The organism is Neisseria brasiliensis (assembly GCF_009671065.1).
GTDB lineage: Bacteria > Pseudomonadota > Gammaproteobacteria > Burkholderiales > Neisseriaceae > Neisseria > Neisseria brasiliensis.
This window is the reverse complement of the sequence record NZ_CP046027.1, coordinates 1,551,109-1,781,794: the sequence shown is the minus strand read 5'-3', so window position 1 is coordinate 1,781,794 and position 230,686 is coordinate 1,551,109. Positions and strand designations below refer to the sequence as shown.

The window sequence follows — 230,686 nt, the reverse complement described above, 5'->3', positions numbered from 1 at the left end:
CCACCGGCATGGCTGATATGGGCAAAGTGATGAGCGTATTGAAAACCCAGCTTGCCGGTAAAGCCGATATGGGCGAAGTCAATAAAATCCTAAAAGCCGCCCTAACCGCTGAATAAAGACCAAAGGCCGTCTGAATTTTTTCAGACGGCCTATCTCCCTGTTATTAAACGCATGAATCGCCCTAATCCATGATTCCTTCCGATTTCATAGACGAACTTCTCGCCAAAGTCGATATCGTAGATATTATCGACGAACAGGTACCGCTGAAAAAAGGCGGCGCCAACTATATGGCGTGTTGTCCGTTTCACAAAGAAAAATCGCCGTCGTTTTCGGTGAGCCCGAGCAAGCAGTTTTACCACTGTTTCGGTTGCGGGGCGCACGGTTCGGCCATCGGTTTTATCATGGAATATCAGGGTTTGTCGTTTACCGAAGCAGTGCAGTATCTGGCCGACCGTGTGGGCATGACCGTGCCGAAAGTGCGCGGGCAAAACGACAATCCCGAAGTGCGTGCCGAGCGCAAGAAAAAGCAGCAAACCCTAGAAGAAACCACCGCTTCCGCCGCTTCGTTTTATGCGCAACAGCTTAAATTTCAAAAACCGGCGCAGGATTATTTGGCCGGACGCGGCTTGAGTGCAGAAATCATCGCCCACTACGGCTTAGGCTACGCGCCCGACGGTTGGCAGCCATTGGCGCAAGTGTTCCAGCCCTACCCCAATACCGCTTTGGTCGACAGCGGCATGGTCATCGACAACGAAGGCAAGCATTACGACCGTTTCCGCCACCGCATTATGTTTCCGATTCGCGACCAACGCGGTCAGGTTATCGGCTTCGGTGGGCGCGTGTTGGACGATTCCAAACCGAAATACCTCAACTCGCCCGATACGCCTTTGTTTGACAAAGGCCGCAACCTTTATGGTTTATACGAAGGCCGTGCGGCGATTAAAGAAGCCGGTCGAATCTTAGTCGTCGAAGGCTATATGGACGTGGTCGCTTTGGCGCAATTCGGCATCGGCTACGGCGTAGCATCGCTCGGCACCTCCACCACGGCCGACCATGTGAAAATCTTGATGCGGCAGGCCGACAGCATTTATTTCTGCTTCGACGGCGATGCCGCCGGTAAAAAAGCCGCGTGGCGCGCGCTGGAAAATGCCCTGCCACAATTAAAAGACGATAAATCGCTGCATTTTCTGTTTCTGCCCGAAGAACACGACCCCGACAGCTACATCCGCGCGTTTGGCAAAACCCAATTTGAAGATGCCCTGCTCAATCAAAGCAAGCCTTTGTCGGAATATTTTTGGCAACACCTTTCAGACGGCCTCAACCTGAATACGCAGGAAGGCAAGGCAGAATTGGTGAAAACCGCCTCGCCGCTGTTGGCGCAAATCACCGCGCCTGCGCTGAACTTTTTATTGAAACAAACACTCAGTGAATTGGTCGGCATCGATTCGGCCAATCTGGCGCAACTGCTCGGCCAAGAAGCCCCCAAGCGCCATGTGAAGCAAAAAAGCTACAAGCTGCCGCAGGAAACCTTCAAGCAGCCGGCGATGCTCACTTTGGTGCAGCGACAAATCCGCAGCCTCTTGATAAATCCGAATTGGGCTGCATATATAGACTTGCCCGAATACCTCGCGCTGGAAGGGGATTTTGCCTGCTTAGCCAACCTGGCCGAGACCATCAAAAGCTTTGCCCAGCCGCCCAGCAGCGCACAGATTTTAGAGCATATGCGCGGCTCCCCCTATGAAGCTGCGTTAAACCAAATCTTCCAATCAACCCGTCATGCCGATGACGAAGTGGCGGAAGACAACGAAGAAGCCTACCAAGCCGAATGCGAGAATTTCAAAATCGGCATGAAAAAGCTGTTAAATGAGTTAAAATACAGCCAAATTGAATCACTCAAACAAAAAAACCTGCAAAATGGTTTGAATGATTATGAAAAGAAACTTTTGGTATCGTTATTGATGTCAAAAGCAAATTAACTCTGAATTCCTTCTTAGGCCGTCTGAAAACATTGTCCCATGCTGCGAACCAATTAAGCGCAGAACGCCCGTTTTCTTAAAGTTTCAGACGGCCTCAGCGCGAATATCCCGATGATATGCGCTGCTTCGCCCTCAGGTGCCGGCCTTGCGGCAAACCGTTGGCATTTTTCACTAAACAACGAGATATCTATGTCTAAAAATCACGAAGAATACCAAGATCAAGATGATAACCGTCCGTTAACCGTAGAAGAGCAACGTACTCGTCTGCGACAGCTCATCATCATGGGTAAAGAGCGCGGCTACATTACCTATGCGGAAATCAACGATGCCCTGCCGGACGATATGTCTGATGCCGACCAAATCGACAACATCGTCAACATGATTACCGGCTTGGGCATCCAAGTTACCGAACAAGCACCTGATGCCGAAGACATTCTGCTCAGCGACAATGCCGCTACCATTACCGATGATGATGCCGTTGAAGAAGCCGAAGCGGCACTCTCCAGCGCAGATTCCGAGTTCGGTCGCACCACCGACCCTGTGCGTATGTACATGCGTGAAATGGGGCAGGTTGACCTGCTGACACGCGAAGACGAAATCATCATCGCCAAAAAAATCGAAAATGCGTTTAAAAACATGGTTCAAGCCATTTCTGCCTGCCCGGGTTCGGTCGCAGAAATCTTGGCCTTGATTGACCAAATCCGCAACGAAGAAATCCGCGTCGATGAAGTAGTTGAAGCCATTATCGACCCGAATGAAGTCTTGCTGAACGAATTGGGCTTGGGTCATTTGGAAAGCAATGCTTCTGACGACACCACAAACAACGATGATGATGAAGACAGCGATGACGATGAAGAAGACGACAGCGACGATGATAGCGCAGCCGATGCCGAAAGCATGACCGCTGCCAATTTGGAAGAGCTGAAACAAAAAGTCTTGGAGCATTTCGCCCAAATCGAAGCCGATTACGCCGAAATGACCGCGCAATTGGCCAAGCATCACAGCCAGCATCCGGCTTATTTAACCCATCGCGATGCCATCGCCAACAAATTGTTGGAAGTGCGCTTCTCGACCCGTCAAATCGAAAACCTGAGCAACAACCTGCGTGGCCGTGTTGACCAAATCCGTAAGCTCGAGCGCGAAATCCGCGACATCTGCTTAGACCGCGTACACATGGATCGCGAATACTTCATCAACAACTTCCTGCCGAATATCACCGACTTGAATTGGGTAGAAGAAGAAGTCGCCAAAGGCCGCGTATGGAGCGATGCACTCGACCGCTTCCGCCATGCCATCATCGAGAAACAAACTGCGCTTTCCGATATGCAGAAAGAAACGCAAATCTCGATTGAAGAATTGAAAGAAATCAATAAAAACATGGTTGCCAGCGAGCGCGAAACCGCTGCAGCCAAGCAGGAAATAATTCAGGCCAACTTGCGTTTGGTGATTTCGATTGCCAAGAAATACACCAACCGTGGCTTGCAATTCCTTGATTTGATTCAAGAAGGCAACATCGGCCTGATGAAAGCCGTGGATAAATTCGAATACCGTCGCGGCTACAAATTCTCGACCTACGCCACTTGGTGGATTCGTCAGGCGATTACCCGCTCGATTGCCGACCAAGCGCGCACCATCCGCATTCCGGTGCACATGATTGAAACCATCAACAAGATGAACCGCATTTCGCGCCAATATCTGCAAGAAACCGGTGAAGAACCGGATTCAGCCAAATTGGCCGAGCTGATGGAAATGCCGGAAGACAAAATCCGCAAAATTATGAAAATCGCCAAAGAGCCGATTTCGATGGAAACCCCAATCGGCGACGATGATGATTCACACTTGGGCGATTTCATCGAAGATGCCAACAACGTGGCACCAGCCGATGCGGCCATGTATTCCAGCCTGCACGAAGTGACCAAAGAAGTGCTGGAAAGCCTGACCCCACGTGAAGCCAAAGTGTTGCGTATGCGCTTCGGTATCGACATGAACACCGACCACACGCTGGAAGAAGTAGGCAAACAATTTGACGTCACGCGCGAGCGTATCCGCCAAATCGAAGCCAAAGCCCTGCGCAAACTGCGTCACCCAACCCGCAGCGACCGCTTGAAGAGCTTCTTAGACAGCGAAGACAACAAGCAATAATGCTTGAATTGAAAAGCCGCAGATGAGCATCATCTGCGGCTTTTTTAGCATAGATAAAAGGCCGTCTGAAAGATTAACTTTCAGACGGCCTGTTCAATATTTATCAAACTGTTTGCGCCCGCTGCCGATACTGACGGTATTTGCGCCACAACCAAAAACCAATCAGCAACAACACCGCCACCGCCAAAAACGGCACAAACAAACTCAATACCGCCATCACCGTTGCGATGCCAGTTTCCGCTACCGATACCACGGGATTCGCCAAGCCGGCCGTAGTGGCCGTACTCGCCGCACGCGTAGTCGCGTTCACGCCCTTAATTGCCGCAGCCGCACCGCCGCCCGCGATAATGGCCAACGTCCAAGTCACCGCAGGGCTTAAATCTGCCGTGGTCGAAGCCATCACCGCCGTACCTGCCAAACCGGCCAGCGGCACAGCCAAGGTATCCAACAAATTATCGATAAACGGAATCAGATAAGCGCCGATTTCGACCACCGTCGCCACGCCTAAAATAATCAGTGCAGGTGTGGAAGCCAGCCATTCAAAGCTTTCATTAATTGGCCACAGCCCGAAATAAGCCGACAAACTCAGGGCAAACAGCGGCAAAAATACGCGAAAGCCGGAACTAGCCGCCAAGCCTATGCCCAGTGCGATACTTAAAATCGTGGTAAAAGTCATGATGTGTTTTCAAAATTAAATAATGCCTACTATACGCGCAAACAGGCCGTCTGAACAATGAAGATGCGTTTTCAGACGGCCTAAATGCGTTTTGATCGATTTTTATGCGACAATAAGCCAAACCAAGCTGTTCAGACGGCCCCACCTTTAATTTGCCTGCATTTTGATTTAGCCAAGCCGTGAAAAATACAAAGGAACAACATGAAAGCCTTGATTATTGGCGCAACCGGTGCCACCGGTAAACCACTGACCCAACAATTGCTGCAACATCCGGATATCGACAACGTCACCGTATTCGTGCGCAAACCGCTGGATTTTACCCACCCTAAACTCACGGTCGAAGTCATCGACTTTGACAAACCCCACACTTGGCAGGATAAAGTCAGCGGCGACGTATTGTTCAGCTGCCTCGGCACCACCATCAAACAAGCCGGCAGCCAAGAGAAGCAATACCAGATCGATTTCACCTACCAATACCAATTCGCCCAAGCCGCCCGACAAAACGGTGTGGCGCATTATGTGCTGGTTTCCGCAGGCATGGCCAATCCCCAATCCAAATCGTTTTACATGCGTATAAAAGGCGAATTGGAGCACGCCATTACCGATTTAAATTTTGAACACACCAGCATCCTGCGCCCGCCATTGTTAAAACGCCCCAACAGCGACCGCAGCAGCGAAGTTTGGGCAGAAAAAGCTTTAGAATTTTTAAATGGCTTTGGTTTGCTGTTGGCGCAAAGACCTTTACCGACCGAACAACTCGCCACCGCCATGATTAAAAGCTTCATACTCAAACGCACCGGTATTTTGGAAAAAGAAGATATTTGGGCATTGCTTGAAGCGTAAATTCAATTGATTGATTAAATTAGCATTCAATAAAAAGGCCGTCTGAAAACAAGTGAACTGCACCCCAAAAGTTGGACACTTTCCCCCAACTTTAAAAAGGTGCAGTTTTCTTATGTCCAAATATACACTAGACTTCAAATACCGAGCCGTACTCCATTACCATCAAGTGCACAGCCAACAGCGCACCGCAGACCATTTCAACGTCTCACGCACACATCTGCGCCGTTGGATTGCCGCCTACCGCCAAGGCGGTATAACCGCACTTCAACACCCACAGGCTACGCTTATGAAGACTATGCAGACCAAACGCAAGAATCCCTTTATCGTCGACAAACCCGACCATGAAAAAACTCAGGCAGAGCTGATTGAAGAATTACGCTACATGAGGGCGGAGAACGACTACCTAAAGCACATGAAAGCCCTCAACGAAAAGAACGCCGCCAACGCTGCGAAACCGTTCAAACGCTGAGGGCGAAGCACCCGCTGAAATACCTGTTGCACAGTGCCGGCATACCCAAAAGCAGTTTCTACTACCACATCGGCAGACCTGATCCCGATATAGAAGCCAAAGCAGCGGTGAGTGAAGTCTATCACCAACACAAAGGCCGCTACGGCCAACGGCGGATTGGTGCCGTATTGTCGTGGAATAAAAAGAAAGTGCAACGTATTATGAGACTATTGGGGCTAAAAGCCAAAGTGCGCAACAAAAAAGCCTATCGTCCACAGGTCATAGGCGAGACCTCGAAAAACATCCTTAAGCGTGCATTCACTGCCGATAAAGCAGGAGCTAAATGGTTGACCGATGTGACCGAGTTTAAATGCACCGACGGCAAACTGTACTTATCGCCGATATTGGATGTATTTAACCGTGAGATAGTGGCTTATGAGCTCAGTAGAAAGCCGGACAGCAAGATGGTCATGCAGATGCTGGATAAGGCATTCGGCCGTCTGAAAGGGCAGACCCCGCTGCTGCATTCCGACCAAGGTGTGCTTTACTGAACTCAGGCTTATCGGGAAAAGCTGGCCGAGAAGGGCATTGTGCAAAGCATGTCGCGCAAAGGGAATGGCTGGGATAACGCACCGATGGAGAGTTTCTTCGGGACATTAAAAGTGGAAAGCTTCTATCAGGAAGGTGTGTTATCGGTGACAGAATTGACCAAAGTGATAGATGATTACATACGTTACTACAATTATGAACGTATTAGTTTGAATTTAAAAAAGCTGAGTCCTGTGGCTTACAGAACTCAGCTTGAACAGGCTGTTTGAGAAAGATTATTAACTTGTCCAAGAATTGGGGGACAGTTCATTGTTTCAGACGGCCTGTTGTTTCACCTATTTTAAATACACAGCCTCACTTATTCAGCACGTTTGCCCTCTTCAGCCTCTTCCGCTTCTTCATAAGCTTCAACAATTTTCTGCACCAAAGGATGGCGCACCACGTCTTCGCTGGTGAATGTATGAAAATACAAACCTTCCACGTTGGCGAGTTTTTCGCGTGCGTCTTTCAAGCCGGATTTGATATTGCGCGGCAAGTCAATTTGGCTGATGTCACCGGTAATCACAGCTTTGGCGCCGAAGCCGATACGCGTCAGGAACATTTTCATCTGCTCGGGCGTGGTGTTTTGCGCTTCGTCTAAAATCACATATGCGCCATTGAGCGTGCGGCCGCGCATATAGGCCAGCGGCGCAATTTCAATCAAGCCTTTTTCCATCAACTTGGTGACTTTGTCAAAGCCCATCAAATCATACAGCGCGTCATACAAAGGGCGCAGGTAAGGATCGACTTTTTGCGCCAAATCACCCGGTAGGAAGCCAAGTTTCTCGCCCGCCTCCACCGCCGGACGTACCAACACAATGCGCTCGATTTGGTGTTTTTCCATCGCGTCCACCGCTGCGGCCACAGCCAAATAGGTTTTACCGGTACCGGCCGGGCCTAAGCCGAAAACAACATCGTGATTGAGCAAGGCGCGGATATAGCCGTTTTGACGTGGCGTACGCCCGCCGATGCTGCCGCGTTTGGTACGGAAATAGTATTGATGATCGCGGTGTTTTTCTTCATGTTTTTCATCGGCGGTTTTGGCTTCCACTGCAGCCAACTGAATCACATGATCGTCTAAATCGCCTTTTTCGGCGGTTTCGGCCAAAGCCAACAACGCGCGACGGCCTGCGTGGGCGAGTTCACCCATAAAAGTGAAATGTTCAAAACGGCGACTGATTTCAATATCCAAAGCCTTGGCCAAGGTCTCCAAATTGCCGTCGAGCGCGCCGCACAGGCGTTGCAGCACGGTATTGTCGATGCCTTCAAATTGCAGATGAACGGTATGGCTCATGTTTTTTCTTTTTCCAATCAAATAATTTCTGTTTCATTGTTATAAGGCTTAGTGGGCAAAAATTCAATGCACGGTGGTGAGTTTTTCATCATAAATTTGGCAATACTGATAAAAATAAAATACAATTCATTATCATTTATATTTTGAATCGCCGACAGGCCGTCTGAAAATTAACACAGAGACCTTTGCAAAACCCTAGATTTGAGTACAGTTCAAAGTTGTAGCAGCGTAGAAAGCGAAGACATATCACGAAGATAGGCAAGCTTTCGAGCAGCGCACAACGAAGAAATGTGCCAAAGATAGGGATTTTGCAAAGGTCTCACAAGGAGTTCATCATGAGTAACCTCTGGCAACAATATCAAGCCAACAAAGCCGCCCGCGAGGGCATGTATTTTCCGCGCGAAGGTGCGGCGGATTTGGGTGTTAGCGAAGGCGCATTAATGGCCGATGCGCCTCAAAGCGTGTATTTGGGCAGCAACATTCGCGACGTGGTGCTCAAGCTTCATTCTTTGGGAGAAGTGCAATGCGTGGTGCGTAATGATGTCTGCGTGCATGAGAAACAAGGCGTGTATGAAAATGTTAGCTTAGCACCGACTTCGGGCATCGCGCTCAATATCGGTGGCATCGATTTACGGATTTTTCCGGCGCGTTGGCATCATGTTTTGGCGGTGACCAACCACAACGGCGATAAGGTTTCGCGCTCGATTCAGTTTTACGATGAATTCGGCACCGCGTTACAAAAAGTGTTTATGCGCGATGATAGCCGCATTGCTGCATGGGATGCCTTGATTGCCGAGTTCCAAACCGAGGGCAAACCGCAATTTGCCACTGCCGATCTGCCGCCGGTGGAGATTCCTGCCCCCTTGCCGGAAAACCGCATTGCCGCGTTTCAAGAGCGTTGGTTGGAAATCAAAGATGTGCATCATTTCAGCGGCCTTTTGGAAACCTTCGCGCTTGACCGCCAAGCGTCCTACCCTTACGCGCCGCAAGGCATGACGAAAAAGCTCACCCATGAAGCATGGCAATCGGTTTTAGAACAAGCACGCGATGCCGGTATCGAAATCATGATTCTCGCCGGCAACCGCGGCTTGGTGCAGATTCAAACCGGCAAAGTGCATCACATTGTGCGCGCGCGCGGGTATTTGAATGTGCTCGATGGCAAAGAAGAAGGCTTCAGTATGCACCTGAAAGACGATGAAATCGTCGAAACATGGGTCGTGTGCCGTCCGGTACGCGAAGGCTTTGTGACCTGCATTGAAGGTTTTGATTCCCGCCGCCGCACCGTGATCCAGATTTTCGGCCGCCGCCAAGAAGGCGAAACCGAGCTAGACAAATGGACAGAAATCACCAACAGCTTACCGACTTAAAATCCAGTTTAATATCAATAACTTTTTATTCAATTGACTAAAACAACCCAAAGGCCGTCTGAACATTCAGACGGCCTTTATTCACATAAAATTGATAATAACTTGCATTTTTTTAAATTTTTGTAAATAATAATTACTTCTATTCAATAAACACACACATTAATTATCATGAGACCTCGTATCTTAACTCTCAGTATCGCCGCCCTCTTTACCACTCCGCTTTATGCTGCCGAAATGGCACAACAAGAGCTGGAAACCGTGACCGTCACCGCCGACCGCACCGCACAGAAGCTTGATAAAGCCGCGCCGAATGTGGCCGTGATTACCCGCCAAACGCTCAATCAAGCGAATGCATCTAACCTTGACGACATCACGCTGTATGAAGCCGGTGTCAGCGTGCCGTCGGACAACAACCGCCGCGGCCATGCCGGTGTGAATATTCGCGGCATCGACGGCAACCGCATTCTGATGATGGTCGACGGCATCCGTATTCCCGAATCTTATGCCGGCGGCGGCACCAACGGCGCGATTTCCGGCCGCGATATGGTCGAACCTGACACTTTGAAGCAAGTCGATATTGTCAAAGGCCCTTATTCCGCGCTATATGGTAGCGATGCCTTGGGCGGCGTGGTGAATATGGCTACTTACTCGCCATCTGATTTTGTCGATGCTGACAAACGCAGCCATTTCGGCCTGAAATACGGCTACAAAAGCCGCGACCGCAGCCACGGTGTCACCGCCAGCATGGCCGGTTATCATGAAAATGCCGAAGGTTTGCTGATGCTGACCCGTCGTCAAGGCCATGAAACTGAAAACATGGGCAGCAATAAAAGCTATTCAACTTCCCGCACCGCCACCAATCCACAAAAAAACAACAGCTACAATATCTTAGCCAAAGGCAACATCGGTAACGAAACCCACCGCATAGAAGCTTTGTTTGAACAATTCTACCGCGCCAACGACACCAATCTGGCCAACAGTTTGGGTAGCAGCACCGTTACACGCAACAATATGGCCATCACCACCGACAACAGCCTGGCCACCGCACGCGACCGCGTGCGCCGTCAGCGCATGGAATTGGGCTACCGTTTCCGTGGCGAGAATGCATTGAAAGAAGCTTCAGTCAATGTGTATCAACAAAAACTGACTTCCGAAGACGATGCCGTCAATGCCAGCGTGACCAGCATCAACGGCCGCACCACCGCGGATTCAACCCGTTATTCTGATTACGGCTTTGATCAAACCATCCGCGGCATCAACAGCAAGGGCGTATGGGAAGCGCAAACCGGCGCAGTGAAACACACCATTGTCGCCGGTGCAGAATTCAAACACACCGAAACCGCCCGTCCGCGCGACAGCCTGACGGTAGATAACTTAACCGGTGCCACCAGCAAGGTGTACGCCGGCAGCACTTATCCCAATAAAACCTTTCCCGACAGCACACGCAAAACCTTCAGCCTGTATGCCCAAGACAGCTTAACCTTTGACAACGGCGTCGTGCTGACCCCTGCCATCCGTTATGAAAAAGACAAACTCAACACCCGCATCGACCAAGCCTATCTCAACGCCAATCCCGATGGCCAAGCCACCAGCTTCAGCGACCACACTTTCGCTCCCAGCCTGCGCTTGAGCGTGCCGATGGGCGAACGGTTCACCGGCTTTGCTAGCTATTCGCGCGGTTTCCGCACACCGCCTTTTGACAGCGCCACCATGTCTTTCTCTAACACCACCTACGGCTATGCTGTATTACCCAACAACAACCTGAAATCCGAATATTCCAATAGTTTTGAAGCAGGCTTGAAATACCGAGACGAACGCACCCGCGCGCAAATCACTGCGTTTTACAACCGCTATAAGAACTTTATCGACCGCACTGAAATCGGCACGGCAACGGTCAACGGCCGCAGCATTATCCAGTATCAATACCAAAATCTGGACAACGTCAAAACCTACGGTGCCGAACTGGCCGCCAGCCACAAGTTCACCGACAACTGGCGCGTCAACGGCAGCTTGGCTTGGATGAAAGGCGAACAGAAAGACGGCACGCCGCTCAACACTGCCTACCCACTCAACGGCGTATTGGGCGTGGATTATGTGCAAGAAAAATGGGGCGCCAACGCCAAACTGCGCTGGTCGAAAAAACACAGCCGCGTCAGCAGCGACAGCATTTTCCAAGCACCGGGCTACGGCGTGTGGGACATCGGCGCATGGTATAAACCAAGCAAAAACATCGAATTGGGCGCAACGGTGTACAACGTCGGCAATAAAAAATATTGGCAGCACGCCGATGTGGCCGGCATGAGTACCGCCAACGTGCTCGACCTCTACACCGAAAGCGGCCGCAATGTGGCGGCTACCTTGCAGATGAAATTTTAATATTCAGACGGCCTTTAAGATGGAAACAGGCCGTCTGAAACAATAATCAGAAAGACCCCGATATGAATTTCAAAACCTTAAGCTTATGCGCATTATTGTTTACCGCCGCCACTGCCCACGCCCAACGTATTGTGGTGCTCACACCCGATGTCGGCGACATCGTCGTGGCGCTCGGTTCGATTAACGAAGTAGTCGGCCGCGACCAAACCGTGCAAAACCCTGTCTTAAAAAGCAAACCCAGCATCGGCATCCACCGCAACCTGAGCGCCGAACCGATTATCGCCGTGAAACCCGACATCGCACTTGGCACATGGATGGCGCAGCCTGCCGGTATTTTCGCCCAATTGAAAAAGGCCGGCGTGAATGCCGTCAACGTTGCGCCGACTGACGACATCAACACCTACCCGCAAAGCATCCGCACAGTAGGCAAACTCATCGGCAAAACCACCCAAGCTGAGCAGCTCGCGACTAAATGGCAGGCGCAGATGAAGCAGCAGCCGGCCAACGGCAAACGCTATCTCTTCAGCTACGACGGCCGCATCATCGCCGGTAAAAACACCGCTGCCGACGAACTCATCAAACGCGCCGGCGGCATCAACGCCGCAGCGGCCATTGATGGCATGAAACCAATGACGCGCGAAGCATGGCTGGCGGCCAAGCCTGATGTCATCATCATCGCCGACCACCACGCACAAACGCTGGGCGGCCTCAAAGGCTTTGCCGTGAAACCCGAAGTCGCCGCCTCGCCCGCCGCTAAAAACGGCAAAATCTATTTCTGGAAAGCCAACGACATGTTCCGTTACGGCTTGGATACACCGCAAGTGGTACAGCGTTTGAATGCATTGGGTAAATAAGCTCAAGGCCATCTGAAAACGGTTTGCTTTCAGACGGCCTGCAACCTTTAGGTAAACAGTAAAACAAAAACCATCAACCCAACCACAGCAATCCTCACCCCCACAGCAACCCGTACCCTCTCCCGCCCTGCGGGGGAGGGGATGGGAGGGGGCAAAATCGTTCCTGCCCGAAACCTTCGCCTAAAATTTAAAAGATTAATGTCCCCAACAATAAACCCAAAGGCCGTCTGAAACACTTTACCGACATGAAACCACACACCCTTATCCTGAATATCCTTCTCACCCTCGCCGCCATTTATATATGCAGCGGCATAGGCTTCGGCGAATGGCAATCACCGCTGCAAATGGACGAAACCGTTCAACAAATCCGTCTGCCGCGCATCTACACCGCTTTGCTGGTCGGCGCAGGTTTGGCAGCTTCCGGCGCGGCTTTGCAGGCTTTGTTTGAAAACCCCTTGGCCGACCCCAGCCTGATTGGTACATCAGGCGGCGCGGCCTTGGGGGTGATTATTGTGTTGGCATTCGGTGGCGGTGTGATTGGCGTGCCGATGGCGGCATTTCTCGGTGCGTTGGGCGTTTGTTTGCTGATTTTGGCGGCGCATCGCTTATTCGGCGGCGGCACGCTGGGCTTGCTGGTGATGGGTTTTGTGTTGAGCGCATTTTCCGCTGCGATTGTGAGCCTGCTTCTGTTTCTTTCAGACGACATGGTGTTACGCAGCGCAACCACTTGGCTGTCGGGCAACTTGGCCGAATCGGGCTTCACTTCGCCCCTATTCGCCTTAATCACAATGGCGGCAGGCTTTATGATTTTACTGTTTTGCGGCAAGCGTTTGGATGTGTTGATGACAGGGGAAGACACGGCGGTCAGTATGGGCGTGTCGGTAGGCGCGGTGCGGCTGCAAACTGTTATCGGCGCGGCTTTGATGACCGGTGCGGCGGTATCATTAGCAGGCATCATCGGCTTTTTGGGCATGATGATTCCGAATGTGCTGGCGCAAACGGTTGGTGGCAGCCGCAGCAAACTGATTGCCCTATCGGCTTGGTTTGGTGCGGTTTTCCTGTTGGTTATTGATGGCGCGGCGCGTTGGCTGACTTATCCGGTGGATGTGCCGGTGGGCATCATCATTGCGTTGCTGGGCGGGCCGTTTTTCCTGTATTTGTTTATCAAACCGTTGCGGAGCCGCTGATGAATGCTTCCTTTGAAATTCAGTCGCTGCAAGTCGCCATTCGCGGTAAAACCCTGCTTGAAGTGGACGCGCTTTCGTTCCCATGCAATCAAAACACCGCTATCATCGGCCCCAACGGCGCGGGCAAATCCACCCTGCTCAAAGCCTTAATCGGCCAAGCCGGCAGCGGCACAGTGAACCTTTTCGGCCAACCTGCCACACCACAAATCAAACAAGGCCGAGTGGCATGGGTCGGGCAACACGGCCAATACGCCATGCCGATGACCGTGCGCGAATACATTGCGTTATCTGCGTTTGCATACACAGGCCATCTGAAACAGACAGCCGCACAAACCGATGAATTATTGGCATATTTCGATTTAATCGATTTAGCCGACAAGCGCATCAGCCGCTTATCCGGCGGCGAACAGCAACGCGCCAACATCATCCGCGCGCTGTTGCAAAACGCACCCGTGTTGCTTTTGGACGAACCCTGCAATCATCTCGATATTCGTCACCAGCATAAATTGATGCAATATTTGCGCGAGCAACAAAACACGTTCAGCAGCATTATGGTGCTGCACGACTTGAATCTGGCTGCTCATTACGCACAACATATTGTTTTAATGAATCAAGGCAAAATCATCGCCACCGGCACACCACAAGACGTGATGCGCGAAGATTTGCTGCAACAGGTTTATCATTGGCCGATACGTTGCATCCGTGATGGGACAGGTTTGTATTTCCGCGCATAACATAGCCATTTAAAACCATAGCCATACAATATTGCCTGCGCTCTTATGTATTACTTGTACAAGGTGGTCGCTGTCGCCTTGCCTGATTTCTATTTGAAACAACTATAAAAGGCCGTCTGAATATTAATATTCAGACGGCCTTTTATTAACAATGATATATTTTACACCTATGAAAACTTGATGTGTTTTTCATCATATTTTCATACGCATTCATCTATCATTACAGTTTTACATCTAAGCGTTTCAATGCGACGCGTGATTCTTTATCGCCGACTGCGGCAGATTTTTGATACCATTCAATTGCTTCATGCAAATCTTCGCTTTCCGACATACGGCCTAAAGCAGTCATAGCAGGGGCAGAATAAGCGTCACCTTGGCGGGCAGAAAGCTCATACCATTTCAAGGCTTGCTCGCGGTTTTGGGCGACACCAATGCCTTGTTCATAACAATAACCCAACCAGAATTGGCCGGTCACATCGCCCCATTGCGCGGCTTTGCTGAATTCGGCTACTGCACGACGGGCATTTTTTTCCACGCCGTAACCGTTTAAATACATCATGCCAATGTAACGTGGTGCACTCATATGACCCGCTGCCGATGCTTGGGTGAAATATGTCATGGCTTCGGCGTAGCGGTGTTGCTCATAAGCTTGTATGCCTTTTTCCACTAGATTATTGGTTTGTTGGCGTGTTTGGCTTTCGGTAATGTTTTTAGGCTGTGTGTTTTGGTTGGGTGCATGGCAGGCACTGAGGGCCATTGCCGTCATCAACAACGGTATCCATTTCATTGTGTCCCCCTTCATTCAGAATCCGTTTAAGCTATTTATTGAACATTATAGGCCGTCTGAAAAAATATTGTCGCTAAAATAGCTGTTTTTATGCGCTTTTTTATGTTACATTACAATTCTTTGCGCGTATCGGCGCATTAATAACACTCGGTGTTGTATTCGCATTATCAATAAAATTTTGCGAAATCTAATGTTCTCATCTCCCTATATATAGGAATCACCATGCCTGCGCTTGATTTTATTCGCGACGACATTAAAGCCATGACAGCTTATCACGTTGCCGATTTACCGAAAGATTTTATCAAATTAGATGCGATGGAAAGCCCGTATCACCCGTTTGCCGGTTCGCCTGAGCTGTTAAACGAATGGACGGCGCTACTGGCTCAAGCCGATGTGCATCTCTACCCCAACCCTGCTGCCAGCGGCCTGCAAGAAGCTTTGCGCGAAGCTTTTGATATCCCTGAAGCAGCATCTGTGGCTTTGGGCAATGGCTCCGACGAATTGATTCAGTTCATCAGCCTGCTGTTGGCCAAACCGGGCGCAACCATGCTGGCGGTAGAACCGAGCTTTGTGATGTATAAACAAAACGCGGCTTTATTTGGCATGAACTATGTCGGTGTGCCATTAAATGACGATTTCACGCTTGATTTACCGGCCGTTTTAGCTGCCATTGACACACACAATCCCGCGCTAACCTTTATCGCCTACCCCAACAATCCGACCGGTGTGCGTTTTAAACGTGAAGAAGTTGAAGCCGTGATTCGTGCAGCAAAAGGCATTGTGGTAGTGGACGAAGCTTATGGTGCGTTTAGCGACGACAGTTTCCTACCGCAAGCCGGCAGCGTGGATAATTTGGTGGTGATGCGCACCGTCAGCAAAATCGGTTTTGCCGGTATCCGTATCGGCTATGCGGCCGGCAGCGCAAACATCATGAATGAATTGGCTAAAGTCTTGCCACCCTACAATATGAACCAATTAAGCTTGGCCACGGCAAAATTTGCCATGCAACACTTTGAAATCATTCATGACAATGTGCTAAAATTAAAAACCGAGCGCGAACGCATGTTTGCCGAATTATCCGCGATAGGCCGTCTGAAAGCCTTTCCGAGCAAAGCCAATTTCATTACCGTCCGCGTGCCTGATGCGGTCGAATTATTTGAAACCTTAAAGCAGAACAACATTCTGATTAAAAAACTGCATGGCAACCATCCGCTTTTGGATCAATGCGTCCGCGTGACCATCGGTTCGCCCGAGCAAAATGATGCCGTCTTAAATATTATCCGCAAGCTTTACGCTTAAACACGAGACTTGTCACCATGAATAAAACCAAACGCCATTTAGACAATCTATATTTACTGATTGAAGAAGCTGGCTCTCTCACCAAGCTGGCGCGCCAATGCGGTTATGAAAATGCCGCCTCTTTGTCCCAACTCAAACGCCGCTTGGAAGAACAAGTCGACGACGAAAAAGCCCGCGGTATCCGTCCAAGCTTGGCGCAGAAATTAGAACAAGGCATGAGCAAGCGCAAAGGCTGGCTTGACCGCGACCACAGCAAAGACCAAGAAAAAGCCGCAGCGCAAGAGCAGGAACAAGCGGCAGAAGCTGCTAACTTAACTCTCATTCAAGGTGGTATGCCGTCTGAAAACGATGTTGCACCCATCGCCACCGAAGGCCGCTATGTCAGCGTGACGCGCAACACGAGCGAAACCCAAATTACCGTACAGCTCAATCTGGATGGCAGCGGTATCGGCCGTTTCGACACCGGCGTGCCGTTTCTCGACCACATGCTCGACCAAATTGCCCGCCACGGTTTGATTGACTTGGATATTGTGTGCAAAGGCGATTTACACATCGACGACCACCACACCGTTGAAGACATCGGCATCACCGTAGGCCAAGCCTTAAAACAAGCCTTGGGCAACAAAATGGGTATTCGGCGCTACGGCCATGCCTACGTTCCTTTAGACGAAGCCTTAAGCCGCGTGGTGCTCGACCTCTCCGGCCGCCCGGGCTTGGAATACAACATCGAATTCACCCGCGCCATGATTGGCCGTTTTGACGTCGATTTGTTCAGCGAATTTTTTCACGGCTTGGTAAACCACAGCATGATGACACTGCACATCGACAACCTGCGCGGTAAAAACGCCCACCACCAAGCCGAAACCGTGTTCAAAGCCTTCGGTCGCGCCCTGCGCATGGCAGTGGAATACGATGAGCGTATGAGCGGCAAAATGCCTTCGACCAAAGGCACTTTGACTGCTTAATTTAGCTATTCAAATCCAAGCTGTACATATTGGCCGTCTGAAACAGATTGTTTCAGACGGCCTTTTCTTTCTTTGCTATAATCGCGATTTCCCAACCCAATCATTTCTCCATCATGTCAAACGTTCTTGTGCTGCAACACTCCGATCTTTCACGCTGCGATTTAAGCGCATTGCAAAACCTTAATCTCGCTGCACCACAACACATGCCACACAGCTTGCGTTTTACTGTAGCCGAAGATTTTACCCTGCCTGCTGCCGCGAAATCCGAGCTTGACCGCCAAGAAATCGATGCCGCAGTCTTGCCCGATATGGCATTTAACGATTTGGGACTGATTGTCAGCGATATGGATTCCACGCTGATTACCATCGAATGCATTGATGAAATCGCCGCCGGTGCCGGCTTGAAAGCACAAGTAGCCGAAATTACCGAGCGAGCAATGCGTGGCGAACTGGATTTCGAGCAATCTTTACGCAGCCGCGTGGCTCTACTCAAAGGTTTGGACGAACAATTTTTACACGATGTGTATGAAAACGTATTGCAACTGTCGCCCGGTGCGGAATATTTATTGGCAGAATGCAAAAAACACGATGTGAAATTCCTGCTGGTTTCCGGCGGCTTCACCTTCTTCACTGAACGCCTGCAACAACGATTCGGCTTTGAATACCAGTTTGCCAATGTTTTGGAAATCATCGATGGCAAACTCACCGGCCAAGTCTTGGGCGATGTGGTGGACGCGCAAAGAAAACAAAATTTGTTAAAAGAATACCGCGATAAACTCGGCTTAACCGCTGCACAAACTTTAGCCATGGGCGACGGTGCCAACGACATTCCTATGCTGGAAGCCGCCGGTATCGGCGTAGCGTATCGCGCCAAGCCCAAAGCACAAGCCCATGCCGATGCCTGCATTAATTTTGGCGGATTAGAGCGCATACGCGACTGGCTCCGCTAATCAACTTGACCAATTTAAAAGGCCGTCTGAAACATTAAGTTTCAGACGGCCTTTTGCTTGAATGTTTAACGTTTTTCCTGTTTGCGAATCAGGTAAACCGCCCAAACAGCAAAGATAATGGTTGGCAGTGCACCGGCCAAAAACGGCGGCACACCATAAAGCTGGCTGGTAAAGCCAAACAAGCGGCCGGCGAAGTGGAAGGCTAAGCCTAAGCAAATACCGCCGAACAGTTTCAAACCCATGTTGCCGTGGCGCGTGGTTTGCGGGGTAAAGGCATAGGCCACCAAAGCCATCACTAAGGCGGCGATCGGATACATCACTTTCCGCCACCAAGCAATCGAATAGCTCTGCGTTTGCTGATGATTGTCTTTCAAATGCGCGATGTAGGTGGTGAGCTCGGACACCGACATTTGATCGGGATCGACCAACAGCACATCCAGCAATTTGCTATTAAGCGCGGTTTCCCAGCGTTGCTCGGCTGCGGTTTTGATTTCAATTCGGTCATCGTGAATCACGCTGTGGCGCACATTTTTCAACTGCCAGCTGCCATCGGCATTCAACACCGCCGATTCGGCTTCGCCTGCTTGCGCCAATTCGTATTGCTCGTTGTGCTGCCACACTTTAACACCCAGCAGGGTTTTATCCGGCAACATTTCGCGCACGTTGATGATGTTGTTTTTCTCTTTCAGCCATAAACCAGTATCGCCTGCAGTAAGCTTGCCGTTGATGGCGGTGATTTTCAGGTTTTCGGCGCGTTGGCTGAGTTTTGGTGCGACCCATTCGCCCAAGGCCACAGTAGCCAAGGCAAAAATCAAACCGAATTGCGCCAAAATAATCAACAGCTTTTTGGTGCTCAAGCCACTGGCTTTCATCACCGTCAATTCACTTCCCGCTGCCAATTGGCTCAAGGAAATCAAGCCGCCGATTAATACTGCCAACGGCATCAGTTCATACGCGCGCGCCGGCATCTGCATCAGCACATATTGCGCCATTGTTGCGCCGTCGTAGCCGCCTTTGCCAAGGTTGCCGACTTCGTCAATCACTTCAAAAAAGCTGTACAAAGCCAAAAACGCCAACAAAGCATACAAAGCCATCACGGCCATTTGGCGGATAATATAACGTGAAATCAGATTCATTTTCCGCCTTTCAAACTCAAGCTTTTCGCCACGGCTTGCCAAAACGGTTGCGCCGGCATATTGCGCACACGCAGCAACACCACGGCAATGGCAAACATCAACACGTGCATCGGAATCAGGCCGATGAAGAAATGGATTTTGCCGTCTTCCACCGCGTTGCGCAAAAAGGTCAGGCCGTTTTGATAAATCAGAAATAAACCGATGGCAATCAATATATTATAAGTATGACCGGTGCGCGGATTGAAATACGACAGCGGAACTGCCAGCATGGTCAGCAACAACACGCTAATCGGCAAAGACACGCGCCACATGAGTTCGGCTTGGTGCTGCGGATTGTTGCTACCGATCAATTGCGTGGTCGGAATGGTGCGGCGATGGGAAACCGGATCAACGATTTTCGGCGTAGTGCTGATAATCAGGCTCAGCTTTTCAAACGACACCTGATTGTAATCGGCCTGCCCCGGTGTGCCGCTGTAGCGGTAGCCGTTGCGTAATTCTAATGTGCGTTTATTATCGGTCAGCGCAAAATTGCCTTCTTTGGCAAACACGATGTTGTCGTTACCTTTGTCGTCTTGTTCGCGCAAAAACAGGTTTTTCATCACACCTGAATCGGTGTCGAAGGTTTCCACGAAATAAACGCGGTTGTTTCGCTTGCCTAAAGCGTTGAACTCACCCGCTTCGACTAAAGAAAGCTCTTGTTTCTGCTTCAAAATTTCGGCGTATTCGCGGCTGCGTAATTCTGCCCACGGCATCACCCAAAGCTGCATCACGGCAATCAACACGGCAAACGGCACGGCAAACTGCATCACCGGTTTAATCCATTGTTTCAAGGCCAAGCCGCTGGAGAGCCACACCGACATTTCACTGTCGCGCCAATAGCGGGTCAACACCGTCAAGGTACTGATAAACGCCGTCAACACCAGCAGCAGCGGCGTCATGCCGATGACCCAGAAGCCAACTAAGGCCAACACGGCATCGATCGCGACCCGTCCGTCGGCAGCGCGCCCGAGCAGGTTAATCGCCTGCGTCGACACCAATACCGCCAGCAGCACCACAAAAATGCCGACCGCGGTAAAGGACAATTCTTTAATAAAATTTCTTTGATAAATCATATGATTGCTATTTCAAGCTGGGCGGCACAAAGCCGGTTGGCAGGTTCTCGCTGTCTTTTTTGCAGGCCGTCTGAAACGCCATAACACAAACGCGCAGCCTGCCGACATCATGAAATAAGGTTTCAGACGGCCTGATGATGGAGTACAATCATTTCATCTTTTTCACACGGCAACAGGCCGTCTGAAACATCCGAACACCCACATTCAATCAGGAGAATAAACGTGGAATTTAGCACAAAAGCCGAAAAATTGCAGCCGAATCAGGCAGGCGCAGCGTTATTTGTTTGTACGGAAGAAGCCCAGCTCAACAACGACACCGCCCTTGCCCTGTTCCGCTCGCTGGAAGAAGGCCAATCTTTTGCCGAAACCAAAATCCCTGCTACTAACGGTTTGCAAGCCATCGCCGTAGTGTATCTGAAAGACTTAGAACGCGCCACGTTCGACAAAGCCGCTGCCGAAGCCGCCCAATGGGCGCAGAAGCAAGAGAAAGTCAGCGTTGATATTATGCCGTTTTGCGAAATCAACGCCCCGCGCGTGGCCGAAGCCTTTGCCGTAGCATTTGGCAACGCCGCCTACCGTTTCGACCGCTACAAAAAAGAAGCCAAACCGGCCAAGCTCACCCACACGACTTTCCACACCGAGCATGCTGAAAAAGTTAACCAAGCCGTAAAAGTAGCCGATGCACAAGTGTTCGGCCAAAGCCTGTGCCGCGATTTGGGCAATGCCGCGCCAAACGAATGCACGCCGGAATTTTTAGCCGCCACCGCCAAATCTGAAGCAGAGCGATTGGGGGCACAGGCGAAAATCATCGAAAAAGACTATATCAAAGCCAATATGGGTTCGTTTTGGGCGGTAGCAAAAGGCAGCGTGCAAGACCCTTATTTGGTCGAACTCTCTTACTTTGGCGCGGCAGACAAAGAAGCCGCACCCATCGTGTTGGTCGGCAAAGGCATCACCTTCGACACAGGCGGTATCTCGCTGAAACCGGGCTTGAACATGGATGAAATGAAATTCGACATGTGCGGCGCGGCCACCGTCATCGGCACCTTCTGCGCGGCCGTGAAACTTCAATTGCCGATTAACCTGATTGCGATTGTACCGACTTGCGAAAACATGCCATCGGGCATGGCCACCAAACCGGGCGACATCGTTACCAGCATGAAAGGCTTGAGCATCGAAGTGCTGAATACCGATGCCGAAGGCCGTCTGATTTTGTGCGACGCGCTCACCTACGCCGAACAGTTCAAGCCGAAAGCCGTCATCGACGTGGCAACCCTCACCGGCGCCTGCATCATCGCCTTAGGTCACGATGTCAGCGGCGTGATGGGCAACAATCAAGAATTAGTCGACAGCCTGCTGGCTTCGTCTAAAGAAGTCAACGACAAAGCATGGCAACTGCCGCTGTTTGACACCTACAAAGAACAGCTCAAATCCAACTTTGCCGACCTGCCGAACATCGGTACACCGGGCGCCGGCACCATTACCGCCGCCACTTTCCTGTCGCATTTCACCGAAGATTACCCATGGGCGCATCTCGACATCGCGGGCACGGCATGGAAATCCGGCAGCGAAAAAGGCGCCACCGGCCGCCCTGTTCCTTTGCTGTTGAATTACTTGCGTAATGTGAAATAAACTACATTCATCAATCAGGCCGTCTGAAAAGCATATTTTCAGACGGCCTTTTGTTATAATTCAACACGATTCAATCTTGCCCGATATTGCCATGCCCAAAGCCACTTTTTACACCCATGTCGCCCAACCTGCCGTTTTCGCCTGCCGTTTGGCTGCCCGCGCAATTCGTGATGGCGGCCGCGTATTGGTTTGGTCGGATTCGGCCGACGCGATTGCCCGTCTCGACCGCGATTTATGGCAGCAGGATGCGGAAAGTTTTATCCCGCACGAAATTTGGCAACCCCATGAAACGATGCCGTCTGAAACACCGGTTTTACTGGCTACCGGCCATACCTTACCCACGCTTCCTGCCGACATTACCGTTTTAAACCTATCGCCTGATTTTTGGACAGACGCGCTACAACCGCCCGAGCGTGTACTGGAAATTGTCGGCAACAGTTTGGAAGATTTGGCCGAAGCACGCGAACGCTTCCGTGCTTACCGTCAAAGCGGTTTCGACATTGAGCATCACAAAATGGAAGGCAAGGCATAAGTGTTCAGACGGCATAGGCCGTCTGAAATCCATCCATCATCTTTACAAATCCAACGATAATTTTTCAGACGGCCTGATTCATTTTCAGGCATTCTGGGCTATAATCACGTTTTCCTTTTTCATTCAAAGAAACAGCATTATGAACAAAACTTTCAAATTCAGCGCGCTGGCTCTGGCCGCCGCCTTGTCATTGGTTGCTTGTGAGAAAAAAGATGCGGGCGCAGCCCCTGCAGCAGCTTCTGCTGCTTCCGGTGCAGCAAACAGCGTGGATGCCATCGGCACACCGGCGCAACAAGCCAGCTACGCAATGGGTGTGGACATCGGCCGTTCTTTGAAACAAATGAAAGACCAAGGCACCGACATCGACCTGAAAGTATTCAACGAAGCTCTGCAAACCGTGTATGACGGTAAAGAGCCGAAAATGAATGAAATGCAGGCGCAAGAGGTGATGATGAAATTCCTGACCGAACAGCAGGAAAAAGCGCAAGCCAAACGCACTGAAGATGCCAAAGCCAATCTGGAAAAAGGCGAAGCCTTCCTGAAAGAAAATGCGGCTAAAGAAGGCGTGAAAACCACTGCTTCAGGCTTGCAATATGTGATGAAAAACGAAGGCACAGGCAAGAAACCGACCAAAGACGATGTGGTAACTGTAGAATACGAAGGCCGCTTGATTGACGGCACAGTATTCGACAGCAGCAAACAAAACGGCGGCCAACCGGTAAGCTTCCCGGTTAATCAAGTGATTCCGGGCTGGCAAGAAGCCGTTCAATTGTTGAAAGAAGGCGGCGAAGCAACCTTCTTTATCCCAGCCAAACTGGCTTACGGCGAACAAGGCGCGGGCGATAAAATCGGCCCGAACTCAACCTTGATTTTCGATGTGAAGCTGGTGAAAGTCGGCGGCGTGGAAGACATGCCAGCCCAACCTGACGTACAAATCGAAAAAATCCAATAATCCTTTATCATGCCAAACAGGCCGTCTGAACATGTTCAGACGGCCTGTTTATATCAAAATCATGTCCCATTTTATTAACGGTTTTCTCATTTCTGCCGGCTTGATTATGGCCATCGGCGCACAAAATGCATTGGTGCTGAAACAAGGCTTGTTGCGCCAGCATGTTTGGCTGGTGGTGCTGTTGTGTTGGTTGTGTGACGTGGTGCTGATGACTTTAGGCGTGTTTGGCTTAAGCGCCTTACTCTCCGGCAGCCCGAAACTATCCGGTGCGCTGGCTTTGGCCGGCGGCTTATTTTTATTGGCCTACGGCGTCATGAGTGCCAAACGCGCATGGCAAGGCGGCAATTATCTCACGGTAGATACGGAAAACCACATTCCCCCTTCTGCCTTGAAAATCGCCGCAACCACACTGGCGCTGACTTTGCTCAATCCGCATGTGTACATCGATACCGTGGTATTGATTGGCGGCAGCGCAGCCAACTTGGATCAAACTGCCAAACAATTCTTTTTAGTCGGCGCCATCAGCGCCTCAGGTTTATGGTTCAGCGGACTGGGCTTCGGCTCGCGGCTGTTGTTGCCGCTGTTTAGACGCGAACAAGTATGGCAACTGCTCGACGGTGTGATTGCTTTGGTGATGTTTTATTTGGCGTTCGGGCTATTGAAGCAGGCTTTTAATGTCTTTATTTAAGCTTCAACGCCGTCTGAAAAAAGTTTCAGACGGCCTTTCCCATATCATTTACAATATCAACCTTAAACTTAACGCCAGTTAAATCAGGCTAAAATGCTTGTTCTCATCTCTCATTGGCTTTAATTTAACCCCATACAGAAAGTCTATGTCATGAAAAACGTTGTTATTTTGATTTCAGGTCGCGGCAGTAATATGCAGGCCATCGTCAACGCCCAAATCCCCAATGCCCGCATCGCTGCAGTATTAAGCAACAGCGAAAGCGCAGCCGGCTTGGCTTGGGCAGCAGAACGCGGCATTGCTACCGACAGCCTCAACCACAAATCATTTGAATCACGTTTGGCTTTCGACCAAGCTATGATGGCAAAAATTGATGCTTATCAGCCCGATTTAGTGGTGTTGGCCGGCTTTATGCGCATTCTCACCCCTGAATTTTGTGCCCATTACGAAGGCCGTTTGATGAACATTCATCCGTCGATTCTGCCCTCGTTTACCGGTTTGCACACTCATGAACGCGCCTTGGGAGCTGGTTGCCGCGTGGCCGGTTGTACCATTCATTTTGTGACTGCCGAATTAGACTGTGGCCCGATTATCGCCCAAGGCGTGGTGCCGATTTTGGATAACGACACTGCCGATGATGTGGCCGCACGCGTGTTAAGCGTCGAGCATCAATTGTTTCCAAAAGCCGTGGCCGATTTTATTGCAGGCCGTCTGAACATCCAAGGCAACCGCGTTTTAAACACCGACACACAGCCGCAATCACCTGCATTGCTGGCTTAATATCAGGAGAGAGAATGAAAAAAATCACTACCCTTACCGCTTTATTGGCCACCGCTTTGGCCGCGCCTACACTTATGGCGGCCGAGTTGCCGAAATCGGCGACCTTGCAATACTCAGGCAATCTGAATATTCCGGCCACCATGAATTTCACCCGAACCGGCAACAGCTACAAAATCGTGTCAACGATTAAAGTGCCACTGTATCAAATCCGTTTTGAATCGGCCGGTACCATTTCAGGCAATACTCTGAAGCCGACTTACTACAAAGAAACGCGCAATGGTAAAGTGTATGCCGATGCCAAATTCAACGGCAACCGCGTGACCTACGGCAAAGCCGACAGCAAACAAACTAAAACCGTTTCCGGCACTACCATGGATTTGTTTACTTTGGCATGGCAATTGGCCGCGAGCGACGCCAAGCTGCCAAGCGGTTTAAATGTCACCAACGGCAAAAAAATCTACCCGATCAGCAATATGCGCAAATCGGGTGACGCAAGTTACAAATTCAGCGGCGGCTCGACCCCTGTCAGCAATTATGTGGTGCATCGCGGCGATGATACGATTAACTATTCTTTTGCCACGAATTTAAACAATATTCCGGCGCAAATCGTTTATAAAGAAGATGACGGTAAATCGTATAATCTGCGTCTGACTAGTTTAAAAATTAACGGTAAAACCGTTAAGCCTTAATCAACATTACTTTATGTAGAAACATGCCGTCTGAAAGTTTCAGACGGCATGTTTTTTTGGAAGATTGATTAAACATCATTTAAGTTTACTCACTTAAATCTATAAAATAAAGGCCGTCTGAAAAAATATTTTTCAGACGGCCTTTTCTAGGTTAATCCATTATTTATTGGTATTCAAATACAGATTAATCAAACGCTCGGTAGAGCTGTCATGTTTTTGCGGTTCACTCTCGCCGGTCAGTTCCGCCAAAATGGTTTTGGCCAATTGTTTGCCCAATTCCACGCCCCATTGGTCGAAGCTGTTGATGCCCCAAATGGTGCCTTGTACGAAGGTTTTGTGTTCATACAAAGCAATCAGGCTGCCCATGTTGCGCGGGTTAACTTTGTCCATCAGGATTAAGTTAGTCGGGCGGTTACCGGAGAAGGTTTTATGCGGCACCAATTCTTCAACGCGCGCTTCATCCAAACCTTGCGCCTGCAACTCGGCACGCGCTTCTTCAGGTGTTTTACCGCGCATGAAGGCTTCGGCTTGGGCAAAGACGTTGGCCAACAAAATTTCGTGGTGGCCGCGCAGATTGCTGCGTTTTTCCAAAGAGGCAATCAAGTCAATCGGGGTGATGTGGGTGCCTTGGTGCAGCAATTGGAAGAAGGCGTGTTGGCCGTTGATACCGGTTTCACCCCAAATAATCGGCGAAGTCTCATGCTGCACAGCTTGGCCGTCGAGTGTGACTTGTTTGCCGTTGCTTTCCATATCGAGCTGTTGGATAAACTTCGGCAGACGGTGCAGGTGTTGGTCGTAAGGGGCGATAACATGGCTGCCGCCGCCGTAATAGTTGATGTACCAAATGCCGATTAAGGCCAAAATCACCGGCATGTTGCGTTCCAGCGGCGTATTGTAGAAATGCTGATCCATCAAGTGCGCGCCGTTGAGCATTTCGATGAAGTTTTCTTCGCCCAAAAACAGCATAATCGGCAGACCAATCGCCGACCACAAGCTGTAACGGCCGCCAACCCAATCCCAAAACTCAAACATATTGGCGGTATCGATACCGAATTCGGCCACGGCTTTTTTGTTGGTCGATACGGCGACAAAGTGCTTCGCCACCACGCTTTCATCACCGGCATGCGCCAAGAACCATTCACGTGCGGTCAAGGCGTTGGTTAAGGTTTCTTGAGTAGTAAAGGTTTTAGAGGCAATGATAAACAGCGTGGTTTCAGGGTGCACTTTTTCCAATACATCACGCAATTGCGAACCATCCACGTTAGATACAAAATGCATGCGCATGCGTGGATGGCCGTATTGTTTCAACGCGGTACACATCATCAACGGGCCTAAATCCGAGCCGCCGATACCGATATTCACCACATCGGTAATCACTTGATTGGTGTAGCCCAACCAATTGCCGCTGCGCACTTCATGTGCAAATTCGCCCATGCGGTGCAACACATGATTCACTTTCGGCATCACGTCTTCGCCATCCACCACAATCGGTGAATTAGTGCGGTTACGCAAGGCAACATGCAACACGGCGCGATCTTCAGTTGAGTTGATTTTCTCGCCATGGAACATCTGCTTGATACGCTCAGGCACACCGGCTTCGCGAGCCAAATCCAGCAATAAAGACAAGGTTTCGTCGTTGATGCGGTTTTTGGAATAATCCAGCGTCAAACCACCCACTTGCGACCAGTAACGTTCGGCACGTTGTGGGTCTTGCTCGAACATGGCACGCATGTGGTCGGTTTTGGTTTGGTCGAAATGCTTCCACAATTTCGACCAGCTTGGTAAGTCGTGAAGGTGTTTCATGATTTTTTAGTCTTTATCATATTCAACATGTTTATTGTGAATACTTCTTTTACTTTTTTGCAGTTGCAGACTGGCTTGGTCGCCCAAGCGTAAGGCCAAGCCGATGGCCAAAATGTCGATCACCGCCAATTGCAGCAGGCGCGACACCATCGGCGTGTAAAGCTCGGCATTTTCCTGCGTGGCCACGCTTAATACGCAATCAGCCAATTGCGCCAACGGTGATTCCGCACGCGTCACCGCAATCACGGCCGCACCATTTTGCTTGGCAATGCTGACCGCATCCAGCAATTCAATTGACGAACCGGTGTTCGAAATCGCCACCAGCACATCTTTATCGGTCAACACCGATGCCGCCATCAGTTGGGTGTGGGTGTCCACATAGGCGACGGTTGAAATGCCGAAACGGAAAAATTTATGCTGCGCATCTTGCGCCACAATACCGGAGTTACCCACGCCGTAAAATTCAACGCGACGGGCGTGCATTAAGGTTGCGATGGCGTTTTCTAATTCCGCCTCTTTCAGGTAACGGCGCTCGCCCAATAAAGACGCAGCAGCGTTGCCCAATACCTTTTCCACCACATTATTCATGTCGTCATCGGCATTCAATTCTTCATGCACATAAGGCATGCCCTCGTGGCCGATACTGGCCGACAAAGCCAATTTGAATTCCGGCAAACCTTTATAGCCCAAGCTGCGGCAGAAACGGATTACCGTCGGCTGACTAACCGAAGCGCGCTCGGCGATTTCCGCCACCGCCGCATGCACAAACCATTTTGGTTCAGCTAAGGCAGATTCGGCGACTTTACGTTCCGCGCCGGACAAGTTCGGCAATGACTCACTGATTTTACTTAACATGATGGTAAATCCCTCTCCATTATCGCAATGTGACAGACTGGTTTTCTGCACTGCAAATTTATTTGCTTAAACAATTTTTCAAATGATTATCCAAAGCCGCAGCTGCGCCGGTGATACCCGGGAACTCACTTAACACAACATACACCGGAATGGCAGCCAAATAGGCTTCAAAACGGCCTTTATTTTCAAAGCGGCTGCGGAATGATGAATTTTTAAAATAATCCAACACACGCGGAATGATGCCGCCGCACAAATATACACCACCGCGCGCGCCCAAAGTCAACGCCAGATTCGAGGCAACCGTGCCCAACATGGCACAGAAAATATCTAATGTCTGACGGCACAAAGGCGATGTGCCGCTCAAGGCGCGATCGGTAATTTCAGACGGCGTCAGTTTGCTTGGTTTGGCTTTTTCTTTGGCAGCCAAGGCTTCGTAAATCAGGCTCAAGCCCGCGCCGCTCAAGAAACGCTCGGCAGAAACATGGCCGTATTTGTTTTTGGCGTATTGCCAAATGGTGACTTCCATGTCGTCAAACGGCGGGAAGCTGGTATGACCGCCCTCGCCTGCCAACGCCACCCAACCGGCCGGACTGTGTACTAAACCGCTCACGCCCAAACCGGTGCCCGGTCCAATCACGGCTTTAGGTTGGTGTTCAGCTGGTGCCTGACCGCCGATTTGCACCAAATCTTTGTCTTCGGTTTGGGTCACAGCCAAGGCTTGTGCAGTGAAATCGTTCAGGAAGATCAAGGTTTCCAAGCCCAATGCCTGACGGGTGGTTTCAATGGAAAACGCCCAGTGGTGGTTGGTCATCTGCACCCAATCGCCGACAATCGGATTGGCAATCGCCACTGCGGCATGGGCAACATTCGGCTGGCCGGTCAAGCGCAGGTATTCGCGTGCGGCATCGACAATGGTGTCGTAATCCTTACACGGCAACACATGTGCCTGCTCAATTTGCTGCGGCGCAACTTCCAGCGCAAAGCGGGCATTGGTACCGCCGATATCGGCAACTAAACGTGGGTAATCAGTTGGTATAGAAGACATGGCAATCCACTCTTTCGTTATTTAAAATCAGGCTGATTGGGTATGTTTCATTTGGCTCTTCCGCTGCTTTGTCAAACACGGCTTTTTTATCTGTACCCTGAATGGCCAAAAACACATTCAAGGTATTCAAAATCGCATCCAAGGTCATGCTCACGCGCTCGTGTGGCGCGGTGATTGGTGTGGTATGAATCAGGGTCAGATTGTTTTCCAGATTAATCGCTTCCGGCAATTGCGGCGCTTGCGGGAACAACGAAGCGGTATGGCCATCGCCGCCCATGCCCAACACCAGCACATCAGGATGCTTGTATTGTTTCAAAGCGTAGTCCACCACAGCTTGCGGACGTAATTCAATTTCAGCTTTACCGTCTTCTATCATTGGAATCCACTGCGCTGCAGCAGCTTTGTTTTGCAGCAAATGTTCGCGTACCAAACGGGTATTGCTGTCAGGGTGAGTGGTCGGCACAATGCGCTCATCCACCAAGCCGATGCTCACATTGGCCCAATCCAAGTCTTTTTGCGACAAGGCTTCAAAAAAAGCAATTGGCGAGCGGCCGCCGGATACCGCCAATACGGCATTGCCTTTTTCATTTAAGGCATTTTGCAATTCGATCGCCACCGCATCCGCTTGTGCGCGGGAGGCAACTGCTGCGTTTTCATATTCGTGCCAAGTAAACATCGTGCGCTCCTTTCGTTGTTCAGTCGGCCTTCAAATCAATAGGCCGTCTGAAACATTAAGTGAATTCTTGATTGAATCAAGACGGGTATAACACTTGGCAATCATTTCAGACAGCCTAATCAATATGTAATCTTTAAACCATCTGAACGATTCTTCCAACCGACAACATATTTTCAGACGGCCTATTCAATTGAAGGCCGTCTGAAAAATATTACTGCTCTTCGTGCCACTTGTTGCCGTCGCGCGCCAACAATTCGCGCGCTGCTTCAGGACCCCATGAATGAGCGGCATAACCGTGTGGCGCTTGGGTATTTTGCGCCCAGTTATCCAAAATCGGCATCACATATTCCCATGCTGCTTCCAATTCGTCACGGCGGTTGAACAAGGCCAGATGGCCGTTAATCACATCCAGCAACAAACGCTCGTAAGCCTCCGGACGGCGGCCTGCCAACTGTTTATCCAAATCGATGGTCATCGGTGTTACTTCGACATTATTGCCCGCACCCGGCGTTTTCACTTGCGCACACAAGCGCACGGAATCAAACGGCTGCAACTCAATCACCAAGCGGTTGGCAAACGGCTTGCTGTTCGGGAAAATATGGTTGTCTAAATCACGGAAATTCAACACAATTTCGGCCACTTTATCGGCCATGCGTTTGCCGGTACGCAAATAAAACGGCACACCCTGCCAACGTTCATTGTCAATCTCGGCTTTAATGGCCACATAAGTTTCAGTGAAGCTTTCAGCCGGCACATCCACTTCCTGCAGATAACCTTTCATGTCGCCTGCTTCAGTGTATTGACCGCGAACCACATTTTCATTTACCGATTCAATGGTCAATGGTTTCAACGACTTAATCACTTTTACTTTTTCATCGCGCACATCATCGGCATCCAAGCTTTTTGGCGGTTCCATCGCGGTCATGCACAACATTTGCATCAAGTGGTTTTGCACCATGTCACGCAAGGCACCGGTGATGTCATAAAACTCGCCACGCTCTTCCACGCCCAATTGCTCAGCGATGGTGAGTTGCACGCTTTTAATATATTTATTATTCCACATCGGCTCGAACATCACGTTGGCAAAGCGAAAGGCCAATACGTTTTGCAGGCTTTCTTTGCCCAAGTAATGATCGATGCGGTAGATTTGTTCTTCTTTGAAGTATTTACCCACATCATTATTGATTTGTTGTGACGATGCCAAATCGGTGCCCAGCGGTTTTTCCAATACCACACGCACATTGTCGGCATTCAAGCCTACCGCTGCCAGATTTTCACAGGCTTGTGCAAAGAATTTCGGGGCGGTTGAAAGATAAACCACCACACTTTCGGTTTCTGCACGGGATTTGACTTTTTCGCCCAAAGCGGCGAAGTCTTCAGAGCGGGTAACGTCAACAGTAAGATATTCGATGCGTTTGATGAAAGATGCCCATTGTTCATCAGAAAAATTTTGTTTCACATGGATTTTTGAGTTGGTTTCGACTTTAGCCAAAAAGCTTTCGGTATCCATTTCGCTGCGACTTACACCCAAAATGCGCCCTTGCGGATTCAACAATCCGGCCACATGTGCCTGATACAGACACGGCAGCAATTTGCGCATAGCTAAGTCGCCTGTTGCACCGAACAACACCAAATCAAAATTTGTTTGAGTACTCATGTTCCATCTTTCATCAAGAAGAGGCATTACCTGCCATTTTTAAGAAATATTTTTTATAAAACCCACAAACCTTAACGTGACAAATCCGCATAAAATCAGATACATTGAAGCATGTTGATAATTTAATTGCGTATTGCCCGTTGAAAATCCAGCGAAACCAGCAAATTAGTAGTAATACTACACACTGCTACAGATTTTGTCTATCGCCATTTTCAGAATTTATTTGACCTAGTTTAAGTTTTTAACACATTCGCGATTACAGTTGCTTACAATTGACCAAAACTAAGACTTGCATCAAATTTCATACAGATAAATCAGATTAACTGTAACAAAACTACAATATTTGTATTATAATATTGATTATATTATATCAGTTTCCATTCTTTCAGACGGCCTCAGCAGCCGCCCATACAAAACCGAGCCGCATGACGGCCAAAAAAGGAGCCATACATGAGCCACACTCCTATCCATCCCAAACTGGCGGAAATTACCCAGCGTATCATTGACCGTAGCCAAGAAACGCGTGCTAAATATTTAGCCAAAATCCGCGCTGCCAAACAACAAGGCCGCTTGGAGCGCAATCAATTGGGCTGCAGCAACCTTGCCCACGGCTATGCTTCCATGCCGAAAAGCATCAAAATCGAAATGCTGCAGGAAACCGTGCCAAACTTAGGCATCATCACCGCTTACAACGACATGGTTTCGGCGCACCAACCATTTAAAGATTTCCCTGATTGGATTAAGGACGAAGCACAAAAATACGGCGCCACCGCGCAAGTTGCCGGCGGCACACCGGCCATGTGTGACGGCATCACACAAGGTTATGCCGGTATGGAATTGTCTTTGTTCTCGCGCGATGTGATTGCAATGAGCACGGCAGTGGGCATGTCGCATCAAATGTTCGACGGCGGCCTGTATATGGGTGTGTGTGACAAAATCGTACCCGGCCTGATGATTGGTGCTTTGTCGTTCGGTCATGTTCCGGCAGTATTTTTACCGGCAGGCCCGATGGCCAGCGGCATCAGCAATAAAGACAAAGCGCGTACCCGCCAATTGTTTGCCGAAGGCAAAGTAGGCCGCGATGCCCTACTCGAAAGCGAAATGGGCTCGTACCACAGCCCCGGCACCTGCACCTTCTACGGCACCGCCAATTCCAACCAAATGATGATGGAAATGATGGGCGTGCATTTACCGGCGGCCGCATTTGTGCATCCTTATACCGATTTGCGCGAAGCCCTTACCCGCTACAGCGCCGCCCACTTGGCACAAGGCATCCGCAACGGCACTGCCCTGCCATTGGGCGAAATGTTGACGGAAAAATCATTCATCAATGCCCTGATCGGCCTGATGGCGACCGGGGGTTCGACCAACCACACCATGCACTTAGTCGCCATGGCGCGTGCGGCCGGTGTGATTTTGAACTGGGATGATTTTGACGAAATTTCTTCTATTATTCCATTGATGATTCGCGTGTATCCGAACGGTAAAGCCGACGTCAACCACTTTGCTGCAGCCGGCGGTTTGCCGTTTGTGATTCGCGAATTGCTGGATGCAGGTTTGCTGCATGACGATGTTGACACCGTAGTCGGCCACGGCATGCGCCACTACACCCAAGAGCCGTTCTTAATTGACGGCAAACTGGAATGGCGCGAAGCACCAACCGAAAGCGGCAATGACGACATCTTGCGCAAAATCGACAATCCGTTCTCACCTGACGGCGGTTTGCGCCTGATGCAAGGCAACATCGGCCGCGGTGTGATTAAAGTATCGGCCATCCGCGAAGGCTGCCGCATCATCGAAGCCCCTGCCATCGTGTTCAACGACCAGCGCGAAGTATTGCAAGCTTTTGATCGCGGCGAACTCGAGCGCGATTTCGTGTGCGTGGTGCGCTACCAAGGCCCGCGTGCCAACGGTATGCCGGAATTGCACAAACTCACCCCACCTTTGGGCATTTTACAAGACCGCGGTTTCAGCGTTGCCCTGCTGACCGACGGCCGTATGTCGGGCGCATCAGGCAAAGTGCCGGCTGCCATCCACATGACCCCTGAAGCCTTGATGGGCGGCGGCATCGGCAAAATCCGCACCGGCGATTTAATCCGTTTTGATTCTGTGACCGGCGAACTGAACGTCTTAACCAACGAAGCCGAATGGGCAGCACGCGAAGTCGAGCAAATCGATTTGAGCGCCAACCAGCAAGGTTGCGGGCGAGAATTGTTTGCCAACTTCCGCAGCATGACCAGCTCGGCAGAAACCGGCGCCATGAGTTTCGGCGGCGAATTTGCCTGAATCTTTTTCAGACGGCCTGCTGATGAATCTTCAACGCCGTCTGAAACCTATTAACGAAGCGAACTTATTTTCAAGGAACAAACATGTCTGCAACACTCACCCCACGCGAAATCTTAAGCGCAGGTGCTGTTATCCCTGTGATGGCGATTGACGATTTATCTACGGCCGTTGACTTGGCACACGCCTTGGTTGAAGGCGGCATTCCCACGCTGGAAATTACTTTGCGCACACCGGTCGGCGTGGATGCCATCCGCCTTATCGCCAAAGAAGTGCCTAACGCCATCGTCGGCGCAGGCACGGTAACCAACCCCGAACAACTCAAAGCCGTGGAAGATGCCGGTGCACTCTTCGCCATCAGCCCGGGATTGCATGAAACCTTGGCTAAAGCCAGCCATCAAAGCAGCATTCCGCTGATTCCGGGCGTAGCGACACCGGGCGAAGTGCAATTGGCCTTGGAACACGGCATCGATACCCTGAAGCTGTTCCCCGCCGAAGTGGTTGGCGGCAAAGCCATGCTCAAAGCTTTGTTTGGTCCTTACCCTGATATCCGCTTCTGCCCGACCGGCGGTATCACTTTGGAAAGCGCACCTGAATACTTGGCCTTGCCGAATGTATTGTGTGTCGGCGGCTCATGGCTGACTCCAAAAGAAGCAGTGCAAAATAAGGACTGGGATAGCATCACCCGCTTGGCAAAAGAAGCTGCGGCACTAAAAGCTTAACCCCCCCTATCAGAAACACCTAAAGCGAAGCCAGTGATTTTGGTTTGTATTCGGGGATGACTTTTGAAAACCGAAATAATCCAATATGGTTTGGCCGCTATTACGGCATTTGTCTAACTCATAGCGGTCACTTACGTCGCATCATTTCCCAATGACCTCCATCCGCTCACTTGGATTTAAATTTTGAAAAATACGAGGCTTCCAAACAACAGGCCGTCTGAAAATTCAGACGGCCTGTTTCATAATAATCATATTGTTTTATTTGATTTAGTCATATGTTTCACAACTAATATCACGGGGTTTGCAGAACATTTCATGATGTCGGGCCAAACACTGTTTGCGCACCTCCAATTTGGCACGCCCCAAACTACTATGTTCGCTTCGATAAGTTTGAGTAAACGGAGTCATACTACAAACATGCACTTTACCGTTATTTTTTACCAAACTGCGATCGACATCATGCACACCGATAACAACCGGAACTGGCTGAACAGCCACTCCTTCATAAACCGGAATGGCACAACCGCCCAAAGCCAATATTGCCACCAATAGGGCAGTATGGGCTGAATTAACGGTTTTCATATGAATGATTCCTTTCATTAACTCAATTCATTACCTTTACTGAATATAACATTTAAATAATTTAAGGATTGTCATTATTTTTAAAAAACCGGTTAAACAATCAAAAAAAACTTTAATTCATACTACCCGCTGCCATTACTTTGGCAACACCAAAAAACTGATCAATAATTCTTTGAACAAAAAGCCAAACACACCCAAGCCCAACACTAGAAACAGCATGATCATGCCGAATTTTCCGGCTTTTGACTCTTTGCCTAAATTCCACACAATAAAACCAAGAAAAATCACCAATACTGTCAGGCAAATTTTCAATGCCCATGCGGAAAATACCGCTTCATCCATAACCACTCCTTATGATTCTCACTAATTTTTCAGACGGCGCCGTTGCTTACAAAAGGCCGTCTGAAACAGAATAATCCGCACATCAAGCACGTAAAGCCTGATTCAAATCATCAATCAAATCATCAATATATTCTAAGCCGACCGACAAACGCACCAAGCCTTGTCGGATGCCGGCGGCAAGCTTGTCTTCCGGCGACATACGCGCGTGGGTGGTTGTCCACGGATGGGTAATGGTCGAGCGTACATCACCTAAGTTGGTCGTACGTGAAAATACATTCACACTGTCAATCACCTTCCAAGCCGCATCTTGGTCGGCCAGTTCGAAACCGACCACAATGCCACCGCCGTTTTGCTGGCGCTCAACCAGTTCACGCTGCGGATGGTCGGGCAAACCGGCGTAATATACCGCATTCACCTGTGGTTGCTGTTGCAGCCATTGCACCACCTTCAACGCATTGTCGAATTGTTTTTCCATGCGGATGGAAAGCGTTTCAATACCGCTCAACAATTCAAACGAATTAAACGGCGAAATCGCCAAACCGCAAGAGTTGGCATATACCGCCACCTGATTCATCAAGGCTTCCGAACCGGACAACACACCGCCTGCCAGACGGCCGTGGCCGTCAATCGCTTTGGTTGCGGATTGCACGGAAATGTCAGCACCGCATTGCAAAGGTTGTTGTCCGAATGGCGACATCAAACTGTTATCCACCACCAGTAAAGCTTCGTTTTCGTGTGCCAACGCCGCCAAGGCCGGCAAATCGGCGACTTCACTCAAAGGGTTAGACGGTGTTTCCAAAAAAAACAGCTTGGTGTTACCCTTTACTGCTGCACGCCATTCGGCCACATCAACGGTCGACACATAGCTTACCTCGATACCGAAGCGCTGCACCACGGTATCGATAAAACCGACGGTCGTACCGAACAAACCGCGGCTGCAAATCACATGGTCGCCCGCACTCAAAAAAGTTAAAAATGCCGCCTGAATCGCCGACATACCGCTCGATGTCGCCACTGCGCGCTCAGCACCTTCCAAAGCCGCCACGCGTTTTTCAAAAGCAGCAGTGGTCGGGTTGGCAGTACGGGTGTAGGTGAATCCTTTTACCTTTTTGGAAAACAAATCCGCCGCGTGCGCCGCACTTTCCCACATAAAACTACTGGTTAAAAACAATGCTTGGTTGTGTTCGTTGTAAGCGGTTTGCTCTTTGCCGGCGCGGATGGCCAAGGTTTGCGGGTGAAGCTTTTTCGTCATGGTTGAATCCTGAATGTCCAAGGCCGTCTGAAAACGGAAATAAAAAAAGCAGCATGGTGTTTGCTGTATCGGCCTGCATGTAATTTGTTAATATTTTGCGCCGATTTTGCTTTGGTTTCAAGAACAAAAGCCGCACAAAATCAGATATTCGTTATTAAAATAAAGCTAACATCAGCTATTCTATTTCTGAATAACTCAGGCCGTCTGAAAGCATATGGTTTCAGACGTCCTCAAACAATTATTGATAAACCTTGCCGTTGTGTTTCAACCAGCCATCAATATGCCGACCATTTGGGTCATGGTGCGTCCAATGAATCACGCCGCCTTGTTCCGACCATTCGTACACGCCATAAAAGCGCACGGTGTCGCCTTTTTTCAAGCCTTTGATTTTGTCGGCTAAGTCAATATTGTGTGCCACCAATAAGGTTTGGCCGCTGGATAATTTCAAGATAAAGCGTTGATGGCGCGAGCCTTTATTGTCGTCCGGCAAGGTCTTTTTCACTACGCCCTCGCCTTCAATTTGCAGGTTGTTGCGTCGTTGTTCAAATGCGCTCTGCAACACGGATTCGGCATTGGTGCTGCCCGTTGCACTGCCGGAACGTGTTTGATCTTGTGCAGACGGCCTTGACTGCGTTTGCCCCTGCTTCGGCTGTTGCGTCGTATCCTGCCATTTTTGATAGCCGAAAAACGCCGCAGCGGCAATGACAATCCAAATCCATTTATTCATTCGGTTTACTTCTCACGCTTGTATTTCATTTCGTATTTTAAATCAGCCAACACTTTTTTGACATTGTGATCGAGCAAATCCTCCACCAAGGCCGGCGCTTGTTCGTTTAAGGTTTGCTGCAAATTGTAAGAGAGCAAAGCCATTTGTTTTTGCAGCGCCACGCGAATCATGCCGTTGACCGCATCGGTCACGTGCGGACGCATGCGCTTGATCAGGCGCTCGGCCAATTCTTGTTCGGAGATGCAAAACACTTCTCGGCGGCCGATGTTCTGCGGATTCAATACATTGATATTCACCACTATTTTTTGTTCGGCCACATCATCGAGGCCGTCTGAATGATCAGTTTCATTCATCTTTTCAGACGGCATGGTGTCTTCGCTTTCGGTTTGCGGCTCGGGAAATTCTACGGTTTGACGTTTCGGATTTAGCCACACGGTGCGGGTCGATTCGATGTGTTTCTCGGATGCACGCATTTGCAAGGCGTTTTGCGCGCTCAACCAGTTTTCCTGTAGCAGCACCATATCGTCGGTTTCGATGTCTTCATGCTGCGCCACTTCGGCATTATGCTCTTCCTGCCATTTGCGCATGTATTCCCGCAATACCTTATCGCGCGATTTTTGATCGAGTTCATAAGGTTTGTCGGCTTTGGCGGCAACATTCTGGCGCAGGTCTTTCGATTCGCGAATCAAGGGCGCGTGGGTGTAGGGCGCGTTAATCTGACGGGTCTGGCGTAATTGTTCCAACCGGCGTTCCCAGTTGAAATCGTTTTCCGTTTGTGATGAAGGATTTGGCTTTTTGGTATCCATTTTTATCTCGTTGCAATTTCCGTTTCGCAATCAAACCGCTTGATTTGCTATAATGCGGCATTCTATCAGATTCCTAAGGAATAGACATGAGCAGCATTGAGCAACGATTAGAATTTTTGGAAGAGTCAAACGAAGTTTTGCGTATGCAGAATCACGTTTTGGCCACCGCACTCAAAGGCCTGATTCGCGCCCTGCCCGGCGACACCGCTCAAGACGTGGTCGAATCCATCCAACTGGCGTTTGAAGACGCTTTGGCCGAACTCAACTACGAAGACAGTCCGCACACGGATTTGTTCCACGACGTGACTTACGCCTTTTTCCGTGAAAAAGAACGCTGATTCAAGCGGATAAACGGCAAAAAGTTTATGCTGCGCATTGCCCTGTCATTATAGACTTATGCTAAAATCGCGCTTTATTTTATTTAATTTCGATTCACCACATAGAGGAGACTCACCATGAACATGAAAAAATGGATTGCCGCAGCCATCGCCTGCTCGGCACTGACCTTGGGCGCATGCAGCGGCCAAAGCAAAGACACCACCGCCGCTGCACCTGCTGCTGCCGACCCAAATAAAGTATACCGCGTAGCCATGAATGCCGAATTCGCGCCATTTGAATCACGCGATGCCAACGGTAAAGTGGAAGGCTTCGATGTTGACTTGATGGATGCCATGGCCAAAGCCGGCAACTTCAAAGTGGAATACAAACACCAGCCTTGGGAAAGCCTGTTCCCAGCATTGAACAACGGCGACGTGGATATCGTGATGTCAGGTGTAACCATCACCGACGACCGCAAACAATCGATGGACTTCACCGATCCGTATTTTGAAATTACCCAAGTGGTGTTGGTACCGCAAGGCAAACCGATTTCTTCATCAGAAGATTTGAAAAACCTGAACAAAGTCGGCGTGGTAACCGGCTACACCGGCGACTTCTCTGTATCTAAACTGTTAGGCAACGACAGCCCGAAAATCGCCCGCTTTGAAACCGTGCCATTGGTGATCAAAGAATTGGAAAACGGCGGTTTGGATGCCGTAGTGAGCGACAGCGCTGTGATTGCCAACTATGTGAAAAACAACCCGACCAAAGGCATGGACTTCATCACCCTGCCTGATTTCACCGTTGAAAACTACGGCATTGCTGCCCGCAAAGGCGACGAAGCTACTGTTCAAATGCTGAACGACGCATTGAAAAAAGTACGCGAAAGCGGCGAATACGAGCAAATCAAAGCCAAATACTTTGCTGACGAAGCCAAGAAATAATTTGATTTGATGCGGTAAAATATAAACAAGGCCGTCTGAAAAATAATATTTCAGACGGCCTTGTTATTACAAAATCGCTTAGGATAAAATCAGAAGCGAATGGCATTTTCTGATAAACACTATCCTGTTTACCTAAAAATAAACCAACCAATAAAAAGGCCGTCTGAAACATCAAGTTTCAGACGGCCTTTACCTTTAATTCAATTACTTCACTGCCAACTTAGCCACGCCACCCATATACGGCTGCAAGGCGGCAGGAATGTTGATGCTGCCGTCGGCGTTTTGATGGTTTTCCAAAACAGCCACCAAAGTGCGGCCAACTGCCAAACCTGAACCGTTTAAAGTATGCACCAAACGGTTTTTGCCGTTTTCATCTTTGAAACGCGCTTTCATACGGCGTGCTTGGAAATCTTCGCAGTTAGAACAGCTGGAAATCTCGCGGTAGGTATTTTGCGCCGGCACCCACACTTCCAAATCATACGTTTTGGTTGCGCCAAAGCCCATGTCGCCCGTGCATAAGGTAATCACGCGGTAAGGCAGTTCCAACGCTTTCAAGATGTTTTCCGCATGGCCGACCATCTCTTCCAAAGCCTGATAAGAATCTTCCGGACGCACGATTTGCACCATTTCCACCTTATCAAACTGATGCTGGCGAATCAAACCGCGCACGTCTTTGCCATACGCACCCGCTTCCGAACGGAAACACGGCGAATGCGCGGTCAGCTTCAGCGGCAATTCACTGTCGGCCACAATGCTGTCGGCCACGGTGTTGGTGAGCGTCACTTCCGCAGTCGGAATCAGGTATTGCGTTTTCTTGCTCTCATCGCCGCCACGGGTCACATGGAACAAATCTTCGGCAAATTTCGGCAACTGTCCCGTACCCTGCAAGGTTACGTCATCAACGATATACGGCGTGTAATGCTCGGTGTAGCCGTGTTGCAGCGTGTGCGTATCCAACATAAATTGCGCCAAGGCACGGTGCAAACGCGCGATTTGACCTTTCATCACGGTAAAACGCGCACCCGACAAACGCGCGCCGCCTTCAAAATCCAAGCCGAGCGGTTCGCCCAAATCGACATGGTCTTTAATCTCAAAGTCAAATTCACGCGGCGTGCCGACTTTACGCACTTCCACGTTTTCCGTTTCATCCTTACCCGCAGGCACGCTTTCATGCGGCAGATTCGGGATGGTCAGCAACCAAGCGTCCAATTCCTGCTGCACGGCCTCCAAATCCTTGGCAGCCTGCTCCAAATCCACCTTAATTTGTGCCACCTGATCCATGGCCGCCTGAGCTTCATCATGTTTGCCCTGACCTTTGAGCGCACCGATTTGCTTGGAAATACTGTTGCGCGCCGCCTGCAATTCCTCAGCCTTGACCTGAACCGCCTTACGCTGCTCTTCCAAAGCCTGAAAACGCGCCGTGTCAAATTCATAACCACGCGCCGCCAGACGAGCCGCTACCGCATGGGTGTCATTACGCAAAAGTTGGATGTCTAACATGAATCTCTCTCGATAGCTAAAAATATGAATAGCGGTATTGTAAACCAAATCCGAAGTATTTTCAGCAGCGTGAAAACTGTGTGAAATGGGAAAGGCCGTCTGAAAATGTGATACCATGTTTAATCAAACAAAAAAACTAAAGCCCTGCTGAAACCAGCAGGGCTTTAATCGAAATCTGGCACGCCCACGGGGATTCGAACCCCGGTTGCCGCCGTGAAAGGGCAGTGTCCTAGGCCTCTAGACGATGGGCGCGTAACCGAAGACGAGACTATACCTAAGCCGTTTTATACTGTCAACATAGCCGCGCGATTATTTTCATTAGGCCATGTTTTTCAGACGGCCTTTATCCATTTTTGCGGCTAAAATCTGTATAATGAAGGCGTTTTAAGGAAAGGAAAATCAGATGTGGTTTAAGCAAATCAGTTTTTACCCTGTCAACAAGGAAAAACTGCCTGAATTGGAGACTTTGGCGGCTAAACTGGGCGAAGCGGAATTTACCCATTGCCAAGGTTTGGATTGGTTCAGCGAAGGCTTTGCCGCACCGGTTTCTTTCTCGCCGGAATTGGTTTTCCCGGCAGATTACACTTGGCGCGTGGCTTTGAAAAAAGAAGAGAAAGTCTTGCCTGCCGGTGTGATCCGCGATATTTTGGACGACAAAGTTTTAGAAATCCAAAGCAATGAAGGGCGCAATGTCGGCCGCAAGGAAAAGCAGGAATTGAAAGACATCATCACCGATGACCTGCTGCCGCGCGCGTTTACCCGTTCCAGCCGCACGCAGGCGGTGTTGGATACGCGGCATGGTTATTTGCTGGTGAACAATGCTTCTTCTGCCAAAGCGGAAAATCTGTTAACCAAATTACGCGAAGCCTTGGGCGGCTTGGAAGCGAGCCTACCGAATACCAAGCAGTCGCCTTCTTCGTTGATGACTTCTTGGCTGCTTGATGGCCATTGCGAAGGTGGTTTTGAGTTGGACAGCGATTGCGAACTCAAAGGCGTGGGCGATGTGGTGCCAACGGTGAAAGTATCCAAGCAGGATTTGACCGCCGATGAAGTGGTGCAGCATGTAAAAAACGGCAAAACAGTGACCCAACTGGGCTTGGTGTGGCGCGAGCAGATTGCGTTTATCCTGACGCAGGATTTCACGCTCAAGCGCATTCAGTATTTGGATGTGTTGCAGGAAGAAGCGGAAAACAACGGCGATGATGCCGCCAGCCTGACTTTTGCTTCGCAAATTTTGATGACCGAAGCGCTCAGCACTATGTTGGAAGAATTGGTTTCTTATTTAGGCGGCTGGCAGGAATAATTTCAGACGGCCTGATCAATAGGCCGTCTGAAACCATTAAGGAGTGGTTTATGTTGAAATATTTAGCGTTTTTGCCTTTAGGCTTGGCATTGTGGCAACCGGTAAACGCGGCAGTCATCGACCCTTACCAAATCAAGGGCTGCCGTTACGAAGGCGAAGTAGATAAGGCCAATACGCCACACGGCAAAGGCAGCTGGGCTTGCCAAGACGGTCGCAGCTACCAAGGCCAGTTTAAAAACGGCCGCTTCGAAGGCAAAGGCACTTACACCGTCAACACCAGCAAAACGGTATTTCTCGAGCCGTTTTCCGTCAACAGCACCCGCCTGAATAATATGGTGTTAACCGGCCAATTTAAGCAGGGTTTTGCCGAAGGTCAATTCCAAGTCACGCAAAACAACGAGCCGTTGTTTGTCATCACCTTTGATAAAGGCATGATGAAAGACGTCAAATTAACCAATCAACCTAAGAAAAAATAGTATTCAGACGGCCTTTTTTATATAGGCCGTCTGAAACCATCATCGCTTACAAGGAATCAGCATGAGCATTAAATCAGACAAATGGATTCGCCGCATGAGCGAAGAACACGGCATGATTGAGCCGTTTGAACCGAACCAAATCAAAGAAATCAACGGCCAGCGCATTATTTCCTACGGCACATCGAGCTACGGCTACGACATCCGCTGCGCCAACGAATTCAAAATTTTCACCAACATCAACAGCACCATCGTCGACCCGAAAAATTTCGACCCGAAAAACTTCGTCACCGTCGAAGACGATTGCTGCATCATTCCGCCAAACTCATTCGCACTGGCGCGCACAGTGGAATATTTCCGCATTCCGCGCAATGTGTTGACCGTGTGCTTGGGCAAATCAACTTACGCCCGCTGCGGCATTATTGTCAACGTCACCCCGTTTGAGCCGGAATGGGAAGGCTATGTGACGCTGGAATTTTCCAACACTACCCCGCTTCCGGCCAAAATCTATGCCGGCGAAGGCGTGGCGCAAGTGTTGTTCTTTGAGAGCGACGAAGTGTGCGAAACATCTTACAAAGACCGCAACGGCAAATACATGGGTCAAACCGGCGTGACTTTACCGAAAACTTGATGTGTATTCAAATAAATACCAATCAAAAGGCCGTCTGAAAACTTAGTTTTCAGACGGCCTTTTGATGATTTATTTAAAACTTATCGTGGCAAATGTGTCATCGGGTCAACTGCTTTACCGTTAATCCGCACCTCAAAATGCAGCTTCACGCGATCGCTGTCGGTGCTGCCCATATTGCCGATAGGCTGACCGGCGCGCACGTTTTGGTCTTTTTGTACCAAAATATTGTCGTTGTGCGCATAGGCGGTGATGGTTGAAGTGTTGTGGCTGATTAAAATCAATTTGCCGTAGCCGCGCACACCTTCGCCAACGTAAATCACTTGGCCGGCCGCAGCGGCTTTCACGGTTTGGCCGCGATAGCCTGAAATATCGATGCCTTTGTTAGTGACGCCGTTGTAACGTTGAATAATGCTGTTGCTGCCGTTATCCACCGGCCATTGCAGTTGCAGGCGGTTAACCGGTGTCACCGAACGTGAAGCGGAAGGATTGGCGGCGGCATCACGGCGCACTCGTAAAACTTGGCCAACTTCAATTTTGGAAGAATTCGGCAAATTGTTCCAAGCAGCCAAGGCTTGCACATTTTGGCCGTATCGCTTGGCGATGCGGTATAAGGTATCACCGGATTGAACGCGGTAATAGCCTTCCGGCACCGGTTTGGTTTGGTTGGAAGCACAGGCAGCGAGCAGCGCCACCATACCAATGAGCAAAATCGTTTTGCAGCGAGTTGAGATGGTAAGAAGTGTCTGTGTGTTCATAGGGCATAAGGATACCAAATCTGCCGTTTATCCGCCATGACCGAGCTTGGCGCATAATGTCGGTGTGATTGCGGTCGGTATGTTTGGCAAAAATATTGAAAGGCCGTCTGAAATGCTTTTCAGACGGCCTTTTCATCCAAACCAGCCGTTTCAGTCATCTTTTAAAACGTAAAAAATCCAAGCTCTATAATCCTCGCCTAAAGCCCAGTCTTTAACATTCCGTTTACTTACTTTTACTGCTACATAAGCTTACGCGTTTTCACATTTTGCCACCTTGAAAGGCGGCGCAAACACCTTTATGTTAATATCTCAAACTAACGCTAAAATCCACAAGGAACCAACCATGCAATTTTTAGGTATCGGCTTTTTGGTACTGATCTTTTTAGAAATCATGTCAATTGTTTGGGTTGCCGATTGGCTCGGTGGCGGCCTGACCTTTTTGCTGATGATTGCCAGCTTTGCACTCGGCGTATTCATGTTGCGCCGCACCGGTATGTCGGGCGTGTTGTTGGTGGGTGCGACCATGCGCAGCGGCAAAGATATTTCCATGTATCAGCTTTTGTGGCCGATTCGTTTTGCATTGGCCGGTTTGCTGTTGATGAGCCCGGGCTTTGCGTCTATGCTGGTCGCGCTGATTTTGTTGCTGCCGATTAAAGGCAAACCGATTGCCGACATGAGCATGCATACCGCCACTTTCGATCCTAATCGCGCGCACAATCCGTTTACCCAGCAATCAACGCAACCGAAAGACGACGACATCATCGATGCCGAATACACCACCGTCACCCGCGTTGATCCGCGCAGCAAAACCAAAGATTACATCGAACACAAACTCGATTAATCTGCCCCACTCCAAACAGGCCGTCTGAAAATGAATAATTTTTTCAGACGGCCTGTCTATTTACAAGGCGGCAATGTTATACTTAGACGATTATTGATTTGCATTTAGGCAGGCGCTGCGTTTAGCGTCTGAGCTTGAACACGAGAACAAGATGAGCAGAATCCAGCAAACCTTTGCCGATTTAAACGGTGCCAAAGCCCTGATTCCCTATATCACCGTCGGCGACCCTGATACAGACACCACGCTTGCACTGATGCACAGCTTGGTGGAAAACGGTGCCGGTATTTTAGAATTGGGCGTGCCTTTTTCCGACCCGATGGCCGACGGCCCAACCATTCAACGCGCTGCCGAACGTGCTTTGAAAAACCATGTTTCGCTGAAAGATGTGTTGAGCGTGGTGCGCCGTTTCCGTGAACAAAACAGCCGCACGCCGGTGGTTTTGATGGGCTATCTCAACCCGATTCACAAAATGGGCTATGAAACCTTTGCCCAAGCTGCGGCCGAAGCCGGTGTGGACGGCGTGTTGACCGTGGATTCTCCGGTCGAAACCATCGAACCGTTGCAAAAGGCACTGGAATCACGCGACATCGACTGTATTTTCCTGATTGCCCCAACCACCACCGAAGCACGCATTCAAACCATTGCCAAATTGGCCGGCGGCTTCGTGTATTACGTTTCCTTAAAAGGCGTGACTGGTGCGGCCAGCTTGGATACTGATGAAGTTTCTCGTAAAATAGAGCTTTTGCGTAAATATATCGACATTCCGATTGGCGTCGGTTTTGGCATCAAAAATGCCGAAAGCGCCCGCAAAATCAGTGCTGTGGCCGATGCTGTGATTGTCGGCAGCCGCATCGTGAAAGAAATCGAAGACAATGCAGGCCGCGAAGCAGAATCGGTCGGCCTGTTGGCGAAAGAATTAAAAGACGCCATCCGTTAAGCCAGACATCCGCCTGAAGATTAAAGGCCGTCTGAAACATCCTTTAGGAGTCATCCATGAGTTGGTTAGATAAAATCCTGCCACCCAAAATTAAACGCGATGGTGCTGAAAACGCATCATCTACCGTGCCGGAAGGCTTGTGGCACAAATGCCCTTCTTGCGCCGCGACCATTTATTCTTCCGAGCTAAAACAAAACGATATGGTCTGCACCAAGTGCAACTACCACAATCCTTTGTCCGCCCGTGAACGCTTAAACCTGCTGCTGGATGAAAACGGCCGTGAAGAAATCGGCGCACAAGTAAAACCGACCGATGCGCTGAAGTTTAAAGACAGCAAAAAATACCCTGACCGCCTGAGCGCCGCCAAAAAACAAACCGGTGAAGACGATGCCATGGTGGTCATGAAAGGCACCATGAACGGCTTACCGGTGGTGATTGCCGCGTTTGAGTTCCGCTTTATCGGCGGCTCGATGGGTTCGGTTGTGGGTGAACGCTTTGTGCAAGGTGTGCGCCGCGCTGTGGCCGACAATTGCCCGTTTATCTGCGTGGCCGCTTCAGGTGGCGCGCGTATGCAGGAAGGTGTCAACTCGTTGATGCAAATGACCAAAACCAGCGCCGCCCTGCATTTATTGAGCGAAAAAAGCCTGCCGTTTATTTCCGTGTTGACCGACCCGACCATGGGCGGCGTATCGGCCAGCTTTGCCTTTTTGGGCGATGTGGTTTTGGCCGAACCGAATGCCTTAATCGGCTTCGCCGGCCCGCGCGTGATTGAACAAACGGTACGCGAAACCTTGCCGGAAGGATTCCAACGTGCTGAATTCTTGTTGGAAAAAGGCGCAATTGACCAAATCGTTGACCGCCGCGACATGAAAACCCGCATTTGCGATTTGATTACTTTGCTCACCCGCCGCGGTAAAATTACCGCAGCTTAATCGGTTAAGCATCACAAAAAGGCCGTCTGAAAACCATGGTTTTCAGACGGCCTTTTTGCTGGGCAAATTTATTACAGTAAAGCGCGAATATCTGATTCAATTTCAGACGGCTTCACGCTCGGGGCAAAACGCGCCACGACTTCTCCATTGCGGTTGACCAAAAATTTGGTGAAATTCCATTTAATGTCGCTGCCTTCACGCTTCTCGCCAATCGAAGCCAGTTTCAGCAATAAATCTTTGAATACATGGTTGGCCTTGTCTTCCGGCTTTTCAGATTTGAGATAAACATAAAGCGGCGCAGCATTTTCGCCGTTGACATCAATCTTATCGAAAATCTTGAATTTAGTGCCGAATTTCATTTGGCAGACTTGGGCAATCTCACTACTGCTTTCCGGTGCTTGCTCACGGAATTGGTTGCATGGAAAATCCAAAATTTCCAAGCCCTGCTCGGCATATTGCGCATAGAGTTGCTGCAATTCTTCATATTGCGGGGTTAAGCCACAACGGGTGGCGGTGTTCACAATCAGCAATACTTTGCCTTTATAATCGCTCAAGCTCACTTCTTGACCTTGGGTATCTTTTACCACGAAATCGTACACTTTCATCTTGCGCTCCTTGATTGATATGACTTCACTATAAGGCCGTCTGAACAGAAACACAAGTTTTAGACGCTTGAGACTTTTGCAAAACCTCAAGAAGCCCTAAAGGCCGTCATTCCCGCGCAGGCGGGAATCCATCGCAATATCTAAGAAACCTATTTTATTCAAAAGCTTGTCATTCTGAAAAATGGATTCCCGCCTGCGCGGGAATGACGTCAGTTTAATATGTACTAGCTTTTCGAAAGAGTTTCGCAAAGGTTTCGGCCTTTAAAATAAAAAACACCGCTTTAAAAGCGGTGTTTTCAAATGCATAAATATTATTTACGCAGACCCAAACGAGTAATTACGTTACGGTAAGTTTCAGGTTTGGTACGACGCAAGTAAGTCAACAGACGACGGCGCGCGCTCACCATTTTCAACAAGCCACGACGGCTGTGGTGGTCTTTAGGGTTAGCTTTGAAGTGAGGGGTCAAGTCGTTGATGCGGAAAGTCAACAATGCAACTTGTACTTCAGAAGAACCGGTATCGCCTTCTTTACGTTGGAAATCTTTAACGATTTGCGCTTTTTGTTCTACGGTCAATGCCATGATGGAATACTCCAAAAATAAAAAGAACCTTTAAGGTTCGGACAAGTTTGCCAAGCCGAAACTGATGCAAACTCCTGATATCTTTTTCAAAGATGGCTGAATTATGCCATATTTCGGATAATGTTGCACGTTTTAATTGCAACTTTGCTGCTTTAGCGACAAAAAAGTGGCGATGCCTTGCGACATCGCCCAAGCTGCTTTGGTGATATAAAACGCCAAAAAACCTTTATTTCGCTGACGCGGCGCAGCGGAAACCTAAATTATGCAAACCGTATTTGGGTTGCAGGCTGGTGCGGATACCGAATCGCAAGAATGCGGCATAGTTGGTCGGATCGGTCGAGCCCAAAGAGGCTCCGCTACAGAACATGGAGCTGTCTGCCGAACCGGAATTCAACAGGCTGCTGTTGAAATCTTCCGTCCATTCCCAAATCAGGCCGTGCATATCGTGCAAGCCATAATAATTGGGTTTACCCATGCCGACATTGCGCAAGCCATTGCGACCGCCATCGGCATACCAATCTAAGATGGTGCGGTTGTAGCTTTCTTCGTTAGAACCGTTTTTCTGAGTGGCCGATGCCAAGCCGGCCAATTCCCATTCGTCGATGGTCGGCAGACGTTTGCCTTGTGCAGTGCAGTAGGCATTGGCGGCAAACCATGAAACATTGGTCACTGGGTGTTTCATTTCATTAGGTTTTGGCGCATAGGCGTTGCTGCCGGTTTGGTTCCAATGTTTCAAATAAGTCGGCTCGACTTGCTTTTTATTGGCCTTGCCTTTTTGCCATTGCGGATGCTTTTTCACAAATTCGGCAAACTCGGCATTGGTTACCGGATATTTGTCGATTTTGAATGACTTAACATGAATCATCGGGGTATCTTTTTTCAGATACAGCGGACGATAGCTGCCCGCCTCGATGGTGGCCATTTCAGCCGCCATCGCGCTGCCACAGACCAATAAGCTCATAACGAATAGTGAAATGGTTTTCATGATGTGTGCCTTTATGATTATGGTGAAAATCTATTTTTCAGACGGCATAGTGTTTATCAGGCCGTCTGAAAAATAAACTTAGGGTTTGATAGGCCGTCTGAAAGATTTCAGACGGCCTGAAACTGAGTTATTTGTTTTTGATTTCAGCCACTTCGGCAGCAGATACTTGACCGCCATTATTACCAAAGCTGTTCAAAACATAAGTTACTACGTTGGCAATGTCTTGATCGCTTAATGGCACAGCAGGCATCACGCCGTTGTATTCTTTGCCGTTCACTTTAATTGCGCCATTCACGCCTTTGGTTACAGCATGAACCAGTTTGGTGTTGTCTTTGGCAAAGTAATCCGATTTTTCCAATGGCGGGAATGTACCTTCCACACCTTTACCTTCTAAGCCATGACATGCCATACAGTTGGAATCATAAACAGCCTTACCCAACTTGATTTGCTCGTCTTGCGACAATTCGGCAGCAGCGGCAGGCTCAGCTTCAGCAGCTGGTTCGGCTTCGGCGGCCGGTGCCGGAGTTTCAGTAGATGCTGGTGCTTCAGCAGCTGGTTGTTCGGCGGGAACAGCTTCAGCAGAGGCCGGAGTTTCAGCCACAGGCGCGGTTTCTACGGGTTTTTCAGCAGCAGGTTCAGAACCGGAACAGGCTGCCAATACGAATACGGATGCCAATAAGGCTGCGATGGTTTGGCGTTTCATGATGGTATTCCTTTTGCGTTAACACGCTGTATTGTTATATTTATGTAAAAAGCCACCGTTATCCTAGTTTGAGCCAAGATAACAGTGGCTTTTTTATTGCTTTACTGCTTTCAATTGCTACTGTGTATTAGTAAGCATTTTGTGGTGCAGAGGCTTCAGCGGCCGGAGCAGGTGCTGCTGGAGCAGAAGCGGCAGCGGCTGCAGGTGCGTCAGCAGGTTTGTACTCAGTATCGCTCAATTTTTTGGTCATGATTTCTGGGTTTTCTTCACCTTCTACTTTCAATTGACCCAATGCACCTTTGTTGAACGCGCGGAAGATAGAGTGGTCAACCAAGGTGTAGCTGCCTGGGATATCCACTTTAAATTCTACGATTGCGGCGCCACCGGCAGGAACGATGGTGCTTTGTACGTTTTCGTTAATCAGTTTACCGCCTTCAACATATACTTTGTCGAAGATTTCGCCGATGACGTGGAATGAAGATACCAAGTTAGGACCACCGTTACCTACGTACATACGCACAGTATCACCAGTTTTGGCTTTCAGTGCATTGTCACCAGCAATCGCGCCAACGTGACCATTGAATACAACATATTCAGGTTGTTCTTTAACTGCTTTGTCCATATCAAAGGCTTGCAGACCTTGGGCGCCGTATTTACCTTTGGTATAGAAGTCGCCTTGCACGATGTAGAACTCTTTATCCACTTTTGGCAGACCTTCTTTAGGTTCAACCAAAATCAAACCATACATACCGTTGGCGATGTGCATGCCCACAGGCGCAACCGCACAGTGGTAAATGTACAAACCGGCTTGCAATGCTTTAAAGCTGAAGGTTGAAGTGCGGCCAGGAGCAGTAAAGGTTGCTTCAGCACCACCGCCAGGACCGGTTGCAGCGTGGAAGTCAACGTTATGCGGAACGGTAGAAGAAGGATGGTTAGAGAATTCTACTTCTACGGTATCGCCTTCGCGTACACGAATCATTTGGCCTGGAACGTCACCATTGAAAGTCCAGTAGTGGTAATCCACACCGTCAGCCATTTTCATGGTTTTTTCTACGGTTTCCATTTTCACACGAACTTTAGCAGGATGATCGCGATCGATGGCAGGTGGCACTTCAGGTGCATGGGTAACAATTGCATCAATTACCGGCAACTCACCAGCAGGGGTTTCGGCAGCAGCAGATTGCTCAGCAGTTGAAGCAGCAGATGCAGAAGCTTCTGCAGTAGCAGCCGGCTGTTCGGCCGGTTTTTCTGCTGCTTGCTGACCGCAAGCAGCCAAAGCGAATACAGAAGCGATGATTGCAGCTAAGGCTTGGCGTTTCATAGTGATTTCCTTTTTTGAAGAAATGTTAATTGGCTTGTTGTTTGAACCCATTATGTAGCTTTATGAATTTACGTATCTTGACCTAAATCAATTAATTCATAAAATATGCAATTTTTAATCAAAATTTCATTTCAAATCACTACTCTTTTATGCTCAAAGTCATAGATAAGCAGCAAATTTTCAGCCAAATCTTACCGATATATTTCCAATAAAAAGACTAAAAAAGCTTAAATTTAATTTATATCAACCTTTTAATGATAAATATCCATAGAAATCGTTTTACTAAAGTATAAATCATGCTACAATCTTTAACATTCATATTTGATGAATTAAATAAGCCATTTACCATTTACCAAAACAAGGAGTACTAAAATGGGACAGTACAAGAAACTTTGGCTACTGCTGATTGCAGTGCTGACAGTCTGTTTCACCATTCTTGGTTATATGGGTAGCGAGATCTATAAGAAAGCACCTCCTTACCCTGAACAAGTCGTTACCACTTCCGGCAAAGTGTTGATGACCAAAGACGACATTCTCGCCGGCCAATCCGCTTGGCAAACCACCGGCGGTATGGAAGTTGGTTCCGTATTGGGCCACGGTGCCTACCAAGCACCTGACTGGACTGCAGACTGGCTGCACCGCGAGCTGGTGGCATGGTTAGACTTGACTGCCCAAGCTGATTACGGCAAAAAATTTGATGAGCTGACTGCTGAAGAGCAAGCTGTATTGAAAACCCGTTTGCAAGATGAATACCGCGTTCAAAGCTCTGTAAAAGAAGACGGCTCGGTAGTCATCAGCGATACGCGCGCTAAAGCCATCGAAACCATTCTGCCTTATTACCACGGCGTTTATGGCGACGATCCTGCGCTGCAAACCACCCGTGAACACTTTGCAATGAAAAACAACACCTTGCCAAGTGAAGAAGCGCGTGAAAAATTGTTTAATTTCTTCTTCTGGACTGCATGGTCTTCTTCAACCAACCGTCCTGACGAAGTGTTTACCTACACCAACAACTGGCCGCACGAACCTTTGATCAACAACGTGCCGACTACTGAAAACTACATGTGGTCGTTCACCAGTATCGTTCTGTTGCTATTGGGTATTGGCTTGCTGATGTGGGGTTACTCATTCCTGACCAAACACGAAGAAGTAGAAATCCCGACTGAAGATCCGGTAGCGAAAATTGCGCTGACACCTTCTCAAAAAGCTTTGGGTAAATATGTATTCCTGACTGTTGCATTGTTCTGTGCACAAGTATTGCTGGGCGGTTTGACTGCGCACTATACTGTTGAAGGGCAAGGTTTCTATGGCATCGATAAAGCATTGGGCATTGAAATTTCTGACTGGCTGCCTTACTCGCTGACCCGTACTTGGCACATCCAATCGGCGATTTTCTGGATTGCCACAGGCTTCCTGACGGCCGGTTTGTTCTTGGCGCCAATCGTCAATGGTGGTAAAGATCCTAAATTCCAAGTAGCAGGCGTTAACTTCCTGTATATCGCCCTGTTTATCGTGGTAGTTGGTTCATACGCCGGTAACTTCTTCGCCTTGTCACACATCATGCCGCCTGAATTGAACTTCTGGTTCGGCCACCAAGGTTACGAATACTTAGACTTGGGCCGTTTCTGGCAACTTCTGCTGATGGTCGGCTTGCTGTTGTGGCTGTTCCTGATGTTGCGTTGTACCGTAAACGCCTTCCGCGAAAAAGGCACCGACAAAAACTTGCTGGCGATTTTCGTAGCGTCTATGGTTGGTGTGGGTGTGTTCTACGCACCAGGCTTGTTCTACGGTGAAAAATCTCCAATTGCCGTGATGGAATACTGGCGCTGGTGGGTGGTTCACTTGTGGGTAGAAGGCTTCTTCGAAGTATTTGCTACTGCCGCATTTGCCTTTATTTTCTACAACATGGGCTTCGTACGCCGCAGCACCGCAACTGCTTCTACTTTGGCCGCCGCCGCCATCTTCATGATGGGTGGTATCCCAGGTACTCTGCACCACTTGTACTTTACCGGTTCGACTTCTGCCTCTATGGCCATCGGCGCATGTTTCTCTGCCTTGGAAGTGGTACCTTTAGTATTACTGGGTCGTGAAGCTTACGAACATTGGTCTTACCAAAACACTACTGAATGGGCAAAACGCCTGCGTTGGCCGCTGATGTGTTTCGTGGCCGTAGCATTCTGGAACATGATTGGTGCCGGTGTATTCGGCTTCCTGATTAACCCGCCGATTTCATTGTTCTACATCCAAGGCCTGAACACCACCGCAGTTCACGCACACGCAGCTTTGTTCGGCGTATATGGCTTCTTGGCACTGGGCTTCGTATTACTGGTGGCCCGCTACATCAAACCGGAAGCACAATTTGACGACAAATTGATGACTTGGGGCTTCTGGCTGCTCAACGGCGGTTTGGTCGGCATGATTGTCATCAGCCTGTTGCCAATTGGCGCCATCCAAGCTTGGGCTTCTGTATCGCAAGGTTTGTGGTATGCCCGTAGCGAAGAATTCCTGCAGATGGAACTCTTGGATACCTTACGCTGGGTTCGTACCGCAGCTGACTTGGTGTTCATCGGCGGCGCATTCTGTGTCGCATGGCAAGCCACCAAAATGGTATTCAGTCGCAGCAAATAATGTTTGATTGCTGACTTTAAAGGCCGTCTGAAATATTTCAGACGGCCTTTTACCTGCTCGTTTTAAACCAATTTAATCACCTTTCCTACACATGATTTTATACGCCAAACACCCTTTCTCTCACGGCAACCGACAGCTTTTCAGACGGCCTTTTCTGCTATAATGCCCCTATTCCAACCTTTACGGCGACAATCATCATGTTTACCCAAGCAGCCAAAGAACTCACCACCATCCGCGACATTTTGCGCTTTGCCGTCAGCCGCTTTAACGATGCCGAGCTTTTCTTCGGACACGGCTCCGACAACGCCCACGACGAAGCTGCTTATCTGATTTTACACACGCTGAACTTACCGCTCGACACGCTCGATCCGTATCTCGATGCCAAGCTGTTACAAACCGAAAAAGAAGAAGTATTGGCACTCATCGAACGCCGCGTTACCGAGCGTCTGCCGGTTGCCTACCTGACCAATCAAGCATGGCAAGGCGATTTTGACTTTTATGTTGACGAGCGCGTCATCGTGCCGCGTTCTTTCATCTATGAATTACTAGGCGATTCGCTCACCGCTTGGATTGAATACCCCGAATTGGTCAACCGCGCGCTCGACCTTTGCACCGGCAGCGCCTGTTTGGCGATTCAGATGGCACACCACTACCCGGCTGCCGAAATCGATGCCGTCGATTTAAGCTTGGACGCACTCGAAGTCGCCGCTATTAACGTCGAAGAATACGGCTTAGAAGACCGAATCAGCCTGATTCACACCGACTTATTCGAAGGCTTGGAAGGCACATACGACTTAATCGTTTCCAACCCGCCATACGTCGATGCCGAATCCGTTGATACCCTGCCCGACGAATACTTGCACGAACCGGAATTGGCACTCGGCAGCGGCCAAGACGGCTTGGATGCCACCCGCGAAATTATTTTGCAAGCCGCTAAGTTCCTCAATCCGAAAGGTGTATTGTTGGTCGAAATCGGCCATAATCGTGATGTGCTCGAAGCCGCCTACCCTGAACTGCCATTTACTTGGCTAGAAACCAGCGGCGGTGACGGCTTCGTCCTCCTGCTTACCCGCGAACAATTGCTGGGCGAAGAATAAGGTTCAACATACAACAAGGCCGTCTGAAAGCATTTCCTTTCAGACGGCCTTGTTGTATAAACATTACTTATTTATTCGATTTCAAACCCATCTTGATCCCACAAAGTCTTTTTGACCAATTGGTCGTTTTGATACACGGCTTCTGATTTTTTCGAACCGTCTTCATACCAATCCAACACAATGCCGTTGCGGCGGCCATTTCTAAACGACATTTCAGTCAATAATCTGCCGGATTCATCCCAACTGAGCATTTCCATCGGTTGATCGTCCACCATCCGCATTTCTGTTTTCGGGCTACCATCGGCATACCATTGTTTCCAATAGCCGTTGGCTTTATCGTTTTTAAACTGGATTTCGCTTTCTTTATTGCCGTTGCGGTAATAGCGGGCACCAACACCGTTGCTCAAGCCATTCAAATAAGGCATAACGGCTGATTTTTTGCCATTCGGATACCAGTTGGTCCATTCACCATTGGGCTTGCCATTACGGTAGCTGCCGACCATTTTTTTCTGACCATTAAAATGCCATAAGGTCAATGTTCCATTATCCAAGACCGGTACAAACACCTTAATCTGGTTGGTTTGCACTTGATAAGGCTCGGAATATTTTTTCATGGATGGATAATAAAAATCCTGCACCTGCGCCAAACCGGCGTTGACTTTATACTGACGCACGTAGGCCACAGACGACATCGTCGCGGTAATCTTGCCTTGTTGATTGAAGTACACAGAATGAGTTTGCGCCCAAGCCGCTGCTGATACAGCACTCATCGCTACCGACACCAAACCCATTGTCAAAAACCGGTTCATTTTCATCATCCATATAGAAAGCCTCGTGCCATGACAATCAGCCTTCATTTATTTACATGCTTGATTATCGTACAATATTCAGAAAATCAAGGATTATTTTTCAATTTAACCATTATAAAACAAAGTATCTATATTTGTTAAATACAATATTTTTATATCATTGATTAAGGCGGCTCCCACACAGCGCAAATTGCTTTATTAAAATGATAATGGGATAACTTACTTTAAAACTGCTTATTAAATATAAACTAGGCCGTCTGAAAGCTACAGTTATTGAATCCCAAGCGGCAAAAAACCGCCCTGCATTCACAGGGCGGTTAATCGTTTAGGCTAATCTTTTCAGACGGCCTTACTTGTTCAATTCATTGGCCAAATACAACCAAGTTTCAATCACGGTATCCGGATTCAAAGACACGCTTTCGATGCCTTCTTCAACCAACCATTTGGCGAAATCAGGATGATCTGACGGGCCTTGGCCGCAAATACCGACGTATTTGTTTTGCTTGCGGCAGGCAGAAATCGCCAAGTGCAGCATCACTTTCACGGCAGGGTTGCGTTCATCGAAAGTGGTTGCAATCGGGCCGCCGCTGTCACGGTCCACACCCAAAGTTAATTGTGTCATGTCGTTAGAGCCGATTGAGAAGCCGTCGAAGTATTGCAGGAATTGCTCGGCCAACAATGCGTTGCTTGGTACTTCGCACATCATGATCAAACGCAGACCGTTTTTACCGCGCTCTAAGCCGTTTTCTTTCAAAGCTTTAATTACGGCTTCGGCTTCGCTCAACGTGCGCACGAACGGAATCATGATTTCAACGTTGGTCAAACCCATCTCATCGCGAACGCGTTTCAGTGCTTTACATTCCAGTGCGAAACATTCGGCAAAATCTTCCGACACATAACGTGCGGCACCACGGAAGCCAAGCATTGGGTTTTCTTCGTGCGGCTCGTATTTTTCACCGCCGACCAAACCGGCATACTCGTTAGATTTGAAATCGGACATACGCACGATGGTTTTGCGTGGGTAAACCGAAGCAGCCAATGTGGCCACGCCTTCGGCGATTTTATCCACGTAGAAATCAACCGGAGAAGCGTAACCGGCAATGCGGCGGCTGATTTCGGCTTTCAATTCGTCATCTTGGCTGTCAAATTCGAGCAAGGCTTGCGGGTGGATACCGATTTGGCGGTTAATGATGAATTCCATGCGCGCCAAACCAATTCCATCGCTCGGCAGGCTGGAAAAGCTGAACGCCAATTCAGGATTGCCGACGTTCATCATCACTTTTACCGGCGCTTTCGGCATATTGTCCAACGCCACGTCGGTTACGTTCACATCCAGCAAACCGGCATAAATCAAACCGGTGTCGCCTTCGGCACAAGATACGGTCACTTCTTGGCCTTCTTGCAGCAATTCGGTGGCGTTGCCGCAACCTACTACCGCCGGAATACCCAATTCACGCGCAATAATTGCGGCGTGGCAAGTACGGCCGCCACGGTTGGTCACAATCGCAGAAGCGCGCTTCATCACCGGTTCCCAATCCGGGTCGGTCATATCGGTAACCAATACGTCACCGGCTTCCACACTTTCCATTTGTGAAGAATCTTTCACCAAGCGCACTTTACCTTGGCCGACTTTTTGGCCAATCGCACGGCCTTCAGCCAAGACTTGTTTGTCGCCGTTGATGGTGTAACGACGCAGGCTGCGGGTGCTGTCTTCTTGAGATTTCACGGTTTCCGGACGGGCTTGCAGGATATACAGTTTGCCGTCAACACCGTCACGACCCCATTCGATGTCCATCGGACGGCCGTAGTGTTTCTCAATGGTCAATGCGTAGTGTGCCAACTCGGTCACTTCTTCATCGGTAATCGAGAAGCGGTTGCGGTCTTCTTCCGGCACGTCAATATTGGTCACAGATTTACCGGCTTCGGCTTTATCGGTGAAAATCATCTTGATTTGCTTAGAACCCATGGTCTTACGCAAAATCGCCGGTTTGCCTTGTTTCAAAGTTGGTTTGAATACATAGAATTCATCAGGGTTTACCGCGCCTTGCACGACGTTTTCACCCAAACCGTAAGACGAAGTCACGAACACTACTTGATCGTAACCCGATTCGGTATCGATACTGAACATCACGCCTGAAGAGCCGCTGTCTGAACGCACCATGCGTTGTACACCGGCAGACAAGGCCACGATATCGTGTTCAAAGCCTTTGTGTACGCGGTAAGAAATGGCACGGTCGTTGTAAAGCGAAGCAAACACATGGTGCATGGCTTCTTTTACATTTTCCAAACCATTGATATTCAGAAATGTTTCTTGCTGACCGGCAAATGAAGCGTCCGGCAAGTCTTCTGCAGTTGCAGATGAACGAACGGCTACAGAAATATCCGCAGTACCGGCATCGGCAACCATTTTGTTCCAAGCTTCTTCAATTTCGGCATTGAGCTGCTCAGGGAACGGCGTATCCAAAATCCATTGGCGGATTTCTTTACCCACGCGCGCCAGCTCGGCCACATCTTCAACATCCAGCTTAGCCAATGCAGCAGAGATACGCTCACTCAAGCCTTCGTGTGCCAAGAAAGCACGGTATGCGTCGGCCGTGGTGGCGAAGCCGCCCGGTACGCGTACGCCTTTTTCAGTCAACTGACTGATCATTTCGCCCAAAGAAGCATTTTTACCACCTACGCTTTCGACGTCGGTCATGCGTAAGTTTTCAAACCAAATCACGTAGTTTGCTGCCATTTTTCATCCAGTTCGTATTATGTTAAAAAAGAAATGAATCTGCTCATTTATTCTAAGACATTCGAACTATTCCTGTCATGTACTTTATGCTTCAAAAATGCTTAAGGCCGTCTGAAAAATTGCGGGCTACAGCGATGTAGTGAAATGAAATCAATATAGTTGAAATGTATCGAAACAGCTTACACCCTTGTAAAATATAGGGTTTAAGATAAATTAATGAAATTACGATACCTCTATTAATCATTTAAATTAGCATAAAATTTCAAAAATTTCGATTTTTCTTATAAAAAATTGGTATTTTAACTTTATTTAATTTTGTTGTAATTCTTTGTAGTTTGAAACGATGCGCTTTATTGCGACCGCGTCTCTTGCTATTATCAAACTTATATCTTCTACATTTCATTCATTAGAGAGAAACGTATGTCCAAACCCCGCCATATTTTTTATATTTCCGACCGCACCGGCCTGACCGCTGAAAACATCGGCGAAGCACTGCTCAATCAATTCGGTAATCTCGAATTCAAACGCTACACCTACCCTTTCATCAACACCGTTGAAAAAGCACAGGAAGTGATTGCCAAAGTCAACGCCAATGCCGAAGCCAACGGCGAACGCCCAATTGCTTTTGTCAGCGTGGTGAATGATGAAATCCGCAACATGATTAAAACCGCCAATGCCTACCAAATCAATTTCTTTGAAACCTTCTTAGGTGCATTGGAAAAAGAGTTAAACGCCGAAGCCACTTTGGCCTCGCAAGGCCACCACAGTATCGGCAACACCCAACGCTACGACGCGCGTATGGAAGCGGTGAACTTCTCACTCAATCACGACGACGGCGTCAGCGACAAAAACCTGCAAGAAGCCGATGTGATTTTGATGGGCGTATCGCGCTCCGGCAAAACCCCGACCTGCCTGTATCTTGCACTGCAATACGGCATCCGCGCCGCCAACTACCCGCTGATTCCCGATGATTTAGAATCGAGCGATTTGCCGCGCATGGTGAAACCTTACAAAGACAAATTGTTCGGCCTGACCATCCAACCGGAGCGCCTGCAAGCCATCCGCCAAGAGCGCCGCCCGAATTCGACCTATGCGCAAATCAACACCTGCCGCAGCGAAGTGGCCGATGCGCAAGCGATGTTTAAACGCCACGGTATTCCGTTTACCAATACCACCGATAAATCGGTAGAAGAATTGGCGGTATACATCTTGCAAGCTTGTCAACTGAAACGCCGTTTCTAATCTATAGATAATAAAAGGCCGTCTGAAACATCGTGTTTCAGACGGCCTTTTTTGATGAAAACCAGTATACTATTTTCTCACCAAAAAATAAAGCCCGCTCAAGGTCAACACAATTCCCACCACTTTTTGCCATGAAAACTGCTCGCCAAACAGCCAAATCGCCAACGGTATCAACAGCAAAGCGGCCATACCGTTCACCGCCACGCCCGACCATTGTGCCGAGCCACCAGATTGGTAAGCCAACAAAAAGCCCAGCTCAATCAGCAAAATACCACCGGCCACCAACCAAACACGCCAATTTGCTGCCAGCGTGGCAGTATCATTAAACGACACTTTGCCGAACAAAGGCATCAGCAGTAAGCTCAACACCAGCGCCGCAGCATAATACACTGCCAACACGCTCATCGGGTTACTTGCCACATCATGCAGTGATTTTTGTCCGGTGTGGTACAGTACATTACCCAAAGCGGCAACAAGTAAAAATATCAGAAATTTCATGGCATGACTTCAGTTTAAAATCCAAACAATATTCAGGCCGTCTGAAAGCATTTACTGACTTTCAGACGGCCTGAGACCTTTGCAAAACTCCTTCAAGAGCCAGCACACATAAAACAGCCGTCATTCCCGCGCAGGCGGGGATCCATTTTTCAATATGACAAACTATTGAATAAAATAGGTTTCTTGAATTCTGAGATGGATTCCCGCCTGCGCAGGAATGACGGCAGTTTTGGTTTTTATTAATGATTGATCAGTTTTGCAAAGGTCTCGGCCTAATTTTATATTCTTTACGCCGCTTCCCAATAATCAATATAAAGCTGCAATTCCACATTATTGCGCCATTCATTGGCTACGGGGCGGTACACGGTGCGGATATATTCGGGAATTTCTTCGCTGCATCGCCAAAACATTGCTTCAAATTCAAAGCCGTCTTTTTGCAGCCACACTTTTTTATGCTTGCCTTCCGCGCCCATCCATTGCTGGCGCACGACATGAAATTCATCGGTAAAGCTTGGCGGTGCAAAGCCCTGTCCCCATACATGGCGGGCAAGGTTTTGCGCTTGTTTCAAGGTAATTTCGACCGCAGGCAGGCTGCCGTCGGTAATGAAGGTTTGCGACAAATCGTCTTCGCGCACCATATCGCGCACGGCTTGCTCAAAGGCCGTCTGAAACGCAGGAATATTGTGTTCTAAAATACTCAAACCTGCCGCCATTGCATGGCCGCCGAATTTCAAAATCAAATCGGGATGGCGTTTGCTGACCAAATCCAAGGCATCGCGCAAATGCAGATTGGGAATGGAACGCCCCGAACCGCGCACTTCGCCGTTATCCGCCGGCGCAAACACAATGGTCGGGCGGTAAAAGCGGTCTTTCAAGCGGCTGGCGACAATGCCGACCACGCCCTGATGATAGTCTTCACGGTAAGCCACCAACGTGGTTTGCTGGCTCGGCAAGGTTTCGGGGAATGAATCCAAGGCATCTTGCAGCATGGATTGCTCGATTTCGCGACGCTCGATATTAAGGTTGTTCAACTGTGCCGCCAGCTCTTGAGCCTGTGCGTCATTGTCGGCCAGCAAACAGGCGATGCCGAGCGACATATCGTCCAAACGGCCGGCCGCATTGATGCGCGGCCCCAACGCAAAGCCCATGTCAAACGGCTGCGCCTTGCGCCAATCGCGCCGCGCCACTTCAAACAATGCGCGAATGCCCGGCCGCATCTTACCCTGCCGCATGCGTTTTAACCCCTGCGACACCAAAATGCGGTTATTGTGGTCAAGCGAAACCACATCGGCCACCGTACCCAATGCCACCAAATCCAATAATTCCGCCAGATTCGGCTCTTGCAGGCCGTCTGAAAAATAGTGTCGGCGGCGCAATTCGGCACGCAAAGCCATCAACACATAAAAAATCACGCCCACGCCGGCCAGACTTTTGCTCTCAAAGCCGCAACCGCGCTGGTTCGGATTCACAATAATACAATCCGGCACCTGCTCGGCCGGAAGGTGATGGTCAGTCACCACCACATCCAAACCCAAGGCCTGCGCCCGTGCCACACCGGCCAAGCTGGCGATGCCGTTATCCACCGTCAGCAGCAGGTTGGTGCCCTTTTCTGCTGCGATTTCCGCCAATTCAGGCGTGAGGCCGTAGCCGTGTTCAAAACGGTTGGGCACCAAAAAATCCACCACCGCTCCCATCGCGCTCAAGCCTTTGATGCCCACTGCGCAAGCAGTTGCACCATCAGCATCGTAGTCGGCCACAATCAAGATTTTTTCCTGCCGCGCAATGGCATCGGCCAAACGCGCCGCCGCCGCTTCGCATTGGGTCAGCGACTGATACGGCAGCAATCCGGTGAGCTTGTCTTCCAATTCCTGCGGTGTTTGCACATCACGCGCGGCACACAGGCGCGCAATCAGCGGGTCGGCACCGGCATTGATTAAGGTGTCGCACACGGATTGGTTGATTGAACGGGTTTGTATCTTTACGGCCATGTTGTGGTTTCATGAATAAGGTTAAATGATTTTCAGACGGCCTGTGGTTTACGAGGCCGTCTGAAACTGTAAGAGAACATAATTATTCTTCAATATCTGCGACATCAAAATCATCATCGCCACCAGAATTACCTTCCATCACAGCCTTCACTTCTTGGAACAAAGCGCGGAAGCTTTTCGGCGGTTTGTTTTGCTCCTGCTCTTTGCGCGTGTTGCGGATTAAGGTGCGCAGTTTTCCGGCATCGGCTTGCGGGTAATCGGCCATGAATGTCGTAAACGCATCATCGTCGGCAATCAGACGTTCGCGGGCTTGCTCCACGCGTTGCAAAAAGGCATTGTGCGCCGCATTGTCGCCGCGCAGCTTGGCCAGATAGCGTTCAATCGGCTCGGGATCGGTGTCGCGCATCAGGCGGCCGATATATTGCGCTTGGCGTTTGAGCGCGCTGTTGGAGGTGATTTTTTTATAGCCTTGCACGGCTTCGTATAAATCTTCGTCCAAACCGATTTTCTTCAGCGTTTCGTTCGACAGCTTGGTCAATTCCATGCCCAAATCCTGCAGATGGTTCATCTGCTTTTTCATCTGGGTTTTGCTGACCCATTCTTCTTCGTTGTCAATCATATTGCATTTGCTCAGTAAAATTTTTCAATCGCTGATTTTACCATGAGATGACGGGCTGTCGGTTCAATATATCCCACCTATGACGACATTTTTGCCGAGGCCGTCTGAAAACAGTTAAAATAAGCGCACTTTTTTCCGGATAATCTTTATGCTGTTTAACCACTCTCAAGACGAACTGATTCAACTGTGCAGCCAAACCCTGTCGCTGGCGCAGCAATTGGGTGCCACAGCTGCCGAAGCCGACTTCAACGAATCCATCGGCCAAGGCGTGAGCGTGCGCCTGAACGAAATCGAGCAAATCGAATTCCAGCAGGATAAATCGTTGGACATCACTGTTTACGTCGGCCAACGCAAAGGCCGCGCCAGCACCGCCGATTTCTCGCCAAATGCCTTGCAAGACACCGTACAAGCTGCCATCGACATCGCCAAATACACCGCCGAAGACGATTGCGCCGGCTTGGCCGATAAAGATTTGATGGCCACTGAAATCGGCGATCTCGACCGTTATCACGAGTGGGATTTAAGTGCCGAAGCCGCCATCGAATTGGCGAAACAATGTGAACAAGCCGCCTTGTCATTCGATCCGCGCATTGAAAATTCCGAAGGCGCGGGCGTGCAAACCAGCCATTACCAATACGTTTACGGCAATTCGCACGGCTTTATGGCACACCAGCAAGGCACGCGCCACAGCATTTCCTGCAGCGTGGTCGCCGCCGATGAGCATGGTATGCAGCGTGATTATTGGTATGACGCGTCTTGCCGCCATCAAGATATGGATACACCGGAAAGCATCGGCCGCATCGCCGCCGAACGCACCGTGCGCCGCCTCGACAGCCAAATCCTGCCTACCGGCAGCTATCCGGTGATGTTCAACACCACTGTCGCCGGCGGTTTAATCGGCCATTTGGTCGGTGCATTGAGCGGCGGTGCGCTTTACCGCCAAAGCAGCTTCTTAATCGACAGTTTGGGCAAAAAAATCCTGCCCGATTTCGTCAACCTGCGCGAGGAACCGCATATCCCACGCGCTTTCGGCAGTACTTATTTCGACTCCGAAGGTGTTGCCACCCGCCCGCGTTTCCTGATTGAAAACGGCGTGGTACAAGGCTACCTTTTAAGCAGCTACAGCGCCCGCAAACTCGGCATGACATCCACCGGCAACGCAGGCGGCGCACATAATCTGTATCTCAGCCACACCCACACCAGCCAAGCCGACCTGCTCAAAGAAATGGGCACAGGCTTACTGGTAACCGAACTGATGGGGCAAGGTGTCAACACCATCACCGGCGACTATTCGCGCGGTGCCGCCGGATTCTGGGTGGAAAACGGTGTAATCGCCTATCCCGTGCACGAAATCACCATTGCCGGACGATTGCAGGATATGTATCAAAACGTCGTCGGCATCGCCAACGATGCCCTGCGCCGCTCGTCCAACAAAATCGGCTCGGTGCTGATTAGTGAGATGACCGTAGCGGGCGAATAAGGGTGGATAGTTAAAGGCCGTCTGAAAGCATTTCCTTTCAGACGGCCTATTCTTCCCATCAAATATCCATTATTGAAATTGAATTATTTTCGATTCTTTAGGTCTGAATGATTTGAATCATTCCCTATCTCTTTTCAGGAATCCCCATGCACGTTGTCGTTCTCCCTTCTTGGTATCCCAAATCCCAGCAAGATGTTGATGGAATTTTCTTCAGAATTCAGGCTCAAGGCTTGCAGAAAAGCAGCAAAATCAACAAAGTCAGTGTCATTGCGCCGATGTTCCGCCACCTGCGCGCGCAGCCGAAAACCTTGCTTAGCGGCCCTTACGGACTTAGAAAATATCAAGAAAACCAAATGGATATCTATGTTTATGACGGCATGTATCTGTTCCCGCGCTCGCCTTTTGTTGATTTAAACCGCGTGTTGTGGGTACGTGCAGGCATGAAAGCATTTGAAGCCTACATCAAAGAAAACGGCAAACCCGATTTAATTCATGCGCATGTGGTGAATTATGCCGGCATTTTGGCCTGTAAAATCTTCAAGAAATACGGCATTCCCTACATTATCACGGAACACAGCAGCACCTACGCCCGCGATCTGATTCGTGATGACCAATGGCCGGCTATGCGCGAAGCAGCCAAACACGCTTCCGGCCTTTATGCCGTCAGTCGCGATTTTGCCGACTTACTCAATCAAAAATATCCCGGCACACAATGGTCTTATTTACCGAATATTTTAGGCAAAAACTTCACCCAACCGTTTGAATTTCCTGAAAAATCAGAAAGCGATTTCACCTTTTGCAGCGTTTCCCATTTGCGCCATTTAAAAGGCCATGATTTACTCCTGCCCGCCTTTGCCAAAGCCTTGCAGAAATATCCTGATTTAAAACTCAAAATCGGCGGTGCCGGCCCGGAAGGCGAGAATCTAAAAAATCTTGCCAAACAATTGGGCATTACCGAATCAGTCAGCTTCTTAGGCGCGCTGAAAACCAATGAAGTATTGAATTTAATGCGCCAAAGCGATGCGTTTGTGTTGGCCAGCCGCACCGAAACCTTCGGCGTGGTGTATATCGAAGCCCTGTCGCAAGGCTTACCGGTAATTGCCACAAAATGCGGCGGGCCACAATCGATTGTGCGGCCGGAAAACGGTTTTCTGATTCCGGCTGAAAACATCGATGCACTCGCCGATGCATTGATTCAAATGTATGAACAGCGCGACCGTTTCTCACCACAAAAGCTGCGTCAAGATTGTTTGACCGAATTCAGCGAAGAAGCTATTATTAATCAATTGATTGGCAAATTTGAAGAAATTTTGGCATAACGATCATATCAATCATCATAGGCCGTCTGAACACTTCAGACGGCCTATTGCTTTACGCCGGCTTTTTCGCCAGCATGGTCACAAATTTAAACTGAATCGGATTGCCAAATTCGTCTTTGGCGTGCATCGCACCCAATTCTTCTTTGTATTCAACTAATTCCCAATCCTGATAGTATTCGCGCAATTCGCCTTCGCTGAATTTAAACGGAAACGGCATCGGGCATAGAAAATCTTCGGTATCCATCGCCGAGACAATCAAATTGTAGCCACCAGCTTTGGTGCGCGTTTTCATGTTGGCAATCACTTGCGGAATAAAGCGCGGCTGGAGGAACATCATCACCACGGTTGCCACAATGTAATCGAAATCGTCCTGAATATTGGCGGCATTTAAATCGTATTCAAACGCATCCACTTCCAGCCCTTCGCGTGCGGCCAGCTCCTGCACGTTTTGCACCGCCATCGGGTTGTTATCGACGGCGGTGACGTCGAATCCTTGCAACGCGAGATACAACGCATTGCGGCCTTGTCCGCAGCCCATGTCCAATGCCTTGCCCGGCGGCACGATGTTTTCAGCGGCGCGTACGGCAGAATGCGTGGCGCTCATGCCGTATTTTTTGTGGAAATAATCCGCGGCTTGGCAGTAGAACTCAAGCTGGATTTCGGTATCAGCCGTTTGCGCTTGGATTTTATGCCATTGCTGCGGCGCAATCAGCCAATCATCGGTCTCGGACGTGAGTTCGTGTTCGGCCAAAGTTTCGCCTGTTTCCGACAATTCATAAAATTTCAGACGGCCTTTTTTGACGATTAAATTGCCCCATGTACCTTCTTGGGTATTGTGTTGGCTCAATAAGGCTTCGGGAATGGTGTCGGCAGTCCAAACCGGCAATTGCTGATAGCGGAATAATGCTTGTGACGCGCTCATGTGGTTTCCTTTTAAAATAACATTCATATTATATGCTTGTTTATTTTAAATTCAATCTTTTCAGACGGCCTGTGTTATGATTCGGCGGTTCAATCAAGAGACGTTTTATGGATAAAACCGTTTACCTATATACCGACGGCGCCTGCAAAGGCAATCCGGGTGCGGGCGGCTGGGGCGTGTTGATGCGCTACGGCGTGCATGAAAAAGAGCTATTCGGCGGCGAAGCCGAAACCACCAACAACCGCATGGAACTCACCGCCGTCATCGAAGGCTTGAAAAGCTTGAAACGCCGCTGCACCGTGCAAGTCTGCACCGACTCGCAATACGTCAAAAACGGCATGGAAAGCTGGATTGCCGGCTGGAAAAAAAACGGCTGGAAAACCGCCGCCAAAAAGCCGGTGAAAAACGATGATTTGTGGAAAACGCTGGATGAACTGGTCAGCCAACATGATGTACGCTGGACGTGGGTCAAAGGCCACGCGGGACATGCGGAAAACGAACGCGCCGATGAATTGGCCAACCGTGGCGCGGCAAAATTTATGTAGTGTGCGCAAATGAAAGATTCATTACATCTTCTGCCAAACTTGTTTCCCAACCGACAAATTGCCACATTTTTCTAAAGTTATGTCAAAAGGCCGTCTGAAAAGATGATTCAGACGGCCTTTTCTCTTAGAATATGCCCTTCGATTCGATTGATGTCATAAGGATTGCCATGAGTTGCCCGATTTGCCATGCGGAAAATGAAGATGTTTTGCTGCAAACACCGAATCTGCGCGTGATTGCCGTGCACAATGAAGCCGGTTCGCCTGCTTTCTGTCGCGTGATTTGGCAACAACATGTCGCGGAAATGACCGATTTGCCGCAAGCGCAGCGCGATGAAATCATGGATATGGTCTATCGCGTGGAATCCGCCATGCGCCAAGTATTGAAACCGACCAAAATCAATTTGGCGAGCTTGGGTAATGTGGTGCCGCACCTGCATTGGCATGTGATTGCGCGTTTTGAAAACGATGCCAATTTTCCGGCACCGATTTGGGCACCGGCCAGCCGCAGCCACGAAATGACGCTGCCGCAAGATTGGCCGCAACAAATCAAAGCCCTGCTGGCTTAAGTTTCAGACGGCCTCTTGGATTACAGGCCGTCTGAAACATTTAATCAATCCCATTTATTTGGCTGCCTGCTGTTCAAACGGCCTGATATAAATGAACTATACGGCGTTTTGCCGCCCCATCAAAAAGGATGTTTTATGTCTTGGAAACCTTCCCGCCGCCATTTTTTACGCGCTTCGGCCGCAGTGGCCGGTGCAGGATTGCTGCAAGCCTGTGGCACCAGCTCTACCCAGAAACCTACTGTTAACCGTACCCCATCAAGAAGCCAAACTGTGCAACCCCGCCGCCCCCAACCTGCCCGCTCCGGTGACAATATTTTGCGTGTTGTCGCGCCTTCCGGCTTTGCCGAATCTTACGACCGCGTCAATGTCGGCTTAACCCGCCTGTATAACGCCGGTTTTACCGTCACCAACCAGCAGGCCGGTTTGCGCCGTTATCAGCGCTTTGCCGGAACCGATGCCGAGCGCATCAATGATTTCCAAGAAGTCGCCAGCGGCCGTGTGAAAACGCCTAAAGTCTTGATGGGCTTGCGCGGCGGCTATGGTGCGGCACGTTTGTTGCCAAACATTGATTTTGCTTCCTTGGGCGCGCGTATGCGTGAACGCGGCACCTTATTTTTCGGCTTCAGCGACGTATGCGCCGTGCAATTGGCCTTGTTGGCCAAAGGCAATATGATGAGTTTTGCCGGCCCGATGGTGTATAGCGAATTCGGTAAACCTACCCCGAGCGTGTACACCATGGATTCGTTTATCCGCGGCACCACCAACACCACCAACATCATCGATGTCTCCGCCATCCAGCGCAGCGATATGAATGTGGAAGGCACACTCTGGGGGGGCAATTTGAGTGTATTGGCCTCATTGGCCGGTACGCCTTACATGCCCGATATCAACGGCGGCATCCTGTTTCTCGAAGATGTGGGCGAACAGCCTTACCGCATCGAGCGCATGCTCAATACGCTCTATTTATCCGGTGTATTGCAAAAGCAACGTGCGATTATCTTCGGCGATTTCCGTATGGGCACCATCCGCGATATCTATGATTCGAGCTATGATTTGTCGGCGGTCATCAACCAAATCAACCGCGTAACCCGTGTGCCGGTATTGAGCGGCTTCCCATTCGGCCACATCACCAATAAAGCCACCTTCCCACTAGGCGCACACGCTAAAGTGCGCAGCACCGGCAGCGGCGGCTATTCGGTAACCTTCAGCGGCTACCCGACCTTAAATGCCAACAGCCTCAGCCTCGATACGCTGTTGCCGCCGCCAATGCCAACCTTCGATTCCTCTTCTTACAACACGATTATCGAAGAAGTGATTGAGTAATTCATCGTCAATAGTAAAGGCCGTCTGAACAAATATTGTTCAGACGGCCTTTGTGTTGTCATTAGAAGGATTTTTATTTAGCTGCCAATCAACCCACCATCATTCTTGGTAATCACCACCGTTGCCGCACGCGGACGGCCGCCGCGAATGCCTTCCGGCCATGACGATACTGCTTTCGGATTGGTCGGATCAGACGCGCCTTTAGCCGGTTCGCCTGGGTGTTGAATGTTGATAAACAGCGTTTTATTGTCCGGTGTGAACGCAATGCCGGTCACTTCTGCGCCGTTTGGTGCGGTCAGGAAACGGCGGTATTCGTCGGTACCCGGAATCGTAGCCACCATTTGGTTGTTGCCCATGCCGGCATATTCTTTCATGTTCAGCGTGGAAGTCGATACGTCGGTTTGAATCCACAACACACCGCGATGATCGAATGCCAAACCATCCGGACTACCGAAGGCGTCGCCGCTGATGTTGCCGCGATGTTCTTCTTTGGCCGCATCCGGTTTGCCCGCCATCACCAAAATATCCCATTTAAACGCGGTTTGCGTGCCGTCACCATCGGCTTCCTGCCAGTGGATGATGTGGCCAAACAAATTATTGCTGCGCGGATTGGCGGCATCAGTGCCCGGTTTGCCTTCTTGGCCGCGTTGGCTGTTGTTGGTCAAAGTGCAATACAGGCTGCCGGATTTAAACGGGTCGGCGGAAATCCATTCCGGACGATCCATTTTGGTGGCGCCGACTTTGTCTGCCGCCAAACGGGTTTTCACCAACAATTCTCCTTGGTCGGCAAAGCCGTTTTCTGCGGTCAAACCGTTTTGGCCGTGTACCAACGGCAGCCATTCGCCGGTGCCGTCTTCATTGAAGCGCGCCACATACAGCGTACCCTCTTCCAGCAAACGCATATTGGCCGCGCGGTGTTGCTCGCCCGGTTGGTAACGGTTTTTTGAAACAAATTTATAAATGTATTCAAAACGTTGGTCGTCACCCATATATACTGCCAAACGGCCGCTTGGGGTAACGGTCAGCTCGGCGCCTTCGTGTTTGAAGCGACCCAAGCCCGTGTGTTTGCGCGGCGTGGATTTTGGATTAAACGGGTCGATTTCGACAATCCAACCAAAGCGGTTCGGCTCATTCGGATTTTTGCTGCTGTCGAAACGCTCGTCCACCTTGCTCCACAGATAATCGTTTTCTTCCTTGCCGATGCCGTAGCGTTTCTCCAATGGCGTGATTTCGCCGCTGTTGTTGGTGAAAATGTCGCTCCAGTTTTCTTCGCAGGTCAGATAAGTGCCCCACGGCGTGCGGCCGTTGGCACAGTTTTGCATCGTACCCAACACCAGCGCGCCTTGGCTGTCGGCGGCGGTGCGCATCAGGCTGTGGCCGCGTGCAGGGCCGGTTACGCTCATCGGGGTGTTGGCGGTAATGCGGCGGGCAAACGGCGACGGACGCACCACTTGCCAGCCATTGGCACCACGGCGAACTTCCACCATCGAAATCCCCATTGCGTTTTGGCCTTTACGGGCTTTTTCCAACGACCAGTTGGCCATGCCGTCAGGGAACAGCAAGCCGTTGTCGATGTATTCGTGGTTCATCGCCAGCAGGCCGCGGTTGGATGTTTGTGAACCCAAAGGCAGCGAGAAAAACGCCATACCGTCGTGGTGCATACCAGCTTGTGCGGCCTGCTCGGCTGCGCTGTTGCCCGCATTGCTCTTAAATGCCGGCATATTACCCGCGATACCGGTGCTGTCGCCCCAACGGTACAGCACTTGCGCGGTATAGCCTTCCGGCACAATCACTTTGTCTTTAGTGGAAAACGGTACGCTCTTAAAGCCCAATGTGGTGGCGCGCGAGAAGCGTGGTGTTGGTTGGAAACGTGTTGCTTCTGTCGCGGCTTGCGCTTCCTTGCTCATCAGGCTCAACGGCAACATGCTGGTCACACCCAATGCGCCGAAGCTCTGCAACACGCGGCGGCGTGACAGGCGCGCGTCCATAATTTGAGAAAACGCCGGATTATTGCTGCTGTTGTCGATGTCTTCGGCGTGTGATTTTTTGATGGTGCCGACAAATGGTTTACCCATGATATTCCCTATTCAGATATGTTTCAGACGGCCTACTGAAGATATTTGCCCGACAAAATGCCCGCACGTTTCAGACGGCCTATTGCTCAATAACCGCAGGCAGTTTAGCAAGGGAATGTGACAAAGATGTGACGATACGGATTGAAAGCTAAAAATTCTTTAATCTTTTAACTATTACAAAACCAATATAAATCAATGATTAATGAATCAAATACAAAAGGCCGTCTGAAAACCTATGGCTTTCACACGGCCTTTATTTTTGTCACAATTCAATCATCAATCAGATTACGGCAGCGTTGTTTTGCTCCAGCTGGCTTAATGCGGCGCTGAATTCGGCAGCACTGTAGCTTTGACCGTTTTCAAAGGTAAAGCGGTCAACGCCGGTACCGGGCTGATCGTTGAAATTCAACACGCCTTCTTCGTATTGCGCAATGGATACGGAATCATTGCTGCCTTTGATGCCGACAAGCCACGTTGTCCATACACCTTGTGTGGTGGTGGTCAGCGTCAAATCCGACAAGGTCAAATCACCGGTGAAATGCAGGGTTTCGCTCTCGGATTTTAAGTCAAGGTAAAGGCTTTCTTTGCCGTCGCCCCGTCCGAAATTCACCAGGGTTTCGCCGTATAAGTATTGATTGGCGATAATCAATGCATTTTGTTCATCAAAATGAATCACCCAGCCGGTATTACCGTCGCTGTCTAAAAGTGATTCAATGCGAATGCTTTCAGGGCTGACACCGGCAGCAAAACGTACGGTATTATTGCCTTCGCGGTCAGATAAAAAATCCTTACCGCTATTGGCTTGGAAAAAATAAGTATCGCTACCCAAGCCGCCGTATAGCTCATCATTACCGGTTTGGCCGTTCAAAACATCATTACTGGTACCGCCATAAAGTTTGTCGTGGCCTTCACCGCCGTTGAGCACATCGTTGCCGTGATTACCGAATATTTCATCATTACCACGACCGCCGTTCAAGCGGTTTTTGCCTTCATTGCCTACCAACATATTGCCGCTGTTGTTGCCTGAGCCGTAAATATTGGCGCTGCCGGTTAACACCAGCGCTTCGACATGGGTCGGCAACACATAGCTGACATCGCTGTACACCGTATCATAACCGCCATTGGCCTGTTCTTTAATGGTATCTTGGGTTGATTTCACATAATAAGCATCATCGGCAGCCGTGCCTTCGAAATGTTGGGTCAAGCTTTGAGTAGTACGTAATTGTTGATTCGTTTCCATGGTATAAGACTGCAGTAATTGAGTTGTTAACGTTATGCAGCCATAGGCCGTCTGAAACAGCGATTAATCAGACCGTATAGTGCGAGCATTAGACCTGTCGAAAATGAAAATAGTTCAAATACACTAATTAAATAACTGACTGTTTTAAATTAACTTTTTAATAAATTAACAAATTATTCCAAGTGAATTTAATACTGATTTTATTGAACTTAAATCTACAATATTCACCATTCATACACTCTAATAAACCATAAAAAAGGCCGTCTGAATTCAGACGGCCTTTCATCGACTATTCAATCACATTACAGCGAACGCGCCACTTCGACGATATCGAAGCATTCGAGCTGGTCGCCTTCCATGATTTCATTATAGCCTTTGAGCATCAAACCACACTCAAAGCCCATGCGCACTTCTTTGACATCGTCTTTATAGCGTTTCAACGAAGCCAGTTCGCCGGTATGAATCACCACGTTGTTACGGATCAGACGGATGTGCGAATCGCGTTTTACCACACCATCGGTCACCATACAGCCTGCAATATTGCCGACTTTGGATACGCTGATGACTTGACGGATTTCCACCGTACCGGTTACCTGTTCTTTTTCTTCAGGTGCCAACATACCGCTCATGGCTGCTTTCACATCGTCAATCGCGTCGTAGATGATATTGTAGTAGCGGATTTCTACGCTCTCGGTTTCAGCCAGTTTGCGTGCAGATGCATCAGCGCGCACGTTAAAGCCGATAATCACGGCACCGGAAGCGATGGCCAAGTTGACGTCACTCTCGGTAATACCGCCGACACCGCTGTGCAATACATTGACTTTGACTTCGTCGGTCGACAGTTTTTTCAGACTGCCTGACAAAGCTTCGTAAGAACCTTGTACGTCGGCTTTGATGATAACCGACAAAGATTGCGCTTGGCTTTCGCCCATGTTGTTAAACATGTTTTCCAGCTTCGCCGCTTGTTGTTTGGCCAAACGGACATCACGGTATTTACCTTGACGGAACAAAGCAATCTCGCGCGCTTTTTTCTCGTCGGCCAACACCATGGCATCTTCACCCGCATTCGGCACATCAGACAAGCCCAAAATTTCTACCGGAATAGAAGGACCAGCTTCGCTAATCGACTTACCATTTTCATCGCTCATGGCACGGATTTTACCAAAGGCCGTACCGGCCAACAGCATATCGCCTTTACGCAGCGTACCGCTTTGCACCAACAGGGTAGCTACGGCACCGCGGCCTTTGTCCAAACGGGCTTCAACGATGATACCTTTGGCCGGCGCTTCTACCGGTGCGGTCAATTCCAATACCTCAGCTTCCAGCAACACAGCTTCGAGCAAGGCATCAATGTTCAGACCTTTTTTGGCCGAAACATCGATAAATTGAACATCGCCGCCCCATTCGTCCGGCACCACTTCATGCGCGGTCAATTCTTGACGGATACGCTCAGGGTTGGCCGCTTCTTTATCGATTTTGTTCACAGCAACCACCATCGGCACACCTGCTGCTTTCGCGTGGGCAATCGCTTCGATGGTTTGCGGCATCACGCCGTCATCGGCAGCCACCACCAAAATCACGATGTCAGTCGCTCTGGCACCACGCGCACGCATCGCAGTAAACGCTTCGTGACCCGGGGTATCCAAGAAGGTAATCACACCGCGTGGGGTTTGTACATGGTAAGCACCAATGTGCTGGGTAATACCACCGGCCTCGCCTTGTACCACTTTGGCACGACGGATGTAGTCGAGTAACGAGGTTTTACCGTGGTCAACGTGACCCATCACGGTCACTACAGGCGGACGTGACAGCAATTCGGCTTCCACAACTTCGGCGTTTTCATCCAAGAATGCTTCCGGATCGTCCGCAGCAGCCGGTTTACCGATATGGCCGAGTTCTTCTACCACGATCAATGCGGTATCTTGGTCGATGGATTGGTTGATGGTAACCATCATGCCCATCTTCATCAAGGCTTTCACCACTTCCACGCCTTTTACCGCCATTTTGTGCGCCAAATCGGCTACGGTAATGGTTTCCGGAATCAACACTTCATGCACCACCGGCTCGGTCGGCGCTTGGAAGGCGTGTTGATTTGGCTCCAGCTTGAGCTGTTTTTTGCCTTTTTTGCCACCACGAACGCGTTCGTCTTGGCCACCTTGGTTACGGCCGCCTTTGGCATTTTTACCGCCGCGTGGACGGGCATCGACATCATCACGATTACGGCGATCATCTTTTTTCGCACGAGCCGGAGCAGCTGCTTTATCAGCTTCTGCCGCTTTTTCAGCAGGCTTGGCCGGTTTAGAAGGTTTCGCGCTGCGCACTTCGCCGGCTTTGTTTTCTTTAGCCGCTTTTGCTTCTTGAGCAGCCTGTTGTTTCACGGCTTCACGACGTGCTTGACGCTCTTGTTTCTCACGCAACAAAGCTTCTTGGGCAGCACGCAGTTTAGCCGCGCGCTCGGCTTCTTCGTCACGCATAGCCTGTTCGGCCGCACTCACCACCGGTTTAGGTACGGCCGGCGCCGACACAGCTTTTTTCGGTGCTTCTTTCGCTTTGTTTTGTGGCTTGTCCTGTTTTGGTTTAGCAGCCGGTTTGGCTTTTTCTTCAGCCTTCTCTTCAGACGGCTTCACTTCAGGCTCAACGGCTTTTTTCTCTTCTGCTTTGGCTTGTTGCGCCGCTTTCAAGCGGGCTGCTTCAGCTTCCGCTTTTGCGCGTTCGGCAGCAGCTTTCTCGGCTGCTTCTTTTTCCGCTTGCGCTTTGCGTGCTGCTTCCGCTTCAGCTGCTTTTTGTGCTTCAGCCTTGGCTTTGGCTTCGGCCGCAATCTCATCGGCAGAAGGAATGCTCACGGCACGGCTGCGACGGCGCGTTTCCACTTTAACGCTGCCCACAGTGCTGACTTCTTTTTTGGTACGGCTAATGCTGATGGTGGCGTTGTCGCTGCCATTTTGCTTTTTCAAATATTGAGCCAAAAGCTGCTTATCTTCCAAAGTCAACGAGTCGCTGCCGCTACTTTTATTCACGCCAGCGCTTTGCAGTTGCTTCAACAAAACATCGACGGGTTTATTCATTTCGGTGGCAAATTGTTCTACGGTTGTGTTACTCATCTATTACCCCCTCAGTTACTTTCTTCGGTGAACCAATGTTCGCGCGCAGCCATAATCACAGTTTTGGCTTCGTCTTCGGTCACACCGGTAATTTCAATCAATTCATCCACGGACAATTCGGCCAAATCGTCACGCGTGGCAATACCGGCTTGCGCCAGATCGCGCAGCATATCCGAATCCAAACCTTCCAGATTGCGCATATCTTCTGACATATCGGCCAATTTTTCTTCCGAGGCAATGGCCAAGGTCAAAATCGCATCGCGGGCGCGGTTGCGCAGGGCTTCAACGATTTCTTCGTTAAAACCTTCAATTTCCAACAACTCAGCCGCAGGCACATACGCCACTTCTTCCAAGGTTTGAAAACCTTCTTGTACCAACACATCCGCTGTTTCGGCATCGATATTCATGTGGCCGATAAACAGTTCGCGAATGGCGGCATCTTCTGCTTCATTGCGCTCATCTGCTTCTTTAACAGTCATGATGTTCAACTGCCAGCCGGTCAAATCCGATGCCAAGCGCACGTTTTGACCACCGCGGCCGATGGCCAAGGCCAATTGGTCTTCTGCCACAATCACATCAACGGCATGTTTGTCTTCATCAATCAAAATACGGCTGACTTCGGCAGGCGACAAGGCATTAATCACAAATTGTGCGGTTTCAGACGACCACAACACCACGTCAATACGCTCGCCTGATAATTCGTTGCTCACCGCATTCACGCGCGAACCGCGCACACCAATACAAGTGCCTTGCGGATCGATGCGCTGGTCGTTAGCTTTTACCGCCACTTTTGCACGTTGACCCGGGTCACGCGCCACTTCGCGGATTTCCAACAAGCCATCGGCAATTTCAGGCACTTCCTGCTCATACAGTTTGGCCAAAAATTCGCCTGAAGTGCGGCTCAACACCACTTGTTTGCGGCCGGTATTGCCGATTTCTTCCACGCGTACAAACAAGGCGCGAATGCGGTCGCCGCTGCGGAAGTTTTCACGCGGAATCATTTGGTCGCGCGGAATCAGCGCATCTAATTTGCCTGAAATCACTTCCACGATGATGCCGTGACGCTCAACACGCTTCACCGTACCCATAATAATGTCTTCTTTTTGTTGCAAGAATTCATTCAGGATTTGCTCACGCTCGGCATCGCGGATGCGTTGCAGAATAATTTGTTTGGCGGTTTGCGCAGCTTGACGGCCGAAACCTTCATTTTCCAGCTGCTCTTCGTAATATTCGCCGATTTGAATATCGGTACCCGGAATTTCTTCTTGAATTTCTTCAATGGTTTTTTCCACATCCGGATAAGTATAATCTTCGTCGGCCACAATCAACCAACGGCGGAAAGTACGGTATTCGCCGGTATCACGGTCGATTTCGACACGCACGTCCATGTGTTCGCGGTTGGCTTTCTTTTTGGCAGCGGTTGACAGCGCAAACTCCAAAGCCTGAAACACCACTTCTGCTTCTACGTTTTTCTCGCTTGCCAAAGCTTCGGCAAGTTGTAACATCTCACGACTCATCTTTAGAATCTCCGTTATGTATTATGTTTAAAATTTGAATTCAGGACGCAGACGGGCTTTGTCGATATTGCTGATTTCAATCTCAGCGGTTTTGCCGTCGAAAGCAACGGTAACCACATCGTTTTCACATTTTTCGATGCGGCCGATAAAGTTTTTCTGACCATCAATCGGCAGACGGGTTTTGATTTTGGCGTTTTCACCGGCAAAGCGGGCAAAGTCGGCGGCTTTTTTCAGCGGACGATCCAAGCCCGGGCTGGAAATTTCCAAACGCTTGTAATCCACGTCTTCCACCATGAAAACGCGGCTCAAATGGTTGCTCACCGTGGCGCAATCTTCCACGGTAATGCCTTCCGGCTTATCGATAAACACACGCAAATCGCCTTGCGCGGTCAGCTCGAAATCCACCAGCTCATAGCCCAAACCGGGCAGGGTTTTATCAAGAATATTTTGAATATCCATGCGACTCCACAGTATAAAAACAAAAAAATGGCCCGATGGCCATTTTTCTATAAATTTGAAAAATTGCCGTATTATAACGCATTTAAAAGCAAAAGAAAAGCATTGATTTCGCTTGCCTTTTTTCAGACGGCATAGTGATATTCTTGCTTTACACCATGCTTTTTCATTTGTATTGATTGTCAACAAAATAAGCCTGTTTGATTTTCAGACGGCCTTACATGTAGGAAATCATCGCCTAACAAGTGCAATTTCCAATAACAGAAAAGGCCAGTATGCGGTAGTATACTGCCTTTCCTGACAAGAAAGATTGCAATATGGCCTACACACAACTGACCTCACACCAAAGATACTACATTTCCAGACATTACCGCAACCTACCCCTAAACCAAATCGCACAGAACATCGGTTGTCATCCCGCCACCGTCAGTCGGGAAATCAGACGGCATTCCGTCAACGGAACCTACTGTTACCGAAAAGCACAACAGCAAAGCGAAGTTAAAAAGAAAAACAAAAAGCCAACCAAACTAACTACTGCCGTCAAACAGACTGTTAACAAACTGATTACCCAAAAATACAGCCCCGAACAAGTCTGCGGCTATCTGCTGAAACATCAACACATCAAACTGCACCACAGCACCCTTTACCGCTATCTCGCCAAAGACCGTCAAAACGGCGGCGACCTGTACACCCATCTGCGTATCGTTTCCAAACCCTACCGCAGAAAATACGGCAGCGGTGCATGGACAAAAGGCAGCGTACCGGACAGAACCGACATTGAACACAGACCTGCCATTGTCGATCAAAAAGAGCGGGTCGGCGATTTCGAGATGGACACCATTGTCGGTAAAGATCAAAAAAGCGGACTGGTGGTTGCTGTTGAAAGAAAAACCAAATTTGTCGTTATCCGCAAAATCAGCAATTTCAAAGCAGAAGATGTAGCCCGGGTAGTGATTCGGGCATTGAAGCCGTTTAAAGATATCATTCAAACGATTACTTTGGATAACGGTAAAGAGTTTTACCGACATAAAACCTTTGCCAAAGCCCTGGGTGCGGAAACTTACTTCTGCCGTCCATACCATTCTTGGGAAAAAGGCTTGGTGGAGAATACCAACGGGCTGATCAGACAATACTTCCCAAAGGGGACGGATTTTAGGAAACTGGGTGCTAAAAAGATTAAAGCGGTTGAGGAGGCCCTTAACCGCCGACCGAGAAAGACATTGGACTATGAGACACCGGGTGATCTGTTTTCAGCAGCCCTTGCCAATGGCATTTGAGCGTTGCACTTGAAATGCGAATGTAAGACCGTCTGAAAACTGGGTGATATTCAAAACCGTGTTTCAGACGGCCTGTTCCTATTGCCTTAAAGGCCGTCTGAAAAATCCAACACCCGCGCCAATGTCATTGCACCCTGCTTCATTTCATAAGAAAATAAGCGTTTACCTGATTATCCGAATCCGAGAGGAAAACTGCATGACCACCTTCCCTATCGCCCGCGTCGGCGACGTCTCTCTTGAAATTCAAGGCAAAATGGCCAACCGCCACGGCCTGATTGCCGGCGCGACCGGTACCGGTAAAACCGTGACCCTGCGCCGCATGGCCGAAGCCTTTAGTAACCAAGGCGTACCGGTGTTTTTGGTAGACGTTAAAGGCGACTTATCCGGCATTTCACAAGCCGGTGCCGCCAGCGGCAAGGTGGGTGAACGCATTGCCGAATTTGGGCTGGGCGATGAGTGGCTGCAAAATTTCCCCGTGCGCTTTTGGGACGTATTCGGCGAAACCGGTATTCCCGTGCGCGTGACCGTATCTGAAATGGGCCCGATGCTGCTGGCACGTTTGATGAACTTGAACGACACCCAAGAAGGCTTGCTGAATTTGGTATTCAAAGTGGCCGACGATCGCGGCTGGCACATTTTGGATTTAAAAGATCTGCGCAGTATGTTGAAACACGTTTCCGATAATGCCGCCGAATACCGCACCCAATACGGCAACGTCTCCGCCGCCAGTATCGGCGCGATTCAACGCCAACTGTTGACCTTGGAAAACGAAGGTGCCAATGATTTCTTTGGCGAGCCGGCGCTGAATTTGGAAGACTGGATGCAGTCTGAAAACGGCAAAGGCGTGATTAACATCTTGAATTCGGAAAGACTGATGCGCTCGCCGCGCATGTACAGCGCATTTTTGCTGTGGATGCTGGCCGAATTATTTGAAATGCTGCCCGAAGTCGGCGACCCAGAAAAACCAAAATTTGTGATGTTCTTCGACGAAGCGCATTTGATGTTCGACAACGCCGCGACCGCATTGGTGGAACAAGTCGAACAAGTGGTGCGCCTGATTCGCTCCAAAGGCGTAGGCGTGTATTTCGTGACGCAAAACCCGCTCGATTTGCCGGATACCATTCTCGGTCAATTGGGTAACCGCGTGCAACACGCGCTGCGTGCCTTTACACCACGCGACCAAAAAGCCGTGCGCGCTGCTGCCGAAACCTTCCGCAGCAATCCGAACATCAAAGTTGCCGAAGCTATCGCCGAACTGGGCGTGGGTGAAGCCTTGGTGTCCTTCTTAGATGAAAAAGGCATGCCGGCACCGGTGGAACGCGCTTATGTCTTGCCGCCGCAATCCGCGCTGACCCCGCTATCCAAAGAAGAACGCGATGCCTTGTATCAACGCGACGATCTGTATCCAACCTATAAAGACATGATCGATAACTACTCTGCTTTTGAAGCCTTGGCCGAACTCGACAGCGAGCAAGCCGCGGCCAAACAAGCGGAAGAAGCTGCCAAAGCGCAGGTGCAAGCCGAAAAAGAAGCGGCCAAAGCCCAAGCCAACCAAGACCCGGGCTTACTCGGCGGCTTTATCGGCGGATTGACTGGTGGCCGTAAAAAACCCGGCCAAGGTGTAGGCTACAACGTAGCCGATGCCGTCGGCAGCCAAATCAATCGCCAAGTGACCAACGCCATTTCACGCAGCGTGATGGGCATTATTAAAAATCTGTTGAAATAATCAGTGAAAACAAAGGCCGTCTGAAATGTTCAGACGGCCTTGATTTTTGTAAAACTCTTTCAAAAGCGAATACACACCAAACCGCCGTCATTCCCGCGCAGTCGGGAATCCATTTTTCAGTATAGCAAGCTTTTGAATAAAATAGGTTTCTTAGATGCCGCGATGAATTCCCGCCTGCGCGGGAATGACGACTTTAAGGTTTTTATTGGTGATTCTTGAGGTTTTACAAAGGTTTCGGCCTTTTTTTATATCAAACCAATCATCAAACCAATTTTGCCAAATTATCCGCAGTATCCACATTGGCATAAGCAAACGCCAATGCCGACATATACGCCGCGTGCACATCGGCCGCAGCCACGGTTTTGCCGCCAAATTCCAAATCGCGTGTCGCGCACGCATCATGGGCAACATGGCATTGGTAGCCCAAATCAGCCGCCGCACGGGTAGCCGCATCGATACACATGTGGCTCATCGCGCCGACAATCAGCAAGCGTTCAATGCCCTGCGCCTGCAATTGCGCGTGTAAATCGGTGGTACCGCGAAAACTGTTGATTTCATGTTTGGTGATGACTGCTTCACTTGCTTGCGGTTCAAATAAAGGATGGAACTGCACGCCATCGCTGTTTTCCGCAAAAAACGGTGCATTCTCGCCGGCAAACACATGGCGCACATGGAACACGGGCAAGTTTTTGTTGCGAAACACCTGCAACAATTTCGCGCCCTGCTCCGCCGCAGCTTCGGTGCCAACCAAAGGAAATTTGGCGCCCTCAAAGCTTGGGAAATAATCGTTTTGGAAATCGACAATCAATAATGCAGTTTTCATGTTACAGCTCCTTGCGGTGTAAAAGATGGGAATCAAAACCGCAGTCTAGCCGTAATTGGATGGTGTTAATAGTGTGTTTTAAATCAAAAAACAAAAGAATCGGGTCAAAAATAACCCGATTCTTTTGTTTAGGCCGTCTGAAAAAGATAACTTGATTTCAGACGGCCTCCATTACAATCCACTCAATCAAATATCCACTTCCGCCGTATCGCCTTCTGCCTCCATCCACGCGCGGCGGCTGGCGGCTTCGCCTTTGCCCATCAGCTTCACGAAAATATCGTAGGTCTCCTCGCTGCTGCCTTCGGGAATCTGCACTTGCAACAGTCGGCGGGTGTCGGGGTGCATGGTGGTGTCTTTGAGCTGGTCGGGATTCATCTCACCCAAGCCTTTGAAGCGGCTGATAGAATAGGCGGTTTCTTTTACGCCTTCTTTTTGCAGGCGCTCTAAAATGCCGTCGAGTTCGGCCTGGTCGAGCGCGTAGAATTTACGGGCGGGTTTGGATTTGCCTTGCGCGTTCACATCCACGCGGAACAACGGCGGCTGGGCAACATAAATATGGCCGTCTGAAACCAGTTTCGGGAAATGACGGTAAAACAGGGTCAGCAGCAACACTTGAATATGCGAACCGTCCACATCGGCATCAGACAAAATGGCGATTTTGCCGTAGCGCAAGCCGCTTAAATCTGGGTTGTCATTCACGCCGTGCGGATCGACACCGATGGCCACGGAAATATCGTGGATTTCCGCATTGCCGAACAGTTGGTCGGGATGCACTTCAAAACTATTCAATACCTTACCGCGCAAAGGCAAAATGGCTTGGGTGGCTTTGTCGCGCGCCAGTTTGGCCGAACCGCCGGCCGAGTCGCCCTCAACCAAAAACAGCTCGTTTTCGCGCACGTCTTCGCTTTCGCAGTCGGTGAGTTTGCCCGGCAACACAGCCACGCCGCTGCCTTTTTTCTTCTCGATTTTTTTCACCGAGCGCATACGCGCCTGCGCCTGTTTGATCGCCAATTCGGCGATTTTTTTACCGGCTTCGACATTCTGATTCAGCCACAATTCCAACGGGTCGCCCGATACGGCGGCCACCAGCTTCAGCGCATCGCGGTTGGTGAGTTTGTCTTTGGTTTGGCCTTGAAATTGCGGGTCGAGCACGCGCGCGCTCAAGACAAAGGCGACTTTGTTGAACACGTCATCGCTTTGCACTTTCACGCCGCGCGGCAATAAATTGTGCAGCGTGATGAAGTTGTTGACGGCGTTGAACACGGCTTGCTTCAAACCGGCTTCGTGTGTGCCGCCGAGCGGTGTCGGAATCAGGTTGACATAGCTTTCATTGGTGCACGTGCCTTCTTCCAGCCAAGTCAGCGCAAAAGCCGCCCCCTCGCCCACAGCAAAATCGCTGTCGTGGCCGTCTGAAATATAGTTTTCGCTGGCAAACAGCGGCACGGCTTCCTGTGCTTCGCTGATTAAATCCATCAAATAGCTTTTCAGGCCGTTGGGGTAATGCCATGTTTGCGTTTGCGGCTCGCTTTCGTCTTTTACCGGACGCGTCAGCGACACGGTCACGCCCGGCAGCAACACGGCTTTGGCGCGCAACAGGCGTTCTAATTCGGGAATGCTGTATTGCGGTGATTCAAAATATTTGCCGTCCGGCCACACACGCACTTCGGTGCCCGAATCTTTCACCGCACATTTGCCAATTTCGCTTAAGGGTTCAATCACATCACCGCCGGCAAACACGATGCGGTGGATTTTGCCTTCACGCTTAACGGTGACTTCCAAGCGTTTCGACAGCGCATTGGTCACCGACACACCCACGCCGTGCAGGCCGCCTGAAAAAGCATAAGCACCGCCGTCTTTTTTATTGAACTTGCCGCCCGCGTGCAATTGGGTAAACACCAGCTCCACCACCGGCAGACCTTCCACCGGATGCATACCGGTCGGAATACCACGGCCATTGTCGCGCACAGACAAAGAACCGTCGTCGTGTATCGTCACGCTGATTTCGCTGGCGAAACCGCCCAAGGCTTCATCGGCAGCATTGTCGATGACTTCTTGACAGATATGGGTCGGGCTGTCGGTGCGGGTGTACATGCCCGGACGCTCTTTCACCGGCTCCAAGCCTTTTAAGACGGTAATACTGGATTCGGAATAGTGTTTTTGAGTCATGATGTTTTTCTAAAGCAATGCATTCAGACAGGCCGTCTGAAAATGTGTTCGGTAAAGATTCGGTAATGCGGCAACGGCAAAAGCGGGATTTTAACATGTTTCGCCGCTTTCAGACGGCCATCGCACCGATTATGCCCGCCGCCTGAACAAAGATTAACCCGCAGCCGTATTTACCCGCAGGCGGATTGATTATAGACTGAAACCATTAATCATTTATAAAAAGGATGAAGATGAAAAAGTCATTATTAGCCTTGGCCTTATCCGGGCTGCTGTTGGCTGCGTGCGGCGGCGATAACGACCGTGAACGCGACGACGAGCGCAACGACACACGCTTCGAGCAATCCGACCGAGACCGAGACCGCGACAGCGATGACGATCGTGACGACCGCGATCGTGATGATGATCGCGATGACCGTGATGACGACCGTGAGCGCGATGAACGTGACGATAGAGATGACGACGACCGCGACGATGATCGCCGCTAAGGGGCTGATCCTTAGGCTAATACAACAGAGCAGATGCCGTCTGAAACAGCTTCAGACGGCATCTGCTCTTTTTGTTTGTGATGATGGCTTGAGTTTAACTATTTAGAAAACACGCATACATTCAGACGACCCAAAAGTGCTTACCTTACTTCTCTTTTTGCTGCTGAATACGCTGGGCAAATTCGCCATAAGTTTCCACGCTGCGCACAAAGCGCGATAATTCCGTGAGCGCACCCAAATACACATCGCGTTTGAAATCAATCACTTCATCTACCGGCGCCCAATAATCGTGCCAACGCCAGCCGTCAAACTCGGGATGGTGCGTGGCGCGCAGGTTGACATCGCTCTCACGGCCGACCAAGCGCAGCAAATACCAAATCTGCTTCTGACCGCGGTATGAACCGCGCCATTCACGGCGCACCCAGTGCGTCGGCACATCGTAACGCAGCCAGTCGCGCGTGCGGCCTAAAATTTTCACGTGTTGCGGCAACAGGCCCACTTCTTCCAGCAATTCGCGGTACATCGCCGTTTCTGGACTTTCGCCCGGCTTGATGCCGCCTTGCGGAAACTGCCACGAATGCTCGCGCACACGCTTGCCCCAAAATACTTGATTCTTATCGTTCGTAAGGATAATACCGACATTGGGGCGATAGCCTTCTCTGTCTAACACGGTCTCGCCCTTTAAAAATTTAATCTGCCGATTTTCCCACAAATCATACGGTTTTGACAAATCAACACAACATTTCTGAGGCCGTCTGAAAAATTTTATCGTTTGCAGATAAACCCATAGCAAAAAACACCCGTAAAAGTGTCATTTTACCGCTTTTAAACTATTGCATTTGCAAGGTTTTTAACGTTTAATGCAAGCTTGCTGAATCAAGGACGGCACGAGGTATCTAGCGCCTGCCGCCCCCACCACAGTTTCCCTTTTGTATGTGGTTTAAAGGTTAAATCCTTTGCCCACCGCTGCAATTTATTCCATTTCCCGACAAAAGGACTGTACACCATGAAAAAAACCTTCCTCACCGCCTGCATCACCTTAGCATTGGCGGCCTGCGGCGGCTCTGAAAAACCGGCTGAAACCGCCGCGCCACAAGCCAGCGAACCGCAACAAGCCGCACCGCAATCCAGCAATCTGAATATCTACAACTGGTCTGACTACGTCGATCCGCAAACCTTGGCCGATTTTGAGAAAAACAACAACATCAAAGTCCGCTACGATTATTACGACAGCAACGAAGCCTTGGAAGCCAAAGTATTGACCGGCAAATCCGGTTACGACTTGGTTGCCCCATCTATTGCCAATGTCGGCCGCCAAATCAAAGCCGGCGCGTACCAAGAAATCGACAAGAGCCAGATTTCCAACTACAACAACATTGACCCTGATCTGCTATCACTGATGGCCAGCGTTGACCCGGGCAACAAATATGCCGTGCCTTATTTCTGGGGCATCAACACCTTGGCGATTAACAAAGACTTGGTTGCCAAAGCTTTAGGCAGCGATGCATTGCCTGAAAACGAATGGGATTTGGTGTTCAACCCTGAATACACCGCCAAGCTGAAATCTTGCGGCATCAGCTACTTAGACAGCGCCATCGAGCAAATGCCGCTGGCCTTGAACTACATCGGCAAAGACCCGAACAGCGAAAACGCCGACGACCTCAAAGCCGCGGTTGACATGATGAAAAAAGTGCGCGGTGACGTGAAACGATTCAGCTCGTCAGGCTACATCGACGACATGGCCAACGGCAACTTGTGCGTGGCCGTGGGCTACGGCGGCGACTTGAACATCGCCAAAAACCGCGCCATCGAAGCCAACAACGGCGTCAATCTGCAAGTATTGACCCCGAAAACCGGTGTAGGCATTTGGATCGATTCTTTCATGATTCCGCGTGATGCGCAAAACGTGGCCAATGCACACAAATACATCAACTACACGCTTGACCCGCAAGTAGCGGCGAAAAACGGCACATTCGTGACCTACGCTCCTGCCAGCCAACCGGCGCGTAAATTGATGGATGCCAAGCTTTCAGAAGACACGTCTATCTTCCCAAGCAAAGAAGTGATGGACAAGAGCTTCGTGATTTCACCAAAATCACCTGAAACCAGCAAATTAAGCGTACGCTTGTGGCAAGGTTTGAAAGCCGGCCAATAAAGTGAGGCTTTAATAAAGAAGGCCGTCTGAAACATTGTGTTTCAGACGGCCTTTTCGTTTGATAAACAAAAATTCAACACCAGTAAGCCTAACTTTTCAGGCGGACTTACATCGCACCATAATTCGGCCCGCTTGCCCCTTCTGGACAAATCCATACGATATTCTGCGTCGGATCTTTAATATCGCAGGTTTTGCAATGCACACAGTTGGACGCGTTAATCTGCAATTGCGGTGCACCGTTTTCCTCCACGATTTCATACACCGCCGCCGGACAATAACGCGTTTCCGGCGAAGCATATTCTTTGTGGTTGATGTCGATCATCACTTGCGGATTTTTCAAGGTCAGATGGCTCGGCTGGTTTTCTTCGTGCGCGATATTGGCCAGAAACACGCTACTCAAGCGGTCGAAAGTCAACACGCCGTCCGGTTTCGGGTAGTTAATCGGTTTGCACGCGGCGGCTTTTTTCAGTTGGTCGTGGTCTTTGCCGTGGTGTTTGAAGGTAAACGGCAAGCGGCCTTTGAAAAACAATTGCTCCATACCGGTGTACATCACGCCGAACAGCAAGCCCCATTGGAACGACGGGCGCACATTACGCGCGGCATACAATTCGGTATGTGCCCAGCTTTGGTCGAACAAAACGCGGTATTGCACCGCTTCTTTGCCCTGCTCCACGCTTTCGACTTCTTCCAAATTATCCAAAATCGGGAACACGGCTTCGGCGGCCAGCAAGCCTGATTTCATGGCGGTGTGAATGCCTTTGATGCGCGGCATATTCAGGAAACCGGCTGCATCGCCGACCAATGCACCGCCGTTGAATGAAAGCTTGGGAATACTTTGATAACCGCCTTCAACCAAAGCACGCGCGCCGTATTCAATGCGGCGGCCGCCGGCAAAGGTATCGCGGATGGCTGGATGGGTTTTAAAGCGTTGGAATTCTTCAAATGGCGACATATAAGGATTTTGGTAATCCAACCCGACCACAAAGCCGACGGCAACCTTATTGTCATCTAAATGATAAAGGAACGAGCCGCCGTAGGTTTTGGTGTCGAGCGGCCAACCGCTGCTATGCAACACCAAGCCTTGTTGGTGTTTTTCCGGCGCGACTTCCCAAATTTCTTTGATGCCAATGCCATAAGTTTGCGCATCGCTGTTTTTATCGAGATCGAAACGTTTAATGATTTGTTGGCTCAATGAACCACGGCAACCTTCGGCAAAAAGGGTTTGCTGCGCCCAAAGTTCCATACCTGGCTGGAAATTGTCGGTCGGCTCACCATCTTTGCCCACGCCCATGTTGCCGGTGGCGATGCCCTTTACCGAACCGTCGGCGTGATAAAGAATTTCCGAAGCAGCAAAGCCCGGGTAGATTTCCACACCAAGCTCTTCCGCCTGTTCGCCCAACCAGCGTACCAATTCACCCAAGCTGATGATGTAGTTGCCATGGTTGTCGAAATTGGGGGTAACCGGTAGCGGAATGGCACGTTTTTCAGTCAGGAATAATACTTTGTCTTGCGTCACTTCCACGCGCAACGGCGCACCGCGCTCTTTCCAATCGGGCAGTAATTCCGATAAGGTAATCGGGTCAATCACCGCGCCGGATAAGGTATGCGCGCCCACTTCGGAAGCTTTTTCCACCACGCACACGCTGATTTCGCGCTCGGCGGCTTGGGCAAGCTGCTTGAGTTTGATGGCAGCCGACAAACCTGCCGGACCTGCCCCCACAATCACAACATCGTATTGCATGCTGTCGCGTTCAATGGTTTCTATCATGGTTGGTTCCTGAATTTAAAATATATATAGATTTTTAATATATTATACAGCCATATCATATTGTTACCAAACGCTACAAGGCCGTCTGAAAAACAACTTGTTTTTCAGACGGCCTTGTATTATTACCTTATCCAGCCATTATTTTTTCATGGCATCGGTCATGATTTTCACATTGTAGCGGTACATGCCGACATAGGTATTGGCAGGCGCATTGCCCAAAGCGTCAGAATACAACTGACCACTGACTTTCACGCCGGTTTCTTTGGCGATGCGGTCAATCATGCGCGTGTCTTTGATGTTTTCGGTGAACACGGCTTTAATCCCTTCTCGTTTGATTTGGCGGATAATCGAAGCCACCGCTTTAGCCGATGGCTCTGCCGCGCTGCTCACACCTTGCGGAGCGATGAAATTGATGTTGTAGCGTTTACCCATGTAGGCAAATGCATCATGGCCGGTTAACACTTTGCGTTTGCCCACCGGCACGCTGTTGAACGCGGCTTGGGTGTCGCTGTGTAATTTTTTCAGCTGGTTTTGATACGCAGTCAAACGTTGCTCATAATAGGCTTTACCCGCCGGATCGGCTTTAACCAACGCGTCAGATACGTTTTTCGCATAGGTGACCATCAACACAGGGTCGGTCCAAACATGCGGGTCGAATTCGCCGTGGTCGTGATGGTGATGGCCTTCGCCTTCACCGTGATGATGATGGTGATGGCCGCCTTCCGGTGCTTTCAATGGCTGGATGCCTTTAGTGGCTTCGGCAAACGGCACCTTGCTCTGCTGCACGGCACGGCGCACATCGGCACCTTCCAAGCCCAAGCCGTTCAATAATACCAATTTGGCCGCGCGGATTTTCTTCACATCGCCGCTGGTCATGTGATAAGCATGCGAATCTTGGTTTGGACCCACCAGATTGGTCACCGCCACACGCTCGCCCCCCACCTGCTTGGCCACATCACCCAAAATGCTGAAGCTGGTCACCACCGGCAAAGGCGCTGCATAAGCCGCACCGGACAACAACGCCGCAATAACACCCAATTTCCATTGTTTCATGTTTTATTCCTTTTGATATAACGTAACATTTCAGCCATTTTAAAACAGCCTGCCCGGTTAGACAAGCAGGCCGTCTGAAAAATCAACCGACTTTGTGGCGGCGGCGTTTCAGCCATTTGGTGACCACACCACCTTCCCAACCGAACACCACAGAGAAGACATACAACACGCCGCAGCACAAAATAATCGCCGGCCCCGATGGAATTTCGATGTGATAAGAAAACAGCAAGCCGGCAAAACCGCACAGCAGAGCAATCAAAGCCGCCATCGAAATCATCATGCCCATGCTTTTCGCCCACAAGCGCGCGGTAATCGCCGGCAGCATCATCAAACCGACCGACATCAGCGTACCGAGCGCTTGAAAACCGGCAACCATGTTCATCACCACCAGCACCAAAAACAACACATGCCAAAAGCCGCCCTTGCCGTTGACCGCCTTTAAAAACAGCGGATCAATGCTTTCCAACACCAGCGGCCGGTAAATCACCGCTAAGGCCAGCGCGGTAATCGACGCGGCTGCCGCAATCAGCGTCAACGCCGCCACGTCCACCGCCAACACCGAGCCAAACAGCAAATGCAGCAAATCGACGCTGTCGCCGTTTTTACTCACCAGCACCACGCCGATGGCCAAGCTGGTTAAGTAAAAAGCCGCGAAGTTGGCATCTTCTTTTAATGTGGTAAAGCGGCTCACCAATCCGGCCAGCAAGGCCATCAACAAACCGGCCACAAAGCCGCCGATGCTCATTGCCGGCAAGCTCAATCCGGCAAACATATAGCCGATAGCCGCACCTGGCAACACGGCATGACCCAAGGCATCGCCGACCAAACTCATGCGGCGCATTACCAAAAATACGCCCACCGGCGCGGCGCTCAACGCCAAGCAGAAAATCGAGGCCAGCGCATAGCGCATGAAATCGAATTCAACAAAAGGCTCGATGAATAATTCGTGAAAATTCATGATGGATTTCTATGATAGGCCGTCTGAACTTCTTTCAGACGGCCTGAATATTGAGAGATGGTTTCAAGCGTTTGATTGATTTGAGGCCGTCTGAAACATTATGCCACGCACCAATCGACCGATTCTTGCTGCTGCATGGCGGCATTGGCTTGCAGCAGATATTCGTCGGTTAACACATTTTCTGTGGCACCGGCGGCAATTTTTTCCCGTGCAATCAGCAAAGTTTCAGGAAAATACGCGCGCACTTGTTCATAATCATGCAACACCGCAATCACCGCTTGGCCGCTTTGATGACAGCGGCGCAACACATCGAGCAAAGCATAAGTGGTGCGCGCATCGATGTGGTTAAACGGTTCATCCAGCAGCAAAAACTTAGCGTTTTGCGCCAACATGCGGGCAAACAACACGCGCTGGAATTGGCCGTTGGACAAATGCGCGATGCTGCGCCGGGCAAATTCATGCATTTCCACGCGCTCGAGTGCTTCATACACCCGCTGGCGCTGCACCGCGTTCACACGGCCGAAAAAGCCGATTTCATACCACAAACCCATCGCCGCTAATTCAAACACCGTCATCGGCTGCGTGCGGTCAACTTCGGCCTGCTGCGGCAGATAAGCGATGTCTTTGCGCTGCAAACCCGCCCATTCTATCGTGCCGGTTTCGGCTTTCTCCAAGCCCATCACCGCTTTCAACAGCGTGGATTTACCCGCGCCGTTGGGCCCGAAAATCGCCCACATGCCGTTATCTGGGAACGCCATCGACACATGATGCACCGCCGGACGACGTTGATAGCTGACGGTTAGGTTATCGACGATAATGCTCATGTGCCGACCGCCCAAAAATAAATGCCCCACAGCGCACCGAGTGCGATCAGCGCAATCAGCAGCCGTTGGAACAATCCGGTTAATAAAATCGAATTCATGGTCAACCCAATGTTTTCAGACGGCCTCTGACAGGCCGTCTGAATAAATAGAAAGTTGTTAATGATACTGTATAACATTATGCTTGTAAATCCGATTCTCCAGCTACAAATCACTACATGATTTGGGTTAAAATACGCCCTTTCTCCATACACACCCGAAAGCACACATCATGTCCGCCCCCTTACTCAACGAAAAATTAAACACCGAAACCGCCCGTATCGCGTGGGCAGAATTACAACCCCATTTCGCCCGTGGCGCAGCGGTGTATGTAGCATCCGATTTGGATTTGATTGAAATCGCCCGCTACGTTGCCGACGATGCCACCGCCAAATTGCAGCCTTTGATGGCAGCCGGCAAATTCGGCGTAGTCAGCGAAGACCAAGCGCGTGCGTTTTATGCCGACAATCAGGAAATATGGGCAGTGGTGGTCGCGCCGTGGGTGTTGGTTCAACCTGTGGTTGAGGCCGTCTGAACGTATCGGCTTTTCGTTTTTTGGTTTCATTAACTCAATTTATGTTTCAGACGGCCTGACTATTCTGTTTGGCCGTCTGAAACCTTTAATCTCTCCCTAAAACGCCGTTTTGATTAGCGCTTGCGGCTGTTCATTCCTATTCCCAAGCCTTATAATCCGCTTGTTATCAGCTATCCTTGCGGGATTCATCATGACATCAAACAAACTTTCCACCGCCGCCAGCGGCCTGATTTGGTTTGGCGCGGCAGTTTCTCTGAGCGAAATCCTCACCGGCACATTTCTCGCGCCTTTGGGTTGGGAACGCGGTGTGCAGGCAGTCATTCTCGGCCACATCATCGGCTGCGCGTTATTTTTCTGCGCGGCATTAATCGGTGCGCAAACCGGCAAAAGCGCGATGGAAACAGTGCAACGCTCGTTCGGCATACGCGGTTCGGTCTTGTTTTCCAGCGCCAACGTGTTGCAACTCATCGGCTGGACGGCGATTATGATCTACACCGGCGCGCAAATTGCGGCGGCGTTGAGCGATTCGCTGTGGGGCTTCGGCTCGCAAGCAGTTTGGGGCATTATCGTTGGCCTGATGATTGTCGGCTGGCTTTACCGCGGCGGCAGCGATGTGGGTCTGCTGAAAAAAATCTCACTAGGCATGATGCTGTTGGTAACCATATGGCTGAGCGTGCGCGTATTCGGCAACACCGGCGGCATGCAAACGGTTGAAGGGCAAATGTCATTCGGCTTGGCAGTCGAGCTTTCTGCTGTGATGCCTTTGTCTTGGCTGCCTTTAGTAGCCGACTACACCCGCCGCGCCGCCAAACCGAAAGCCGCCACCATTGCTGCGACTTTGGCTTATTTTATCACCAGCACATGGATGTATTTATTGGGCTTGGGCGCGGTATTGTTTTTACAGGAATCAGATATTGCCAAGATTTTCCTGATGGCCGGTATCGGCATCGGCGGCGTGTTGGTGGTGATTTTATCCACCGTGACCACCACTTATTTAGATGCTTATTCCGCCGGCGTGAGCAGCAAAACCATTTTCAGCAAAGCCAATGAAATCCACGTCGGCGCGGTCGTGACCATCATCGGCGCTATCTTAGCAATCACCCTGCCTGTCACCCAGTTTGAAAGCTTTTTGCTGATGATTGGCTCGGTGTTCGCACCAATGGTGGCGATTTTGATTGCCGACTATTTTGTGCTCAAACACGACGCGTCAAAGCACGAATTTGATTTTGTCGGTTTAAGCTTGTGGCTAGCCGGTTTCCTGCTGTATCGCAATTTCTTAACTGGCGAAACACCGCTGGGTATTACGTTTCCGGTGATGGCGGTGATTTTTGTGGTGACGATTATTGTGCGCAAATTGATTGATGTGCGCGTGGGTGTGACGGCGAAATAACGAAATTAAGCATGTATTCAGGCCGTCTGAATGATTGGTTTTCATACGGCCTTGCTTTTGCATATCAAGCGCAACAAAAAGCCGTCTGAAACATTTCCGTTTCAGACGGCCTTTTATCCATCACCTTAATCAGTGTGGCAACTCACCACTTTTCACTTTTTGCTTAAAGTCGCGGGTTTCGCTGACAATCACTTTAGCCAACAACAGCAAGGCAATCAAGTTTGGAATCGCCATCAAGCCGTTGAAAGTGTCGGCAGCCAACCAAACCAAATCCAAGCTCAATACGGTGCCGAGCATAACAGTAGCGACATAGAACACGCGGTAGATATTGGCAAAGCCGTCGCCGAATACATAAGTCGCGCATTTTTCACCGTAGTAACACCAGCCCAAAATGGTTGAGTAGGCGAAGAAAATCAAACCGATGGTCACAATCCAACCACCCACGCCCGGCAGCAATTGCTGGAAGGTCACGGTAGTCAAGGCAGCGCCGCTCAATTCCGGTTTCACGAATTCACCACCTGCGCCCATTAAGCCCATTACCAACACGATACCGGTAATCGAACACACCACGATGGTATCCAAGAATGTGCCGGTCATTGACACCAATGCTTGGCGCACAGGGTGGTCGGTTTTGGCCGCAGCCGCCGCAATCGGAGCCGAACCCATACCGGCTTCATTCGAGAATACACCACGTGCCACGCCGTAGCGAATCACCATGCCGAGTGCACCACCGGCCACTGCTTCACCAGTAAACGCGTCACGCAAAATCAGGCTGACTGCCGGTGCAACCATGTCCAAATGCATCAGGATGATCAACAAACCACCCAACATATACAATACCGCCATCACCGGCACAATCACCGAAGCCGCTTTGGCAATACCGCGAATACCGCCCAATACCACAATCGCGGTCAACAAGGTCAATACCGCGCCGGTCAGGCTAGGTGTGATATTAAAGCTGGTTTGCACGGCTTGCGCCACTGAGTTTGACTGCACCGAGCTACCAATACCGAACGAAGCGAACGTGCCGAACAACGCAAAAGCATACGCCATCCATTTCCATTTGCTGCCCAAACCTTTTTCGATGTAATACATCGGGCCGCCGGACATTTCGCCTTTTTTGTTCTGCACACGGTATTTCACCGCCAGCACGCCTTCGCCATATTTGGTGGCCATACCGAAAATGGCGGTAATCCACATCCAGAATACTGCACCCGGACCCCCCATTACCACCGCGGTTGCTACACCGGCGATATTACCGGTACCGATGGTGGCAGACAAAGCAGTCATCAGTGCGCCGAAATGGGAAATATCGCCGTCATGGTCTTGGCCGTCTTTTTTAGGATGCGGTCGGAACGCTTGTTTTAAGGCATAGCCGAGCATGCTGAATTGCAAGCCTTTGAGCATAACGGTCAGCACTACGCCGGTGCCAACCAGCAACACCAGCATAATCGGCCCCCAGACCCATCCACTGATCACGTCGAATAATGATTTCAATGCCTCCATCAGCATTTCTCCTCTGTCATTTTTGTTAAGATGGATTTATTTCAGCATAAAGCGTTAACTTTTGCAATGTTATGTACACAATTTATGTCGTAAATCAGGAATGATTTGGGCTTTTACTCAGCTAAACCTTTATTTTAAAATTAAAAATAAAATACCAAAATCATGATGATTTTTAGCAATTTTCCAAAATAATTTAGAAAATAATGTTGAAATACGCAACAATTTATCAAAAAATGCCGCCTGAAACCACGTTCAGACGGCATTTCAATGTTAATTATTGCAAGGTAAAGCCTGCTTTAAAATCCAATTTCGGTACACCGACAATAAAGCGCTTGCCGATGCTGTTTTCAAATTCATACGCCCCTTCAATGCTGCCCCAAGGTGTGCTGATTTGCGAACCGCTGTTGTATTCGTATTCTTCGCCCGGATACAAAACCGGCTGCTCTTCAACTAAGCCCGGATGGCCGACCGATTCGGTTTCACCATGGCCATCGGTGATTTCCCAAAAGCGCTGGCGCAAGGTAACCACCTCATCGCTACGATTAAAGATGGTAATCACATAATTAAAGGCGTAACGGTCGCGATAGACGTCGCTTTGCCCAGCCACATAGCGTGACTGTACATTAATTTCAATTTGATTCATGTTGTTTACCCCGTATGGTAATATTTTTTTAGTGAGTTTTATAAAGAGCCATCATCAGATGACTTGCATTTTGCCGAGATATGCTTCCGGTCAAAATGTCGGATTGCTTACACAATCCACGCCGCAATATTCAAAACAATCAAAGTCATGAATGCCGCGATGATATCGTCTAGCATGATACCCAAGCCGCCATGTACGCGTGCATCAACCCATTTAATCGGCCATGGTTTAACGGCATCAAAAAAGCGGAACACAATGAATGCAGCTAACCACCAATGCCATTTAAACGGCACAAATGCCAAAATCAGCAGCATGGCGACGATTTCGTCCCACACTATGCCGCCGTAATCCTGAATGCCCAATTCTTTTTCAGCATGATTGCAAATCTGAATGCCCCATACAAACAGACCCACGCAAACCAATGCCAGCCACCAGCCGGTAATGCCAAGCAAAGACAGCATAAACGCAATCGGTAAGGCCGGAAGTGTGCCGAATGTGCCCGGTGCAACCGGTGCCAAACCACTACCGAAACCGAATGCGAGCAAGCATATCGGCTTTTGTTTCAGCCATGAAAACGTTGGTTTAAAATCAGCCAAAATGATCAAATCCTAAAGAAGTTAATGCAATTTCCATACGGTCTGCCATTGAGTTTATCACCTGTAGACATCCTGAATCGGTAATTTTACCGATGCACGTAATCGGTGTATTGCTGTTTTGCGCAGCGATCAATAGCGCTTCGCGACAATTTTTTGGTGCAGTAAACACCAATTCATAATCATCCCCGCCGGCTAAAGTGTATTGCAGCCATTCTTTGCGTGGCAATACTTTTTTTAATTGCGGCAAAGTCGGTATTTCATCCGCCCAAATTTCTGCACCAACATTCGATGCTGTCAAAATATGGTCGATATCTTGTGCCAAGCCATCTGAAACATCTTGTGCTGCATGTGCAAAATTCAATATTGCCTGTCCCAATCGCACACGCGGCATAGGCCTTAATAATTCCGCTTCACACAGCTGAAAAACTTCCGAAGGTAAATCACATTGTTTCAACAAGCAATTTAAAGCCGATGCGGCCAAACCAATCTTTCCGGAAACCCAAATATCATCACCAACTTGTGCAGCATCACGTCGCAGAGATTTTCCTTGCGGCAACTCCCCCACAATAGTGACATTAAAAACCAAGTCACCACGCGTGGTATCTCCGCCGATTAAAGTCACGCCGAAGCGTTGCGCCAAATCAAAAAGACTGTTGCAAAAACGACGCAACCAATCTTCATTCAATTCAGGCAAGCCTGCACTCAACAAAGCCCATCTGGGTTGAGCACCCATAGCCGCCATATCAGAGAGATTAACCGCCAGCACTTTCCATGCCAAATCCTCAGGTGCAACATTTTCAAAAAAATGCCTATTTTTTAGAAGCATATCCGCACTAAAACATAAATCATATTCGGCTTGCGGGCGGATAATGGCAGCATCATCACCAATCCCCAACACCACCTGATGGTCTTGCTGCTGGTTCTGCAGATATTTTCGAATAAAATCAAACTCTGTCATTTAAAGTCCTGAAAATTAAACCACATTTACAAGAAGAAAAACAATACTAGTAAAATTTGTTTTTATGTAAATAATTAAACTACTTAATTGATATAACATTATTTTAACGTAAAATCAAGCATCTGTATTTATCAGAAAATTCAATTTAAATCATATGCTTAATGATAAATTCAATATGCCGACAGTTAATCCTGTTCCCTTATTAAATTAAGTTTGATGATCTACCTATCCAAAATATTGCAAACAAAAAACCCCGCTAGCGCGGGGTTTTTAATCAGCCTACTTAAGGTTTGGTGTAACCATGTACGCGGCTGTGCGGAGAAGGAATCCAACCATCATCTACTGCTGGACGTTCGCCTTGCACAGTACCAGGAGCAACTTGTTTAGTTACCAAGCTGCGGATTTTCACGTCAACGCGACGATCCGGCTCAATACATGCAATCAGAGCAGCACGACGTTTCGCTTTAGAAACTTTTTTGCCCAGGTTAGCCACTTCAGCTTCACAAGTAGCAGTCATACGAGTTTGAGATTCACCCAGACCTACAGCAGAGATTTTGCTAGAAGGTACGCCACGGTTAACCAAGTAGTTAGCCACGGTGTTCGCACGACGCTCAGACAGAGCTTGGTTGTATTGCTCAGAACCCATAAAGTCGGTGTGACCTTCAACACGTACGGTTTGTACGTTGGTGTTGCTCAGACGCTGAGCCAAAGCATTCAGGTTTTCTTGAGCTTCAGGACGCAGAGTATCTTTGTCGAAGCTGAACAAAGTCTTAGCAGACAATGAAACAGTTTCATCAGCATATTCTGGCTCTTCAACTTTAGCAACGGCATCGCCACACTCAACACGGCCTTGAGTGGCTTTGTCGAAGTAGGTGTTTTTCCAGCATTCGCCGTAGTTGTTGCGCACGACTTCTTGAGATTTGCTGCTTACGGTGTAACCGTGTTTGGTATGCGCTTCACTTGCCATTGCGGTGCCAGAAGCCACCAAGGCAACAAACAATGCGCTTAATTTCAGCTGTTTGGTCATTTTATTCCCTCATCAAAATTGTTATGCAACGGATGCATAATACACCGTCACAACTTTACCAATATACAGGCCGCAGCATATAAAATGGCGGCAAATCGGATATATCAGGTTGCACTATAAAGAAGCCGAGGGCAAACTGTCAATACTCGATGCCTCTGAACAATCATGAAACTGCCTGCTTCCTGACTACCAATCATGCCGAAAAATCAAACTTGTGTCATTTATTTATGGATAAATCCCCATAAGGTTTGCTCTATCGTTGTACAAAAGCAACAACCATTTCAAAGTGCGATGATGGCTTCTTAAAACTTTCTGATGGAGAATTTAGATACTTCTTGAAAAAACAAAAGCTTCCCAAAGAAAGCCGATTCACGCCGACAAAATTAAATAAAATATGCTAAATTACGCCATATTTGTCGCACAATATCCACAACTCAAATACCATGAAATTACAACAATTACGCTACGCACTCGAAGTTTACCGCCATAATCTGAATGTCTCCGAAGCAGCCGACGCACTGTTTACTTCCCAGCCGGGTATTTCCAAACAAATCCGATTACTGGAAGAAGAGCTGGGCATTCAGATTTTTATCCGCAGCGGTAAACGCGTGGTTTCAGTTTCCCAGCCGGGCAAAGCAGTGTTGGAAATTTCCGAGCGCATTTTGCGTGATGTGCAAAATATCAAAAACATCGGCAGCGAGTTTACCGACCACGATAGTGGCGCACTCACCATTGCCACAACCCATACACAGGCACGTTATGCCCTGCCGCACATTGTGGCTGATTTTGTAAAGCGTTATCCCAGAGTTAATCTTACCATCAAACAAGGCAGTCCTTCGGCTATTGCGCAGATGGTCAGCAACGGTGAAGCCGACATTGCCATTATTACCGAAAAGCTCGACGACCATCCTGAATTGCGCAAACTTAATTGTTACGACTGGAATCATGCGGTGATCGTGCCTAAGAACCATCCTTTACTTGATTGCAGAAATCCGCTCAGCATTGAAGATTTGGCCAGCTTTCCGTTAATTACTTATGAATTCGCCTTCCATTCTAGCAGCAGCATCGCGCGTGCTTTTACCAAAGCCAAGCTGGAGCAGCCGGAAGTGGCTCTAGCCGCTGCTGATACCGACGTGCTAAAAACGTATGTCAAACTGGGCTTAGGCGCGGGCTTGATGGCAAAAATGGCTTACGATCCGCAAGCCGATCAAGATTTGGAATTGATTGATGTGGCTCATTTGTTTGAGCCGTCACCCACTTGGATTGCTATCCGTTCAGATACTTATTTACGCGGCTATACTTATGACTTTATCGAGATGTTTGCACCTCATTTAAACCGTGAAAATATCGACCGTATCTTGTATACACCGATTATGGAGGACTTCTCCATTTAAATTAGCGCGTTTGTTTATTTCCCTAAAGATAAAAGGCCGTCTGAAACACACAACTTCAGACGGCCTGTTGACATTTTCAGCCCTTACATAGCATGCGCGCAGCCGGATACCATTTTTTTCAAGGCCTGCGAGTCGAGAATCTTGATGTGTTTATGTTCCACTTCAATCAAACCTTCGTGATGGAATTTCGACAACGTGCGGCTGACGGTTTCTAGCTTCAAACCCAAATAGCTGCCGATTTCTTCACGCGACATGCGCAGGATGAAATCATTGGCGGCAAAACCGCGCGAATACAAACGATTCGATAAATTCAACAAAAATGCGGCCAAACGCTCTTCGGCACGCATATTGCCCAACAACAGCATCACGCCTTGATCACGCACGATTTCGCGGCTCATCAAGCGGAAAAAGTGGGTTTGCAGGCTTGGAATGTTTTGTCCCAACTCTTCCATGTGGGCAAACGGCAATTCACACACTTCACTGTCTTCCAAGGCCACGGCATCGCAGCTGTGGACATGCGAACAAATGCCGTCCATACCGATCAATTCGCCCGACATAAAGAAACCGGTCACTTGGTCGCGTCCGTCTTGGCTTGCCACCGTGGTTTTGAAAAAACCGGCACGAATGGCAAACAAAGAAGTAAACGGTTCGCCGGCGCGGAACAGATATTCGCCTTTTTTCAGACGACGGCTCTGACGGATAACGGCATCCAGCTGGGAAAATTCGTTAGGCATCAAACCAACCGGCAAACAAAGTTCACGCAAAGAACACGTCGAACACAATGCTTTCAATTGATGTGTAGAATTGTGTGTGGCCATAAAATACCTTTTTTATAAAACTTCTTACTGACTGAGCTTCTCTTGACTCATATCAAGACAGGTTTATCATAATGTGGCATTCTAGCAAACTAAATCGAATTTTACTAATTCGTTAAACAAAATATAAGCACAACACGACCATCATGAAAATAATTCCGATACAAAACAACGAACTACCAGAATTTGACCGCGACTTGATTGCCAAGCTTCCGGCAAGCGGCCCACGCTATACGTCTTATCCCACCGCCGACCGCTTCCACGATGGCTTTCGCGAAGCCGAATACACCCATGCGCTGCACTTACGCGGCCTAGGTGCGCTCAACAAACCTTTATCGCTTTATATCCACATTCCATTTTGCAATACCATCTGCTATTACTGCGGCTGCAACAAAATCATCACCAAAGACAAAACCCGCGCCGATGCTTATATTGAGTATCTTGAGCGCGAAATGGAATTGCTCTCCCCACATCTCAACGGCCGCCATCAATTGGCACAACTTCACTTCGGCGGCGGCACACCGACCTTCTTGAGCGACGACCAGCTTGAGCGCGTGTTTGAGATGATTCGCAAGCATTTCCAGCTGATGCCCAACGGCGAATATTCCATTGAAATCGACCCACGCAAAGTCAGCCGCGAAACAGTGCACAAACTCGGCAAACTCGGTTTCAACCGCATGAGCGTGGGCATTCAGGATTTCGATCCGAAAGTGCAGGAAGCGGTCAACCGCATTCAAAGCTTTGAAGAAACCAAAGAAGTGATTGATGCCGCACGCGAAGCCGGCTTCAAATCCGTCAGCGTCGATTTGATTTACGGCTTACCACATCAATCGGTAGAAAGCATGAAAGCCACTATTGATACTGTGCTCAGTCTCGATCCCGACCGCTTGGCGCTGTATCACTATGCCCACCTGCCACATATTTTCAAACCGCAGCGCCGCATCGACACCAATGCTGTACCGGGCAGCGAAGAGAAGCTCGATATGCTGCAATACTGCGTGCAAACTCTCACCGACCGCGGCTATGTGTTCATCGGCATGGATCACTTTGCCAAACCTGACGACGAGCTTTCCATCGCCCTGAAAGAAGGCTGGTTGCAGCGTAATTTCCAAGGCTATTCAACCTATGCCGATTGCGATTTAGTAGCCATCGGCGTGTCCAGCATCGGCAAAATCGGCAGCACCTATGCCCAAAACGAGCGCGACATCGACGCCTATTATGCCGCCATCGATGAAGGCCGCTTGCCGATTATGCGCGGCTACCAGTTGAACCAAGACGACTTATTGCGCCGCAACATCATTCAAGATTTGATGTGTCGCTTTTCATTGGATTTCCAAATTTACGAAAGCGTGTTCGGCATTCCATTCCACCAATATTTTGCCGATGAATTGGCCGACTTGCAGAATCTGGCCGAACTCGGCTTGCTGCGCTTGAAGCCGCACGGTCTGACTGTGACCCCGGAAGGCCGTTTCCTGATTCGCAATATTGCCATGGTATTCGACTACCACTTGCGCCATAAAGAAACCACGGCGAAATATTCGCAAACCGTGTAAAATGTTTTGCTTCATGACAAGGCCGTCTGAAACATATTCTGCTTTCAGACGGCCTTCTCCGTATCTCATTGACTTTACATCAATAACCGCCTACCATGACAGAAAAATGACATTTTCCCCACCATGCAACAGCCCGACTTCTTCACCATTCCCAGCCCGTGTATCGGCGTATGCGAAGCCAATGCCAAAGGCTATTGCAAGGGCTGCTTGCGCAGTCGTGAAGAGCGGCTCTATTGGCAGCAGATGAGCGATGAGCAAAAACACCAAGTCATGCGCCTGTTGAGTATGCGCAAAAACAAAATCCGCAACCGCAAACTGGATTTACTCGCCCCTGTCGATGGATCCAACGCCGAACAAATCAGCCTCGATTTTTAGGATAATCTACCAATCCACATACAACAAGGCCGTCTGAATCTTCAGATGGCCTCAGTTTTTAAATAATTAATCCAACAGATCCTGCCACCAACGACATAATCAAGTTCACCATCGGCTCGATTACCGTCCACAACACGCCGGTCATCAGCAAAAGCAGAATAATCCAAGTACCGTAAGGCTCAATCTTGCGGTATTGCATGGATTGCTTCGCCGGTAAGAAACTGTCCACGAAGCGACCACCATCCAAAGGCGGCACCGGTAGCATGTTCAGCACGAACAGCACCGCATTAATCGAAATACCGAATTGCGCCATTTTTGACATCGGAAATTGATACGATTCAGGCGCATACACCGCTGCCAATCCCCAACCAAACGCCATCACCAGATTCGACAACGGCCCGGCAATCGCCACCGTACGCATCCCCAAGCGTGCATCGCGGAAATTGCGCGGAATCACCGGTACCGGTTTCGCCCAGCCAAACATAAAACCGGTGGTAAAAAGCAACACCGCTGGCACCACCACCGTGCCAATCGGGTCAATATGCGCCAACGGATTCAGCGTCAGCCTGCCCATCTGTTCGGCGGTAGGGTCGCCCCAATAACGCGCCGCATAGCCGTGCGCCGCTTCGTGTACCGTAATCGCCAGCAACATCGGCAGCACCGCCAGTAAAAAAATACCTAAATCAAAATTCTGAAACATGGTTTTTCGCTCCGCAGAAAGCTGTTTGCGGGAAACAACTTTTCTAATATCAAGGCCGTCTGAACCGCCAAATAGTCAAGAATATAACAGATTTTGCAGATGTGGGCATAAAGTGGGGATTCAAGGTGATGCAAAGAGAGTCGGAATACCGTCTGAATGCCCGACTGATTTTTCAGACGACTGAAACAACGGTTTTCTTCTTCAGCATACACAATAAATTCTGCCGCTCTTGCTGTGCAAACAAATCTAAGCGCAGGGCAATCACACAGTTGTCCCAACCTTGTCCGTCGAGGTTGGTGCCGCCATGATGGCTGAAATAAACATGTTCGGGGGAGACATCAATCCATAATATCTCCTTGCCCCTTTTTTGATTGAGGCGGATATTTTGAATGCCGTACCAATCAAACACCGCCGTCGTTTCAAGGCCGTCGTATCTATCGCCTTCATGATGAATCAATCTGCCGAATCTGTTTTTGGTCGGCCAATCCACCGCTGCCGCACACACCATCATGGCTTGGTCTGCAATAACCGCCAAACAACAATCCGGCGCATAAACCCTGCGCGATTTGAACAAAAGGTTCATGCCGTGAATGAAAGTAAAACTGGTTACCAGCTGCAAAATAAAAGCCGGCAAGCTCGCGCGATTTTGATTGGCAGCCAGCCAAAACCAAGCTGCAGCCAACACGGCAACACCCGAAAACAACGCAATAGCGGCAAACCGGTTGCGCAGCCGCTTGGTTTTTTTTCGCCGGCATCGTCATTTGTTGCCCCTTTAGGGCAAGCGTGTCAACACCATGGCGTGGAACAGGGCGGAGTACAAACGAACGGAGGGTTCCGGTTTCGTCATAATCTGCAAAAATTTCCACCCTGAGACCGGCTTCAAAAACATGCGGAATAGAGCGGATATGCCCGCGCGTGAATTCAAATACCTTACCGCTTTCACTTACCGCCGAGCCGCAGTTGCCGCCCCATTGCGCTATCTCACCGATCATACGGCGGGTCACCGGCTCCAAATAGCCCAAATTCCACCTTTCTTTTCAAATCACACCCACTATAGCCTGTAGATGTCGGTAGGGTTACGCCGCTTAAAGCGGCGTAACCCTACGGATGTTCAAAACTTTCAGACGACATCAATTGATGTACCGTCAAACTCTTAGCATAGAATGCGGCATGAGAACTTATCCCATAAACATTTTCAGTTTGTACGGTTACGCTTTGCTTGGGCAAAGCTAACCGTACCTACTAATTTTTAAATATGAATTAATGTTTTGAGTTACCCCCTCAACACAAAATCTGCCGCTGCCTGCGCATGCAACGCCGCCGTATCGAAAAACGGCAGCGCATGGTCGCCCTCTTGAATCAACAGACCAATTTCGGTGCAACCTAAAATCACACCTTCCGCTCCCTGTCCAGCCAAATATTGCACCGTATCCAAATAAAAATCACGGCTTTCAGGCAGGATTTTACCCAAGCACAATTCTTCAAAAATAATGCGGTGAACTTCCGCCTGTGCCTGCTCGTCAGGAACCACCATCTCGATGCCGCGCTGCTTGAGGCCATCTTTATAAAACGCATCCTGCATGGTAAATGCCGTTCCCAGAACGCCTACCTTTTTGATGCCTTGTGCCTTAATAGCCGCAACCGTAGCATCGAGTATATGTAGAAACGGTATTTGCACCGCCGCCTGAATTTCAGCCGCATTTTTGTGCATGGTATTGGTTGCCAACAAAATCCCTTGTGCGCCAATGCTTTCCAGTTTAACCGCCGCTTCAGCCAGTATTTTCCCCGTTTCCTGCCATGCAACGCTTTTCTGGCGCTGCACGATTTCTTCAAAATCAACACTCAGCATCACCATCGGCGCGGAATGGTTGCCACCTGCTTTCTGATTCACCAAGCGGTTGATTTCCTGATAGTAAATCGCTGTGCTTTCAGGCGACATACCGCCGATAATGCCTAAGGTTTTCATGAGCTTCCTTTCATCTTAACGGTTTTATGTGTCACGCCGTCTGATTGTTTAGGACTTGCACGGTTAAATCGTTACAACATTAACCATCTCGTAGGTACGGTTAGCCGCCTAAAGCGGCGTAACCGTACGAATAAGTCACCGAAAAAGCATTAGGCTTGCGTACGGTTACGCCGCTTTGGCGGCTAACCGTACCTACATTTTTAAGGAGGCCGTCTGAAACATTTACGTGGTTTTCAGACGGCCTTCATTATCATTTTTTACAAACCAAATAAGCCTTTGTCCCCCTTGCCTTCACGAATTAATTCGGTACCGTCGGTCATGTCAATCACGGTGGTTGGCTCGGTGCCGCACCAGCCGCCGTCAATCACTAAATCTACACTGTGTTCCAAGCGGTCGCGGATTTCGTAGGGGTCGGTCAGCGATTCGTCGTCTTCGGGCAGCATTAAAGTGCAGCTCAACAAAGGTTCGCCCAATTCTTGCAACAAGGCCAAGGCGATTTTGTTGTCGGGTACGCGCAGGCCGATGGTTTTGCGTTTTGGGTGCATGGTGCGGTTGGGCACTTCTTTAGTGGCTTCCAAAATAAAAGTGTAGCTGCCCGGCGTGGCGGCTTTGAGCTGGCGGAACTGGCTGTTGTCCACTTTGGCGTACGTGCCCAATTCGCTCAAATCACCGCACATCAAGGTCAGGTGGTGTTTTTGGTCGATTTTGCGGATTTGCAGGATTTTTTCCATCGCGTTTTTGTCGCCGAGTTGGCAACCCAACGCATAGCAGGAATCGGTGGGGTAAACAATCACGCCGCCGTTGCGCACGATGTCGGCGGCTTGCTTAATCAGGCGGTCTTGCGGATTATCGGGGTGGATGGCGAAAAATTGTGCCATGTTTGTGTCCTTTGCGTTTGATGTTTTTGGTTCGGCGCATATTGTAAAACTTATTGATTGAAAAGACAAAAGGCCGTCTGAAAGTTTTTGGGTTTCAGACGGCCTACTGATGACTAAATACACCATTTAAAGAAACCAACTCAAGCCGCTGATACAGCCAAACAGACGGGAAACAGCTAGAAAAAAGCCGTCTGAAACTTCCCATTTCAGACGGCCTATCATCAAAGCGATTTCAAGCTATTTTAAAACGTATCATCCGGCACACGCACCCAGCCTTCCATAATCACGCGGGCACTGCGGCTCATGACGGCTTTGGTGGCGGTCCATTGGCCGTCAACCAGTTCGGCTGATGCGCCCACACGCAAGGTGCCGGACGGGTGGCCGAAACGCACGGCATCGCGTTTACCGCCGCCTGCGGCCAAGTTCACCAAGCTGCCTTCGACGGCGGCTGCGGTGGCGATGGCAACGGAAGCTGTGCCCATCATGGCGTGGTGCAGTTTGCCCATGCTCATGGCGCGCACCAGCAAATCGATGTCGCCTGCTTGGATGGCTTTACCGCTGGACGCGGTGTAATCGGTCGGTGGCGCGACAAAGGCCACTTTCGGCGTGTGCGCGCGGGTGGCAGCTTCGGCCACGTCTTGAATCAAGCCCATCTTTACTGCGCCGTATGCGCGGATGGTTTCCAGTTTTTCCAAAGCGGCCGGATCGTTGTTGATGTCGTCCTGCAACTCGGTGCCGGTGTAGCCCAAATCGGCGGCGTTCAGGAAAATGGTCGGAATGCCGGCGTTAATCATGGTGGCTTTGAAGGTACCGATATTCGGCACTTCTAAATCGTCCACCACATTGCCGGTCGGGAACATGCTGCCTTCGCCGTCGGCAGGGTCGAGAAATTCGATTTGCACTTCGGCAGCAGGGAATGTCACGCCGTCAAGCTCAAAATCGCCAGTTTCCAACACTTCGCCGTTTTGCATCGGTACATGGGCAATGATGGTTTTGCCGATGTTTTTCTGCCAGATGTTGACGGTGCAAATGCCGTCTGAAGGGATTTTGGTCGAATCAACCAAGCCTTGTGAAATGGCGAATGCGCCCACGGCAGCGGTAAGGTTGCCGCAGTTGCCACTCCAATCGACAAACGGTTTGTCAATCGATACTTGACCAAACAAATAATCGACATCGTGGTCGGCGCGTTCGGATTTATCCAAAATTACGGCTTTGCTGGTGGACGAGCTGGCATTGCCCAAACCGTCGATTTGTTTGCCGTAAGGGTCGGGGCTGCCCAACACGCGCAACAGGATTTTATCGCGCGCTTCGCCTGCTTGTTGTGCGGCTTCGGGTAAATCGGTGCGTTTGAAAAATACGCCTTTGGATGTGCCGCCACGGTAGTACACGGCCGGGATTTTAATTTGCGGCATTTGGATTCTCCTTATTGTTCTTGTTTGGGTTTCAGACGGCCTGTTTAATACTAAGGCCGTCTGATTTTTTTCACAATATTTGTTGTCTGGTTAATGTGGGTTTACACCCACCCTACTCGCTATTCCATAAGTTTAGACGGCCTTGCGCATACACAAGGCCGTCTGAAACGCTTAGGCGGCGTTCCCTTCCAAGAAGTCTTGCGCGAAGCGTTGCAGCACGCCGCCGGCTTCGTAAATCAACACTTCTTCAGCGGTATCCAAGCGGCAGGTTACCGGTACTTCGACCGTTTCGCCGTTTTGACGGTGAATCACCAAGGTCAAATCGCAACGCGGTTCGCGTGTGCCGATGACATCGTAGGTTTCAGTGCCGTCCAAGGCCAGCGTGTGGCGGTTGGTGCCTTCTTTGAATTGCAGCGGCAACACGCCCATGCCGATCAGGTTGGTGCGGTGGATACGCTCGAAGCCTTCGGCCACAATCGCTTCCACACCGGCCAAACGCACACCCTTAGCTGCCCAGTCGCGGCTCGAGCCTTGGCCGTAGTCGGCACCGGCAACGATAATCAGCGGCTGTTTGCGGTTCATATAGGTTTCAATCGCTTCCCACATACGCATCACTTGGCCTTCCGGTTCCACGCGGGCGAGTGAGCCTTGCTTAGTGGTGCCGTCTTCGTTTTTCACCATCTCATTGAAGAGTTTAGGGTTGGCAAAAGTGGCGCGTTGGGCGGTCAGGTGGTCGCCGCGGTGGGTGGCGTAAGAGTTGAAATCTTCTTCCGGCAAACCCATTTTCGCCAAGTATTCACCGGCTGCACTGCTCGGCAGAATCGCATTTGACGGTGATAAGTGGTCGGTGGTGATGTTGTCAGGCAAAATCGCCAGCGGACGCATGCCTTTCAGCGTGCGCTCGCCTGCCAATGCGCCTTCCCAATACGGCGGACGGCGGATATAGGTCGACATCGGACGCCAGTCGTACAACGGGCTAGGTGCGCGCTCAGCAGCACCGGTGTCAAACATCGGAATGTAAATATCGCGGAATTGCTGCGGCTTCACAAATTCGGCCACCACGGCATCGATTTCCTCATCGCTCGGCCACAAGTCTTTCAGGCGGATTTCTTTGCCATCTACCACGCCCAATACGTCGTTTTCAATGTCGAAACGAATCGAACCGGCAATCGCGTAGGCCACCACCAGCGGCGGCGAAGCCAAGAAAGCTTGTTTAGCATACGGGTGGATACGGCCGTCAAAGTTGCGGTTGCCCGACAATACGGCAGTAGCGTACAAATCACGGTCGATGATTTCCTGCTGGATTTTCGGATCGAGCGCGCCGGACATACCGTTACAAGTGGTGCAGGCAAAACCGACCACGCCGAAGCCCAAGGCTTCCATTTCCGGCAGCAATCCGGCTTCTTTCAGGTACACTTCTGCCACTTTTGAGCCGGGTGCGAATGAGGTTTTCACCCACGGTTTACGTTTCAAGCCCAAGCGGTTGGCGTTGCGCGCCAGCAAGGCAGCGGCCACCACGTTGCGTGGATTTGACGTATTGGTACACGAGGTAATCGCCGCGATAATCACTGCGCCGTCCGGCATTTTGCCGTCGGTCGGTTCTTCGTAAGGGGCGGCAATGCCTTTGGCGGCCAAATCGGTGGTTGAGAAACGCGCATGTGGGTTTGACGGGCCGGCCATATTGCGGGTCACGGTGGACAAATCAAACTTCAACACGCGTGGATATTCGGCGATTTTCAGCGCATCTGCCCACAAACCGGCGGTTTTGGCGTAGGTTTCCACTAATTTCACCTGTGCTTCGTCGCGGCCGGTCAGTTTCAGGTAATCAATGGTTTGCTGGTCGATGGCAAACATGGCGGCAGTCGCGCCGAATTCAGGGGTCATGTTGGAAATGGTGGCACGGTCGCCAATCGACAGGCTGTCGGCACCTTCGCCGAAGAATTCAACAAACGCACCTACCACGCGCTCTTTACGCAAGAATTCGGTCAAGGCCAATACGATGTCGGTGGCGGTAATGCCCGGCTGGCGTTTGCCGGTAAGTTCCACGCCGACAATATCCGGCAGACGCATCATCGACGCGCGACCGAGCATCACGGTTTCGGCTTCCAAACCACCTACACCCACGGAAATCACGCCCAATGCATCAACGTGCGGCGTGTGTGAGTCGGTGCCGACGCAGGTATCCGGGAAAGCCACGCCGTTTTTCACTTGAACTACCGGCGACATTTTTTCCAAGTTGATTTGGTGCATGATGCCGTTACCCGCCGGAATCACGTCTACATTTTCAAACGCGGTTTTGGTCCAGTTGATGAAGTGGAAACGGTCTTCGTTGCGGCGATCTTCGATTTCGCGGTTTTTGCGGAAGGCATCCGGATCATAGCCGCCGCATTCCACGGCTAGCGAGTGATCGACGATCAACTGGGTTTGCACCACTGGATTCACTTTGGCCGGATCGCCGCCTTTTTCGGCAATCGCATCGCGCAAGCCTGCCAAATCCACCAATGCGGTTTGACCCAAAATATCGTGACACACCACGCGCGCCGGATACCATGGGAAATCGATTTCCTGTTTGTTGTCAATCAATTGACCCAGCCACGATTGCAGCGTGGCCAAATCCACCTTATCGGCGCGGTTGACCAAGTTTTCCGCCAAAATGCGGCTGGTGTACGGCAGCTTGTCGTATGAGCCGGGGCGGATGTCTTCACACGCTTGGCGTGCGTCGAAGTATTCCAGATTGGTATCAGGTAACGGTTTTTTATAGATTTGGTTAGACATGGTGATATCTCCAGTGATTTATGTTTTTCTTCTGTTTGACTGCTTGGGGTTTCAGACGGCCTGTTGTTTATCTCAAGGCCGTCTGAAAAATCGTTTTAATTTTAATAAGAGCGGCAGCCGTTTCAGACGGCCTGCCCTTTGTGCGCCACGATAACATTCGCGGCAACGCCAACAACACATTGCCATCATGTCGGCGCGGATAATGTTGGTTTAATTGCTCGATGTATGCCTGCATAAATTCGCCCTGCTGTGCTTCGTCCAAACAGGCCAGATAAGGGCGCAATGCGGTGCTGGCAAACATATCGGCGATGGCGACGGTATCGGGCAAAACGTGGTAATACACCGTGCGCCACACATCCACTTCGCAACCTTGCGCCACCAGCAAATCATAATAGCGGGATACGTCCCACACCGGTGGACGGCTGTCGGCGGCTTGGGTTAAATCTTTCCATTGGGGCAACGCAGCGGTGTCGCGCATGAGAAAATGCGACGGCTCATCCAAATTATCCGGCATTTGCGCCGCCAACACACCGCCTTGTTTCAACTGGCGAATCAGGTGCGGCAACAGCGTTTGCGGTGTGTCCGACCATTGCAGTGACGCATTGGCAAACACAATATCTTGCGGCGTTTCCGGCTGCCAATCGTGAAAATCCTGCAATACAAAACGGCAATCGGGCAATTTTTCCTGTGCCACAGCAAGCATGGCGGGTGAACTGTCCACGCTGGTAATCTCGGCTTGCGGCCATGCTTGGCGCAACAAGGCGGTGCTGCTGCCCGAACCGCAGCCCAAATCGGCGATCCGTTGCGCTTGAATGTGTGCAATCCGCGCCAACAATTCAGCCGGCGGGCGGTTGCGTTCTTTTTCAAAACGCTGATAGTGTTGCGGATTCCAATCTTTGCTCATGATGATTGCGCTTTAAGTTGGTTTCAGACGGCCTGTTTGATTAACGGTGGGTTTTGGTGTAGGTGGCGCGAACCATGTCGCACAAATCCACGCTAATCTGTATGCTCGGCGCTTGTGCGGTTAATTTTTGCACGGTTTCGGCCAAGGCGCGGCTCAATTCGGCTTGGGCGCTTTCGCTACGCCCTTCCAGCAAACGCAAGGTCAAATGGGCAAAGGCTTGTTTGCTGCCGCCGACCAAATAATCGGCTTGCTCATAGCGGCAGGCGGATTTTCAAATCGTATTCTTCAAACAGGCCGCTGTTTAATAAGGTTTGGTGTAATTCTGGCAAGGCTTCTTGCGGCATTTCTACGCCGCCGTATTCAACAGTTAAATGAGGCATTTTGTTATGCTTTTTATTTTTTCAGACGGCCTAACCATTTGCCGCCGAACACATGAATCAGCAAACCGGCCATTACGACCACTATACCTGCCCAATGCCATGCGCCCAAACGTTCGCCTAAGAAGATATAGCCGACCAACAACGCAATCACCGGCACACACAGCGCAAACGGAGTAATCTTGCCTGCCGGATGGCGCGAGAGCAAATCGCCCCACGCGGTGTAGCCGACCAAACTCGACACATAGGCCAAAAACAAAATGCTGGCAATGCCCCAACCGCTGAGAGACAGCGTGTAAGAAACCAGACCATCGGCGCCATACATCATCAAAGAAACAGCGGTAAATGCCACCAAGGCCGACCAACTGCCCCACACCACCAATGAGAGCGGGTTCACCTGTCCGATGTATTTCACCACAATGTTGCCGACCGCCCAAGAAGCCGCCGCGCCGACCACTGCCAGCAAAGCCACCAACGGCATATTGCCTTGATATTGGCCGATGCCGATTAGCATCAGACCCACCGCAGCAGCAATCATACCCAACAAGTGATGACGTAATAGTGGCTCTCTCATCATCACACCAGCCACCAATACGGTAAGAAACACTTGCAATTGAATCAATAAGGCTCCCAAGCCTGTGGGCATACCCAGTTCCAGCGCGGTAAACATCAGCCCGAATTGACCGAAGCTAATGGTGATACCGTAAAGCGCCAGCCAATACCAAGCGACTTTCGGCGGTTTAATAAAGAATACCGCCGGAAAAATCACCAATAAAAACCGCAACAAGCCCAATATCATGGGCGGCACATCGGCCAAAGCGGTTTTCATAAAGAAAAAATTAATGCCCCAAATACCGACCACAGCGGCAATCAGCAAAGCGTCTTTTATGTTCATGGTGGGATACCGTTTGTGAAGTTATCGAGTGGAAACCATTTCCCATAAACCATGCAAACCGATAAAAAGCAATACCATACCAAACACGGCTTCCATTGTTTGGCGCACTATTATTTTTTCTAGAAACCGCCGAGCACCATGTGCCACTAAAGCATAAACCGACATCACAACCGCTACCGCAATCACAAACCAAAATGAAAGCATGAAAAGCTGTATATTCTCCGACGCATCGGAATGGTGATCAATAAAACGGGGCAAATACGCAATCAGAAAAATAATGGTTTTGGGATTGATGATGGTAATCCAAAAACCCGCTTTCCAGTCAACATTTTTTACCGACACCGGCAAACCCGAACGAAGACTACTGATCGCCCGAAATGAACCATATGCTAAGTAAATCAGATAACAGGAAGAAAACACGTTCATTACAGTAAGCATGGATTCAGAAGAAGCAATAATACCGCCTACTCCTAAACACACCGCTACTAAAAGTAAAGCATCTGCCAACAATATCCCTGCCGTAATACTTGCCCCTTTTCTCCATCCCGAATGAATCGCCCCCTGTATTACCAACATCATGGCAGGGCCGGGCAAGGCGGCAACCAACATGCTTGACAATAAAAAGTAAACGGTTTGTGTGGCATTCATTTATTATCTGTCGGTCAAAACGTATACAACCGTATATTCCCTTGGCTTGAGCGCAAGCAAAATATTTGTTTGAGCTTCCTAAACCAACATTGCCTTTTGTCTTTCCAACTGAATCTTTATCTTTGGAAAATTATTTAATTACTAATATTCAAGTACGCATCATCGTAAATTTTTCAGACGGCCTGATGCGAAAGCATAAAGACCGTCTGAAAAGTACATCAGCAGCGTTCGTCCAACGGCACGAACGGAATATCGTCAGGACCGGTGTAATTCGCGCTCGGACGGATAATCTTGCCGTCTTTGCGTTGCTCCAACACGTGTGCCGACCAGCCGGTGGTACGCGAAATCACGAACAACGGGGTGAACATCGCAGTCGGTACGCCCAGTTTTTGGTAAGACACGGCAGAGAACCAGTCCAGATTCGGGAACATTTTCTTCTCTTCCCACATCACGCTTTCCAAGCGCTCGGCAATGTCAAACAAGCGCATATCGCCGGCTTCTTTACTCAAATCGCGTGCCACTTCTTTAATCACCACGTTGCGTGGGTCAGATACGGTGTACACCGGATGGCCGAAACCGATCACGATTTCTTTGCGGCCGATGCGCTCGCGGATATCTGCTTCCGCTTCGTCGGCATTGCGGTAGCGTTTTTGAATGTCGTAAGCCACCTCGTTGGCACCGCCGTGTTTCGGGCCTTTCAAAGCACCGATGGCACCGGTAATGCAAGAGTAGATATCCGAACCGGTACCCGCAATCACACGACTGGTGAAAGTAGATGCGTTAAATTCGTGTTCTGCATACAAAATCAGGGAAATGTGCATGGCTTTAACTTGCGAAGGCGTTGGGCGTTTGCCGTGCAACAAGTGCAGGAAATGACCGCCAATGCTCTCTTCTTCGCTCTCAACGTCAATGCTCTTGCCTTTGTGTGAATATTGATACCAATACAGCAAGATGCTGCCCAAGCTGGCAATCAGTTTGTCGGCGATATCACGCGCTTCACTTTCCGGTTGGCTTTCGCGCTCAGGGTGAACGCAGCCCATCATAGACACGCCCGAACGCAAAACGTCCATCGGATGGGTGTGTGCCGGCAAGTTTTCCAGCATTTTACGAACACGAATCGGCAAGCCACGCAAGGTTTGCAATTTGGCTTTATAAGCTGCCAATTCGCTCTTATTCGGCAGATGGCCATGAATCAGTAAGTGCGCCACTTCTTCAAATTCGCAATGCTTGGCTAAATCGAGAATGTCGTAACCACGGTAGCTCAAGTCGTTACCGGTTTTGCCGACGGTACACAGCGCGGTGTTACCGGCTGCTACGCCTGACAGGGCTACGGATTTTTTCGGTTTGAAAGTAGGGGTTTCGGTTGTCATGATGTTTCTCCTATTGATTGCTTTTTTAATATGATTATTTTTCAGACGGCCTTTCCGCTGGGAACAGGCCGTCTGAAAATCCAACAACTTCTATTTCTACGGCTTTATTTATTTTTGAAACAATTGGTCTAATTTCTGCTCGAAATCGTGGTAGCCCAAGTGTTCGTACAATTCCGCGCGGGTCTGCATGGTATCAACCACATTGGCTTGTGTGCCGTCGCGCATAATCGCTTCATACACATTCAATGCTGCTTTGCTGGCTGCGCGGAAGGTTGAGAGCGGATACAGCACCAGCTGCACGCCGTTTTCAGCCAATTCCTGCTGGGTGTAGAGCGGCGTTGAACCGAATTCGGTGATGTTGGCCAATACCGGTACTTTCACCGCATCAACGAATTTTCTGTACATGCCCAATTCGGTCATCGCTTCTGGGAAAATCATATCGGCACCGGCTTCCACACAGGCTTGCGCACGCTCAATCGCCGCATCCAAACCTTCTACCGCCAATGCATCAGTACGCGCCATGATGACGAAGTTTTCATCCACACGCGCATCAACCGCGGCTTTAATGCGGTCAACCATCTCTTCTTTAGACACGATGGCTTTATTTGGACGGTGGCCGCAACGCTTTTGCGCCACTTGGTCTTCAATATGTACCGCCGCCACACCGGCGCGCTCGAAATTGCGGATGGTGCGCGCGATGTTGAATGCACCGCCCCAACCCACATCAATATCTACCAGCAAAGGCGTATCTACATTATCGGTAATGCGGCGTGCATCAATCAGCACGTCTTCCATGGTGGTGATACCCAAATCCGGAATGCCGTTTGAGCAGGCAGCCACGCCGCCGCCGGACAGATAAATCGCTTTAAAGCCGCTGTGGGTGGCCAAACGGGCAAAATAAGCATTGACGCAGCCCACCACCGCCAACGGATTAGATTCTTGAACGGCTTGACGGAAACGCAGGCCAGCTGAAGCTTGGGTCATCTTTTTTCTCCTCTTATCAATCACATCGTCAAATCAAACTTTGATTGACATCACTAAAATCATTTTCAATAAACAGTTAACGTTTACACTTAAACCAGCCGCAACACACACGACCACCGCTTATTGAAAATTATTCGAGCTTTTTACTTTTTGGATGTTAAAAATAAAACAGAAAAATACGGCGAAAGAATAAACCGGTTTAACGCGTAACGGCTTTGACGGGCAACAAACCGAAAGCAGCAGCGGGAAAAGAGAATATTTCGTGGAAATGAAGAGATAGCGGCAAAATCGCGCGAGAAGTCATGGTGGGTTCCTTTGTATGATGTAGTTTCATGTAGTTTTTCTTTGATTTAAATCTAAGCCATAATTTTTTGTGTGTCAAATATTTTTTCAATCCACTTGATAACTTTTATCGATTAAAATAAACAAATTAATCAAAAACAAGCTGATTACAAACTAAAAATACACATAATCTATTGTATTTTATTATTTAAATATGTTTAATTTACATATAATCAAAAGCAACAATTTTTTCACCAACCTCAAAAAATTATCCGTTATTTTTGTCGAGTGATTTTAAATCCACACCTGCTTTCAGTTAAATGCCGTTAATAAATACTTGAAATCAGCAACTATTTTTCAGACGGCCTATTTGACGGATTTTTACTCTAAACTGCATTTTTACTTGAATTATTTTCATGCAAAGCCGATTATTCAGTTATTTATAACAATAAAAACAGGCCGTCTGAAACATATTGTTTTCAGACGGCCTGTTTAAAACATTTTCTAGCAGTGCGAATCAACCGCCCATATACCAGAATTTCAATGCCCACAATACAGCCACAATCCACACCATCGGCGGCACTTCTTTCGCACGACCGCACAGCAATTTAATCACCGCATAGCTGATAAAGCCTGCTGCGATACCGTCAGCAATCGAGTAAGTGAACGGCATGAACACGATGGTTAAGAAAGCCGGAGCAGCTTCGGTGATGTCGTCCCAATCGATTTCGGTGGCACTGCGCAACATCTGCGTGCCGACGTATAACAAAGCCGGCGCGGTGGCAAAAGCCGGTACGCTTTGTGCCAGCGGCGAGAACACCAAACACGCCAACATCAGCAAACCAACCACCACAGCAGTCAAACCCGTGCGGCCACCCGCAGCCACACCCGATGCACTTTCGATATAAGGTGTAGTTGACGACGTACCCAAAGCGGCACCTGCCACAATTGCAGTCGAATCCGCCAGCAAAGCACGTTTCAAGCGCGGCAGTTTGCCATCTACCAACAAGCCCGCACGGTGCGATACACCGACCAAAGTGCCGGTACTGTCGAACAAGTCCACCAAGAAAAACACGAAAATCACGCTGATCATGCTGACGGTGAACAAGCCTTCAAAATCCATTTGCATGAAAGTCGGCACAATACTCGGCACGCTGCCCACCACGCCTTTGAATTCGCTCAAACCCATCAGGCTGGACAACACGGTAATGCCCAAAATAGTGATGATAATCGCACCTTTAATACGGAAATGGCTCAACACGCATACCGCCGCAAAACCGCCCAACGCCAGCAATACCGACGGCTGGTGAATATCGCCCATACCCACCAGCGTAGCCGGATTATCGACAATCACGCCCGCGCCTTTTAAGGCAATCAAAGCCAAAAACAGGCCGATACCGGACGCAATCGACATTTTCAAGCCCATCGGCAATGCGTTCACCAGCATTTCGCGCACTTTAAACAAGCTGAAGAAGATGAAAATCAAGCCCGACATAAACACCGCGCCCAACGCCACCTGCCAAGGCACACCCATGCCCTTCACCACGGCAAAAGTAAAATAAGCATTCAAGCCCATGCCCGGGGCGAGTGCAATCGGATAATTGCCGACAAAGCCCATCACAAAGCAGCCGATGGCCGCAGCGATACAGGTGGCGACGAACACCGCGCCGACATCCATGCCCGCTTCGCCCAAAATCAAGGGATTGACGATGATGATGTAACACATGGTCAGAAAGGTGGTTAAACCCGCCATCACTTCCGTGCGCACGTTGGTGCCGTTTTCGCGCAATTTAAAAATGCGCTCGAACATACTGTTATCTGAAGTATTCATGTTTATCTTTAAAAGTTGGGGAAAAATTTGGGCGGTATTATACTGAAATTCCAAGCACTTCGGGCAATTAAATCGATTCAGGCCGTCTGAAAAAGCATTTATTGCAACCATTTCTATTTTCAGACGGCCTTTCATCAATATACAAAAAGGCAACACAATTTGTCGCCTACATCACAAAGGCGTAAAATCCTCATCCATTCATATCCTATCAATATTCTCATGGAAACTTCCCTGCTGCTCGCCGAAAAAATTGCCCAACTCACGCTGATTGTGCTGATGGGCATTGCCTTGGTGAAATTCAAACTGCTCAAACCGGCCGACAGCTATCCGCTTTCCGTGATTACGCTTTACCTTATCAGCCCGGCGGTAATGATTCACGCTTTCCAAGTCGATTACACACCCGAAATTCTCGATGGCTTGTGGCTTTCGGTGAAGCTCGCTTTGCTGTTTAACTTTTCGCTGATTGTGCTGGGCAAACTGTTTGCCAAAATCTTCAAGCTGGATATTCTGGAACAAGCCGCCGTGATTTACACCAACGCGGGCAATCTGATTATTCCGGTGGTGCTGGCCGTATTCGGCGCGGAATGGCTGATTTACACCGCAGGCTATTTGATTGTGCAAACCGTATTGTTCTGGACACACCTGCGCGTGATGTTTGCCGGACGCAGCCAAATGTCGGTCAAAAAAATCTTTACCAACGTCAATATTTTGTCTATTGCCGTCGGCTTATTCATGTTTGCCTTTCAAATCAAACTGCCCAGCGTGGTGGACAACGCGCTGGCCAATGTCGGCAGCATGATCGGCCCGATTGCCATGATGATTGCCGGCATGCTGATTGCCTCGCTGCCTTTGAAAGAGATCATCGCCTCCAAACGCATCTACCTCGTCACCTTCCTGCGCCTGATTCTGATGCCGCTGGTGCTGCTGATCATCATCAAACTCTTCGGCCTCGCCGAGCAAAACAGCCACAACCAAACCGTGGTACTCATCAGCTTTTTGGCCACCATCAGCTCATCCGCCGCCACAGTCACACAGATGGCGGTGCTGTATCAAAAGAACGCGCAAAAAGCCAGCGCGATTTACGGCATCACCACCCTACTTTGTGTAGTGAGTATGCCGCTGATGATTGCGCTTTATCAGTGGGTGATTTGAAAGGCTTAAATATAAAAAGGCCGTCTGAAAACATAATTTTCAGACGGCCTTTTAGCATTTAAAAACTTCAATTAATTTTTAGACACCGGCACCCCACGCAGCGAGAAGGTATAAGCATCGGTGATTTCCAAATCAACCATTTGGTTAATCATCTCCGGCGTGCCGTTGAAAATCACCACGCGGTTGTTGGCAGTGCGTGCTTGCAACTGGTCTGGGTCTTTCTTGGAAATGCCTTCCACCAAGCAGCGTTGTACTGAACCGATCATGCTTTGGTTGATGCGTTTGGTTTCTGCTTCTATCACTTCATTCAAGGCTTCCAAGCGGCGTACTTTTTCGGCGTTCGGTGTGTCGTCCGGCAGGTTGGCGGCCGGTGTACCCGGGCGCGGGCTGTAAATGAACACATAGCTCAAATCGAAGGCAATGTCTTTTACCAGCTTCAAGGTTTGCTCGAATTCACGTTCGGTTTCGCCGGGGAAGCCGACGATAAAGTCGCTGCTCAAGCACAAATCAGGGCGGATGGCGCGCAATTTACGGATGATGGATTTGTATTCCAAGGCGGTGTAGCCGCGTTTCATGGCGCTCAACACGCGGTCGGAACCGCTTTGAATCGGCAGGTGCAAATGCGACACCAGCTTCGGCAAATCGCGGTAGCACTCGATAATCGAATCGGAAAACTCGCGCGGGTGGCTGGTGGTGAAACGCATGCGCTCAATGCCCGGAATTTCATGCACAATGCGCAACAATGTAGCAAAGTCGCAAATTTCGCCGTCGTCCATTTCGCCGCGGTAGGCGTTCACATTTTGGCCTAACAGGTTGATTTCTTTCACGCCTTGTTGCGCTAAGCCGGCAATTTCGGTCAACACGTCATTCAACGGGCGTGAAAATTCTTCGCCGCGGGTATAAGGCACCACGCAGAAGCTGCAATATTTGGAACAGCCTTCCATGATGGAAATAAACGCGCTGCCGCCTTCCACACGCGCCGGCGGCAGGTGGTCGAATTTTTCGATTTCGGGGAAAGAAATGTCGACTTGCGAATGGCCGGACGTTTCTTTGTCCACAATCATTTTCGGCAAACGGTGCAAGGTTTGCGGGCCAAACACTACATCGACATAAGGTGCGCGCTTGATGATTTCTTCGCCCTCTTGAGAAGCCACGCAGCCGGCCACACCGATAATCAGGTCGGGATTTTTTTCTTTGAGCGGGCGAACGCGTCCCAAATCGGAGAATACTTTTTCCTGCGCTTTTTCGCGCACAGAGCAAGTGTTGAACAAAATAATATCGGCTTGATCGGCTTGCGAAACTTGCTCAATGCCGCCGTGTTCTTCCGCCAAAACGGCCAGCATTTTTTCGCTGTCGTATTCGTTCATTTGACAACCGAACGTGCGGATAAAGACTTTTTTCATGGTTTGTGCTTTCTCAGGTAGCCCGTAATCGCGGGGCTGATTTATAAAACTTTCAGACGGCCTTTGAAGATTGCAAAGGCCGTCTGAAAGTGCGGTTCTCTCAATTTGATATATTTAATCAACACGGTTGGGCTGTTGATATAAAAGCCGCCGTGCTTGGAATTTAATGGGTTTTAAGACGGCCTGAAACTTACTGCGCCTGATTTTGGACGCGCTCGGCAAAGTTTTGCACTTCGCCTTCGGTCAGCACCCAAATTTCACGAATCACACCCGCGCCGTCTTGTTTGACGGCCAAGGGTTTGCCGACTTGCGCATTCAGACGGCCTAATACGATAAAGCGGTCGTTTTCATCGCGGATGCGCACGAATCGGGATAATTGGAAGCGGCCGGCATTGCCGTCGACCAAGCCCAAGGTGAGCAGTTTCGTCCACGAAAAGCCGCCGCTGCTCAATTTCACATACGGCAATTCAACTTGTTTCAACACCGCCACACTCATATCGGTAGGCACATCGCGCTGCGCCCAAGTCAGCGACGAACAAAGCAAAAGGCAGGCTGCCAGTAATCCGCGTAACATGATTTTTTTCTAAGTATTGGTTAAGGTGCGAGATTATAGCACAGCCCAATAAAAAATGAATAGAGTGATTGTTTTTAAAGAATAATTTTCATATTCATCTGCATAGATTTGAAAACAGGCTGCGCATTTCGCTGCTTGAATCATGCCGTCTGAAACCGCTTAGCCGCAAATCAATGTTAGAATGGCACTTTATTTTTCAGACGGCCTCACCCTTTCAGACGGCCTTTTTTAAAGGACACCAGCATGAACCGTAACGAAACCTTGTTCAACCGCGCCAAAGCCATCATTCCCGGCGGCGTGAATTCACCGGTGCGCGCGTTCGGCAGCGTCGGCGGCGTGCCGCGCTTCATCAAAAAAGCCGAAGGCGCGTATGTTTGGGATGAAAGCGACACCCGCTACATCGATTACGTCGGCTCATGGGGGCCTGCAATTGTCGGCCACGCCCACCCTGAAGTGCTGGAAGCCGTGCGCGAAGCGGCTGTGGGCGGTTTGTCGTTCGGCGCACCGACCGAAGGCGAAATCGTCATCGCCGAAGAAATCGCCAAGCTGGTGCCGAGCGTCGAACAAGTGCGCTTGGTCAGCTCCGGCACCGAAGCCACCATGACCGCCATCCGCTTGGCACGCGGCTACACCGGCCGCGACAAAATCATCAAATTCGAAGGCTGCTACCACGGCCATTCCGACAGCTTGTTGGTGAAAGCCGGCAGCGGCCTGCTCACTTTTGGCAACCCGAGTTCAGCGGGTGTACCGGCCGATTTCACCAAACACACTTTGGTGCTGGAATACAACAACGTCGCCCAGCTCGAAGAAGCCTTCGCCCAATCCGGCAACGACATCGCCTGCGTGATTTTGGAGCCGTTTGTCGGCAATATGAATTTGGTGCGGCCGTCTGAAAACTTTGTCAAAGCCCTGCGCGAACTGACCGCCAAACACGGCGCGGTATTGATTTACGACGAAGTGATGACCGGTTTCCGCGTGGCGCTCGGCGGCGCGCAATCGCTGCACGGCGTCAAACCCGACCTGACCACCATGGGCAAAGTCATCGGCGGCGGCATGCCGTTGGCGGCGTTCGGCGGCAAACGCGAAATCATGGAATGCATTTCCCCGCTCGGCTGCGTGTATCAAGCCGGCACCCTTTCCGGCAACCCGCTGGCCGTGGCCGCCGGTTTGAAAACCTTGGAAATCATCCAGCGCGACGGTTTTTATGAAAACCTGACCGCCCGCACCGAGCAACTGGTACAAGGTTTCACCGCCGCCGCCAAAGACAACGGTGTTCAGTTTACCGCCGACAGCGTGGGCGGCATGTTCGGCCTGTATTTCGCCGACCTCACGCCGCAAAACTACGGTGACATGGCACGCAGCAACATCGATGCGTTCAAACATTTCTTCCACGGTATGCTGGAACGCAACGTTGCCTTCGGCCCATCCGCCTACGAAGCCGGTTTCGTTTCCGCCGCGCACACACCTGAACTGATTGACGAAACCATCGCCACCGCGCGTGAAGTGTTTCAGAATATGGCGAAATAAGGTTTAATTTAGATTGAATGAAAAGATAAAGGCCGTCTGAAATTTCAGACGGCCTTTTATCATATAAAGATGAGCTTGCTGGTTTCACTTATCCCAGCGCCTGTTCCATTTTTTCTTTCTTCCCCACCGCATTCAACACCGCCACCGCAATAATCAAAAACACGCCCACCGATTGCAACACGCCCAATTGTTCGCCCAGCAAAAATACCGCCAACATCACCGCAGTAAACGGTTCAAACACGGTGAACACAGCGGCTTTGGCGGCAGGCATTTTTTCCAAACCTTTGACAAATAAACCAAAGGCGATAATCGTGCCGACCAAAGACAAGGCAAACGCAGTCAGCCATACCGAAACATCCAACGCAACCAATTGAGCCAAAGTTTGATGCGTAGCAGGCAGACACAGCAAAGCCAGCGCGGAAATACTCACCGAGGTAAACAGCAACATCATCGGCGGCGCGCCCGTCATGACTTTTTTGCCCAACACGCCATAAAGCGCGTAGCAAATCCCCGAGCCCAGCCCAATCATAATCCCGAGCGCATCAAAATTCATGCCGCCTGCCATGGTCAAGCCCACACCCAATGCGGCCACCACCGTAAGCATGGCCGCTTTGCGCGTAATCGGTTCGCCCAACAGCATGCGGCTGAAAATCAAGCTCCACACCGGCGCGGTATAGAGCAGCGCCACCGCCAGCGACGAGCCGACTTTGGCCACCGCCGCAAAATACAGCAAACTCATACCCAACACACCAATCAGCGATTGCGCCGTCAGTATCGGCAGACGCTTGATGTCCAAGCCACGCAAAAAGCGCATGAAATACGGCAGCAACAGCAACAAAATCGCCGCCGCAATCACAATGCGCAAAGTCGCCACCTGCACACCGTCAAAACCGGCACGGTTGAGTAAAGTGCCCAAAAAACCGAGCGAGCCCCAACACACCGCCGCTACGGTAATCTGAATCATGCCTACAGTCTGCTTCTCCATTTTTTCCTCTGTGATTATTACTGTATTTTTCCGTTATCATACAAATAAAGCCGCTTGATTTGAATAGAGATTGTACGTTTTATTTTTAAAGGTCTCGAGCCATAAACAAGGCCGTCTGAAATTCAGACGGCCTTGTTTGATTGTTTTATTTTGAGACACCAATCAATTATCCGGCAAATGCAGCGGCAATCATTTCGGCGGTACGGTTGTCGCTTTCACCATCAGCACCACTCACCCCCACGGCACCGACCATGTGGCCGTGGTGCAGCAAGGGCACGCCGCCTTGTTGGGCGGTGAGCTTATCAGTTTTCACCAGACTTGATGTCATCTGGCTGTTGAAGTTGGCCAACTGCGTGGATGGTGCTTTCAGATAAACAGCGGTTTGGGCTTTATTGATGGCGGTATCGATGGTAATTAAAGCCGCTTCGTCCATGCGGGCAAAGGCCAATAAATGACCGCCGGCATCGACGATGGCGATTCGAAGGTGTTTGTGTTCGGCGTATTCCATGCCGAACTGAATCAGTTTGTGCGCGGTTGCTAGGTTGATGTGGGCGCTGTGTGTGATTTTTTCCATAAGCTTTTGAGTCAATGAATCGTCGGTCAACAGGTCAAACGTAATGAAACCATTACGCTTATCATTTTTATTTTTGTGACTATATGATAAAACCAAGGCCGTCTGAAAAATAGTGTTCAGACGGCCTTTTTCATTAATAAGTGATTTGTCATTATTCGGTGTCGCTGACCGGTAATTCTGCCGAACCCATACGCCGAAAAATGATGTTGGTTTTACCGCGTAGGCGTTTGCTTTTCGGATTATCCGCATAAAACAACGGCGCAGGCACACGGGCGGCGAGCTTGGCGGCTTGCTGTTTGGTCAACTCGGCGGCCGGTTTTTTATAGAAAAACTGCGACGCGGCTTCGGCACCGAACACGCCGTAATGCCATTCGATGGTATTGAGATACAGCTCGAAAATGCGGTCTTTGTCGGTGACGGCCTCCATCATCGCAGTAATGGCGGCTTCTTCGGCTTTGCGAATGTAGCTGCGGCTGTCGTTGAGAAACAGGTTTTTCGCCAATTGCTGGCTGATGGTCGAACCACCGGCTTTCACTTCACCACTTTTCTGGTTGCGCTTGATGGCGTTTTGAATGCCGCTCCAGTCAAAGCCGTCATGCGCGGCGAATTTGGCGTCTTCCGAAGCAATCAACGCTTTTTTCAAGTTAGTGGAAATGCGTTCATACGGCACCCAGCGGTAATCCAGCCTTTCGCTGCGCCCTTCTTGCTGAAACTGGCTCATGCGCATGCTCATGAATGCAGTTTGGTGCGGTGCAACGGCGCGGTAGGTGATGATGTTGCCATACACATAGGCGTTGAACAAAATAAAGCCCGCCACCGGCAGCGCAATCAGCCATTTGAGAATGCGCAACATCACAGGTCTTTCATGTATTCAAACACAGGTTTGATGTCCGGCTCGAAACCGCGCCACAATTGGTAAGAAAACGCGGCCTGCCCGACCAGCATACCCAAGCCGTCGGCCGTTTTTTGCGCGCCCGATTCGGCGGCAAATTTTAAAAACGGCTCGGAATCTTTACCGTAAACCATGTCATAAGCCAAGGCACACGCACCGAACACAGCCGGTGCAATGTCGGGCAATTCGCCGCTTAAGCCGCCGGATGTGCCGTTGATGATGATGTCAAAATGATTTTCCGGCAATTCGTTCATGGCAATCGCGCGAATGCCAAAACGCTCGGCCACTTCTTCGGCTTTGGCATGAGTGCGGTTGATGATGACGATTTCGGCTGGCTGACGGCCTTGCAACACGGGAATCACACCACGCACCGCACCGCCTGCACCAATCAGCAACACGCGCTTGCCCGTCACCGGCACGCCTTGCGCCTGAATGATGTCATTCACCATACCCACGCCGTCGCTGTTGTCGCCGCGGAATTTGCCGTTGCCCAAGGGAATAATGGTGTTCACCGCACCGGCAGCCAACGCGCGCTCGGAATGTTCGTCAACAAAATTGAAGGCATCCAATTTAAATGGCACAGTCACATTCGCGCCCTGCCCGCCTTCGGCAAAAAACGCAGCAGCGGCTTCGGCAAATCCGCCAATTTCGGCGTAAATGCGGTCGTAATCAATGGCAACGTTTTCCTGCTTGGCAAATTCTTGATGGATTTGCGGCGATTTGCTGTGTTGCACAGGATTGCCGAATACGGCGTAACGCGGTTTGCTGCTCATGGCTGGTTTCCTTCACTCATCAGGCAAAAGCGTTATTATAACGGGATTTCGTCAGGATTAAAGCGGATGTTGCGTTAAATACCGCAAGTTGCTGTATTGCGCCGTTGAAGTAGTAAATTGTTGACAATCAGGCCATCTGAAATTATATTTCATGTATCGGTTTGAATCGATTAAAACACAGCGCAATCACTATATTTACCGCTGTTTTTCAGACGGCCTCAAGCCTTCACGCGCTATTTTTTAACGGCTACTGACAAGCCCTGAAACGTGATAAAATAGCCCATCCGATTTTTACTGCCCGCCGATCCAGTTTATCCAAATAAATAGGCAACCAAATGCAGCATTTTAGGTCGCATGTTTATTTGGATTGACTGATTTCCCTATTTAGGAGCTTGAACATGTCTATTAAAGACGTTGTAAAACTGATTGAAGAAAGCGAAGCGCGCTTCGTTGATTTGCGTTTTACCGATACCAAAGGTAAACAACACCACTTTACCATTCCATCACGCATCGTATTGGAAGACCCTGAAGACTGGTTTGAAAACGGCCAAGCCTTCGACGGCTCTTCTATGGGCGGCTGGAAAGGCGTTCAAGCTTCCGACATGCAGTTGCGCCCCGATGCGTCCACTGCCTTTATCGATCCGTTTTACGATGACACCACCGTCGTGATTACCTGCGACGTGATCGACCCTGCCGACGGCCAAGGCTACGACCGCGACCCGCGCTCTATCGCCAAACGCGCCGAAGCCTACTTGAAATCTTCAGGCATTGGCGACACTGCTTTCTTCGGTCCTGAGCCGGAATTTTTCGTGTTTGACGGCGTAGCATTTGAAACCGCCATGCACAAAACCCGCTATGAAATCACTTCTGAAAGCGGCGCCTGGTCAAGCGGCGCGCATCTTGACGGCCAAAACACCGGCCACCGCCCAATGGTTAAAGGCGGCTACGCGCCTGTGGCACCGGTTGACCAAGGCCAAGACTTGCGCTCGGCCATGGTGAATATTTTGGAAGAAATCGGCATCGAAGTCGAAGTGCATCACGGCGAAGTGGGCACCGGCTCGCAAATGGAACTGGGTACCAAATTCGGCACCTTAGTCCGCCGCGCCGACCAAACCCAAGACATGAAATACGTGATTTGGAACGTGGCACACAACTTCGGTAAAACCGCCACCTTCATGCCAAAACCCATTATGGGCGACAACGGCTCAGGCATGCACGTGCACCAATCGATTTGGAAAGACGGCCAAAACTTGTTTGCCGGCGACGGCTACGCAGGTTTGAGCGATACCGCGCTCTACTACATCGGCGGCATCATCAAACACGCCAAAGCCTTGAACGCGATTTGTAACCCGTCAACCAACTCGTACAAACGCTTAGTGCCACACTTTGAAGCACCGGTAAAACTGGCTTACTCAGCGAAAAACCGTTCGGCCTCTATCCGCATTCCATCGGTAAACAGCGTAAAAGCCCGCCGCATCGAAGCGCGTTTCCCTGACCCAATGGCCAACCCTTACTTGTGTTTCGCCGCCTTGCTGATGGCCGGTTTGGACGGTATCCAAAACAAAATCCACCCGGGCGATCCGGCCACCAAAAACCTCTACGACTTGCCACCGGAAGAAGACGCTTTGGTACCAACCGTGTGCGCCTCTTTAGACGAAGCCTTAGCTGCGTTGAAAGAAGACCACGAATTCCTGACCCGCGGCGGCGTGTTCAGCAAAGACTGGATCGAAAGCTACATCGCCTTCAAAGAAGAAGATGTCCGCCGCGTACGCATGGCGCCGCATCCGCTGGAATTTGAAATGTATTACAGCCTGTAATTACATCAATCTTTGATTGAATTAAGGCCGTCTGAAACGTTGTATTATCGGAACGTTTCAGACGGCTTTTTATTTTTTCAAAATAGTCTCTAAGCAAAATGGTTAAATATTAACATTAAAATATTCATGTTAATTGACTTTAATCAATTAACATGAATTCATCTAGCATTAGAATTTGCGCAGTTATGTTATAATAAATTAGGAGCTTATCAGGTTTTTTGATGATTTTGCTTCCTAAGCCCCTATTCATTTATCCGAAAGCATAAAATGAAACCTTCTCCTTTTCTAAGTTTACTACCATTAAGTTTCTCTATCAGTACCACTTGGGGTAGTACCGAATTACCACCTCTCCACCAAGAACTAGAACCAGTTGTTGTGACTGCTGCACCACAAAACCGTGCAAATATTGTGCAGTTTAATACCAAAAGAGCCGTCCAGCCCTTACCCGCAAACGATGGAGCAGGATTATTACTGTCTGTCCCTAATATGAATGTCATTCGAAAAGGCGGTACATCTGGTGACCCTTTATTTCGTGGTTTAGGCGGTTCACGTTTAGCCATTCAAGCCGATGATCAATTCATCTATGGCGGTTGCGGAGGCCGTATGGATCCGCCTACTGCCTATATTTTTCCCAATTCCTATGATCAGGTTGTTATTACCAAGGGGCCACAGACCGTCACCCAAGGTACCGGATTAGTAGCAGGTTCAGCACGCTTTGTACGCAAAGAACCAAAATTTCATGAAAAAAATATACATTTTAATACAGCCTATACCATCGGTAGTTTTGGTAGGCACGATGCGATGGTGGATGGGACTGTAGGAAATGAACTAGGCTATGCGCGTCTAAATGCTACTTACAACACCTCAGACGATTACCAAGATGGGGACAACAATAAAGCCCATTCTAATTTTGAACGCAACAGCCAAATGCTACAATTAGGTCTAACCCCTTCACCAGATACCTTATTGGCAGCAACTTATGAGCGCAGTCGGGCAAAAGCAGCCTATTCAGACCGAATGATGGATGGTAGCAAATTTGACCGTGACGCTTGGAATGTCCGCGGCGTACAACACAATATTAATGATTGGTTTGCGGAAGCAGAATTCCGTTATGGCCAAAGTACTATTGATCATGTTATGGACAATTACAGCATGCGGCCTGTTCGCCCAGGAATGGCACGTGCAAATAACCCCAAACGTGAAACCGATACTGCTCAGTTAAAAACCACATTTGATTTTAACAATATTGAATTACAAACAGGCATAGATTATATGCGTGATAAACATTCATCGCGTAGTGGTACAGATTATGCAAGCAAACCGTATACGCCCAATCAAAATTTCACACATTGGGGAGGTTTTGCTGAAGCCAACTGGGCATATACTGACCATCAAAACTGGATCGCCGGTTATCGGCATGACGAAATTAAAGCCATTTATGATGCATACCCGCTCAATGATACTGCCAGAACCCAAAAATATAATTTAAATTCAGGATTTTTACGCTATGAACATCAGGCAGGAAATACCAAATACTATTTAGGCTTAGGAACAGCGGAACGTGCTCCGGATTATTGGGAACGTAACCGTAGTGAAGATTTATTACCAGAGCGTAACAACCAAATAGATACCGGGGTAATTTGGCAAAATGACAAATGGCGTGCCTCTGTATCACTATTTGGCAGTCGTATTAATAATTTTATTCTTGTTGATAATTCGGTTGGTGCACGTAATATTAGAGCTGAACGGTTTGGCGGTGAAGCTGAGTTCAATTATCGCTTTGCACCAAATTGGACAATAGGCAGCAGCCTTGCCTATACTTATGGAAAAAACCGTACCGATAATATCCCTCTAGCTCAAACACCTCCACTAGACTGGAAAACCTCACTTAACTGGGATAATGGTAAATTTAATGCCGGGGCACTATGGCGCGTAGTCAATAAACAAAAGCGTTTTGCCAAAGGGCAAGGTAATATTATTGGACAAGATATCGGCGCTTCTGCAGGCTTTGGTGTTTTGTCACTCAATGCAGGCTGGAAAATCAATAAAAATGCCATTCTTCAAGCCGGAGTGGATAACGTGTTTAATAAAACCTATGCTGAATTCGTCAACAAGGCCGGAAATGCCTCAGCTGGGGTTCAAACAACCCGTGTTAATGAGCCTGGACGACAATTCTGGCTGCGGGGGCAGATGCAGTTTTAAGCGCTTCGATAACATCAGCTTTCGAGTATCACGTAACGAATCAATCTAATAATTGACTTAAAGCCATCTGAAATACTTATCTAATTTTTCAGATGGCTTCTTCTTTTACAATATGATCCGCATAAATTAACACGTCTCATCCATTGTGGCGTACAATGCCGTACACTCTTATATGTATTCAAATCATCATGAACTTATCTCGTCATTTTTTAATCAGCACTTTGCTGTTGACTGTATATTGGGCATTGGTTTTGCATGTTGCGGTTTTTGCGCCCTTAGATTTGGCTAATTTCTTATTCAGCGAATCGGGTACATTTGAAATCTTCAGCCCTTATTTATGGTTTTTATTGGCGATTGTGTGCTTATGCACCCGTTTTACCGTTTTGACCCGCTTGGCTACTGCGGCCACAGCGGTATTATTTGGCTTGCGTGAAATGGATTTACACAAATCTTTATTCAGCATGAGCTTTTTAAAAACAATTTCTATCGCAGCGATGTGATTCCTTTATCCGATAAGCTGCTCGGTGCTGCAATTTGCTTATTTTTATTATTACTGGCATTTTATTTGGGCAAAACCTTCCTCAAGCAGCTGCGCCAATCATCACGCCCATGGCCGGTAGCGTATGGTTACACGATTCTGGCTTTTGTGTTACTGGTGGCCAGCAAGTTTATCGACCGATTGAATGCGCAATTAGATGAACTGTTTAATATCACGCTTTCTGAGCGTTCGGCGGTGATTATTTAATCATTGGAAGAATCTACTGAAATGGCGTTACCGGTTTTATTGTGTATTGCTATTTTTCTGTATCAACCTAAATCTAAATCATAAAGCATGAGTCTTTAAAGGCCGTCTGAAAATTTTTTTCAGACGGCCTTTATTTAATGAATCAAAAACTACAACTGCTGCCAATCTCAAATTTGAGTATCAATCGAAGCCAATATCGTACAAAAGCGAAACATCACACTTACAGCACTAAGCCATTGAAAGACCATTGAAAGATAGCGCCCCCTGTTTATCCCTTACCCCACAAGAAAAAACCCTGCATGTCACCATACAGGGCTTTTTTCATCTTTCAACAGCAGCCGCCACCGCTTTTGATTCGGCAATACTCGATAAACTGCGCCCGAGTCATCACCGGCGTATTCGGATTATATTTGCGTTGCTGGGCAACATAGCGGTCGTAATCCGGAATACCGGCCATATAATTGGCAGCGACACAAAAGCTCTTATGCGCTTTTTTCAGACGGCCTATTAAAGGATGATTAAGCAATTTTCTCATTGGTTTGAACCTCGTCACGGTAAACGGCAGGGACTTCTTTCGCAGTCGGCCAAGCCACTTTACGCGCTTTCATGGCAGTCATCAAGCCGTAGATGGCGATGAAAATCACAACCAGCATAAATGCTGCGCACAAACCTGAGTTGACATAGTCGTTGAAGACAATCTGCCCCATTTGCGCCACGTCTTTGGCCGGAGCCAACACTTCGCCACGCGCAGCCGCTTCACGGTATTGTGCAGCGTGTGCCAAGAAGCTGACACGTGGGTCGGAATCAAACAGTTTCTGCATGGAAGCCACGGCAGTCACAATCAATAAGCCCATGGCCGGTACCAACGGCACCCATACATAACGTTCTTTTTTCATTTTTACCAACACAACCGCTACCATAATCAGCGCCATACCGGCCAGCATTTGGTTACCGATACCGAATAAAGGCCACAGCGAATTGATGCCGCCCAATGGGTCAGTCACACCGGTGTAGAGAAAGTAGCCCCATGCGCCAACGGTCAGGAAAGTGGCCACCAAATTCGAGAACATGCCCTGACCGGTGCCCAAAGGTTTCACAAAAATACCCAGCAAATCTTGCACCATAAAGCGTGAAGTACGGGTACCTGCGTCCACCGCAGTCAAAATAAACATGGCTTCAAACAACAGCGCAAAGTGATACCAGAAGGCCATCATTGCTTCGCCCGGAATCAATTGGCTCATGATGTGTGCCATACCGACGGCTAAAGTCGGTGCACCACCGGCACGGGACAGAATCGAATTCTCACCCACTTCACGCGCAGTATTGGCCAAAGTTGCCGCATCCACTGGAATTTGCAGATGAGTAGTGATGGCATGCGCCGCCGTTGCAGGGTCAGTACCAATCAAAGCCGCAGGGCTGTTCATGGCGAAGTACACGCCTGGTTCCAACACGCAAGCCGCAGCCAGAGCCATAATGGCCACGAAACTTTCCATCAACATACCGCCATAACCGATGGCGCGAACGTGGGTTTCGTTTTCAATCATTTTAGGGGTGGTACCGGAAGAAATCAGCGCATGGAAACCGGATACCGCACCGCAAGCAATGGTAATGAATAAGAACGGGAACAGCTTACCGGAGAACACCGGACCGGTACCGTCGATAAAGTGGGTCACAGCCGGCATTTTCAGCACCGGACCAACCACAATAATACCGATGGCCAATGCAATGATGGTACCGATTTTCAGGAAAGTCGCCAGATAATCGCGCGGTGTCATCAAGAACCACACCGGCAGCAGCGAAGAAATACCGCCATACAGCATAATGCCGAAGGCCAATTGCACGCCATTCAAGTCAAACCAAGGGCCAATCGCACTTTCGGCCACATGATTACCGAAGATTACGGCGCTCATCATGGCGATAAAGCCGACAATCGCGATTTCACCCAAATGACCCGGGCGGATAAAGCGAGCGTAGAAACCCATAAACAGCGCAATCGGCACAGTTACGGCAATGGTAAACGTACCCCAAGGGCTATGGGTCAGCGCTTTTACCACAATCAAGGCCAATACCGATGTGATGATGATCATAATCATCAGAATACCGATAGACGCAATCACGCCGGCAGTCGTGCCCAATTCTTGTTTGATGATGTCGCCCAAGGATTTACCGTCGCGGCGCATAGACACAAACAACACCATCATATCCTGCACGGCACCAGCCAATACCACACCAAAAATAATCCACAGCGTGCCCGGCAGATAACCCATTTGCGATGCCAACACAGGCCCTACCAACGGACCCGCACCCGCAATTGCAGCAAAGTGGTGACCGAACAATACTTTTTTATCGGTCGGCACATAATCGACACCGTTGTTGTTGCGTTCCGCCGGCGTCATACGGCGATGGTCGAGCTGCAGAATATTTTTACAGATATAAAGGCTGTAAAAACGATAGGCAATACAATATACCGATACCGCAGCCACCACCAGCCAAATAGCACTGACGTGTTCGCCGCGACTGAGTGCTAAAGTGGCGAAAGCAAATACCCCTGCCAACACCACCAAGCCCCATATCAGAAACGATTTCAACGCTTTCATGACATGTCCTTTTCAAATATTAAGAGATAAACAAGCATATATAAATAAATTTTATTCAAAAACTTAAAATATTTACTATATAAAACATAATATTATTTAATAAATATTTTATTTTGACAAATACTAACATATTTATATAACTACATAAGATTACATAGAAAGAAACATGTTTTAAATCAAACTTCGTTGAAATATTCACTTAATCGGCAACCTATCCTTACAAAACAATTCCGCCCGGATAGCGTCAGCGCCAGCCATTTTGCTGCCGTCATCTCTGTTATAATCATGCCCATTTGCACCCGCTTAACACCTTGACATGACCACAAACATCCTACCCACTCGCCGCCTTTCCGTCGCGCCCATGCTCGACTGGACCGATCGCCACTACCGCCACATGGCGCGCCAAATCACGCAAAACACTTGGCTTTACAGTGAAATGATCAATTCCGGCGCAATTGTGTATGGCGACAAAAACCGCTTTCTCATGTTCAACGAAGGCGAAAATCCCGTGGCGCTGCAACTGGGCGGCAGCGACCCTGCCGAGCTGGCCAAAGCCGCCAAAGCGGTAGAAGAATACGGCTACGACGAAGTCAATCTCAACTGCGGCTGCCCCAGCCCTCGCGTGCAAAAAGGCGCATTCGGCGCTTGCTTGATGAACGAAGTCGATTTAGTGGCCGATTGTTTAAACACCATGCAAGATGCCGTGCAGATTCCCGTTACCGTCAAACACCGCATCGGTGTAGACCGCCAAACCGAATACCAAACCGTGGCTGATTTTGTCGGCACCCTACGCGACAAAACCGCCTGTAAAACTTTTATCATCCATGCCCGCAACGCATGGCTCGACGGCTTGTCACCCAAAGAAAACCGCGACATTCCACCACTGAAATACGACTACGTTTACCGCCTGAAACAAGAATTTCCCAAGCTGGAAATCCTGATTAACGGCGGCATCACCACCAACGAACAAATCGCCGAACACCTCCAACACGTCGACGGCGTGATGGTCGGGCGCGAGGCCTACCACAACCCGATGGTGATGCGCGAATGGGATCAATTGTTTTACGGCAGCAGCCACGCCCCTATCGAATACGCCGACTTAGTGCAACGCCTGTTTGCCTACAGCCAAGCGCAAATCCAAAGCGGCCGCGGCACCATCTTGCGCCACATCGTCCGCCACAGCTTAGGCCTGATGCACGGCCTCAAAGGCGCACGTACTTGGCGGCGCATGCTCTCCGATGCCCTCCTGCTCAAAGACAATGACGGCACGCTGATTTTGGAAGCATGGCGTGAAGTGGAAAAAGCCAACCGGTTTGGGTTGGGTGAATAAATCATAAAAGGCCGTCTGAAAATCAAGTTTTCAGACGGCCTTTTATCATCAAAATCCGCTACAATGTTTCTACTAAAATCATATCGTCATTTAAAAGAGAAATAAGACGAGGCAACAGCGACCACCGTGTATAAGTAATACATGAGGGAGCTGGTCACGCGGTATGATTTCTATTTTAAATGACGATAAAAAAACAAAGGAGAAACCATGCTAAACCGCCCCATTCCGAAAGTATTCCTATTCGTTCCCGCCACTCGCCCTGAGCGGATTGCCAAGGCATTTGCCAGCGGTGCGGACGAAGTGATTGTCGATTGGGAAGACACCGTCTCGCCGGAAGACAAAGCCACCGCCCGCGCCAACATCGCCGAATACTGCCACCAAGCTGGTCAGCCTGCAGTATGGGTCAGAATCAACAATTCGCGCAGCGCGTTTTATGCAGACGATGTGGCAGCGCTCAAGACTATGCCTGAAATCAAGGGGATACTGCTTTCCAAAACCGTTCACGCCGATGAAATTTCTTCGCTGCATCACGCCACGGGTAAGCCGGTGATTGCTGATATTGAATCGGCACAAGGCATGGCCGACATCGGGAAATTAGCGCGTTCAGACGGCCTGTTTGCGCTGACCTACGGCTGTTTGGATTTAGCGAATAATTTAGGCGTGAGCTACGGCACGACCGCCGCGCAAACGGTGTTCGACCGCCTGCGTACCGATATGCTGCTGCACAGCCGCATCAACAATCTGCATCCGCCCATCGAAACCACCTTCCCCGATTTCAACGACCACGAAGCCAACCGCCAAAACGCGGAATACTGGCACGATATGGGTTTCGGCGGTGTTTTGTGTATCCACCCGAAACAAGTCGCTGCGGTGAAAGAAGCTTTAAGGCCGTCTGAAGATTTGTTGGCCTTTGCCAGAAAAGTCGTTGCCGAAGCGGAACACAGCGGCCAAGCCGTTTTCCAAGTAGATGGGCAAATGATTGATGCGCCGGTGATTGAACGGGCAAAATGGGTTTTGCGACAAAGCTAATGTAATGTTCAGACGGCCTGATCGTTACTCAAGCCGTCTGAAATCATTTTCACTGATAACTATTTTATCGGCTTATCCCTATAGCTTTTAACTAACGATTTGGCCGTCTGAATATCCGCCGTTCATTCACACATAACCATATTCCGCCGCTGCCGTTCCGTGCTAAAATCGCTCTGTTTGATGGCAGCAAACGCCATCCCGATAGCCACTTTTCGCAGAAGCCCACACTTTCTGCCAAGGAAAATACATGAACATCGAGACCCTTCCACTGTCCGGCGGCAACATCGGCATCGAGCGCGAGAGCCTGCGCACCACCGCCGACGGCCACCTTGCCGGAACACGCCACCCAGAAGCCTTGGGCAATGTCTATACCCATCCGAACATCACCATCGATTATGGCGAAGCATTGTTGGAACTGGTCACCGATCCGCATCAATCCCCGAAAGCCGTGTATCAGCAGCTTTTGGAATTGCACCAATTCAGCGCGCAAAACATCGGCGAAGAACGCATGTGGGCAGCCAGCATGCCTTGCCGTCTGCCCGACAATCCCGAACACATTGAAATTGGCTACTTCGGCCAGAGCAATGGCGCCAAATTGAAGCGCCTGTATCGCGTTGGTCTGTCTTACCGCTACGGCCGCACCATGCAAATGATTGCCGGTGTACATTTCAACTATTCGCCACCTGAAAGCCTGTGGGCAGCCTTGGCCAAACAAGAAGGCGTGGAACCTACTGATGATTGGCGCAACGAGTGCTACATGGGCATGATTCGCAACATTCAGCACCACGGCTGGCTGATTTGCCACCTGTTCGGCACCGCCCCTGCCTGCGACCAAAGCTTCCAACCGGCGCAAAATGTGCTTGACCGCCTGCACGAGCAAAGCTTTAGCTGGAAAAACGCCACCACCCTGCGCATGAGCCAACTCGGCTACCAAAACAAAGTCGATTTCAGCGTCAGCTTCAATCATCTGAACGAATACGTTCGCGATTTGGGTGCGGCGGTATTAACCCCAGCGCCGGTGTATGAATACTTGGGCTTGCGCGGCCCGGCCGGACTGTACCGCCAAATCAGCACCAATATTCTGCAAATCGCCAACGAATATTACAGTGGCGCACGTCCGAAACAAGTGATGAAAAAAGGCGAGTTGCCCATCAGCGCCTTGAGCGCGCGCGGCATCGCCTATGTTGAATTGCGCCTGCTCGACAACAATCCGTATGACCCTGCCGGCATCAGCTTGGAGCAAATTCATTTCTTGGAAAGCTTTATGCTGTGGTGTTTGCTGAAAGACTCGCCTGCATTTACCACCGCCGATTACAACGAAGCCAACCACAACCGCTTGCGCACCGCCTGCTCAGGCTTGAGCGAAGGATTCAGCCTGTTTAAAAACGGCCGCAGCATTTCCGCGCAAGATTGGGCAAATGAAATCCTGCATGAAATTCTGCCGATTGCCGAACGCCTTGACCAAGGTTCGGACAACAGCGGCTACCGCGAAGCCGTGCAAAGCCAAATTCGTGCCAACAGCGGCGAAACCCTGCGCCTGCCACAGCGAGTGCAAGCTGAAATGGCCGAACAAGAGTTCCTGCCATGGGCAATGGCCTTAACCGCGCAACATTCAGAAACCTTAAAGCAACCGCTACCGCAAGACGTGCAAGCCAAACTGGAAGCACAAAGCCAACAATCCTTGCAGGAATTTGCCGAAATCGAAGCTAAAGCCGCCGATGAAATCCCGTTTGACGACTATTTGGCCAACTATTTCAATCCGCTGCATGAATGCTTGGCAAAATTAACGGTTTAAATCGTGATAAAAAACCATGCCGTCTGAACGCTTCAGATGGCATGGTTTTTTCTTTATCTTACTCAACTGAAAAAAGATAAACTGAGACTTTTGCAAAAGCATCATTTTATACTTCAAAAGGCCGTCTGAAAGATTGAACTCTTCCCCAATCTTTCAGACGGCCTTGAGCATTTATAAAATTAATCCGACATTGCCATCAAGCTGGCGTTACCGCCCGCTGCAGTCGTGTTGATGCTACACGAAATTTCTTCAAACACCTGCAAAATATCCAAGCCGTTTTCAGACGGCAGAATGCGGATTAACGCGCCCTCGCTCGCTGCCAGCGCTTGTTTGCGTTCGGTCGGCAAATCTTCCAGCGCCACCACATGGCTGATGCCGGCGTTTTCCGGTTTATCGACAATCAGCAAATTGCCCAAATGCGCCACTTCTGTCGCCAGCGGATGATTGGCTTCAATCACGCCCTGCACACCGGCTGCGGCCAGTTGCACCAAAGCGGTGAACGACTGCACCAAATCGCCGCCGTAAATCCACACGCGTTTCGGCGCGTGCCAGCTTAATACGTTGCGCTCGCCGGTTGGGCCACACAACACCTTTTCAGCATGGCGCAGCGTGCGGATGCGCGCTTGGCCTAAGGTAGCGGCAATCGAGAGCTTGTATTCTTGGCTGATAGGCAGATTGTGCAACACAGCTTCCAAGCGTTTCAATACTTCGTCATCGACTTGACCGACTTTGCTCAAGGTCGGTGCAACCCATTGTTTCAGACGGCTTAAACGTTGCAGGTAGAACGGGCCGCCTGCTTTCGGACCTGTACCCGATAAGCCGTGGCCGCCAAACGGCTGCACGCCGACAACCGCGCCGACGATGTTGCGGTTGATGTACACGTTGCCCGCTTCAATGCGTTTGCGGATGTGATCCACGGTCGCATCGATGCGGCTGTGTACGCCGTGGGTCAGCGCGTAGCCTTTGCTGTTGATTTGGTCGATCAGGCTGTCGAGTTCGTCGGCACGATAGCGCACGACGTGCAACACCGGACCAAATACTTCGCGCTGCAATTCGTTTAAATTATTCAACTCAAACAAAATCGGGGCAACAAAAGTTGATTGCACCTCATCAATGCCGTCTGAAACCTTGATTTCATGGAACGATTTAGCCACACCCTTCATTTTATCAATGTGCGCCAACAGATTGGCTTGCGCTTCAGCATCGATGACGGGACCCACATCGGTGTTCAGCAAACGCGGATTACCCACCACCAATTCGTTCATCGCGCCTTTAATCATATCAATCATATGATCGGCCACGTCTTCTTGCACGCACAAAATACGCAGCGCCGAACAGCGTTGGCCGGCCGAATCGAAAGCGGAATTCAATACATCGGCGCAGACTTGTTCGGCCAATGCGGTTGAATCGACAATCATCGCATTTTGGCCGCCGGTTTCGGCAATCAATACCGGATTGTCATCGCGTTTGGCCAAGGTTTGGTTAATCAGGCGTGCCACTTCGGTCGAACCGGTGAAAATCACGCCGCTGATGCGTGAGTCTTGCGTTAAAGCCGCGCCGACTTCGCCCGCGCCCAATACCAATTGCAAGGCTTCAGACGGTACACCGGCTTCATGCATCAAAGACACAGCATACGAAGCAATCAGGCTGGTTTGCTCGGCAGGCTTAGCAACCACGGTGTTACCGGCAGCCAATGCGGCCACCACTTCACCGGTGAAAATCGCCAACGGGAAATTCCACGGGCTGATGGCGATAATCGTGCCCACGCCTTGGGTGTTGGCAGGTAAGGTTTGCTCGGCTTCATCGGCATAATAGCGGCAGAAATCAACCGCTTCACGCACTTCGGCAATGGCGTTTTGCAGCGTTTTGCCCGCTTCGCGCACCGCCAGCATCATCAATGCAGGGGTATGCTGCTCCATCAAGTCGGCCAAACGGCGCAAGCAGGCAGCGCGTTCGGCAGCCGGTGTCGCCCCCCCAAGCGGCTTGCGCGGCCACAGCTTCGGCAATCGCTTCTTGCGCCAAGGCAGCATCGGCAAATGAAACCGTACCCACCACATCGCCATGATCGGCAGGATTTTTGACATCTTGCGGCGCGTTGACTTCACGCAGCTTGCCGTTAATCATCGAGGCCGTCTGAAACGCTTGCGCCGCCGATTGGTTCATTTTCTGCTGCAATTGCTGCAACACGTTTTCATTGCTCAAATCCACGCCTTGCGAATTCAGACGGCCTTTGCCGTATAAATCACGCGGCAGCGGCAACGCGGCATGCAAATGAATGCCTTCTTCGGCAATGGTGTCGAACGGGCTGCGAATCAGCTCGTCAATGCTGATTTTTTCATCAACGATTTGGTTCACAAACGATGAATTGGCACCGTTTTCCAGCAAACGGCGCACCAAATAGGCCAGCAGCGTTTCATGCGTGCCGACCGGCGCGTAAATACGCACGCGGCGGCCTAAGTTTTGTGGGCCGACCACTTGGTCGTACAGGGTTTCGCCCATGCCGTGCAAGCATTGGTGTTCAAAATCCTTGCCCTTACCCATTTCGTAAATAGCCGCCAGCGTGTAGGCATTGTGGGTGGCAAATTGTGGGAACACAGCATCTTGCGCGGCCAGCAGTTTGCGTGCACAAGCCAGATAAGAAATATCGGTATGCACTTTGCGGGTGTACACAGGATAGCCGTTGAGGCCGTCGACCTGCGCCCATTTGATTTCGCTGTCCCAATACGCGCCTTTTACCAAGCGGATCATCAGTTTTTGATTGTTGCGGCGCGCTAAATCTACCAAATAATCAATCACAAACGGGCAGCGTTTTTGGTAGGCCTGCACCACAAAACCGATGCCGTTGTAACCGGCCAAATCAGGATCAGACACCAAAGCTTCCATCAAATCCAGCGACAATTCCAAGCGATTGGCTTCTTCGGCATCGATGTTCAGGCCGATATTGTATTGTTTTGCCAAAACAAATAATGCTTTTAATTTCGGCAGCAACTCGGTCATCACGCGCTCGTGTTGCGCACGGAAATAGCGCGGATGAATCGCCGACAATTTCACGGAGATGCCGTTGCCGTCATACACGCCTTGCCCTGCCGCATCCTTGCCGATAGCGTGAATCGCGGTAACGTAATCCTGATAGTAGCGGTCGGCGTCGGCTTGGGTAAACGCCGCTTCACCCAGCATATCGAATGAGAAACGATAGCCCAGTTTTTCACGCTCTTTGCCGTTTTTCAATGCTTCTTCAATAGTTTGGCCGGTCACAAACTGCTTGCCCAGCATACGCATGGCGTAATCCACGCCTTTGCGGATCAACGGCGCACCGCCCTTGCCCAACACACGGCTCAAAGCCGAACCCAAATTCTGGTCGTTGGTCGTGGTGGTGAGTTTGCCGGTTACCAGCAAACCCCAAGCTGCCGCGTTCACAAACAGGCTTGGGCTGTGGTTCAGATGGCTTTTCCAATCGCCGTCTGAAAGCTTGTCGGCAATCAATTTATTGCGCGTGGCATTATCCGGAATGCGCAACAAAGCCTCCGCCAAACACATTAACGCCACACCCTCTTCGCTCGACAATGAAAACTCGTGCATCAACGCATCCACACCGCTGGCTTTGGTACGGCTCGCCCGCACCTGCGTCACCAAACGGCGCGCCAAATCATCGGCAGCACGACGCTCTTCACCCGTCATCTGCGCCTGTTGCAGCATATCGTTCACCGCTTCGACTTCATCGCGGCGATAAGCCTCAGTCACCGCTTGGCGCAGCGGAGTTTGTTGGGGATGGGCAAATTGGAACATGGATTTTTCTCCTGAAATCAAATGGCATTCATTCCTAAATCATATACCAAAATCACGTTCAGACGGCATGATTTTTTTAGCATACTTTAACTTAGTTCAAACTTAGATTAACTCGATAATAAAAAGGCCTCATGATACGAGGCTTTTTAATAGGGATTTAATTCCTCTAGGGGTATCGGGAGTGCTTGACTTATTCTGCTTGGTTTTTCGCCGTTACTGGATAACTTCAATACACAGCTATCCGAAGGTGGCTGACCTTTAATGATTAACCCACTGCGTTTTCAAACAAGTTTCAACACACAGCCACCCGAAGGTGGCTGGGTCTACTTCGGTGCCGTCTTCGAGTTTCATTTTGTTTCAACACACAGCCACCCGAAGGTGGCTGACACCTTTGGGCGGTCTGGTTACTTTTTCCTCTTCGTTTCAACACACAGCCACCCGAAGGTGGCTGATAGCCGAAAGCAGGGCGGCATTTCTGGACAGAATGTTTCAACACACAGCCACCCGAAGGTGGCTGAGCGATGCTTCTGCTTACGTTGCGCCAGCAGCTCTTGTTTCAACACACAGCCACCCGAAGGTGGCTGATTTAGACGAACATACCGCTTTAGCGCATGTGCGTTCGTTTCAACACACAGCCACCCGAAGGTGGCTGACAGATTTGAATGACGAAGATTCAGATTTGAATGACGTTTCAACACACAGCCACCCGAAGGTGGCTGAGGCCGCGTAGAGCGCATTAAAAACACCCTGTATCTGTTTCAACACACAGCCACCCGAAGGTGGCTGACGGCAGGGCGGTTATCATCACCGGCGGTCGCATCCAAGTTTCAACACACAGCCACCCGAAGGTGGCTGAGGTGCCGTGCGGGTTATCGTAAATATCAATAATGTTTCAACACACAGCCACCCGAAGGTGGCTGAGCGGCTTTTCGTCGTGGATTTTGGCGGACATTATGTTTCAACACACAGCCACCCGAAGGTGGCTGATTCAGCACGGGAATACCACTTGCCATCTTTCCCGTTTCAACACACAGCCACCCGAAGGTGGCTGATGCCATACAGATAACTTCGTCTAGCGTTCCCAAACGTTTCAACACACAGCCACCCGAAGGTGGCTGAACCCGATTGCGCCGTTTATCCCTGTTTCCGAGTGGTTTCAACACACAGCCACCCGAAGGTGGCTGATTACGGACTGGATACCACAAGCCTAGTCGTTTTTGTTTCAACACACAGCCACCCGAAGGTGGCTGACATCGACGCCTACGATGGCGAACCGCTGGACACAGTTTCAACACACAGCCACCCGAAGGTGGCTGAGCCGATACACTCGAAGCCGTTATCGGGCAATTTGTTTCAACACACAGCCACCCGAAGGTGGCTGAATCATGTTCCAGGCCACCTGAAAGCAGTTTTTATGTTTCAACACACAGCCACCCGAAGGTGGCTGATTCCGCGATTTAGCCAAAAAAGGAGGATTTAAAGTTTCAACACACAGCCACCCGAAGGTGGCTGAAGCCCCTTATACAACCCTTGCCAATCAAGGCGGATAATGCACTGATTCGCTAGCGTTATCCAAGAGAACCGAAAAAATTATAGCACACTCCTACAAAAGGCATTCACCGAAAATAAGTCCTCATTTTTAAAGAACATTTCTCAATCGCTAACTCCCTGATGATTTCATGAGAACCAATGGTCAGCGATTTAAATAATCAATGTGTCTTGGAAAATATCCACCGCCGGTTTGGCGCCGTGGTGTTCCACTTTTCTGCGCCATTTGCTGCCCAAATGGTAAAAGCGCAAGCTGTCTGTTTCGGGGTTGTAGGTTTTGAGCAGTTTGTCTTTGAGCACGACCCATTGATCGGGGGCAATGTCACATTCAAATACCGAAAACTGCACCCGCACGCCGTAATCTTGGCAGTGTTTGGCGATTCGCCGCAATCTGGCTTGGCCTTGTGCATCCTCCAATGAAATATCGTAAGTAATCAGCATTAACATTAATCTTTTCCCTATTAATCAGCAGCAGAGGCCGTCTGAATATTGTTTCTTCCGCCTGTTTTCAGACGGCCTCAAAAATACACCGCCTAGCGCATTAAAAACGGCGGATATTCGGCCAAGTCACCGCGTAAATGTCTGGCCAACAGCATGGCCTGAATATGCGGCAGCAAACCGATTGCCACTTCTTCCTGCAAAAAAGGATGAAGGATTTTTTCCTGTTTCTTTGCCTGCAGGGTTTGAAACAATAATTTGCGCGCCTCAGCCTTTAAAACTACTGCGCCGCCTGCCTCGCGGGTAAAATCCTGCGGCTTGATTTGGCCGCGGTTAATCAGCGACAACACCAGCCTATCCGCCCACCAAGCGCGGAATTCTTCTAAGATGTCTTGTGCCAAACTGTCGCGCCCCGGCCTATCCGCATGCAAAAAGCCCACTTGCGGATCCAGCCCCACGCCTTGCAGCGCACCACTGATGTCTTTGCCTAAAATACTGTATGTAAATGATAACAACGCATTGACTTCATCACGCGGCGGACGGCGGTTGCGGCCATTGAACACAAAACCGCTTTTTTCATTAACCAAATGCTGAAACACCCCAAAATAACGCGCCGCCGCATCGCCTTCAATCCCGCGTATCACATCCAAATCATGGGCAAGCTTCAATTGCTGCACGCTAAAATTCAAAGCCGTAATGGCCGTCTGAATATCGGCATTCTCCCCATGATTGCGGATTTGACGTTGCAACACCCGCTTACTAGATTGAATTTTGGCAGCGATGATATTGCGCGCAATCGGTACAGGATCGCTTTCCGACCGCCGATACTGCGCCCGCCTGAGCAACACATTGCCACTCTGCCGCCCCTGCAAACGCCCTAAAAACCGCCCGTTTTCGGTAAAAAACGCCAGATTGACATTATTTTCACCACAAAACCCCATCAAAAACGGCGACACTAACACATTTCCAAAGCAGAAAATATGCCCGATGGAATGAATCGGCAACTGCGCCACTTTTTTACGCTCTTGCTCCACCACCAAAGTTTCCCGTTCTTTATGAAGATAAGAGCCTTGCGTGGTGATATAGAGGGTGTTTTGGAGTTTTTTCATTTAACTTTCTCCAAATAACGCTTCTGTATATTTTACCGACAGATCCTGCCCAAATAATTTCGGTTCACAAATATCCAACAGCGAACATGCCTGACAATGTTTGCCGTATTCTGCCTGCGGCGTTTGCCCGCTTTCCAAAAGCTGTCTGACCTTGCCAATAGTCTCAATCGTTTGCTTTCTGAGGCCGTCTGAAAGGATAACAGGCAGACGATGACGGGTTTGCATATACCACAATACCCCTTCATCAATCGACTGCCCGGTCATTTCTTCCAAACACAGAGCTTGGGCGCATAATTGAATTTCGTCCATCGCCGTCGGCTTTGGTTTGCCGCGCTTGTATTCGACAGGTTTCAGATGGCCTGATTGCAAATCATGTTCCACCATATCGACAATACCGCTCACGCCCAACTTTTCTGCCGACACATGCACGCTGCGCTCAAAGCGTACACCTTTGCGGGTTTCCGGTTCGCCCGAATCGACACGCTCATGCAAAGCACGTCCTTGCGCGGTGAGAAAATTCTCCGCCCACGCCTGTTCGTTATGGATTAACGCACACTGACGCGGGCAGAAGGCGTAATGCTGCAGGGCGGAGAGGGGAATCTGACGTTGGTCATATTTTTTATTCTGCCCTGCTGCTGGGATTTGCGTAGTAGATGGCAAATCAATCGACATTTAGAAACCTTCAATTTCCTGTGGCTGCAATCCTTCAAGATTCTCCAGTTGGTAACTTCCGTCAGGATTTACCGTTAAGCTACCGTGTACTTTGGCAGATGAATATTGGCCTGATTTGCAATTGTGTTCCCACCAAATCAGTTTCAATACTTGCATTGAGCCTTCAGGACGGGCGGAAGATGCGTCGCCTTCAAACAGTTTGGTGAGCACGGCTTTGATTTTGTCGGCGTCTTCGTCGGAAAAGCCGGTGCGTTCGGCAAGTTGCGGCGACATGGCACCGAAGGCAACGTAAATGCCGCTGTCCACGCGGTGTTTCATGCCCATGGTGTCCGAGCTTTTTTTTGTGCCGTCGCCTTCGCCGCTGACGCTTTTCGTAATTTGTGTGCTAGTGATATTAACCGGTTCGACGCTAAATGCAGATTGAATAGTTACCGGACCGCGCACGGCGATAGATACGCCCGCACCGTCGTCGCTTTTGCCGAAAGCAAATACCTGCCCGAAACTGCGCACATCCAGCCATTTTGCACAGGCAGCTTTGGCGGTTTCGTCTTTATTGGCTTTTTTGCCGAACGCTTCCGCCCCCAAGCCGACGTCTTTGTCCTTAGCACGATTGGCAAGGCTGGTCATACCGTCGGTTTTCTTTTCGTCAGATTGCACAAAGATGTTTTCACCGTTACTTTGCAGGCGGTCGCGGATTTTGCGTTTTAAGCAAACGTCGGTCATTTCACCGATTCCGGCAAAATCGGAACGCGGGCGGTTGCCGTTTAAAGGATCGCCGTTGGGATTGGCATTGGTTACTTTAAGAATCAGGGCGAAGTCGATTTTTTTAGTTAAAGACATTTTATTCATCTCCATAAGGGGTTAATGGGTTTCGGTTTGGTCTTGTTCGTCTTGTTCAGACGTGGTATTTGAGCTGTTGCGGTAAGCCATTTTTTGGCTGTGATAGCCAAGCAGAAATTCGCCGTCCAACGGTTTATCCAGCGGACTTTTTAATTCATTTAGAGCTGACATAATTTCATCAATCTCTTTTTCTCGATTGCGTAAAAATCCTATATAGCGGTTGCTGCGCAGGCGGTTTTTGTAGGGTTCGAGTCCGAGCTCGATTTGCAACCAAGTGCTTAGAGGACGCACAGCAAAACGCTGCATATACCTTTCGGCGTTAGTTGATCGATTTTCATCGGCAATTCTTAAAGCCGTACTTTCCAATTTTTCCGCCACCGCCAATAATCTGCCAAACAGATAATCGCGCGAGCGGTTTTCTTTGTCTAAACTCATAAGGTAAGTTCTCCGTTGTGATAAATCGTGATGACGGGCACGCCAGCCTTTATATAAGGCACAGGCGACACCGATATTGCGTTGCCAGTTTGTATGACGAATTTTTTCTCCATCTTCAGGGCGATGATTTGCATAAGGGTTGCAGGCCGTCTGAAAGCTTTTCTGTACCAAATCATAAGGGATCGGCACTTGTCTGCCGCCGGCAATCACAGGTAATAACCGGGCGTAGAGCTGTTTTTTCAGGGTATCGCTCAATGCCTTTCCGTAAACGGCGTGGCCGATGTCAAAAGGCGAAGGCGGCAATACCGGCCAAAGGGTTTGTTTGTCGGTTTTTTTACCGTTTTTCTTCTCGATGCTGCGGCGTTGATACCAGGCAAAATCGTCTACCCATGCGTCCAGATTGTCGAAGTAGTCAGCAGGCAGAAATTCTTGATAGTAAGTTAATGCCATGCGACCATCCGTTGATTTATCTACCATTAGCAAAGAAATTTGCTCATGCTCTTCCAGTTCGGCTTTATAACCATGCAGTTTTTTCTTGATAATTTCTGCTGCCGACTTCCCAACATTACTTGACCAATCTTTGCTTGAAGTTTTTTCTTCAAACGACATATCAATTTCAGTTTCACTTTCAACCGCACTTGTATCTAAATTGTCCCAGTCAATCACACCAAAAGAATCTTTCATCGGCGATGGAACTTCTTTACCACTAATCGCCCAAACAACTGTTTTTTGATCACCGTTGCTGATACCTTGACGTTTTATCAACCACTTCAATATATTGAATGCCTTTTGAGAGACATCCCTTCCCAAGGTTACAGCCTGGCTACCTAGTTCAGATTTTGCTCCATTGTCTTTATCTCCATAAAACCTGCCCCGAAAAGTAAATCCGGTATCATCATTAGCAGAAACTAATTTGGCATTACCGTCGATTTTCGGATATGCCTCCACCGGATAATCTTCTTCTCCGGTTACGTAACATAACGCTTTATTTTTATTGCCTTGTTCAGATTGATTTTCTTGGTATTTAATCCATTGTTTTTTAATATTACCTTTACTCCATAAATCAGAATGAGGGTCATCAGGCATTTCCACTGCCCATACGATCGTCAAACCAAACGGATCGTCTTTAACAGATAACAGAATATTATCTTCAAAAGAAAAATATTTTTTCTCGATCAAGTCTTCAATCAGCGAACCTTTTTGGATATACCGCAAAACAATGTTTATCTCCTGCAAATGGCTAAACTCAGCCCAATCGGATAGTTGCTTCTCATAAAATTCAAAACAGCTTTGATATTTTGCTTTTTCCGCATCGGCAAATTTTTGTTTTTCCTCATCAGTGCCTGCAAGAAATTCTTTCCATTTTTTGCCATTGGTTTTTTCCGCTATTTTGGAAAGATACTCAATCGTCAAATATCGTTTTGCGGTCTTGGCGATATATTGCAAACCATCGTGTAACGCATATGCTGCAATCGTTGATCCGGAACGTTTTGACGATTTTTCAGTTATTTGAATAGGAACCTGCTTTTTGCCTTCAAACCGTTCTGCCCGCACCAATTCCGCCTTATCGTTTAGAACAATTTTCAAGTGAACCGCTTTAGACAGATGAAAAGGCAATGCCAATTCTTCATCATCCAATCCTTGGTTTTGGACAAATTCATACGTCCGATACAGTTTCTGCATCCAGCTCATAATCCCAACTCCTTAGCCTCGTCTTCCACAGGCTTCACGTTTTCACCGCGTTTAAACGGTTTTTCGGGTTTCATTTTTCGGATAAAGCGGGTTTTCAGGCTGCCCGAAACGTCATTCACGCTTGGGAACTCAATCTTGCCGCGCTGCATACCGGCATTCCAAAAGCGGCTGATCAGCTCATGTTTGCCCGTTTCTTCCGGATAGCCGAAGCTGTGGAACATCAAACCGAAATCCAGATTGTCGATTTCATCGTAAAAGCCTTTACCTGAACCGAATTCACACGGTTCGACATAGCCCTGACAATCGCGGGTGCCGAGGAAAATATCCTGCCGACCGCCACGCTGGAGCATTCGTTCGGCAATCGCGGTATGTTTGCCTTCATTGCGATCGCCCTTGAGTTCTTCCCAGTTTTCGTTCCAGGTAAAATGCGCTTCTACCTGATATTCCACGTCTTGCAGAAAAGTATAGATAGCTAACGTATGATGGGCACCTTTAGGTGATTCCCATTGTCTTGGCTTGGTGGATTTGCTTTGGGTATGGATAGGCTTCATAACCCGCACGCGGTCGATGTGCCAAATCAGGGTCGGTTTCCAGTAAATGCTTTTTAAAATACCTTTAAGTGCCTCGTAAGTCGGCACTTGATAACTGAATTTCTCACCGCCGATTTTAGTGACGGGGTCGGTAAACAAGGCCTGCCGTCCCCAGACACGAAAGCAGAACGGTTTACTGCGGAATGTATTTTTGTTGTTCATCACATTTCCTTAAATCACAATTCATAAAAAGTCATCGCACCGACTTCATCGACGGACAAGCCGTATTCGTCGCTGTAATAACGTTCTTTTAAATAATAAATACCCAAACCGGCCTGCACTTCCTGAACGGCTTGTTCTTTTTCCAGTTTTTCCCACACATTCGGAAATACATTCACGCTGTAACGCTGCGCTTTGGCCAAAGTGTGGTACATCTCTTTCGGATCCCAGGCTCCGCACAGTTCGGCGATTAAATCTTTACCTTTGCCATAGGGCACAATCACGGCACGGGTTGGTGCCTCAATCGCCTGGAAGGCTCTCCCCGCACTTTTGAACGACTGCATCAGCAACGGTAATTTAGGACGGCGTTTGTCGTTTTTCGCGGCATAGGCGTTTAAACGGTTATCGGAAAGCCAGTCTAACAGGCTGCCTGAAGTGCTGCCTTTAACCGTATAACTCATCTCGCTGCTGCGGTTATAAAAATAGTATTCAAAATACTGCCGCATAGCGTTAGGCTGTAAAATGTCCTGCTCGGCGAATTCGCGCAGTACGCGTTCGGCATTTCTCTGCCCTTGGTCAATATCGGGCAGCACCCGTGCCAAATTCGGCTCTTGCAGGTTCAGCACATATACCTGCCCTTTGCCCGCTTTCTCCCCATGACGATTACACCGTCCCGCCGCTTGGGCTATGCTGTCCAGCCCGCCTAAAGCTCGAATCACACAACTCATGGAAATATCCACCCCCGCTTCAATCAACTGGGTGCTAATGCAGATCACGGGTTGTTTGTTTTTTAGACGGCCTTTGATTTCATCAAAGATGGCTTTGCGGTGTACCGAACATTGATTGGTGCTGAGGTGAAATAAGGCTTCCGGCGGTACATCCTGCCGCTGGCAATATTGATACAGCTCCTGCGCCCATTTTTTGGTATTGACGATAAACAGGCAGCTTGAGGCCGTCTGAAACTGTTCCAGCAAGAATGCGCCGGCTTCACCCACCGGCCAGCCGCCCGCCTTTGGCTTATAGTGAATTTCCACGCGCGATAAATCATCAAATAATTGATTCAGCGTTTTGTTCCGTCCCATAATTTCCGCATTTTCCGCCAGCTTTAACGCCCCCAAATCGGATTTGTGCAATTTATCCAGCAACGGCTGGGTTGCCGTGCACAATACCGCACTAGATTTGCCGAATTGCGTCAGCCAGTTCAGCACATTGCAAAACAGATGTACGCACTTCACCGGCAAGGTTTGGATTTCGTCAAAAATCAGTACACTTTTTGTCATTGCATGCACATGCCGCACACCACGCGTACCGCCGCCGAACCAGGCATCTAGAAACTGCACCATGGTGGTGAAAACAATCGGCTTGTCCCAGTTTTCCGAAAGCAGTTTGTCTTGCCAGTTTTGCTGTTCGGGCTCAAGGTTGGAATGGTGTTCCAGCACCCATTTTTGACATTCGGAACATACACGGCATGAATCGCCGTTATCTTTTGGATTTAAACAATATACTTTACGTACTGCTTCGGCATTTTGGTCAATGATAGAAGTATAAGGAATAATATAAATAATACGGTCAAGCTTGTGCTGTTTGGCGTGATGCAAAGCATATCTCAAACTAGCTAATGTTTTACCGCCGCCGGTCGGCACGGTTAAAGTGTAAATGCCTTGAGGATCATTTGCACGCTTCAGGCAGGTAGCAGAAATCTCACTGCGGACTTCATCAATCGGATAACGGATTTCAAAATTTGCCAAATGCATTTCCAATTTATCAATGGCTTGCTGCCAATCAGGGGATTGATCCAGACGGCGTAAATCTTTCTGCTCCTCCCGTTCAAAATCGGCACTGTTGATGCGGTCGGCATCAATCAGACAACTGAACAGGAAACGGGTTAAACAGCCGATATAGAATTCTTTGATTTTGTCGTTACTGTCAGGATTCTTAAAAATGGCGGCAAGCGGCTTTAATAGCGATTTCACTAAATTTTCGCCCGCCAACTCTTCCGCCCGTATTTTCACCGCCTTATCAGCACGTTGTTCACATTCGCTTAAATGGGTCAGCTCGTCTTCTTTATCAAAGCGTTTTTGCCACACCGCTTCGCCGTTCATACTTAAACAGTCGATCAAGCCTTCGCCGTGATGCGAAGCAATACACAAGCCCAATATTTGCCCGACCAACTCGCCGATGCCGTTTTGTGCCCCGAACTTTTTCAAACGGCGGTAAACCCACTGTGCCCCAGCGGTAGAATGGTCGATTTTCTGACCGTTCGGGAGAACATAGTCATTATCCGCATCGGGATCTTGGCCAGTTACCGCCCTGATATATTCCTGAAACGCCGTAGAATACTTGCCAAAATCATGCATGAGTCCCAGTAATTCACCCGCTTCGGACAATTCCAGCTTTTTTGCCAAAGCCTGAGCAATCGCTGCAGTTTCAATTAAATGAGTTTCAACCGATTGCTCGGCTTTATCAAACGCCCGCACATGCGCAATAGCTTGTTTCACTTCTCTTCCCCTTTCAGCTGATATTGAAATAATCCCATATAGTCATACCAAATCATTGTAACTGCTTACTCTTTGATTTTCACCATAAACAACAAATCAATAAAATTTAAAACACATGAAAAAGCCGTCTGAAAATCTCTTTTCAGACGGCCTCATTTACTTATTCCAATCAGCTTGCTGCGCGATAATCCGCGTCAGCTTTTTCGAATTTTTCAATCACTTCACGGCTAGGCTCTTTGCCTATCAGTGACACAATATAAGTCACCAACCAGCAGGCGATGAAGCCCGGTACGATTTCGTACATGGTGGCCATGCCGGCGTTTTTGAGTGCCGGATTGGCGAATTCTGCCCACAATACTACCACAACGGCACCGGTAATCATGCCCCATAATGCGCCGTTGGCGGTCATGCGTTTCCAGAATACGGATAAGATTACCACCGGGCCAAACGCGGCGCCGAAGCCTGCCCATGCGTAAGATACCAAACCCAAGACTTTGCTGTCGGGATTCCCGGCAATCAGAATGGCAATCACAGCCACGGCCAATACCATGATGCGGCCGACCCATACCAATTCTTTTTGTTCTGCCTCAGGGCGCAGGAAGCCTTTGTAGAAGTCTTCAGTAATCGCGCTTGAGCACACCAGCAATTGGCAAGACAAGGTGGACATTACCGCCGCCAAAATCGCGCTCAAAATCACACCGGCGATCCATGGGTTGAACAATAAGGTGGCCAAGGCGATGAACACGCGTTCGTTGTTGCCTTCCATCGCAGACACTTGTTCAGGATGGCCACCAAAATAGGCGATACCGAAATAACCTACGGCTACGGCACCAGATAAGCAGACAATCATCCATGTCATACCGATGCGGCGTGCGCTTTTCAGCGATTGCACGTTTTCAGCAGCCATAAAGCGCGCCAAGATGTGTGGTTGGCCGAAATAGCCCAAGCCCCATGCGGCGGTGGAAATAATGCCCAAGAAGGTGGTTCCGGCAAACAAGCTGCCGTATTCTTGGCCGGTGGTTGCAGCCACGGCTTGTACTGCCGCGCTCATTTCTTCTGCGCCACCCAAGCTCAAGTACACCATTACAGGCGTCAGAATCAGGGCGAACAGCATCAGTGTTGCTTGTACAGTATCCGTCCAGCTCACTGCTAAGAAACCGCCGATAAAGGTATAGGCAATGGTTGCACCCGCACCCAGCCAAATGGCAGTTTCGTAGCTCATGCCTTCAAACAAGCTTTGGAACAAACGCGCACCGGCTACCACGCCTGAAGCGCAGTAAATGGTGAAGAAAAACAGAATAATAATTGCGGAAATCACTTTCATCGCTTGGCCTTTGGCGCCAAAGCGGTGGAAGAAATAATCCGGCAGGGTCAAGGCGTTGTTGGCGTATTCGGTGTGCACGCGTAAACGGCCTGACACAAACAACCAGTTCAGCCACGCGCCGATGGTCAGGCCGATGGCAATCCAAGCCTCGCTCAAGCCCACCGCGTAAATGGCACCCGGCAAGCCCATCAACAACCAGCCCGACATATCGGATGCACCGGCCGACATCGCCGTTACATAAGGGCCTAAGCTACGGCCGCCGAGAATATAGTCGTCAAAGTTGCGGGTAGAAAAATAAGCGGCCAAGCCAATCAGCAACACCGCCACAAGGTATAAACCAAACGTGATATACATGGGATTCATGTTATCGCTCCTCATTTTTAATAAACTTACTTTTGATAAGCAGATTCAGATCTGAGCTTTTTTCTTCTGTTAAGAAAACAACAACTTGGCTTTTATGCGTTTTTCATGCGCATTCAAGACAAATTTATTTCATTTACAATTAGATATGTTTAAATTACATCAAGATTTGTAAATATTTGGTTTCAGCATACCGCAATTCCCGCGCCTTGCAAAGCGACCGGCCATGATTTTTTTGATAATCGAATAAAATCTATTCAATTTTATAAATAAAACAAATATTTACTACATAATTAACCTGCTTTATTTTTGCACCCAACATGAAACTATCTTCCTAGTTTTCAGCTAATCATTTGAAATAAAAAGTAATTGAACAACAGAAGCAATCTGAAATCTTTGTGAAGCTTTTAAATTAACAAACAGGCCGTCTGAAACCCCATGGTTTCAGACGGCTTGTTATATAAATTCAACCTAATCAAACATCTTGCCGCACTTCGCAAGTGTTACCTAATGCCACCCAGCTTTTGCCGCCGGGCAAAACAATTTCCGACACCAGCCTATCCATATCTTTTAAATAAGCATCCGAATTCGGGCTGTTGATCACCACCACCACGACTTTGGGCTGCTCACCCAGCCAATAGCCTGCCAACGCACGCACATTTTTAAGTGTGCCGGTTTTCAATCGCAGGTTGTCTCCGGCTTGTTTCAAACGCGTTTTCAGCGTGCCGTCCACACCAGCAATTGGTAAGGTATTGATAAACTCATCTTTATAGCGGCTGAAATAGGCTTGTTCCAATAATTGCCCCATCATTTTCGCGGTGACGCGTTCTTTGCGCGACAAGCCCGAGCCGTTTTCCAGCACCAAATGGGTGGTATCCACACCCGCCATGCCCAATTCCAGCTTCACCGCCGAATCAGCTCGATGCAAGGCTTCATGTAAATCCTTGTCTTGCCCCAGTTTTAAAAACACCGAACGCGCAATCAGATTATTGGAAAACTTGTTCATATCCGCCAAAATCTCACTCAAAGGCTTGGATTGCAAGCTGGCTAAGGTCTTGGCTTCAGACGGCGTGGCGGCGACTTTTAGACCGTCTGAAATCGTGCCCCCGGCAGCGCGCCATTGGTTGATGAAACTGCGGCGGGCAAAATCTTGCGACGTGAGCATGTTCACATACAAAGTCTCGCTCAAGCAGGTTTCCGGCACATTGCCGCTGATAATCAATGCGCCGCCGCTGTATCGTCCGCTCATGTAGTGGCTGATGGATTTGCATTCGGCAGCAGATGGGACAATGGTGGTTTGATTGTCGAGCTTGATATTAGGGAGCGGCGGATTGGTCGTCCACACAATATCACCCAAAGGACTGCGTTCGCCCTTCACCGCCACCACTTTATACGCCAAGCGGTTGGGGTCGGGCGGCGTCATGTAGGTCTCGGCTTCGTCGGCGGCAAATTCCTTGCTGTTTCTGATGTCGCCCCACAGGCTGCGGTCGAGCACCAGTTGTCCGGCAATATTACGGATACCGCGGTCGCGCAATTGCTGCTGCAAAGCAATCAGACCATCTTGATCGAGCACCGGATCGCCGCTGCCTTCCCAATAAATATCGCCGTTAAGCGTGTCACCAACAATAGGCGCCGCACTTTTGAAGTGGGTCGTCCAGCGATAATCCTTGCCCAAGGCTTGAAACGCGGCAAACGCGGTCACCAGTTTCATGGTGGAAGCCGGATTCACCGACACGCCCGAACGGTGGTCAATCTGCACTTTGCCCGTGTCCAAATCCTGCACATACACCGAAATTTCATCGGCAGGGATTTTTCCGAAGTTTAAGGCCATAGCGGGTAACGAGAAGGCGGTGAGCATGAAAAGAGTAAGGCTTTCGCGTAATTTCATTGTGATTTCAAGAGATTGGTTTGGGTAAAACGGCAATATTATAAGCCATTCAGACGGCCTGAGTCTTGGTTTACATAAAAAGGTTGAGACCTTTGCAAAATCCCCATCTTTGGCACATTTCTTCGTTGTGCGCTGCTCGAAAGCTTGCCTATCTTCATGATATGTCTGCGCTTTCTGCGCTGCTACAACTTTGAACTGTACTCAAATCTAGGGTTTTGCAAAGGTCTCAAGGCCGTCTGAAACACATAAAGCATTTCAGACGGCATCCCCAGCAAAGCCGCATGTTCTACACTGCGGCTTTGCGTTTCAGACGGCCATCCCAAACGCCGTCTGAACAAGCTACAACTGATTCAGCGGAATTTTCAGATAGCGCACGCCGTTGTCTTCCGGTTGCGGTAATTGGCCGGCATTAATATTGGTCTGCACCGACGGTAAAATCAGGCGCGGCATGGCCAATGTGGCATCGCGCTCGTCGCGCATTTTGACAAATGCGGCTTTGTCCGTTCCTTGTTTGACATGAATATTACTGCGTTTTTGTTCGCCCACGGTAATTTTGGCAATGTGTGTCGTTCGTTCTTCCGGCGGATAATCATGGCACAAATACAGCTCGGTTTCATCGGGCAACGCCAGCAAACGCTGTATGGAATCATATAAATCGCTGCTGCTGCCTTTGGGAAAATCGCAACGCGCGGTGCCGACATCGGGTGCGAACAAAGTATCGCCGACAAACATCGCCGTTTTCAGGCCGTCTGAAACCAGATACGCCATGTCGGCAGGGGTATGTCCCGGCACATGGATCGCCTTGATGCGCAAGCTGCCTAAACACAGTTCGCTGCCCTCTTCGGTTAGAATATCGAATTGACGTGCATCGGTTTTGAAATCATCGCCTAAATTAAACAAGGGCTTGAATACTTTCTGCACTTTTTCGATGTGTTTGCCGATGACCAAACGCCCGCCCAACTCGCGCTTTAGATAAGGCGCAGCCGATAAATGGTCAGCATGGGCGTGGGTTTCGATGATATATTCAAGCTGCAGCTGGTTTTGCCGCACAAAATCAATCAGTTTATCGGCATTATTATAAGAAACACGGCCGGCTTTAGGGTCAAAATCCAATACCGGATCGATAACGGCACACAGCTTGCTGCCTTCGTCAGTCAAAATATGGCTGAAGGTTTCGGTGTCGGGATCCAAAAACGATTTTATCTGCATGGTCATGTTTTTCTCCTGATTGATTTCATCACGAAACCATTATATTATATTTTTATTATATATAAAATAAAAAATTCTTAGATTTTGTTGAGATTCACTATGCCTTTATCTTTTCTACCTGATTGGCTGCGCCGCTACGACCGCCGCTGTCTGAGCCAAGATATTATGGCCGGGCTGATTGTCGGCATCATCGTGATTCCGCAAAGCTTGGGTTATGCCGCGCTGGCGGGCTTGCCGCCGGTGTATGGTTTATACAGCGCGATTGTGCCGGTATTGGTGTATGCGTGGATTGGTGCGAGCAATGTCAATGCGGTGGGGCCTGTCGCCGTGACCGCCATCATGACCGCCCATGCGCTGCAAAACTACCAACATCTGCCGCCGGAGCAATATGCGCTCTTGGCCGGATTTTTGGCTTTGCTGATGGGTGCATTATTGTGGTTGGCTTCGCTGTTTCGCTTGGGTTGGATTACCCGCTTTATCAGTCAAGGGGGCACGGCCGGTTTTGTCACCGGCGCATCGGTTCTGGTTTTTATCAGCCAAATCAAATTTTTAGTCGGTATTAATCTTTCCGGCAGCACCATCATCGATTACGCCTTGGCGTTTACCCACCGCATTCACACACTGCATTTGCCGACAATGATGGTCGGTGCGCTGGCGTTCGGCCTGTTTTTCATCAACCGCTATTATCTCAACCGCTGGCTGACGCATTGGCTCGCGCCGAAAACCGCCCAATTTATCGTGCGCCTGCTGCCTTTAATCATCATGATTGCGGCGGTGGTGTTTAGCTTATTGCTGGATTTCCAACACCGCGGTATCGCTGTGATTGAGCATGTGCCGACCAAGCTGCCGCATTTTGTGCTGCCATTTTCAGGCGGCCTGCATGATGTGTTGAACCAAGTCATCCAGCTGCTGCCCACTGCCGCCTTGATTGCGCTGATTACCTTCGTTTCCAGCAATTCCGTGGCCGCCAGTTGCGCGCGCAAACGGCAGGAAGCCTTCGACACCAATCAGGAATTAAAAGGCTTGGGCTGGGCAAACATGATTGGTGCGTTTTTCCAAAGTTTCCCCGTGGTCGGCGGCTTCTCGCGCACGGCGGTGAATGTCGATGCCGGTGCGCAAACGCCGTTGGCAAGCATCATTTCAGTCGGTGTCATGGCAGCTTTTTTATTGCTGCTGACCGATTATCTCGAGCCTTTGCCTTATGCCGTGTTGGCGGCCAACATCATGGTGGCGATTCTCAGCATGATGGATTGGGACACGCTCAAACGCGCCGTCCGCAGCGACAAAACCGATGTCGCCGCCTTTCTGACGGCCTGCTTCGGCGTGTTGCTATTTGGTTTGAATATTGGTTTGGTGTTGGGGATTTTGGTGTCGTTTGCCGGTTTGATTTGGCAATCGAGCCATCCGCATTTAACCGTTGTCGGTCAAACGGCAGACGGCCACTTCCGCAACATCAAGCGCTACGCGACCACGCAATACAGCAGCCTGCTGATTGTGCGCATCGATGAAAGCATGTTTTACGGCAATGCCCAGCCCATCCGCCATTATTTGGAACGCACTCTAGCCACGCAACCCGACTACAAGCATTTGATTTTAATGCTTTCCGCTGTGAATAACATCGACTTAACCGCACAAGAAATGTTGCTCGCGCTTAATTACGATTTGCAAAAACAGCAAATTTCGCTGCACTTTGCCGACATCAAAGGCCCGTTGGCAGACAAGCTGCAGCATTCGGTGATGATCAAAAGTCTCTCCGGCAAGGTTTTTGTCAGTACTGCCGAAGCGGTCGATACCCTGTTAAAAGAAGAAAGCGTGTGGTCACCGATGATTTGAATGGGATTGAATCAAGCAAACGAGGCCGTCTGAAGATTCAGACGGCCTCGTTTTATCTAAAAATATAGTCGTTTAAAGGTGCCGGCAAGGCCGTATTATTTTGATTTATAAAGACTATTTCTACATATCCTGCACATCTACATCCACACTCCAGCGGATTTTGTGGTCGCGGTTTTGCTGCAACACCTGCACCCACAAACTTACCGCATGATGCAAATCCTTGCGTGAAGTCGATTCCAGAAAAAGCTGCGCCCGTTCGCGCTCGGCCAGCCGCACCATCAGCATGGGCGCAGGGCCGAACTGGGTCACGCTCTCTTGCAGCAAGGGCTGAACTAGGGCTTTCATCTCGTTCAAAAAATCCATCGCCTGCGCCACATTCGGCGCATCGGCGCGGATGGCCGTCTGAAAACCGAATGGCGGCATGGCAAACATTTCGCGCTCGCTCAATTCGTTGGCAGCAAAATGGCGGTAATCCTGCGCCTTCACAGCGGCAAATACAGCATGGTCGGGCAATTGCGTCTGTATCAACACCTGCCCTGCTTTGTCGGCACGCCCCGCTCGGCCGGATACTTGCATCAGCTCGGCAAACAAACGCTCGGGGGCGCGGAAATCGGAGCTGTATAAGCTGCCGTCGGCATTCAGCACAATCACCAGATTCAGCCGCGCGAAATCGTGCCCTTTCGCCAGCATTTGCGTGCCGACCAAAATATCCACGTCATCGGCAGCAATGCGTTGGTACAAATCCGCCCAATCGTCTTTGTGTGAGGTGCTGTCGCGATCCACGCGCACCACTTTGGCTTGCGGCAAGAAATTTCGCAGCGTTTCTTCCACGCGCTGCGTGCCGTGGCCGACGGCGGTCAAATCCTGATTGCCGCAATCGGGGCATTTATAAGGCACCGGCTCGCAGTGGTCGCAATGGTGGCAGCGCAATTGCCGCGCGCGTTGATGCAACACCATCTTGGCCGAACAATTCGGGCAACCGAAGGTATGGCCGCAATCGCCGCAAAACAAGGCCGGTGAAAAGCCGCGGCGGTTGAGATACACCAGCGACATGCCGCCCGCTGCAAAATTTTGCTGAAGCAATTTCAAGGCTTGCGGCGAAAAGCCGTTGTCGAGTTTCAGACGGCCTACGTTCAAAATCTCCACTTGCGGCAACTGCGCGGCGGTATGGGCGCGTTCGGTTAATTCGAGCAGCTGATAAGCACCACTCTGCGCCTTGTGCCAGCTTTCCAAGCTCGGTGTCGCGCTGCCCAACACAATCGGACAATCCGCCTGTTTCGCCCGCCATACCGCCAAATCACGCGCATGGTAGCGCAATTCGTTGTCTTGCTTGAACGACGAATCATGTTCTTCATCGACCACAATTAGGCCGATTTCGCCCATCGGCGTAAACACCGCCAGCCGTGTGCCGATCACCAACTTTGCCTGCCCCGACATCGCGCGCAAATAATCCTGCGTGCGTTTTCCTGCGGCGGTTTGGCTGTGTAGCACGGCGGTCAGCACATCTGCAAAACGGTTTTGCACGCGCTTCAACAGCTGCGGCGTCAAATTGATTTCGGGCAGTAAAAACAACACCTGTTTGCCCTGCGCCAACACTTGGGCAATCGCATCGAAATACACTTCGGTTTTGCCGCTGCCGGTGATGCCGTAGAGCAAAAACGGCTGAAACTGCCCAAAGGCCGTCTGAATCTGCTGCGAAGCGTGTTGCTGCTCGGCGTTTAATATGTGTTCAGATGGCATCAATTTGGGCGCGGCGGCATGAAACGTGTCTATCCAGCCTTGTTCCGCCCATTCGTCTAACAATTTTTCTGCTTGGCTGTGGATTTTTTTTAAAACGGATAGCGTCAGGCCGTCTGAAAGCAAAGCCTCCCACACGGCGCGTTTTTTATGGAAGCGCTCGGGCGGCGGCGTTTGCGCCCTGCCGGATTCGTTTAAACGGTAAAACAGCGGCGGCTCGGGCATGGCCACAGGCTTGGTTTCCTTCAAGCCTTGCGGCAACGCGGTGAACACGGCCTGCCCCAGCGGATAATGGTAATAGCGCGCGGTAAACGCCAACAATGCGCGCCAATCCTGCGGCAGCGGCGGTTCGTCGGTAAAGGCCGTCTGAACACTTTGAATCTTGCGCACATCAATATCGGGCATGACATCGTTTGCCCACACCATGCCGACTTGCGGTTTGTTGCGAAACGGCACCACCACGCGCGTGCCAACCGGCAAGGCTTCGTGGTGCGCATAAGTCAGCAGGCCGTCTGAAAGCGGCACATTAAGGGCAATATGATGATAAATCATGATTCAAATCAATTAGTTTGGGTTTCGCGCGCCTGATGTTTCAGACGGCCTGAAAAAAGCCATTTTATCAGCAAGCGATACAGCAATAAACTTATCTGCATAGCGCGCCGAGTTTTGCTACAATGCGGTTTTTACATTCTCATTCAGAGCAACATGAAATTGAAATTAATCAACACATTACTGCCATTGGCCATGCTGCCTTTGGTTGCCTGCGGCCAAACCACCGTGACCAATAAAGGTGCCGCTTCCGCTCCTGCTGCAGCCGCTTCTGCTGCCGCACCGAAAGCCGCCGATAAAAGCGTAGCCGAATCACTGAAAACCAAGCTGGAAAAAGTGTATGAAGCGCAAGAATTAAAAGTGATAAGCGTGGGCGAAACCCCGATGCAAGGCGTGTATGAAGTGGTTGTGAGCGGCAATCAGATTATCTACACCGACTCAAAAGGCGATTACATGCTGGTCGGCGATTTGATTGATGTCAACTCACGCGAGAGCCTGACCGACGAGCGCGCGGCGGAATTGAACAAGCTTGATTTCGACAGCCTGCCTTTGGACAAAGCGATTAAAGAAGTGCGTGGCAACGGCAAATTAAAAGTAGCCGTGTTCAGCGACCCGGATTGCCCATTCTGTAAACGCTTAGAGCACGAATTTGCCAAAATGACCGACATCACCATTTACAACTTCATGATGCCAATCGCCAGCCTGCACCCTGATGCACAACGCAAAGCGGAAAACATCTGGTGCCAACCAAACGCCACCAAAGCATGGACAGAATGGATGCGCGAAGGCAAAACCCCGCCTGCCGCCAAAGCCTGTGACAATCCGGTTGCCGAAACCATGTCTCTGGGCGAGCAACTGGGCTTCACCGGCACACCAACCATCGTGTTCCCGAACGGCCGCACGCAAAGTGGTTACAGCCCGATGCCACAGCTGAAAGAAATTATTGAGAAAAACCAAAAATAAATTGGTTTAGATACATGAAAGGCCGTCTGAAAGAATTTGATTTCAGACGGCCTTTTTGTTCAATCAGGTGAAAGCATCATGCTTTCACAATATCCGACAGCGGCCAGCGCGGTTTCACATTAAAACCGGCAGCCTGTTGTCTGTCCTGCAAACGCATGGCGCCCGCAAAAGCAATCATCGCGCCGTTATCGGTGCAATAAGCCATCGGCGGGAAAAACACGTTTACCGCTTCTTGTTTTGGTTTCGGCTTGCCTTTTTCAGACGGCATGGTCACACTCAAGCGACTGAATTCGTCGCGCAGCTTCCAGTTTGCCCCCACACCACCGGCCACCACCAAGGTGCTGAATCCGGTATCCAGCAAGGCTTTTTTCGATTTGGCAATCAACACATCGACCACGGCATCTTGAAATGCGCGACAAATATCGTTGCGCGTTTGCTCGGGAATCTCATCGCTGCCCGTTTCCGCGCGTACTTTTTCCACCGCAGTCAACACGGCAGTTTTCAAGCCGGAAAAGCTCATTTGCAAATCGTGCGAATGCAGCATCGGGCGCGGAAAGGTAAACGCATCAGGCGTGCCTAATTTGGCCAACTCCGACAATTTTGCCCCGCCCGGATACGGCAAACCCAGCAGCTTGGCGGTTTTATCAAATGCTTCGCCCGCCGCGTCATCCACGCTTTCGCCCAGCAGCGTGTAATCGCCAATACCGCGCACCGCCATAAATTGCGTGTGGCCGCCCGACACCAACAAGGCGACAAACGGAAATTCCGGTTTTTCATCTGCCAGCAATGGCGACAATAAATGCCCTTCCAAATGGTGCACCGGAATCACCGGCTTATTGAGTGCAAAGGCCAAGGCATTCGCATAGCTGGAACCGGCCAACAGTGCCCCACCCAAGCCCGGCCCTTGGGTGAAAGCCACCGCATCAATATCGTCATAGCCGACACCGGCTTCCTGCAACGCGCCTTCGGTAAGCGGCACCACGCGGCGGATATGGTCACGGCTGGCCAATTCAGGCACCACGCCGCCATATTCGGCATGCATGGCCATTTGCGTGTGCAGATGATGCGCCAGCAAGCCGCGTTCGGTGTCATACAAGGCAACACCGGTTTCATCACAAGAAGATTCGATTCCCAATACCAACATAGCTTAAGGCCGTCTGAAAAAATAATGCTGTATTTTAGCCGATTTTAATCTTGCTTGCTGCGCACATTGATGAAGACTATGCTTAAAGCTTAGTTTTTTACTCATTTATGCGCAGCAATTTGCGTAAGTTTCCGCAGGTTTTGCAAAGAGTCGTAAGCCAAATGGTAAGAAAATCCGCTAAGGTAAAAGCTGGTTTAGTCGCTTGCCGATTTTTTCAGGCCGGCGCTACAATCCGCTACATCACAAATTTAATACCCTTGAAGAAAAGGAATCTATCATGAATAAAACCAAATCTTTGATGTTGACCGGTATTTTGGCTCTGTTTTCAGCCAGCGCGTTTGCCGCACCAGTGCCGTCTGAAATCTACAAACCTGCCGGCGCGAAAACCATCAAAGCCGACCGTCAAGGCAATGGCGAATTTGAATACGAAGCCGAGCTGTCTTCACGCCATACTTCAATTCCAGCCTTGGCCAAAAAAGTGATTGCCCACGCTAAACGCAAAGGCTTCAAAGTGGTTGAGTCTGAAATCAAACGCGACGATGCCGATTTGAAATTCAAACGCGGCAACCATGAATTAGACGTATCGATTGAAGACAAAGACCATGGCCGTATCGAATACAAAGCCGATTTGGACTTGGATAAAAACTAATTGGATTGAATCCATTTAAAATGATAAAAAGGCCGTCTGAAACAATCCCGTTTCAGACGGCCTTTACGATAAGATTTACAGCGTACCGTAAGAGTGCAAACCGCTCAAGAACATGTTCACGCCGATAAAGGCAAAGGCAGTGACAAACAAGCCGATAATCGCCCACCATGCCAATACACGGCCACGCCAACCGGCTACCAAGCGCAAATGCAACCAAACTGCGTAATTCAACCACACGATAAACGCCCATGTTTCTTTCGGGTCCCAGCTCCAGTAGCGACCCCATGCATCTGCTGCCCACAAAGCGCCGAGAATCGTCGCGATGGTGAAAAACAAGAAACCGACAGCAATCGCTTTATACATCATTTCTTCAATCACTTGCGAAGCAGGCAACCATGATTTCTTGCCCTTCTCTTCGCTGCGCAACGACCACAGTTCCGCCACACCCAACATGGCGGCAATACAGAATGCGCCGTAGCCGATAAAGTTGGCCGGAACGTGAATCTTCATCCACCACGACTGCAAGGCTGGAACCAAAGGCTGAATGGTGTGCGCTTCACGCGAAATGCTGTACCACAACACAAAACACACCACCACCGCCATAAAGGTATAGACGAACCCGCCCAGCTTCTGCACGGCAAAACGGCCTTCGTAATACACATACATCAAACCGGTAATCACCAAGAATAAAATAAACACTTCATACAGGTTGGATACCGGAATATGACCGGCATCCGGACGCAGCAAATAGCTTTCATGCCAGCGAACCAACAAACCGGTAAAGCCGGCCACCGCAGAAATCCAGCCGAATACTGTGCCCATGCCGAGCAAGGTATTGGTTTCCTGATGTTGGCGGTTGGCAATAATTGCGCCGGCAATGTAGGCAAACAGCGCAAAAAACACAAACGCGCATTGCCACATAATCGCCGATTGGCTGCTTAGGAAATATTTCAGCAAGAAGCTGTCTGCATTCTTGATGTCGCCCGCGTACAAATTCACTGCTGCATAAGCCAAGGCCAAACACAGCACGATATACCAACGCATCGGTTTGAAAAACCAGCCCAAGAACACGGCAATACCGGCGCTTGCCCATAAAATCACCATCTCATAAATATCCATGTGATGGCCGACGTGGGTTTGCGCAAAATAGGCAATGGCGGCAATGACTAAAGCAAAGCCCCAATCCAAGGCATTCAGGCTGCGCATGAATGATTTGTGTGTTAAGAGCTCGTGTTCAGGCACGGCTTTATTTTGTGTGGTCATGGTTTAAATCCTTCGCCAGCTGTTGCAAACGCTGGGTGTGTTGCGGAAATTCTTTTTGTAAATCGCGCTCGTTACGGCTTGATGACATGGCAAAGCGGATGCGGCCGTCTGAAAACAGCAGCCATGCGCGTTTTTCACGAATGTAGAACATGAAAATCGTGCCCAGCACCAGCAAAACCGAGCCTAAATACACCAATGATGCGCCCGGCGAACGCGTCATCTGCAAGCCTGATGAGCGCACTTCGGTATAGCCGTCAAGTTGCAGCAACATCGGCGCCGGATATTCGGTCAAACCGGTGTAGGCATCCATGCTGTGCAGCACAAAACGATTACGCGCTTCATCTTGCGGCCAAGCGGGTAAATTATATTTTTTCAGGGTTTCATCAACGGCAGCATTCATCACGCCAAACAGCATTTGATAGAAATAGCCCTGCATTTTTTCCTGCTGCTCTTTTGGAATGTTTTTCGTAACAAACTCATCCAAGGCCAAATAGCCACCTTGTGCAAAAATACTCAAGGTATTGGTCGCTGCCTGCTTAAACTGCTCACTGATTTCAGACGGCGCACCAAGCGTGGCCTGCTGCACCACTTTGTTGCGCTCAGCTTCATCTTTCAGCAACTCGCGCAAAGCCATAAAGGTATCAACTTTGCCGCTTTTATCCATCGGGATACGCAGCCAGCGGTATTGTTGCGCCAAGCCTGCACGCGTGCCGGTGATGAAGAAATAATCCTCTTCCTGCTTAATCGGCAGCATGTAGTTTTTGTATTCAACAGCCTGTCCTGCGCTGTCACGCAAGCGGTAGATAATCGATGGGCCGATGTTGGTGAATTTTTTGTTTTCCTGCGATACGGCGCGCACATCGTTAATCGTGCCCTGCAAACCGGCATCCGCTTTTTCAGACGGCTTACTCATGTCTTCAACGTTCATGGCCGTAAACTGATCAAATTCCAAACGGTATGAGGTATCGCCGATATTAAACGGAAAATCGCGCATCGACGTGGCTTTCAGCTCAATCGATTGGCGACTTGGATCGCTCAAGCTCCACGCTTTAAATTTCAAATCCGAGCCGCCATCAGCAAAGCTGGCTTGGTAAATGGTGATGCCGTGTAAGGTCAGCGGATGGTTAACGCGGATGGTTTGCTCGATTTTTTCGCCGGTAGCTTTGTCAGTCACTTCCAAATCGCTGGCAAAGTCTTTCGGCATGCCGGTATCGTAGAAATCGATGTGGAATTTTTTCAGCTTCACTTCAAACGGCAAATCCTGCACCAGCATGCCGCTATCCGCACTCACAAACACCACATCGGCGCTCTGCCCTTCGTTGATGTTGACGTTGCCGCGGAAGGACGGATTAGCGGTACTCAACACGCTTTCCGGCTTAAAATCTTTGGCGTACATGGCGTTGTTGTCCGGCACAATACGGCCGGTGAGCATACCGACTTTGAGCAACAAATTACTGTCAATCAAGCCACCGATACAAATCACAATCAGCGCAACGTGGGCAAAAATATAGCCCCATTTGTTCATCGCGCCTTTTTTAGCTGCCACCAACACCGAGCCGTCATCACGCTGCACGGTTTTGGCCGAAAAGCCCTGCACTTCCAAATAGCGCTGCGCCACGTCAGGTGAAATATTTTGCGGCAACTCTGTAGAATGGCGCATGGCTGCCAGTGATTTCTCTTTGGCATTTTCACGAAAGGATTTAATCTCACGCAAAAACGGCGGCACATTGCGAATCAGACACAAGCTGGTTGAAATCACCAAAAACAGCATGATGATGACAAACCAAAGCGAGGCATACACATCGTACAAGCCCAAGAAGCCGAAAATCTGCGACCAAAACGGACCAAATTTCACCACATAGTTCACTTGCGGCTGATTTTGCTGCAACACCGTTCCGATAATCGAAGCCACACCCAATAAGCTCAACAGGGCAACGGCAAAGCGCATGGAGCTTAAAAAAGCAAACCATGGCCGACGGATAAACGGAACGGGTTTTGAAGTAGTGCTCATAAAATGTAGATTCTATACAACAACTTTAAAAATACAGTATAATCACCTGATTCAATTAATCAGAAAATATTGATAATTATTTTAAATGATTTGTTACCGTATGTGCTTGAGGCCGTCTGAAATCAAATTCTTTCAGACGGCCTTATTATGCAATCGCGTAATCGTGCAAATTAATGCAGACCTTGAATGAAGTTACCTACTGCTTCCAATTCTTCAGCCGACATGCGTTTGGCAATATCCTGCATCATCGCGTTTTCACGCTGACCAGATTGGTAAGCCTGCATTTGTGCCACGATATAGGCTTTGTGCTGACCACCAATGCGCGGATAGGCGATAATATCGGCACCACCGCCCGGCATACCTGCACCGCTCGGGCCGTGGCATGACATACAAGCCGGTACTTTCTTATCCGCAATACCGCCACGGAAAATTTTCGCACCCAATTCCGCATTTTCTTTTGGATTGGTTTCACCCGGTTTGGCTTGTTGCTTAGCATAGAAAGCAGACACATCGCGGATGTCTTGCTCAGACAAACCCATCACCAAAGGTTTCATCGCCGCAGCAGAACCGTGGATACGTTTGCCTTCTTTAATATCCATCGTTTGTTGGAAAATATAAGCCTCGTGTTGGGCAGATACTTTCGGATACATGGCAATACCACTGTTACCGTCGGCAGCGTGACACGCCGCACAAACGTTGTTTGCAATTTCTTTGCCTTTTGCCACATCGGCTTTTGGCGCAGCCGTTACCGCACCAGCTGCCAAGGCTAAAGCCAATAAAGTGAATCGTTTCATGGAGTGCTCCTGATTACAGCATTGCGTAGCGAAACAATGCCTTTTTTATACTCAAATACCGGATATATTTTTACCGGATTAAAACCGATGATTCTATAAACATGGTATTCTATACTAAATTTACATTAAATTACTACTATGAATCTCTTCCAAAACGCAAAATTCTTCACCACCGTTAATCATTTGAAAGATTTACCCGACACACCGGCCGAAATCGCCTTTGTCGGACGCAGTAATGCGGGCAAATCCAGCGCGATTAACACACTTACCAATCATGTGCGCTTGGCTTATGTTTCCAAAACCCCCGGCCGCACGCAACACATCAATTTCTTTGAGCTGACCAACGGCAACTTCATGGTCGACCTACCCGGCTACGGCTATGCACAAGTACCGGAAGCCATCCGTGCGCACTGGGTGAAACTCTTAGGGGACTATTTACAGACCCGCCATCAGCTCATTGGTTTAGTACTGATTATGGATGCCCGCCATCCGTTAAAAGCCTTGGATATTCAGATGTTGGACTTTTTCCATATTACCGGCCGACCGGTGCATATTCTGTTGTCAAAAGCCGACAAACTCTCCAAAAACGACCAAATTAAAACGCTGGGTGTGGTAAAAAAATCGCTCAAACCTTACATGGAGCGCCAACGCATCAGCATTCAACTCTTTTCCAGCTTAAAAAAACAAGGCATTGAGGAAGTAAATCAAGTTGTTGGCGAATGGTTTGCCCATCATCATGCAGAAATAGCCGGAATGCAATCAAACGATTAAAATATTGTAACCAAGTGTAGCCCATGCGGTATTGATAAACCGCAAATCACGGGCAAATAATAAAAACAAGGCCGTCTGAAACGTTTCAGACGGCCTTTCACATCATCAAAACAACGAATCCAACTGTTTGTTGCCGCCATCATGACTACTGGTAGGTGGCAAAGGCTTTTCTACCGGCTCGGACGGTGTTGCTTCATTCGTTTGTCTCCGCGTTTCGGCAGCACTAGGACTAGCACGTCGTGGCGCAGCATTATTACGCGGTACGCTGCCTCTATTATCCAGCGACAAATCACTGCTGGTTACCTGACGCTCCCGCATGTAATATTCACCGTTTTTAGTGACCATTCCTTCCGGGGATTTCATGCCTGTTGCTTTCGTACCTTTCAGTGCAAAGCGCATGTACTCAACCCATACCGGCACAGCAATTGTACCGCCATAGCCTGCACGTCCCATGCTCTTCGGTTTGTCAAAACCGATATATACCGCCGTAACCACACTCGGATTGAAGCCGATAAACCATGCATCTTTATTGTCGTTAGTCGTACCGGTTTTGCCAGCAATATCCGAACGACCTAAAGCATTTGCACTGCGCGCCGTACCGGAACGCACCACATCCTGCATAATTTTATACATGATATACGCATTACGCGGATCAATTGCCTGTGGCGCATTTTCTCCGGCCACCAACGGCTGCATTTGCGCACGCAAACGGCCTTGGCTATCGTAAATCTTGTCAATCACATGCGCCGATACGCGGTAACCGCCATTGGCAAATACAGCATAACCTTCTGCCATGCGCAACGGTGTGGTTTCACCCGTACCCAAAGACATCGACAAAATCGGTGGAATTTCAGACGGCTTAAAGCCAAAACGCTGGATATACTGTTGCGCATAGTTCACACCAATCGACATCAAAATACGGATAGACACCATATTTTTTGAAGCAGTCAACGCTTGGCGCAAAGTAATATAGCCTGAATAGCGACCGTCTGAGTTTTTAGGTGTCCAAGTCGTGCCATTAGGGCCTTTACCCGGCAAGGAAATCGGTGCATCGTTAATCTGAGTCGAAGCAGTCATGCCTTTGGCCAACGCAGCCGAATACACGAATGGTTTAAACGCTGAGCCCGGTTGACGCATGGCCTGAGTTGCTCGGTTAAACGTTTTACTGTGGTAATCATAACCACCCACCAACGCGCGTACTGCACCGGTTTTAGCATCCAACGACACCAGCGCACCTTGCAACAATGGCTCCTGAACCACTCGCCAGCTGTCACCACTACCTTTCACACGGATAATCGAACCACGACGAATGCGGTCGTCACCCATTTTCTTATTTTCTACTGCACGTGCAGCAAAACCTAATGCACCGCTATTTAATGTTGCTTTACGGCCGCTCGGCAATTGAATCTGAATGCTTTTCTTAGTCGTATCCAATACAACCGCCGGCACCATACCATCTACGGTATAGAGGGTTGAAAGATGTTGGCTAACCGCATCTTCCACATCATCGACTTTGGATAAATCAATAAAATTTTCTGCCCCACGATAGCTGCTACCGCGATCGAAGTTACGCAAAGTACGACGCAGCGCAGCAGTTGCCGCTTTCTGATGGTCAGTGCTGACCGTGGTATATACCTTAAAGCCTTGGGTGTAGGCGTCTTCACCATATTTCTCGTATAACTCTTGACGTACCATCTCGGCCACATAAAGCGCACTTTGATCGATTTTCTGAACAAAGCGCTCATAATGCAGCTCTTCTCTCAATGCTTTATCGCGCTGCTGCGTGGTAATCATGCCCTCTTCAAGCATATTGTTCAAAATATACGCCTGTCGGATTTTGGCACGCTCCGGATTCACAATCGGATTGTACGCCGAAGGTGCTTTAGGCAAACCAGCCAGCATAGTCGCCTCGGCCAAAGACAAATCTTTCACACTTTTGTTGAAATAGATTTGCGCTGCCGAAGTAAAACCATAGGAACGTTGACCCAAATAGATTTGGTTGAAATACAATTCCAAAATCTGATCTTTACTCAATGATTGTTCAATTTTATAGGCGAGCAATGCTTCATTGAATTTACGGGTAAAGGTACGCTCGCTGCTCAAATAGAAGTTTTTGGCAACTTGCTGAGTAATGGTACTGGCACCGGATTGAACGCCGCCTGCTACTAAGTTACCGACAACTGCACGCGCGACACCGATAACATCCACCCCCCAGTGTTCATAAAAGCGCTTATCTTCCGCCGCAACCACGGCATCTTTAAGAACCTTAGGAAAATCTTCAATTTTTGTAAACTCACGACGCTCTTCTCCATATAAACCAATCACTTCGCCGTCTGAAGAATAAACCGTAAGCGGCATTTTCGGTTGGTAGTGTTGTAAAGTATCCAGCGAAGGGAGTTTCGGATAAGTAACCAAAATTGCTATGGCAACCAGCCCAATACCAAAAAGCACCAATCCGAGGAGCAGCCCAATACAAGTAGTTATAATCTTTTTAATCATGACCAATTAATATTTTGCCATCAGAGGCATTAAATAAAGTAAAATAGCTAACGGTTTCTATAAAACACAGTTACCAGCGTGCAAAGAAAAGAATCCCTCACGGATATCGAAACTGTTACTCACTTCGTAATGATACAGGGAAGTCATATTATGCGCTTATCAAAAAGCACTAAAAATACAACTACAAAAACCAATAAAACACCAAGCGGGTTGAGCAACCGTGCAGCTATCGGCATAGACATCAGCCAACATGCCATCAAGATGGTTCAGCTGTCAGGACGTAGTTTAAACCAAATTCAGTTGGAAAAATACGTTATCACCAAACTGCCTAAGAATATTGTTAAAGGTAACAAAATTCAAGACTACGAACAACTTGTTACTTATTTGCAACATAGCTACACCCAGTTACGCACCTCTTGCAAAAATTTCGTTGCCGCCATTCCGCAAAGCACTGCAACCGTAGAACAAATTATCCACAACCCGAAACACACTGATTTAGATTTGGAAGATTTTGCTGAATCCGAAGTGTCCCAAATCGGTCCGGTTGAAGAGATGAACTACGATTACCAAGTAACCGGTACTTCCGTTTCCCCTGCCGGTCAGCACATGCTGCTGGTAGCCTCTCGCAAAGACGACATCGAACCACGCATTGAGATGTTTGAAAATGCGGGCATGGATTTGTCTGCCATGGATTTGGATTTATTGGCACAGCGCAATGCTTATGCCTATTGGATCAACCACCATGCGCCTGAATTGACCAATGAAAAAATCGCCGTATTCGGCATCTATGCCACACAAATGTATGCGCTGATTATGCAAAACGGTCAAATCCTCTACAAACAAGAAACACCGGTCAGCGCCGAACAATTAAATCAATTAATCCAGCGCACTTATCAGGTTACCGAAGAAAAAGCGGCGCAAATGATGGTAGCGGCAACCCAGCCTTCAGATTACCAAACCCAAATTGCCGACCGTTTCAACGTGCAGGTTGCGCAAGAAGTGCAACGTGTCTTGCAGTTTTACTACACCACGCAAAACACGGAGACTTTCTCTAACGTCAAACACATTTTGCTCACAGGCGCACCTTCTCAGCAAAACGGTTTGGCGGAAAGCATTTTCTCGCAAACCAATACGCCGACCCAATGCGTTCATCCAGTAACCTACACTGAACGAAGCAGCAAAGTAGATTTACCACAATTACAAATAGATGCGCCATCATTAACCATGGCTTTCGGATTAGCTTTAAGGGGATTGTAATATGATTGAACTTATTAAAATCAACCTGCTTCCTTATCGGGAAGAGATTAGACAACGTAAAAAGCAACAGTTCAAAATATTAATGCTGACTGCCTTGCTGATTGGCTTGGGCTTATCGGCATTGACCTATCTGAGTATTAATAGCGCCATCGATAGCCAACAAGGTCGCAATGCATTCCTTGAGTCGGAAATCAAAAAACTGGATGACGATTTGGGCGAAATCAAAAAGCTGCAAGCAGAAAAAGAAAATTTCTTAGCTAAGAAAATCAAGGTTGAAGAATTGCAAGAAAACCGCTCGCAAGCGGCATATATTATTGATACGCTGAATGTTTTGACGCCTGACAATACCTACCTGACTGCTTTGGAAGCTGAAAATCCGACCACCTACAAAGTAACCGGCCGCGCTATCAGCGACAACAAAATCGCCGTATTTATGCGCGCATTGCCAAGCACAGGTGTATTCTCCCAGCCCGAACTGTTAAGCATTGAAAAAGTAGAAAACTATCAAGAATTTACTTTGCGTGTCTTACTGACTCAAAACAACGCTCCTGTGGCCAACCTTACCGCTTCGGAAGCTACGCTTCAGACGACACCTGTACAGGAGGCAAAATAAATGGCCGCAAAGAAATTAAAAGACATTGATGTTCAAAACCTTTACTTGCTCAGCACACCTGCCAAGCTGTTTTTGGCGGCATTGGTGATTTTAGCCATTTTGGTGATTGGCTACTTTGCTTTATTCAAAGGTCAATTAGAAACATTGGCACAACATGAAGAAACCGAAGTTAAGCTCAAGGAGACTTACACCAAAAAAAGTATTGAGGCTGCTAGCCTGAATAATCTGCAAGCTGAATTAACATCGATTCGCTCAGCATTCAATGTATTGCTCAAACAATTGCCGACTGATGCCGAGATTCCAACGCTGATTCAAGAATTGCATCAGGCCGGCTCAACCAACGGTTTGCGCTTAGACAGCGTGTTGCCACAACCATCAGTACCTGATGGCCCTATTGAAAAGCTGCCTTATGAAATTGCGATTACCGGCAAATACAACCAAATCAGCCAGTTTACCCGTGATGTCGGCGAGCTTTCACGCATTATTACTTTGGAATCCTTGAAAATCACACAATCAACGGAAGACAAAAACAGCAAAGATGGTAAAGGTGACTTACTCACTCTGAGCGCAACAGCGACCACCTATAAAGCACGCCCTGCCGAAGAAGTTGCCGCCGAACAACAAGCAGCCGAAGAAGCCAAACAAAACGGCGATTCCGGTAAGCCACAGGAATAGAAAAAGTAACATAGGGAAATCATGAAAAATACTATCTTACTCCTAGGCGTTTTCAGCCTTGCGGCATGCACCCCGACTTATGATGATTTAAGTCAATGGATGACGCAAACCCGCGCTGATGCCAAGAAACACATTATTCCGTTTGAAGAACCGACTGTGACGCCGCCTAAAGCGTATATTCCGCCAAGCTACTCCGGTCCGAACGCATTCGATTCTCGACGCTTGCAAAATTTGACTGTACGAACCGGCAGCAATGCACCTAACCTGCGCCGCACCAAAGAGACTTTGGAGGCCTTCAGCTTAGAAAATCTTCGCTATGTGGGCAGCTTGCGCAGCGGCAACCGTATTTCCGGCTTCATCCAAGCTGAAAATCACGTTTACACCGTTGTACCGGGTAATTACATTGGACAAAATTACGGTAAAATCCAACGGATTACTGAAGATAAAATCATCATTACCGAAATGGTTGAAGACAGCTACGGCAACTGGATTTACCGCACAGCCGAATTACCTTTAAGCAGCCAATCGGACAGCAGCAACCTGCCACAAACCGCTACACCTACAGCACAACAATCTGCACCTGTCGGCGAAAATGCTGCGCTTGTTACAAATTAATTAAGGGGTCTCACTTTATGAAAATCAACCGCATGACAAAACTCTTTGCTGCTCTGAGTATGGCAATGGCTGTTCAGACGGCCTTTGCCGGCAATATTACCGATATCAACGTATCGACTTTGCCTGATAATCAAAAAATTATCAAAATCCGTTTTGATCGCGACATTACCAGCCCCACCGGCTTTGTGACTTCTACACCTGCACGCATCGCCTTGGATTTTGCCAATACCAATATTCAATTATCGCAACCGGTATTGGAATATTCAGACCCTTTATTAACCCAAATTACCGCGGCTCAGAATAACGATCGCGCCCGCATTTTGTTAGGCTTGAACAAAACTGGTCAATACAACACCGAAATCCGTGGTGACGAAGTATGGGTTTATGTCAGCGAAGCCTCTGATCAAAATGTAGCTGCACCAGCAGCCTCTTATTCGGCTCCCGCACCTGCCCCTACTCCTGCCGCAGCACGTGCTACTCAAGCCAGCCAAGTCGCCACCAGTGCCAATGTTGATTTCCGCAAAGGTTCGCGTAACTCTGGTGTTGTAGAATTATCCGCCCCTACCTTCTCCGGCAGCCCTGATGTGAAGCAAGAGCGTGACCGTGTGGTAATTACCTTAAAAAATCACCCCCTGCCCACTCAAGCGCAACGCAATTTAGATGTAGGCGATTTCAATACACCGGTGCAAAACGTAACGTTAAAACGCATTGGTAATGCAACACAATTGATTATCCGCACCAAAGGCAACTGGGACATCAGCACCCAATCTGCTGCTGGTCGTCATACTTTTGAAATTGTGCCAAAAGCTGCTACGACTGAAAGCCGTGGCTTACGCAATAATGCCAACAAATCTTTCAACGGCCGCAAAATCTCTTTAGATTTCCAAGATGTAGAAGTTCGCACTATTTTGCAGATTTTGTCTAAAGAATCAGGCATGAATATCGTGGCCAGCGATACGGTTAACGGCAAAATGACTTTGTCGTTAAAAGACGTGCCTTGGGATCAAGCATTGGATTTGGTGATGCAGGCGCGTAATTTAGACATGCGTCGCCAAGGTAATATCATCAATATCGCTCCGCGCGATGAATTGTTGGCTAAAGATAAAGCATTCTTGCAAGCGGAAAAAGAGATTGCCGAATTAGGCCCATTGTTGTCACAAACCTTCCAATTGAAATACAAAAACGTTGAAGAATTCCGCAAAATTCTGCGTATTGAAGAAAACGGCAGCACAAATAATAGCAACAATAACCGTAACACCTTATTGAGCAACCGCGGCAGCGCCTTGATTGACCCTGCCACCAATACCTTGATTATTACGGATAATCACAGCGTGATTGAGAAATTCCGCAAGCTGATTAACGAGCTGGATGTACCGACACGCCAAGTGATGGTTGAAGCACGAATTGTAGAAGCAGATGAAGGCTTCTCACGCGATTTGGGTGTGAAATTTGGCTATACCGGCGTGAAAGGCCGTAATACTTGGGGCTCAAGCTGGTCAAATGCTGTGAAGAATACGGGGACTGCTTACAATAACAATGTCGCTGCTGCCAATGCGATTTTAAGCGGCTCTACCACTATTCCAACCTTAACCGCTTTGGAAATGAGCCCAAATATCAGCCTACCAACCACCAATGCAGCAACTACTTCAATTGCCCTGGTTCGCTCATTTGCTTCCGGCGCATTGGGCTTGGAATTGGCCGCTGCTGAAGGTCAAAACAAGAGCAAAACTATTTCCAATCCGCGCGTACTGACACAAGACCGCAAAGAAGCGACCATCGAATCGGGTACAGAAATTCCTTACCAAGAAGCGACTTCGAGCGGCGCTACTTCGGTATCGTTCAAAAAAGCGGTATTGGGCTTGACGGTAACGCCGAATATTACGCCTGATGGCCAAATCATCATGACGGTGAAAATCAATAAAGATACACCGCAAAACTGTACTGTAGATTCATTGAGCACCATGTGTATCAGCACCAAGAGTCTGAACACACAAGCCATGGTGGAAGATGGAGGTACCTTGATTGTGGGCGGTATTTACGAGGAAGAAAATTCCAATACGGTCAACAAAGTACCTTTATTGGGTGACATTCCGGTAGTGGGCAATTTGTTCAAATCTCGCAGCCGCAATGAAGCGCGCCGTGAATTGCTGGTTTTCATCACGCCGCGCATCATGGATAGCGTAGGCAACAACTTGCGCTACTAATCCTGCCAAACGGGCATACATATTCTCAAATGTATGCCCGTTTTAATATTTCCTTGCGTAAAAAATGAGAAACATTCAAGATAAAACATTTTCCTGCCAATTTCGTATAGAATGCCGCTATTATGGAAAAAATCAACGGCAACTTAATTTTTATCGGGCTGATGGGCGCCGGCAAAACCACTTTGGGCAAACACATCGCCCAAATGCTCGACCGCCCTTTTTACGACAGCGACCATGAAATCTGCGTGGCTTCCGGTGTCTCTATTCCGACTATTTTTGAAATGGAAGGCGAACAAGGTTTTCGTGACCGTGAAAGCAATATGCTCAAAAAGCTGTGCGCCTTAGAAAATATCGTTTTATCTACCGGCGGCGGCGCGCCTTTGCGCGAAGAAAACCGCAAATGCTTAAGAGAACACGGCACTGTTATTTATCTGCACACCCGCCCGGAAATTCTGTTGGAACGTACCCGCTACGATACCAACCGCCCCTTGTTACAAGTTGAAGACCCGTTGACCAAGCTGCAAGAGCTATACGATATTCGCGACAGCATTTACCGCGAGACCGCCCATCTAGTCATTGAATCAGAACATTATCAAAAAACGGTCAACCGCCTACTCAATGCCCTGCAGCCGGTTAACACAGATGGCAATTCTAGTCGTTTAACATAGAAATAAGACAAGACAACAGTGACGCCCTATGCAGCTAAATACATAAGCGCGAACAACGCTGTATTATTTCTATTTTAGACATATATTACGGCAAAGGCCGTCTGAAACAGGTTTCCTCATGCTTTCAGACGGCCTTTCTCGTCAACCGACACATCGTAGGAATCATCATGCATACCCTAAGCGTTCAAACCCCTTCTCATCAATACCCGATTTTTATCGGCCAAAATCTACTGGAGCAAGCTGATGAACTGTTGCAGCCTTATTTAACCAAAAAAGCTGCCATCATCACCAATGAAACCATTGCTCCGCTGTATTTAAAAAGCTTTCAGACGGCCTTAGACAAACTTGGCATCGCGCATTTCAGCATTATTCTCCCCGATGGCGAAGAACACAAAAACTGGCAAACCCTAAACCTGATTTTTGATGGTCTGATGCAAAACCGTGCCGAACGCAAAACTACCTTAATCGCACTGGGTGGCGGCGTGATTGGCGATATGGTTGGTTTCGCTGCAGCCACTTACCAACGCGGTGCACCGTTTATTCAAGTACCGACCACCTTGTTAAGCCAAGTGGATTCTTCCGTCGGCGGTAAAACAGCCATCAACCACCCCTTGGGTAAAAACATGATTGGCGCCTTTTACCAGCCGCAAGCCGTACTCGCCGATCTAAGCACGCTGCAAACCTTGCCGCAGCGCGAATTGTCTGCCGGTATGGCTGAAGTGGTGAAATACGGTGCGCTGGGCGATGCCGATTTCTTCGCTTGGTTAGAGCAAAATATGTCCGATTTAATGGCGCAACATCCAGAAAAACTGGCGCAAGCGGTTTATCATTGCTGCAAAATGAAAGCAGACATCGTGGCACAAGATGAAACCGAACAAGGCATCCGCGCATGGCTCAATCTAGGCCACACTTTCGGCCATGCGATTGAAGCCGAAATGGGCTACGGCGTTTGGTTACACGGTGAAGCCGTCGCCGCCGGCACCGTCTTAGCCGCCCGCTTATCAGAACAGCTGGGCAAAACCACCACTGCCGATACCCAACGCATCGCTGCTTTACTGGAAGCTGCCAAGCTGCCTGCCGCTCCGCCGCAGTTTGCCTTTGAAAAATGGATTGAGCACATGAGCCACGACAAAAAAGTCAGCAGCGGCGTGATGCGTTTTATCGGTTTAAACCGGCTAGGCGAAGCCAATATTACCGAAATCACCGATATGGCCATTCTTGAGCGCACATTACAGCCTTATTTGTAAGCGAGATTGAATGATGAAAAAGGCCGTCTGAAAGATTGAACTGTTCAACCCTTTCAGACGGCCTCAAGCCATATTCCGATTCACGCTAACCATAGCACCACAAAGCTATTGAAATCCCTGGTCTGATATACCATAATCTAATGTCTCGCTCTCACATTCATAAAGGCTTTGCCCATGTGCCAACTGCTCGGCATGAACTGCAACACCCCTACCGACATCACGTTTTCGTTTGAAGGTTTCAGACGGCGTGGCGGCCTCACCGACCACCACGCAGATGGTTTTGGCATCGGCTTTTTCGAAGGCAAAGGCATCCGCCTGTTTCATGACGACAAACCGAGTGCCAATTCCCCTGTGGCTGATTTGGTGCGCGATTATCCTATCAAATCAGAAAATGTCATCGCACACATCCGCAAAGCCTCCCAAGGCCAAACTTCGCTCGCCAATACGCATCCGTTTGTGCGTGAAATGTGGGGCGAATATTGGCTGTTTGCCCATAATGGTCATCTGATTGATTTTGCACCGGAACAAAGCAATTTTTACCGCGCTGTCGGCTGCACCGATTCAGAACGTGCCTTTTGCTATATTCTCAACCGCTTACGTCAGCAATTTAGCGAAAAACCTGATGAAGCCACTTTGTTTGCCGCCATCAGCGAGTTAACCCACGAGATTCGCACCTATGGCTTGTTTAATTTTGTGATGTCTAACGGCGATTACCTGTTTGCCCATGCCAGCACTTTGTTGCACTACATCGTGCGCAAAGCACCGTTTGGTCAAGCCCGTTTATTAGATGATGATGTGATGGTCGATTTTGCCGAAGTGACCACGCCCAACGATAAAGTTGCCGTTATCGCTACGCTACCGTTGACCCGCGACGAAACTTGGCACCAATTGGCGGTGAATGAATTGGTGATGTTCCACCAAGGCGATATTGTCCACTCCGACAAACCGCATACCGCTATTTACATGAGCGTTGAAGAAGGTTTGGCGCTGGCGCGTGCTGTCGGCGTGTCTTGCTAAAATTGTTTGATTGACAAAGGCCGTCTGAAACGTTTCAGACGGCCTCTGCTATTCTTTTCCGCTATACGGATATGCGGCTATCAGTTACAATATCTATTTACAAACAAACGATTTAGCTGCATATGAAATGTCCGTTTTGCCAACACGCCAACACACAGGTTACCGACTCGCGCCTGCTGGAAGAAACCAACAGCATCCGCCGCCGTCGCCGCTGCGTGTCTTGCGGACAACGCTTCAGCACCTTTGAAACGGTTGAAATGCGTATGCCACAAGTGTTGAAAACCAATGGCAGCCGCGTCAACTTCAACCCGCACAAGCTTCACACCAGCCTTTCCCGCGCCCTGCACAAACGCCCTGTTACTCCAGAAAAAATCGACGAAACCGTTGCCCTAATTGAGCAGCGCCTGTATCAACTGGGCAAAAAAGAAGTGCCATCACAACTGGTCGGAGAAATGGCGATGGAAGAATTGGCCAAAATCGACCAAGTGGCCTATGTTCGCTTCGCTTCGGTTTATAAAAGTTTTAATGATGTTTCGGAATTTACCCAAGCAATTGCTACCTTGCCACAATCCCAGCAAGCTGAATAAGGCCATCTGAAACCATTTGACCATGAGAAGACAATGAGTCATCAACATGAATACAAAATTTTTACTGTCTATCCTTGTTTTACTATTGCTGAGTGCGTGCAATAAAGTCAGCGAAACGCCTGCCCCAGCCGCTGCTTCCGAACCAATCGCTTCGGCGGCCTCAGCAGCTTCCGCCGCGTCTGCGCCGATAGTAAAAGAAAACACCGTGCAAGAGCTGAACAGCAAAGACAGTAAAATTCGCATCATGATTGAAAATACTCAATTTACCGATGTGATTGACGATCAGAATTTACATCCCGAAGGCATTTCGGCTGATGAGCTGACCTTGCTACAACGCGACAATGCTTCCGGCATCACGCTCTATACCGCCAACTTGGGCAAAGCCAAAACCGATGCCAAAGCTTATTTCACCCATTTAAAAGAAACCCTTCAATCTGCTAAGGGCATGGATAATATGCGCGTGGGCATTGCGACTGACAACCGCATGAACTACCGTTTCAGCCAACCCACTGAAGACGGCAACACGCTCTCTGAAAACTGCATTGCCATTCACGAAACCAACATTTATACCGTATGCGCCAGTTCGACTACCGCTTCTACCGAGCAACTGGCTTTCGTCTTAAAAGACGTCAATTTAATCAAATAAAGGCCGTCTGAAATGTTCAGCAACACCGATATCCAGATGATGCAAAACGCCCTTGCCCTTGCCCGGCTGGGGCGTTTTTCCACTTCCCCCAATCCCCGCGTCGGCTGCGTCATTGCACACGGCGGGCAGATTGTCGGCCAAGGCTACCATGTCAAAGCAGGCGAACCGCATGCCGAAGTACATGCCTTACGGCAGGCCGGTGCCATGGCACAAGGAGCAACCGCCTATGTAACGCTTGAGCCCTGCAGCCATTACGGCCGCACGCCCCCTTGCGCCAAAGCCTTAATCGAAAGCGGTGTGACACGTGTGGTCGCTGCCATGACCGACCCCAATCCTTTGGTGGCCGGAAAAGGTTTGGCCATGCTGACCGCGGCAGGCATTCAAACCGAAAGCGGCTTGCTGGAACGTGAAGCACGCGAATTAAACCGCGGTTTTTTGTCGCGCATCGAGCGCAACCGACCTTATGTACGGCTCAAATGCGCCGCCAGTCTTGATGGTAAAACCGCGCTCTCAGACGGCCAAAGCCAATGGATTACCAGCGAGGCTGCAAGAAACGACGTGCAGCAAGTGCGTGCTGAAAGCTGCGCTATACTCACCGGCATCGGCACGGTACTGGCAGACAATCCGCGCTTAAATGTGCGTGCATTCCCTACCCTGCGCCAACCCGTCCGCGTGGTGTTAGACAGCCAATTGCGCACACCTTTAGACAGCCATCTGGTTTCAGACGGCCAAAGCCCTACCCTGATTATCACTTTGATTGAGGATGAAACACGTTGGCAGCCTTATTTGGCCTACCCACATATCGATATTGTCAGGCCGTCTGAAAGCATTGGCGAGCGCCTCGATTTAAAGCAGGTTTTGAACATCTTGGCCGAAAAAGGCATTGGCGAATTGATGATTGAAGCCGGCACCACACTCAATACCAGTTTTTTACAAGCTGACTTAGTGGATGAAATCGTGTTGTACCAATCGCCTAAAATCTTAGGCAATCCGAGTAAAATGCTGTTTAATTTTGATGAGCAGCCTGATATTTTGCAGCAGAAGCCACACTGGCAAAGCCAGTCGGTTGAAATATTGGATGGTGATATTAAATGGACACTAGTTCGCTCTGACACGATTTAGTGCAAACCATAACAAGCATACTTTTAATGAGTGTGCTTTTATTTTGCTTCTACTTATCGTTAATCAAAATAAAATTGAAACAATTTATTTTTAAAGTAAATAGATTAATAAATATATTTGTTAAATAATGTAAATATATTCGTATTTATCTTACGTAAATAGACGATAGCACTTCTCATTTTTATATTATTCCTTTTTCATTTTTAAATTAAATCTTTATTTTTTCATATACTTATTTCTTATTTCTATATTTTCTTCATCACTATGCTATTAGTATTTTTTAACCGTAATAAAACTACCGTATAACCGTATTTTCTCACGGTAAAACTTTTTTGTTTGAGACGACTCTTACAAACGCTTATGATTGCCTTCATTACTCACCTAAAGACAAAAAAGCTGTCTGTCATTCGGCTTTACAGTCAGCCGTGATGATGCCGCAATCACACAGACATGATTGAACAGCCTGTTCAAATGCCATGCAAGATGAGTTTCCTATCAATCACATGAGAAAAGTCATGAAAAATATTACTATTCAAAAGTTTGCCGACAAAACCGCCAAAATCGGTATTGTCGGTTTGGGTTATGTTGGTCTGCCACTGATGCTGCGTTATGTTGATATCGGTTACCAAGTATTGGGCTTCGATATTGATGAAACCAAAGTCAACAAATTGAACAAAGGCGAAAGCTACATCGAGCACATCCCTTCTGAAAAAATTGCAGCCGCCAGCCAATCTTTGTTTGAAGCGACTACAGATTTCTCACGCATTGGTGAAGTAGAAGCCGTGATCTTGTGTGTACCGACACCATTGAACAAATACCGTGAACCGGACATGAGTTACGTAATCGACACCACCAACGCGGTTAAACCTTACTTACGCGAAGGCCAAGTATTGTCTTTGGAATCAACCACCTACCCTGGCACCACCGAAGAGGAACTGTTGCCACGCGTGGAAGAAGGCGGCCTGAAAGTCGGCGAAAACGTATTCTTGGTTTACTCTCCAGAACGTGAAGACCCGGGTAACCCTAACTTCGAAACCCGCACGATTCCTAAAGTAATCGGCGGCCATACTCCAGCTTGTTTGGAAGTTGGTAAAGCCTTGTATGAGCCAGCTATTGATAAAGTTGTGCCTGTAAGCTCAACCAAAGCTGCTGAATTGACTAAACTTTTGGAAAACATCCACCGTGCCGTTAACATCGGTTTGGTAAACGAAATGAAAATTGTCGCCGATAAAATGGACATCGACATTCATGAAGTTATTGCAGCTGCGGCGACCAAACCTTTTGGTTTCGTTGCCTACTATCCTGGCCCAGGTTTGGGTGGTCACTGTATCCCAATTGACCCATTCTACCTGACTTGGAAAGCACGCGAATACGGTGTAAACACCCGCTTTATCGAGCTGGCCGGCGAAGTAAACTCATATATGCCTGACTATGTTATCGAAAAAGTAAGCTTGGGCTTGAACGAGCACAACCGCTCAATCAAAGACAGCAAAATCCTGATTTTGGGTATTGCCTATAAGAAAAACGTGGACGACATGCGCGAAAGCCCATCAGTAGAAGTGATGGACCGCTTGGCCAAGCTGGGCGCCAATGTTGCTTACTCTGACCCACACGTACCTGAGTTCCCACATATTCCAGGCCATCACTACTTCGATTTGAAGAGCGAGACTTTAACCCCTGAGAATATTGCTCAATTCGATTGCGTGGTATTGACAACTGATCACGATAAATTTGATTACGCCATGATTACCGAGCATGCCAAATTAATCGTAGATACTCGCGGTAAATTCTCAGTTAAGAACCCTAAAGTAATCAAAGCATAATTGCAACAAGCTGACTGGCTACTCAAGCCAGTCGGTTTTCTTGGCGCATTTGATCTTTCAGATACGCCAAGAAAACCTTTCTAAACAATATCAATAAATGGTCGATTGATCTCAACATTGCCCAAACGCCCACTTGTAACCACCCTATAGGCCGTCTGAAACAAATATATGAATGCACGTAAAATTTTAGGTTATGCACTCGGCCCTATCGGCAGCGCGGCTTTTGGCTTGATTTCCTTGCCGCTGATTTCTTGGTATTTCCCAGCAGAAGACATTGGCCGTATTGTATTCCTGCAAACGGTATCCAGTCTCATTATTTTGGTATTGGGATTAGGCTTGGATCACGCCTATATTCGCAATTATTACGAAGTTGAAAACAAAGCCAGCTTATTTAAATCGTTGGCGACTTTGCCATTTTTATTGGTCACGCTTGCTTCCATTGCCATTGCCTTATGGAACCCGACTTGGCCTTCTGACTTAGTATTTGATTTAAGCGATGGTGTATTAGGTGGTCTATTTTTGCTCTTTCTGACTACTGCTTTATTTTCTCGCTTCTTATCTTTGATCTTGAGAATGCAGGAAAAAGCTTTTGCCTTTTCCGTCAGCCAACTGATACCGAAATTTTTTATTCTTGCTTTTGTTTTGATACTGGTTGCATTCGGTTTACCTAAAAACACATTAAGCTTGATCTTTTCTTATACCGCAGCACAAATCGTGACCGTAATGATATTGGCTTATCAAACGAAAGGTGAACTGAAATCAGCGATTACATCTTCTTTCTCAAAAGATTTGTCCAACCAAGCTTTGCAATATGGCTTACCTTTAGCATTCGGCAACTTAGCCTATTGGGGATTCACATCTGTAGACCGTTTTGTACTGAAAGAAATGGCCAGCTTAGAGCAACTGGGTATTTATTCGATGGCGGTAAATTTTGGTGCCATCGCGCTCATTTTCCAAAGCATTTTTTCCACAATTTGGGCACCCATGGTATTTAAATGGGTCAAAGAAAATGAGAATCTAGATAAAATCAGTCAAGTAGCGGTATCAATGACGGCTTTAATCAGCGCCATCATCTGCATGGTGGGGATTTTCTCACCTATTGTGACATGGATTTTGCCGCCAAAATATGAGCCTGTTCAATTTATTTTACTTTCAAGTTTATTGTTTCCACTCTTCTACACATTAACTGAAGTCAGCGGAATCGGCTTGAACGTCGTTAAAAAAACATGGCTGATTACCGTGATTAATTTTGTGTGCTTGGGGGTAAATTTATCGCTCTTGAAATTCCTTGTGCCTTCACTTGGCGCAAGAGGTGCGGCCATTGCAAGTGCCACTTCATTCTGTATATTCTTTATGATTAAAACAGAGCTCTCATCAAAACTATGGCAAAAATTGCCACGTATGAAATTGTATTCCAATGCTATTTTGTGTTTGCTAATGTGTATTAGCTATACTTATTTTGGTACCAAAAGCAATTATTTTATTTTCTCATTATTGTGGTTAGGCGGTTTAATTCTATTGACAATTTATCATAAAAAACAAATTCTTGAATCTGTTAGCATAGTTAAAGCACGCCTGAGAAAACATTAAATAATATTAGGGAAAATATCCAGATAATGGCAAATCTTGTCTGAAATCTGTCTTGTAGGACTTACTGTGGAAATCAAAAAACAAAAACTTTATATCATTCTTTTTTATCTGATGATTTTCTCGTATATGTTAGGCCCCACCCTATCATATAGGGTTGGTATTCCACGCATTGATAACCCGTTAACTATTCTGATTAGTTTGGTTGTGCCATTTATTTTAGCCTTTGAACTGAAAAATATTCCTAAAAATATATTTTATGCTTTATTGGCAGTATTCGTTATGGCTTACTGGGGCGGGCTGCATTTATTGATTTCGTCGCTTTCACGAATTCAATTCATGGATACCCTGTTTTTCCTGTCGTTACCGAGTTTATTTTACCTATTATATTTAATCATCAGTCGACATGAAGAACCCCTTACCTTTATCCACAGAGTATTGATTTTTTTCGTCAGCTGTATGGTGATCCCTCCCGCAATCGAAGTTGCAACCGGTTTTCAATTTGTACAATCAAATGAAATCTTGGCAGTAGATTCCGGGATTATTAAAGGATTCTTCTTTAACCCTAACAACTTAGGCACTGCCGCATTGTGTTTTTCGCCTGCCATATTGGTATTTTTTACCACCCATGCAAGCAAAAAAGATAAAAGAATAGGTTGGTTACTTTTTTTAGCTTTAGGCGCAATTATTTTTGCCAGCGCATCGCGAACTGCAACGCTTTGTTACATCATTCTATTTTTACTTAATCTCATCTATCGTAACAATGCGTTGTTGACAACATTAATGATCTTAATTAGCGGTATCGTCTTATCGATGATTCCGAAAGAATGGATTGGTAGTTTTCTTTTATCGTTAAATGGTAATGTATTTTTAGAAAATATTTCTTCACGTTTGTATCTTTTCTTATTTGACTTGGATAGCGACAATTCAGTCGGATACAGACAAGAAATCTATAATTATTTTTGGAATAATCCGCCATTTTTACTCTACGGATACGGCCCGAAAAATTTTGGGGAATTTTTTGGTGGACACTTAAGCGGTAGCTTAGGTTTTGAAAATCCACACAGCTTTATTATTGAGCTCTATTTAGGATTTGGCATCATTTCTTTATTAGGTTTTATTGCATACGTAGTCACCTATATGCTGCAAGCTGCTTCAAACAGTAATTTTAATTCTAAGCAAAAATTTATCGCCTTAGCAGCGATGGGCTTATTTTTATTGGCAGGCTTTATTCCTTCTACTATTTTCAGGATGCCATTTATTTGGTTTCCGTGTTTTATGATTTTTATATACAGCACTTTGCCAATGTACAAAAAGCATGCCGTTACACAATAAATTTAAATTTCAAACTCAAGAATGTTTACGATGAAAAAAATTGTTTTAACTTCTAATATGGATGGCTTAGGCGGTACTGAAAATGCCACGTTCCGTTTAGGTCGTTTATTAAATGCCCGTGGCCATCAAGTGATTTTGGCATCTTCAGACGGCCCTTTAATTAAAGAGGCGCAAGAATTAGGCATCAAATGGCAGCCTATCAACTTCTATCAAGGTGGTAAAAAAGGTTATATCAAAGCCATGTTTGCTTATATGAAGATGTTAAAACGCGAACAGCCTGACGTGGTTCACTGCCAAATGGCGCGTATTGTGCCTGCTTGCGCCATTGCAGCCAAAATTGCTTCGCCTAAAACCAAAGTGTTTTACCATGCCCGTGGTTTAGATCCTCAAACCTACCCTAAAATTGCAAAATTATTTGATAAATTAGGCGTGTACATCATCGGCAACTGTAAACACGAACAAGAAAAGTTGATTCGTCATGGCTTCCCTGCTAACCGTGTAACCTACACTTATAACGCCTTGCATGAAGTGGATTATGTCCCTGAGAAAAGCAGCAAAGATTATGTCATGCTGGGTACATTATCACGCTTAGACACCGTTCGTGCGGTACATTTAATGTTGGACATCTTCAAGAAAATGATTGACCGCGGCTTACCTGTCCGCCTAAACGTAGCCGGTATCGGTGAAGAGATAGAAAACTTAAAATCACAAGCCAAGCGTTTGAATATCGACGACAAAGTCACTTTCTTAGGTGGCGTGCGCGATTTGACCGGTTATTTTAAAGAGGTCGACATCTTGGTCAACACACCGCATTGCATAGGCGATCATGGCGCCGGCGTCGGTAATAATATTTTGGAATCTGGGTTATATGATACCCCTGTCGTTACTTACGATATGGCCGGTATTTCTGAAATGGTGATTACCGGTAAAACCGGTTACTGCATTCCGTTTGGTGATGATGAACAATTTATCGAAGCGGTAACTAAATTAGTAAAAGGTCGTCAATTGCGTGGCGAAATGGGTAAAGCATTACATCAACATGTTACCCACCTGTGTTCTGATGATGAAATTTACCGCACCACTATGGCTGCATACAACATGTAAGGCCGTCTGAACGATGAACATTACCATTGTTGCCCCTTATTGCTCTTTACCTAGCGAACCGCATTTCAACCGCTTTTGGTATTTGGCAGAGTTATTGTCGCAAAAGCACGATGTATTGCTGATTACCAGCAACTTTAAGCATTACGATAAATCGTTCAGACGGCCTGAAGATGCCGAATCTGCTTCACAAGGCCGTCTGAAAGTTATGCTGTTAGAAGAAAGCGGTTATCAGAAAAACGTTTCTATATCGCGCTTAAAAAGCCATCATGTTTTTGTCAAAAATTTAGAAAACTGGCTCACTCAACGACAAGCCGGTGACATAGATTTGGTGTATTCAGCCTACCCCTTAATTGCCACCAATCTGGTTTTGGGAAAATTTAAGCAAAAGCTGGGCTACAAAATGATTATTGATGTGCAGGATGTCTGGCCGGAATCCTTCTCGGCCGTCATTCCTTTTATGAAAAAAGTGCAACATCAAAAATTTCCGTTTTCATCTCGGGCAAATGAAGCTTATGCCTATGCAGACGGCTTAGTGGCAGTATCAAAGTCTTACTTGAAGCGTGCACATGAGGCCAACCCGCAAGCACCGAGGGAAGTGGTATTTATTGGTGCGGATTTTGACAAAATGGCAACGGCGCCACAAAAAGTATTCACTACACCAGCGATTCGTTTCTTTTACTTGGGCACACTCAGTTTCAGTTACGACATGGAAACTGTCTGCAAAGGGATGCAGCAATTATTAGCTGATGGTCTGAATGTGGAGCTGCATGTCATGGGTGGTGGTCCGGATTTAGAAAAGTTAAAAAAATATGCGAGCGAATCGATCAAATTTTATGGATATATTCCCTACGCTGAGATGATGTCGGTAGCCAAAGGTTGTGATATTGCCGTGAATCCGATTCATGCCCACTCGGCAGCTTCAATTACTAATAAGCTCTCAGACTACTTAGCGCTGCAAAAACCGATTTTAAACAGCCAAGTGCATCCTGAAGTTGCCGAAACTTTAAAACTGGTACCCCATACCAACTACCAATCTGGCAATGTAGAAGATTTTGTACGAGCAGCCAAAGCCATTCTCAACCATAAAAACGACCCTGTGCAATTTGAAGAAATCATTCGTCGCTTTAAACGCGATGTTTCCTATCAAAGAATTGTCCACCTTATTGAAAGATTAGGTCATGAATAAACTGATTAAACGCCTATTCGACATTGTCGCTTCGGCGGCCGGCTTAATTATTTTGTCACCGGTATTTTTGATTTTGATTTATCTCATCAAGAAAAATTTGGGCTCGCCGGTATTTTTTACTCAAGAGCGCCCAGGTGAAAACGGTAAACCGTTCAAAATGATTAAATTCCGCTCTATGCGTGATGCCATTGATGCCAACGGCAATCCACTCCCCGACAGTGAACGGTTGACCCCGTTCGGACGCAAATTGCGTGCCACCAGTCTCGATGAACTCCCCGAGCTTTGGAATGTCTTAAAAGGCGATATGAGTCTGGTAGGCCCACGTCCGCTGTTGATGAGCTATTTGCCCTTATACAATGATTTCCAAAACCGCCGCCATGAAATGAAACCGGGCGTTACCGGCTGGGCTCAGGTAAATGGCCGCAATGCATTGTCATGGGATGAGAAATTTGCCCATGATATTTGGTATATCGACAATTTCAGCCTTTGGCTGGACATTAAAATCTTATTTTTAACTGTCAAAAAAGTATTTATCAAAGAAGGCATTTCCGCTGATGGAGAAGCCACTATGCCGTTTTTCACAGGAAATGACACCAATGAAAAAAAATAATGTACTGATTTTATCTGCCGGCCGCCGTGTTGAGCTGGTTCAAGACTTTAAAACTGAAGCCGCTAAATTTGAAGGTGACATCAAAGTATTCACAACCGATATGTTCCCGCACATGTCATCGGCTTGTCATGTTTCAGACGGCTCATTTGTGGTACCTGCCATCAAAGCCGATGATTACATCGACAGCATTTACCAACTCGCAGTTGAACACAACATCGCCTTGATTATTCCGACCATCGATACAGAATTGCAGAAGCTGGCTGATGCCCGTGCTCGTTTTGAAGAAGCCGGTATTCACATCATTGTATCGGACAGCACTCTGATTACCTTATGTCGTGATAAGCGCAAAACTGCTGATTTGTTTGCCCAATACGGCATTCAATCACCCAAAATTTACGACCGAAATAACTTAACCCTGCCCTGCTTCGTCAAACCTTATGACGGCAGCCGCGCCATTGGTACCGAACGTGTTGATACTCAAGCAGATATTACTGAAGAGATGATGGCCGATCCTAAATTAATGTTCTGCCAGCTCATCGATATCGTCAATGAATTCAAAGAATTTACCGTTGACATGTATTACGACAATCAAGGCCGTCTGAAATGCGTGATTCCGCGTGAGCGCTTGGAAGTGCGTACCGGTGAAGTCAGCAAAGGCATTACCCGTCGCAATCACTTATATGATGTATTGGTTGAAAAAATGGCGGTATTGGAAGGTGCGCGCGGCTGTATCACTGCTCAATTTTTCTACAACGACCAAACCGAAGAATTTTACAGCGTCGAAATCAACCCACGCTTTGGCGGCGGTTTCCCGCTGACCTATGCGGCTGGTGGTAATTATCCCGGCTGGCTGATTCAAGAATACTTGATGGGTCAGGAAATTTCCTTTTTCGACCAATGGGAAAATAACTTAATGATGCTGCGCTACGATGCCAGGGTACTGGTTCATGAAAATCAATAATCCTCAAAACGCAGTATTGGTGTTCGATTTAGATGATACCTTATATTCAGAATACGACTATAAAGTGTCCGGCATTCAATCCGTGATTCAAACCATTGCCACACTTTATCCTGAATACGATGCACATTCTTTAGAATCTGCTATTGATTATCAGGATAATAATTGGCTGGATGTCATCTGTACTCAATGCCGTCTGAATGATTCGGAAAAACAAACTTTATTATGGCAATACCGATTACATAAACCGGTTATCAAGCCTTATATGGATTACGAATCGCTAAAGAATCTCACCCAATATTTTGCTGCGACCGCATTGATTACGGATGGCCGCAGCATTACCCAGCGCCTCAAATTAGAAGCGCTTGGCCTCATGGATTTATTTGCAGATATTCTGATTTCGGAATCTTTTCAATCAGAAAAGCCCAACCCCGAACGCTTTGCCTATCTGCAAAATAAATATGGTAAAAACCATCAATTCATTTATGTGGGTGACAATATTAAAAAAGACTTTATTACCCCTAAAAAAATGGGCTGGCTTACGATTGGGCTGAAAGGTTCTGAACACAATATTCATCAGCACAAATCTGACGATTTTGATGCCGCATACCACCCACATTTTTGGATTGAGTCTTTAACCGATTTAAAAAAGCACTTCGGCATTTAATCGGCACTGTTTATTTAAGAAATTCCACCAGCCTTTTTTTCAGGAAAAGCAAATGCTTAATACCTCTCTCTCTCCATGGCCCAGCTTCACCCAAGAAGAAGCAGATGCAGTATCACGCGTGCTGCTGTCAAACAAAGTCAATTATTGGACCGGCACCGAATGCCGCGAATTTGAAAAAGAATTTGCCCAATATATCGGAACCGAATATGCCATTGCATTATCAAATGGCACGGTGGCATTGGATGTTGCACTCAAAGCCATGGACATTGGCGCAGGCGATGATGTGATTGTGACGTCACGTACCTTCTTGGCTTCCGCCTCTTCGATCGTCACTGCGGGCGCCAATCCGGTGTTTGCCGATGTTGACTTAAACAGCCAAAACATCAGCGCTGAAACCATTAAAGCCGCACTGACACCGAATACTAAAGCCATTATCGTGGTGCATTTGGCCGGTATGCCTGCCGAAATGGACGACATCATGGCTCTGGCAGCAGAACACAAATTGTGGGTGATTGAAGATTGCGCGCAAGCACACGGCGCCAAATACAAAGGCAAATCAGTCGGCTCTATCGGCCATGTCGGTGCATGGTCGTTCTGCCAAGACAAAATCATGACCACCGGCGGCGAAGGCGGCATGGTTACCACCAACGATAAAGATTTGTGGAGCAAAATGTGGTCGTACAAAGACCACGGCAAAAGCTACGATGCCGTTTACCACCGCGAACATGCACCGGGTTTCCGTTGGCTGCATGAGTGCTTCGGCACCAACTGGCGTATGATGGAAATGCAAGCTGTCATCGGACGTATTCAAATCAAACGCATGCCGGATTGGACAGCTAAACGTCAAGCCAATGCCGAACAATTAACGCAATCATTTCGTAAATTCAGCAGCATCCGTTTAGTTGAAGTCGCTGATTACATCGAGCACGCGCAATACAAATATTACGTTTTCGTCAAACCGGAAAACTTGAAAGAAGGTTGGACACGCGATCGCATTGTCAATGAATTGAATGCACGCAACGTGCCGGCTTATCAAGGCAGCTGCTCGGAAGTATATTTGGAAAAAGCCTTTGAAGGCACGCCGTGGCGCCCGAAAGAACGTTTGAAAAACGCCGTTGAATTGGGCGAAACCAGCTTGATGTTCTTGGTACACCCAACTTTAACTATAGAAGAAATGGCTTTTTGCTGCCACAATATTGAACAAATCTTAGCAGAAGCGACTGCATAAATATTTATTTCATAAATATTTATTTATTGATATCTTTACTTTAGACATACCAAAATGAATTTGGAAACCCTGTTAGCTCTACCCCGCAGCATTAAAAAGGCATTCTTTGTCATTTATGACCTGTTCGTCCTATTTATTGCTTTTTGGTTTACCCAAAGCTTGAAATTCAACCATTCTGACGAATGGCTCAACATCATTAACTGGCCTGCTTTTCTCGTAACCGCGGTACTGAGCATCACCATTTTTATCCGTTTAGGCCTCTATCGTGCAGTCACCCGTTATGTCAGCACCCGTGTATTGACGACCGCAATGGCCGGCAGTACTTTTTCAGCTGTCATCTTCTTTACCAGCATCCTGTTTTTTGAGCATAGATTTACATTTGCATTGCCACTGGTTTACTTCCTGCTCGTTGTCGTACTAATCACCAGCTCACGTATTACACTGCGGGCAGTCTTATCTGAACGCCATACTAAAAAAATGAGCCCAGTTATTATTTACGGAGCAGGCAGTTCGGGACGTCAATTACTGGAGGCCATCAAACAAGTCCGTGAATACCATGCAGTTGCTTTTGTGGATAACGACAAAAGTATTCAGCATAATATGATTTATGATTTAACGGTTTATGCGCCACATGAAATCCAATCTCTAATCAGCCGTTACGGTGTCGAAAAAATCTTATTGGCCATACCGCATGCAACCCAGAAAGAACGCAAGGCCATTATCAAACATTTAGAACAATATAAATGTGAAGTTTTGACGATTCCCAGTATGAAAGATTTGGTCGACGGCAAAATCAATGTCGGCTCATTGAAAAAAATCTCAGTTGTTGATTTATTAGGTCGCGATCCTGTCGAACCGCACGCTGAATTGATGTATGCAGATATTACCGGCAAAGTCGTCATGGTCACCGGTGCCGGCGGTTCGATTGGTTCGGAGTTATGCCGACAGATTTTACAGTGCGCGCCCACTAAATTATTGCTGCTTGAACTATCTGAGTTTTCTTTATATAACATCCATCAAGAACTCAATGAAAAACAAAAAGAAACCGGCTCTCCTGTTGAAATACTACCGCTATTGGGCTCAGTACAAAACAAAGAGCGCCTGTTAAGCATCATGCGCGCCTACCAAGTCGAAACCGTTTACCATGCTGCAGCATATAAGCATGTGCCGATGGTTGAATTCAATACCATCGAAGGCATTCAAAATAATATTTTCGGCACACTCTTCTGCGCACAAGCAGCAATTGAAGCCAAGGTCGATACTTTCGTTCTGATTTCAACCGACAAAGCCGTGCGTCCGACCAACACCATGGGGGCCAGCAAACGCATGGCCGAACTATGCCTGCAAGCTTTGGCTGCCGAACCAAACCAGCATACCCGTTTCTGTATGGTGCGTTTTGGAAACGTATTGGGTTCATCCGGCTCAGTGGTACCTGTATTTGAGAAACAAATTGCAGCCGGCGGCCCGATTACCCTCACGCACCAAGATATTACCCGCTACTTCATGACCATCCCGGAAGCAGCACAACTGGTGATTCAGGCAGGGGCAATGGGCAAAGGCGGTGATGTGTTTGTGTTGGACATGGGCGAATCAGTCAAAATCATTGACCTTGCCAAGCAAATGATTAATCTGAGCGGATTGAAGATTAAAGATACCTTACACCCTGAAGGTGACATTGCCATCAAAATTACTGGTTTACGTCCGGGTGAAAAGCTGTATGAAGAACTGCTGATCAGTGATGAAGTACAAAAAACCTCTCACCCCCGCATCATGACTGCTAATGAAATCATGTTATCTTGGGCGCAATTATCCGATATCCTGACACGCATGGAATCTGCCTGTCGGGACATGGATCACCCCTCTCTTCGTGCTCTTTTAATGGAAGCCCCAATCGGCTTTCATCCCAAAGATGATATTTGTGACCTCACTTGGTTACCGCATAAATAAACCGTCTGAACATTAAAACTCAGCAATTGCCGTTTATGTTCAGACGGCTTTTCCCTCCATCTGCGGGCTTATTGAAAACTGATCAGAAACCAAGCCGATTTTAGATGAATGGCGCACAATACGAATGAACCATCAATCATACGGAGCGGCATTTTCAGTCCGTATGCTCAACGCGCCCCAAAATCATCGCATCGCCATAGCTGAAAAAACGGTATTCCTGCTCAACCGCATGTTGATACACATCACGGATATGCTGCATACCCGACAATGCACTCACCAGCATCAGCAGCGTTGATTTCGGCAAATGGAAATTGGTAATCAAGCGGTCAACCACTTTGAAGCGATAGCCCGGGGTAATAAAAATATCGGTATCGCCCTGTCCGGCTTTCAGACGGCCTGTTTCCCGCGCAGCAGATTCCAATGCCCGCATCGACGTGGTGCCGATCGACCACACCCGATTACCACGTGCTTTGGCTGCTTCAATTGCTGCAACTGTTTCAGACGGCACCTCAAACCATTCGCTGTGCATTTTATGATCGGCAATATTATCCACGCGAACAGGCTGGAACGTGCCCGCGCCCACATGCAAGGTCACTTCCGCCATTTCCACGCCTTTGGCTTTCAACGCAGCCAACAGCTCATCGGTAAAATGCAAACCGGCCGTCGGCGCGGCAACTGCGCCCTGATGCTTGGCATAAACCGTTTGATAGCGGCTGTCGTCTTTATCATCCGCCGCCCGTTCAATATAAGGCGGCAAAGGCAAATGGCCGTTTTGCTCCAATAATTCATAAACCGTTTGCGTGCCGTCAAATCGCAGGCAGAACAATTCTTCCTGCCGTTCAACCATCACCGCATTAATGCCGCCTTCAAAAATCAGCTCCGTTCCTGGCTTGGGTGATTTTGACGAACGCACATGCGCTAAAGCGGTATGTTCGTCTAAAACACGTTCAATCAGTGCTTCAATTTTGCCGCCGCTGGCTTTTTGGCCAAACAAGCGTGCTTTAATCACTTTGGTGTTGTTAAACACCAGCACATCGCCGCGTCCGACATAATCAGGCAAATCGGCAAAATGCGCATCTTTGAGCGGCATATCGGGCAAAGCCACCAGCAAACGGCTGCTGCCGCGCACTTCAGGCGGGTGTTGCGCGATTAATTTTTCAGGTAATTCAAAGTCAAAATCAGCAATATCCATGATTTTTTTCACAATCCAAAACAGCCGTTATTATACGCATATTTCTTCTTTTCAGACGGCCTGTTTTCTTATGAAACCAACTGATTAGAATATATACTCTTGTTAACAAACTCATCTTGCTTCCGCTTTCGATTTTTGCCATTTAACGCCAAAATGAGCGATTTTTCGATATTTTGCTAGACATTTTGCTGTAACTTCGGGAAAATAGCTTAGTTAAATTCCGGCTACGGCTGACACATTCCCTATTTCTTTTGTCCGTTGCCGCAGATGGATAACGGGCAAACACAACCTGATTCAACATCACTATGTAACGTAACACGGCTCTGCAACAGACCGTCTCGATAAGGAACCAAAATGGATTTGCGCAAACTGAAAAAACTGATTGATTTAGTTGAAGAATCCGGTATCGCCGAAATCGAAGTAACCGAAGGCGAAGAAAAAGTCCGTATTACCCGTGCTACCGCCGCTCCGGCGCCTGTTTATGCCCCGGCTCCGGTTGCCGCACCTACCGCTGTGGCTGCTGCGCCGGCTGCCGCTGCCGCACCAGCAGCAGAAGCACCTGCACGCAATTTGGCTGATGCCCAAAAATCACCAATGGTCGGCACTTTCTACCGCGCCCCTGGCCCGAACGCCAAGCCGTTTGTCGAAGTCGGCCAAAGCGTGAAAGCCGGTGACACCCTGTGCATCATCGAAGCCATGAAGCTGATGAACGAGATCGAAGCTGAGAAATCAGGCGTAATCAAAGAAATTCTGGTGGAAAACGCCACCCCTGTGGAATTTGGCGAACCGTTGTTTATCATCGAATAATCCGCGTTCAGACGGCCTGATAAAAATAGGCCGTCTGAAACTTTTCGGAACATTTGAAGCATAAACATTTTCAGACGGCATGTTTGTTTTAAAATGCCATCTGAAAAATACAGGAAAATCATTATGTTGAACAAAGTATTAATCGCCAACCGCGGTGAAATCGCCTTGCGCGTGCTGCGTGCCTGCCGTGAAATGGGCATCGCCACCGTTGCCGTGCATTCCGAAGCCGACAAAGACAGCCTGCACGTTAAATTGGCCGACGAATCAGTGTGCATTGGCCCTGCCAACTCTGCACAAAGCTACCTGAATATCCCTGCTCTGATTGCCGCTGCCGAAGTGACCGGCGCCGACGGCATTCACCCAGGCTACGGCTTTTTGGCGGAAAATGCCAATTTTGCTGAACAAGTCGAGCAATCCGGCTTCACCTTTATCGGCCCGAAAGCCGGCACCATCCGCCTGATGGGCGACAAAGTATCTGCCAAACACGCCATGATTGAAGCCGGCGTGCCTTGCGTACCGGGTTCAGACGGCGCTTTGCCTGACGATGACGAAGAAATCCTCAAAATCGCCGATAAGGTCGGTTTTCCGGTAATCATCAAAGCATCGGGCGGCGGCGGCGGTCGCGGTATGCGTGTGGTCGAGAAAAAAGAAGACCTAATTCGCTCGGTGGAAATGACCAAAACCGAAGCCGGTGCCGCATTCGGCAATCCGATGGTGTATATGGAACGCTACCTGCAACGTCCGCGCCACGTGGAAATCCAAGTATTGGCCGACGAACACGGCAATGCGATTTATTTGGCCGAGCGCGATTGTTCTTTGCAACGCCGCCACCAAAAAGTCATCGAAGAAGCACCTGCACCGGGTATCACGCCGGAAGAGCGCGCCAAAATCGGCCAAGCTTGTGCCGATGCCTGCAAACGCATTGGTTATCGCGGCGCGGGTACGTTTGAATTCTTGTATGAAGACGGCGAATTCTTCTTTATTGAGATGAACACCCGCGTTCAGGTTGAGCACCCTGTCACCGAGCTGATTACCGGCGTGGACATCGTGCAAGAGCAAATCCGCATTGCCAGCGGCCTGCCGTTGCAATATACTCAAGACGACATCCAAATCGAAGGCCACGCCTTTGAGTGCCGTATCAATGCTGAAGACCCTTATAATTTCATCCCAAGCCCTGGCTTGATTGAAAGCTGCCACTTACCGGGCGGCTTGGGCATCCGCGTGGACAGCCACATCTACCAAGGCTACCGCATCCCGCCGTTTTACGACAGCTTGATCGGTAAAATCTGCGTGGTCGGCAAAGATCGTGCACAAGCCATGGCGAAAATGCGCGTGGCACTAGCCGAATTGGCCGTGACCGGCATCAAAACCAATACCCCGCTGCACCGCGATTTGTTCAAAGACGAAGGCTTTGCCCAAGGCGGCGTGAGCATCCACTATTTAGAAAAATGGTTGGAGCAACGCAAAGCCGAATTGGCTGATAAATAAGCGGATCATCATCAAGGCCGTCTGAAACGAAGGGAAGCTGCCCTATCTTTCAGACGGCCTTTTTCAATCCACGCGCATCCGTTACAATAAACCTATTTCATTCATTGCCGTCTGAAAATGTTTCTACCGTTTCAGACGGCCTATATTCTGATAGAGACCAATTATGTCATACCAACAAATTACCCTTGCCGTGAAAGACACCGTTGCCGAGCCATTGGCCGATGCGTTGATGGAGCACGGTGCGCTTTCCGCAGCGATTGAAGATGCCTACGCCGGCACCGAAAACGAACAGGCCATTTTCGGCGAACCGGGCATGCCGACCGAGCAAATTTGGCAGCAAAGCAAAGTGATTGCCCTGTTTGGCGAAGACGACGATGCGGCTGCGGTGATTCAAAACGCCGCACAAGAATGTGGTTTAACCGACTTACACTACACCACCGAAATCTTGGAAGACCAAGACTGGGTGCGCTTAACCCAAGCCCAGTTCGACCCGATTCAGATTTCCGAGCGCCTGTGGATTACCCCTTCTTGGCACGACGCGCCCGATGAAAACGCCGTTAATCTGCAACTCGACCCCGGCTTGGCTTTTGGTACCGGCAGCCACCCGACCACCCGCTTGTGTTTACAATGGCTGGACGCACAATTAAAAGGCGGTGAAAGCGTGTTGGATTACGGCTGCGGCTCAGGCATTTTGGCGATTGCCGCCTTGAAACTGGGTGCCGGCTCGGCAGTGGGTGTGGATATTGACGAGCAAGCCATCCGCGCCAGCAAAGCCAATGCCGACCAAAACAATGTTCAAGCCCAATTCTATCTACCAGATGCCGTGCCTGAAGGCCAGTTTGATGTGGTGGTAGCTAATATTTTGGCGAATCCTTTGCGTATGCTTGGCGAAATGCTGGCCGGCCGCACCAAATCGGGCGGGCGCATTATTTTATCGGGCTTGTTAGACGAGCAAGTAGAAGAATTAAGCGAAATCTACGGCCAATGGTTCGACATCGAGCCTGCCGAAATTGATGAAGGCTGGGCGCGCTTAAGTGGCGTGAAGCGTTAACAGATTCAATTAAAAAGGCCCTTACATTCGCCTAACAAGTGCAATTTCCAATAACAGAAAAGGCCAGTATGCGGTAGTATACTGCCTTTCCTGACAAGAAAGATTGCAATATGGCCTACACACAACTGACCTCACACCAAAGATACTACATTTCCAGACATTACCGCAACCTACCCCTAAACCAAATCGCACAGAACATCGGTTGTCATCCCGCCACCGTCAGTCGGGAAATCAGACGGCATTCCGTCAACGGAACCTACTGTTACCGAAAAGCACAACAGCAAAGCGAAGTTAAAAAGAAAAACAAAAAGCCAACCAAACTGACTACTGCCGTCAAACAGACTGTTAACAAACTGATTACCCAAAAATACAGCCCCGAACAAGTCTGCGGCTACCTGCTGAAACATCAACACATCAAACTGCACCACAGCACCCTTTACCGCTATCTCGCCAAAGACCGTCAAAACGGCGGCGACCTGTACACCCATCTGCGTATCGTTTCCAAACCCTACCGCAGAAAATACGGCAGCGGTGCATGGACAAAAGGCAGCGTACCGGACAGAACCGACATTGAACACAGACCTGCCATTGTCGATCAAAAAGAGCGGGTCGGCGATTTCGAGATGGACACCATTGTCGGTAAAGATCAAAAAAGCGGACTGGTGGTTGCTGTTGAAAGAAAAACCAAATTTGTCGTTATCCGCAAAATCAGCAATTTCAAAGCAGAAGATGTAGCCCGGGTAGTGATTCGGGCATTGAAGCCGTTTAAAGATATCATTCAAACGATTACTTTGGATAACGGTAAAGAGTTTTACCGACATAAAACCTTTGCCAAAGCCCTGGGTGCGGAAACTTACTTCTGCCGTCCATACCATTCTTGGGAAAAAGGCTTGGTGGAGAATACCAACGGGCTGATCAGACAATACTTCCCAAAGGGGACGGATTTTAGGAAACTGGGTGCTAAAAAGATTAAAGCGGTTGAGGAGGCCCTTAACCGCCGACCGAGAAAGACATTGGACTATGAGACACCGGGTGATCTGTTTTCAGCAGCCCTTGCCAATGGCATTTGAGCGTTGCACTTGAAATGCGAATGTAAGGCCGTCTGAAAGATAAACTTTCAGACGGCCTACTTGATTGATTTCATTTACTAAAAAACTTAAGCGCTCAAGCCCACGCGGTTAAACACCACATCAAATTCGCTGGTTTCCAATGATGCACGAATCTCGGCAACTTCTTCATCGGTAAACACCACTTCATCATATTGCGCGACAAATTCTTTAAAATCGCTGATGTCCAACACATTATCCGGCATCATGGTTTGAAAATAGCAATGCTTTGGAAACACCACCACCGAATAAAACATTTTCTGCGACACCGATAATTGATCCGCCAATGCCTGAATATATTGCTGGTTTTTCAACAATGGGTTTTCAAATCTGGCTTGATTCTTATGCAGCTTACGCGTCCACATGCCGCTGCCGTCGTCGCCCCAAATCCGGCCTTGCTGGTTCGGCGTGTTCACCACAAAAATGCCGAAGCGCGACACATACACACAATCAATTTGCTCATGCTCGCCACCACAGCGTACATCCAAATTCGGAAAAGCGTGATAGGTTTTGTCATCCAATAAGCATTTGGCGCGCACATTCACGGCAAAGCGCGCGGTAAAATTTCTCAACCAATGGGTTTTCGCCAAAATGGCCGCCAAGGCCACCGGTAGCGCCCACCATAGATAAACAAACAGGCCGTCTGAAGGATTAAAAAAGGTATTCATTGCATTTTCCACGTAATAATATATTTATTGGCTTGGGCAGCACTTATTCATGCTGCATTTTTTTCCATCATTATAAACCAAATGATATTATTTACAATAGAAGATCACCGCCTATCGGTATTTTTTACCCCTTATCGGTAAGCGCCATCGCCTTAAGGTTTCACCCATGCCGAACTGAGCGCCCAATCCAGTGGGCTGTAATATTTCGGCAATGTGCTCGGAATGCCCAGATTATCGCGATAAACCACGCGATAGCGGTCGCTGAACCAATTGGGCACGACAATATATTGATGGCGCAACACTCTATCTAAAGCGCGGGCAGAGACAGTCAATTCTTCACGGTTGCTGAAATTTTCAAAGCGTTTCAGCAACACATCCACCGCCGGATCACACACGCCCGCCCAATTGCGGCTGCCTTCGGTTTTCGCCGCTTCGCAACTGAAATAATTAAACTGCTCATTACCCGGGCTTTCGCTATTGGCATACACCACAATCGTCATGTCGTAGTCAAACGCGTTCATGCGCTTTTGAAACACCGCCGGATCGGCGATGCGTATGTTCATGCCCACGCCGATTTTGGCCAAATCGCGCTGCCATTTGGCGGTTACGCGCTCATAGGTTTTGCTTGGGCTTAAAAATTCAAACACCAGCGGCCTGCCCTGTTTGTCCACCAGCTTGCCGTTTTGATAACGGTAGCCCGCTTGCAGCAATAATGCACGCGCTTTCAAAAGCTGCGGACGCACGCCGATTTGCGGATTCACTACCGGCGGCTGCGGCACGTTTTGCGTAAACACCGCCTGCGGCAACTGCGTTTTCACCGTGTTCAGCAACGCCAATTCCGCGCCGCTGGGTTTGCCCGTTGCCGCCATTGCGCTGTTGGTAAAAAAACTGTTGCTGCGCCGATATGCGCCGTAAAACAGCTTGGTATTGGTGTTTTCAAAGTCAAAACTCTCCACCATCGCTTGGCGCACCAAAACATTGTCAAACGGTTTGCGGCGCTGATTCATCACAAAGCCCTGCATGCCGGCGGTGTTGCCGTGCTGCCATTCGTGTTTGCTCAATCCGCGTTTTTTCAGCATGTCGTCGGGGTAGGCGCGCGCCCAGTTGCGGGCAACGTTTTCCTGCACAAAATCATAGCGCCCGCCCTTGATGCCTTCGATGCGCACGCTGTCGTCTTTGAAATATCGAAAGCGCACGGTATCAAAGTTGTATCGCCCTTTACGCACAGGCAAATCCTGCGCCCAGTAATTTTTGTCACGGCGGTATTCGCTCAAGCGGCCGCTGTCGGCGCGGGCGAAGCGGTAAGGGCCCGAACCGATGGGCATGGTATTGGCCGCAGCCGCCAAACCTTGCGGATAACTTTTGTGTGAAAACACCGGCAGTTCGCCCAAAATCATGTGCAATTCGGCGTTTTTCTTCTTGAAGCGGAACACCACCGTGCGCGCTTCGGGTGTTTCCACTTTGGCAACATCGCTCCAGTAAAATTTATACATCGGCGCGGCGGCTTTGTCTTGCGTTAAAGTACGGAACGAAGCGGCCACGTCTTTGGCTAAGACCGGCTCGCCGTTGTGAAAGCGTGCTTTCGGGTTGAGCTTAAACGTAACCGACAGGCCGTCTGAAGCCAAGCTGACGTCTTCTGCCAGCAAACCATACATGGCAAACGGCTCGTCCAAGCTTTTTTCCATCAGCGTATCCAGCGTCAACGTCGCCACACCCACCTCATGGTCGCCCTTGAGCGTAAACGGATTGAGCGTGTCAAACCCACCCTGTACCGGCAGCGTAAACGTGCCACCTTTGGGCGCATTCGGATTCACATAATCAAAGGCTTTAAAATGCGGCGGATACTTCGGCGGCTGCCCCAACCCCAAACCATGGGCGGCAAAGGCTGAAGATGTGGCGAATAAAAGGGAAACAAAAGCGGTGATTTTCATGGCTGATTTAGATTTAGGTATCAGGCCGTCTGAAAAGCAAAATTGTTTTCAGACGGCCTGAATATTATATATCGTCAAAAATTTTCTTTAAGGCCGCAACAGATTTATCCTGATTATCCGTGTGCACACGGAATTCGGCCAAGGTCATGTTCATGGTTTCCACGCAAGGCTGCATGATTTTATCGACGGCGGCGTTGACCTTGTCTTTTTTCACATAAGATGGGCTGTAGACAAAAATCTTAAACAATTCGGCCAAATCGATTTTATCCGCGCTGGTTTTCAACACCCAGCCCTGTTTGCCCGAATACACATAACCATGGCGCGCCAGTTTTTCCAACAGCTCACCCAGTTCGTCGTAGCCCATATTGATGTGGGCGCGCAATTCCTGCACCAGCATGGCTTTGCCTTCCTGCTGCGCCGCGTCGAGCAGCAACAGAATTTTCAACACATCATCAAAGCGGCCGGAAGAATCGAAATTGCGACGGAAAGCATTATCGCGCCAATACGACAGCGAAGACGTCAACACGGCCCCGGCCAACACCATCGACCACAGCAGATTCAACCACACCAAGAAAAACGGAATCGCGGCAAACGCACCATAAATCGATTTATAGCCGTCGAAATTGCTCATGTACCAAGCGAAAATATAGCGCGCAATCTGCAATGCAAACGCCGTCACCACCGCACCGATTAAAGCATGTTTGGCCGGCACAAAACGGTGCGGCACAAAGCGGTAAAGTGCCCACAGCAAGACTGTGCTGAAAAACAAAGACATCAAAAACCTAACCGCTTCGGCTAACACCGGCGAAATGTATTCCAAGCCCAAGCCGTTTACCGCGCCAACAATCAGCGACAAGCTCACTCCCAGCGACAAGGGGCCAAACGTCAGCAATGCCCAATACACCAAAAATTGGCGCACCAACGGTCGCTGCGTGTGCACATTCCAAATACGGTTAAACGCACTGTCGATGGTTTGCACCAACATCAGCGAGGTCACAAACAACATCACGCTACCAATGGCGGTCAATTTACTGGCTTTGTCTTTGAATTGATTCAAATATTCAAACACCACATCCGCGCCCTGCGGCACAATCATGCGGTTGATGAATTCGACAAACGACGTCGTCCATTGATCAAACACCGGAAAAGCCGACACCACCACCAACATCACCGTCAACACCGGCACCAATGCCAGCAGCGTGGTAAAGGTCAGGCTCGATGCCACTTGCGGCACACGTTCATTATTAAAGCGGTCGAACACAAACTTCAAAAATCCGACCACTTTATTTTCCAACAAGCCTTGCCACCATTTTAAAAACGGCATACTCTTTTCCTTAATGTATTGTATGATGATGATTTTTCAGACGGCCTTCCCTTTAGGCCGCCTGAAAAGCAGTTTGATTAAGCCATTGTAACGGAATCACACCATGAACCCAACCTCCCTTAACATTTTAGTTTTGTTCTACAGCCAAAACGGCAGCACGCTCAATCTCGCCCGCCAAATCGCCCGCGGCATCGAAAGCGTAGCCGGCTGCGAAGCCGTGTTACGCACCGTACCGAAAGTTTCCACCGTGTGCGAAGCGGTAGAAAGCGACATCCCCGACAGCGGCGCACCTTACGCTACTGCCGACGATTTGAAAAACTGCGCCGGCTTGGCATTGGGCAGCCCGACCCGTTTCGGCAACATGGCCGCTGCCATGAAATACTTTATCGACGGCACGATTCCGCAATGGCTGGGCGCAGAATTATCCGGCAAACCGGCCACCGTGTTCACCAGCAGCAGTTCTTTACATGGCGGTCAAGAATCCACCTTGCTGACCATGATGCTGCCATTGCTGCATCACGGCATGGTCATCAGCGGCATTCCCTATAGCGAAAGCACCCTCAGCCATACCCAAAGCGGCGGCACGCCTTACGGCGCATCACATGTGGCCGGACACGACGGCAGTGCGGCATTAAGCGCCGATGAAAACGAATTGGCTTTTGCCCAAGGCAAACGTTTGGCCGAACTGGCGTTGAAATTGGCATAAATCGGTTGACCGCTCACGCAACAATCTTCATGCTTCTGTAATCCGTTCCCTCTCCCTAAGCAAGGGAGAGGGCTAGGGAGAGGGTTTGAGCCACAACACCTTCCCCATACAAAACACAACATCAAGGCCGTCTGAACACCATCACCCAAGCCATATTTTTCAGACGGCCTCACACCTAATCAAATAGAAAGGAAAATCATGACCTTATCCAGCAAGCCTGTCATCGAAACCGCCTTGGCGCACCGCTCTATCCGCAAGTTCACCGATGAGCCGATCAGCAGCGAACAACTCACCGCCATTTTAAACGCCGGTCGTGCCGGTTCGACCTCCAACTTTTTCCAAAGCACCCAACCGATCCCGAAGTGCGCACCCAAATTCGGGACATCGGCCGCGCTTTAAGCAGCATCGACACCTGCGCCGAACTGCTGATTTTCTGTTTCGACTTCGCCAAACACCAATCTTTCGCCCCTGAATCGCAACTCGATTGGACGGAAATGGTGTTAATCGGCGCCGTCGATTGCGGCATCATCGCGCAAAACGTGATGCTGGCGGCCGAATCATTAGGCTTAGGTGGCGTGTATCTCGGCTACATCCGCAACGACATCAACCGCACCGCTGAAATCTTGAAGCTGCCGAAACACGTTGTGCCGATGTTTGGCATGGCGCTCGGCCATCCGGCACAAGACCCAATGCTGCGCCCTCGTTTGCCGCTGGAAGCCATGGTTTCCGAAAACCATTGCCAGCCGATTGACGAGCAAGTGCTGGCCGATTACCGCGCCCTTACCCGCGCTTATTACCAAGAACGCAGCAAAATGGACACCGATTGGGTCGAACAAATGACCGAATCGCTCAAAGGCGAAATCCGCCCTGAAATTCTGCCGTTTTTGCACAAACAAGGTTTTGCGCAAAAATAAGCGCTGAATCCATGCAAAGGCCGTCTGAAACATTTCAGACGGCCTTTTGATTTTCGCCATTAACAATTCTTTACGATATTTTTAAACTAAGTAAATCGGCAAGCACAAATTTGATGTTAAACTCAATGAAAACAAGCGGTTCGAAATCATGATAATCGGAAAAAGAATGACTATCTTTTACAATTATCTACCGCATTATTTATCTCAACCAAACACAAAGCACAGCCATGGAAAACCAACGTCTCTCAACCCTATTGAAACTCATCGCCCAACCCGAGCGTATGAGCATCCTGTTTCTCTTGCTTGAAGGCGATCGCAACGTAACGGAACTTTGCGCCGCCACCGGTCAACACGCTACCACTGTGTCCAACCACTTAGCCAAATTACGCAGCGAAGGCTTGGTCGAATTCACCCGCTACCACCGCGTGCTCGAATACCGCCTGATTTCCGATGAAGCCGCCATGATTTTGCACACGCTCAAAAGCTTAAAACAAGCCGGCCAACAAGCCGCTTGAGTTTAAATCCCACCAAAATCAATGCTAAAATAGCGCGGTTCATCAGCCAACCGCGCTGTTTTTTTCGGCCGACACTTTCAGACGGCCTGTTCTCCCACACACGGAATCCCCATGAAAATCACCACTTGGAACGTCAATTCCCTCAACGTGCGCCTGCCGCAAGTGCAAAACTGGCTGGCCGAACACCAACCCGATGTCTTGGTCTTGCAAGAACTCAAGCTCGACCAAGACAAATACCCTGCCGCCGCGCTGCAAATGATGGGCTGGCACACCGTTTGGAGCGGCCAAAAAACCTACAACGGCGTGGCCATTATCAGCCGTACCGAGCCGCAAGATGTGCACACCGGCCTGCCCAACCTGCCCGACGACCCGCAACGCCGCGTGATTGCCGCCACCATCAACGGCGTGCGCGTGATTAATGTTTACTGCGTTAACGGCGAAGCGCTCGACAGCCCGAAATTTGAATATAAAGAACAATGGTTTGCCGCGCTTACCGAATTTGTGCGTGACGAACTGACCCGCCATGAAAAATTGGTTTTGCTCGGTGATTTCAACATCGCTCCGGCCGATGCCGACTGCTACGACCCGGAAAAATGGCATGAAAAAATCCATTGTTCCAGCATTGAGCGCCAATGGTTTAAAAACCTGCTCGACTTAGGCCTTACCGACAGCCTGCGCCAAATCCACCCCGAAGGCGCGTTTTACACTTGGTTCGACTACCGCGGTGCCATGTTCCAACGCGGTTTGGGCTTGCGCATCGACCACCTGCTGATTTCTCCGGCCTTGTCTGCGGTATTAAAAGATGTGAACGTTGATTTGGTTGCACGCGGCCAAGAGCGTCCGAGCGACCATGCGCCGGTGACGGCTGTGTTTGATTTATAAATGATTGATGATTAACATAAAAGGCCGTCTGAAAATGGTTTTTCAGACGGCCTTTTATTTAAATCAGCCTCAAACAAACTGCTATTATTGTAAAAATTTATAAATATAATAGCCAATTTCTTTCAATGTGAAATCTTCCCACTTTTCATAACCCTTTGAAAAACATATTCAAATACTGATCTCTTTTTTGATTTAATATTAACAAACATCTAATTCCCAAAAATCAGCTTGATTTAAGTCAGAACATATTGTGCTTTTTATACATAAAATCCGCCTTGTCATACCAGATATTGATTTTAAACCGATATTAAGATAGTAAATAACAAGGAGCATAATATGCAGAAAATTCCGGAGCTGGTCTGCCCGGCTGGTAATTTACCTGCTTTGAAAACAGCAATTGATAATGGTGCAGACACCGTTTATATGGGACTCAAAGATGCTACGAATGCCCGAAATTTTCCAGGCTTAAATTTTGATATGAAATCGGCAATGCAAGGGGTTTCCTATGCTCATGAGCGAGGGCGGCAGGTGTTAATGGCCATCAATACCTTTGCCCAAGCCGGACAATCCGAACAGTGGCAAAAAGCTATTGATACTGCAGTGCAACTGGGCGCTGATGCCGTGATTGTCGCCGATCCAGCACTGATGGCTTATGCCACCGACAAATATCCTGATTTACGGCTGCATATGTCTGTGCAGGGTTCCGCAACCAATTACGAAGCCATCAACCTGATGAAAGATTTGTTTAACATCCGCCGAGTCGTTCTGCCCCGTGTTTTGACAATTGATCAGGTAAAACATGTTATCGAACATACCGATGTCGAAATCGAGGTATTCGGTTTTGGCAGCCTGTGTGTGATGGTTGAAGGCCGCTGTATTTTATCCAGCTATGCTACCGGGGAATCACCCAATATGCAGGGAGTATGTTCTCCTGCAAAATCGGTTCGTTGGGAACAAGAACCAGACCGCATGGATGTGCGTTTAAACCATATATTGATTGATCAATTCAATCCGAACGAACCGGCCGGCTACCCGACTTTGTGCAAAGGCCGCTTTGAAGTCAATGATGAAACGTATTACGCATTAGAAGAACCGACCAGTCTGAATGTACTGGAAATGTTGCCGCAATTAATCGATATCGGCGTCAGTGCCGTCAAAATTGAAGGCCGCCAACGCAGTCCGATGTACACGGCACAAGTGACGAAAGCCATGCGGCAAGCTTTGGATGCGGCGGCAGCCGATAAGAAACATTTCCGTATCCAACCTGCTTGGAGCAATGCTTTGGGTAAAGTCTCTGAAGGCAGCCAAACAACTTTAGGGGCATATAGCCGTCCGTGGAAATAGGATAAACCGTATGAGCAAATTAAAATTATCATTAGGCCCTGTATTGTTTTTCTGGCAAAAAGAAACTTTACTGGAGTTTTATACAACCATGCTGGATGCCCCGCTCGATACCATTTATCTTGGAGAAGTCGTGTGTTCGCGCCGACAAAAAATGCGCTTTTCGGACTGGTTCGGCTTGGCAGAAGACTTGGCAGACAGCGGTAAAGAAATTATTTTATCTTCACAGGTTTTACTGGAAAGTGAATCCGATTTAAAACGCTTGCGCAAAATTGCCGGGCAAGGAAAATTTAAAATTGAAGCCAACGATATGGGTGCTGTCAAACTGGCTCGCGAACACGGCATACCGTTTGTAGCCGGTGCCAGCCTCAATATCTATAACGACACTACCCTGACATTATTTAAAAATTTGGGCGCATATCGCTGGTTGGCTCCTGCAGAATTGAGTCGGGAAAAATTGGCTGCGATTACTTCTGCAACAAACGGTATCGAAACCGAAGTATTCGCATGGGGGAAAATGCCGCTGGCCTATTCATCCCGCTGTTTTACTGCCCGCCATTACAATCTGAATAAAGACAGCTGCGAATTCCGCTGCTTGGATTACGATCACGGCATGACCATGAATACCCGTGAAGGCCAGCCTTTTTTAACCATTAATGGGATTCAGACCATGTCTTACGGCTGCCAGAACCTATTGCCGCACCATCAAGACATGGCGGCCATCGGTATAGACATACTGCGTTTGTCGCCGCAAATAACCGGTATGGCAGAGATTGTTCAAATTCATCGTGACGTTACAGACGGCATATTATCTTTAACCGATGCTTTACCCGAATTGAAACATTTATCAACCGGAACGTTGGTCGATGGATATTGGTTTGGCCAGCCTGGAATTGAGGCCGTTAAGGAGAAATATTATGGAGCTGCCTGAAATCATCCTGCCACAATGGTTGGGAAAGTTGGTCGGTAAATTACCCGCCAAACCGCCCCGTTTTATATTGGTCACCGCCTTAAACACCATGTTGGCTAAAGAGCTGCTGCCGGCCGATATGAGCCTTTTTGCCGGAAGGAAGTTTGAAATCGATGTATTGGATGCCGGTGTGAAAATCCGATTTGGTGCCAATGAAGAAAAATTTATTGCAAACGCTTTTGAGGGAGCACCCGATTTACGTTTGGCCGCCAATGGTGTTGATTTTATGCGCATGATTATGCGGGAAGAAGATCCGGATACATTATTTTTTAAACGCAAATTACAGATTGAAGGCGATACAGAGCTGGGATTAATCACCAAAAACCTGCTTGACAGCGTTGATTGGCCGCTTAGTCATTGGTTTCTCAATCGTGATATGCCACAATAAAATCATCTCAATATGTGATTAGTAGTAAACTTTATCAGGCCGTCTGAAAATGATTTTTTCAGACGGCCTACATACATTCATCAACGTACTTTTCACTGAATCAAAAATCCAAGCAGCTAACAGTACTTTAATCCGTCGCCACCACTTCCCCATCATCAAACATCAAAGTCCGTTCCGGCCAACGCAAGGCCGCCAAGCGGAATTGTTGCTGCGAATATTTTTCGGGGAACTTGCGCACACGCCAACTGGCGCCGATGGAAAAGTCCACGCAAAACACATTGTTTTTCGCGCCGTGCCAAACCGTCGGTTGGGTAGGCAGCAATTTGCGCTCGGCGGCAACGGTGTTTGGATTCGGCTGCCAAGTGCGCCAATAATGGCCAATCACCACCGGCACATCTTCCTGATAATCTTCCCACCACGGGCAGCGACTGGTTCCGCGCCAACGCCCACCGGCATAAAACAGTTCCGACACCAATTTTTCCATGCCGCTGGTCAAGGCGCGCAAAGGGTGCGCTTTACCGCGGGCAAAATCATATTGCGCAGTAGCCGGCATGGGCGGCGGCGCTTGGTCGGGATTTTCCGCCAATTCGGCATAATGCTGCTGCTCGCAGCGGTAATCCTCATACCATGAGGCCGTCTTAAGCTGTTGCTTCAATTCTTGGTCAAAACGGCGGTATTGCGTGACCAAATCTTCGCCACGCGCCTGTGCGTCGTCCAAGCGAGGGAACATTTCCGGCAACCACGCAGCATGAATAATGCGGATATCGGCGCGTTCACAAATAATCGGCTGCTTGGCCAGCCATGCGGTGAGCACTTCTTTTTCCGCTTCATTGGCACGCTGCCACGGCGCATAGTTGATTCCGTCTTTTTGTGCGCGTGAATCAAAAAACCAGCCCGAGCCGTCTTTGCGGTCGCCCACCAAAATATTCAATTCGTGATTACCCAACGCCACATAGGCCAAGCCCTGCTCTTGCGCGCGTTTCACCCATTTCAACACTGCCGGACTGTCCGGTCCGCGATCGCACAAATCGCCGACAAACACCAGCCTGCGCCCATCTGGATGGCGGCCGTCTGAATCGTAGCCTAAATGGCGCAACAGGTTTTGCAAGGCGGCAAATTCGCCGTGCACATCGCCGACAATATCCAGCGGCGTATCGGGTAGGGTTTGGCGGTATTGGTAGGTCATAAGGGCAACCTTTTATCAACAGTGTGTGACGATTGTAGCGCAGTTTGATGTCTGAATGATAAAAGGCCGTCTGAAACTGAAACATTCAGACGGCCTGTTTTACCCTATTGTGGCAATTTCAAAAAATGCTCGCGGTAATAACGCATTTCTTCGATGCTTTCCAAAATATCGTCCAAAGCCTGATGCGAACCGCGTTTCACCACGCCTTTGGCCACAGCCGGATGCCAGCGTTTGGCCAGCTCTTTCAGAGTGGACACATCTAAATTGCGGTAATGGAAATACGCTTCCAAGCGCGGCATGTATTTCACCATAAAGCGGCGGTCTTGATGAATGGTGTTACCGCACATCGGCGTGGCTTTTTCCGGAATCCATTCAGCCATGAAATCGAGTAATTTCTGCTCGACTTCCGCTTCGGTGTAGCTTGACTCGCGCACCCGTTGGGTCAACCCCGTGCGGCCGTGGGTTGCTGTATTCCATTCGTCCATCGCGTTCAAAACATCATCACTTTGATGCACAGCATACACTTCAGATTGCGCCAACACATTCAAATCTTGGTCAGTGATAATCATCGCCACTTCGATGATTTTGTCGGTTTCGGGATAGAGGCCGGTCATTTCCATGTCGAGCCAGCAGAGATTGTTTGTGTTTTGGGTCATTTCAGACGGCCTTTTGTATTGAATTGCCGTTATTATAAAAGATTTGATGTAGTTGTAGAAATAAAGACTATTTACAATACCTTCCTTACGGTATTATAAAAAGCAAATAATTGAGAAAAAACAATGTCAGAAAATAATCAAATTACTACCTTTTTAACTTGGTCCGGATGGATTATTGGCGTAGTTTCATTCATCTATGCAGTTTATACAAATATAGCTAATGGGAAAATGCAAAAAGAATTACTGAATAAACAGCAAGCCCAACCATTTGAATTAATAGGAATGTTAGGAGTTTCTGCTCAAGATAAAGTTATTACACCATACGACTTCCAAGAAAAAGTTTCATCTCCTTATCACATTACAAAATTAGATATCGACCATGATGGCAAAGAAGAATTACTAATTCAGTCTACAGATGGCTCTTACAGTTGTAAATTAGAAATATATCAATTTTCTAGAAATAATAATATGTCTTCCTTGGTGCTCTTAGACTCAGTTACAGTAAATACAATGTCTGGGTATATTTTTAATGATATAGATAATGATAGTTTCCTAGAAATCATTACTATAGATAATTCAAAAAAAGCTAATAAACCATATGTAATGGGATTTAGAGATGAAGTAATTTTTAAATTTAAAAATAAAAAAATTATTGAGATCTCTAGAATTGAACTTTACTCCCAAGAAGATCATGTTAATTTTTTAAAAAAATTTAATGATTTATAGAGAAGAAAGGCCGTCTGAAAACATATTACTTTCAGACGGCCTTTTACCTACTTACTATCAGAACAAGCCATGAATCACGCCATTTTCGTCGACATCAATCTTCTCCGCCGCCGGCACTTTCGGCAAGCCCGGCATTTTCATCATGTTGCCGCACAGGGCAACAATGAAACCTGCGCCGGCGGATACGGTAATGCCACGCACGCTGACGGTGAAGCCTTCGGGTTTACCCAATAAAGCGGCGTTGTCGCTCAATGAATATTGGGTTTTCGCCATGCACACGGGCATTTTGTCTAAGCCGAGTTTTTCCAGCGAGGCGATTTCGGCGTTGGCTTCGGCGCTGAATTCCACATCGGCCGCGCCGTAGATTTTTTGCGCAATGGTGCGGATTTTGTCTTTAATCGGCAGGTCGGTTTCGTAGGCGAATTGGAAGTTGTTCGGCTGGGTTTCGATGGCGTTAACCACTTTTTGCGCCAAGTCCGCGCCGCCCTCGCCGCCTTTCGCCCATACTTCGGCCAACGATACTTCCACGCCTTGCTTGGCGCATTCGTCTTGAATCAGCTTCAATTCGGCATCGGTGTCGGATACAAAGCGGTTGAGCGCCACCACCACCGGCAGACCAAATACGTTTTTCAGGTTGCTGATGTGTTTCAGCAAGTTTGGTAAACCTTTGGCCAATGCATCTAAATTTTCCTCGCCCAAGTTGGCGCGTTCCACACCGCCGTTGTATTTCAGCGCGCGCACGGTAGCCACCACCACAGCGGCATCAGGTTTTAATTCAGCCAAGCGGCATTTGATGTCGCAGAATTTTTCCGCGCCCAAATCGGCACCGAAACCGGCTTCGGTCACGGCATAATCGCCCAAGTGCTTCGCCAAACGGGTCGCCAACACGGTGTTACAGCCGTGGGCGATGTTGGCAAACGGGCCGCCGTGGACGAATGCTGGTGTGCCGGCAATGGTTTGCACCAAATTCGGTTTGATCGCGTCTTTCAACAAGGCCGCCATTGCGCCGTGGGCTTTCAAATCTTTGGCGTAAACCGGGCTGCCGTCTTTGGCGTAAGCCACCAAAATATTGCCCAAGCGTGTTTTCAAATCGCTGATGTCTTTGGCTAAGCAGAACACGGCCATTACTTCGGAAGCAACGGTAATATCAAAGCCGTCAGGGCGCATCACGCCGTCAACGCTTTTGCCCAAACCATCAATAATGTTGCGCAGTTGGCGGTCGTTCATGTCCACCACACGGCGCCACAGCACGCGTTTTGGGTCGATGTTCAGCTCGTTGCCTTGATAAATATGGTTGTCTAACATGGCCGCCAGCAGATTGTTAGCCGCACCGATGGCGTGGAAATCGCCGGTAAAGTGCAGATTGATGTCTTCCATCGGCAACACTTGCGAATAACCGCCACCGGCCGCACCGCCTTTTACGCCAAACACTGGGCCTAAAGACGGCTCACGCAGCGCAATCACGGTCTGTTTACCGATGTAGTTCAAGGCATCGGCCAAACCGATGGTTACTGTGGTTTTACCCTCGCCTGCTGGGGTTGGGTTGATGGCGGTCACCAAAATCAGACGGCCTTGTTTTTTCGGCAGCGCAAACGCTTCGTCAGGATTGATTTTGGCTTTGTAATGACCATATGGCTCCAGCTTTTCATGGGCAATGCCAAGCTTGGCCGCAATGTCGGCAATCGGCTGCATGGTTGCGGCTTGCGCGATTTCGGCATCGGTTTTGAAACTCATGTTTTCTCCTCCAAGTAGATGGAATTGGGTGTATCATGGCATTATAACGTTTTTGAGAACGAACCGCATTTTTTCAAATTGAGAGACTGTTTTTTGTTTTCAAACGGCCTAATACGGCTTATCAGGCCGTCTGAAAGCTTCTTGTTTTATTTCTATTTAAAATATTTAAAAAAAAGGGATTTCACATGGGTGCTACTTGGTTTTATTGGGCATTGGCTTCAGCATTTTTCGCCGCACTTACCGCCATTTTTGCCAAAGCCGGTTTGCAGGGCATTGATTCGGATTTTGCCACCTTTATCCGCACACTGGTCATCATCGCCGCGCTGGCTTTGTTTCTCACCTACACCGGGAAATGGCAAGGCGTAGAAAGCTTTACCGGCCGCAACTGGACATTCCTGATTCTCTCCGGTCTCGCTACCGGTGCATCATGGCTGGCCTATTTCAAAGCGCTGCAAATGGGCAATGCCTCGCAAGTCGCGCCCGTGGATAAATTCAGCTTGGTCTTGGTCGCGCTGATGGCGGTGGTGTTTTTGGATGAACGCCCGAATATACAAGAATGGATTGGCTTGGCTTTGGTGACGGCGGGTGTGTTGACGTTGGCGATTAAGCGTTGATATTGATTTTCTGAGCCATCAAAATTAAAAATGCCGTCTGAAAAACTTTTGTTTTTCAGACGGCATTTTTTTCATGATTCAAACCTTAATTGCTGGTTTCAACCGGATCGTTGGTAAAGCGTTTCAAACCGCCGCCCAATACTTTGTACAAATCCGCCAGATTTTCCAAGCGGGTCAGCTGGGTGGCCAATACTTGCGTATCGGCACCATAGCTGCTGCGCTCGGCATCAAGCAAATCTAAGGCGCTGGATACACCGTGTTTGTAGCGCAGGTTGACTAGGCGCAGGTAGTCGCCATATGAGCGGCTTTGTTTGATTAAGGCGGTGTAGCGTTGGTCAAGCTGCTGACGTACTACCAAGGCGTTGGATACGTCTTGGAAGGCAGATTGCACGGCGTTTTCATACGCGGCCACTTGGGCTTGTTGGCGCAATTTGGCGACGTCGAGATTGGCTTTGTTGGTGCCCCAGTTGAAAATCGGAATACTGATTGACGGACCAAACGACCACATGCGGTTCGGGCCTTTAAACAAGCCGTCCAATTCAGTAGAACCAGTGCCCAAAGAACCGGTCAGGCTGATGCGTGGGTAAAACGCTGCACGCGCCGCGCCGATGTTGGCGTTGGCTTGTTTCAGCGCAAATTCCGCTGCACGCACGTCAGGACGGTTCAGCAATACTTCTGAGCTCAAACCGGCCGGCAGGCGGTCAATTTTAAACTGACGGTTCAATGGCAAGCCTTTCGGCAAGTCTTCCGGCAAAGGCTGGTTAATCAATAAAGCCAAAGCGTTACGCGCTTGTTCGCGGGCTTGTACGGCAGAAGCGTAATCCGCTTTGGCCGATTCAATCAAGGCTTCTTGTTGGCGCAAGTCCACAGCGGAAATCACACCGGCTCGATGGCGCAGTTTCGACAAATCGTAAGTCACTTCACGCGTTTTCAACACACGTTGCGCCAAAGCCATGGATTCTTCGGCGTAGCGTTCGTTGAAATAGGCTTTGGCAATGCTGGAAACCAAAGTCAAATGCGTGGCATCGCGGGTGGCGGCGCTGTTGAAATAACCTTGCAAAGCGGCTTCGCTGGTGCTGCGCACACGGCCGAACAAATCGATTTCGTAAGAAGCCACGCCCAAGCCCACGGTATAGGCTTCACGGACGTATGACGAACCGGTACTGCTCATATCGCGCGCAGTACGTGAACGGGTTGCGCTGCCGCTGCCGTCAATGCTCGGCAACAAATCATTACGCGCAATCATGTATTGTTTGCGGTAGATTTCGGCATTCAATACAGCTTGGCGCAAATCGGTGTTGCGTTCCAATGCGATTTCGATTAAACGGTGCAGGCGCGGGTCGGCAAAATAATCCTGCCAGCCCAATGAAGCGGCCTGAATGCCCGGTTCGGCAGTATCGTGTTTGAAGGTGTCGGCAACGGCCACCGTCGGCTGCTCGTATTTTGGCATCAACGAACAGGCCGATAACAGCACCGCAGCAGCCACTGCGCTCAACACAGGTTTGATGGTTGTATTTTTCATAATAAATCCTTAAGGCCGTCTGAAAAATAAAGTCTTTTTCAGACGGCCTGTTAGCTTCGATTAGTGCTTATCAGCGTCAGATTGCGTGGTTTCGTCGGTCAACATACCCGCAGCGGCGGCTTGTTGAACAGCAATTTCATGCTCGTGTGCGGTTTCTTTAAAGAACTTACGCACCACCACATAAAACAGCGGCACCAAGAACACCGACAGAATCGTACCGATCAACATACCCCAGAATACCGTCGTACCGATGGCACGTTGGCTGGCCGAGCTGGCACCGCTGGCAATATACAGCGGAACCACACCCAGAATAAACGCAAACGAGGTCATCAAAATCGGACGGAAACGCAGACGGGCAGCTTCCAATGCTGCGTCCAACGCGCTCTTGCCTTGAGCTTGCAAGTCTTTGGCAAACTCAATAATCAAAATCGCATTTTTCGCACTCAAACCCATCACGGTCACGAAACCGACTTGGAAGTAAATGTCGTTCAGATAAGCCGGTGGCGCACCGAACAAACCTTCAAACATATTTCGGCCTGTCGCACCTAATGCAGCACCGACCAAGCCCAGCGGCATCACCAAAATCACGGCCAACGGAATTGACCAGCTTTCATACAGCGCCGCCAACACCAAGAATACCGCTGCAATCGAGAATGCATACAGAATCAAGGTTTGCGAGCCGCCTTTGGCTTCCTCGCGAGACTGACCACCCCACTCTAAGCTGTAGCCGCCTTCCATTTCGTCCACCATCTGCTGCACAGCAGCCATGGCTTCACCTGAAGAATAACCGGTAGCCGGTGTACCGGTCACTTCCATGGCCGGATAGCCGTTGAAGCGCACGCTTTGTTCCATACCGGTTTGCCAAGAAACGGTGGCAATGCTGGAGAATGGAACCGCCACGCCGGAATTGTTTAACACGGTCATGTTCAGAATATCAGCAGGCTGCATACGGGCAGATGCATCAGCTTGCACCATTACGCGTTGCAGACGGCCTTTATTCGGGAAGTCGTTCACATAAGCAGAACCCAAAGCGTTCGACAACATGCTCTGAATATTGGCAAAGCTGATGCCTTGTGCAGCAGCAGACTGACGGTTAATGTCAATTTTCAGTTGCGGTGCATCTTCCAAGCCATTAGAACGAACTGTGCTGGCATCAAAAATCGGGCTTTGACGCATTTTTTGCAGCAGTTCGTTGCGTTTGGCCAATAGTGCGCCATGGCCTGAGCTGTTGCGGTCTTGCAGGTAAATGGTTAAGCCTGAACCGGTACCCAATTCCATAATGGCCGGTGGCACAATGGCCAAACCAAAACCGTCTTTAATCGTGCCCATCATTGCGCCGGTTAATTTACCGGCCACAGCTGCCGCACCACTGCTTGGATCGGTACGTTCCGCCCAATCATTCAGAATAATGAAGCCCATCGCCATGTTTTGACCGGAACCCGAGAAGCTGAAGCCCGATACGGCAACGACATCACGCACTTCAGGCATGGATTTGGCCAATTGGTTGACATGCGCCAAAGTCGCATCGGTACGCTCTTTGGTCGCACCGGCAGGCAATTGCACATTCAACATAATCGTGCCTTGGTCTTCAGTCGGCAAGAACGACGTCGGCAAACGAACAAAGAAGAACACACCTACTGCAGCCAGCAACACATAAATCACCATCATGCGGCCTGCTTTATTCAATACCTTACCCACCACACCGGTATAACGGTGCGTACCGGCATCAAATTTGCGGTTAAACCAGCCGAAGAAACCTTTTTTCTCTTCGTGATGACCTTTCGGAATCGGCTTCAGCATGGTGGCGCATAAAGCCGGTGTCAGCGTTAAGGCCAAGAAAGCTGAGAATGCAATCGCCGAAGCCATTGTGATGGCAAACTGGCGGTAAATATTACCGGTGGCACCACTAAACATTGCCAATGGCACAAATACCGAAATCAATACCGCGGTAATACCGATTACCGCACCGGTAATCTGACCCATCGCCTTTTTGGTGGCTTGTTTTGGCGGCAGACCTTCCGTCGCCATAATACGCTCGACGTTTTCCACCACCACAATCGCATCATCGACCACAATACCGATGACCAATACCATCGCAAACATGGTCAATACGTTAATCGACATGCCCATATAGGAAATAAAGGCAAACGCACCCAACAGCGAAATCGGCACCACAATGGTCGGAATCAGCGTATAGCGGATGTTTTGCAGGAACAAATACATCACCAAGAACACCAGCACAATCGCTTCAAGCAGGGTATGCACCACTTTTTCAATCGATAATTCAACGAAAGTCGAAGTATCGTAAGGTGCTTGCCAGCTCATGCCTTCCGGGAAGAAGCGTTGCAATGTTTCCATGCGCTCTTTTACGGCTGTAGCGGTCGCCATGGCATTACCACTGTTTGACAGCATCACCGCCATACCGGTAGTGGGCGTACCGTTCAGACGGGTTGAAGTCGAGTAATCCTGCATACCCAAAGTCACTTTAGCCACATCTTTCAGATAAACGTTGGCACCGGTGGTATCGGAACGCAAAATAATATTACCGAATTCTTCAGCCGTGCTTAACTGGCCTTGGGCAGTCACGGTTGCGGCCATGGTTTGACCTTGTGCAGCAGGCAATGCACCAATCGAACCGGCAGAAATTTGAATATTCTGCGCTTGCAATGCGCTGGAAATATCGGCAAACGACAAGTTATAGTTTTGCAATTTGGCCGGATCCACCCAAATACGCATTGCACGTTGCGCACCGAACAAACGCACTTGGCCGACACCGTCGATACGTTGCAATTCAGGCACGATGTTGCGCTGCGCATAGTCGTTCATCTCTTCGGCAGACTGCACTTCAGACGACAGCATCACCACCATCAGGAAGTTGGATTGTGCTTTCGATACCGTTACACCGTATTGCTGTACAGTAGAAGGCAACGAAGACAAGACTTCCGACAATTTGTTTTGCACGTCAACCTGTGCCAAATCTTCATTGGTTTCCGGTGTGAAGGTCAGGCTTACTGTACCCCTGCCGCTTGAGTCGGCAGAAGTCGTCATGTAATCCAGCCCTTCGACGCCATACATATTACGTTCGATGACGGCCAATACGCTGTCTTCCATTACCTGAGCCGAGGCACCCGGGTAGGTGGCGGTCATGGAAATGGTCGGCGCGGCTACGGAAGGATATTGCGAAATCGGCAGATTTTGAATGCCGAGAATACCCGCTGCGATGATAAAAATCGCAATTACCCATGCAAAAATGGGGCGGTCAATAAAAAACTTAGACATTTAGTGCATCCTTACTTCTTGGCTTCAGAAGCAGCAGCGGTTTCTTCCGCTTGCGCTGCCGGTGCGGGTGCAGAAGCGGCTTGTGGCGCTGAAGCCTCAGCTTGTGAAGCCTGCTGCGCTTGACCGGCTTCGGCAGGCGGTGTCCATTCTTTCGGCGTTACTTTTTTCGCACCGGTCATACCGGCAATCATGGTGCCGTCGACAATCACTTTGTCGCCTTCTTTCAAGCCTTCGGTAATGATCCAATATGCACCCTGCTGTTGCGCTACAGTCACCACGCGCGGCTCCATACCGCCTTGGGCATTCACAATCATTACAGTGTCTTTATCACCACGGGTCACCGCTTGTTGTGGCACCACAAAGGCATTGGCCACATCAGCCTGATTCATCAACACGCGCACATACAGACCCGGCAGCAAGATATTGTCTTCATTCGGAATCGCCGCACGCAAAGTCACTTGACCGGTTGATTCGTTTACGGTCGGGTCGGCAAACAGCAAACGGCCGGTTTGGTTATACATGCTGCCATTTTCAAATTTAATGCCGACTTGGATGCCGCCGTTGACGGTTTGCAATTTACCTTCGGCAATATCTTGGCGCAGCTTCATGATGTCGGTGGCCGATTGGGTCACATTCACATACATCGGATTGGTTTGTTGAATAGTAGCCAATACGGTAGTATCACCCGCATTTACCAGCGTACCTTCGGAAACATTAGACTGACCGATAAAACCTGAAATCGGCGCAGTAATGCGGCTGCGGCGAACATTAATACCGGCTGATTTAATCGAAGCTTGCGCGGCTTTCACGTTGGCTTCGGCCGAACGCTTAGCCGTGATGGCTGCGTCGTATTCTTGACGGCTGATGGCATCGGCTTCTACCAATGGTTTGTAGCGTGCCAAGTCAGCATTGGCTTTGGCCAAGGCCGCTTCTGCAGTCGCCAATTGCGCACGTGCGCTTTCCAAGTTGGCTTCGTAAGTGGCGCTGTCGATTTGATACAACGGCTGACCGGCGCGGACATAACTACCCTCTTGGAACAAACGTTTCTCAATAATACCGCCTACCTGCGCGCGTACTTGTGCAGTACGGATAGATTCCAAGCGACCCGGCAATTCCGTGGTCAAAGAAACCGTTTGCGGATACACCGTTACCACGCCCACTTCAGGCGCACGGGCTTCTTGTTGGGCTTGAGCGTTTTGACCGCCTTGTTTCTGCGCGTCATCGCCTTTTCCGCAGGCCGACAAAGCCAAAGCGGTTGCAGCGGCAATTACTGCCACACGCAGCATTTGAGAAGCATGAAGATTCATTACTTTTCCTATCGTCTTGATTGTTTCTGTAAATTTATTACACACAACCTATAAACACTAACTGCCTGCTTACACGTTTGAACCGGTAAGGCGGGCAAGAAAACATCAATTTTTTGACTAAAACATTGATTATATAAGCTGTGATTACGGGCGTCATTATACATACATTATTGCATGTTATGAAATTATTTTTTATAATACACGGAATTTTTTACATAAAGATTTGAACACAAAATGAGAAAAAACAAAATCGAGGCATTGAAGACCAAAGAACATTTAATGTTGGCCGCTTTGGAGACGTTTTACAAAAAAGGGGTGGCCCGCACTTCACTCAACGAAATCGCCCAAACCGCCGGTGTGACCCGCGGTGCTTTATATTGGCATTTTAAAAGCAAAGAAGATTTGTTCGACGGCTTGTTCCAACGCATTTCAGACGACATTGAAAATTGTTTGGTGCAGGATTTGGAAAGCGCCAACAAAGACAGCTGGCTAAATTTCCGCCTGTCCTTGATGAAATTTTTCGAGCGTTTGGAAAACAACAGCCTGCATAATAAGTTTTACAATATTCTGTTTCTCAAATGCGAACACACCGAGCAAAACGAAGCCATCATTTCGCTGGTGGCCAAATACCAAACCTTATGGAACCACAAGCTCAATATGGTTTTGGCCGAATGCGTTGAGCAGCACGCTTTAGATGAAAATCTGGATATCGAATTTGCTACGGTGTTCGTCAAATGCAGCATCGATGGCCTGATTCAGCAATGGCTGTCTGCGCCACACAATTTCGAGCTGCACCTTGTCGCCCCGCGCATGCTTGATATCCTTTTAGATAACTTGCAAAACCATCCTTCACTGCGCAAGAAAACAGTTTGATTTTTCCTTTACGCTTCACAACAAAACTCCGTTAAAACACACATCAAAGGCCGTCTGAAAGTTTCAGACGGCCTCTTTTTATCAACTATCTATTTTCACACGCATCCTGCCATATTGTTTTTACCGTATCGCACCAATCGCGGGCAAAGGTTTCCGCCTCATACAGCGGACTGGCCAACACCTGCGCACGCAAGCTTTGGCGCAAAGTATCGAGTTCGGCCCAATGCGCCGAATCCGCCCAGTAAAACGCTTTCATCAAATACTCATCAAGGCGCGAACACACCCAATCCGGCAAACCCGCCGCCGACAAAAGCTGCTGCCCTTGGCGCGACAACATCCCTTCCAAAGCCAAGGTTAACGTCGGCACACCCATCCACAGTGCATCCACCGTGGTCGTGCCGCCCGGAAACGGGAAACTGTCCAACACCACATCCACTTCATGATGCGCGGCAAAATAATCTTCGTAGCCGCTCATGCCGTGAAAATGCAATACGCCGTCTGAAAAACCCAAATCAAGTAATTTTTGCTTGAACGCAACTTGCTCATCACTGCCTTCGGTTAAGCGTGCCGTCTGAAAACGCCAATGCGCGCTTGGGTATTTTTTCGCTACCGCCGCCCATGTTTTCAACACGTTATCATTCAGCTTGGTCAGATTTTGGAAGCAGCCAAACGTGATGTAGCCGTTGCTCAGGGCGGGCAATTCGTTCACCGCAAGATCCAACTCCGGCACGCGCATATTCAAACGCGTGTGCGGCAGGCGATACACTTTTTCGCGGTAGAGTTTTTCTTCGCTTTCCGGCACACAATACCCATCGGCAATCAGCGCCTGCATGGTCGGCAAACCGGTAGTGGCGAAATAGCCCAACCACGCAGCCTGCACCGGCGCGGCTTGCGCGGCAAACACACCCATGCGGTGGCCGGCGGTGTGGCCGTTTAAATCAATCAAAATATCAATGCCGTCTGAAGCGATTTGCGCCATCACCTGCTCATCCAACCAATCATCAATCTTGTGCCACGCCTGAAAAGTCGGGCGGATGGTTTCGCTCAATGCGTCAAAAATCGGTGAATTGGCATAGGCCGTCCAATCAAACTGCTTGGCCGCTTCGGAACACAACAAACCCTGCGCAAACATGCCCACCGGATGATGGCGCAAATCCGACGACACCAGCCCGATGTGCAGCCTCTCTTTCGGCCGAATTTCATGCACGCGCACATTTTCCGCCTGCGCCGCATACAAATCGCCCAAGCGGAAACTCTCCGCCACGCCCTGCTCTGCCTGCCCCAAAATATACAGGCGATTCAAAGCCAAATCGCTTTGCGCTTCAATGCTGTCCGGTCGCAAGGCCACCGCCCGCGTCAACGCTTCACACGCTTCTTCATATTTCTGCTGAAAATGGCGCATTTTCGCCAAACCGTACCAAGCATCGTAATTCTGTTCGTCCAGCGCCAAAGCTTTCAGGTAACTTGCTTCCGCCGGCGCATAACGTTTCAGACGGCGTCTCGCCCACGCATTGCTCAACCAAATATCTGCACGCTCAGGCTGCTGCGCCAACAAGGCCGTCTGAAACGTATCGGCCTCGGCAAAATTCTGCGCATTAAACGCCAACATCGCCGCGTATTCCAAACCATTCGCATCATTCGGTTTCAACGCCAAAAACGCCTTCACCGCCTGCAAACCCTCCGCATTGCGCCCCGCATCATTGAGCGTCAACACCAAATTCCAATGCGCCTCGGCATGATCCGGCTTCAATTTCAAGGCCTTGCGCAAATATTGCTCCGCCAAATCCCATTTTTTCAGACGGCGGCAGGCATTGCCCAAATTGTTCAACACCGAATGGCTTTTCTTCGCTTCTGGAATCTTCTGCCACATCGCCACCGCTTCTTCTTCGCGGTTGGTTTGCGCCAAAATCACCCCCGCCATATTCAAAACAGCATCCTGCTGCGGATAAAAGGTCAACAATCCCCGCGCCTTCTCCAAGGCCGTCTGAAAATCCTGCCGCTGATACGCCGCCAAAACTTCATTAAACCCCGCCTTCAAATCCGGCTTGGCCGATTGTTTGATTGATTTATTTTTCATGCTGCCCCGTTGTGATGAATATGCCGAAGCATTATTTTAAAGGAAAAGGCCGTCTGAAAAACTATTTTTTCAGACGGCCTTTTTATGTCTGCCCATCATTCACGCTTCACAAGCCATTGCATTGCGCTTTGATTTCCGATAAAGTAGTACCAAAATACGGTATCAAATCATGAAGAAAAAACACCAAAAAACCCTAGCCTTAATTTTCAAACGGCCTGTATCGGGCAACATTAAATGGGCAGACATCGAAGCCTTGTTTCAAGAAATCGGCGCGGACATTCAAGAACGTGAAGGCAGCCGTATCGCTGTGATTCTGTTTGGCCAAGTTCAAGTTTTCCATCGCCCACACCCAAATCCCGATACCGACAAAGGCGCAGTTGCCGCCGTCAGAAAATGGCTTGAAGCCAACGGAGTAAAACCATGAACAACATCATGACCATCAACGGCCACAAAGCCGTCATCCAATACGATCCTGAAACCGAAATGCTGCGCGGCGAATTTATCGGCCTTAATGGCGGCGCGGATTTTTATGCCGACAACGTGGCCGACTTACATAAAGAAGGTGCGGTAAGTTTGCAAACTTTTCTTGATGTCTGCGCCGAACAAGGTTTAGAGCCTTACAAACACTATTCCGGCCGCTTCAATGTGCGCATCAGCCCGAAAATTCACGCCGCCGCCGCGACTGCCGCTGCCGCCAGCAACATCAGTTTAAATGAATGGATTAATCAGACTTTAGAACGTGCGGTTCAAGCTTGATTAACTTTCGGTATAGAAAAGGCCGTCTGAAAAACTATTTTTTCAGACGGCCTTTTCATCACTCAATTAAATCAACGTGTTACCGGTTTATACTTAATCCGTTTCGGTTTTGCGCCTTCTTCGCCTAAGCGGCGTTTTTTGTCGGCTTCGTATTCTTGGTAATTGCCGTCGAAGAACACCCATTTACTGTCGCCTTCGGCGGCGAGAATGTGGGTGGCGATGCGGTCGAGGAACCAGCGGTCATGCGAGATCACCATCACGCTGCCGGCGAATTCGAGCAAAGCATCTTCGAGGGCGCGCAGAGTTTCGACGTCGAGGTCGTTTGATGGTTCGTCGAGCAGTAAGACGTTGCCGCCGCTCAGCAGGGTTTTGGCCAAGTGCAGGCGGCCGCGTTCGCCGCCGGAGAGGTTGCCGGCGATTTTGCTTTGGTCGCTGCCTTTGAAATTGAAGCGGCCGAGGTAGGCGCGTGCGGGGATTTCAAATTGGCCGACTTGCAAGATGTCGCGGCCTTCGGCGATGTTGTCGAACACGGTTTTGTCGTTTTGCAGGCCTTCGCGGCTTTGGTCGATGAGCGACATTTTGACGGTTTGGCCGATTTTCACTTCGCCGGAATCGGGCTGTTCTTTACCGGAAATCAGTTTGAACAGGGTCGATTTACCCGCGCCGTTGGGGCCGATGATGCCGACAATCGCACCGGCCGGCACTTTGAAGCTCAAGTCGTCAATCAATACTTTGTCGCCAAACGATTTGCTCACGTTGGTGAACTCAATCACTTCGTTACCCAAACGCTCGGCCACAGGGATAAAGATTTCCTGTGTTTCATTGCGTTTTTGGTATTCGTAATTGCTCATTTCTTCAAAACGCGCCAAACGGGCTTTGGATTTGGCTTGGCGGCCTTTGGCGTTTTGGCGCACCCATTCCAATTCTTGTTTCATGGCTTTGATGCGGGCGGCTTCGGATTTGGCTTCGTTGGCCAAGCGTTGTTCTTTTTGCTCCAGCCATGAAGAGTAGTTGCCTTTCCACGGAATGCCGTGGCCACGGTCGAGTTCCAAAATCCATTCGGCGGCGTTGTCCAAGAAATAGCGGTCGTGGGTCACGGCAACCACGGTGCCGGGGAAGCGCACCAAAAATTGCTCCAGCCATTCGACTGATTCGGCATCCAAGTGGTTGGTCGGCTCATCCAACAACAGCATATCAGGCTTGCTCAACAACAGTTTGCACAAGGCCACGCGGCGTTTTTCACCGCCCGATAACACGCCGATTTTGGTGTCCCAATCGGGCAAGCGCAGCGCGTCGGCGGCGATTTCCAATTCGTGTTCGGCACCGCCACCAGTTGACGAACCAGCCGCAATAATCGCCTCCAGACGGCCTTGTTCTTCTGCCAATGCATCAAAATCGGCATCGGGATTGGCGTATTCGGCATACACTTCTTCCAAGCGTTTTTGCGCGGCAGCCACTTCGCCCAAACCGCTTTCGACTTCTTCGCGCACGGTTTTTTCCGGATCAAGCTCCGGCTCTTGTGGCAGGTAGCCGATTTTGATGCCGCTCATCGGCACGGCTTCGCCTTCAAATTCTTTGTCCACGCCCGCCATAATGCGCAACACGGTGGATTTACCCGCGCCGTTCAAGCCCAACAGGCCGATTTTGGCACCGGGGAAAAACGACAATGAAATGTCTTTAATAATGGTTTTTTGCGGCGGCACAACCTTGCTCACGCGCAGCATGGAATAAACGTATTGGCTCATAAATTTTCTCGCTTAATGGTTACTTTTTTCAGACGGCCTCAACCTAAAAGTCAGGCCGTCTGAAACAGAAATTTCAGACTTCCCGATTCTAACCGAAAATCGGCTTTTCGTAAGGTTTTAAACGCAATCAGGCCGTCTGAAAAGCTGTTTACCTTAAAACGATAGCTTGATTTTTATGAATACTTTTCAAGCAAAACCTTGCTTTCATGCGGATTTTGAATAATGTTCAATTTATGTTATGGTAAGAAGTAGTTGAGAATTTATACCAAAATCAAAACCGATTATCGTGAAGGAGTTCATCATGCAAACGCTTACTGCTTACATCAACGGCGCCCATGTCACCCCGAATCCGAATGCCGACACTTTCGACAACATCAATCCGGCCAATGGCGAAATCCTTGCCCGCGTGCAGGAAAGTGATGACGCCGAAATCGAACGCGCGGTTCAGACGGCCATTGAAGGCCAGAAAGTTTGGGCGGCGATGACGGCGGTGGAACGCAGCCGCATTCTGCTCAAAGCGGTAGAAATTTTGCGTGCGCGCAATGACGAACTCGCCCGCATCGAAACGCTGGATACCGGCAAGCCTTTGTCGGAAACGCTGTATGTCGATGTGGTGACCGGTGCTGATGTGATTGAATATTATGCCGGTTTGGCGCAGGCCATTGAAGGCCGCCAAATTCCGTTGCGCGAAAATGCGTTTGCCTATACGCGCCAAGAGCCATTGGGCGTGGTCGGCGGCATCGGTGCGTGGAATTATCCGATTCAAATTGCGATGTGGAAAGCCGCCCCTGCTTTGGCGGCGGGCAATGCAATGGTGTTCAAACCAAGCGAAACCACGCCTACGGGCGCCATCAAGCTGGCGGAAATTTTCACCGAAGCGGGTTTGCCCGATGGCGTGTTTAACGTGGTGCAAGGCGGCGGACGTGTCGGCGCGGCATTGAGCAATCATCCGTACATCGCCAAAATTTCCTTTACCGGCGGTGTGCCGACCGGCAAAAAAGTGATGGCACAAGCCGCCGAAAGCAGCCTGAAAGACGTCACCATGGAATTGGGCGGCAAATCGCCGCTGATTATCTGCGACGACGCCGATTTAGATACCGCCGCCGACATTGCCATGATGGCAAATTTCTACAGCTCCGGCCAAGTCTGCACCAACGGCACGCGCGTGTTTGTGCCGAAAACCTTGAAAGCCGAGTTTGAACAAAAAATCATCGAGCGCGTGAATCGCATCCGCATTGGCGACCCGCTCGATGAAGCCACCAATTTCGGCCCATTGGCCAGCTTCCCGCATATGGAAAAAGTGTTGGAATACATCGAACGCGGCAAACAGGAAGGCGCCACGCTTTTAACCGGCGGCGGCCGTCTGAGAGATGACGGTTTGGCCGATGGTGCTTACGTTGCGCCGACCGTGTTCACCGACTGCACCGACGACATGGCCATCTGCCGCGATGAGATTTTCGGGCCGGTGATGAGCATTTTGGTTTATGAAACCGAAGACGAAGCCGTCGATCGCGCCAACAACACCGATTACGGCTTGGCCGCGGGCGTGGTGTCCAACGACATCAAACGCGCCCACCGCATCATCGGCCGTCTGCAAGCCGGTATCTGCTGGCTCAACGCATGGGGCGAATCGCCGGCGCAAATGCCGGTGGGCGGCTACAAACAATCGGGCATCGGCCGCGAAAACGGCGTGCAAACCCTGATGCACTACACCCAAATCAAATCGGTTTTGGTGGATTTGGGTGAGTTTCAATCGGTGTTTTAAGGCCGTCTGAAAACCATGTTTAATCTTTAAGGAAAACTCATGAGCCAACCCACCCAACAACGCCTTGACGAAATCCAAGCCCTCTACCGTGAATGGACGCAGCTTCTGCCCAAACTCGAAGCTGCACGCCAAGACTGGCAGCGCGGCGACGCGATTATGCGCGAATTGGCAACGTTTTACTTCGGCGGCGAATACCGCGCTTGCTTGGAAGCCGAAGAACAAGGCTGGCAGCCCGACTTAACCACGCAGGGCGAATACAGCGTATTGAGCGAAGATGCACTATGGGATGCCTACGGCGACCAGCAAACGCTGGCATGGCAATGGATGCGCGACTGCATCGAAACGCTGGATCGCGACCGCAACTACAGCGGCCAAAGCAATCAAAGCGATTAAGCGCTTCAGACGGCCTCGAGCATATCTTCCGTCAAACCGATAACAAGAAAGGAATACAAGATGATTCATCCCAACCCGACTTTAAAATCCGCTTACGACTACATCATCATCGGCGCAGGCAGCGCAGGCGCGGTGTTGGCGGCGCGTTTGACCGAAGACGAAAACGTTTCCGTTTTACTGTTGGAAGCCGGTTTGCCCGATTTCCGCTTAGATTTCCGCACCCAAATGCCCGCCGCATTGGCCATGCCGCTGCAAGGCACCACCTACAACTGGGGCTATAAAACCGACCCCGAACCTTACATGAACAACCGCGTGATGGACTGCGGCCGCGGCAAAGGTTTGGGCGGCTCGTCGTTGATTAATGGTATGTGTTACATCCGCGGCAACGCGCTTGATTTCGACCATTGGGCAAAAAAAGACGGCTTGGCCGACTGGTCTTACCTCGACTGCCTGCCCTATTTCAAAAAATCGGAACACCGCGATGCCGGTGAAAACGATTACCACGGCGGCAACGGCCCGATTCACGTCACCACCGCCAAAAAAGACGCCAATCCCTTATTCGAAGCCATGATTCAGGCCGGTGTGGATGCAGGCTATCCGCGCACCGATGATTTAAACGGCTACCAACAAGAAGGCTTCGGTCCGATGGATAGGTTTGTCAATCCCGAAGGCCGCCGCTCGTCCACTTCACGCGGTTATCTCGACATGGCCAAACACCGCGAACGTCTCACCATTCTCACCGGCGCACTGACCGATGTGGTGCTGTTTGACGGTAAACGCGCGCGCGGGGTGCGTTTTGAGCATCAAGGCCGTCTGAAAACCGTGGAAGCGCGACAAGAGGTGATTGTCTCGGCCGGTGCGATTGCCTCACCGCAAATCCTGCAACGCAGCGGCATCGGCCCCGGCGCATGGCTGGCCGAAGCAGGTGTGAGCGAAATCTTGGATTTGCCGGGCGTGGGCAACAACCTGCAAGACCATCTCGAACTCTACATGCAATACGAATGCACCCAGCCCGTTTCCATCGCGCCGGCAACCCATTGGTGGAACAAACCCGCCATCGGCGCGGAATGGCTGTTCAACGGCACCGGCTTGGGCGCAACCAACCACTTTGAAGGCGGTGGCTTTATCCGCAGCCACGAAAAATTCGAGTGGCCGAATATCCAATATCACTTCCTGCCGATAGCCGTGCGCTACGATGGCCGCAATGCCAGCAAATCACACAGCTTCCAAGCCCACGTCGGCTCGATGCGCTCGCTCAGCCGCGGCCGCATCAAACTCAAATCACGCAATCCGGCCGAGCATCCGAGCATTCTGTTCAACTACATGAGCCATGAACAAGACTGGGAAGAATTCCGCGCCGCCATCCGCATCACACGCGAAATTATGGATCAGCCCGCGCTCGACCCTTATCGCGGCGCCATCATCACCCCGGGCTTAGACGTGCAAACCGATGCACAAATCGACGAATATGTGCGCAACCACGCCGAAACCGCCTACCACCCGTCTTGCACCTGCGCGATGGGCGAAGGCAATGATGCCGTGGTCGACAACCAAGGTCGCGTACACGGCGTGGAAGGCTTGCGCGTGGTCGATGCGTCCATCATGCCCGACATCATCACCGGCAACCTGAACGCCACCACCATCATGATCGGTGAAAAAATCGCCGATGCCATGCGCGGCCGCAAGCTGCCGAAATCAGAGGCAGACTATTATGTCGCCAACGGTGCGCCCGTGCGTGGCCAAGCCAAACGCGGCTAACGGTTTTTCAGACGGCCTAATGCTTAGAAAAGGCCGTCTGAAAACACATGCTCATTTATCGTGACATAACAATAAGAAAGTCATCCCATGAATAAAGATTCCCGCCCCGAACTTAAATACAAACCGGTCAAAATGACGCATTCGCGCCATTTGGGTATGTTCAATACCGATCAATATTTCCGTCAAAAAACCTCGGCCACGCCCGATACCCGCATTGATAAATTTACTTTTTTCGGCACGCTGCTGATTCTGTTTGCCGTGACCCTGCCTTTGGTGCTGTTCCCCGAGCAAGGCGCGGCATGGGTCGGTGCGACCAAACAATTTGTCACCAACAAACTCGGCGGTGCTTATTTGGCGTTTGGCGTGTTGTCGATTTTGTTTGTGGTGTATATCTGCTCATCCGACATCGGCAACATCAAATTAGGCAAACCCGAAGACGACATCGAATTCAAAACCGGCTCGTGGGCGGCAATGATGTTTTGCGGCGGCATCGGCGCGAGCATTATGTACTGGGGCATTTTGGAATGGGTTTACTACTATCAAGGCCCGCCTTTCGGCATTGAACCGAAATCGCCGGAAGCCGTGCGCTGGGCGGCGACCTACGGCATGTTCCACTGGGGGCCGGTGGCGTGGGCGATTTATCAGGCTGCGCCGTAAAACTTCGCCGTTCACGGCGGAGATATAAGGCGCGGACTGCGTAGCAGTCCTAAAACCGTTGATATTCAGTTAATCAGGCGTTTTCTGCTGTTCAATATACTGCCGAATAATCGTAATCGGCGCACCACCACAGCTACCTGCAAAATAAGACGGCGACCACAACGCACCGCCCCATAATTTTTGTTTGATGCTTGGATAATTTTTCTGTCTAATCATGCGGCTAGATACACCTTTCAAGCTGTTCACCAGTTTTGAAATAGACACTTTGGGCGGATAGTTCACAAGTAAATGAACATGGTCATCTTCGCCGTCAAATTCCACCAGTTGCGCTTCAAAATCGGTGCAGACGCTCTCAAAAATACCGCGCATATCGTCCAAAATTTCTTTTGTGAACACTTTTCGGCGATATTTTGCGACAAATACCAAATGTACATGAAGATTAAAAACAACGTGCCGACCACGTCTTAAATCAGTTTCTTTTTCCATAGACCAAGTGTAAAATTGCTAAAAATTCCATTATCCATGAAATCATGTTAATACTCAAAACATTCAAATTTGAACTGATGCCAAACGGCGAGCAAATCCGCAAAATGAAACAATTTTGCGGTTGTTCGCGTTTCGTATTCAATCGTGCTTTGGCGTATCAAAACGAACAATATCAACAAGATAATTCGTTCAAATTTAGCTACACCAAAATCGCAAATTTGCTGCCTGAATGGAAACGAGAATTAGACTGGCTAAAAGACTGCCACAGCCAAGTTTTGCAGCAAAGTTTGAAAGACTTGGAAAGCGCATTCAAAAACTTCTTTGCCAAACGCGCAGATTTCCCCAAATTCAAACGCAAAGGCGAAAAAGACAGTTTCCGCTTTCCGCAAGGCTGTAAATTGGAGCAGCAAAATAATCGTATCTATTTGCCCAAAATCGGTTGGGTGCGCTATCGCAACAGCCGACACGTTTCAGGCAGCCTGAAAAACGTAACCGTATCGCAAAAATGCGGTAAATGGTTTGTATCTATGCAAACCGAAACCGAGCAGGAAATCGCGCAGCCAAACGGTGGCGAAACTGGGATTGATATGGGTGTTGCCAAATTTGCAACATTGTCCAATGGTCAGTTTTTTGAGCCAATCAACGCATTCAAAACGTTGAAAGGCAAACTAGCAAAACTGCAAAAACAGTTCAAACACAAAACCAAATTCAGCAAAAACTGGCAGAAACTGAAAGCAAAAATCAGCCGTTTGCACCACAAAATCAGCAATATCCGTAAAAACTACCTGCACCAAATCAGCAGCGCAATCAGCCAAAACCACGCGATTGTGTATGTGGAAGATTTGCAGGTGGCGAATATGTCCAAATCCGCTAAAGGCAACGCCGTGCAGCATGGAAAAAACGTTGCTGCCAAATCAAGCTTAAACCGTGCGATTTTAGACCAGTCTTGGTTTGAGTTTCGCCGTCAGTTGGACTATAAGCTGTTGTGGCGCGGTGGGCATTTGGTGGCTGTTCCGCCACAAAATACCAGTCGTTGTTGCCCAGCTTGCGGACATACTGCCAAAGATAACCGTCAAACACAGGCAAACTTTGAATGTGTGCAATGTGGCTATCAAAACAATGCGGATATTGTGGGTGCAATCAATGTGTTAAAGCGCGGTCAAGAGATTTTGGCAGCGCAAAAGTAAAATGAAGTTTCAGGGCAGGACGTGCCCGTAGCGTCTGTGAAGTGAACCGTGCAGTAAGGCGGTCAGCAGCAGAAACCCACCGAAGCGATTTGTGAATGGCTCAATGCCGTTCACAAATCGCCGTAGGAATTCCCTCCCTTCAGGGAGGGAAGGACGTCAATTGGTGCCCGCCGTGTCAATTGCCTATTTTGCCCATGTACGCAATTCGCCGATTTTGAAGGTCAGCCAAAGCCTGATGCCGCTTTTCGGCGAGAAATTCGCCAAGAGCAACTGGGGCAAGCTGGTGGATATTTTCTTTGTGTTCGGCATGATTGGCGGCGGCGCGACCTCGCTCGGTTTGGCCTCACCCATGATTACTGAAGGCCTGCACGAACTTTTCAACACACCGAAAGACATCACCATGCAATTGGTGGTGCTGCTGGTGACCACGCTGATTTTTGCCTACAGCGCCTATCAGGGCTTGCGCGGCGGCATTCAATTTTTATCCAACATCAATTTCTATATGGCTGTGGCGTTTTTGCTGTTTGTGTTGGTGACGGGGCCGACGGTGTTTATGCTCAATACCGGCTTGGAAAGCATTGGCCGCTCACTCACCAATAT

The 230,686-nt window shown here is 49.1% G+C and carries 203 protein-coding genes, 1 tRNA gene, 1 pseudogene and 1 CRISPR repeat array (2 of these 206 running past the window's edge); of the genes and pseudogenes, 105 read left to right on the top strand and 100 right to left on the bottom strand.

Annotation, left to right across the window (positions count from 1 at the left end; all coding sequences use genetic code 11):
• The 3 genes from GJV52_RS08920 to rpoD all read left to right on the top strand — a co-directional run.
• A protein-coding gene (locus GJV52_RS08920) for a GatB/YqeY domain-containing protein (protein ID WP_095503702.1) crosses the window boundary here: on the top strand, nucleotides 1-116 show its 3' portion. It extends 334 nt beyond the left edge of the window; the window shows 116 of its 450 coding nt (coding positions 335-450); its start codon lies off the left edge, out of view; its stop codon occupies nucleotides 114-116.
• A gap of 72 nt (nucleotides 117-188) precedes the next feature.
• Nucleotides 189-1,976 (top strand): DNA primase, encoded by a 1,788-nt coding sequence (dnaG, locus tag GJV52_RS08915; RefSeq protein ID WP_100564552.1) that lies wholly within the window; start codon nucleotides 189-191, stop codon nucleotides 1,974-1,976.
• Between the two features lie 183 nt (nucleotides 1,977-2,159).
• On the top strand, nucleotides 2,160-4,118 hold the full coding sequence (gene rpoD / locus GJV52_RS08910) for an RNA polymerase sigma factor RpoD (protein WP_100564555.1): 1,959 nt from the start codon (nucleotides 2,160-2,162) through the stop codon (nucleotides 4,116-4,118).
• A gap of 103 nt (nucleotides 4,119-4,221) precedes the next feature.
• Here rpoD and GJV52_RS08905 read toward each other — a convergent pair whose 3' ends face one another.
• On the bottom strand, nucleotides 4,222-4,794 hold the full coding sequence (locus GJV52_RS08905; protein ID WP_095502921.1) for a DUF4126 domain-containing protein: 573 nt from the start codon (nucleotides 4,792-4,794) through the stop codon (nucleotides 4,222-4,224).
• Nucleotides 4,795-4,995: 201 nt separating this feature from the next.
• On the opposite strand from GJV52_RS08905, the gene GJV52_RS08900 reads away from it, so the two are divergent.
• The 4 genes from GJV52_RS08900 (at nucleotide 4,996) to GJV52_RS08885 (ending at nucleotide 6,903) form a co-directional block, all read left to right on the top strand.
• On the top strand, nucleotides 4,996-5,637 hold the full coding sequence (locus GJV52_RS08900; protein ID WP_100564550.1) for an NAD(P)H-binding protein: 642 nt from the start codon (nucleotides 4,996-4,998) through the stop codon (nucleotides 5,635-5,637).
• A 112-nt stretch (nucleotides 5,638-5,749) separates the two neighbouring features.
• Nucleotides 5,750-6,106 (top strand): helix-turn-helix domain-containing protein, encoded by a 357-nt coding sequence (locus GJV52_RS08895; protein ID WP_095503833.1) that lies wholly within the window; start codon nucleotides 5,750-5,752, stop codon nucleotides 6,104-6,106.
• Nucleotides 6,010-6,636 carry an IS3 family transposase gene (locus GJV52_RS08890; protein WP_154212867.1) on the top strand — a complete coding sequence of 209 codons (627 nt, stop codon included), beginning with the start codon at nucleotides 6,010-6,012 and terminating at the stop codon, nucleotides 6,634-6,636. The genes GJV52_RS08895 and GJV52_RS08890 overlap by 97 nt, the downstream gene beginning before the upstream one ends.
• Nucleotides 6,637-6,684: 48 nt before the next feature.
• Entirely contained in the window at nucleotides 6,685-6,903 is a 219-nt protein-coding gene (locus tag GJV52_RS08885) for an IS3 family transposase (RefSeq protein WP_100562883.1), read from the top strand.
• An 89-nt stretch (nucleotides 6,904-6,992) separates the two neighbouring features.
• Here the strand turns inward: GJV52_RS08885 and GJV52_RS08880 are convergent, their stop codons facing one another.
• Nucleotides 6,993-7,967, bottom strand: a complete 975-nt coding sequence (locus GJV52_RS08880) for a PhoH family protein (protein ID WP_095502453.1) — start codon at nucleotides 7,965-7,967, stop codon at nucleotides 6,993-6,995.
• Between the two features lie 335 nt (nucleotides 7,968-8,302).
• Between GJV52_RS08880 and GJV52_RS08875 the strand changes: the two genes are divergently transcribed.
• From GJV52_RS08875 to GJV52_RS08855, 5 genes are all read left to right on the top strand, one after another.
• Nucleotides 8,303-9,334, top strand: a complete 1,032-nt coding sequence (locus GJV52_RS08875; protein WP_100562885.1) for a ChuX/HutX family heme-like substrate-binding protein — start codon at nucleotides 8,303-8,305, stop codon at nucleotides 9,332-9,334.
• A gap of 168 nt (nucleotides 9,335-9,502) precedes the next feature.
• Nucleotides 9,503-11,710 carry a TonB-dependent hemoglobin/transferrin/lactoferrin family receptor gene (locus GJV52_RS08870; RefSeq protein WP_095502455.1) on the top strand — a complete coding sequence of 736 codons (2,208 nt, stop codon included), beginning with the start codon at nucleotides 9,503-9,505 and terminating at the stop codon, nucleotides 11,708-11,710.
• Nucleotides 11,711-11,772: 62 nt separating this feature from the next.
• Nucleotides 11,773-12,564 carry a heme/hemin ABC transporter substrate-binding protein gene (locus tag GJV52_RS08865; protein WP_095502456.1) on the top strand — a complete coding sequence of 264 codons (792 nt, stop codon included), beginning with the start codon at nucleotides 11,773-11,775 and terminating at the stop codon, nucleotides 12,562-12,564.
• A gap of 245 nt (nucleotides 12,565-12,809) precedes the next feature.
• Nucleotides 12,810-13,751 carry a FecCD family ABC transporter permease gene (locus GJV52_RS08860; RefSeq protein ID WP_095502457.1) on the top strand — a complete coding sequence of 314 codons (942 nt, stop codon included), beginning with the start codon at nucleotides 12,810-12,812 and terminating at the stop codon, nucleotides 13,749-13,751.
• Nucleotides 13,751-14,485: an ABC transporter ATP-binding protein gene (locus GJV52_RS08855; protein ID WP_095502458.1), complete on the top strand. Its 735-nt coding sequence runs from the start codon at nucleotides 13,751-13,753 to the stop codon at nucleotides 14,483-14,485. The genes GJV52_RS08860 and GJV52_RS08855 overlap by 1 nt, the downstream gene beginning before the upstream one ends.
• Nucleotides 14,486-14,705: 220 nt before the next feature.
• On the opposite strand, the gene GJV52_RS08850 is transcribed toward GJV52_RS08855, so the two are convergent.
• Nucleotides 14,706-15,272: a tetratricopeptide repeat protein gene (locus tag GJV52_RS08850; RefSeq protein WP_100562887.1), complete on the bottom strand. Its 567-nt coding sequence runs from the start codon at nucleotides 15,270-15,272 to the stop codon at nucleotides 14,706-14,708.
• A gap of 222 nt (nucleotides 15,273-15,494) precedes the next feature.
• Here GJV52_RS08850 and hisC point away from each other — a divergent pair, with 222 nt between their 5' ends.
• From hisC to serB, 3 genes are all read left to right on the top strand, one after another.
• Nucleotides 15,495-16,571 (top strand): histidinol-phosphate transaminase, encoded by a 1,077-nt coding sequence (gene hisC / locus GJV52_RS08845; RefSeq protein ID WP_100562889.1) that lies wholly within the window; start codon nucleotides 15,495-15,497, stop codon nucleotides 16,569-16,571.
• A 17-nt stretch (nucleotides 16,572-16,588) separates the two neighbouring features.
• Complete coding sequence (hisB, locus tag GJV52_RS08840; protein ID WP_095502461.1) at nucleotides 16,589-17,536, top strand: imidazoleglycerol-phosphate dehydratase HisB; 948 nt, start codon at nucleotides 16,589-16,591, stop codon at nucleotides 17,534-17,536.
• A 113-nt stretch (nucleotides 17,537-17,649) separates the two neighbouring features.
• Nucleotides 17,650-18,486, top strand: a complete 837-nt coding sequence (serB, locus tag GJV52_RS08835; protein WP_100562892.1) for a phosphoserine phosphatase SerB — start codon at nucleotides 17,650-17,652, stop codon at nucleotides 18,484-18,486.
• A gap of 65 nt (nucleotides 18,487-18,551) precedes the next feature.
• Here serB and lptG read toward each other — a convergent pair whose 3' ends face one another.
• Both lptG and lptF read right to left on the bottom strand, forming a co-directional pair.
• Nucleotides 18,552-19,622: an LPS export ABC transporter permease LptG gene (gene lptG / locus GJV52_RS08830; protein WP_095502463.1), complete on the bottom strand. Its 1,071-nt coding sequence runs from the start codon at nucleotides 19,620-19,622 to the stop codon at nucleotides 18,552-18,554.
• Nucleotides 19,619-20,734, bottom strand: coding sequence for an LPS export ABC transporter permease LptF (gene lptF / locus GJV52_RS08825; protein WP_095502464.1), 1,116 nt, complete (start codon nucleotides 20,732-20,734; stop codon nucleotides 19,619-19,621). The genes lptG and lptF overlap by 4 nt, the downstream gene beginning before the upstream one ends.
• Before the next feature lie 222 nt (nucleotides 20,735-20,956).
• Here lptF and GJV52_RS08815 point away from each other — a divergent pair, with 222 nt between their 5' ends.
• The 6 genes from GJV52_RS08815 to GJV52_RS08790 all read left to right on the top strand — a co-directional run bounded on the left by GJV52_RS08815 (nucleotide 20,957) and on the right by GJV52_RS08790 (nucleotide 26,004).
• Nucleotides 20,957-22,366 carry a leucyl aminopeptidase gene (locus GJV52_RS08815; protein WP_095502465.1) on the top strand — a complete coding sequence of 470 codons (1,410 nt, stop codon included), beginning with the start codon at nucleotides 20,957-20,959 and terminating at the stop codon, nucleotides 22,364-22,366.
• A gap of 91 nt (nucleotides 22,367-22,457) precedes the next feature.
• Nucleotides 22,458-22,898 carry a DNA polymerase III subunit chi gene (locus GJV52_RS08810; protein WP_100562944.1) on the top strand — a complete coding sequence of 147 codons (441 nt, stop codon included), beginning with the start codon at nucleotides 22,458-22,460 and terminating at the stop codon, nucleotides 22,896-22,898.
• Between the two features lie 139 nt (nucleotides 22,899-23,037).
• On the top strand, nucleotides 23,038-23,850 hold the full coding sequence (locus GJV52_RS08805; RefSeq protein WP_100562894.1) for an FKBP-type peptidyl-prolyl cis-trans isomerase: 813 nt from the start codon (nucleotides 23,038-23,040) through the stop codon (nucleotides 23,848-23,850).
• Between the two features lie 61 nt (nucleotides 23,851-23,911).
• A complete protein-coding gene (locus GJV52_RS08800) occupies nucleotides 23,912-24,538 on the top strand; it encodes a LysE/ArgO family amino acid transporter (protein ID WP_100562945.1) in 627 nt (208 codons plus the stop codon).
• Between the two features lie 150 nt (nucleotides 24,539-24,688).
• Nucleotides 24,689-25,315 carry a phosphoribosylglycinamide formyltransferase gene (gene purN, locus GJV52_RS08795; RefSeq protein WP_100562896.1) on the top strand — a complete coding sequence of 209 codons (627 nt, stop codon included), beginning with the start codon at nucleotides 24,689-24,691 and terminating at the stop codon, nucleotides 25,313-25,315.
• A gap of 14 nt (nucleotides 25,316-25,329) precedes the next feature.
• Nucleotides 25,330-26,004 carry a DUF3108 domain-containing protein gene (locus tag GJV52_RS08790; RefSeq protein ID WP_100562898.1) on the top strand — a complete coding sequence of 225 codons (675 nt, stop codon included), beginning with the start codon at nucleotides 25,330-25,332 and terminating at the stop codon, nucleotides 26,002-26,004.
• A 159-nt stretch (nucleotides 26,005-26,163) separates the two neighbouring features.
• Here the strand turns inward: GJV52_RS08790 and pgi are convergent, their stop codons facing one another.
• The 5 genes from pgi to zwf all read right to left on the bottom strand — a co-directional run bounded on the left by pgi (nucleotide 26,164) and on the right by zwf (nucleotide 32,040).
• Complete coding sequence (pgi, locus tag GJV52_RS08785) at nucleotides 26,164-27,807, bottom strand: glucose-6-phosphate isomerase (protein WP_100562900.1); 1,644 nt, start codon at nucleotides 27,805-27,807, stop codon at nucleotides 26,164-26,166.
• A gap of 6 nt (nucleotides 27,808-27,813) precedes the next feature.
• The gene (locus GJV52_RS08780) at nucleotides 27,814-28,662 is read right to left on the bottom strand and encodes an SIS domain-containing protein (protein ID WP_095502470.1); all 849 of its coding nucleotides are present in this window, start codon (nucleotides 28,660-28,662) and stop codon (nucleotides 27,814-27,816) included.
• A 58-nt stretch (nucleotides 28,663-28,720) separates the two neighbouring features.
• Complete coding sequence (locus GJV52_RS08775) at nucleotides 28,721-29,707, bottom strand: glucokinase (protein ID WP_095502471.1); 987 nt, start codon at nucleotides 29,705-29,707, stop codon at nucleotides 28,721-28,723.
• The gene (pgl, locus tag GJV52_RS08770; RefSeq protein ID WP_100562902.1) at nucleotides 29,688-30,383 is read right to left on the bottom strand and encodes a 6-phosphogluconolactonase; all 696 of its coding nucleotides are present in this window, start codon (nucleotides 30,381-30,383) and stop codon (nucleotides 29,688-29,690) included. Before pgl ends, GJV52_RS08775 begins: the two co-directional genes overlap by 20 nt.
• A gap of 211 nt (nucleotides 30,384-30,594) precedes the next feature.
• On the bottom strand, nucleotides 30,595-32,040 hold the full coding sequence (gene zwf, locus GJV52_RS08765) for a glucose-6-phosphate dehydrogenase (RefSeq protein ID WP_100562904.1): 1,446 nt from the start codon (nucleotides 32,038-32,040) through the stop codon (nucleotides 30,595-30,597).
• Between the two features lie 450 nt (nucleotides 32,041-32,490).
• Here zwf and edd point away from each other — a divergent pair, with 450 nt between their 5' ends.
• On the top strand, nucleotides 32,491-34,326 hold the full coding sequence (gene edd / locus GJV52_RS08760) for a phosphogluconate dehydratase (protein ID WP_100562906.1): 1,836 nt from the start codon (nucleotides 32,491-32,493) through the stop codon (nucleotides 34,324-34,326).
• Between the two features lie 83 nt (nucleotides 34,327-34,409).
• Nucleotides 34,410-35,045 carry a bifunctional 4-hydroxy-2-oxoglutarate aldolase/2-dehydro-3-deoxy-phosphogluconate aldolase gene (locus GJV52_RS08755; RefSeq protein ID WP_100562908.1) on the top strand — a complete coding sequence of 212 codons (636 nt, stop codon included), beginning with the start codon at nucleotides 34,410-34,412 and terminating at the stop codon, nucleotides 35,043-35,045.
• Nucleotides 35,046-35,312: 267 nt separating this feature from the next.
• Here GJV52_RS08755 and GJV52_RS08750 read toward each other — a convergent pair whose 3' ends face one another.
• The 5 genes from GJV52_RS08750 to GJV52_RS08730 form a co-directional block, all read right to left on the bottom strand.
• Nucleotides 35,313-35,627, bottom strand: a complete 315-nt coding sequence (locus tag GJV52_RS08750; protein WP_195690034.1) for a hypothetical protein — start codon at nucleotides 35,625-35,627, stop codon at nucleotides 35,313-35,315.
• Nucleotides 35,628-35,762: 135 nt separating this feature from the next.
• On the bottom strand, nucleotides 35,763-35,969 hold the full coding sequence (locus GJV52_RS08745; protein WP_095502476.1) for a DUF2788 domain-containing protein: 207 nt from the start codon (nucleotides 35,967-35,969) through the stop codon (nucleotides 35,763-35,765).
• Nucleotides 35,970-36,051: 82 nt separating this feature from the next.
• Nucleotides 36,052-37,221, bottom strand: coding sequence for an O-succinylhomoserine sulfhydrylase (metZ, locus tag GJV52_RS08740; RefSeq protein WP_100562910.1), 1,170 nt, complete (start codon nucleotides 37,219-37,221; stop codon nucleotides 36,052-36,054).
• Nucleotides 37,222-37,459: 238 nt separating this feature from the next.
• A complete protein-coding gene (locus tag GJV52_RS08735; RefSeq protein ID WP_100562912.1) occupies nucleotides 37,460-37,948 on the bottom strand; it encodes a DUF3465 domain-containing protein in 489 nt (162 codons plus the stop codon).
• A 5-nt stretch (nucleotides 37,949-37,953) separates the two neighbouring features.
• Nucleotides 37,954-38,754 carry a hypothetical protein gene (locus GJV52_RS08730; RefSeq protein ID WP_100562914.1) on the bottom strand — a complete coding sequence of 267 codons (801 nt, stop codon included), beginning with the start codon at nucleotides 38,752-38,754 and terminating at the stop codon, nucleotides 37,954-37,956.
• Between the two features lie 86 nt (nucleotides 38,755-38,840).
• Here GJV52_RS08730 and GJV52_RS08725 point away from each other — a divergent pair, with 86 nt between their 5' ends.
• Together GJV52_RS08725 and GJV52_RS08720 are read left to right on the top strand one after the other, a co-directional pair.
• Nucleotides 38,841-39,092, top strand: a complete 252-nt coding sequence (locus GJV52_RS08725) for an NGO1151 family protein (protein ID WP_100562916.1) — start codon at nucleotides 38,841-38,843, stop codon at nucleotides 39,090-39,092.
• Between the two features lie 117 nt (nucleotides 39,093-39,209).
• Entirely contained in the window at nucleotides 39,210-40,016 is an 807-nt protein-coding gene (locus GJV52_RS08720) for a basic amino acid ABC transporter substrate-binding protein (RefSeq protein ID WP_095502481.1), read from the top strand.
• A gap of 204 nt (nucleotides 40,017-40,220) precedes the next feature.
• Here the strand turns inward: GJV52_RS08720 and serS are convergent, their stop codons facing one another.
• On the bottom strand, nucleotides 40,221-41,516 hold the full coding sequence (gene serS, locus GJV52_RS08715; RefSeq protein ID WP_100562918.1) for a serine--tRNA ligase: 1,296 nt from the start codon (nucleotides 41,514-41,516) through the stop codon (nucleotides 40,221-40,223).
• 176 nt (nucleotides 41,517-41,692) lie between these two features.
• Nucleotides 41,693-41,768: transfer RNA gene (locus tag GJV52_RS08710), tRNA-Glu, on the bottom strand.
• 151 nt (nucleotides 41,769-41,919) lie between these two features.
• Between GJV52_RS08710 and GJV52_RS08705 the strand changes: the two genes are divergently transcribed.
• From GJV52_RS08705 to dcd, 3 genes are all read left to right on the top strand, one after another.
• Nucleotides 41,920-42,819: a recombination-associated protein RdgC gene (locus GJV52_RS08705; RefSeq protein ID WP_100562920.1), complete on the top strand. Its 900-nt coding sequence runs from the start codon at nucleotides 41,920-41,922 to the stop codon at nucleotides 42,817-42,819.
• A 50-nt stretch (nucleotides 42,820-42,869) separates the two neighbouring features.
• Complete coding sequence (locus GJV52_RS08700) at nucleotides 42,870-43,295, top strand: MORN repeat-containing protein (RefSeq protein ID WP_095502484.1); 426 nt, start codon at nucleotides 42,870-42,872, stop codon at nucleotides 43,293-43,295.
• Between the two features lie 61 nt (nucleotides 43,296-43,356).
• Nucleotides 43,357-43,923, top strand: coding sequence for a dCTP deaminase (dcd, locus tag GJV52_RS08695; RefSeq protein WP_095502485.1), 567 nt, complete (start codon nucleotides 43,357-43,359; stop codon nucleotides 43,921-43,923).
• A gap of 80 nt (nucleotides 43,924-44,003) precedes the next feature.
• Here the strand turns inward: dcd and GJV52_RS08690 are convergent, their stop codons facing one another.
• Nucleotides 44,004-44,678, bottom strand: a complete 675-nt coding sequence (locus GJV52_RS08690; RefSeq protein ID WP_100562923.1) for a murein hydrolase activator EnvC family protein — start codon at nucleotides 44,676-44,678, stop codon at nucleotides 44,004-44,006.
• Between the two features lie 343 nt (nucleotides 44,679-45,021).
• On the opposite strand from GJV52_RS08690, the gene GJV52_RS08685 reads away from it, so the two are divergent.
• The 3 genes from GJV52_RS08685 (at nucleotide 45,022) to accD (ending at nucleotide 47,388) form a co-directional block, all read left to right on the top strand.
• Nucleotides 45,022-45,519, top strand: coding sequence for an FxsA family protein (locus GJV52_RS08685; RefSeq protein WP_095502487.1), 498 nt, complete (start codon nucleotides 45,022-45,024; stop codon nucleotides 45,517-45,519).
• A gap of 151 nt (nucleotides 45,520-45,670) precedes the next feature.
• Nucleotides 45,671-46,456: a tryptophan synthase subunit alpha gene (gene trpA, locus GJV52_RS08680; RefSeq protein WP_095502488.1), complete on the top strand. Its 786-nt coding sequence runs from the start codon at nucleotides 45,671-45,673 to the stop codon at nucleotides 46,454-46,456.
• A 56-nt stretch (nucleotides 46,457-46,512) separates the two neighbouring features.
• Complete coding sequence (gene accD, locus GJV52_RS08675; RefSeq protein ID WP_095502489.1) at nucleotides 46,513-47,388, top strand: acetyl-CoA carboxylase, carboxyltransferase subunit beta; 876 nt, start codon at nucleotides 46,513-46,515, stop codon at nucleotides 47,386-47,388.
• A 71-nt stretch (nucleotides 47,389-47,459) separates the two neighbouring features.
• Here the strand turns inward: accD and GJV52_RS08670 are convergent, their stop codons facing one another.
• The 5 genes from GJV52_RS08670 to nirK form a co-directional block, all read right to left on the bottom strand.
• On the bottom strand, nucleotides 47,460-47,993 hold the full coding sequence (locus tag GJV52_RS08670) for a glutathione peroxidase (RefSeq protein ID WP_100562926.1): 534 nt from the start codon (nucleotides 47,991-47,993) through the stop codon (nucleotides 47,460-47,462).
• A 311-nt stretch (nucleotides 47,994-48,304) separates the two neighbouring features.
• Nucleotides 48,305-48,574 carry a 30S ribosomal protein S15 gene (gene rpsO, locus GJV52_RS08665; protein ID WP_095503573.1) on the bottom strand — a complete coding sequence of 90 codons (270 nt, stop codon included), beginning with the start codon at nucleotides 48,572-48,574 and terminating at the stop codon, nucleotides 48,305-48,307.
• Nucleotides 48,575-48,800: 226 nt separating this feature from the next.
• Nucleotides 48,801-49,559 carry a formylglycine-generating enzyme family protein gene (locus tag GJV52_RS08660; RefSeq protein ID WP_095503572.1) on the bottom strand — a complete coding sequence of 253 codons (759 nt, stop codon included), beginning with the start codon at nucleotides 49,557-49,559 and terminating at the stop codon, nucleotides 48,801-48,803.
• Nucleotides 49,560-49,686: 127 nt separating this feature from the next.
• Nucleotides 49,687-50,262: a c-type cytochrome gene (locus tag GJV52_RS08655; RefSeq protein ID WP_100562927.1), complete on the bottom strand. Its 576-nt coding sequence runs from the start codon at nucleotides 50,260-50,262 to the stop codon at nucleotides 49,687-49,689.
• Nucleotides 50,263-50,389: 127 nt separating this feature from the next.
• Entirely contained in the window at nucleotides 50,390-51,583 is a 1,194-nt protein-coding gene (gene nirK / locus GJV52_RS08650; protein ID WP_095503570.1) for a copper-containing nitrite reductase, read from the bottom strand.
• 372 nt (nucleotides 51,584-51,955) lie between these two features.
• Here nirK and GJV52_RS08645 point away from each other — a divergent pair, with 372 nt between their 5' ends.
• On the top strand, nucleotides 51,956-54,211 hold the full coding sequence (locus tag GJV52_RS08645; RefSeq protein ID WP_095503569.1) for a nitric-oxide reductase large subunit: 2,256 nt from the start codon (nucleotides 51,956-51,958) through the stop codon (nucleotides 54,209-54,211).
• A 197-nt stretch (nucleotides 54,212-54,408) separates the two neighbouring features.
• Nucleotides 54,409-55,308: a 50S ribosomal protein L3 N(5)-glutamine methyltransferase gene (prmB, locus tag GJV52_RS08640; protein WP_095502439.1), complete on the top strand. Its 900-nt coding sequence runs from the start codon at nucleotides 54,409-54,411 to the stop codon at nucleotides 55,306-55,308.
• A gap of 71 nt (nucleotides 55,309-55,379) precedes the next feature.
• Here prmB and GJV52_RS08635 read toward each other — a convergent pair whose 3' ends face one another.
• Both GJV52_RS08635 and ppsA read right to left on the bottom strand, forming a co-directional pair.
• Nucleotides 55,380-56,117 carry a toxin-antitoxin system YwqK family antitoxin gene (locus GJV52_RS08635; protein WP_100562946.1) on the bottom strand — a complete coding sequence of 246 codons (738 nt, stop codon included), beginning with the start codon at nucleotides 56,115-56,117 and terminating at the stop codon, nucleotides 55,380-55,382.
• Nucleotides 56,118-56,466: 349 nt separating this feature from the next.
• Nucleotides 56,467-58,854 carry a phosphoenolpyruvate synthase gene (gene ppsA / locus GJV52_RS08630; RefSeq protein WP_100562929.1) on the bottom strand — a complete coding sequence of 796 codons (2,388 nt, stop codon included), beginning with the start codon at nucleotides 58,852-58,854 and terminating at the stop codon, nucleotides 56,467-56,469.
• 420 nt (nucleotides 58,855-59,274) lie between these two features.
• Between ppsA and ppsR the strand changes: the two genes are divergently transcribed.
• Nucleotides 59,275-60,096: a posphoenolpyruvate synthetase regulatory kinase/phosphorylase PpsR gene (ppsR, locus tag GJV52_RS08625; protein ID WP_095502240.1), complete on the top strand. Its 822-nt coding sequence runs from the start codon at nucleotides 59,275-59,277 to the stop codon at nucleotides 60,094-60,096.
• Between the two features lie 69 nt (nucleotides 60,097-60,165).
• Here the strand turns inward: ppsR and GJV52_RS08620 are convergent, their stop codons facing one another.
• The 3 genes from GJV52_RS08620 to yjgA all read right to left on the bottom strand — a co-directional run bounded on the left by GJV52_RS08620 (nucleotide 60,166) and on the right by yjgA (nucleotide 63,201).
• Nucleotides 60,166-60,594, bottom strand: coding sequence for a hypothetical protein (locus GJV52_RS08620; RefSeq protein ID WP_100562932.1), 429 nt, complete (start codon nucleotides 60,592-60,594; stop codon nucleotides 60,166-60,168).
• A gap of 287 nt (nucleotides 60,595-60,881) precedes the next feature.
• Nucleotides 60,882-62,582, bottom strand: coding sequence for a single-stranded-DNA-specific exonuclease RecJ (gene recJ, locus GJV52_RS08615; protein ID WP_100562934.1), 1,701 nt, complete (start codon nucleotides 62,580-62,582; stop codon nucleotides 60,882-60,884).
• An 82-nt stretch (nucleotides 62,583-62,664) separates the two neighbouring features.
• Nucleotides 62,665-63,201, bottom strand: a complete 537-nt coding sequence (gene yjgA, locus GJV52_RS08610) for a ribosome biogenesis factor YjgA (RefSeq protein ID WP_095503265.1) — start codon at nucleotides 63,199-63,201, stop codon at nucleotides 62,665-62,667.
• Between the two features lie 148 nt (nucleotides 63,202-63,349).
• Between yjgA and pmbA the strand changes: the two genes are divergently transcribed.
• Together pmbA and GJV52_RS08600 are read left to right on the top strand one after the other, a co-directional pair.
• Nucleotides 63,350-64,681, top strand: a complete 1,332-nt coding sequence (gene pmbA, locus GJV52_RS08605; protein ID WP_100562936.1) for a metalloprotease PmbA — start codon at nucleotides 63,350-63,352, stop codon at nucleotides 64,679-64,681.
• Nucleotides 64,682-64,827: 146 nt separating this feature from the next.
• On the top strand, nucleotides 64,828-66,000 hold the full coding sequence (locus tag GJV52_RS08600; protein WP_100562938.1) for a glycosyltransferase: 1,173 nt from the start codon (nucleotides 64,828-64,830) through the stop codon (nucleotides 65,998-66,000).
• Nucleotides 66,001-66,052: 52 nt separating this feature from the next.
• On the opposite strand, the gene tehB is transcribed toward GJV52_RS08600, so the two are convergent.
• Nucleotides 66,053-66,922 (bottom strand): SAM-dependent methyltransferase TehB, encoded by an 870-nt coding sequence (tehB, locus tag GJV52_RS08595; RefSeq protein WP_100562939.1) that lies wholly within the window; start codon nucleotides 66,920-66,922, stop codon nucleotides 66,053-66,055.
• A gap of 107 nt (nucleotides 66,923-67,029) precedes the next feature.
• Here tehB and rnhA point away from each other — a divergent pair, with 107 nt between their 5' ends.
• The 3 genes from rnhA (at nucleotide 67,030) to GJV52_RS08580 (ending at nucleotide 69,356) form a co-directional block, all read left to right on the top strand.
• Nucleotides 67,030-67,467, top strand: coding sequence for a ribonuclease HI (rnhA, locus tag GJV52_RS08590; protein ID WP_100562940.1), 438 nt, complete (start codon nucleotides 67,030-67,032; stop codon nucleotides 67,465-67,467).
• Nucleotides 67,468-67,634: 167 nt separating this feature from the next.
• Nucleotides 67,635-68,033: an HIT family protein gene (locus GJV52_RS08585; protein WP_095503260.1), complete on the top strand. Its 399-nt coding sequence runs from the start codon at nucleotides 67,635-67,637 to the stop codon at nucleotides 68,031-68,033.
• Between the two features lie 135 nt (nucleotides 68,034-68,168).
• Nucleotides 68,169-69,356: an LD-carboxypeptidase gene (locus GJV52_RS08580; protein WP_100562941.1), complete on the top strand. Its 1,188-nt coding sequence runs from the start codon at nucleotides 68,169-68,171 to the stop codon at nucleotides 69,354-69,356.
• A 77-nt stretch (nucleotides 69,357-69,433) separates the two neighbouring features.
• Here the strand turns inward: GJV52_RS08580 and GJV52_RS08575 are convergent, their stop codons facing one another.
• From GJV52_RS08575 to rimP, 5 genes are all read right to left on the bottom strand, one after another.
• Nucleotides 69,434-71,431 (bottom strand): PhoX family protein, encoded by a 1,998-nt coding sequence (locus GJV52_RS08575; RefSeq protein ID WP_100562942.1) that lies wholly within the window; start codon nucleotides 71,429-71,431, stop codon nucleotides 69,434-69,436.
• A 280-nt stretch (nucleotides 71,432-71,711) separates the two neighbouring features.
• Entirely contained in the window at nucleotides 71,712-72,671 is a 960-nt protein-coding gene (locus tag GJV52_RS08570; protein ID WP_100562943.1) for a calcium-binding protein, read from the bottom strand.
• Nucleotides 72,672-72,973: 302 nt separating this feature from the next.
• The gene (gene infB, locus GJV52_RS08565; RefSeq protein ID WP_095503256.1) at nucleotides 72,974-75,772 is read right to left on the bottom strand and encodes a translation initiation factor IF-2; all 2,799 of its coding nucleotides are present in this window, start codon (nucleotides 75,770-75,772) and stop codon (nucleotides 72,974-72,976) included.
• 11 nt (nucleotides 75,773-75,783) lie between these two features.
• Nucleotides 75,784-77,289, bottom strand: coding sequence for a transcription termination factor NusA (nusA, locus tag GJV52_RS08560; RefSeq protein WP_095503255.1), 1,506 nt, complete (start codon nucleotides 77,287-77,289; stop codon nucleotides 75,784-75,786).
• Between the two features lie 27 nt (nucleotides 77,290-77,316).
• Complete coding sequence (gene rimP / locus GJV52_RS08555) at nucleotides 77,317-77,748, bottom strand: ribosome maturation factor RimP (protein WP_095503254.1); 432 nt, start codon at nucleotides 77,746-77,748, stop codon at nucleotides 77,317-77,319.
• 314 nt (nucleotides 77,749-78,062) lie between these two features.
• On the opposite strand from rimP, the gene GJV52_RS08550 reads away from it, so the two are divergent.
• Both GJV52_RS08550 and GJV52_RS08545 read left to right on the top strand, forming a co-directional pair.
• Nucleotides 78,063-79,022 carry an IS30 family transposase gene (locus GJV52_RS08550; RefSeq protein ID WP_154143172.1) on the top strand — a complete coding sequence of 320 codons (960 nt, stop codon included), beginning with the start codon at nucleotides 78,063-78,065 and terminating at the stop codon, nucleotides 79,020-79,022.
• Between the two features lie 196 nt (nucleotides 79,023-79,218).
• On the top strand, nucleotides 79,219-80,748 hold the full coding sequence (locus GJV52_RS08545; RefSeq protein ID WP_100563075.1) for a helicase HerA-like domain-containing protein: 1,530 nt from the start codon (nucleotides 79,219-79,221) through the stop codon (nucleotides 80,746-80,748).
• A 262-nt stretch (nucleotides 80,749-81,010) separates the two neighbouring features.
• On the opposite strand, the gene GJV52_RS08540 is transcribed toward GJV52_RS08545, so the two are convergent.
• Entirely contained in the window at nucleotides 81,011-81,571 is a 561-nt protein-coding gene (locus tag GJV52_RS08540) for a cysteine hydrolase family protein (RefSeq protein ID WP_100563073.1), read from the bottom strand.
• Between the two features lie 186 nt (nucleotides 81,572-81,757).
• On the bottom strand, nucleotides 81,758-83,737 hold the full coding sequence (gene parE, locus GJV52_RS08535; protein ID WP_095503723.1) for a DNA topoisomerase IV subunit B: 1,980 nt from the start codon (nucleotides 83,735-83,737) through the stop codon (nucleotides 81,758-81,760).
• Between the two features lie 230 nt (nucleotides 83,738-83,967).
• Here parE and GJV52_RS08530 point away from each other — a divergent pair, with 230 nt between their 5' ends.
• Entirely contained in the window at nucleotides 83,968-84,222 is a 255-nt protein-coding gene (locus GJV52_RS08530; RefSeq protein ID WP_195690032.1) for a hypothetical protein, read from the top strand.
• 145 nt (nucleotides 84,223-84,367) lie between these two features.
• On the opposite strand, the gene GJV52_RS08525 is transcribed toward GJV52_RS08530, so the two are convergent.
• Nucleotides 84,368-84,892, bottom strand: coding sequence for an RNA pyrophosphohydrolase (locus GJV52_RS08525; RefSeq protein WP_095503725.1), 525 nt, complete (start codon nucleotides 84,890-84,892; stop codon nucleotides 84,368-84,370).
• Between the two features lie 336 nt (nucleotides 84,893-85,228).
• Here GJV52_RS08525 and GJV52_RS08520 point away from each other — a divergent pair, with 336 nt between their 5' ends.
• Entirely contained in the window at nucleotides 85,229-86,377 is a 1,149-nt protein-coding gene (locus GJV52_RS08520; RefSeq protein ID WP_100563070.1) for a polyamine ABC transporter substrate-binding protein, read from the top strand.
• Nucleotides 86,378-86,483: 106 nt separating this feature from the next.
• Here the strand turns inward: GJV52_RS08520 and GJV52_RS08515 are convergent, their stop codons facing one another.
• The 4 genes from GJV52_RS08515 to GJV52_RS08500 form a co-directional block, all read right to left on the bottom strand.
• Complete coding sequence (locus tag GJV52_RS08515) at nucleotides 86,484-88,145, bottom strand: electron transfer flavoprotein-ubiquinone oxidoreductase (protein ID WP_100563068.1); 1,662 nt, start codon at nucleotides 88,143-88,145, stop codon at nucleotides 86,484-86,486.
• 138 nt (nucleotides 88,146-88,283) lie between these two features.
• Complete coding sequence (locus GJV52_RS08510) at nucleotides 88,284-89,198, bottom strand: metal ABC transporter solute-binding protein, Zn/Mn family (RefSeq protein ID WP_100563066.1); 915 nt, start codon at nucleotides 89,196-89,198, stop codon at nucleotides 88,284-88,286.
• Between the two features lie 82 nt (nucleotides 89,199-89,280).
• Nucleotides 89,281-90,156: a metal ABC transporter permease gene (locus GJV52_RS08505; protein WP_095503217.1), complete on the bottom strand. Its 876-nt coding sequence runs from the start codon at nucleotides 90,154-90,156 to the stop codon at nucleotides 89,281-89,283.
• Nucleotides 90,157-90,254: 98 nt separating this feature from the next.
• Nucleotides 90,255-90,980, bottom strand: a complete 726-nt coding sequence (locus GJV52_RS08500; protein ID WP_095503218.1) for a metal ABC transporter ATP-binding protein — start codon at nucleotides 90,978-90,980, stop codon at nucleotides 90,255-90,257.
• 268 nt (nucleotides 90,981-91,248) lie between these two features.
• Between GJV52_RS08500 and GJV52_RS08495 the strand changes: the two genes are divergently transcribed.
• Both GJV52_RS08495 and cytX read left to right on the top strand, forming a co-directional pair.
• Nucleotides 91,249-91,551, top strand: a complete 303-nt coding sequence (locus GJV52_RS08495; protein WP_100563064.1) for a DUF2288 domain-containing protein — start codon at nucleotides 91,249-91,251, stop codon at nucleotides 91,549-91,551.
• A 190-nt stretch (nucleotides 91,552-91,741) separates the two neighbouring features.
• Complete coding sequence (cytX, locus tag GJV52_RS08490) at nucleotides 91,742-92,941, top strand: putative hydroxymethylpyrimidine transporter CytX (RefSeq protein ID WP_100563062.1); 1,200 nt, start codon at nucleotides 91,742-91,744, stop codon at nucleotides 92,939-92,941.
• A 129-nt stretch (nucleotides 92,942-93,070) separates the two neighbouring features.
• Here the strand turns inward: cytX and GJV52_RS08485 are convergent, their stop codons facing one another.
• From GJV52_RS08485 to GJV52_RS08465, 5 genes are all read right to left on the bottom strand, one after another.
• Nucleotides 93,071-94,447, bottom strand: a complete 1,377-nt coding sequence (locus GJV52_RS08485; protein WP_195690031.1) for an alanine/glycine:cation symporter family protein — start codon at nucleotides 94,445-94,447, stop codon at nucleotides 93,071-93,073.
• 274 nt (nucleotides 94,448-94,721) lie between these two features.
• Nucleotides 94,722-95,090 carry a Co2+/Mg2+ efflux protein ApaG gene (gene apaG, locus GJV52_RS08480; RefSeq protein WP_095503222.1) on the bottom strand — a complete coding sequence of 123 codons (369 nt, stop codon included), beginning with the start codon at nucleotides 95,088-95,090 and terminating at the stop codon, nucleotides 94,722-94,724.
• A gap of 107 nt (nucleotides 95,091-95,197) precedes the next feature.
• Nucleotides 95,198-95,686, bottom strand: a complete 489-nt coding sequence (locus GJV52_RS08475; protein ID WP_095503233.1) for a phosphatidylglycerophosphatase A family protein — start codon at nucleotides 95,684-95,686, stop codon at nucleotides 95,198-95,200.
• The gene (thiL, locus tag GJV52_RS08470) at nucleotides 95,679-96,644 is read right to left on the bottom strand and encodes a thiamine-phosphate kinase (protein ID WP_095503223.1); all 966 of its coding nucleotides are present in this window, start codon (nucleotides 96,642-96,644) and stop codon (nucleotides 95,679-95,681) included. Before thiL ends, GJV52_RS08475 begins: the two co-directional genes overlap by 8 nt.
• 283 nt (nucleotides 96,645-96,927) lie before the next feature.
• Nucleotides 96,928-97,671 carry an OmpA family protein gene (locus tag GJV52_RS08465; protein ID WP_095503224.1) on the bottom strand — a complete coding sequence of 248 codons (744 nt, stop codon included), beginning with the start codon at nucleotides 97,669-97,671 and terminating at the stop codon, nucleotides 96,928-96,930.
• 443 nt (nucleotides 97,672-98,114) lie between these two features.
• Here GJV52_RS08465 and GJV52_RS08460 point away from each other — a divergent pair, with 443 nt between their 5' ends.
• Nucleotides 98,115-99,065, top strand: coding sequence for a CysB family HTH-type transcriptional regulator (locus GJV52_RS08460; protein WP_095503225.1), 951 nt, complete (start codon nucleotides 98,115-98,117; stop codon nucleotides 99,063-99,065).
• A gap of 83 nt (nucleotides 99,066-99,148) precedes the next feature.
• Here GJV52_RS08460 and fnr read toward each other — a convergent pair whose 3' ends face one another.
• Entirely contained in the window at nucleotides 99,149-99,883 is a 735-nt protein-coding gene (fnr, locus tag GJV52_RS08455; RefSeq protein WP_095503226.1) for a fumarate/nitrate reduction transcriptional regulator Fnr, read from the bottom strand.
• A 143-nt stretch (nucleotides 99,884-100,026) separates the two neighbouring features.
• On the opposite strand from fnr, the gene hemN reads away from it, so the two are divergent.
• Both hemN and GJV52_RS08445 read left to right on the top strand, forming a co-directional pair.
• Entirely contained in the window at nucleotides 100,027-101,433 is a 1,407-nt protein-coding gene (gene hemN, locus GJV52_RS08450; RefSeq protein ID WP_100563059.1) for an oxygen-independent coproporphyrinogen III oxidase, read from the top strand.
• Nucleotides 101,434-101,556: 123 nt separating this feature from the next.
• Complete coding sequence (locus GJV52_RS08445; protein WP_095503228.1) at nucleotides 101,557-101,808, top strand: DUF1289 domain-containing protein; 252 nt, start codon at nucleotides 101,557-101,559, stop codon at nucleotides 101,806-101,808.
• 58 nt (nucleotides 101,809-101,866) lie between these two features.
• Here the strand turns inward: GJV52_RS08445 and GJV52_RS08440 are convergent, their stop codons facing one another.
• The 15 genes from GJV52_RS08440 to GJV52_RS08375 form a co-directional block, all read right to left on the bottom strand.
• Entirely contained in the window at nucleotides 101,867-102,508 is a 642-nt protein-coding gene (locus tag GJV52_RS08440) for a site-2 protease family protein (RefSeq protein WP_095503229.1), read from the bottom strand.
• Nucleotides 102,509-102,680: 172 nt separating this feature from the next.
• Nucleotides 102,681-102,965, bottom strand: a complete 285-nt coding sequence (locus GJV52_RS08435; RefSeq protein ID WP_100563057.1) for a hypothetical protein — start codon at nucleotides 102,963-102,965, stop codon at nucleotides 102,681-102,683.
• Entirely contained in the window at nucleotides 102,952-103,512 is a 561-nt protein-coding gene (locus GJV52_RS08430) for a hypothetical protein (RefSeq protein ID WP_154212885.1), read from the bottom strand. Before GJV52_RS08430 ends, GJV52_RS08435 begins: the two co-directional genes overlap by 14 nt.
• Nucleotides 103,513-103,781: 269 nt before the next feature.
• On the bottom strand, nucleotides 103,782-104,474 hold the full coding sequence (locus tag GJV52_RS08425; RefSeq protein ID WP_100563052.1) for an aspartate/glutamate racemase family protein: 693 nt from the start codon (nucleotides 104,472-104,474) through the stop codon (nucleotides 103,782-103,784).
• A gap of 257 nt (nucleotides 104,475-104,731) precedes the next feature.
• Nucleotides 104,732-105,352 carry an L-threonylcarbamoyladenylate synthase gene (locus GJV52_RS08420; RefSeq protein WP_095503232.1) on the bottom strand — a complete coding sequence of 207 codons (621 nt, stop codon included), beginning with the start codon at nucleotides 105,350-105,352 and terminating at the stop codon, nucleotides 104,732-104,734.
• Between the two features lie 242 nt (nucleotides 105,353-105,594).
• Nucleotides 105,595-106,764, bottom strand: a complete 1,170-nt coding sequence (prpF, locus tag GJV52_RS08415) for a 2-methylaconitate cis-trans isomerase PrpF (protein WP_095501838.1) — start codon at nucleotides 106,762-106,764, stop codon at nucleotides 105,595-105,597.
• Nucleotides 106,765-106,935: 171 nt separating this feature from the next.
• Nucleotides 106,936-109,539 (bottom strand): Fe/S-dependent 2-methylisocitrate dehydratase AcnD, encoded by a 2,604-nt coding sequence (acnD, locus tag GJV52_RS08410; protein WP_095501839.1) that lies wholly within the window; start codon nucleotides 109,537-109,539, stop codon nucleotides 106,936-106,938.
• Nucleotides 109,540-109,606: 67 nt separating this feature from the next.
• Complete coding sequence (gene tam, locus GJV52_RS08405) at nucleotides 109,607-110,443, bottom strand: trans-aconitate 2-methyltransferase (RefSeq protein ID WP_100563050.1); 837 nt, start codon at nucleotides 110,441-110,443, stop codon at nucleotides 109,607-109,609.
• Between the two features lie 40 nt (nucleotides 110,444-110,483).
• Nucleotides 110,484-110,681: a tautomerase family protein gene (locus tag GJV52_RS08400; RefSeq protein ID WP_100563047.1), complete on the bottom strand. Its 198-nt coding sequence runs from the start codon at nucleotides 110,679-110,681 to the stop codon at nucleotides 110,484-110,486.
• Nucleotides 110,682-110,694: 13 nt separating this feature from the next.
• On the bottom strand, nucleotides 110,695-110,823 hold the full coding sequence (locus GJV52_RS13390; RefSeq protein WP_255408761.1) for a tautomerase family protein: 129 nt from the start codon (nucleotides 110,821-110,823) through the stop codon (nucleotides 110,695-110,697).
• 13 nt (nucleotides 110,824-110,836) lie between these two features.
• On the bottom strand, nucleotides 110,837-111,715 hold the full coding sequence (locus tag GJV52_RS08395; RefSeq protein ID WP_100563045.1) for an EamA family transporter: 879 nt from the start codon (nucleotides 111,713-111,715) through the stop codon (nucleotides 110,837-110,839).
• Nucleotides 111,716-111,736: 21 nt separating this feature from the next.
• A complete protein-coding gene (locus GJV52_RS08390) occupies nucleotides 111,737-112,363 on the bottom strand; it encodes a LysE family translocator (RefSeq protein ID WP_100563043.1) in 627 nt (208 codons plus the stop codon).
• Nucleotides 112,364-112,581: 218 nt separating this feature from the next.
• A complete protein-coding gene (gene prpC / locus GJV52_RS08385) occupies nucleotides 112,582-113,733 on the bottom strand; it encodes a bifunctional 2-methylcitrate synthase/citrate synthase (protein WP_095502794.1) in 1,152 nt (383 codons plus the stop codon).
• Between the two features lie 108 nt (nucleotides 113,734-113,841).
• On the bottom strand, nucleotides 113,842-114,717 hold the full coding sequence (prpB, locus tag GJV52_RS08380) for a methylisocitrate lyase (RefSeq protein WP_095502793.1): 876 nt from the start codon (nucleotides 114,715-114,717) through the stop codon (nucleotides 113,842-113,844).
• Between the two features lie 799 nt (nucleotides 114,718-115,516).
• Nucleotides 115,517-116,830 carry an NCS2 family permease gene (locus GJV52_RS08375; protein ID WP_100563041.1) on the bottom strand — a complete coding sequence of 438 codons (1,314 nt, stop codon included), beginning with the start codon at nucleotides 116,828-116,830 and terminating at the stop codon, nucleotides 115,517-115,519.
• Nucleotides 116,831-117,049: 219 nt separating this feature from the next.
• On the opposite strand from GJV52_RS08375, the gene GJV52_RS08370 reads away from it, so the two are divergent.
• The gene (locus GJV52_RS08370) at nucleotides 117,050-117,982 is read left to right on the top strand and encodes an AEC family transporter (protein ID WP_095502791.1); all 933 of its coding nucleotides are present in this window, start codon (nucleotides 117,050-117,052) and stop codon (nucleotides 117,980-117,982) included.
• A 71-nt stretch (nucleotides 117,983-118,053) separates the two neighbouring features.
• On the opposite strand, the gene miaB is transcribed toward GJV52_RS08370, so the two are convergent.
• Entirely contained in the window at nucleotides 118,054-119,385 is a 1,332-nt protein-coding gene (gene miaB, locus GJV52_RS08365; RefSeq protein ID WP_095502790.1) for a tRNA (N6-isopentenyl adenosine(37)-C2)-methylthiotransferase MiaB, read from the bottom strand.
• A gap of 190 nt (nucleotides 119,386-119,575) precedes the next feature.
• The gene (locus GJV52_RS08360) at nucleotides 119,576-119,959 is read right to left on the bottom strand and encodes a hypothetical protein (protein WP_095502789.1); all 384 of its coding nucleotides are present in this window, start codon (nucleotides 119,957-119,959) and stop codon (nucleotides 119,576-119,578) included.
• 243 nt (nucleotides 119,960-120,202) lie between these two features.
• Here GJV52_RS08360 and hemL point away from each other — a divergent pair, with 243 nt between their 5' ends.
• Complete coding sequence (hemL, locus tag GJV52_RS08355; protein ID WP_095502788.1) at nucleotides 120,203-121,486, top strand: glutamate-1-semialdehyde 2,1-aminomutase; 1,284 nt, start codon at nucleotides 120,203-120,205, stop codon at nucleotides 121,484-121,486.
• A gap of 88 nt (nucleotides 121,487-121,574) precedes the next feature.
• On the opposite strand, the gene GJV52_RS08350 is transcribed toward hemL, so the two are convergent.
• The 4 genes from GJV52_RS08350 to aroE all read right to left on the bottom strand — a co-directional run bounded on the left by GJV52_RS08350 (nucleotide 121,575) and on the right by aroE (nucleotide 124,710).
• The gene (locus GJV52_RS08350; protein WP_100563039.1) at nucleotides 121,575-122,471 is read right to left on the bottom strand and encodes a DMT family transporter; all 897 of its coding nucleotides are present in this window, start codon (nucleotides 122,469-122,471) and stop codon (nucleotides 121,575-121,577) included.
• 166 nt (nucleotides 122,472-122,637) lie between these two features.
• Nucleotides 122,638-123,045 (bottom strand): GlcG/HbpS family heme-binding protein, encoded by a 408-nt coding sequence (locus GJV52_RS13090; protein WP_157798108.1) that lies wholly within the window; start codon nucleotides 123,043-123,045, stop codon nucleotides 122,638-122,640.
• Nucleotides 123,046-123,196: 151 nt separating this feature from the next.
• Entirely contained in the window at nucleotides 123,197-123,898 is a 702-nt protein-coding gene (mtgA, locus tag GJV52_RS08340) for a monofunctional biosynthetic peptidoglycan transglycosylase (protein WP_095502785.1), read from the bottom strand.
• The gene (gene aroE / locus GJV52_RS08335) at nucleotides 123,898-124,710 is read right to left on the bottom strand and encodes a shikimate dehydrogenase (RefSeq protein ID WP_100563037.1); all 813 of its coding nucleotides are present in this window, start codon (nucleotides 124,708-124,710) and stop codon (nucleotides 123,898-123,900) included. The genes mtgA and aroE overlap by 1 nt, the downstream gene beginning before the upstream one ends.
• Nucleotides 124,711-125,108: 398 nt before the next feature.
• On the opposite strand from aroE, the gene glnA reads away from it, so the two are divergent.
• The 4 genes from glnA (at nucleotide 125,109) to GJV52_RS08315 (ending at nucleotide 129,474) form a co-directional block, all read left to right on the top strand.
• Nucleotides 125,109-126,527, top strand: coding sequence for a type I glutamate--ammonia ligase (gene glnA / locus GJV52_RS08330; RefSeq protein ID WP_100563035.1), 1,419 nt, complete (start codon nucleotides 125,109-125,111; stop codon nucleotides 126,525-126,527).
• Between the two features lie 267 nt (nucleotides 126,528-126,794).
• Complete coding sequence (locus tag GJV52_RS08325; protein WP_095502782.1) at nucleotides 126,795-128,729, top strand: TonB-dependent copper receptor; 1,935 nt, start codon at nucleotides 126,795-126,797, stop codon at nucleotides 128,727-128,729.
• 188 nt (nucleotides 128,730-128,917) lie between these two features.
• Nucleotides 128,918-129,229 carry a hypothetical protein gene (locus GJV52_RS08320; RefSeq protein WP_100563032.1) on the top strand — a complete coding sequence of 104 codons (312 nt, stop codon included), beginning with the start codon at nucleotides 128,918-128,920 and terminating at the stop codon, nucleotides 129,227-129,229.
• Nucleotides 129,226-129,474 (top strand): hypothetical protein, encoded by a 249-nt coding sequence (locus tag GJV52_RS08315; protein WP_100563030.1) that lies wholly within the window; start codon nucleotides 129,226-129,228, stop codon nucleotides 129,472-129,474. Before GJV52_RS08320 ends, GJV52_RS08315 begins: the two co-directional genes overlap by 4 nt.
• Before the next feature lie 328 nt (nucleotides 129,475-129,802).
• On the opposite strand, the gene GJV52_RS08310 is transcribed toward GJV52_RS08315, so the two are convergent.
• Entirely contained in the window at nucleotides 129,803-130,009 is a 207-nt protein-coding gene (locus GJV52_RS08310) for a CstA-like transporter-associated (seleno)protein (protein ID WP_095502780.1), read from the bottom strand.
• Entirely contained in the window at nucleotides 129,993-132,071 is a 2,079-nt protein-coding gene (locus GJV52_RS08305) for a carbon starvation CstA family protein (RefSeq protein WP_095502779.1), read from the bottom strand. The genes GJV52_RS08310 and GJV52_RS08305 overlap by 17 nt, the downstream gene beginning before the upstream one ends.
• A gap of 316 nt (nucleotides 132,072-132,387) precedes the next feature.
• Here GJV52_RS08305 and dusA point away from each other — a divergent pair, with 316 nt between their 5' ends.
• The 3 genes from dusA (at nucleotide 132,388) to gshA (ending at nucleotide 136,225) form a co-directional block, all read left to right on the top strand.
• Nucleotides 132,388-133,401, top strand: a complete 1,014-nt coding sequence (dusA, locus tag GJV52_RS08300; protein ID WP_154212884.1) for a tRNA dihydrouridine(20/20a) synthase DusA — start codon at nucleotides 132,388-132,390, stop codon at nucleotides 133,399-133,401.
• A gap of 207 nt (nucleotides 133,402-133,608) precedes the next feature.
• Nucleotides 133,609-134,430, top strand: coding sequence for an HpcH/HpaI aldolase/citrate lyase family protein (locus GJV52_RS08295; protein WP_100563028.1), 822 nt, complete (start codon nucleotides 133,609-133,611; stop codon nucleotides 134,428-134,430).
• 247 nt (nucleotides 134,431-134,677) lie between these two features.
• Nucleotides 134,678-136,225 (top strand): glutamate--cysteine ligase, encoded by a 1,548-nt coding sequence (gene gshA / locus GJV52_RS08290; protein WP_100563026.1) that lies wholly within the window; start codon nucleotides 134,678-134,680, stop codon nucleotides 136,223-136,225.
• A 179-nt stretch (nucleotides 136,226-136,404) separates the two neighbouring features.
• Here the strand turns inward: gshA and putA are convergent.
• The 11 genes and pseudogenes from putA to GJV52_RS08235 form a co-directional block, all read right to left on the bottom strand.
• A pseudogene (gene putA, locus GJV52_RS08285) lies at nucleotides 136,405-140,011 on the bottom strand (bifunctional proline dehydrogenase/L-glutamate gamma-semialdehyde dehydrogenase PutA).
• A 223-nt stretch (nucleotides 140,012-140,234) separates the two neighbouring features.
• Nucleotides 140,235-141,524: direct repeats of the CRISPR family, unit length 32 nt; unit sequence GTTTCAACACACAGCCACCCGAAGGTGGCTGA.
• Nucleotides 141,525-141,712: 188 nt separating this feature from the next.
• Nucleotides 141,713-142,006, bottom strand: a complete 294-nt coding sequence (gene cas2, locus GJV52_RS08280) for a CRISPR-associated endonuclease Cas2 (RefSeq protein ID WP_100563183.1) — start codon at nucleotides 142,004-142,006, stop codon at nucleotides 141,713-141,715.
• Between the two features lie 86 nt (nucleotides 142,007-142,092).
• A complete protein-coding gene (gene cas1c, locus GJV52_RS08275; protein WP_100563185.1) occupies nucleotides 142,093-143,106 on the bottom strand; it encodes a type I-C CRISPR-associated endonuclease Cas1c in 1,014 nt (337 codons plus the stop codon).
• Complete coding sequence (gene cas4, locus GJV52_RS08270) at nucleotides 143,107-143,778, bottom strand: CRISPR-associated protein Cas4 (RefSeq protein WP_100563187.1); 672 nt, start codon at nucleotides 143,776-143,778, stop codon at nucleotides 143,107-143,109.
• Nucleotides 143,779-144,618, bottom strand: a complete 840-nt coding sequence (cas7c, locus tag GJV52_RS08265) for a type I-C CRISPR-associated protein Cas7/Csd2 (RefSeq protein WP_095503635.1) — start codon at nucleotides 144,616-144,618, stop codon at nucleotides 143,779-143,781.
• Nucleotides 144,619-144,639: 21 nt separating this feature from the next.
• On the bottom strand, nucleotides 144,640-146,745 hold the full coding sequence (cas8c, locus tag GJV52_RS08260) for a type I-C CRISPR-associated protein Cas8c/Csd1 (RefSeq protein WP_100563189.1): 2,106 nt from the start codon (nucleotides 146,743-146,745) through the stop codon (nucleotides 144,640-144,642).
• The gene (gene cas5c / locus GJV52_RS08255) at nucleotides 146,742-147,497 is read right to left on the bottom strand and encodes a type I-C CRISPR-associated protein Cas5c (protein ID WP_095503634.1); all 756 of its coding nucleotides are present in this window, start codon (nucleotides 147,495-147,497) and stop codon (nucleotides 146,742-146,744) included. Before cas5c ends, cas8c begins: the two co-directional genes overlap by 4 nt.
• A 14-nt stretch (nucleotides 147,498-147,511) precedes the next feature.
• Complete coding sequence (locus GJV52_RS08250) at nucleotides 147,512-149,992, bottom strand: CRISPR-associated helicase/endonuclease Cas3 (RefSeq protein WP_100563191.1); 2,481 nt, start codon at nucleotides 149,990-149,992, stop codon at nucleotides 147,512-147,514.
• 169 nt (nucleotides 149,993-150,161) lie between these two features.
• Nucleotides 150,162-151,679 carry a sodium/proline symporter PutP gene (putP, locus tag GJV52_RS08245; protein ID WP_100563193.1) on the bottom strand — a complete coding sequence of 506 codons (1,518 nt, stop codon included), beginning with the start codon at nucleotides 151,677-151,679 and terminating at the stop codon, nucleotides 150,162-150,164.
• Between the two features lie 472 nt (nucleotides 151,680-152,151).
• Entirely contained in the window at nucleotides 152,152-153,564 is a 1,413-nt protein-coding gene (dacB, locus tag GJV52_RS08240; RefSeq protein WP_095502237.1) for a D-alanyl-D-alanine carboxypeptidase/D-alanyl-D-alanine endopeptidase, read from the bottom strand.
• 339 nt (nucleotides 153,565-153,903) lie between these two features.
• Nucleotides 153,904-154,779: an MBL fold metallo-hydrolase gene (locus GJV52_RS08235; protein ID WP_198511394.1), complete on the bottom strand. Its 876-nt coding sequence runs from the start codon at nucleotides 154,777-154,779 to the stop codon at nucleotides 153,904-153,906.
• Between the two features lie 93 nt (nucleotides 154,780-154,872).
• On the opposite strand from GJV52_RS08235, the gene GJV52_RS08230 reads away from it, so the two are divergent.
• On the top strand, nucleotides 154,873-156,606 hold the full coding sequence (locus GJV52_RS08230; RefSeq protein WP_100563196.1) for a SulP family inorganic anion transporter: 1,734 nt from the start codon (nucleotides 154,873-154,875) through the stop codon (nucleotides 156,604-156,606).
• A gap of 120 nt (nucleotides 156,607-156,726) precedes the next feature.
• On the opposite strand, the gene GJV52_RS08225 is transcribed toward GJV52_RS08230, so the two are convergent.
• Nucleotides 156,727-158,895 carry a primosomal protein N' gene (locus GJV52_RS08225; protein ID WP_100563198.1) on the bottom strand — a complete coding sequence of 723 codons (2,169 nt, stop codon included), beginning with the start codon at nucleotides 158,893-158,895 and terminating at the stop codon, nucleotides 156,727-156,729.
• A 153-nt stretch (nucleotides 158,896-159,048) separates the two neighbouring features.
• Between GJV52_RS08225 and GJV52_RS08220 the strand changes: the two genes are divergently transcribed.
• A complete protein-coding gene (locus GJV52_RS08220; protein WP_100563200.1) occupies nucleotides 159,049-159,855 on the top strand; it encodes a DsbC family protein in 807 nt (268 codons plus the stop codon).
• A gap of 76 nt (nucleotides 159,856-159,931) precedes the next feature.
• Here GJV52_RS08220 and tsaD read toward each other — a convergent pair whose 3' ends face one another.
• The gene (gene tsaD / locus GJV52_RS08215) at nucleotides 159,932-160,999 is read right to left on the bottom strand and encodes a tRNA (adenosine(37)-N6)-threonylcarbamoyltransferase complex transferase subunit TsaD (RefSeq protein ID WP_100563202.1); all 1,068 of its coding nucleotides are present in this window, start codon (nucleotides 160,997-160,999) and stop codon (nucleotides 159,932-159,934) included.
• Nucleotides 161,000-161,276: 277 nt separating this feature from the next.
• On the opposite strand from tsaD, the gene GJV52_RS08210 reads away from it, so the two are divergent.
• Nucleotides 161,277-161,648 carry a hypothetical protein gene (locus GJV52_RS08210; RefSeq protein ID WP_095502387.1) on the top strand — a complete coding sequence of 124 codons (372 nt, stop codon included), beginning with the start codon at nucleotides 161,277-161,279 and terminating at the stop codon, nucleotides 161,646-161,648.
• A 75-nt stretch (nucleotides 161,649-161,723) separates the two neighbouring features.
• On the opposite strand, the gene ccsB is transcribed toward GJV52_RS08210, so the two are convergent.
• From ccsB to GJV52_RS08195, 3 genes are all read right to left on the bottom strand, one after another.
• The gene (ccsB, locus tag GJV52_RS08205) at nucleotides 161,724-162,911 is read right to left on the bottom strand and encodes a c-type cytochrome biogenesis protein CcsB (RefSeq protein WP_100563204.1); all 1,188 of its coding nucleotides are present in this window, start codon (nucleotides 162,909-162,911) and stop codon (nucleotides 161,724-161,726) included.
• Complete coding sequence (locus GJV52_RS08200) at nucleotides 162,895-164,859, bottom strand: cytochrome c biogenesis protein ResB (protein ID WP_229437012.1); 1,965 nt, start codon at nucleotides 164,857-164,859, stop codon at nucleotides 162,895-162,897. The genes ccsB and GJV52_RS08200 overlap by 17 nt, the downstream gene beginning before the upstream one ends.
• A gap of 233 nt (nucleotides 164,860-165,092) precedes the next feature.
• Nucleotides 165,093-165,716, bottom strand: a complete 624-nt coding sequence (locus GJV52_RS08195; RefSeq protein ID WP_095502384.1) for a c-type cytochrome — start codon at nucleotides 165,714-165,716, stop codon at nucleotides 165,093-165,095.
• A 138-nt stretch (nucleotides 165,717-165,854) separates the two neighbouring features.
• Here GJV52_RS08195 and yihA point away from each other — a divergent pair, with 138 nt between their 5' ends.
• Nucleotides 165,855-166,487, top strand: coding sequence for a ribosome biogenesis GTP-binding protein YihA/YsxC (yihA, locus tag GJV52_RS08190; protein ID WP_095502383.1), 633 nt, complete (start codon nucleotides 165,855-165,857; stop codon nucleotides 166,485-166,487).
• 105 nt (nucleotides 166,488-166,592) lie between these two features.
• Here yihA and GJV52_RS08185 read toward each other — a convergent pair whose 3' ends face one another.
• Nucleotides 166,593-168,986 (bottom strand): penicillin-binding protein 1A, encoded by a 2,394-nt coding sequence (locus GJV52_RS08185; protein WP_100563207.1) that lies wholly within the window; start codon nucleotides 168,984-168,986, stop codon nucleotides 166,593-166,595.
• A gap of 150 nt (nucleotides 168,987-169,136) precedes the next feature.
• Here GJV52_RS08185 and pilM point away from each other — a divergent pair, with 150 nt between their 5' ends.
• The 21 genes from pilM (at nucleotide 169,137) to GJV52_RS08080 (ending at nucleotide 192,082) form a co-directional block, all read left to right on the top strand.
• On the top strand, nucleotides 169,137-170,243 hold the full coding sequence (gene pilM / locus GJV52_RS08180) for a type IV pilus assembly protein PilM (RefSeq protein WP_195690030.1): 1,107 nt from the start codon (nucleotides 169,137-169,139) through the stop codon (nucleotides 170,241-170,243).
• Nucleotide 170,244: 1 nt separating this feature from the next.
• Nucleotides 170,245-170,856: a PilN domain-containing protein gene (locus GJV52_RS08175; protein ID WP_100563211.1), complete on the top strand. Its 612-nt coding sequence runs from the start codon at nucleotides 170,245-170,247 to the stop codon at nucleotides 170,854-170,856.
• Nucleotides 170,857-171,531, top strand: coding sequence for a type IV pilus inner membrane component PilO (locus GJV52_RS08170; protein WP_095502379.1), 675 nt, complete (start codon nucleotides 170,857-170,859; stop codon nucleotides 171,529-171,531).
• A gap of 21 nt (nucleotides 171,532-171,552) precedes the next feature.
• The gene (locus tag GJV52_RS08165; protein WP_095502378.1) at nucleotides 171,553-172,146 is read left to right on the top strand and encodes a pilus assembly protein PilP; all 594 of its coding nucleotides are present in this window, start codon (nucleotides 171,553-171,555) and stop codon (nucleotides 172,144-172,146) included.
• Between the two features lie 17 nt (nucleotides 172,147-172,163).
• Nucleotides 172,164-174,350 carry a type IV pilus secretin PilQ gene (pilQ, locus tag GJV52_RS08160; protein ID WP_095502377.1) on the top strand — a complete coding sequence of 729 codons (2,187 nt, stop codon included), beginning with the start codon at nucleotides 172,164-172,166 and terminating at the stop codon, nucleotides 174,348-174,350.
• A 122-nt stretch (nucleotides 174,351-174,472) separates the two neighbouring features.
• Complete coding sequence (locus GJV52_RS08155; RefSeq protein WP_100563213.1) at nucleotides 174,473-175,018, top strand: shikimate kinase; 546 nt, start codon at nucleotides 174,473-174,475, stop codon at nucleotides 175,016-175,018.
• 167 nt (nucleotides 175,019-175,185) lie between these two features.
• On the top strand, nucleotides 175,186-176,265 hold the full coding sequence (gene aroB / locus GJV52_RS08150; protein WP_100563215.1) for a 3-dehydroquinate synthase: 1,080 nt from the start codon (nucleotides 175,186-175,188) through the stop codon (nucleotides 176,263-176,265).
• A 174-nt stretch (nucleotides 176,266-176,439) separates the two neighbouring features.
• A complete protein-coding gene (locus GJV52_RS08145) occupies nucleotides 176,440-177,282 on the top strand; it encodes a class II glutamine amidotransferase (protein WP_100563217.1) in 843 nt (280 codons plus the stop codon).
• Between the two features lie 122 nt (nucleotides 177,283-177,404).
• The gene (gene nrdR, locus GJV52_RS08140; protein WP_095502373.1) at nucleotides 177,405-177,869 is read left to right on the top strand and encodes a transcriptional regulator NrdR; all 465 of its coding nucleotides are present in this window, start codon (nucleotides 177,405-177,407) and stop codon (nucleotides 177,867-177,869) included.
• 46 nt (nucleotides 177,870-177,915) lie between these two features.
• Nucleotides 177,916-178,515, top strand: coding sequence for a cytochrome C (locus tag GJV52_RS08135; protein ID WP_095502372.1), 600 nt, complete (start codon nucleotides 177,916-177,918; stop codon nucleotides 178,513-178,515).
• A 12-nt stretch (nucleotides 178,516-178,527) separates the two neighbouring features.
• Complete coding sequence (ribD, locus tag GJV52_RS08130) at nucleotides 178,528-179,637, top strand: bifunctional diaminohydroxyphosphoribosylaminopyrimidine deaminase/5-amino-6-(5-phosphoribosylamino)uracil reductase RibD (protein WP_095502371.1); 1,110 nt, start codon at nucleotides 178,528-178,530, stop codon at nucleotides 179,635-179,637.
• Nucleotides 179,638-180,152: 515 nt separating this feature from the next.
• Nucleotides 180,153-181,460, top strand: coding sequence for a nucleotide sugar dehydrogenase (locus GJV52_RS08125; protein WP_095502370.1), 1,308 nt, complete (start codon nucleotides 180,153-180,155; stop codon nucleotides 181,458-181,460).
• Nucleotides 181,461-181,628: 168 nt separating this feature from the next.
• Nucleotides 181,629-183,050, top strand: coding sequence for a lipopolysaccharide biosynthesis protein (locus tag GJV52_RS08120; protein WP_095502369.1), 1,422 nt, complete (start codon nucleotides 181,629-181,631; stop codon nucleotides 183,048-183,050).
• Between the two features lie 66 nt (nucleotides 183,051-183,116).
• A complete protein-coding gene (locus GJV52_RS08115; protein ID WP_095502368.1) occupies nucleotides 183,117-184,382 on the top strand; it encodes an O-antigen ligase family protein in 1,266 nt (421 codons plus the stop codon).
• Nucleotides 184,383-184,412: 30 nt separating this feature from the next.
• Nucleotides 184,413-185,486 (top strand): glycosyltransferase family 4 protein, encoded by a 1,074-nt coding sequence (locus GJV52_RS08110; RefSeq protein ID WP_100563219.1) that lies wholly within the window; start codon nucleotides 184,413-184,415, stop codon nucleotides 185,484-185,486.
• Between the two features lie 13 nt (nucleotides 185,487-185,499).
• Nucleotides 185,500-186,672, top strand: coding sequence for a glycosyltransferase (locus GJV52_RS08105; RefSeq protein ID WP_100563221.1), 1,173 nt, complete (start codon nucleotides 185,500-185,502; stop codon nucleotides 186,670-186,672).
• A complete protein-coding gene (locus GJV52_RS08100) occupies nucleotides 186,665-187,282 on the top strand; it encodes a sugar transferase (protein WP_095502365.1) in 618 nt (205 codons plus the stop codon). Before GJV52_RS08105 ends, GJV52_RS08100 begins: the two co-directional genes overlap by 8 nt.
• Complete coding sequence (locus GJV52_RS08095; RefSeq protein WP_100563223.1) at nucleotides 187,269-188,243, top strand: ATP-grasp domain-containing protein; 975 nt, start codon at nucleotides 187,269-187,271, stop codon at nucleotides 188,241-188,243. The genes GJV52_RS08100 and GJV52_RS08095 overlap by 14 nt, the downstream gene beginning before the upstream one ends.
• Entirely contained in the window at nucleotides 188,230-188,907 is a 678-nt protein-coding gene (locus tag GJV52_RS08090) for an HAD family hydrolase (RefSeq protein ID WP_095502363.1), read from the top strand. Before GJV52_RS08095 ends, GJV52_RS08090 begins: the two co-directional genes overlap by 14 nt.
• 52 nt (nucleotides 188,908-188,959) lie before the next feature.
• Entirely contained in the window at nucleotides 188,960-190,135 is a 1,176-nt protein-coding gene (locus GJV52_RS08085) for a DegT/DnrJ/EryC1/StrS family aminotransferase (RefSeq protein WP_100563225.1), read from the top strand.
• Nucleotides 190,136-190,189: 54 nt separating this feature from the next.
• Complete coding sequence (locus tag GJV52_RS08080; protein ID WP_100563227.1) at nucleotides 190,190-192,082, top strand: polysaccharide biosynthesis protein; 1,893 nt, start codon at nucleotides 190,190-190,192, stop codon at nucleotides 192,080-192,082.
• Between the two features lie 154 nt (nucleotides 192,083-192,236).
• On the opposite strand, the gene queA is transcribed toward GJV52_RS08080, so the two are convergent.
• Entirely contained in the window at nucleotides 192,237-193,274 is a 1,038-nt protein-coding gene (gene queA / locus GJV52_RS08075; RefSeq protein WP_095503252.1) for a tRNA preQ1(34) S-adenosylmethionine ribosyltransferase-isomerase QueA, read from the bottom strand.
• A gap of 354 nt (nucleotides 193,275-193,628) precedes the next feature.
• Between queA and accB the strand changes: the two genes are divergently transcribed.
• The 4 genes from accB (at nucleotide 193,629) to GJV52_RS08055 (ending at nucleotide 197,690) form a co-directional block, all read left to right on the top strand.
• Nucleotides 193,629-194,081 (top strand): acetyl-CoA carboxylase biotin carboxyl carrier protein, encoded by a 453-nt coding sequence (accB, locus tag GJV52_RS08070; protein WP_095503251.1) that lies wholly within the window; start codon nucleotides 193,629-193,631, stop codon nucleotides 194,079-194,081.
• A gap of 123 nt (nucleotides 194,082-194,204) precedes the next feature.
• A complete protein-coding gene (gene accC / locus GJV52_RS08065; RefSeq protein ID WP_100563229.1) occupies nucleotides 194,205-195,569 on the top strand; it encodes an acetyl-CoA carboxylase biotin carboxylase subunit in 1,365 nt (454 codons plus the stop codon).
• Nucleotides 195,570-195,732: 163 nt separating this feature from the next.
• Nucleotides 195,733-196,620: a 50S ribosomal protein L11 methyltransferase gene (prmA, locus tag GJV52_RS08060; RefSeq protein ID WP_095503249.1), complete on the top strand. Its 888-nt coding sequence runs from the start codon at nucleotides 195,733-195,735 to the stop codon at nucleotides 196,618-196,620.
• A 110-nt stretch (nucleotides 196,621-196,730) separates the two neighbouring features.
• On the top strand, nucleotides 196,731-197,690 hold the full coding sequence (locus GJV52_RS08055) for an IS30 family transposase (RefSeq protein WP_154143172.1): 960 nt from the start codon (nucleotides 196,731-196,733) through the stop codon (nucleotides 197,688-197,690).
• 86 nt (nucleotides 197,691-197,776) lie between these two features.
• On the opposite strand, the gene GJV52_RS08050 is transcribed toward GJV52_RS08055, so the two are convergent.
• From GJV52_RS08050 to GJV52_RS08040, 3 genes are all read right to left on the bottom strand, one after another.
• Nucleotides 197,777-198,394 carry a nuclease-related domain-containing protein gene (locus GJV52_RS08050; RefSeq protein ID WP_100563926.1) on the bottom strand — a complete coding sequence of 206 codons (618 nt, stop codon included), beginning with the start codon at nucleotides 198,392-198,394 and terminating at the stop codon, nucleotides 197,777-197,779.
• Between the two features lie 152 nt (nucleotides 198,395-198,546).
• Complete coding sequence (locus GJV52_RS08045) at nucleotides 198,547-200,325, bottom strand: extracellular solute-binding protein (protein WP_100563924.1); 1,779 nt, start codon at nucleotides 200,323-200,325, stop codon at nucleotides 198,547-198,549.
• A gap of 64 nt (nucleotides 200,326-200,389) precedes the next feature.
• Entirely contained in the window at nucleotides 200,390-201,649 is a 1,260-nt protein-coding gene (locus GJV52_RS08040) for a YihY family inner membrane protein (RefSeq protein ID WP_095503094.1), read from the bottom strand.
• 103 nt (nucleotides 201,650-201,752) lie between these two features.
• Here GJV52_RS08040 and wrbA point away from each other — a divergent pair, with 103 nt between their 5' ends.
• The 8 genes from wrbA (at nucleotide 201,753) to ubiT (ending at nucleotide 207,365) form a co-directional block, all read left to right on the top strand.
• Nucleotides 201,753-202,355, top strand: a complete 603-nt coding sequence (wrbA, locus tag GJV52_RS08035; protein WP_095503095.1) for an NAD(P)H:quinone oxidoreductase — start codon at nucleotides 201,753-201,755, stop codon at nucleotides 202,353-202,355.
• A 198-nt stretch (nucleotides 202,356-202,553) separates the two neighbouring features.
• Nucleotides 202,554-202,754 (top strand): nitroreductase family protein, encoded by a 201-nt coding sequence (locus GJV52_RS13450; RefSeq protein WP_324253482.1) that lies wholly within the window; start codon nucleotides 202,554-202,556, stop codon nucleotides 202,752-202,754.
• A complete protein-coding gene (nfsA, locus tag GJV52_RS08030; RefSeq protein ID WP_324253481.1) occupies nucleotides 202,718-203,269 on the top strand; it encodes an oxygen-insensitive NADPH nitroreductase in 552 nt (183 codons plus the stop codon). Before GJV52_RS13450 ends, nfsA begins: the two co-directional genes overlap by 37 nt.
• Nucleotides 203,270-203,496: 227 nt before the next feature.
• Nucleotides 203,497-203,784, top strand: coding sequence for an ArsR/SmtB family transcription factor (locus tag GJV52_RS08025; RefSeq protein WP_095503097.1), 288 nt, complete (start codon nucleotides 203,497-203,499; stop codon nucleotides 203,782-203,784).
• Between the two features lie 111 nt (nucleotides 203,785-203,895).
• A complete protein-coding gene (xth, locus tag GJV52_RS08020) occupies nucleotides 203,896-204,666 on the top strand; it encodes an exodeoxyribonuclease III (RefSeq protein WP_100563922.1) in 771 nt (256 codons plus the stop codon).
• A 336-nt stretch (nucleotides 204,667-205,002) separates the two neighbouring features.
• The gene (gene ubiU, locus GJV52_RS08015) at nucleotides 205,003-206,010 is read left to right on the top strand and encodes a ubiquinone anaerobic biosynthesis protein UbiU (RefSeq protein ID WP_100563920.1); all 1,008 of its coding nucleotides are present in this window, start codon (nucleotides 205,003-205,005) and stop codon (nucleotides 206,008-206,010) included.
• Nucleotides 206,011-206,020: 10 nt separating this feature from the next.
• Nucleotides 206,021-206,938: a U32 family peptidase gene (locus GJV52_RS08010; RefSeq protein WP_095503100.1), complete on the top strand. Its 918-nt coding sequence runs from the start codon at nucleotides 206,021-206,023 to the stop codon at nucleotides 206,936-206,938.
• Nucleotides 206,925-207,365 (top strand): ubiquinone anaerobic biosynthesis accessory factor UbiT, encoded by a 441-nt coding sequence (ubiT, locus tag GJV52_RS08005; RefSeq protein WP_095503101.1) that lies wholly within the window; start codon nucleotides 206,925-206,927, stop codon nucleotides 207,363-207,365. The genes GJV52_RS08010 and ubiT overlap by 14 nt, the downstream gene beginning before the upstream one ends.
• 127 nt (nucleotides 207,366-207,492) lie before the next feature.
• On the opposite strand, the gene GJV52_RS08000 is transcribed toward ubiT, so the two are convergent.
• Both GJV52_RS08000 and orn read right to left on the bottom strand, forming a co-directional pair.
• On the bottom strand, nucleotides 207,493-208,551 hold the full coding sequence (locus GJV52_RS08000; RefSeq protein ID WP_100563918.1) for a metallophosphoesterase: 1,059 nt from the start codon (nucleotides 208,549-208,551) through the stop codon (nucleotides 207,493-207,495).
• A gap of 104 nt (nucleotides 208,552-208,655) precedes the next feature.
• Nucleotides 208,656-209,207, bottom strand: coding sequence for an oligoribonuclease (gene orn, locus GJV52_RS07995; RefSeq protein ID WP_095503103.1), 552 nt, complete (start codon nucleotides 209,205-209,207; stop codon nucleotides 208,656-208,658).
• Nucleotides 209,208-209,330: 123 nt separating this feature from the next.
• Here orn and GJV52_RS07990 point away from each other — a divergent pair, with 123 nt between their 5' ends.
• Nucleotides 209,331-209,933 (top strand): VCBS repeat-containing protein, encoded by a 603-nt coding sequence (locus tag GJV52_RS07990; RefSeq protein ID WP_154143259.1) that lies wholly within the window; start codon nucleotides 209,331-209,333, stop codon nucleotides 209,931-209,933.
• A 57-nt stretch (nucleotides 209,934-209,990) separates the two neighbouring features.
• On the opposite strand, the gene GJV52_RS07985 is transcribed toward GJV52_RS07990, so the two are convergent.
• The gene (locus tag GJV52_RS07985; RefSeq protein WP_095502441.1) at nucleotides 209,991-211,667 is read right to left on the bottom strand and encodes a formate--tetrahydrofolate ligase; all 1,677 of its coding nucleotides are present in this window, start codon (nucleotides 211,665-211,667) and stop codon (nucleotides 209,991-209,993) included.
• A 185-nt stretch (nucleotides 211,668-211,852) separates the two neighbouring features.
• On the opposite strand from GJV52_RS07985, the gene GJV52_RS07980 reads away from it, so the two are divergent.
• Nucleotides 211,853-212,281 (top strand): EamA family transporter, encoded by a 429-nt coding sequence (locus tag GJV52_RS07980; protein WP_095502442.1) that lies wholly within the window; start codon nucleotides 211,853-211,855, stop codon nucleotides 212,279-212,281.
• A gap of 85 nt (nucleotides 212,282-212,366) precedes the next feature.
• On the opposite strand, the gene GJV52_RS07975 is transcribed toward GJV52_RS07980, so the two are convergent.
• From GJV52_RS07975 to GJV52_RS07965, 3 genes are read right to left on the bottom strand one after another with little or no spacing between them, the layout of a single operon-like run.
• Nucleotides 212,367-213,803 carry an efflux transporter outer membrane subunit gene (locus GJV52_RS07975; RefSeq protein WP_100563916.1) on the bottom strand — a complete coding sequence of 479 codons (1,437 nt, stop codon included), beginning with the start codon at nucleotides 213,801-213,803 and terminating at the stop codon, nucleotides 212,367-212,369.
• A 60-nt stretch (nucleotides 213,804-213,863) separates the two neighbouring features.
• Complete coding sequence (locus GJV52_RS07970; RefSeq protein ID WP_100563914.1) at nucleotides 213,864-217,082, bottom strand: efflux RND transporter permease subunit; 3,219 nt, start codon at nucleotides 217,080-217,082, stop codon at nucleotides 213,864-213,866.
• Nucleotides 217,083-217,093: 11 nt separating this feature from the next.
• Entirely contained in the window at nucleotides 217,094-218,389 is a 1,296-nt protein-coding gene (locus tag GJV52_RS07965) for an efflux RND transporter periplasmic adaptor subunit (RefSeq protein WP_095502445.1), read from the bottom strand.
• Nucleotides 218,390-218,623: 234 nt separating this feature from the next.
• On the opposite strand from GJV52_RS07965, the gene mtrR reads away from it, so the two are divergent.
• Nucleotides 218,624-219,262 (top strand): multidrug efflux system transcriptional repressor MtrR, encoded by a 639-nt coding sequence (gene mtrR / locus GJV52_RS07960; protein ID WP_100563912.1) that lies wholly within the window; start codon nucleotides 218,624-218,626, stop codon nucleotides 219,260-219,262.
• An 85-nt stretch (nucleotides 219,263-219,347) separates the two neighbouring features.
• On the opposite strand, the gene GJV52_RS07955 is transcribed toward mtrR, so the two are convergent.
• A complete protein-coding gene (locus GJV52_RS07955) occupies nucleotides 219,348-221,339 on the bottom strand; it encodes an O-linked N-acetylglucosamine transferase, SPINDLY family protein (RefSeq protein WP_100563910.1) in 1,992 nt (663 codons plus the stop codon).
• 169 nt (nucleotides 221,340-221,508) lie between these two features.
• Between GJV52_RS07955 and GJV52_RS07950 the strand changes: the two genes are divergently transcribed.
• Nucleotides 221,509-221,763, top strand: coding sequence for a type II toxin-antitoxin system HicA family toxin (locus GJV52_RS07950; protein WP_095502107.1), 255 nt, complete (start codon nucleotides 221,509-221,511; stop codon nucleotides 221,761-221,763).
• A complete protein-coding gene (locus tag GJV52_RS07945) occupies nucleotides 221,760-222,095 on the top strand; it encodes a type II toxin-antitoxin system HicB family antitoxin (RefSeq protein ID WP_100563907.1) in 336 nt (111 codons plus the stop codon). The genes GJV52_RS07950 and GJV52_RS07945 overlap by 4 nt, the downstream gene beginning before the upstream one ends.
• Before the next feature lie 71 nt (nucleotides 222,096-222,166).
• On the opposite strand, the gene ettA is transcribed toward GJV52_RS07945, so the two are convergent.
• Nucleotides 222,167-223,840 (bottom strand): energy-dependent translational throttle protein EttA, encoded by a 1,674-nt coding sequence (gene ettA / locus GJV52_RS07940; RefSeq protein WP_095501877.1) that lies wholly within the window; start codon nucleotides 223,838-223,840, stop codon nucleotides 222,167-222,169.
• Between the two features lie 301 nt (nucleotides 223,841-224,141).
• Here ettA and betB point away from each other — a divergent pair, with 301 nt between their 5' ends.
• From betB to GJV52_RS07920, 4 genes are all read left to right on the top strand, one after another.
• Nucleotides 224,142-225,605 carry a betaine-aldehyde dehydrogenase gene (gene betB, locus GJV52_RS07935; protein ID WP_100563905.1) on the top strand — a complete coding sequence of 488 codons (1,464 nt, stop codon included), beginning with the start codon at nucleotides 224,142-224,144 and terminating at the stop codon, nucleotides 225,603-225,605.
• Between the two features lie 39 nt (nucleotides 225,606-225,644).
• Nucleotides 225,645-225,998: a DUF4298 domain-containing protein gene (locus tag GJV52_RS07930; protein ID WP_100563903.1), complete on the top strand. Its 354-nt coding sequence runs from the start codon at nucleotides 225,645-225,647 to the stop codon at nucleotides 225,996-225,998.
• Nucleotides 225,999-226,058: 60 nt separating this feature from the next.
• Entirely contained in the window at nucleotides 226,059-227,756 is a 1,698-nt protein-coding gene (gene betA, locus GJV52_RS07925) for a choline dehydrogenase (RefSeq protein ID WP_095501880.1), read from the top strand.
• 87 nt (nucleotides 227,757-227,843) lie between these two features.
• A complete protein-coding gene (locus tag GJV52_RS07920) occupies nucleotides 227,844-228,413 on the top strand; it encodes a BCCT family transporter (protein ID WP_229439402.1) in 570 nt (189 codons plus the stop codon).
• Nucleotides 228,414-228,482: 69 nt separating this feature from the next.
• Here GJV52_RS07920 and tnpA read toward each other — a convergent pair whose 3' ends face one another.
• Nucleotides 228,483-228,899, bottom strand: coding sequence for an IS200/IS605 family transposase (gene tnpA, locus GJV52_RS07915; protein WP_095503171.1), 417 nt, complete (start codon nucleotides 228,897-228,899; stop codon nucleotides 228,483-228,485).
• A gap of 44 nt (nucleotides 228,900-228,943) precedes the next feature.
• Between tnpA and GJV52_RS07910 the strand changes: the two genes are divergently transcribed.
• Both GJV52_RS07910 and GJV52_RS07905 read left to right on the top strand, forming a co-directional pair.
• Nucleotides 228,944-230,086 (top strand): RNA-guided endonuclease InsQ/TnpB family protein, encoded by a 1,143-nt coding sequence (locus tag GJV52_RS07910; protein ID WP_095503172.1) that lies wholly within the window; start codon nucleotides 228,944-228,946, stop codon nucleotides 230,084-230,086.
• A 172-nt stretch (nucleotides 230,087-230,258) separates the two neighbouring features.
• Nucleotides 230,259-230,686 carry the start of a BCCT family transporter gene (locus GJV52_RS07905; RefSeq protein WP_229439401.1) on the top strand. Its footprint extends 805 nt past the window's final position, so the window shows 428 of its 1,233 coding nt (coding positions 1-428); the start codon lies at nucleotides 230,259-230,261; the stop codon falls past the right edge of the window.

What these genes read in the sequence shown, in the direction of transcription:
- dnaG (WP_100564552.1), top strand. Translation starts at nt 189, where the DNA reads ATGATTCCTTCCGATTTCATAGACGAACTTCTCGCCAAAGTCGATATC.
- GJV52_RS08905 (WP_095502921.1), bottom strand. Translation starts at nt 4,794, where the DNA reads ATGACTTTTACCACGATTTTAAGTATCGCACTGGGCATAGGCTTGGCG.
- GJV52_RS08900 (WP_100564550.1), top strand. Translation starts at nt 4,996, where the DNA reads ATGAAAGCCTTGATTATTGGCGCAACCGGTGCCACCGGTAAACCACTG.
- GJV52_RS08895 (WP_095503833.1), top strand. Translation starts at nt 5,750, where the DNA reads ATGTCCAAATATACACTAGACTTCAAATACCGAGCCGTACTCCATTAC.
- GJV52_RS08885 (WP_100562883.1), top strand. Translation starts at nt 6,685, where the DNA reads ATGTCGCGCAAAGGGAATGGCTGGGATAACGCACCGATGGAGAGTTTC.
- GJV52_RS08880 (WP_095502453.1), bottom strand. Translation starts at nt 7,967, where the DNA reads ATGAGCCATACCGTTCATCTGCAATTTGAAGGCATCGACAATACCGTG.
- GJV52_RS08875 (WP_100562885.1), top strand. Translation starts at nt 8,303, where the DNA reads ATGAGTAACCTCTGGCAACAATATCAAGCCAACAAAGCCGCCCGCGAG.
- GJV52_RS08870 (WP_095502455.1), top strand. Translation starts at nt 9,503, where the DNA reads ATGAGACCTCGTATCTTAACTCTCAGTATCGCCGCCCTCTTTACCACT.
- GJV52_RS08865 (WP_095502456.1), top strand. Translation starts at nt 11,773, where the DNA reads ATGAATTTCAAAACCTTAAGCTTATGCGCATTATTGTTTACCGCCGCC.
- GJV52_RS08860 (WP_095502457.1), top strand. Translation starts at nt 12,810, where the DNA reads ATGAAACCACACACCCTTATCCTGAATATCCTTCTCACCCTCGCCGCC.
- GJV52_RS08855 (WP_095502458.1), top strand. Translation starts at nt 13,751, where the DNA reads ATGAATGCTTCCTTTGAAATTCAGTCGCTGCAAGTCGCCATTCGCGGT.
- GJV52_RS08850 (WP_100562887.1), bottom strand. Translation starts at nt 15,272, where the DNA reads ATGAAATGGATACCGTTGTTGATGACGGCAATGGCCCTCAGTGCCTGC.
- hisC (WP_100562889.1), top strand. Translation starts at nt 15,495, where the DNA reads ATGCCTGCGCTTGATTTTATTCGCGACGACATTAAAGCCATGACAGCT.
- hisB (WP_095502461.1), top strand. Translation starts at nt 16,589, where the DNA reads ATGAATAAAACCAAACGCCATTTAGACAATCTATATTTACTGATTGAA.
- serB (WP_100562892.1), top strand. Translation starts at nt 17,650, where the DNA reads ATGTCAAACGTTCTTGTGCTGCAACACTCCGATCTTTCACGCTGCGAT.
- lptG (WP_095502463.1), bottom strand. Translation starts at nt 19,622, where the DNA reads ATGAATCTGATTTCACGTTATATTATCCGCCAAATGGCCGTGATGGCT.
- lptF (WP_095502464.1), bottom strand. Translation starts at nt 20,734, where the DNA reads ATGATTTATCAAAGAAATTTTATTAAAGAATTGTCCTTTACCGCGGTC.
- GJV52_RS08810 (WP_100562944.1), top strand. Translation starts at nt 22,458, where the DNA reads ATGCCCAAAGCCACTTTTTACACCCATGTCGCCCAACCTGCCGTTTTC.
- GJV52_RS08805 (WP_100562894.1), top strand. Translation starts at nt 23,038, where the DNA reads ATGAACAAAACTTTCAAATTCAGCGCGCTGGCTCTGGCCGCCGCCTTG.
- GJV52_RS08800 (WP_100562945.1), top strand. Translation starts at nt 23,912, where the DNA reads ATGTCCCATTTTATTAACGGTTTTCTCATTTCTGCCGGCTTGATTATG.
- purN (WP_100562896.1), top strand. Translation starts at nt 24,689, where the DNA reads ATGAAAAACGTTGTTATTTTGATTTCAGGTCGCGGCAGTAATATGCAG.
- GJV52_RS08790 (WP_100562898.1), top strand. Translation starts at nt 25,330, where the DNA reads ATGAAAAAAATCACTACCCTTACCGCTTTATTGGCCACCGCTTTGGCC.
- pgi (WP_100562900.1), bottom strand. Translation starts at nt 27,807, where the DNA reads ATGAAACACCTTCACGACTTACCAAGCTGGTCGAAATTGTGGAAGCAT.
- GJV52_RS08780 (WP_095502470.1), bottom strand. Translation starts at nt 28,662, where the DNA reads ATGTTAAGTAAAATCAGTGAGTCATTGCCGAACTTGTCCGGCGCGGAA.
- GJV52_RS08775 (WP_095502471.1), bottom strand. Translation starts at nt 29,707, where the DNA reads ATGTCTTCTATACCAACTGATTACCCACGTTTAGTTGCCGATATCGGC.
- pgl (WP_100562902.1), bottom strand. Translation starts at nt 30,383, where the DNA reads ATGTTTACTTGGCACGAATATGAAAACGCAGCAGTTGCCTCCCGCGCA.
- zwf (WP_100562904.1), bottom strand. Translation starts at nt 32,040, where the DNA reads ATGAGTACTCAAACAAATTTTGATTTGGTGTTGTTCGGTGCAACAGGC.
- edd (WP_100562906.1), top strand. Translation starts at nt 32,491, where the DNA reads ATGAGCCACACTCCTATCCATCCCAAACTGGCGGAAATTACCCAGCGT.
- GJV52_RS08755 (WP_100562908.1), top strand. Translation starts at nt 34,410, where the DNA reads ATGTCTGCAACACTCACCCCACGCGAAATCTTAAGCGCAGGTGCTGTT.
- GJV52_RS08750 (WP_195690034.1), bottom strand. Translation starts at nt 35,627, where the DNA reads ATGAAAACCGTTAATTCAGCCCATACTGCCCTATTGGTGGCAATATTG.
- GJV52_RS08745 (WP_095502476.1), bottom strand. Translation starts at nt 35,969, where the DNA reads ATGGATGAAGCGGTATTTTCCGCATGGGCATTGAAAATTTGCCTGACA.
- metZ (WP_100562910.1), bottom strand. Translation starts at nt 37,221, where the DNA reads ATGACGAAAAAGCTTCACCCGCAAACCTTGGCCATCCGCGCCGGCAAA.
- GJV52_RS08735 (WP_100562912.1), bottom strand. Translation starts at nt 37,948, where the DNA reads ATGAATAAATGGATTTGGATTGTCATTGCCGCTGCGGCGTTTTTCGGC.
- GJV52_RS08730 (WP_100562914.1), bottom strand. Translation starts at nt 38,754, where the DNA reads ATGGATACCAAAAAGCCAAATCCTTCATCACAAACGGAAAACGATTTC.
- GJV52_RS08725 (WP_100562916.1), top strand. Translation starts at nt 38,841, where the DNA reads ATGAGCAGCATTGAGCAACGATTAGAATTTTTGGAAGAGTCAAACGAA.
- GJV52_RS08720 (WP_095502481.1), top strand. Translation starts at nt 39,210, where the DNA reads ATGAACATGAAAAAATGGATTGCCGCAGCCATCGCCTGCTCGGCACTG.
- serS (WP_100562918.1), bottom strand. Translation starts at nt 41,516, where the DNA reads ATGTTAGACATCCAACTTTTGCGTAATGACACCCATGCGGTAGCGGCT.
- GJV52_RS08705 (WP_100562920.1), top strand. Translation starts at nt 41,920, where the DNA reads ATGTGGTTTAAGCAAATCAGTTTTTACCCTGTCAACAAGGAAAAACTG.
- GJV52_RS08700 (WP_095502484.1), top strand. Translation starts at nt 42,870, where the DNA reads ATGTTGAAATATTTAGCGTTTTTGCCTTTAGGCTTGGCATTGTGGCAA.
- dcd (WP_095502485.1), top strand. Translation starts at nt 43,357, where the DNA reads ATGAGCATTAAATCAGACAAATGGATTCGCCGCATGAGCGAAGAACAC.
- GJV52_RS08690 (WP_100562923.1), bottom strand. Translation starts at nt 44,678, where the DNA reads ATGAACACACAGACACTTCTTACCATCTCAACTCGCTGCAAAACGATT.
- GJV52_RS08685 (WP_095502487.1), top strand. Translation starts at nt 45,022, where the DNA reads ATGCAATTTTTAGGTATCGGCTTTTTGGTACTGATCTTTTTAGAAATC.
- trpA (WP_095502488.1), top strand. Translation starts at nt 45,671, where the DNA reads ATGAGCAGAATCCAGCAAACCTTTGCCGATTTAAACGGTGCCAAAGCC.
- accD (WP_095502489.1), top strand. Translation starts at nt 46,513, where the DNA reads ATGAGTTGGTTAGATAAAATCCTGCCACCCAAAATTAAACGCGATGGT.
- GJV52_RS08670 (WP_100562926.1), bottom strand. Translation starts at nt 47,993, where the DNA reads ATGAAAGTGTACGATTTCGTGGTAAAAGATACCCAAGGTCAAGAAGTG.
- rpsO (WP_095503573.1), bottom strand. Translation starts at nt 48,574, where the DNA reads ATGGCATTGACCGTAGAACAAAAAGCGCAAATCGTTAAAGATTTCCAA.
- GJV52_RS08660 (WP_095503572.1), bottom strand. Translation starts at nt 49,559, where the DNA reads ATGAAAACCATTTCACTATTCGTTATGAGCTTATTGGTCTGTGGCAGC.
- GJV52_RS08655 (WP_100562927.1), bottom strand. Translation starts at nt 50,262, where the DNA reads ATGAAACGCCAAACCATCGCAGCCTTATTGGCATCCGTATTCGTATTG.
- nirK (WP_095503570.1), bottom strand. Translation starts at nt 51,583, where the DNA reads ATGAAACGCCAAGCCTTAGCTGCAATCATCGCTTCTGTATTCGCTTTG.
- GJV52_RS08645 (WP_095503569.1), top strand. Translation starts at nt 51,956, where the DNA reads ATGGGACAGTACAAGAAACTTTGGCTACTGCTGATTGCAGTGCTGACA.
- prmB (WP_095502439.1), top strand. Translation starts at nt 54,409, where the DNA reads ATGTTTACCCAAGCAGCCAAAGAACTCACCACCATCCGCGACATTTTG.
- GJV52_RS08635 (WP_100562946.1), bottom strand. Translation starts at nt 56,117, where the DNA reads ATGAACCGGTTTTTGACAATGGGTTTGGTGTCGGTAGCGATGAGTGCT.
- ppsA (WP_100562929.1), bottom strand. Translation starts at nt 58,854, where the DNA reads ATGGCAGCAAACTACGTGATTTGGTTTGAAAACTTACGCATGACCGAC.
- ppsR (WP_095502240.1), top strand. Translation starts at nt 59,275, where the DNA reads ATGTCCAAACCCCGCCATATTTTTTATATTTCCGACCGCACCGGCCTG.
- GJV52_RS08620 (WP_100562932.1), bottom strand. Translation starts at nt 60,594, where the DNA reads ATGAAATTTCTGATATTTTTACTTGTTGCCGCTTTGGGTAATGTACTG.
- recJ (WP_100562934.1), bottom strand. Translation starts at nt 62,582, where the DNA reads ATGGCCGTAAAGATACAAACCCGTTCAATCAACCAATCCGTGTGCGAC.
- yjgA (WP_095503265.1), bottom strand. Translation starts at nt 63,201, where the DNA reads ATGATTGACAACGAAGAAGAATGGGTCAGCAAAACCCAGATGAAAAAG.
- pmbA (WP_100562936.1), top strand. Translation starts at nt 63,350, where the DNA reads ATGCTGTTTAACCACTCTCAAGACGAACTGATTCAACTGTGCAGCCAA.
- GJV52_RS08600 (WP_100562938.1), top strand. Translation starts at nt 64,828, where the DNA reads ATGCACGTTGTCGTTCTCCCTTCTTGGTATCCCAAATCCCAGCAAGAT.
- tehB (WP_100562939.1), bottom strand. Translation starts at nt 66,922, where the DNA reads ATGAGCGCGTCACAAGCATTATTCCGCTATCAGCAATTGCCGGTTTGG.
- rnhA (WP_100562940.1), top strand. Translation starts at nt 67,030, where the DNA reads ATGGATAAAACCGTTTACCTATATACCGACGGCGCCTGCAAAGGCAAT.
- GJV52_RS08585 (WP_095503260.1), top strand. Translation starts at nt 67,635, where the DNA reads ATGAGTTGCCCGATTTGCCATGCGGAAAATGAAGATGTTTTGCTGCAA.
- GJV52_RS08580 (WP_100562941.1), top strand. Translation starts at nt 68,169, where the DNA reads ATGTCTTGGAAACCTTCCCGCCGCCATTTTTTACGCGCTTCGGCCGCA.
- GJV52_RS08575 (WP_100562942.1), bottom strand. Translation starts at nt 71,431, where the DNA reads ATGGGTAAACCATTTGTCGGCACCATCAAAAAATCACACGCCGAAGAC.
- GJV52_RS08570 (WP_100562943.1), bottom strand. Translation starts at nt 72,671, where the DNA reads ATGGAAACGAATCAACAATTACGTACTACTCAAAGCTTGACCCAACAT.
- infB (WP_095503256.1), bottom strand. Translation starts at nt 75,772, where the DNA reads ATGAGTAACACAACCGTAGAACAATTTGCCACCGAAATGAATAAACCC.
- nusA (WP_095503255.1), bottom strand. Translation starts at nt 77,289, where the DNA reads ATGAGTCGTGAGATGTTACAACTTGCCGAAGCTTTGGCAAGCGAGAAA.
- rimP (WP_095503254.1), bottom strand. Translation starts at nt 77,748, where the DNA reads ATGGATATTCAAAATATTCTTGATAAAACCCTGCCCGGTTTGGGCTAT.
- GJV52_RS08550 (WP_154143172.1), top strand. Translation starts at nt 78,063, where the DNA reads ATGGCCTACACACAACTGACCTCACACCAAAGATACTACATTTCCAGA.
- GJV52_RS08545 (WP_100563075.1), top strand. Translation starts at nt 79,219, where the DNA reads ATGACCACCTTCCCTATCGCCCGCGTCGGCGACGTCTCTCTTGAAATT.
- GJV52_RS08540 (WP_100563073.1), bottom strand. Translation starts at nt 81,571, where the DNA reads ATGAAAACTGCATTATTGATTGTCGATTTCCAAAACGATTATTTCCCA.
- parE (WP_095503723.1), bottom strand. Translation starts at nt 83,737, where the DNA reads ATGACTCAAAAACACTATTCCGAATCCAGTATTACCGTCTTAAAAGGC.
- GJV52_RS08530 (WP_195690032.1), top strand. Translation starts at nt 83,968, where the DNA reads ATGAAAAAGTCATTATTAGCCTTGGCCTTATCCGGGCTGCTGTTGGCT.
- GJV52_RS08520 (WP_100563070.1), top strand. Translation starts at nt 85,229, where the DNA reads ATGAAAAAAACCTTCCTCACCGCCTGCATCACCTTAGCATTGGCGGCC.
- GJV52_RS08515 (WP_100563068.1), bottom strand. Translation starts at nt 88,145, where the DNA reads ATGATAGAAACCATTGAACGCGACAGCATGCAATACGATGTTGTGATT.
- GJV52_RS08510 (WP_100563066.1), bottom strand. Translation starts at nt 89,198, where the DNA reads ATGAAACAATGGAAATTGGGTGTTATTGCGGCGTTGTTGTCCGGTGCG.
- GJV52_RS08505 (WP_095503217.1), bottom strand. Translation starts at nt 90,156, where the DNA reads ATGAATTTTCACGAATTATTCATCGAGCCTTTTGTTGAATTCGATTTC.
- GJV52_RS08500 (WP_095503218.1), bottom strand. Translation starts at nt 90,980, where the DNA reads ATGAGCATTATCGTCGATAACCTAACCGTCAGCTATCAACGTCGTCCG.
- GJV52_RS08495 (WP_100563064.1), top strand. Translation starts at nt 91,249, where the DNA reads ATGTCCGCCCCCTTACTCAACGAAAAATTAAACACCGAAACCGCCCGT.
- cytX (WP_100563062.1), top strand. Translation starts at nt 91,742, where the DNA reads ATGACATCAAACAAACTTTCCACCGCCGCCAGCGGCCTGATTTGGTTT.
- GJV52_RS08485 (WP_195690031.1), bottom strand. Translation starts at nt 94,447, where the DNA reads ATGGAGGCATTGAAATCATTATTCGACGTGATCAGTGGATGGGTCTGG.
- apaG (WP_095503222.1), bottom strand. Translation starts at nt 95,090, where the DNA reads ATGAATCAAATTGAAATTAATGTACAGTCACGCTATGTGGCTGGGCAA.
- thiL (WP_095503223.1), bottom strand. Translation starts at nt 96,644, where the DNA reads ATGACAGAGTTTGATTTTATTCGAAAATATCTGCAGAACCAGCAGCAA.
- GJV52_RS08465 (WP_095503224.1), bottom strand. Translation starts at nt 97,671, where the DNA reads ATGACCAAACAGCTGAAATTAAGCGCATTGTTTGTTGCCTTGGTGGCT.
- GJV52_RS08460 (WP_095503225.1), top strand. Translation starts at nt 98,115, where the DNA reads ATGAAATTACAACAATTACGCTACGCACTCGAAGTTTACCGCCATAAT.
- fnr (WP_095503226.1), bottom strand. Translation starts at nt 99,883, where the DNA reads ATGGCCACACACAATTCTACACATCAATTGAAAGCATTGTGTTCGACG.
- hemN (WP_100563059.1), top strand. Translation starts at nt 100,027, where the DNA reads ATGAAAATAATTCCGATACAAAACAACGAACTACCAGAATTTGACCGC.
- GJV52_RS08445 (WP_095503228.1), top strand. Translation starts at nt 101,557, where the DNA reads ATGCAACAGCCCGACTTCTTCACCATTCCCAGCCCGTGTATCGGCGTA.
- GJV52_RS08440 (WP_095503229.1), bottom strand. Translation starts at nt 102,508, where the DNA reads ATGTTTCAGAATTTTGATTTAGGTATTTTTTTACTGGCGGTGCTGCCG.
- GJV52_RS08425 (WP_100563052.1), bottom strand. Translation starts at nt 104,474, where the DNA reads ATGAAAACCTTAGGCATTATCGGCGGTATGTCGCCTGAAAGCACAGCG.
- GJV52_RS08420 (WP_095503232.1), bottom strand. Translation starts at nt 105,352, where the DNA reads ATGGCACAATTTTTCGCCATCCACCCCGATAATCCGCAAGACCGCCTG.
- prpF (WP_095501838.1), bottom strand. Translation starts at nt 106,764, where the DNA reads ATGCCGCAAATTAAAATCCCGGCCGTGTACTACCGTGGCGGCACATCC.
- acnD (WP_095501839.1), bottom strand. Translation starts at nt 109,539, where the DNA reads ATGTCTAACCAAATCTATAAAAAACCGTTACCTGATACCAATCTGGAA.
- tam (WP_100563050.1), bottom strand. Translation starts at nt 110,443, where the DNA reads ATGAGCAAAGATTGGAATCCGCAACACTATCAGCGTTTTGAAAAAGAA.
- GJV52_RS13390 (WP_255408761.1), bottom strand. Translation starts at nt 110,823, where the DNA reads ATGCCTCATTTAACTGTTGAATACGGCGGCGTAGAAATGCCGCAAGAA.
- GJV52_RS08395 (WP_100563045.1), bottom strand. Translation starts at nt 111,715, where the DNA reads ATGAACATAAAAGACGCTTTGCTGATTGCCGCTGTGGTCGGTATTTGG.
- GJV52_RS08390 (WP_100563043.1), bottom strand. Translation starts at nt 112,363, where the DNA reads ATGAATGCCACACAAACCGTTTACTTTTTATTGTCAAGCATGTTGGTT.
- prpC (WP_095502794.1), bottom strand. Translation starts at nt 113,733, where the DNA reads ATGACAACCGAAACCCCTACTTTCAAACCGAAAAAATCCGTAGCCCTG.
- prpB (WP_095502793.1), bottom strand. Translation starts at nt 114,717, where the DNA reads ATGACCCAAGCTTCAGCTGGCCTGCGTTTCCGTCAAGCCGTTCAAGAA.
- GJV52_RS08375 (WP_100563041.1), bottom strand. Translation starts at nt 116,830, where the DNA reads ATGAATACTTCAGATAACAGTATGTTCGAGCGCATTTTTAAATTGCGC.
- GJV52_RS08370 (WP_095502791.1), top strand. Translation starts at nt 117,050, where the DNA reads ATGGAAACTTCCCTGCTGCTCGCCGAAAAAATTGCCCAACTCACGCTG.
- miaB (WP_095502790.1), bottom strand. Translation starts at nt 119,385, where the DNA reads ATGAAAAAAGTCTTTATCCGCACGTTCGGTTGTCAAATGAACGAATAC.
- GJV52_RS08360 (WP_095502789.1), bottom strand. Translation starts at nt 119,959, where the DNA reads ATGTTACGCGGATTACTGGCAGCCTGCCTTTTGCTTTGTTCGTCGCTG.
- hemL (WP_095502788.1), top strand. Translation starts at nt 120,203, where the DNA reads ATGAACCGTAACGAAACCTTGTTCAACCGCGCCAAAGCCATCATTCCC.
- GJV52_RS08350 (WP_100563039.1), bottom strand. Translation starts at nt 122,471, where the DNA reads ATGGAGAAGCAGACTGTAGGCATGATTCAGATTACCGTAGCGGCGGTG.
- GJV52_RS13090 (WP_157798108.1), bottom strand. Translation starts at nt 123,045, where the DNA reads ATGGAAAAAATCACACACAGCGCCCACATCAACCTAGCAACCGCGCAC.
- mtgA (WP_095502785.1), bottom strand. Translation starts at nt 123,898, where the DNA reads ATGTTGCGCATTCTCAAATGGCTGATTGCGCTGCCGGTGGCGGGCTTT.
- aroE (WP_100563037.1), bottom strand. Translation starts at nt 124,710, where the DNA reads ATGAGCAGCAAACCGCGTTACGCCGTATTCGGCAATCCTGTGCAACAC.
- glnA (WP_100563035.1), top strand. Translation starts at nt 125,109, where the DNA reads ATGTCTATTAAAGACGTTGTAAAACTGATTGAAGAAAGCGAAGCGCGC.
- GJV52_RS08325 (WP_095502782.1), top strand. Translation starts at nt 126,795, where the DNA reads ATGAAACCTTCTCCTTTTCTAAGTTTACTACCATTAAGTTTCTCTATC.
- GJV52_RS08320 (WP_100563032.1), top strand. Translation starts at nt 128,918, where the DNA reads ATGAACTTATCTCGTCATTTTTTAATCAGCACTTTGCTGTTGACTGTA.
- GJV52_RS08310 (WP_095502780.1), bottom strand. Translation starts at nt 130,009, where the DNA reads ATGAGAAAATTGCTTAATCATCCTTTAATAGGCCGTCTGAAAAAAGCG.
- GJV52_RS08305 (WP_095502779.1), bottom strand. Translation starts at nt 132,071, where the DNA reads ATGAAAGCGTTGAAATCGTTTCTGATATGGGGCTTGGTGGTGTTGGCA.
- dusA (WP_154212884.1), top strand. Translation starts at nt 132,388, where the DNA reads ATGACCACAAACATCCTACCCACTCGCCGCCTTTCCGTCGCGCCCATG.
- GJV52_RS08295 (WP_100563028.1), top strand. Translation starts at nt 133,609, where the DNA reads ATGCTAAACCGCCCCATTCCGAAAGTATTCCTATTCGTTCCCGCCACT.
- gshA (WP_100563026.1), top strand. Translation starts at nt 134,678, where the DNA reads ATGAACATCGAGACCCTTCCACTGTCCGGCGGCAACATCGGCATCGAG.
- cas2 (WP_100563183.1), bottom strand. Translation starts at nt 142,006, where the DNA reads ATGTTAATGCTGATTACTTACGATATTTCATTGGAGGATGCACAAGGC.
- cas1c (WP_100563185.1), bottom strand. Translation starts at nt 143,106, where the DNA reads ATGAAAAAACTCCAAAACACCCTCTATATCACCACGCAAGGCTCTTAT.
- cas4 (WP_100563187.1), bottom strand. Translation starts at nt 143,778, where the DNA reads ATGTCGATTGATTTGCCATCTACTACGCAAATCCCAGCAGCAGGGCAG.
- cas7c (WP_095503635.1), bottom strand. Translation starts at nt 144,618, where the DNA reads ATGTCTTTAACTAAAAAAATCGACTTCGCCCTGATTCTTAAAGTAACC.
- cas8c (WP_100563189.1), bottom strand. Translation starts at nt 146,745, where the DNA reads ATGAGCTGGATGCAGAAACTGTATCGGACGTATGAATTTGTCCAAAAC.
- cas5c (WP_095503634.1), bottom strand. Translation starts at nt 147,497, where the DNA reads ATGAACAACAAAAATACATTCCGCAGTAAACCGTTCTGCTTTCGTGTC.
- putP (WP_100563193.1), bottom strand. Translation starts at nt 151,679, where the DNA reads ATGAATCCCATGTATATCACGTTTGGTTTATACCTTGTGGCGGTGTTG.
- dacB (WP_095502237.1), bottom strand. Translation starts at nt 153,564, where the DNA reads ATGAAATTACGCGAAAGCCTTACTCTTTTCATGCTCACCGCCTTCTCG.
- GJV52_RS08235 (WP_198511394.1), bottom strand. Translation starts at nt 154,779, where the DNA reads ATGACCATGCAGATAAAATCGTTTTTGGATCCCGACACCGAAACCTTC.
- GJV52_RS08230 (WP_100563196.1), top strand. Translation starts at nt 154,873, where the DNA reads ATGCCTTTATCTTTTCTACCTGATTGGCTGCGCCGCTACGACCGCCGC.
- GJV52_RS08225 (WP_100563198.1), bottom strand. Translation starts at nt 158,895, where the DNA reads ATGATTTATCATCATATTGCCCTTAATGTGCCGCTTTCAGACGGCCTG.
- GJV52_RS08220 (WP_100563200.1), top strand. Translation starts at nt 159,049, where the DNA reads ATGAAATTGAAATTAATCAACACATTACTGCCATTGGCCATGCTGCCT.
- tsaD (WP_100563202.1), bottom strand. Translation starts at nt 160,999, where the DNA reads ATGTTGGTATTGGGAATCGAATCTTCTTGTGATGAAACCGGTGTTGCC.
- GJV52_RS08210 (WP_095502387.1), top strand. Translation starts at nt 161,277, where the DNA reads ATGAATAAAACCAAATCTTTGATGTTGACCGGTATTTTGGCTCTGTTT.
- ccsB (WP_100563204.1), bottom strand. Translation starts at nt 162,911, where the DNA reads ATGACCACACAAAATAAAGCCGTGCCTGAACACGAGCTCTTAACACAC.
- GJV52_RS08200 (WP_229437012.1), bottom strand. Translation starts at nt 164,859, where the DNA reads ATGCGCTTTGCCGTTGCCCTGTTGAGCTTATTGGGTGTGGCTTCGATT.
- GJV52_RS08195 (WP_095502384.1), bottom strand. Translation starts at nt 165,716, where the DNA reads ATGAAACGATTCACTTTATTGGCTTTAGCCTTGGCAGCTGGTGCGGTA.
- yihA (WP_095502383.1), top strand. Translation starts at nt 165,855, where the DNA reads ATGAATCTCTTCCAAAACGCAAAATTCTTCACCACCGTTAATCATTTG.
- GJV52_RS08185 (WP_100563207.1), bottom strand. Translation starts at nt 168,986, where the DNA reads ATGATTAAAAAGATTATAACTACTTGTATTGGGCTGCTCCTCGGATTG.
- pilM (WP_195690030.1), top strand. Translation starts at nt 169,137, where the DNA reads ATGCGCTTATCAAAAAGCACTAAAAATACAACTACAAAAACCAATAAA.
- GJV52_RS08175 (WP_100563211.1), top strand. Translation starts at nt 170,245, where the DNA reads ATGATTGAACTTATTAAAATCAACCTGCTTCCTTATCGGGAAGAGATT.
- GJV52_RS08170 (WP_095502379.1), top strand. Translation starts at nt 170,857, where the DNA reads ATGGCCGCAAAGAAATTAAAAGACATTGATGTTCAAAACCTTTACTTG.
- GJV52_RS08165 (WP_095502378.1), top strand. Translation starts at nt 171,553, where the DNA reads ATGAAAAATACTATCTTACTCCTAGGCGTTTTCAGCCTTGCGGCATGC.
- pilQ (WP_095502377.1), top strand. Translation starts at nt 172,164, where the DNA reads ATGAAAATCAACCGCATGACAAAACTCTTTGCTGCTCTGAGTATGGCA.
- GJV52_RS08155 (WP_100563213.1), top strand. Translation starts at nt 174,473, where the DNA reads ATGGAAAAAATCAACGGCAACTTAATTTTTATCGGGCTGATGGGCGCC.
- aroB (WP_100563215.1), top strand. Translation starts at nt 175,186, where the DNA reads ATGCATACCCTAAGCGTTCAAACCCCTTCTCATCAATACCCGATTTTT.
- GJV52_RS08145 (WP_100563217.1), top strand. Translation starts at nt 176,440, where the DNA reads ATGTGCCAACTGCTCGGCATGAACTGCAACACCCCTACCGACATCACG.
- nrdR (WP_095502373.1), top strand. Translation starts at nt 177,405, where the DNA reads ATGAAATGTCCGTTTTGCCAACACGCCAACACACAGGTTACCGACTCG.
- GJV52_RS08135 (WP_095502372.1), top strand. Translation starts at nt 177,916, where the DNA reads ATGAATACAAAATTTTTACTGTCTATCCTTGTTTTACTATTGCTGAGT.
- ribD (WP_095502371.1), top strand. Translation starts at nt 178,528, where the DNA reads ATGTTCAGCAACACCGATATCCAGATGATGCAAAACGCCCTTGCCCTT.
- GJV52_RS08125 (WP_095502370.1), top strand. Translation starts at nt 180,153, where the DNA reads ATGAAAAATATTACTATTCAAAAGTTTGCCGACAAAACCGCCAAAATC.
- GJV52_RS08120 (WP_095502369.1), top strand. Translation starts at nt 181,629, where the DNA reads ATGAATGCACGTAAAATTTTAGGTTATGCACTCGGCCCTATCGGCAGC.
- GJV52_RS08110 (WP_100563219.1), top strand. Translation starts at nt 184,413, where the DNA reads ATGAAAAAAATTGTTTTAACTTCTAATATGGATGGCTTAGGCGGTACT.
- GJV52_RS08105 (WP_100563221.1), top strand. Translation starts at nt 185,500, where the DNA reads ATGAACATTACCATTGTTGCCCCTTATTGCTCTTTACCTAGCGAACCG.
- GJV52_RS08100 (WP_095502365.1), top strand. Translation starts at nt 186,665, where the DNA reads ATGAATAAACTGATTAAACGCCTATTCGACATTGTCGCTTCGGCGGCC.
- GJV52_RS08095 (WP_100563223.1), top strand. Translation starts at nt 187,269, where the DNA reads ATGAAAAAAAATAATGTACTGATTTTATCTGCCGGCCGCCGTGTTGAG.
- GJV52_RS08090 (WP_095502363.1), top strand. Translation starts at nt 188,230, where the DNA reads ATGAAAATCAATAATCCTCAAAACGCAGTATTGGTGTTCGATTTAGAT.
- GJV52_RS08085 (WP_100563225.1), top strand. Translation starts at nt 188,960, where the DNA reads ATGCTTAATACCTCTCTCTCTCCATGGCCCAGCTTCACCCAAGAAGAA.
- GJV52_RS08080 (WP_100563227.1), top strand. Translation starts at nt 190,190, where the DNA reads ATGAATTTGGAAACCCTGTTAGCTCTACCCCGCAGCATTAAAAAGGCA.
- queA (WP_095503252.1), bottom strand. Translation starts at nt 193,274, where the DNA reads ATGGATATTGCTGATTTTGACTTTGAATTACCTGAAAAATTAATCGCG.
- accB (WP_095503251.1), top strand. Translation starts at nt 193,629, where the DNA reads ATGGATTTGCGCAAACTGAAAAAACTGATTGATTTAGTTGAAGAATCC.
- accC (WP_100563229.1), top strand. Translation starts at nt 194,205, where the DNA reads ATGTTGAACAAAGTATTAATCGCCAACCGCGGTGAAATCGCCTTGCGC.
- prmA (WP_095503249.1), top strand. Translation starts at nt 195,733, where the DNA reads ATGTCATACCAACAAATTACCCTTGCCGTGAAAGACACCGTTGCCGAG.
- GJV52_RS08055 (WP_154143172.1), top strand. Translation starts at nt 196,731, where the DNA reads ATGGCCTACACACAACTGACCTCACACCAAAGATACTACATTTCCAGA.
- GJV52_RS08050 (WP_100563926.1), bottom strand. Translation starts at nt 198,394, where the DNA reads ATGAATACCTTTTTTAATCCTTCAGACGGCCTGTTTGTTTATCTATGG.
- GJV52_RS08045 (WP_100563924.1), bottom strand. Translation starts at nt 200,325, where the DNA reads ATGAAAATCACCGCTTTTGTTTCCCTTTTATTCGCCACATCTTCAGCC.
- GJV52_RS08040 (WP_095503094.1), bottom strand. Translation starts at nt 201,649, where the DNA reads ATGCCGTTTTTAAAATGGTGGCAAGGCTTGTTGGAAAATAAAGTGGTC.
- wrbA (WP_095503095.1), top strand. Translation starts at nt 201,753, where the DNA reads ATGAACCCAACCTCCCTTAACATTTTAGTTTTGTTCTACAGCCAAAAC.
- GJV52_RS13450 (WP_324253482.1), top strand. Translation starts at nt 202,554, where the DNA reads ATGACCTTATCCAGCAAGCCTGTCATCGAAACCGCCTTGGCGCACCGC.
- GJV52_RS08025 (WP_095503097.1), top strand. Translation starts at nt 203,497, where the DNA reads ATGGAAAACCAACGTCTCTCAACCCTATTGAAACTCATCGCCCAACCC.
- xth (WP_100563922.1), top strand. Translation starts at nt 203,896, where the DNA reads ATGAAAATCACCACTTGGAACGTCAATTCCCTCAACGTGCGCCTGCCG.
- ubiU (WP_100563920.1), top strand. Translation starts at nt 205,003, where the DNA reads ATGCAGAAAATTCCGGAGCTGGTCTGCCCGGCTGGTAATTTACCTGCT.
- GJV52_RS08010 (WP_095503100.1), top strand. Translation starts at nt 206,021, where the DNA reads ATGAGCAAATTAAAATTATCATTAGGCCCTGTATTGTTTTTCTGGCAA.
- ubiT (WP_095503101.1), top strand. Translation starts at nt 206,925, where the DNA reads ATGGAGCTGCCTGAAATCATCCTGCCACAATGGTTGGGAAAGTTGGTC.
- GJV52_RS08000 (WP_100563918.1), bottom strand. Translation starts at nt 208,551, where the DNA reads ATGACCTACCAATACCGCCAAACCCTACCCGATACGCCGCTGGATATT.
- orn (WP_095503103.1), bottom strand. Translation starts at nt 209,207, where the DNA reads ATGACCCAAAACACAAACAATCTCTGCTGGCTCGACATGGAAATGACC.
- GJV52_RS07990 (WP_154143259.1), top strand. Translation starts at nt 209,331, where the DNA reads ATGTCAGAAAATAATCAAATTACTACCTTTTTAACTTGGTCCGGATGG.
- GJV52_RS07985 (WP_095502441.1), bottom strand. Translation starts at nt 211,667, where the DNA reads ATGAGTTTCAAAACCGATGCCGAAATCGCGCAAGCCGCAACCATGCAG.
- GJV52_RS07980 (WP_095502442.1), top strand. Translation starts at nt 211,853, where the DNA reads ATGGGTGCTACTTGGTTTTATTGGGCATTGGCTTCAGCATTTTTCGCC.
- GJV52_RS07975 (WP_100563916.1), bottom strand. Translation starts at nt 213,803, where the DNA reads ATGAAAAATACAACCATCAAACCTGTGTTGAGCGCAGTGGCTGCTGCG.
- GJV52_RS07970 (WP_100563914.1), bottom strand. Translation starts at nt 217,082, where the DNA reads ATGTCTAAGTTTTTTATTGACCGCCCCATTTTTGCATGGGTAATTGCG.
- GJV52_RS07965 (WP_095502445.1), bottom strand. Translation starts at nt 218,389, where the DNA reads ATGAATCTTCATGCTTCTCAAATGCTGCGTGTGGCAGTAATTGCCGCT.
- mtrR (WP_100563912.1), top strand. Translation starts at nt 218,624, where the DNA reads ATGAGAAAAAACAAAATCGAGGCATTGAAGACCAAAGAACATTTAATG.
- GJV52_RS07955 (WP_100563910.1), bottom strand. Translation starts at nt 221,339, where the DNA reads ATGAAAAATAAATCAATCAAACAATCGGCCAAGCCGGATTTGAAGGCG.
- GJV52_RS07950 (WP_095502107.1), top strand. Translation starts at nt 221,509, where the DNA reads ATGAAGAAAAAACACCAAAAAACCCTAGCCTTAATTTTCAAACGGCCT.
- GJV52_RS07945 (WP_100563907.1), top strand. Translation starts at nt 221,760, where the DNA reads ATGAACAACATCATGACCATCAACGGCCACAAAGCCGTCATCCAATAC.
- ettA (WP_095501877.1), bottom strand. Translation starts at nt 223,840, where the DNA reads ATGAGCCAATACGTTTATTCCATGCTGCGCGTGAGCAAGGTTGTGCCG.
- betB (WP_100563905.1), top strand. Translation starts at nt 224,142, where the DNA reads ATGCAAACGCTTACTGCTTACATCAACGGCGCCCATGTCACCCCGAAT.
- GJV52_RS07930 (WP_100563903.1), top strand. Translation starts at nt 225,645, where the DNA reads ATGAGCCAACCCACCCAACAACGCCTTGACGAAATCCAAGCCCTCTAC.
- betA (WP_095501880.1), top strand. Translation starts at nt 226,059, where the DNA reads ATGATTCATCCCAACCCGACTTTAAAATCCGCTTACGACTACATCATC.
- GJV52_RS07920 (WP_229439402.1), top strand. Translation starts at nt 227,844, where the DNA reads ATGAATAAAGATTCCCGCCCCGAACTTAAATACAAACCGGTCAAAATG.
- tnpA (WP_095503171.1), bottom strand. Translation starts at nt 228,899, where the DNA reads ATGGAAAAAGAAACTGATTTAAGACGTGGTCGGCACGTTGTTTTTAAT.
- GJV52_RS07910 (WP_095503172.1), top strand. Translation starts at nt 228,944, where the DNA reads ATGTTAATACTCAAAACATTCAAATTTGAACTGATGCCAAACGGCGAG.